The following is a 230,686-nucleotide window of genomic DNA, read 5'->3' as shown; positions in this document are numbered from 1 at the left end:
CTTGCGGCCTTTAATATGGGCCACAAAGCCGATACCGCAGTTGTCGTGTTCAAACTCAGGGCGGTAGAGTCCCGCCAATTGGTCAACCTGATCAGACATGGTCGTAACAGTGTTGGATAAGGCCGCTATTTTCAATAATCTGAATTAACAGAATTGCAAAAAACAGGGGCGGTTTTTAGGAAAATCTAAATTAACAAATAGCCTGGTGTATAATTAAATCGGAAGATAATTACCGGGCTGACGGGCGTTTGTGACAAAGTCACGCAATATACTACTAAAAAAATTTGGCAAAAACTGCTTTTGTCGAAATTTAAAAGTAAACGGCTTTAATTGTCAATTTCATTATAATTGTTCTTGAAAAATGCCAATTCGTTAGTCCTAAGAGAGTAAAAAAACCTGTTATGACCTACTTTTTGCACGTGAATTTATATAAGGATTTTAGGTTTAGTTGAGTAATTTTATTCAGGAATTACTTAAGTAAAATCATTGTTTTTCGTGCTTTATCACTTTGCCACCAATCATTACAAACTTAACCCGCTGTAACTCTGTAATATCGGTTAGTGGATCGCCTTTTACGGCGATAAGGTCGGCGAGTTTGCCCGCTTCCAGCGTACCCAAATCTATTTCTTTGCCCAGCATTTCGGCATTTACTTTAGTACCTGCCTGTATCGCCTGCATAGGTGTCATACCTAATTTGACCAGTTCGGCAAATTCCCGAGCGGGGAAGGCAGGAGGGAAGCCAATATTATCAGTACCCAAAGCTACTTTGACTCCTTTCCGAATAGCTAATGAGAGCATCTGACTCTTCGAGTTTTCGTCTTTGTCATGCTTCCCTAATTGAATTGCCTTGGCTAAGGCTTTGCTGTTAAGATAGCGTTCCTGGAAAAACAAGCCAACGGCCAGCGTCGGCACAAGGTACGTTCCATGTTGAAGCATAAGGTCAATGCCTTCCTCATCCAGATAGGAAGCATGCTCAATAGAACGGACTCCAGCCTTAACTGCCATTTTTATGCCTTCTGTAGCATGAGCATGGGCCATGACCGGTTTGTGTCGCCGGTTGGCTTCATCCATGACTGCTTTCAATTCTTCCGAACTGAAATGCACATCTTGCGGATTGTCGCCGACAGTCATAAACGCGCCCGTCACTAATATTTTAATCCAGTCGCTACCATGTTTTATTTCTTCCCGGACGGCTTTTTGCATTTCGTCAGGGCCGTTTGCCACAAGGCCGTCGGCAATGATTGGCTGCTCGTAGGATAGAAAATTAATGTCGCCCCCTCCGCCCGTTACGGATATATAATGTCCTGCCCCGAAAATATGGGGGCCCACAAATAACCCTTTATTAATAGCATTGCGAATGTCAAATTGGGCATACCCTACATCGGCATCTCCGGCAATTCGTAGAGCAGTCCAGCCAGCCAGCAGCAAATCCTGCATGTGTTTTAATCCTTCCAGCGCTTTCTGGGCCGACGACCTCCGCAAATGATCGACCTGATAATCGTCTTTGTCAATAAATGGATGAACGTGGGCATCAATCAAACCGGGAAGAACGGTGTAATCGCCGAGATCTGTGACAGTAGCCTCTCTAGGGATAATGTCTCTACCGCCTACCGCAATAATTCGGTCGGCTTCCATAACGATAGCTGCGTTTTGAAAGACTTTCCCTGTACCATCGATTAACCGTTTACAAACAAGGGCGGTCTTTTGCGCGAGTGCTCCCGTGCTTATTAAACCTACCAGGATAAACCATAGCCAGTAGTTCTTTAATCTCATAAACGAATTAGGATGAAAAGCACTCGTTATAGTTTATTGGATACTGAAGGCCGATAAGAAAGTTGTTTCGGACAAGTAATATAGACTAAATACCTGAAAATGTCTAAAAGGAGACGAACCTATTTTGCCCTATGGCAACAAGAGAACTGAGTAGCAGTAAGCAAAAATAGAGGAATGAAAGAAAAAGAAGCTACCTGGATGGTAAACAAAAAGCCGCTCAATTGAGCGGCTTTGGTCTTTATGTGATCCGGCTGGGATTCGAACCCAGGACCCATACATTAAAAGTGTATTGCTCTACCAGCTGAGCTACCAGATCGTTTCCCTGTTCAATAAGCAGTGTGCTCGTCGTTTGGGAATGCAAAAGTAGGGTTTTGCTTTTGTAAACGCAAGCGCAGCTTAAAAAAAAGTTAATTGTTGAGTAAGTTTTACGGCCTCGACAGCTTCACGAACGTCATGAACACGCAGTATAGAAGCACCTTTTAGGAGAGCCGCTGTATTCAAAACGGTAGTACCATTCAGTGCTTCTTCGGCCTTGATAGTCAGAGTTTTCCAGATGGTTGTCTTTCGTGAAAGTCCTATTAATAACGGCTCATTAAATAGATGGAAATCATCTAAATGGCTTAGTAAGTCAAAATTTTGTTTTGGTGTCTTGGCAAAGCCAAAACCGGGGTCGAGAATGACATCTTTTAGCCCTAACGCCCGTAATTCAACTAATCGGATGGCTAATTCATCGATTACGTCGGTCACCACATTCTTATAGGTAGTCAGCGACTGCATCGTTTGGGGCGTGCCGCGCATGTGCATCAATATATATGGAATAGACATGTATTTGCTCAAGTCGGCAACGGTAGTGAACATGGCTGAGTCGAGGGTTCCGCCTGATACATCGTTAATTATTGACGCTCCCGATTCAATGGCTTGTCGTGCCACCGATGCCCGGAATGTATCAATCGATATCAATGCATCTGGGAAACTATCTAAAATGGCTTCGACAACGGGCAGTACCCGGTCGGCTTCTTGAATTGGGCTGACCTCAATGGCACCGGGCCGGGTCGAATAGCCGCCAATATCTAAAAAAGTTGCCCCTTCAGCCAGCATTTTCTCGGCCGTAGAAACGGTCTTGTCAAGCGATACGCGGCTATCAGCGAAGAATGAATCGGGGGTGATGTTCAAAATTCCCATCACGGCGGGCTGTGCTAAATCGACCAGCCGCCCCCGGCAGTTCAGTGTTTTTTTCGTAGCTTTCGGAATCAAAATTGTCGTAAGTCTGTACGGGGCCGCCCGTGCGGTAGTAAGTCAGAAGTGGCTTGCGTAAGAATAAGGTTACTTACGACGAATGACCGCACGGGCGGCCCCGGCAGACTGACAACTTGTGAATACTGAGATCGAATATCGGCAGGTTATCCAACGCTGCAAAGACTTGTTTCTGAAAAAAAACCAAGATTATGGTACGGCCTGGCGAATTTTGCGTTTGTCCAGTATCACTGACCAGATTTTTATTAAAGCCCAACGCATTCGAACGTTGCAGGAAACGGGCATTAGCCGTGTAGGAGAGGGCATTGAGCCGGAATTTGTTGGTATTGTAAACTACTGTGTGATGGCCTTGATTCAGTTGCAATTGACTCAGGACTCACGCACCGACATTCCGACTAGTGAACTCGAACAACTTTATGACACAGAAATTGGCCGCGTTACTGACTTGCTCTTTGCGAAGAACCACGACTATGGCGAAGCCTGGCGTGAGATGCGGGTTAGCTCCATGACCGATATTATTTTGATGAAATTATTGCGTACGAAGCAAATTGAAGATAATCAGGGCGACACGTTAGTTTCAGAAGGCGTTGACGCTAATTATATGGATATGATTAATTATGCTGTTTTTTGTTTGATTAAGTTGACTAACGTGAATCAGTAATTCGTACAAGACAGAATTAACAGGATAAACAAAAGGATAATAACCAAATCCTAGAATCCTGGTCCCATATCCTCTATGAATCCAACTACATCGCAACCTAAAGTTAAAACCGGCACGCCACCAATGCTGATTGCGGCCCGTATCGCCCGAATTCTTGTCGGGCTTGTTTTTATTTTTTCGGGGTTAATTAAACTCAACGACCCCGTTGGAACGCAAATTAAGTTTGAGGAGTATTTTGAGGTATTCGCGCAGGATTTGCCGTTCATGCATAGTTTTTTCATGGCCTTAATTCCGTTTACGCTGTCTATGTCGGTGCTATTCTGTGCCGCCGAAGTTATTCTGGGCGTGGCGTTACTGGCCTCTTATAAACCCAAAGTGACGGTCTGGCTTTTGTTTTTCCTAATTGTCTTCTTTACGTTCCTGACGTTTTATTCGGCTTATTTTGACCGCGTAACAGACTGCGGTTGTTTCGGTGATGCTATTAAACTCAAGCCCTGGACATCATTTGGAAAAGATATTATCCTTACGGTGCTGATTCTCTTCATTATTGGTCACCGAAATCGCCTTCGATCACGCAATACGGGCTGGTTGGTGGGTATCACTATTGTGCTGACGATGGCCCTCGGCATCTACGCTGTTGAGTTTTTGCCACCCATTGATATGTTGCCTTATGCTGTTGGCAAGAGTATCCCGGCGGGTATGAAACCGTCTGAGCCGATGCGGTATAAGTACGTAATGGAAAAAGAAGGTAAGACAACGGAGTTTGACCAGTACCCGGCTGACCAAAGTTATAAGTTTAAGGAAATGGTGTTGGTAAATCAAAATGCTAAGCCCAAGATTACAGATTACCGCATCTGGAATGACGAAGGTGATTTCACCCAGCAAACTTTCGAAGGGAATAAACTCTTTATCATCGTAAAAAACACGAAGGAAATTGATGCCGGAAGCCTACCTGCCATTCGCTCATTGGTCGAAGGATTGCAGGGGTCAACGATATCACCTTATATTCTGACATCAACCAGCGACGACGAAATCAAGGCATTCCGTAAGGAATTTCAGTTGGAAACGGTGCCCTATTATAAAGCCGATGCTACGGTCCTGAAAACAATTATGCGCTCAAATCCGGGAACTTGGCTATTGAGTAATGGTGTCGTACGGGGCAAGTGGCATTACAACTCGACACCAGATGCGGCTGAGGTGAAGAAAATTGTAACACCCGGCCCGACGGAGCGGTGAACTACTAGTTGGTGAAAGTCAGGGCTGCCATCCCGGACTTTCCACGTTTTTAATCATGAAAAATATCTTCCTGATTGGCATGCCATCGTCCGGCAAGAGTACGTTGGGGAAGCGAATCGCCGACGCCTTGCAGTGCCGCTTTGTTGATACCGATAAACTTATTGCCAGGGAAGAAGGTCGCTCCATCGCCGAAATTTTTGCCTGGTCGGGTGAAGACTATTTTCGGGAGGCCGAACGCCGGGTGTTGCGAACAATTCGGCCCGGTGGTAGCCTGGTCGTTTCGACAGGTGGCGGCATGCCTTGTTTTCATGACAATATGGCGTACATCAATGCGACGGGTATATCGGTGTTTTTAGATGTGCCCGTAACTGTTTTAGTACAGCGTATGTTGGCTCACGCACAGGATGATCGACCTTTACACAGCCATACCGATCCCAATCTCCTCACTAACCTACGGAATCGTTACACGGCTCGATTGCCATTCTATAATCAGGCGAAAGTAATTGTTTCGGGGGAGACGACCGAGGATGAAGTCTTACGGCTGGTAGGCGAGTGGCTATAAATGCAAAAAGGCGACCCATGGGTCGCCTTTTTGCATTTATCAAACAAGGTATTTCAGAAGAATACGCCAAAGGATAACATCACATTGGTCGTTCGATTGCTGGTTGCCACCGTTGGTGTATCAACGTCGTTAGGCAGTTGAAAAGCCGTGAAGCCTGATTTATAGGTCAGGTAAGAACCCGACAAGTCAGCAAAAAAACGGTCGTTCCGAAATCCTAACCCTGCAGATAGCAGCAATTTGTCCCGGTCTGATTTGGCGACCCGGTCCAGGTCAATTTTGTAGGCACTTGGCAAGTAACCAACGCCTGCTCGCACCCGTAGTAAACCCGCCCGGACTTCTGCTCCAACCCGTACATTCACGACATTCTGATAGGTTTGTTGAACAAACCCCTTTACGTCATTTTTAAAATCAGTATTGTCCTGCTGGTTCGTAAACGCCGAGGTCCGTACCCGCATTCCCTGATAGCCCACATATTCGGCTGTTGCGGTGATAAACCCAATCTTGCCACTGCCAAGAAAATACGTGGCTCCGCCCGATGCCCGTAAGGGTGTCTGCAACGAATACTCGAAGTTATTAGATGGATCAACTACATCCACACTGTTCGTTTTCAGCTGTAAGTTAGGATCTTTGGCGACAGCCGTAAGTGTTTGAGAAAATACCTCATTGGCGCTACTGAATGTAGGTGTAACTACCGTAGCACCAAGTTGTAACTGCGAACTCAGTTTGTAAATCAGCCCTAATGAGGCATTGATGCCATTTCCCGTGACGTTAAACCCGTTTATTTGTCCATAATTGGCAAACGTGAACCCATTTACCGGGGTTTCCAGAAAGTTATATTGAGAGGAATACCGCAGATGGGTTAAAGCGATGGAACCCCCAATATAAAGTTTATCATCCAGATTGCCGGCGTAGGCAATCGTCCACTGTGAGTGTGTCCCTGAACGGCTAAGCGTTGCCCGCTGATCTTTCTGTGTAGTGGCATCATAACGCGTGTAAGGTGGACCCGCACTAGTAGTACTGGTCGTACTAGTAACTGTGGGATTAATGAGAAACAGGCCATAAGCGGCAGCTTCTTTAAAATCAGCCTGCCGATCATTGGGGTAAAAAGAATCACTCAGTTCTTTCTCACTGTAATTCCCTGAATTCGCTCCGTTAACATACGTCTGGGCGATAGATGAATTGGGATTGTTGTTCAATCCACGCGCATCAACGTTGTCAAAGAAATTTGTCGACTGTGAATAGGTAATCCCGAAAGCTGTCCGGCGCCAGCGTCGGCTACCATTCGATTTGCCCGCCAGAACAAGGCCGAATTGACCCACACTAACCTTGCCGCCGTTGCTGGTTGTTTGCTGGCCCAGAAATGTGTTTTGATTATTTACAGACGTAAACGTCGGGCTGATACTTAACTCAGATCGGTTGTAAAAGGCTAAGCCAGCTGCATTACCGGACAGGTTGCTGGCATCGCCCCCCAAGGCGGCATGATTACCACCAAGACCCCGAAATCGAGCAGTACCACTCTGACTGAAATCAGAATACCGGAAAGCATCATCTGCATAGTCAAAAGCAGCCCCTTGACCAAACGCCAAAGGAGATAGTAACACCAGGGTTACTGAAAAGAAAAACTGTTTATTCATATTTATAGAGCGATTGGGGAATGTACTACGTTAGATAGATTAGAACAAGTAAACGTCTAAACGTTTAAGAGGTATTTATAAGTGCGTAGTCATCACAACAAATACAAAACGAAAATCCCCGCTAATTGTCTAATCAGCGGGGATTTTTTACTAAATATTTTCAGCAAATTACCGTGGACCACGTCCACCACCACCACCACTAGAATGGCCACCACCGCCACCTGAGGATGAGCCTCCACCACCGCCACCACTGTAGCTAGGTGCGCTGAAACTCCGGCTAGGTGCGCTGTAAGTTGGCTGATTGTAGCTACCCCGGCTCTGGCTTTGATAAGATGGCTGCTGATAGCTGGACTGTGGTTGTTGATAACCACCACTTCTGCCACCGCTGCTAGTACCGGTAGAAGGCGTGTAACTGCCCCGGCTGCTTTCGCGTGGACGGGCATAATAGTCGCTACCAGAATTGCTATTATACGATGGAGCTGTGGTTGTAGCACTGCTACCAGACCGTCCATTTCCACTCGAACTATTGTCGTAATAATAAGAACCCCGACTGCTGCCATTGCTTGGACGGGCGTAATTTCCATTACTGGCTGAACCCGAGGTTGCGCTACTCCGACCACCGTTAGGATTATAAGTACGGGCCGAATTATCGAAGGCAGAGTTATAACGACCTGACGAACGGTCAGCGGTTCGTGCGTATGTCCGGGCACGATATGGGTCTGCCCCTGTTACATAGCCACTGTTAATGTATGCAGAGTTGCCATAATAACCACCATATCCATACCCAAATGGCGAATAGAATGGACTGTAGAATCCACCAAGGCCACCGTAAGCATACGAACTGTAAAATGGATCATATCCACCGTAACCAAACGGTGAGTAGCCGCCAAAGCCACCACCATAAAAGGGCGAATAGAAGGGACTGCCGAAGCCCATGCCAAAACTGTTGTAGCCACCAAAACCACCAAATGCGCCCATGCCCATGCCTAATCCAAGGCCTAGACCGCTGTACATACCTGTGTTGTTGAAGCCCCAACGATTCCAGCTATAAGCCGAAGCTGTGGCAGAATTATACCCGTTCGAATAGCCCGAGTTGTAGGCATTCGTACCCGTGTCATTCCAACCCGGATCAGCCGAAATGCCCCGGTTTAGCTTGCGGGTACTTAAATCGGCATAATACTCATCCGTGTTGGTAGTACCATTCGCGTTATACTGTTGGTCATCGGTATAATCGGGGTTGGCGTTACGGAGTGCTTGTTGCTGTTGCCGGTCGTACCGTTGCTGCTGTCGTGAGCTTTGCGGAGCAGCCGAGTAATCAGATGAATTATTGGCATACACTGCTGCATTGCCGGAGTTGCCATACAAATCGTCCGTTTGTCCAGCATTTTCTGCAGTTTGACGGGTGGAAGTACAACTCCAAATGCCCATCAGCGCAGCCAGAGACAGGAAGCGATATAAGGGTTGCGTTTTCATTTGGCCAAGGAATAAAAGTAATAAAGGCTCATATTGAGAACTTCTTCAATATATAACACAGGAACGCCCTGTTTGATTACAAAAATAGAGTAAAATCCTATCTTTGCAAGTTACCTCGTTCTTTAGATTCTAATTTGTTAATAAAGGTTTAACTCTACTTAAAAAAAAGTTGGAAATAGTCATAAGATAGCCTGAAGTGGTCAAGAGTAACCACCTAGAGCCATGTGTTGTCAGACAGATTTTCGGCGATACCGCTCAATAGATGACACTCTCGATTAGTTCTAGCCGCTCCTGACTAGCCCTGACCTATTCACGCATGGCAAAAGCGATTCCGTCCCGTAGTGAAAACTACTCCGAGTGGTATAATGAGTTGATTAAAAAAGCTAACCTGGCCGAGAATTCCGCCGTACGGGGATGCATGGTTATCAAACCCTATGGCTTTGCAATCTGGGAAAAAATGCAGCGGGCTTTAGACGATATGTTTAAGGAAACCGGCCACCAGAATGCTTATTTTCCGCTATTTATCCCAAAGTCCTTTCTCAGTAAAGAGGCCTCCCACGTTGCAGGTTTTGCCAAAGAGTGTGCCGTTGTGACACACTACCGCCTGAAAAACGCCGAAGATGGGTCGGGTGTAATTGTTGACCCCGATGCTAAACTTGAAGAAGAACTCATTGTCCGGCCAACGTCGGAAACGGTGATCTGGAGTACCTACAAAAACTGGATTCAGTCCTACCGCGATCTGCCGCTGCTCATCAATCAGTGGGCCAACGTAGTGCGGTGGGAAATGCGTACCCGGATTTTCTTGCGGACAACCGAGTTTCTGTGGCAGGAAGGTCATACCGCCCACGCCACGGCAGATGAAGCTCAATTTGAAACTCGCCAGATGCTCGATATTTACGCGCAGTTTGCCGAGGAGTGGATGGCCCTGCCAGTTATTAAAGGTACCAAAACGGCCAACGAACGATTCGCCGGTGCCGATGATACACTGTGTATTGAAGCCATGATGCAGGATGGAAAAGCACTTCAAGCGGGCACATCACATTTTTTAGGTCAGAACTTTGCCAAAGCCTTTGAGGTACAGTTTCTGAACAAACAGAACCAGTTGGATTATGTATGGGGCACCTCGTGGGGTGTTTCGACGCGGCTAATGGGTGCACTTATCATGGCTCACTCCGACGATGATGGCTTAGTGCTGCCGCCTAAATTAGCCCCGATTCAGGTCGTTATCGTGCCGATTTACCGTACTGAAGAACAGTTGGAGCTACTTTCGGCCAAAATCAAGCCTTTGTTGCAGGAATTGAAAAAGGCGGGTATCTCGGTTAAATATGACGATGATGACGCCAACAAACCCGGCTGGAAATTTGCTGAGTATGAACTTCGGGGTGTACCCGTCCGGCTGGCAATGGGCGGTCGTGATCTGGAAAATGGTACCGTTGAGATTGCCCGGCGCGACCTCAAAACTAAAGAAACAGTACCGTTCGATGGTCTGACTGAGTATATTAAAAATCTACTTGACGACATCCAGCAAACGATTTATAACAAAGCTAGCGCGTTCCGCCAGGAGAATACGTTCAAGGTAGATACATTTGAGCAGTTCGAGGAGCAACTTGAAAAAGGTGGTTTCCTGCTGGCTCACTGGGACGGCACTTCGGAAACCGAAGAAGCTATTAAGGAAGCTACCAAAGCTACCATTCGGTGCATTCCATTTGATCAGGAAGCCGAAGAAGGAGTGGACATTTATTCGGGCAAGCCATCGCAAGGACGCGTAGTGTTTGCCAGAGCTTACTAGGTGATAAATACACTGTCAATAATTGGGTTGTACCAAATACCGGGCCGCCGAGCGGCAGACTATTTGGTACAACCCAATTATAATTCACGGCTGAACCCTCATCGCAGGGATAGTTGCTGCTGGCGCATGTTTTGCAGGTACCAGCTAACAACGGCAAACGTAACGCCACCTAATCCGACTAACCAGACAACGCCCCCCAGACTTGCATACGACCAGGTATGTCGGCTAATACCATCCATCATCGCCATACCCATCATGCACAACCCAAGAGCCATAATAAAAGCGTTACGTAGTGTGGTCCGGTAAGCCCTGCGCAGATCATATGCCCCATACGCTTTATTCCGAAATTCAAATACAATATCGTCTAGACTGGCTTGCCTAAGTTGTTCGTCAGTCATGGCCAGTTCTATCTGATAAATGTCGCGCAGGTGCCGAATGGTTTTTACATTGGCTTGTTCCAGAACAATGTTCATCGCGGTTTCGAAGGGAAGGCCAATCCAGATGTAATGTTCCACTTCGCAGGCGAGGTGATCGAGTAATTCGTCAAGTAGGGCATCGTTTGAGCCGCTATAAATCAGGTGGTTGTGCAACGTTGCTACTTGTTGCGGGCTGAGTTTTTCCATAACTCTATCTCAGTGTTTAATACGAGTAAGGGGATTACTGTTCAATGGCTGGTCGCTACGTTGAGCGGTAGTTGTAATAAACCGCGCATAGTATCCATAAAGCGCTCAAAATCGGAAATTTTCTGAACGGCTACCTGGGTGCCCTGCGGGGTCAATGTGTAATATTTTCGTAGTCTTCCTTCTACTTCTTCTGACTCTGTTGTCAACAATCCATCCTGTTCTAATTTGTGTAGGACTGGATATAAGGCACCGAACGATAGCACTATCTCGCCATGCGTTCGTTCTTTCACGGCCTGCGTAATTTCGTACCCATACATTCGGCCCTGCCTGGCCGAACCAAGACTGGAAAATTCGTCACTCGCTGGTCTCGGTTCAGCTAACAACTTCAATACAATTGTTTTAAGCGTTCCCCTAAGGAACTCATTACCTGATGATTCCATAATCTGTAAAAGACAAACGTGTACTGTTACTACTTTAAATTTATATATAAGATTTCGATATATATAAATTTAGAACGTTCTGATATAATAACAGGTGTTAGTTGATAGGAGAGGCCAACTGTATTAACTAATTCTGTGTGAGTAATTAGTCAGTACAGTTAGCCTCAAGCGGGTTAAAATGGCAAGTGCGATTGTGAAATTTGCTACCTAGCCTGAAATAGTTGGAATATTAAATGCTGCCGGGCAATTTTGTGGATTGGGTTACTTCTGAAATCCTTATGGTTGTTTATGCAATGGTGCCGAGTGAACTTTTGGCGGTAGCTGGGAGTTGGTCAAAAGTTAGCGTATAGCCCAACCTTTTCCGGAAGTTCCGGTACTTTTACGATAACGTTTCTACAAAAACCACATAGTAAGATGGCACAAGCAAAATCTGGCGATACCGTTCAGGTGCATTACACTGGAACCCTGACCGATGGAACTATATTCGATTCATCAGAAGGCCGTACGCCCCTAGAGTTCACTGTTGGCAGTGGTCAGGTTATTAAAGGGTTCGATGATGGCGTAACTGGAATGAATCAGGGAGAAAAGAAAACTATTAGTATTCCAGTGGAAGACGCCTATGGACCAACCAACGAAGATATGATTTTTACGTTGGAGCGTTCGGAACTTCCAGCCGATATTCCACTCGAAGCGGGTATGACCCTTAATATGCACGAAGACGGCAATCCCCGGCCCATTCCTGTTATTATTCGCACATTGACCGATACAAACGTTACGCTCGATGCCAACCATCCATTGGCCGGACAGGATTTAACATTTGATATTGAATTGGTAGGTGTGAAGTCACCATCAGGATTGATCCTGTAAAATAAAGCTTGTGTAAGTGAAGGAGAAGAAGACCGTATTTGTGCTGCGTTCATTTCTGCTTCACTTACACCATTTCATCGTTTTAATAGCCTACCAACTCATCTAACTCACGCAGAGCAATTTCGATACCTCGTGAATTGGCGTGGGCTGCATAAGAGGCAAGTGCTACCGTAATTGCCCCAACGTTCAGAGCAATAGGTAGATTGTCGAGTTGTAGTAAACTTATCTTGGCTTTATTGGTTGCCTGCCTAATTCGGATAGCCATCTGGTCTGCATTAGTAAACGCAGGTCGGGTTGTTCGTGTCAGAATATCCTGCGCTCGATTGAGTAAACTATTTTGGTATGCATTCAGGTCTAACTGTTGCTCATGCGTGAATTCGGGCCAGTGATGAACCTGAAACTCATTCAATGAACGAGCCATGTCGGCGTAAGCAGCCGCAATCTCGTCAATTTGTTCTGGCGTAAAATCTTCCATATGGCGTCCTGGTCTGAATCAACCTAAATTAAAAAGTCACGTGACATGTGACTTTTTAACGGAAGATAAGTCACTCCCCGAAGACTTCCTTTGTAATCACCCGACTTTTGAACGAACGGTCAAAAACGCTAAAACTAGACGCCTGTCATTCTAGTTAACTCCGCATGGAGTTAACATCGCTAAATGCTGGATACGCTTGCATCAATCTGAGTCTTCAGCCCGATAAGATCACCACCAATCGGGGAATGATCAAAAAGACCTTCACCGAAAAAGGTCTTCCGTATGCCTCGGAACTGGCCTTAAAAAATGTGCAGGATTTACTGAAAATAGTGGACTGGAATATCGAACATGGCTTTAGGTTATTCCGCATTTCATCCGATCTATTTCCCTGGGCATCAGAATACCGAATCGCTACTCTTCCTGACTACGCCGACATTAGGGAAACGCTTGAAGAAATTGGCAGTCGCCCTATTCGGCTTACCTTACATCCCGGCCCGTTTAATCAGCTAGCCGGACAGGGCAGGGTGCTGGATAATACGCTGATTGACCTCGAACACCAATCTGAATTGTTTGATCTGATGGGGCTGAAACCGTCGCACTGGAACAAGATTAATATTCATGTGGGCGGCACTTACGGCGACAAAATCGCGACACTGGCTCGGTTCGCTAAAAATTTTAGTCTACTTTCCGAAAACCTACGCGCTCGTCTGACCGTCGAAAACGACGATAGACAGAGTCTCTATACCGTTACTGACTTACTAATTCTCCACGAAACCATTGGCATCCCCATTGTTTTTGATTATTTCCACCATTCACTCAACCCTGGCCAGTTGACTGAAGAAGATGCTTTTATGACTGCCTATAACACCTGGGATGTTCGACCCGTTTTTCACTTTTCTGATTCCCGCCGGGAACACGAAGACCCTACAGCCCGGCGCGAAGCCCACGCCGATTGGCTCTATTCGCCGGTCAATACCTATGGTAAAGACGTCGATATCGTTTTTGAGAGTAAGATGAAAGAGTTGGCGATAGTGCGTCTCCGGGGCGGAGCGTAATCGGCAGGAGATAAAAAAAGCCCGCTGCATTCTTGCGAAGGCAGCGGGCGGGAATTAGGTGGCGACTAAGCTTGTCCGAAAAGACTAGCCGCTGTGAGTTGAGAATGTGTACTAAACGACTCTAAAACTATTAACGATCACGCTACTGATCACTTAATGTTGAATTTCAACACGAGTTGTAAACTGCTTCTGATTTGGACCAACAACGAAGGTGTAGGCACCATTAGGCAGACCTGATAAATCGAACCGGCGAACCGAACCTTTGAATGTATCAGTTTGCACCAATACGTTCTGAGCATCATAGATGGCCACATTGGCTTCGTCTATATTCTTTGCTGGCAGAACTACTTCAATTTTGTTCTTTTCGTAAGCCGTCAACGTCGGCTGTGTCAGTTGCTGTAGATTACGGTCGTCTACATTAAGCGCATTGGCTTTAATCGTCAGACCCTGCGACATCCACCAGGTATTGTTACCGGCAGTCAGGTAATACTGACCATCGGGCAAGCCGTTTAGGTTGAATGAAGTAGCTCGTTTGTTATTTTTCGAGATAATTCCCCGGTAGAGCACGTTGCCGTCGGCATCAATAATTGCCACGTCAACGGATGACCCCGGTTGTGTATAAATGCGTACTTTCTTCTGCTCGGACTTCTCAACTTTCACACCACTCATTCCAGAACCTGTGTCAGCTTTGGCATCTCCCATGCCTGCCAGACCCCATACTGATAATAGTACAGCGATTGATATACGGAATTTTTTCATTGGTTTGAAATTTTGTTTTACCGGGACAAAGGTGTGGGTAGAAAGTGCTTTAGTGCAATAGGCCACCTGCTGAAAACCAGTCTTTTACGAAACATTCATTTTATAATTATATTCATTCTGAGCAAATTAGGGCGTTTATTAGAAAAGTACAACAAGTCCCTATAAATGGCGTATAGTTTGTATTTTTCTAATATTGTTAAATTATAGTACTCTCCACATTTAAGTAGCTAATTTTCATGTTTATAATCCAATTTGGCATAAACGGCTCAATTCATGGACTCTTTAATTTGTGCCTGTTTCAAGGCTTTTAAGGAATTAACAGTTGATTAATTTATTGGATGAACGCCGGTCGGTCTGTACTTTGCACCCATAGATAAACGAGAAACGGCTTGTTAATTGACCTTAACAAAATCAATCTGTAGTTGCTTATAACTAAACACGTCTAAGAAATTAATTCATGGATCAGGTATTAAAAGGACAAATTGCTGTAATTACCGGGGCAAGTAGTGGCATTGGCGCCGGGGTAGCGAAATCGCTGGCTGCTGCCGGAGCTACTGTTGTTGTGAACTATCCCGTTGAAGCCACAAAGCCTGCGGCCTATGCTGTATTAAAAGAAATCACCGATGCGGGCGGTACGGGTATAGTAGCTCAGTGCGACGTTAGCAAGGAAGATCAGGTGATTAAACTTTTTGCCGACATTGTGGCTCAATATGGCACCGTCGATATTTTAGTCAATAATGCGGGTTTACAGCGGGATGCGAAATTTGATCAGATGACTCTCGATCAGTGGAACACAGTCATCGGCGTTAATTTAACGGGCCAGTTTCTGTGCGCCCGCGAAGCTATTCGGGAATTTTTGCGTCGGGGGCCGCGCCCGGAAGTATCGGCGGCAACCGGAAAAATTATTTGTATGAGTTCCGTTCATGAACTCATACCGTGGGGTGGACACGCTAACTACGCCACTTCGAAGGGTGGAATTAAAATGTTGATGCAGTCGCTGGCGCAGGAATATGGTGATCGAAAGATTCGGGTTAACAGCATTTGTCCGGGGGCCATTCAAACACCCATCAACCGGGCCGCCTGGGAAACGCCCGAAGCACTAAACAGTCTGATGTCGTTAGTTCCGTATAATCGTATCGGTCAACCCACCGACATTGGTAATCTGGCGGTTTTTCTGTCGTCTGACCAATCCGACTATATTACGGGGGCCAGTATTTTTATCGATGGCGGCATGACCGTGTTTGAAGGCTTTTCTACGAATGGGTAAAAGACTGTATAAGGACCACCTGTGATGTAGACACTATGAATTGCCGCAAACGCAGTTTTTGTAGCCTACCGCACGGGTGGTCCGATTACATATCATTCCGTCTACATCATTTATATCCTACATCAATTGACCACCGAACAACATCGTTTAGAAGATCCGGCCTGGCGGCAGTGGGGACCCTACGTCTCCGACCGACAGTGGGGCACCGTACGCGAAGATTACAGCTCAAACGGTGATGCCTGGAACTATACCACCCACGATATGGCCCGCAGCTACACCTACCGATGGGGTGAAGAAGGCATTGCGGGTTTCTCCGACGATAAGCAGCAACTTTGTCTGGCGCTGTCTCTCTGGAACGGTCAGGATCCCATTCTGAAAGAGCGCTATTTTGGCCTGACCAACGCCGAGGGGAATCACGGTGAAGATGTTAAGGAACTTTACTATTACATCGATAATACCCCAACGCATTCGTACCAGCGGATGCTCTATAAATATCCGCAGACAGCATATCCATACCAATGGCTGGTAGAAGAAAACCGTCGCCGTGACCGTCAGGACCCCGAATTTGAATTGCTTGATACGGGCATATTCGATAATGATCGGTACTTCGATGTCTTTGTTGACTATGCCAAAGCCGGCCCGCAGGATATATTGATGACCATAACCGTACATAACCGTGGCTCCGAAGCAGCCATTCTACATGTTCTGCCAACAATCTGGTTTCGGAATACATGGGCGTATGGCGATGACTCCGATGGGGTGCCCAACTATCGACCTTCGCTGGCATTACAACCCGACCGAACGGTGTCTGTTGACGATTCAGCCCTGGGACGGTATATCTTGCACGCCGAGGGGCAACCTGAATGGCTGTTCTGCGAGAACGAAACAAATATAGCCCGGCTCCACGATACGCATAACGGGTCTCGTTACCCCAAAGATGGTATCAACGACTATCTGTTGCACGGTACCAACACCGTTAACCCCGCCCATTCAGGTACCAAAGCCGCTGCACATTACCCCCTGAACATTGCCGCTGGAGGTTCGGTCGTTATTCGGCTTCGGCTCGAAGCTACCGGGCCCGTCGGGGCGGGCTGGGCTCAACCCTTCACGGATTTTGATTCTCTTGTTAATCAGCGAAAAGCGGAAGCTGACCAATTTTACGCCAACATTCAGCCTGTCGAAGCTACCACCGACGAGAAGCTTGTGCAACGGCAGGCCTTTGCTGGAATGCTCTGGAGCAAACAGTACTACTACTATGATGTGTCGCGGTGGTTGGACGGTGACAAGAACAGTCCACCTCTACCACCCGAACGTGCACAGGGCCGCAATCATACGTGGCTACAACTTATAAATGCGGGCGTTATTTCGATGCCTGACAAGTGGGAATACCCTTGGTATGCGGCCTGGGATTGGGCATTTCACTGCGTAACCCTCTCGGTAATAGATGCTAGCTTGGCTAAGCAGCAACTGATGATGCTCACGAATGAGTGGTTCATGCATCCCAATGGGCAATTGCCTGCCTATGAATGGAATTTCTCGGATGTAAACCCGCCGGTGCAGGCATGGGCTGCGTGGCGGATTTACCATCTTGAACTGGAGCGAAAACCACCCGGAGAAGAGGATTTGATGTTTTTACGAGCCATCTTTCATAAGTTGATGCTCAACTTTACGTGGTGGGTGAATCGGAAAGACGAAGCCGGTAATAATATTTTTGAGGGTGGATTCTTGGGATTAGACAATATCGGCGTTTTCGACAGGAACACTGTTTTTCCAGACGGCAGCCATCTGGAGCAGGCTGATGGCACAAGCTGGATGGCCATGTATGCGCTGAATATGATGCGTATTGCGCTCGAACTGGCCCATCACGACTCTGTGTATGACGAAATGGCGACGAAGTTTTTCGATCATTTTCTGTACATCGCCGGGGCCATTACCAACATTGGTAAAACCAGTATTGGTTTGTGGGACGATGAAGATGCTTTTTTCTACGATCAGCTTCGTATGGAAGACGGCACCGTTCAGCGGATGCGGGTTCGGACGCTGGTTGGCCTGATTCCGATGTTTGCCGTTGAGGTGCTGGATGATGAACTACTACAGGCGAACCCAGCCTTTGTGCAACGAATGGTCTGGTTTCAGGGCCACCGCCCCGATTTATACAATCAAGTGTCCCGCTATACCGAAAAAGGTATCGACGAAAAACGATTACTTAGTTTGTTGCGGGGCTTCCGACTAAAATCACTGCTTTTGAAAGTGCTTGACGAGAACGAGTTCCTGAGCCCGCACGGCATCAGAGCTGTATCGAAAGTGTACGAGGATAACCCGTATGAGTTTACGTTAGATGATACAACGTTTCGACTGACCTATACGCCCGCCGAAAGTGATAGTGGTATGTTTGGCGGCAACAGCAACTGGCGTGGGCCCGTTTGGATGCCTACAAACTACTTGTTAGTCGAAAGTCTGGAGCGATTTTACCATTACTTTGGCGATAGTTTTACCGTCGAATATCCTGTAGGATCCAGTCAGCAAATTACGCTCAAGGATGTAGCTCGCGAACTGACTAACCGGCTCATCAGTCTCTTTACACTTGATGCTAACGGAAAACGCCCCGCCTTCGGTCAGCACCCGAAATACCAGGACCCTCATTTCCGGGATTACGTACTGTTCTATGAGTACTTCGATGGTGATAATGGTCGGGGGGTAGGCGCCAGCCACCAAACCGGCTGGACGGGCTTAGTGGCGGAGTTAATTAGCCGGAAGTATGGAAATTTGAAATAAGTCAAGACTGTGGCAGTTGTATCGGCCTGTTAAGCCTGACTCACTGCACATGCCCTTGTACAGAAATAAAAAAAGCCTTCTGATTAATCAGAAGGCTTTTTTTATGGTAGCACTTCGCTATGCCCGTACAGGACGCAGCACCAGATATCGTTGTTGGAGTAGATAATAACCTCCGAATAATACGGCACTAAAAAATAAGTCGCCCAACAGGCCATTCAGGAAGAAGGACGTGCCGTTATAGAACGCCAACCCACCCACATAGCAGGTCATCAGACCAGCGGCCGTTTGTGGGTAGAACGTGCTGCCATACCAAACCGCAAAGTTGGTAATCAGGAAAAATAGCACCGAGGATGTAATTGAAGCGGCAGCAATACGCCCGGCTGTTGGTCGTTGCAACGCCCACAGACCTAGTAGCCATGTTAGACCAAAGCTGCCATAAACTGCGCCCATGTTACTATGAAAGCCAATCAGGGCATCACTAATAAGCATAGCCGCCAGTGGAACGGCCAGCCCCAGCCATTTACGTTCGAACGAAGCTGCCCCAAATAAAGCCATTGCGGCTATAGGAGTGAAATTGTACCAATGCGGGATCACTCGAAACAAAGCAGTAGCAAGAACAAGGATCGTAAGCGTGGTTAAGCGAATTTGAAGTGGCTTCATGGTAAAAATCAACAGTTAATGTATTGACTCCTATACGATACCCCGCGCCAAAAAAATTCAGAAACGGGAGTGTAAGCAGGATAAGTCGCTAGGTTTTGGCAAAGGTAACTTCATAAATAGACACAGCAAAGCCCAATTGGGACCACTGTTGCCCAAACTACTAACCTTACAATTAGTTTATACGGGTAGCATTACCCAAAAATCTCTATGCATACCTTACTGCTTGCTAATATTGATTGGGAGAAAATGATTACGCCCAGCATGTCACTCTGGGAAATAATGATCCGGGGAACGCTCACGTTCTGGTTCTGCTTTCTATATATCCGATTTTTCAGGCGCGGAGCCGGACAACTGGGCATCAGCGATTTGCTGTTGATTACACTTATTTCCGATGCGTCGCAAAACGCGATGGCGGGTGAATATACATCAGTAACCGAAGGCTGTGTGCTGGTGGGTGTATTGGTATTCTGGGATTACGCTATCAACTGGCTTGGGTTTCGGTCTATATTATTCAGTAAAATAGGTGAGCCTGAGCCAGTATTGCTCATAAAAAATGGCGTTATGCAGCGGCAGAATATGAAGAAGGAGTTAATTACAGCTTCTGAACTAATGGGTATGCTACGTGAACAGGGTGTCGACGAGGTGACCGACATTAAGACCTGCTATATTGAAGGAAGCGGCAGCATTAGCGTCGTTCAAAAATAGAATCTTACCACTCTTCATTAACTGATTCCCTTTATTCATAAATATGACCGTTTGTAATCAATTAGATAGTTGTCTAAATAATTAATTAGATATTTGTCTAATAGTTTAAATGACTGGCAAATGAATAATCTTTTTAAAGCTTTAAACGATCCTACCCGTCGGCAGATACTGGACCTGCTGCGCGGAAGCGACCTGAACGCTGGTGAGATTGCTGAGCGGTTCGACATGACCAAGCCCAGTATTTCACATCATCTCGATTTATTACGGCAGGCTGGGCTGGTTGACGCTACTAAGCAGGGGCAGTTTATAAATTATTCTCTCAACACTACCGTCCTCGACGATCTGCTGGCCTGGCTCATAAGTTTCCAGAAAACTGGTATGCCAACCGCTGAAACCAGTACGCCCGAAAAAACACCAGAACAAACTAAGTAAACTTCCTTATCGAGTATGAAAACGAATTCTACGTCTACCGAAATTCTAATTATTGCTTCAATGCTTGCCCCATTAGCTTATCTGGCCCTAGTTTGGAACCAACTTCCTGCCGAGATAGCTACGCACTATGATTTAAACGGCAACCCTAATGACTGGGTGCCTAGACAAACAGCCGCTATATGTATTGGTAGTTTGTCAGCCCTACTGTACGTAGTGTTACGTTTTATGCCAGCCATTGACCCAAAGGGACAATTGCAAACATTGAATTACCAGAAGCTACGTTTTGTCATTACGCTCTTTTTTGCAGCCATTATGGGGTGGGTATTTTACATGGCTTCACATCCGGCAGATGGCAAACTATCGACGGGCATGCTGCTGGCACTTGTTGGTCTTTTATTAGCCGGAATGGGAAACTACATGACGACAATAAAACCAAACTGGTTTGTGGGCATTCGTACCCGCTGGACATTACAAAGCGAATCTGTCTGGCGGAAAACTCATCGGATGGGGGGGCGGCTGATGGTTGTGGGTGGATTGTTGAGTGCCATACTGGCGCTGGTTGTGCCGATGCCGTATACGATTGGGGTGGTGGTAAGCTTACTCCTAGCCGTAGCAATTATTCCGGTAATTTACTCCTACGTCTATTTCCGGCAGGAAAAAGCGCATCAACTCAACTGATAGTATTCACCCTATAGATTCGTTCAGTCTAACTCTCCCTACCATGAATCGTTTTCTGATGTCTACCTTTTTGCTGTTATCTATTTGTCTGAATGTGTGGGCGCAAACGGAGGAGCCCATGCACTATAAAATTACAGTCCCGGCTGGTGCCGACCTGACGCTCGATGGCACGCTGACATTGCCTGACAATGTTAAAAAAGCCATACCTGTTATGTTGCTCATTGCCGGTTCTGGCCCAACAGACCGCGATTGTAATAGCGCATATGGCCTGAAAACGAATGCATTCAAAATGTTAGCCGATAGCCTGTCGAGTAAAGGCATTGCCGTTGCCCGATATGATAAGCGAGGTTCGGGTGCAAACCTGACAGCGGCTAAGGGGGCTATCAAACCAGAGGAGTTTTTGTTTGATCACTACGTTGCCGATGCCGTTGGCTTTATTCGGCAGCTTCAAGCCGACAAGCGATTTTCTAAAGTTTTTGTAGCCGGTCACTCAGAAGGTTCGTTGGTTGGCATGCTGGCTGCTGAGCAAACCAGGGCGAATGGCTTCGTGTCGATAGCCGGACCAGGCCGTAACATTGTTGATATTATGAAGGAACAAGGACGAACGGCAGGAAATCCGACAGACCTTCAGGCCGAAGTAGATAATACGTTGGACTCCTTACGGGCAGGTTATCCGGTACATCCAAGAAATCCAATTCTTAAAGCTCAACTTTCATCGAAGGCCCAGCCTGGTCTTATTTCTTGGATGAAGTACGACCCGGCCGTTGTTATTGAAAAATATCACGGGCCAGTGCTTATTATTCAGGGTAGAAAGGACTTACAAGTATCATTAACTGATGCTAATTTACTAAAAGCAGCGAGACACGATGCCAAGCTGATTTTATTCGATGAAATGAATCACATACTTAAAAACGTTGAAGGAACAGATAAAACCGAGAATTTTAAAACCTATAATAACCCAACCTTGCCGCTCACACCCGGTCTCGCTACAGCCATTGCGCAGTTCGTGACTAAGTAGCCACACCGGCATTTATTCGCCGAATTATAGGGAAGATAAGTAATCAGCCGCTCGACTATATCATGTATAGTCGAACTAAAACAGACCGATTCAAGTTGATCACCTACAGACTTATGTTTGCATATCAATTTGGGGACGACCGGAATTGACAGCTTGCTGAGGTCGCGTGTAAGCATGCCGGGAGTTGACGGAATTTCCCGCCCGAACAAATCGTCAAAACAATAACTGGCGAATATAACTACGCCATGGCTGCCTAATCCGGAGGATTAAGCATTAGCCATTGTCTCCCCGGCCTACGTGCTGCTGGCTGGATCAGGAGGCATCGACTCGCAGCGCTGGCTCAGTATATGGTGTTAACGGCTGAGTAAGACACAAGCACCTACGGATGACGCTTGGTTTGGTACGCACCGGGCCGATTCCCGACAATTCCAAGTGTACCTAAGCATGTAGAAGGCACGACGGGTTCCTTGACTGGACGAGAGTTCGAATCTCTCCGTCTCCACTAATTCAAAATCCTCAATACATTTTGTATTGAGGATTTTTTTTGTTTATCCAAAATGACATCCTGAAAACTAGTTTTGAGTAAAGAAAAATTAGATCATTATGCGATTAGCTTGTGCTGCCTTATTATAATAATTGGTACTGTCTGGCAATAAATTGAGTTGGCTATTCATCAAAATTCCGAAATGAAATAGTATGTGGTTACTTTATTTATAATACTTATTAATAGATTTTCTTTTTAGTTATCAGACTTACTATATTTGCGCTGTTTGTATCCCAATAACAATAGATATACTGTCGAATGAAAGCCAAACAGATACGGTTCTTTTCTCCAGACGAGAATAGTGAATCTAAGAACAAAATTGAAAAAAGCGTTGAGAAGCCTGTACCAGTAACCGGTTATATTTCGGCAACGGGTAAGTTAGTGTTTCCTGCCAAAGCTATTTCTCAATTGGGATTCGACCCAATTAATAATCGGTTTAAAGTAGGGACACAGGAAGGCAAGCGGAAAATAAAATCGCTTTACCTAATTCCAGGTGCCGAAGGACAGGAGCAAACGTTTGAACTGGTAGAAGGTGCTAAAAGCTATGGTATTTCGTTACCATATATTTTGCAAAAAGGTGGTATTGATTATGCAGATACGAAATACAGCTTTACTGTTAAGCCATTTGACTATGATGATGGAGTAACCGGATATGAACTGAAATTAACAAATGAGAGCCCAAAGCCGGAATATACTGGCAAACCTCGTGGCCGTAAGAAGCTAAGTGCTGAATAAATTGGATAATCAAATAAATATGTGACCTTTATTTTTCAGACCTATTAAAAAAGCGGACAATTCGTCCGCTTTTTTAATAGGCTGTTTTCCCGACTATTACTCTGTACGACCAAGAAAACTGTCGTATTAGCTACGCTACTTTCTGCTATTAGTGCGGTGTAGGGCCATATATTTATGTAAGAGCGATAATTAAGTATCAATTTTGGGGGCCCGTCAATAACATAATTAGTCGTTGATTTATAGCCAATATTATTCCCACTAGAGCTGAAATAGCCTATTAGGCAAGAGCTGATAGGCATCATCACCACCAGATTTTTTTGTATTTAGTTTTATGCTCTCGCTTAACGTTCGATGATAATCTGTTAACTTTTTTATATTTTTCAGTAAAGAAGTAACTAATCAAAAAGACTATTCAGGTCATTAATATTATTGACTGTTAGGTAATAGACAGGCCATTATGTAATAACCTATGAGTATCAAAATTGTCATACACGTAATTTCATAGATGCCTTACTACATTGTATGGATTTATTTTTCAGTTAATTTAATGTGTTAGAAATTGGCAGATTAAGGTCAAATGTAAACTGGCTGGTTGCTTTTTTGACACGACTTACTTACTACTCATAAAATAGCACTGGATCGCTGGCCGAAGGATTACAGAGGACGAATGGTATTAGCGAGTTTACCAACCTCTGGGATCTCGTACTAAATTTTTATAACGCACTCATGCAACTAGTTGATTGAGACAGTATCAAATTGAACTAGGTGAACAGTTTTCTTATTGGTGACTGAACAAGATCATAGTATCTCAGTCAATGTGTGAGAATTATATAAATAAAGCGCGTAAAGGAACCTTGATTTATAATAATATCAATAGATGTAATAGGATATTCATATGAACAGTATGCAGCCTGGTAGTCCTAATAATTGAACAGTATATTTTCCCACTGTTTACATAAAATGAATCGACTGGTGCATTCAAAATCCTGCGATAAAGAGCGAGTTAGGACTAGAATATAGATCGTTGTCAGAAGAAGCCCGTTACTAATAACGTTATGAATAATTTAGTAGTAAATAAATAAAATAATGTCAAAATTTGCGCTTGTAAGTGGGCGACTGGTGCAGTGGTTGGATGCCATATAGCCTTACCCTTAATGACTATAATACTATTTGCGGTGTACCATGTCTGTGGCAGAGTTTCAGGCGAAGTTCCTTAATTTGATTTCTAACACTCAATGAAGAATATATATAAACACAGTGATTTGTTTTAGGAAGCAACAAACAACGGTGTGTCTGGTTTTGTCCCTATGACCCGTAATCAACTAGATGACCTAATTAGACAGGGTGAACATACCCGACTGGAGTTTAAACGTTCACTCTCTTCAGCCTACCGCATTGCCCGAACTCTGGCCGCTCTGGCTAATACTTCAGGTGGAACGCTGCTTATCGGTATCTCCGACAATGGTAAAATTGTGGGTGTCCCATCGGAGATTCGGGAGATGGAAAAAATTGAAGAAGCAGCGGACCGATTGGTTGAGCCTGCTCTCTCGATAAGCTATGAAATTATGGCTCCCGATGGCCGCTTGATCCTGATTATTACCATTCCGGAGAGCGATGAGAAACCACATTATGTAGTAGATGAAGCTGGTAAACGTACGATTTATGTTCGGGCGAAAGATAAATCTGTGCCGACAAGTAAACTCATTATCACACCCGAAATGGTGGATCGTGAATTACTCAAATCGCCAATGGCGCGAACGCTGATTCAGTACTTGCGTAAGAATGAACACATTACGGCTGATAAGTTTGGTAAACTTATCAATATTTCAGACTACCGGGCAGGCAAACTGCTTCGGCAACTGGCCGAGCGGGGGTTGCTGCTATTGATTGATAAACCTCGCCCGGTACGCTATGCCCTAAAACTGGCAGAGTAATCCTTGTTGTATCTTTGCTGGTATGATAACGCAGGAAGAGACGGTTACTAAAGAAATAATCACGGCTTTTTTCATGGACCTTCAAGATCGCATCTGCCAATCTCTGGAGGATGCCGATGGGAGGGCACTGTTTCGGGAAGATGCCTGGGAGCGACCAGGTGGGGGGGGAGGTCGTTCACGCATACTCACTGACGGGGCCATTATTGAAAAAGGGGGCGTTGGATTCTCGGCTGTGCATGGCGAAGCCACAGAGGCTACATTGCGCGCCTTAAATCTTACGGAACCAGCCGAGTTTTACGCCACTGGCGTATCCATCGTGTTGCATCCGCGCAGTCCAATGATGCCGATTATCCATATGAATGTCCGGTATTTCGAAATGAGCACCGGGCATAACTGGTTTGGTGGCGGTATTGATTTAACCCCCCATTACGTTGTGGATGAAGACGCCCGCTGGTTTCACCAGTCTCTTAAGACCGTCTGCGACCGCCACGACCCAGCCTACTACACAACATTCAAACCCTGGGCCGACGACTACTTTTATATACCACACCGGCAGGAAACACGGGGTATCGGGGGGATTTTTTTTGATTACCTCAAGCCGACGGATACCTCTCAAAAAGCCAATTTGTTCGCTTTCGTACAGGATGTAGGGAATGCTTTTGCCCCGATTTATACGCACTTTATGCAACGCAATCGCGACATCCCATTTGGCGAACGCGAAAAAAACTGGCAATTGCTGCGCCGGGGTCGGTACGTCGAATTCAACCTGGTCTGGGACCGGGGCACAAAATTTGGGCTTGAAACCAACGGACGCACGGAGTCTATTCTGATGAGTATGCCCCCGCAAGCGAACTGGATATACGATTTTCGGCCCGAAGCCAATAGCCTTGAGGAGAAAACACTGGGTCTGCTTCGGAAAGGGGTGGAGTGGGTTCACCAGGATAAATAGAGGACCTGATGCTTTGCCGTACTAATTAGTAGTCTGGTTGCTAATTGCTGCCGACACTTATGGCAAGAGTACCTGACGATGATTTAAGTGGAGTCTGAAACTGACCATATTCGCCATTCAACAGGGTGTCATTTTGCCGGTAAATGATGAGTGTACTGGCACGGGTCGGTATCGATTAGTTCAACTTATGGAAACTGACTTTTGGCAGGGTAACCGTTTGGAACCAGTAAAGCCGTAAGTGACTTAGATACGTTTTCCATTCTTCATAGGTAAAGGGTTTAACCGTAAAGGAAGAAGCCCCAAATGAATAGGCGGTCTGAATATCACGTAGCAACTGGCTGATTGTGAACATCACAACTGGTAGAAGACGGGCCTTAGGATGCGTATGGAGTAACGCCAAAAGGCCGAATCCGGTCATCATGTCTTGTAAATTAATATCCAATAGGACTATCTTTGGCCCATATCCATCTAGATTATTGATGTATGTCAAAGCTCCTGACGAACTGTAGGCCTGGACAAAGGTAGCTTCTGGAAAGCTACTTCGTGAAGCCCGAATTAGTATCTCCATAAGTAGCAGATCATCATCTACCACTAGAATTAAAAATTTAGGCCGCATAATCGAATGGATATAAGCTGTAAGGTAGTTCCTTTTACGCCACATTCCGGTAAGCCTGAATTATTACTCTGTTAAAAATCCAGAAAGCATTAAACACAAACTGCGTGAGCGTATAAGAGATATGTGTAAATCGCTGTGTGTAAAGTAAATTTGACTCCCATTCCTTTTGCTTTACACACAACGGTACCAAGTATATTTACACAAGGTTAAATCAAGTTTTTTAGACAGATGTTATCCTTTTTGCGTTATAGTTATTTATGACTATCTCATATCGTCAGTTCAACTTAATAGAGTTGTTCCGCGCAATAAAAGGGCCTCTAATTTAAATAATAGTTCGACTTGGGAGAAAAAGTAGGCCACCTGAAAAGTACCTGGAATACAGTTCATTTTTAACCATCTTCATGTGAAGAATTAAAAACTTGGATATCGAATGCTTAACTCAGAGCCAACCAATTTTGCAAACCGCCGGGTAAGAATAATCCATCGGGATTATCCGGCAGACCGGGAACAATATTTGCAGTTACATTCTCTGCTTAAGATCGTGAGTGAGCGATACGCTTTGTTTGCTAGTGAACGGGAATATCACGCAGAATTTTACGTGCTCTTTATTAAACCCTGGACTGAGGATTTTGCAGTTCTGTATCGAAAGGCTTTTGGTAAAGCACCCACTGTACTGCCTATTCCTTACCAGTACGATTATTTACTGGAGACATCACAGATGTGGCCCCTTAAGCGAGTAAGCGACTAAAATTCCATTACGCATGAATTAACGCGCAAATAAATTCTGGACCTCTGGATTAACACCTTGAGTAGTACTCATCTTCCCGAAGAAAAGCGCACCTGATCGAACGAGCTATTCTGTTTGCCAATGAGCAGGTATCGTTTCCCCATATCAATGACCGGATTGATACAAGCGTGTCAACAACACATGACGCTGGCCGTGTAGGTGATCTCCTGAAGTTGTCTGTATCTCTATCGGCAAGATAAGCCTGTAAATGAGTACCTCCTCTGACATATAAGGGATTGTACATAAAGAGGTATTTCCCCCGCCAAAAAGGGGTAATATCCCCCTTTACGCTTGAGTGGTATACCCCTAGTTTTGCTCTACTAATCTCCTTTGGTATGGCCTCCTCAAAACCTTCTAAGGACTCACTCGCTTCGAGTCAATTCAAGAAATTATTTTACGAGTACCTTTTTGTGACCAATCGACGCTATGGCCAGCGCATTCTGCCGCAGGTTACTGAAACGAAAGCCAGTGCATAACGCTAGCTGTGTTCAGACACCCTTATTTATCGTACTTTGAGGCACATTTTTCAAGCTTAACCGTTACCCCGGTGCTCGTTGGGCAAGCCGTAGACCTCCGTACTTTTATCATACTTGCGGCCAGGCAAAACTTTACCGAATTAGTACTGAGCATAAGTGACGTAAAACGTGGCCAAAACTCTGTATTGATACCTTTTTGTAAGGACGCTTTGTGTTGTCACACAGAGTCTTTCATGCCTTCCTACCAGCACTTTCACCAGCCGGGAATATTAAAAAACTATCGGTAGCTTTCTGAAGCCTTGAATTAATAAACCAAGGCGCCCGGAGCCTCTCAACCTATTCGACGGTCGATAAGAAAGAATCATTATAAATCGCATTTTTGATTGGCTGCCTTATGAGGGAATTCGCGTCAGCCAGCTTAATAATTTCGGTTCGGGTCAGTACATTTTTAATCGTCTGGTATACGTAAAGTGTAACTGTCAACATAGCAGATATTATCGTCATTAAGGAAAATATGCTTAATTCAGCGTTGGAATTTCTTTTCTAAACCAACTATAAAGTGTTCAACTAATTAAGTTGTTGTTTTATCGCTACTGAGAAAATCGAGTAACTTCTTGCGAACCTTACTATATATGTGTAGACTAAGTTTTCTACATTGCGGGCTACTAACCAACGGCACTGCCGGTTAGTAGCCCGCAAAAGTCGTTGGCAGAACCAGAGTTTTGCACTAAGCAAAGTAAAGGTGCGCCTACTTATCAAAGTTCGTAGCTTACTTTTATTTGTCTACTTTTGTGCTACTCTATAAATAAGTAGAGCCCATTAATACTGTATTAGTATGAAGACACTCGTGACTATGTGTAAATCATACTTAACCTGTACACTATGACTAGTAAAGCGCCAATTGTTGTTATTGAAGATGATGAAGATGATCAACACTTAATTAAACTGGCTATTAATAGCCTGGAAATTGTAAATCCTCTACTCTTTTTCAGCAACGGAGTAGATGCTATACAGTACTTATCGTCTTCAAAAGAAGCGCCTTTAGTGATTCTCTGTGATGTTAATATGCCCAATATGAACGGGATTGAGCTTCGTCAAATTATTGATCTGGATGAATACTTGAAAATGAAGTCTATCCCTTTTGTCTTTTTAACTACAGCAGCAAACCCCACACTTGTAACTATGGCTTATACCATGACAATCCAGGGGTATTTCAAAAAAGCAACAGGTTTCGACTCTCTCAAAGAGCAAATGAACGCTATTGTCACTTACTGGGATAAATGTTTACATCCTAATACTAAATTAACCTACTGATATACATTGATAAGACAAATTATCCCTGTTCTTAACGAATGCAGTGGATAAGAGGTGAAACTATATATTTTTCGTCAAGTGTATAAAGAAAAAAGGCTTGTCTTAATCACTCATCTGCTTTGATTATAAAGCCTGTTCATGAGTAAAAATAATAGGTCATTAAGTATAAATGCCTTTGATAAATAACAATTAAGCTTGTTTATTGCTTCTACTACTCAACGCAAGTAAGTTCACTCTATGATCCTTTCTTTAACTACCATTACATCAGAAGCTGAATATCGCAACTTCTCTTGTCAATTTAGCGATCTTGAGACTGCTTTTGACCTGCTGAACGCTATTGTTTCGGAGGGAGACCAACTTATTGAAGCTGAACTTCTTGACAGAGATGAAAGGACACTACTACCTATTGAGGCATTTGATGGGGAATCCTGTATAATGCCAATTAAACAGTTGGAAAAACAATGGGAACAGATTCTAAGCAAACCTGTAACCTCAAGATAAGCTTATAGTAATGACTTATTTGTGCAGAATCACCATAGCTTAAGTGCCGGGAAAGCTATACTTTATTATATATACAATTTATTTAATTAAGATACATTATCGATAGGTAAGCCTAATAAAATTTTACTGGATATCGCATTTTGATGAGATGTTTCATGTATAGATTGTTTTTCAAACCAAACACTTGGTGTAGTAACTGTTTCAAACCAGTACTGCCGTAAAATCCTTACATAGGTTTTCCAGGCTTTGTAATCGTAGGGCTTGTTCGTATAAGAAGAAACTCCCAATTGGTAAGCCTCCCTAATCTTACTCGATTCATTGATGGAAGAAAGTATAACAACGGGTATCAAATGCCCTTGAGGATGTTTGCGGACAAAAGCCAGAAAGTCCAACCCATCTCTGCTAAGTTGTAAATTAATGTCAAGGAGAATGAGGTTTGGCCCATAACCCTCTAAATTCTCTAAATAGTGTTCGGCTTCCTCAAAACAGCTTGCATACAAAAAGGTCGCTTCGGGAAAATCATATTTGGCAACTCGATTTAAAATATCTACAACAGAAGGCTCGTCATCCACTAACAATATAAGAAACTCAGACAGCATAGGTAGGTTTATGGGTACTTGTTACGTTAAGTAAACCAAATATATACTATTTTGAATTAGTATATATTCTTGCCACCTGGGTCAAAGTCTCCTCTTTGAGAAAAATTGAACTGCCTTCGTTGTTCGGGCGCTGCTGTGAAGTATTCATCCCGTAGGGTAGTTTGGAGTTCTGAACTCGAAAATACCCATCACCCTCTGGGACTAAACACCTAATCTGACATTCATAATACTAAAATCCTTTTCGCCCTAAGGGTTTAATGGATTCTCTCAGAGCGGCACTTTTTATCCATCCCTTTATTGTTAAAATATCCGTTGAGGATAAATCGACGGATCCATAATCATTATTAGGACCCGCATTAGATCGATGTTCTATATATTCATCATCCATTTCTAAATATTCATCTAGTGAATTAAATTCACGAAGCTCTGGTGCTAATATGAACGGCTTACCCACGTGAGCCTCTAGTGAATAGGTTTTTCCAGCATAAGAGCCAATAGACGTTTTCGCATGGTGACCGAATGCGAAGGCTGCATCCTTCTTATACCTTAAAGTATCCTTTCTAGGCCCATTCTTAAGCAAGTCTCGAAATACATCCTTTAGCTCATCATCTTTTATATTCCCACGTTCTATTTCTTGCCACAAACTCCTCATTGTTTCTCCTTCCAATTCACCAAGAAGCCTGCTAGCGAATGCTCCGCAGTCATTATCAGCACTAGCACCAAATACAATTACACCTAGTTGGTTTTGCCGTTCAGTCAATAATGATGGAATTTGGGCACCCGGATGTAACTTACGAAACTGACTCTCCATACCAAAGCGCGATAAACTACCCTCTTCATTTTGCAGTAGTTCATCTCTTAGATTATATAACTCTTTTTTGAAATCACTACGCCAATTACTAAGACTTGTTTTATACTTATCTCCGGCCACACTTTCATCAGTAAGCTTATAATCAACAAATGCATAAAGTTCATTTGCAGTGGCAGCAAAAGCCTCCAGTTGATCTAATGTTGTTGGCACCTCGCCAAATACCAAATTATTCACTAGGGGATTTATTTCTGCGTATTTGTCCGCTGGTATAAAATCCAGTATTTCTGCAGCAATTTCTCGTATAGATTTAGTCACACTAACTAGTACAGGTGTTCTTTGATTGGCTGCCTCCTGCATTTGGTGTCCTTTACTAACAACACTACTATTTTTAATTGATTTGTAAAAGTCCTTTAATTTATTTGATTTTTGTCTGTGATCTACATCAGAATTACTACCCGACTGATTAGAATTTCCTCTCGATTGTCCGGTTTTTCCGCCTTGTTTACTTCTAAGCCCGTCTAGCATATTAGTTAAGTTTTTAAAATAAGTAAACCAAATCCACCTGATCGACTACAAGTTACCCCCAATAAATAGTATTATAGCTAATCAATTTTGGTTGACGTTTGTAATAAACTGCCTTAAAATAAACAACAAATAGATTGAATTACAAGACAAAATTAAACCAATAAGAAGTTTCAAGTATTAATGGGCTAAACGCTTTGACAATAAAGTGTACTACCATAAGCTGTGCCTGCATTGCAACGGTAAGTACGAAAGTGTCAGAATGGATTCTGCTTTCTGTTGATATAGGAGCGCAAAAGCAGAAAGACTTATAAATAAAGCCTCATGTAATATGAGGATTTATGAAAAAACAACAACCAGTAAATGAAATTTCCCTAATAACTCAATTTCATTTTCACCCTTCTATGGAAAACATAAATAATAAATTTCTCTAAAAAATACAGTGAATTCACCATTGGGTTTCTATTTTATCATTTATAACTTTTTGTCCGCTTTTTATTTTTAAATATTTATATAACTTACTTTCATAAAATTGTTTTTGTTTTAAATAAAATACACGTATTTCATTATTTTCTACTCTTTTTTCTGTTTCATAGTCATGATATAAATTGTCGTACTGGAGTGTGTCTTTTATATGATTAGCTAAGCCTATATAACTATTAATTTGATAAATTTCTAAATGGAACTTTCTGAGCATGTCAGGATTTTCAAAAAGAATGGGATTTGTAGATTGATTTTGCAAAAAAGATAATACATAATGAATAGATTTAATGTCGTCGTTGTCAAAACGTCGAACAAAATCTATACTATTTATAATTTCACCATATTTTTTAAGATTACTTCCAAATAGATTAAGATTCTTTAAAACTTGTATTCTATTGTTATCATTAACTATCTTTAGTTGAGCTTCAAATACTTTAAGTTGATTTCTATTAATCTCTGCCAAAGTATTTCCTTGAGCAATATCATCTTCTCTTTTGCGTGTTGCCAACTCAATTTGAAGTCGGTTCAGTTCTAAGTCTTTTATAGCTAATAAGCTATCACTTGAGTATTGTTTTTTCACACGTACCCATGTTAAACTATCTTTAATTTCCTGCTTTATAGATACTGAATCACTTAAAGCAATTTGCTTATTAGCATAATTAATTTGAACCAGAATTGCAGCTATTGCAACGAATGTTGCAGGAATTATTCCTACTAAGGCATTTGCAATAGCTGCTTGAACAGATGCTTTGTTTATCCAATGCTGGGCCATCTTAACTGTTCCGAAGGAGATGAGAGCGGTTAGTGTCTTATTTAAAGGATATAAATAATCATAAAAAAGCCTCAAAACGTTGATTTTGAGGCTTTTAAGAAAGAGTTTGCAGAGAGAGAGGGATTCGAACCCCCGGACCTGTAACAGTCTTCGGTTTTCAAGACCGACGCAATCGACCACTCTGCCATCTCTCTTTCTGGATGCAAATATACAAACGTTCGGAGATTTGTCAACCATAACGGGCCAATTTCAGCCAAAAACCGTAGTTTTGCCAATATATAATGATTGAGAGATTGTCCTGTTGAAGGATGGAATAAACCATTTTATACGTCAATACTCAGTCATTCAATTATTTAGAAATGGACGCAACCGAATCGCTACCCTCGCTTGAAATCGCCCGTAAACTGGGCTTATTACCGGACGAATTTGACCGTATTGCTGAGATCTTAGGCCGTAAGCCAAATTTTACGGAGTTGAGTATCTTCTCGGTGATGTGGTCAGAACACTGTTCTTATAAGAATTCTATAATCTGGCTTAAAACTCTGCCCCGTGATTCGGACCGGATGCTTGCTAAAGCCGGGGAAGAAAACGCTGGTCTGGTGGATATTGGCGATGGGCTGGCCTGCTCGTTCAAAATTGAATCGCATAACCACCCGTCGGCACTGGAACCGTATCAGGGCGCAGCAACGGGTGTCGGCGGTATTAACCGCGACATTTTTACGATGGGTGCCCGGCCCATTGCGCAGTTGAATTCACTTCGGTTTGGTGATCTGACTCTGGCAAAAACCAAGCGGTTGCTGCGGGGCGTTGTGAAAGGTATCGGCGATTATGGCAATGCCTTTGGTATTGCAACTGTTGGCGGGGAGCTTCACTTCGACGAGTGCTACAACACCAATCCCCTTGTGAATGCGTTCTCGGCGGGTATTGTCGAGATTGGTAAATCCGCGAAAGCAACCAGCTATGGTGTTGGTAATCCGGTGTTTATCGTCGGGTCGGCAACGGGTAAAGACGGTATTCACGGGGCCACATTCGCGTCGGAAGATATTTCGGCGGCTTCGACCGATAAATTACCCGCCGTGCAGGTTGGTGATCCGTTCATGGAAAAACTGCTGCTCGAAGCTACCCTCGAAATCATTGCGACGGGTTACGTTATCGGTATTCAGGATATGGGGGCCGCTGGTATCATTTGCTCAACATCTGAAATGAGTGCCAAAGGCGAACACGGCATGATTATCGACCTTGACAAAGTGCCGACGCGTCAGGCAAATATGGCTCCGTTCGAGATTCTGCTGTCGGAATCGCAGGAACGGATGCTGGTTGTGATTGAGAAGGGGAAAGAGCATATTATTCAGGGTATTTTTGATAAGTGGGACCTCAACTGTGCTCAAATTGGTGAAGTAACGGCGCGGGGCGATAATGACCTGGGCCGACTGCATTTCTACCGGTATGGCGAACTCGTTGCCGACGTACCCGCCTATGACCTCGTGCTGGGTGGTGGAGCGCCCCAGTACGAACGTGAGTATAAAGAACCGGCGTATATTAAGGAGTATGCCAAATTCGATGCGTCGGATGTCGATACCATCGAGACCGACGATATCAAAGAAATAGCCGAACATTTGCTGGCGCACCCGAACATCTGTTCGCGCAAGTGGGTCTATGAACAATACGATTCAATGGTGGGTACGGGCAACCGCAGCACCAATGCGCCGTCTGATGCTGCGGTTGTGCGGGTGAAGGGCCCCGGATTACCTGCTACGGACAAATCTATTGTGATTACGGTCGATTGCAACAGCCGCTACGTGAACGCTAACCCGCGTCAGGGCGCTATGATTGCCGTAGCCGAAGCGTGCCGAAACATCGTTTGTACCGGTGGCGAGCCGCTGGCCGTAACCAACAACCTCAACTTCGGGAATCCCTACGTGCCAGAAGTATACTGGCAGTTTGTGGAGGCTGTGCAGGGAATGGGCGAAGCCTGTCGCCGGTTCAGCACACCCGTTACGGGCGGTAATGTTAGTTTTTATAACCAAAGTTCCGACGATGGGCCTGTATTTCCAACCCCGACCATCGGTATGTTGGGCCTGATGGAAGACCCGAACAACCGCATGACGCTCGACTTCAAAAACGAAGGTGATCTGATCTATCTGGTTGGTCCGTCCACAAATGACATTGCCTCGTCGGAGTACCTGTATTCATATCTCGACATAAAAGCATCACCCGCTCCGGACTTTAATTTTGACGACGAGTGGCATGTTCAGGAAGGTATCAAAACCTTAATTCGAAAAGGCTGGATTCAGTCGGCGCACGATGTGTCGGACGGGGGCTTGTTTATTACGCTGGCTGAGTCGGCAATGGCGGGAAGTAAAGGCTTCCAGATCACTACCAACAATCGGTACCGGCTAGACGCCTTCCTGTTTGGCGAGAGCCAGAGCCGGGTTGTCGTAACGGTTTCGCCCGAACAGCAGAAAATTGTCGAAGCCTATATGGATGATAGCATACTGCCCTTCAACCTGTTAGGTATCGTAACGGCTGGAACTGGTGCGTCGCCAATGTTTGTGATTGACGACACGCAAATTCTGTCTCTCGCCGAAGCGAAAGCCTTGTATGACAATGCATTGGGTGAAATAATGGCCTAAGAACTATTGAATAAGAATAAATTTAGTAAAACGGTCGATGATGCGCCAGACAATAAACTTGTTGGTGAGTCACCGACCGTTTTACCCGATACCTACTTCATATGACTACTGACTTAGCCGCGATTACCCGCGAGATTTCTACCATTGCCACCGATGCCGGAGCGTTTTTGCTTCAGGAACGGAGCCGTTTCCAGCCCGAAGCTATTGAATATAAGGGACTGAATAATCTGGTGTCCTATGTAGATAAAGAAACCGAAAAGCAGTTGGTGGAGAAATTGAGCCGCTTGCTGCCCGAAGCCGGTTTTATTACCGAAGAAGGTACGACGGGGCAGGATGCCGATCAATCGGCGCTGAACTGGATCATCGACCCACTCGATGGCACGGCTAATTTCATTCACAATTTGCCGGTATTCTCGGTCAGTATTGGGTTGGCGCAGGGCAATACACCAATTGCCGGTGTTATCTACGACCCCAACCGAGACGAGTGTTTTTCGGCCTGGCAGGGTGGAGGAGCCTATTGCAACGGAACGAAGATTTCAGTTTCGCCCGCTACCCAGTTAAGCGAGAGCCTGATTGCCACAGGCTTTCCGTATAATAGCTTCGACCAGATGCAGCCGTACCTGCAAATTTTGGAGTCGCTTATGAAGCAAACGCACGGGCTGCGCCGGATGGGATCAGCCGCCATTGACCTGGCCTACGTAGCCTGCGGGCGGTTCGACGCTTTTTACGAATACAACCTCAACTCATGGGATATGGCCGCCGGGGTGTTGCTCGTTCGCGAAGCCGGAGGCACCGTTACCGACTTTTACGGGGGCGACACGTTCCTGTTTCGGGGCGATGTAATTGCCGGTTGTGGTGTCCACCCCGAACTGATGCGGGTAATTCAAGAATATTGGACTAAATAATAATCCCTAAACGTATGCAGGATCTTGCCACTCTCCAGTATCCCATTGGTGACTTTGCCTATGGTCAATCGTTTTCAGATGGTGACACAAGGCAACACATTGCGGCCATTGACGAACTGCCTGTCAAGCTAACGGAACTGGTTGAAAAATGGAGCGATGACCAACTTGATACACCCTATCGGCCCGATGGCTGGACCATTCGGCAGTTGGTGCACCACGTAGCCGATAGCCACATAAATGCCTACGTTCGAATAAAATTGGCACTGACAGAACTCCATCCGACCATCACGCCTTACGAAGAAGGGGAGTGGGCCAAATTGCCTGATTCTGCCCTCGACATCGCGCCGTCGCTGATTATTCTTCGAAACCTGCACCTGCGCTGGGTAACGGTACTGGCCGCCCTGACCGAGTCGGATTTGGCTCGAACCTATTTCCACCCCGGCAGTCAGCGGACATTTGTGCTTCGGGAAGTCGTGGCCATGTATGCCTGGCATGGCGAACATCATTACCAGCATGCGTACCGACTGGCCGAGCGGAACGGTTGGCTTGAAAAAAATGTATTGTGAGTACTACTGAGTAAGGAATGAACTGTGTAGATTAACGAACAGGCTGGGCAAACTTTAGTCTACATGGTTCATTTATTACTGTATATTTATTCGCCATGCAGGAACTCATCATTTTTCTGATCTTTGCCGGTGCCTTGGGCTATTTAGGAAATCGGATTTACCAGAGCTTCGCCCAAAAAAAAGCCGGATGTGGTAAAGGATGCGGTTGTGCTACCGATGCAAGTGTATCGGTTAAACCGACCGAAAAGTGAATATACACGTCGCCGACCAACATTTTAAAAATTCGGCAGTTTATTCTTGCAATGAATGTTCTGCGAATCACTGGCCTTTTCGTTTTACTTGTTTCCATAATCAGCCTGGATGGGTGCCACCGCGTTCGGCCAGATGCCCCCGTTCAGCAGGATTTTGAACCGGCTATCTCTGACCCAGTCTCGTATGTGGCCGGGAGTCTTACATTTAATATCCGTGACTTAGAGGCTAAAATAAATAAGGGCCTTTCCACAACACTCGTTCCCGAAGCAACCTTTGAAGGCCGACCAGGTGAGTCTTGGCACTTACGGGTAGAACGCACGGGTCCTGTGCGTATTCGGTATGCCAATCGGCGGGTGTATTTCTCGGCTCCGCTACAAGTCTGGTACAGCAATCCCATTGGTCTTCGCAAGAGTAAAAATCGCAAAAGCCGTCCCTTATGTGCGCTTGGCGTTAATTTTACCAGTCCCGTTGGGGTAGACTCTCGTTGGCGGTTAACAACAAAATCCCGCTTTGAAGACTATCACTGGACGCAGGAACCCAAGGTGCAGCTTTTGGGGGTGAAAATCAGCGTCAGGAAGATCGCCGAAGGTATTCTGGACAAACGACGGGCCGATATTGAAGCGGCTATCGATATAGCCGTACACGATGGACTTCGGCTCGACGGAGAGGTAGGAAAAGTCTGGCGAGACATTCAAAAGCCGTTGCGAATCGCCAAAGTGCCTGAAAATATATGGTTGCTGCCTAAACCGTTCAGCATTGCCGTTGCCCCGGTCTATGGTAATGCGCGACACATTACGGTGCCCATTCAGATTGCGTTCCGGGTAAAGACACGTATTGGACCGGAGCCGGTGATTGATACGCTGGAGCGGTTACCCCGACTATTACGGCGAAACGTTCTGCCTGATTCTTCCCGGTTGGAAGTGCTGGCTTTCATTCCGTACACCGACGTGAATCACGTATTGGCCCGTACACTGGCTAAACAGAAATTTGACCTCGCCGGGGGGACCATTAACGTTAAAAGCGCGTCGGTTTATGGAAGTGGCCGACGGCTCATTCTGAAGGCTGATGTGGATGGAACCGTAAAAGGAACATTGTATTTTCACGGGAATCCTCAGTATGACACGCTCACCAATTCATTGCGTATGCAGGAAGTAGATTTTGATGTGGACACGAAAGAACGCCTGTTTTCTACGGCTGACTGGCTCTTGCATGACCACCTTCGCGACACGATTCAGGCGGTAATGGTAATTCCGCTACGTCAGCAAATGTCCACATTACCCGAAAAAATAGAAACGGCCTTTGCCCACGCTAAAGTCGGCCAGAAAACGGCACTTAGTATCAACACCTTCCGGTTAGTGCCCCAGCGAATCATTGTTCGGCCCGACGGGGTGCAGGTATTAATCAAGGTAAAATCGAAAGTGGCGGTAAGCATAAAACGGCTGTAACTAACCGTGCACTATTTTGCCTGCCATCGCCACAGATACCGGCTGGCAGTCGTGCGGTAAGGACGCCAGGATTCGGCAATCTCGTGCAGGACTTTATACAATGCTTTACCGGTTAGCCCTTCGGTTTGGTCGGGATAAGCGCGTACCATCCGCTGCCGGATAACCAGATCATCAATCGGAAAAACATCGGGTCGATCAAGCACGAACATCAGCAACATCTCCACCGTCCAGCGACCAACGCCTTTAATTGGTAACAAATACTGCACAATTTCTTCGTCGGTCATCGCATCCAAACGCGCTCGGTCAAAGGCTGGAATCTCGCTGGATTTATTGAGCGAAAATTCTGCAACACTTTGCAAATACTTGATTTTCTGAAACGATAGCCCCGCACTCCGTAACTCGTCGGTGGTTTTAAGCAATAGGGCGTCAGCCTGGGGGTAGTTATCAGGGAAGAGTGCCTGAAAACGGGCAAAAATTGCATCGGCGGCTTTCACTGAAATCTGCTGCGACACAATGCTTTCGAGCAGAGCCAGATAGACACGGTCCATCGCATAGGTATCGGCAGAGTCGTTGAGAGCCTTAGGCGCGGGCGTTTCGGCAATAATGCGGTCCATTACGGGATCCAGCGCAAGATGGGCAAGGGCAGGAGAGTTGGTGAGTAGCATAAATGGGGAAGAAAAGAAGGTCTAGTTGTGGCGTCGGGTTCATCAACCGATTGCTGGCGCGAACGAACCGGGCCGCTGACGTGGACGTTCGCGCCAGTTTCGGGCCGGTAAGGAATCTCACAAAAACTGTCCCATTACTTCGCCAATCCCTTTACCAGCGTATTCAGGAGTTTCTTTTGCTTTAGGTCGTACATGTATTCCCAGAACATTACACCCGCCAAACCCTTCGTCTTGATGTACTCGGTTTTATATGTAAATGATTCAGGGTCAGCGTAAGAGATAAACGTGTGCGATGTTGGGTTCCATAGGTAAGGGGCTTTTGCCTCAGCGTCCCAATAGCGGGTAAACCCGTTTTTGTCTATGTACTTTTCCGCCAACTCGTCGTAACTGATAAACGAGTGTTTGCCCGTTGCGGGTTGATAAAGACCATTGTCCTGATCGCGGGTATCCGCCCATCCACGTCCGTAAAAAGGTATCCCAAGCACAATCTTGCTGGCGGGCACTCCCGCCCGAATGTGGCCGTCAACGGCATCGGCGCTACTGTTGCGCGAGTGATCGCCCTTGGCCGATTGGGTTAAGGGGCTGTGGTGCCCGGTCACTTTGTCGTTGCCGTGATATAGATCGTAGGTCATAATATTGACGTAGTCCAAATACTGCTGCGCCTTTCCTAATTCAGTGTGGTTTACAAACGCCGTGTCGCCCCCGGTGGCGGCTGTTAGCAGGTAATGATTTGCGCCGGTGCGGTTGTCCTGTTGACCCTGTTTATCCAGTCCATCCCGCAATGCTTTCAGGAATAGGGTAAAATTGGGCTTATCTTCTGGTCGGAAAATGTTGCCTGCACCAACCTGGTCTGGGTATTCCCAGTCAATATCAATACCATCGAGCCGGTGTTTTTTCAGAATGGCTACGGCACTATTAGTGAATTTCTGGCGCGAGGCTTCCGTTAAAGCGGCATCAGAAAAGTATTTGCAGCCACCCCAGCCACCAATTGATAGCAGCACTTTCAGGTTTTTATTGGTCGCTTTCAGGGATGTCAGCGCATCCAGATTCGCCGAATCAGTTGGTTTGAGGGGCGCTATTTCTCCATGCTGGTCAGGAATGCCAAAGGCGTAGTTGATGTGCGTCAATTTCTGCGCGTCAATCTGGTCTTTAGTCCAGCCATCACCGGTCACGTAGCCAATGATAACATAGGGGTGCGGTTGTTGCGGTTGGGCTAGTATATTTTGTCCGAAAAGAGAAAGACCAACTAGAAAAGTGGCAAGAGAAACAGCGGTTTTCATAGTACGGATTAAACGGGACGTAGTAAAAAAGGCGAGGCTATCCGCCTGCCAGCAAAGGTACGTAGGTTCGACGATCAATCTCTGACCACGACCCGTAGAAACAGACGGGACGCAGAGTAAATATGATTTTCTGAACATTCGGTAACGTGCCGAGTAGTTGGTTTATCTTTGATCCAAAACTAAAGCCGTCTATAGGATGGCCTATTCGGTAAATTATGTCGAAACGCCGACGTCATCGCTCGGCCGAGAAAATGCTCGGCACCTCGCCCGGTACTCTCACCTATGTGGGGGAGGAAATCGAACACGCTACAAAAATTAAACGCATCGATTACAATGCGACCGAGTATCATATTGACGATCCCATTAAACTAAGTACCTGCCAGATTCCCGCTTCCGAAACACCCTACGTTAGTTGGATTGATGTGGACGGTATTCATGAGCCGAAAGTAGTAGCGGCTCTCGGTCAGCAGTATCACCTGCATCCGTTGTTGCTCGAAGATGTGATGAACACGGAGCAAAAGCCAAAAATTGATCTATACGACGACACCGTTGTCTTCGTAACACTCAAAATGCTGCACCACAGCCGCGCCCGGCAGGAAATTGACATTGAACACGTTAGCCTGGTATTGGGTAAAAACTACTTGGTTTCGTTTCAGGAGGAGCGGACAAAGGATATTTTTGAGCCAGTCATCGAGCGGATTAAAGCGTCGTCGGGCAAAACCCGACGTAATGGAGCCGACTACCTGCTTTACGCCCTGATGGATGTGATGGTAGACCATTATTTCGTTATTACAGAGCGTATTGGCGAAAAAATGGATGAGTTGGAAGAGCAAATCGTGCAGGAGCGGGCTACCCAGCAAACGTTGGGGACACTCTATACCCTAAAGCGCGAACTGGCCTTCATCCGCCGGACGGTCTATCCCTTGCGTGACGTATTGGGCGTGCTGTTGCGCGAAGAATCTGAGCTGATTCAGCATAGTACGCTGCCCTATCTGCGCGACCTTGCCGACCACGTTAATCAGGTAATTGAAACGCTGGAATCATATCGAGAGCTTATTGGTGGACTAATGGATGTCTATTATTCTATTGTTAACAACCGAATGAACTCCGTGATGAAGACCCTTACAATTGTATCGGCCATTTTTATTCCGCTGACTTTTATTGCGGGTATTTATGGCATGAACTTCGCGAATATGCCCGAATTACGTTCGCCAACCGGCTATTTTTGGGTCTTATTTGTCATGGCCTTTATTGCCATAGGCGAAATTGTTTACTTTAAACGACGCGGCTGGATGTGATCGTTGTCCATCTGGGTATAGTAGGGGGACTCAATTACATACAGGAATCCTGGACTAAAACAGCCGCCAATTAGCTCATATCAGGTTGTTTGATACAAAACTATGGTAGTGAAAGATTTTCAATTGATTAATCATCAATGGTTTACTGATTCAAGGCAGGTTGTTAGCCATGCCTCAGGTTCCTGGTTGGCTGATGCAGTTTTTTTTGCGATACAAGGCGAACATCACGATGGACATGAATTTATTGGTGAGTTATACCGGAAAGGCATACGCCAGTTTGTTGTTGAACGGTCGTCGCTAACGCCGGAGCGACGGGCAGAACTGGCGAACTATACAGATGCTCAATTTATTGAGGTAGATAGTAGCCTGCAAACGCTGCAAATGCTTGCCTCCGAACACCGTCGGCAGTTTCGCATTCCCGTCATTGGCATTACGGGCAGCAACGGCAAAACGATTGTGAAAGAATGGCTGGCGCAACTGGTGAGTGGATCATCGGCCTCCGGTGACTTTGTGGTTGCTAAAAGTCCCAAAAGCTATAATTCGCAGTTGGGCGTACCACTGTCGGTGCACGAATTAACAGAAAGCCACACGCTGGGCATCTTTGAGGCCGGGATTTCTAAAACCCAGGAGATGCAGGCATTGGAAACCATTATCCGGCCAACCATTGGCATTTTTACGAATATTGGCACAGCCCACGACGAAGGGTTTAGGACGCGCAAGCAGAAAGTAGCCGAGAAACTCAGGTTGTTTATTCATGCCAACACCCTGATTTACTGCACCGATTACGCCGATATTGATGAAGAAGTAAATCTGTTGCTAAAAGCCGTTAATCCCGATATGCGGTTCGTTACATGGTCGCTAACGGGGCAGAAGGCTACGTATCAGGGCGTATTGACTGGTGACCAGTTGCGACTGACAGACAGCAAGAATGGTTCATTAAACCTGACGTTAAGGCTACCCTTTACCGACCCTGCTTCTGTCGAGAATCTCATGCATTGCATCGTTACGATGCTGACGTTGCGGCCCTGGAATAGTGACGAATTGCAAAACCGCCTGAATCGGTTGCGGCCAGTTTCAATGCGGTTAGAGCAGAAAGAGGGCATCAACAATTGCGTGCTGATTGACGATTCGTATAACAATGATGTGGTAGGACTGCAACTTGCACTGCGTTTCCTGAATCAGCAACGTACCCGTAGCCGTCGTATGGTTGTTCTGTCTGATGTGTTACAGTCGGGCCAACCCGAAGATGAACTCTACGGACAGGTGGGCGCCTTGATGCGGGCCAATGAGGTCGAACAATTCGTTGGCGTCGGATTGGTGGTGAGCCGGAACGCCCAGTTTTTTCCTAAGAATAGCTTGTTCTACGCCACTACCGACGAGTTTCTGACACGTTTTCCCTTTAGCGAATTGCGCGATAGTGCCGTTCTGGTGAAAGGAGCGAGGCCATTTTCATTTGAGCGGATTGTGCATCGACTGGAACGGAAAGTACATGGCACCGTGCTCGAAATCAATCTTGATTCCTTGACTCATAATCTGAACTATTACCGTGAGAAGGTTGGTTCAGCCACGAAACTTATGGTGATGGTGAAGGCATTTGCCTACGGTAGCGGCAGCGCCGAGGTAGCACAACTCCTTCAATTTCACCGAGTTGATTGTCTGGCTGTTGCCTACGCCGATGAGGGTGTATCGCTCCGGCAAAATGGCGTCGATTTGCCCATTATGGTCATGAATCCAGCCCCCGAAACCTTTGCTACACTTCTTGAGTACAAGCTGGAACCCGAGATTTACAGTATGCGATTGTTGCGGGAATGGGGGAGGTTTGCAGCAGAGAGTAAGCCGCAGGGCGAAGGCGAGAACAAACCATTACCCACGGCTAGTTGCCCGTTGCATTTGAAAATCGACACGGGAATGCACCGGCTGGGTTTCCTGGAAAGCGAATTGCCAACCGTTGCTGATTATTTGAAACGTCATCCTATGTTGCGTATAGCAACGGTGTTTAGTCATTTAGTTGGGGCGGACGAGGCTCAGTTTAATTCGTTTTCGCGCGAACAGTACGAGACCTTTTTGCGAAGTACCGCTTTGCTTGAGGAAACGTTGGGGTACCAACCAACGCGACATCTACTCAATTCGGCGGGTATTGTACGGTTCCCCGATTATAAACTCGACATGGTTCGGTTGGGTATCGGTCTGTACGGCGTTGAAGCAAGCCAGATCGACCAGGCCGCTCTACAAACCGTTGGCACACTTCGTACCATTATTAGCCAGATTAAAACCGTAGGGGCGGGGGAGTCGGTGGGTTATAGTCGTCGGGGCGTACTCGACCATGAGGCCCGGATTGCTACCCTTGCCATTGGTTATGCCGATGGGTATGATCGTCGGCTTGGCAATGGTATCGGTGAGGTGTGGGTAAACGGAACGCGCTGCCCGACAGTGGGTAACGTCTGCATGGATATGACCATGATTGATATTACGGCAGCGTCGGCTAATGAGGGTGATGAGGTGATGATTTTCGGTGCAGAACTTCCCATTACGGAACTGTCCCAACGGATTGGCACAATTCCGTACGAAATCCTGACGGGTGTTAGTGAGCGTGTAAAGCGGGTGTTTTTTAAAGAGGGAAATTAAGTCAGATTAATTCGCTGATAACAATCTGATTGAAAAGCGTAAAATGATCTATAGCTACTTTCCACTAATAAGCCCGTTCAGCAACGGATAATTACGAAATTTACAGAATGAAAAATACACGTTTACTGCTTCTTGTCGTCGGTCTGCTATCAGCCTGCGGCCATACCGAAAACGCTAAGGAAAACGCCACCCGACCTACTAACTCACTTGCCGATTCAGTGGCGGCTCCAGCGCCCAAACCTCAGAACTGTCAGTCGATTGTGGCGGCAGACAAACTGGGCAAATCCAATGTGTTTCACGAATCAGCAAAACCGATAAACGTCACGCTGATACTAGATCAGGATACCAGCACAACACAGGCAGCAAACGGATGTTACTTCGATAACATGATTACTGTGCTGGCTACAAAAAAGTCGGGAAGTCGAGTATTTAAACGAACGCTGCTAAAAGATGATCTACTGTACTTTAGCAAAAAGGACGAAGCCATTGAGCAGGCTATCCTGCAAAATGTTACGTATAAGCCAACTTTTAACGGTCAGAAATACATTACCTTAAGCATGAGGCTGATCAATCCGGGCAGCCGGAAAACCACTGACTATACGGTGTTTATGAACTACTTCGGAGAGATCGTCAAAGTTAAGTAAGCTGACAGGCTTCAGACTGCATCAATTTTAGCGCTTCTGGGCTTGGGTCTGCATGTAGTATAGCTCAATATGGCTTCATTATCTATATTGAGCTATACTACATGCAGGGTCATCCACGCGGTAGTGGACGACCGAAGAACTAATGTCCTTTACTTTACGCTTACGCGGTTTTTGTTTGCTATTCGATCAGTGTAAGGCCGGGATAAGTCAGTCAGTGCCTACTTTCGAAATGTTGTAATACCCTCCTCATAGATACGTATTCCGGGTATATCCCGCACCCCGCTGGCAATAGCTGTTTTAATAGCCGCTTCATCGATCACCCAGTACCCATTGGGTACCTGATTACGATCAACGATGTCAAATGTCCACTTCATCTGCACTCCTTTGGGCTTGGCTGTCAGAGCCACATCGGGCATTAACCAAGTCGTTTCACCCGAGTGGGCGATAGCCGTTTGCCTGGCGGCTTCGGACTGTTGATGCTCCCTCACCCGCAGCAGTTCTCGATTGTAATGCTCTACAGCGTCTTTAAGTGGTTGCATGGCAGCCAGAATAGGGGCTGTCATCTCTTTTTCTACTTCCATCCAGTCATGTTTCTGTTTGTCGAGTTGGCGGGTTATCTTGAGTCGCTCAGCCGTAACGAGTTTGATTAACTCATGACCCTGGGCGACATGCTTAATTAAAGCTTCCTGCTGCTCGGGCGTACCGCAGACGGCGGGCTGCCGGTGTAGAAAGGCGACGTAATCAGATAAAGAAGCCTGAATGAATTCGCGCCCGCTTGAGTCATTCAGAGACAGGTCGGTGGTAGGTTTGGGTTGAATAGCCATACCCCTAAAAGCATTTAAAGGCCATAAATGTTGGCTAAAGTGTAGTTATTACTCGCCACAAGTAGCCTGTGGGTTATCCAAATTTCAGATCAGGACGGGTTACACTATTGTCTTGCTGGGGTCGCAACTAATAGCAACGGGGACTCTTCAACGGCCATTTAATGACAATGTCCTGCTGAAGATCACGAGCGAAGTGTAAGCCGGAAATGAAAAAATTGCCTTATAAATACGCTCACTTTACACATACAGCAGACTCTTTTGCCAAAGCCAGTCGGCGTTAATATCCGTGATGTCACGGTTGGCCGTTGACTTGGGACGGCTGTCAGCAAAATAACCGCCCGTGTTTTGTTCACCAATGAGCTTGAGGGGTGCCGACGCCAGAAAAATCGTTGTTTGCGCCCCTACTTGGGGCGTGCGCATGAACGGTCCTGCCAACTTAAGTAGTTGACCCACAAACCCTGGCGTGTCGGCACCAAAGTTAGTTCGAACAGCGCCGGGGTGCACTGAATAAGCTCTAATACCCGTTCCGGCAAACTGACGGGCTGCACCTTTAGCCAACAACAGATTGGCCAATTTGTCGTCTCCATAGGCCGAAAATAGAGATAAGTTGTCAATGCGTCGGAAAAAGCGGCTTTTACGACCCAGAATATGCGCGGCTGACGACAGACTAATAACCCGCACATCACCGGTTTGGGCCGCTGTCTTTTTTAGTAAATCGGTCAGGTAGTATAATAATCGAAAATGACCAATGTGGCTGGCGTAAAACGATTTTTCGATACCCTCTTTGGTAAATTCAAGGCTAGCGGGCGTATAACCGGCATTATTAATGAGTACATCGAGTCTGGAATGTGTAGCTTTAATGCGTTCGGTCGCCTGATGTAGTGAATCAATATCGCCTAAGTCAGCTATCACTAAATCAACCTGAACGGCAGGATTCGCTCGTTGTATATCGGCCTGGGCTACTTGGCCTTTCTGTAGGTTACGGCATAGCAGGATCAGATCAAAGGAACGAATGGCCAGTTCCTTAGCCGTGGCCAGTCCCAAGCCAGTATTAGCGCCAGTGATAAGAGCGGTTTTGATACCCATCAGATAGTTTAGTTAACAGGTTTTATTGTTGATTAATCTTATGCTGGCTACCGCTTGTATCAGGCTTGTAGAGCGATTATAAGCACAGGTTTTCATCGTATAGCAGCGTTGTATTAACTAATGGTTAGCCTAAGAGTTTCGCCAGAAAGTCTGATACTATCGAGTAAGGAACTATGAGAAGAATAAATAATAACATGGCGTTTAATGAAAAATAAAAAATCAGTAATATATAATAGGTTTATATTTGTAAACAAATTATTTATTATTTGGTGTATTTATACATATGTTATGTACTTGATTTCTATTTAATGAACAGATGTGTTCTGCTTATCGATAGCGAGCCTGATTTAGTAGAAAACTTGACTATTTCATTGATATTAAATGGATATATGGTTGATACTACCAATAACGGACCAATAAGAACAGATAAGCCCCGACAGACTCAGCCCAACCTGATTATAGGTGATATCATGATGCCGGTAGAGAGCGTATGGGAACTTACTACACGGATTTGGCAAACCTTCCGCAAAACAATATACCAGGAATGAGCCATTATAAGCTGCCAGTAAAGAAAACCAAAAAAGCCAGCGATGGCATTATAGAGGCCAATTTGTCTATTAACGATTTCTTGGATATACCGGTAGGAATAATTGTATGTCAACCCGTAAGTGGAGAAACTGGCTCTATTATAAATCTAAAAATTACATATTATAATTCATTCGTATCGTCACTATTCAATCTAAATTTGATCGAAGGGGAATCACTTTCTTTTGATCAAATTCCTTATCTGAAGACGCTACTCAACCCCGCTTATACGGTATTGGAAACCGGAATTTCTTTCACCATAGAATCGTATGAGAAGGAAAGAGGCTATTGGATAGAGAGTTCGATTAATAAAACTAACGAAACGTGCACTATCTATTTGCAGAATACCACGCAGAGAAAAAATTATGAAAATACCCTGCAACGCAAGCTACAGTTTGATTCAATTATTTCGGAAATATCCAGTCGATTAATTAATATAACATCGACTGAACTGGATGCGTATATTGTAGAATCGCTGGGCAAAATCGGGAGCCATATTGGAGCTGATCGAGTTTACATTCTTAATTGCTCTACGGATGGACTTTTGATGACTCGTACGCATGAGTGGTGTGCTGAAGGTATTGATTCCTTCCAGAAAGTTCTTCAAAACGTGTCTACCAGCCTTTTCCCCTGGTGGCGCCAGAAATTAGTTAATCAGGAACCCATTCTATTAAAATCGCTTGATGAACTACCGGCCAGTGCGGTCGTGGAAAAAGAGCGTCTGATGGCCCAGAACATTCAGTCCCTTCTGGTAGTCCCTATGGTTTTCAATAGCAAAAATGTTAGTTACATCGGTTTTAATGCAGTTCGAGAACAACAGGATTGGGATAAAAATGAAATTGATTTATTAAAGACTTTTGCCGCAATACTAATAACGGCCACGAATCGGATAAGTCGTGAACAACTGATACAACGGACTAACGAGCGGCTAGAAGGGTTAAGTCGTATTAGCAAGGCTTTACTGAACAGCAGTCTGCTGGCTGAACAACCGGATCAAACGGCCTTAAAACACATCTATGACTTGATTCCCTGCGAAGTTGGTGTTGTTTTTCGCATCGACAAGGCGGGCCAACTGGCGTACACGGAAAGTCGAATGAGACGCGGTCAACGGGAGGACTGGCCGGGAATTCGTGTTTCGGCTAAATATCTGCATCATGCCTTACTGTCGCAAGGCAGGGAGGTACTGATACACGATCTATTAATGGATGGTACCGGCTTTCCACCTGACTTTAACCCATATGATTGGGGGCATCGATCTTTTCTGGCCATTCCATTACTGGCTCATCAGCAATACATTGGCCTCTTGATACTGCTTGATAAATCGCCTAGCTTTTTTACCGAGGAACATGTATTTATTGCTCGGGAGGTTGCCGGTCAGTTATCGATTCTATTATTCCAGGAAGATGTCAATCAGCAATTAATCACGCAAACCAACCAGCTAGGTAAAAGCAATGAACTTTTACAGGCCATCATTGATAATATTCCGGTTGGATTAACACTCTGGCAACCTGTCCGTAAAGACAGTCGTGTTATTGACTTTATCTATTTGCTAACTAATCCGGTGAATGCCACCATGACGGGGGTAAGCCAGGAATTAATGATGGGGCAATCTCTGGTAACCTTATTCCCACATATCCTCGAAACCGGTTTATTTGACAAATTAATAAGAACAGCTGAAACAGGGGAAAGTCAACACTTCGAATTTCTGGACAAGCTGCCAACTGGTGAATTATGGGGTAACTATTCGTTGGCTCTAGTGGACGATAAGCTGTTATTTACCGTAAGTGACATTACTCATCTTAAACAAATAGAAGAACAACTCCGGCAAAACAACTCGGATTTGGAACAGCGGGTGTCAGACCGATCTACCGAAATTCAAGAGCTTTTTGCTATGCAGCGAGCCATCTTAAAATATGCTGGATTAGCCATTTCCGCGACTGATACAAAAGGCATTATTACACTTGTCAACCCTGCCCTTGAAATCATGACAGGATACAAGGCCGACGAATTGGTTGGGAAAGTGACCCCTGGGGCTCTTAGAGAACCTGAGTTTTTCCAACAGCAAATTCATCAGTTAAAACCCAACCTGAATGACCCTTCTCTAACCGGAGAGGACATGATTGGGGCTTATGTTACGAAGAATGATTTTCTGCAACGAGAAAATATACTTCTAACGAAGGAGGGACGACGAATACCGGTCTTGTCAACGGTCAGTGGGCTCTATGATGATCAGGAAAACCTGATTGGTTTTGTCGATTTGGCGATGGATATATCCAAATTGAAAGCCATTGAACAGGAGCTGATCCAGGCTAATCAGCGTAGTCAATTGGCGACTATGGCGGGTAAACTGGGTGTTTGGGAGTGGAATTTGCTCACCAATGAAGTAGAATTAGATGAGAATTTTGTTACTCTGTTTGACATGGCACAAAAAACCGTAGGGAACCGAATGGAGAATTTTGAGCCGCTGGTTCATCCCGACGATTTACCCTTGCTTTACCGTCACGTACAACAAGCCATTAAAGAAAGAACACCTGTTGATGTTGAATACCGAGTTATATTACCCAGCGATAAGTCGGTTCATCATATAAAAGCAGACGGTCTGGTTCTTCAAAATGAACTCGGACGAACCGATCGTATAATTGGGGTAATTCGTGACCAGACGGCTACAAAACAAGGAGATCAGGCCCTAAAGGAAAGCGAACAGCGGTATCGATCGCTGGTTAATCATCTTAAGGAGATCGTCTTTCAAATCGATGCAACCGGCCTGCTGATTTATTTAAATCCTGTCTGGCAGGAGGTAACCGGTTTCAGTGTCGGTGAAGCGTTGGGTAAGCCGTTTCTGGATTACGTGTTTCCTGCAGATTGGGAGTCTAACCTGAAACTTTGTGAGATTCTGATATCCCGCCAAAAAGCGTACTATAAACACGTTACCCGGTATATTCACAAGGAGGGAGGGTACCGCTGGATTGAGGTGTTCGCTCAGTTAACGCTGGATGAACACAACGTTGTAACGGGGATTACCGGCACATTAACGGATATTACGGAGCGTAAAAAGGCCGAAGAAGCTCTTTTAGAAAGTGAACAGCGTTTTCGCGATATCGCCGAGAATGTGGACGAAATCTTTTGGATCCGAGACTTAAAGGAGCCTAAGTTTATTTATATGAACTCGGCTTACGAAAAATTTAGTGGACAGAAATGTCAGTATTTATACGAAAACCCATATTCATTTTTAACCTTTATTCTGGAAGAAGACCGGCAAAAAGTAGTGGAGTTTTTTGTTAGTGAAGATCTGGATCTGAGCTTCGATTTTCGGGCCAGACACCAGGATGGTAGCATACGGTACTTAAGTGTTCGGCAATTTAGGGTAAAAACCGATGAAGGTGTGTTATTGCGTCGAATCGGTGTGGCCACCGATATGACAACGACTATCGAAAAAGAATTAATTCTGGAAGAATCACTAAAAAAAGAACGAAATCTAAATGCACTTAAATCTCAATTTATTGCAGTAGCATCGCATGAATTTAGAACGCCACTGGCTACCATCAGTTCAAGTGTGGAATTAGTGAAACATTACATTAATGTAAATATAGATGGTTCTACAACTGCCTTAATTAATAACCATATTGATAAAATTTATCGAAAAGTATTCTTATTAAATGATCTAATATCAGATACGCTGACAATTAGTAAAATTGAAGAAGGACAAATCGCTTTGAATCCACAATTAATTGATTTGGTGAATCTATGTGAAGATTTAGTGAAATTCTATTTTGGTGACAGGGGAGATAATCGTTATGTAGAATTTATAGTTACGGGTAGTCCAGTAGCGGTCAATATAGACAAAAAGATAATGGAACATGTTTTAACCAATCTCTTGTCTAATGCTTTTAAGTTTTCAATTAAAAACCCAACGTTAAAAATTAGTTTTGAACGAACACTTGTCTATTTGTTTGTAATAGATGAAGGGATTGGCATACCTAAAAAAGACATTCCTAATTTATTCGACAAATTTTTCAGAGCTAGTAACGCTAATACGTTTCAGGGTACGGGTCTTGGTCTAGCCATTTGTTACGAGTACATAACCCTGCAAAAAGGACGTATTAATGTTGAAACGGAGGAAGGAGTGGGCACAACCTTCAAGGTTACACTTCCTCTTACCCCTTAGCGTATACTATTCATTTTAACTAATTAGTGTTAGATCCAGATCGGGCTGTTTGGTGAAAATCAACAACGTATGCTTACCAAACTGCTGCTGATTGAAGACCAGGCTTCTTTGCGAGAAAATATAGCTGAGATACTCACCCTTAATGGTTATCAGGTGGTTACGGCGGAGGACGGTCGACAAGGCATTTCTCAGGCGGTACTTGATCCACCCGACTTGATTATTTGCGACGTTATGATGCCCAAATTAGACGGGTATCAGGTATTGGAAATCGTCCGGTCAACCCCAGCGCTAGTCCGGACACCGTTTATTTTCCTAACGGCCAAAACTGATCGAACAGACTTGCGTCATGGCATGGATTCGGGGGCTGACGATTACCTGACAAAACCGGTTGCGAGCCGCGATTTGATAATGGCCATTGAAAGTCGGCTTAGGCATAAACAGCAATGGATGACCGTAGAAAAGCTACCAATACTTTATCGGACCAACATTCGGGGATATAATGATAAGGGTAGTATGACACTTCTTACTGAGGATTGTCTTTATTTTTTCACGCAAAAAAGGAGGTATTATGTGCTCCACCCTCTAGGAACCTTTCAACTTAGTGGAACTATTGAGGACTTAGCGACCCAATTGGACCCGGTGCAGTTTTTTCGAGTTAACCGAAAGGAGATCATCCACCGGAACACTATCCAACGCTACACGTATTGGCAGGAAGGCAAATACTGCCTGTTTCTCTTAATCGGTGAGCGAACCAGCGAGGTTATTTTGCCGAGAGCCCGATACAGGCTCTTCCTCGATTGGCTACAATCTTCTTCAAAGAAACAATAAAACTATACAGGCTGTAAAGTGGAGGCAAGTCTGGTCGTTCCAGTCGCGCGTAATACACTGTTATTTGAATATCCGGCGGGCAACTACACAGGCCATTATTAATAATTATAACACTGAGATGGTCGGCTTTATCGACACAGTGAACTTGCTTACCTCCGCAAGACCAGGCAACAACCCAATGAAGCCCAAAGTCGGCGAAAATGTGATGCCGACTTTGGGCTTCATTGGGTTGCCGGAGCAGTGGTCAAAAGGATAGCCAGTGGCCAGACAACTGCCTACAGTTCATAGTGACTTGTTCTTGGTATTCAATGGGGCCTGCACAATCGGGTGATTTCAGGACGGGTCAAACAGTGCTCAGTAGCGGCTCTTGAAGCAAGGTGAACTGAACAAGCTACTCCATGTGGCTTTTCGCAGACAGATTATTGATCAGGATAAGCAACTTATTTTTTAGGCCAACCAACTCGTCAAGTGTCATATCGTCCGAGAGTAAACTGGTCTCCAGCTCTTTCGGAGTGGAAGCGGCCTCCATCCGTAACTGATTTCCCTTATTGGTGAGTCTGATAATGACTTTTCGTTCATCTTCTTTGGAACGCTGCCGCTCCAGTAAGTCTTGAGTCTCCATCCGCTTTAAGAGGGGGTCACCGTGTTGGTGTTGAGAATCCATTTTTTGGTGATTTCATTAATCGGAATGACATCCGTTTCCCAAAGAACCAGTAAGCCTAAATAATGGGGATAGGTTATCCCTAACCGGTCCAAAAAAGGCTGGTATTCCCGAACAATTAATCGCGACGCTGCGTAGACGGGAAAGCAAAGCTGATTCGCGAGTAGGAGTTCGGTTGAGGTCATTAGCTAAGTTGGCTCAATCATGGATGGCCATAAAGTTGCCAAAGCAGTAAATTGGGCCGTCAATTATTTACCGAGCCTATTTTTATTGAACTAGCCCATTATTATTTCTTTTCGTTAAGTAGCCAAGAGCTCCAGTAGACCACAAGGCCCAAGCGATGAGTACCGGTTGAAAAAACAATCGAATCAGCCGGGCCTGGTCTGTATTAAGGCCAAATGCATCGGTGCTATTTACGTATTGGGCTATGTTACCCGGAAATACCAACACGTAAAACAACCCAAGAACCAGGCCAACCTTGACCTTTTGTTTTGACCAAAAAATCATGCTAAGCCCTAATGAGAGTTCAACCATGCCCGACAAAAGAACGACAATGTCTTTAGAGAGGGGTATCCAATTGGGTACCTGTGCCTGAAACTCGGCTCGTTGGAAGGTAAAATGGCCAATGGCAGCAAACGTCATAAAAATCCCCAAGACGATCCTAAAAGCCGTTTGACGTGTGCTGGTTTTGCTAGTTTCCATACTTACTGAATCTTGATAAAATAAACGTAGAATACCTAAATTGTTGGTGAATCAATATTACCCCGAGTTGCATTGGAATAGGGGCATACCGTATGCGCTTTATCGACCAGTTGATGCGCTCTGTCGTTCTCAATACCGGGTATGTTTACCGCCAAAGTAACCCCCAATTGAAAACCGCCTTTCCCATCCGGATGCAAGGCAACGGATGCTTTTACGGTTGATGGGAATTCTGGCTTTATTGTCTCTTGGCTCATGACCAAATTGAGCGCACTATCAAAGCAAGGAGCATAACCTGCGGTAAACAGTTGCTCTGGTTTTGTCTGTCAGAATCAGCCAGAAAGCCCGCTTAAACGGGTAGATATCTCTGAAAGGTGGCTCCATGGCCAGGCTTGCTGAGGGCCGTGATCGCTCCCCCGTGATTGGCTACCACCTTTTGGTAAATAGCCAGACCAATGCAACGGCGACCCGTCGAAGTTTGGTTTTCGCTTACGTTGATGCATCTGATAGGACCGGTCCGCCGGTGCGGTTAAGTAGTTCACTGATGCATGAGGAAGGGCCTAATCCCCCATCAGTGTGCGTACTAGAGTAAGGCTGGACAAACTTATAAAAGAGGTTTTTGGGTAAACTTACTTTGGGTAAAGGTATAACAGCTAAGCTCAAATGATACAATTAATAAGCTACTACTTCTAAACTACCATTGGCTTTCCCTACTTTATAAAGTGCAAAATCCGGGAATAGATACGTAGCTTGTCATTAGTAGCCGGAATGGTTTATCTAGTGAGTGAAAAGTAAGTAGTTTAACGTTGTACTATTCTTAGCCAAGTTTAATAAGTAAAAGTATGTTGAGGGTATATTCTAAGATCAACCACCCCATATAAGCCGTGAAAACTGGGCAAGTTGTCGCTTGGAAAGGGGAAGAAGAAAGCCTGCCTTATGTTAAGGGAATATCCGTAGATTGATAGGATCAATCGCGAGTAAAGTACCCCTAAAAACAGCTCCTGAATTATTATTACAGTTGGTTATTAAATAGACCGTGAAGCAGATATTGACCTTACCCATTCTAACTTCTTACACTTGTGATAATATTCTTAGCCTTTATCCGTACGACAGCTATAGCCTTACTTTGTTTTATAGCGGCTATGACTGTTTCCCACCTACTCATCTGGTTATGTACAGCACTTGATATTCCCCTTAGCATAACAAGTAAGGGATGGCTTGGGGTAGTTTGCTTAATAGTGGCTTGGGCTTCTTATCGGCTATTTTTTCGTCAAGTTTGGCGTAAAGAGGGTGATGAGTGGATTCAAGAATAGTCTTGGATTAACATAATGCCACTAATACAGCAAAACAGATTGAGTATATGGCACATTATATACTCGACTTTAAGAACATGCGTTGTTGGGAAAAATAGCTCCTTTCCAGTATGAAAACAGCACCCTATTTCTACTTAGTAATCTTTCTTTTTGTAACAATACCACCGCAAACAATCGCCCAGCAACTCACCTTAAGCAGTTCCAGGACAGCATTTGGAAAAGGCTCTGAGCAACTCACTGTTACTTATGGCTATGGTCGAGGTAGTTTAGCTGAGAATCGGAGTGTTATACAAATCCAAGCTGGATACTATGTGGCCAATCGATTACTAATTGGAGTAGCAGGCTCAATGATGCGGAAATGGATAGGAGAGTTGCATACAGATAATAAATTTAGTGCAGGCCCCTTAGTACGCTATCAATTTACTTCCAGTCGCCTGTCTCCCTTCGCTCAATTGGCTTACCAACTAGGCAACCCCACTTTAGATCCTACCCGACATCAAGCGGTTATGTTCACACCAGGGGTAAACTTGGCTCTACTATCTCAAGTTCGGATTGAAGCTAGTTACGGCTTCCTTTTTATTCCCAGTAGAGAACGAATTGGCCAGCCTCAACTTGGGGCTACTATTTTATTCGGCAGCAAACGCTAAAGAGAGGATTTCGTTAAATAAAAAGATAATTCTAACCGAACTCGTACCCCTATTATAAAGAAAATCTCTTTACACAAAAATAGTTATACAACTCCCTCGTGACCCGGACTACCAGTTGTTCAATATCCGATTCTTTACTGACATCACAGGGTATGGTAGCCACCCCAAGTTCGTTCCCGGCTTATACTGCCTGAAGAAGGGTACTTACCGGATCACCGGCCGGCTTGCCTTGGATACTGGCAAAAAACGCTTTGGTATAAGGGGCCTCCATGTGTGCTTATTTGTGGTATATCGCCACTCAAAGGCCTATTCCAATGACATAGTTTTGTTTGGATTAAATTTACCATTAACTTTGCTTGCATATTGCAAGTGAACAGTGGTAGGGCACTTTGCTTGCGAATGGCAAGTATTTTTTTTGTTTTTAGGAGATAAAACCGCGCTCGGATTGCCCACTGAGCTTTACACTTGATTTCTTTGGTGACAAGTGGTCATTACTGATTTTACGGGATATGATGCTGGAGAATAAATCGACCTATGGCGAATTTCTGAGATCGGACGAGAAGATTGCGACCAATATCCTGGCGGACCGGTTAAGTATGCTGGAGACGTATGGCTTTGTGATCAAGCAAGTTGCCACCGATAAGAAATCTAAGTTTGTCTACAGCCTGACCGAGAAAGGCATTTCACTGGTACCTGTTATTATGGAAATTGGCCTTTGGGGATCGACATTTAATCCACCGGGGCTGAATCCTCAACTGCTCAATGCTCTGGAGCAGAATAAGGAAGCCACCATCAGCAGCCTACAGGAAAAGCTGAGAAGTAAGCCGCAACTGTAAGTACCATCGAATCCTACCTATATGATCCATTCACTCGATAATCCGGTTTGGTCTGCGTTGACTTCCGGTAACCAACAATTTGCTCTGGGCAATCAGCAGGCAAAATATTATAACCCTCAAATCGCTCCGTTTGTGGCCCTTGCTAACTATACGCGAGCGCATTTTGATGTCTTATGGCATACGATTCCCTATGATCAGCCGGTTGCCATTTTTACTAATGATCAGCAACTTGACCCTTCGCCTTGGGTGATCGTGAACCGGATCGATGGCTTTCAGATGCTGTTCGAAGGACCAACACCAAAACAGGAACCTAGAGCCGAACTGGTCCACTTAACCGAACAGGATATTCCCCAGATGCTTGCTTTAACCCAGCTCAGCCCGCCCGGTCCTTTTCTGCCCCGGACTATTGACTTGGGTGGTTATGAGGGTGTTTTTGCCGGAGATAATCTGATCGCCATGGCTGGTCGCCGGTTCGATAGTGGTGCTCACGTGGAGATTAGTGCAGTCTGTACGCATCCCGATCATACCGGAAAAGGGTACGCCCGGTGGTTGATTGATAGCCAAATTCAACAGATACGGGCGGAAGGTAAAGTTCCCTACCTCCATGTCCGGGCGGACAACACCCGGGCTCACCGTATTTATCAGCGTATGGGCTTTGTAACCCGGTCAGAAGTGATTATCTACATTTTAAAGAAAGGCTAATTTTTTCGTTAAAAATAGCTAGAGCAATTTGTCTGATTGGGCCCGCGACGGCACAGTCCGTCGTTGGGCCGCCCGGCGGGATATGACAGTGTCTATTATTGGGAAGATGTGCAACGGGCTTTACGTATTGCCGCTGGTGTGGATTTTCGCCATTGATCCACTGGAGCCGTTTCTCATCCAGAGCTTTCTTGGTCCGCTACCCAATCATCTTACGTGTCTGCTGAGCCGGAACCGCGAAGAACTGTATACGGCTACCCATCCAAGACTGAATCGTCACCTTCCAGCGGCAAGCGAATGGTGAACGTAGTGCCTTTGTTTTCCTCGCTCTCTACCGTCAGATGGCCCCGGTGCAGTTCGACAAACTGCCGGGCAATCACCAACCCTAAGCCCGTACCCGCAATGCCCGCCGTATTACTGGCCCGAAAGAATGCCTGAAACAGGGTTGATAATTCGCCCTCCGGTATGCCGATACCTGTATCTATCACTTCCAGCACCAGGCTAGCCTCGTTGAACACAATCCGTAGGCAGGGTGAAGCACCGGTGGAAAACTTAAAGGCATTCGAGAGCAGGTTGACCAGTACATGACTCATTAGTTTGTCATCCAGATAGACCCGTCGGGGTGTACCCTCAATGAGCAACGCAACGCTACGATCATCGAAGAGATGTCCCTTAAAATGGAGGGAAATCAGTTCCTCGATCAGCGCGATGAGGTCTACCCACCGGGGCGTAAAGGCTATTTTGCCCGCTTCAATTTTTCCAATGGTCAGCAAGTCGGACAGCAGCGTACTAAACTTTGCAATTTCTTTCTGAATCACCGTCACGTGATGCTCAATTGATGCGCGGGCCGTGGCAGAAGGTCGATCCAGATACATCGTAATGAGGTCAGCACTGGACTGAATGGTAGCCAGGGGGGTTCTGAATTCATGGGAGGCTGTTGAGACGAACTGCGACTTGAGCTGATTGAGTTCCTGCTCCCGCTGTAGTGACTCCAGTAAGACGAGCTCTTTTTCTTTCTGCCCCGTAACGTCATTAACAATGCCCAAGAGCCGGCTAACCTGGCCCGCCCCGTCGCGGATGACAAAGGTGCGCACTGACAGCCAGCGCCTTGACCCGTCGGCTTGCTCGAGCCGGTAGTCTAGTTGTCCCTCCTTGCCCGCCATATAGTCCCCAAAAAAAGCCCTCATCGCCGGACGGTCTTCTGCCACGATGCCCGCCATAAAGCTGGTGGGATCCTCGTAGAGATTCTGAACCGAGCGGTTCCAGACCCGTTCGTAGGCCGGGTTGATGTAGAGTAAGCGGAAAGGATCAGCCGAGTGAATCCAGAAGACTTCATCGACATGGTCGGCAAATTCGCGAAACCGCTGTTCGCTTTCCCGCAGGGCTTCTTCGGCCAGCTTCCGTTCGGTCACATCCCAGGCCACACCCATAGCCCGAATGGGGCGACCCTGTTGATTGCGCATCACCAGACCGTTGGTTTCGATGTAGCGGACCAAGCCGTCAGGCCGAACAATCCGGGTTGTATTAGTAATCTGTTCGCCTTGATTACCTACGTGGGAATGATCCAGAAAAGCGGCCAGATCATCAGGATGGACCAGGTTTAGATACGACTTGAAGGTCCAGTCGGTCTGGTCGGGCTCCAGGCCATGCAGCGCCCACATGCGCTCGTCCCAGATCAGGCGACCCGTCTCCAGGTCATCGTCAAAGATACCCTGGCCAGCGCCCTGAGTGGCTAATTGTAGCCGTTGATTGAGGTTCCGTAGCTGGTTTTCATTCTGTTGGCGATCGGTGATGTCGTGGGCCGATCCGTACACCACCCCATCAATGGCAATGGCATTCCACTCAACGATGCAATAGGTGCCATCTTTTTTGCGGAACTGGTTGATCTGGTTGCGAACCGGTTGATGAAGGATATTCACCAGTAACTGCTGATAGACAAACTTCTGCTCGTCGGGATGAATCAACTGTAAAAATGGGATGGTCAGCAATTCGGTTTCCGAATAGCCCAGTCCGGCCTGAAAAGCCTCGTTGATTTTTGCTAGATTTCCCAGCGCGTCGGAGATACAGTGCATGTCCAGAGCTCCCTCAAAGAAGGTATTCAACGCTCTGTTCTGCTGATGAGCCTGCTCCTGAGCTGTTTTTAGGGCGGTGATATCGGTGGCGATACCCACATACCCGATCAGCGTTCCCGTCTCATCCTGCAAACGGCTGGCCGCCAGCAGAATCGGGACGGCCCGGCCCCGTTTGCCGATGACGATGCACTCTTGGTACAAATACGCCTGGTCGGCCAGCACTCGTTGAAAAAAAGACTCGTGTGCGTGAGCCGCTTTGGCCGGTAGCCAGACAATGACGGGGATAGACCCAGTAGCGGTTTGCGGCTTTAGGTGAGCCACCCGGCCAAGGAGTTCCCGGACCGGGTAGTCCAGTAAGGATTCACAGGCTTGGTTGGCGGTTTGGATAACCCCGTTGATGTCGGTGGAGAGAATAGCTTGGCCGGCATGTTGGAGAATTGCCTCCTGTAGCGTTGATAACTGACGGATATGTCGGATATGATCAGCTACCCGCTGTTGCCGTTGTTTAGTCTGTTGGGGAAGCTCGTTAGGGCGTTGATGGGGGAGCCCTTCCAGTCCTTCCAGTACTACCCGCGGTTGGGCCGGCGTTACCCGTTGCGGTTGAGTAGGGGGTTGGGCCATGACCATAATCAACTCGGGGTCTACCATGGGCCTCAGGGTAAGCTGTAACCAGATGTTTGGGCCAGGATCGTATTCAAGCACCTGTTGGCACTGGCCCAACCGGAGTACCCTCACCAATTGCTTGAACAAACCCCTTTCCTGAACAGTCGGCAATAATCCACCGGCCCGTTGACCGGTTAGTTCCTGGGGCGTTCGGCCCAAGAGTTGGGCGAAGGCCGGATTAACCGCTTGGTAGCGGAAGTGGGTAATCTGCCGTTGGCCATTGCGAATGGGTTCCAGAAAGGCCACTCCCTGGGGAGCATAAGTAAACCAGAATTGTGACAGCTTTTCCAAATTGGGCGGGGTTAGCGGGGCTTTAGGGTAGGCGGGCTATGGGGTATAATCAGGCGTAAGGGATAACCCACGCGGATAAGCAAAACCGGCGGCTCTTTTTACCTGGCTCGCCAAGGCCGCATCACTTCGGACACTCAAGGTAGACGTAACGGCAAAGCCCAGCCGGGTCAGAAGATCGACCAGATGGTGGCGAATTTGGTCTTCATCGTCGATAACCAGCAGGCGAATGGCCATGTAAAAGGGGCTTAAGTCGGGCACGACTGCCTGATCAGGTTGATACAAGCACCCCACTAAGGATGGGCTTCTTTACAAGAAGGAACAAGAGACGGGCTGGTGGCTGGTAGATGTGGTTTACCCCTGACAAACATTCTGCTATTCTGATGTAACGTAAGCTGTTTTGTACCAGGCGTGTTTGAATGAAACATGTGTTTATGGATAATTACTAAAGTTACCAATAATTATTTTATATAAGTTTAAGTATATTTTATTTACATAAAGTAAATGATTGTAATGCTGATTTTTACTATCTGTCCAACTCAATTGGTAGCATACAATTCGTTATTTGTTCAAGTCAGATGGGGAATTGCAGAGGTCAATCTGAATCAACTTATAGCCTGCCATAATCGCTCTTGCATTCAAAATTTATAGGCGACTGGTTCGTACCATTTTAATTCGTTTATTTAACTTATTGAAGACTAAGCCTTGGCGTTTGTCCTTTGTGGACGGATCGAAACTTTTAGTAATTAACAAGCGAATAAGCGATGAACGGATCGTTGAAAAAGGGGGTAAAAATAGGGCTAATTGTTGCCGCTATACCGCTGGTTATCGCTGGCCTACTCTATTACGTTTTAGTCCATAATTTAAAGGACATCCTGAAATATGCCGTTGAGAAACAAACGAAGGGCGGTTATACGGTTAACAGTAAAGACATTCGGCTTTCGCTGCTCGACAAAACTATTCGGATTGATGAGCTAGTCCTGACTCGCAAAGACACCACGAACGTACTCCTATACTATAATCTTACTATTCCCAAAGCCTATTTATCCATTGAGTCCTGGCAGGAACTACTGGTCGATAAACGCGTATCTATCGATAGCTTTTCGGTGGAGAAACCCGAGGTCGTTATTCACGACTATAAAGCACCCGAAACGAGCCGCCGGCAAACGAGTTTTCAAACGGCCATGATTCTGGAAAACCTTCAGAAAGCCCTGGCTCATCTGCATGCCAAAGCCTTTACGATTCAACACGGTTCGCTGACGATTTACAAACGAATTAATCCGGTTCCTTTCCGCATCAACGACGTCACGTTTACGGTCCGCAACTTTCAAAAAATAGACAATAACGATAAACACGTATTTGGCTCCGACAACGTAGAATTGGCCCTGGGTCGACAGCGCTGGCAGTTATCAGACGGTAAAAATAACCTGAGTTTTACCGGACTTCGCTTTTCAAGTGCCACCCAGTTATTCGAGATCGACTCTATTCTGTTTCAGAAACCGGCGACGGCGGGGCAGGGAGAAACAAGCTTACGAGCGGATAGATTTTTCTTTACGTCGAGTCACCTCCCGGCGGTTTATCAGAAAGGCGAACTGATTCTCGATACGCTCATTTGCGTCAGACCCATACTAACGCTTCCGCTGGGGGCTAATAAAAACCAGTCCCAGGATACAACGATTCATTCGAACCTAAAGAGTCTGTTTAATGACGTAACGATTCGCTACACCCAAATAAAAGATGGTGAAATTTTGTTGGCTGGGCACACCCGTAAGGCCTCCCGGGCAGGCACTAAGAAAGCCAACCTGACTATTTACAACCTGGTCTTTAACCCCCGTAAACAGCCATCCCTGAGCACAGACAGCCTTCGGTTGAATCTAAAAAACATCACCTTTTTCTCGAAAGACAGTCTGTTTAAAATAGCGGTTGAATCCTTCACGCTGCTTAACCACGATGTCCTCTTTAACCAGGTAGCCTACGGTCCGGTAGCGCGTCAGGCGTCGGGTAACCAGCTAACGTTTACCGCTCCGGCCCTGCGACTCAGAAACATCAGCCTCGAAGACTTGCTACGAAAACGGTTAGTGGCGACGGATGCCCAACTGGTGAGACCATTCATCCGGATAGTAGCCACCAAAAAAACGCCAGCCACCACCCGCCCCGACACGGCTACCGTAACCCGGCACACTAAAATCGATATGTACCAAACCCTGCACGGACTGGCCGAACTGCTACAGGTGAAAACGTTTCGCATCATCGACGCCAGTGCTCAGTATACGCTGGCGGGTTACAAGCCCGTAACCGTAGACCTGAAAAATATGAATGCGACCATTTTGCTGAACAAGCTGCTACTGAGCGATTCGCTGGTCGATATCAAACACGCTATGCCCAGGCTGACTATCGGTCAGGTAAACGCAGTGGCCAATGGGATGAAGCTGGGACTGAATCAATATACCTTCGACGGTAAAAAACGGCACAACTGGCTCGGTAAACTCCGTCTGGATTTAGCAAACGGCACTACCCTAACCGGCGAGAAACTCTATTGGGAAGTATTCGACTGGGACGTGTTTCAAAAAACGAAAGCGATTCAGATTGATCAACTCCGAATGAGCACACTGACTGTTGATGCAAACGTAGCAGGGAGACCCAAGGCTACCAAATTCGATAGCCTGTCGGTAAAGTCAACAGCCAGCGCAAATCCCAAAAAACCGTTACCCCGCCTGCGAATCGGTCAGCTTCACGTCGGGCGGATAGCCATGAAGGCTACTTTACCAAACCAGACGCTGGCGGGTTTTGGGGGCGAAGGTATCCAGGTCGATAAACTGACTACGGACGCCCACTTCTTCCGGTGGGCGCAAGTCAGCGGAAAACTGAATACACTTTATTTCAATCAGCCCGGCGGGAAGCAGATCACGGCCGAAACACTGGTGCTGAACACCCAGCAAAATAACACGCTTACCAACCTGACTTACGTCGATAATCAACCGGACCAAACCCTTCAGATTCGATTGCCACAACTCGTGCTCAACGGCCCGTTTTCGTCTACCGATTTTTCGGCTGTAGCCCTGAGTTCAGTACAGGTGGAACGACCCGAACTAACGATGGTTTCGGAGCCGCAACAAAGGCCCGCTGGACGGGCAAACGTGTTTTCTATTCCGCTTAACCTTATCCTGACGAAGCTACATGTCAATCAAGCGCTGGTGAATTATACTGCCCAAAAAGGACAGGATTCAACGCGCATCCAAACCCGGGTTGATATGGAAGTAGCTTCGCTAGTGGCTAAAAAAAACGAGGCCGTTACGGTGGCTTCGGTGCGCGTGAGTCCGGCGGGCCTGACGGTGGGAATGCCTACTCTACAAACAACAGTGCCGTCGGTCAATATACAACTACTCAACGGAAAACTGTCGGTGACCCCATCCGGCAAGCCGACGCTAGCCGCGCACGTGATGGCTGATTGGGAAGTTGCCGGGCTACACCCCAAGCTGTCGGCTAAGAAACATAAAACACCCGTTGATCTTCGGGTGAACGGTATTACCGGTAACGTCGATCTACCGGATTTTCGCTGGACAGCGGGCACGAAAATACCCTGGACGACTTGGGTAGACCACGCCAACGTAGCGATTCAGGGCTTGAATTTTAAAAGCACCACTACCCATCTGGAGGCTGAAAAGGTAGTGTGGACGCACAAATCGTCTCAGTTGGAACTGGACAACTTTAGTATCTATCCAACAAAAAGTAAAGAGGATGCTATGGGTCCTTCTCAGCTACAGGGCGATTATATCATGGTGCACGGCAGAAAAGCCCAACTAAGCGGCATTAAAACCTACCGCTGGTATCATGATTCAACCATTGCCATTACGCACATTCTTCTGGATCATATTAACACGGATGTGTCGCGGGATAAGCGGTTGCCTGATCCCGCCCAGCTACCCAACAAACCCATGCCGACCCGGTTGCTAGCCGGTATCAAGGTACCATTTCGGGTGGATTCAATTAGCGTCATCAACAGCCAGGTGAACTACCACGAAACGTCAAAACTGACCAATCGGGTTGGTACGATTCCCCTCAAAGAAATCAATGGCACCCTAAAAATTATTACTAACCGACCCAATCATGCCGCTGATAGTTTAACGCTGTTGGCCAGCACCAAACTGTTAGGTTTACATATCAAACAACTGCACTACCGGGAGTCCTACGGCGATTCACTGTCAGGCTTTCGGATGGGGCTGAACACGTCGGATTTCCACATGACCGAGCTAACCCCAATCACGAATCCAATGGCGACTGCCGATCTGGACGATGGGTATCTGGAGCCGATGACCGCCCGGATGGCGGGCAATAAATACGCATCCGTGGGCAACATGCGGTTCTTCTATAGCGGTTTAAAACTTCGCCTGCTGGGTCATGCTGACACGACCCGGAAGTCAATACTGATCCGCTTCGAAAATTTCATCGTTGGCAAAGTGCTACGCAAAAAGAATCAGCAAATGGCTCGCATTTTCTACGACCGTGATCAGAAGAAATTCATTTTCGGCTACTGGATCAAATCCATTATGAGTGGTGTGCTGGTCAGTGTGGGCGTAAAAGGAAACAAGAAGTACCATGCCAATTACCTAAAACTAAGCCAGCAGCATTCACTTCCCATCGAAGAGTAATGGCTTCTAATCAGAACTTGTAGGCCGCAAACAACGATTTCCCCATGAACGAATTTACGCACATACGGATGATCATGGGCTTTATTCTAAGCCTGAGTGTTGCCCAGCTGCTACGGGGAGTAGCCAAGTTAATCGTGCATCCGACCCGAAGCAGACCCTATTGGGTGCATCTGATGTGGGTGGTGTATATATTCTTAGCCATCATTTATTTCTGGTGGTGGGAGTACCGCCTGCATGAACTGACGCAATGGACGTTTTTGTCCTACGTGGGCGTGATTTTTTACATTGTTCTCTACTACCTGCTCTGTTCGTTACTCTTCCCGGAAGACCTATCCGACTATGAGGGGTTTAAGGACTACTACTACGCCCGGCGACCATGGTTTTTCAGTATTCTGGCAACCACATTTCTGATGGATGTGGTGGATACGATGATTAAAGGGTCAATCTATTTTAAGAATTTGGGACCCGAGTACCCCATCCGCATCGGTATTCATATTGTCCTGTGTCTATTAGCCGTAAAGTGGCGAAACGAACGGTACCATGCAGGTTTAGTCTTTGTCTTGTTAGGCTACAATATTTCCTGGATTGCCCGACACTATTTTGTTGAATAAATAGATCAGGCTACGGGTTGAATTTAGGTTTACAGTACTGACGACATCACCCTTTTCTAGCCAATAAAACCGTCCGTTTACATCTATCTAAACTAATAAACCACTATGTATCCAATGCCCCTTACGGTCAAACGGTCGATTGAGTTACTGGGTCTGTTTTTGTTGGCCACGCTCATTTTGGTGGGTAAAGCGGTAATTATGCCCTTGTTGATAGCCTTTTTCATGACTATTATTCTGCTGCCCGTTTACCGGTTTTTGTTAAAGCGAAAACTGCCTGAATCCGTGGCTATCCTGTTGTCAATCGGGTTGATGATTGTAACCGGCGTTGGTGTAGTCTGGTTTTTCTCGGCCCAGATCAGTAAGCTCCTATCCGATTTCCCGCACATCAAGCAAACCATCCTGCTTCATTCAAAGCAGGTCAGTAACTGGCTGAGTGAGCGCACTCAGTATTCCACCCAACAGCAGGGTCAGTTTTTTCACCAGCAGAGCGCCAAGCTACTCAACTCCGCCGGAGCAATGCTCAGTGGCGCATTAGTGTCCATTTCCTCCGTTTTTGTTTTGTTGGGCTTGCTGCCCATTTACGTGTTTTTACTGCTGTTTTACAAAAACCTACTTCTTCGGTTTGTCTTTTTGTGGTTTCCCGTGGCTCATCATGATCAGGTCGAGGAAGCCCTTCGGGAAACCGAAACAATCATCAAAAGCTACCTAATCGGTTTGTTAATTCAGATTGCGTTTATCGTTGTCATTCTGGGGGGTGCCTTAGAGATTTTGGGCGTGCCTCATGCACTGCTTCTGGGCATCATACTGGCTTTTCTAAACCTGATTCCGTACGTCGGCATTTTTGCCGGTACGCTCATCTGCGTGCTGATTATTTTGGCTTCGTCACCGGATTTACTGCCAATTGTCGAACTCATTGGTGTGGTGGTGGTCGTTCATTTTCTGGATCAGAATATTCTGCGACCTCGCGTGGTGGGATCCAAAGTAAAGATCAACGCGTTTAGTAGCATCGTCGGGGTTGTCATTGGGGGCCACCTGGCGGGCATTGCCGGTATGTTTTTATCCCTGCCCGTTATTGCGATTCTCAAACTGATCTTCGAACGGACAACCATGTTTGCTCAGTGGGGGGTGCTGCTGGGTGATGAGCGACCCACCCAAAGCCCGATGCAACGGCCCGAGCTACGGGTGAACGAATCTATCAACCCGCTGAATACCAACGAACCACAGTGAGGAGTTGCAGTCCGAATGTTGCCTTTACAGGTTGTGAATATAAGCCAGTAATAAACCCGTGGAGAAAAAAGAAGCTTTCACTGGTTTCACCTCACCCAGCATCAGGCTTGATTCCGTCGGATTATCAAAATTGACGGGTTGCTGGTAAGTAGCCGTTTGGCCATAGGTTAACAGCAGCCCGGCGCGTAGGTTAAATTTTCGTCGTTTAAAAGTACCCCCCAGTTGAGCGTGATAATTATTCCAGCGGTTGATATTAGGTACTTGGCCCTTATACTCCCCCGTTTTATCCTCCGTATTATAGCTGAAATCGGTACGCAACGAGCCAATCAGGGAAACGGCGGGATTAATAAAATAACGACTGCCGACGGCTACATTCAGCACGCCTTTACGGCTTTCCTTTAGCTGGAGGAGCTCTGTAGTTTCCAGCCGGTTAGAACCCGTATCGGGCCTGATGAAGGAGCCACTGCCGGGTGTAATTAGATTGTAAGCCGGTACGGTAAGGAAGTACTCACCGGCTAGATAAAGCTGTAATTTTTCAAAATCAACCGCGTAGCCGGCGGCTATGCTCAGGGGCATTTTGTACGTGACGGGTAGGTTTGTCTGGCGACCATTGGCCAGCAGATTCGTTTCGATACTGGTGTCAGGAACATGCAGATTGGACACGACCAGGTCGCTGGTCACAACAGCGCGTCCTTTTAGCGATAGCATGGGCGAAGATAGGACCAAGCCAATATGATGAGCGCCTGCATCGTAGGAAATGCCCCCTTTAATTCGTAGGCCAACATGCCAGTATACAGCCTGATAGGAGGATTCTACATTTATTAATGGCGGAAACAGCACACTGGCATCGGGAGTATTCACCAGCGCCCTTGAACTATATTGTTCGTAGAAATCCTGGGTGCGAATTTGCCCCTCCGCCGTGAGGCCTATTGACCATCGACTACTTAGTTTTACACCGATGGCACCCGCTGCCGTCGTCTGGCTTATGCGATTGTGGGCCGCGTATTGACCTACGTAATACTCATCACCTGGGCTATAACTATCGGCTAACACGGGCATCTGCTTATCCTGCCGCTGTGTTGTCTGGTAGTTTAGCACCGGATTGTGGAGCAGTGCATACCCTAGGGCAATGGTTCTGTTTTCTTTAAAGGCAATTGTCCCACTGATCATCTGGGGATTAATTTTAAAACTGATTCCCTGCAGGTTTTTGCCGCTGCCTACCCCATCTTTTATGGTCAATAAATCGGCTTGATACACATTCGCCGAAAGAGAAACTGACGTTTTGGGATTGATGGCCATCAGGGCCGGATTGACATAGAAAAATCCTTGATTGTTATCATAGGCGACCACTGCACCGGGCGTCAGGTAACCGCCGGGACCGTAATTGGCTTGCCAGTAATTGGCGTCCTGTGCCTGTGCTTGACACACGGTGACCAAACAAAGGAAAATACTGGCTACAAGTCTAGTTTTCATTGACGCTAGTTTATCAAAAAAACCATGTGATTAACTTTTAAGTGATTATAAAAAATAATTGGCATTGTTTCAATTTTGAACAGGCTATTTTAGTAGGTTGAGGTTAGATCCATAAAAGAAAATATACTAGCTGATAGGCTAAAATTAGTGGTGTTAATGCTGAGTACCATGTGCTATTTTGGACAATTAATGGCGCAGCATCTGGCATTTACCAGGCCGCAACGGATTTTACCCGCAGCTTTGTCCGATGATGCGCCTGGTCTTTTCTCGTTTGATCATCAATCCGTTAGCGCCTAAAAAGATACGGGGACTGTCGGGTTGATTCATGTCAGTTACTTGACCCAAAATCAGGATACAGTTCTTTGGCAGAGACCCTACACCATCAAGGGGACTTTATCGGCGTTTGCGCCGGTATTGCAGGCTGGAAACAATCAACTTTATCTATTTTGGGTAGACCCAAAGGGTCATATTCAGTACATGAAAAGTACGTCCCCAACTGGATTAGAGCAAGCGACCCAAGAAGATTTCTTTACCCGACCAAATGGAATTGTACACCCCAATGATTTGGTTCGTCTTAACTGGCAACTAACGGAAGCTGGTCAGGAAGCCGTATTTATCTGCAATGATTTCCGAACTGAAAATGCCAATCCGCTGGTAGACGGGTTTATTTTGCTGGCCAATACGATAAAGAAGAATAAGTCCATCCGTGAGCTTGCGCTTATGGGTAGCCGATACCTACCCGGCAAAATGATGGAATGGATCGCTGAGACGACAATCACCAAAGAAAATAAACCAAATATTCTTTACGTAGACGTAGCAGGCACCTGGATTATGGAGTTTTGTGTCGCCTTAAAACAGGAGATGATTTATCAGAAATAGTGTTAGGTAGTCGAGTCAATATGGGTTTGATAAATGGTAAAAGTTACGTGTTTTGTCCGGAAATAATTTGGACGTCTAAATGAATAATAACCCAGTAGGAGGGAGGTAGCCTAAAATAAGCCCTTTTTTCTCCATTAAACCTGTTCAGTTTAATCGTTCACTCTGTTGAGCTGGGTCGAGACTTTTCGAACGGGATGTTTGCCTTTTCCATCTCATTTTGTGATCGAAGGCTCTGGCGTACATTATGTATGCCAGAGCCTATCTTTGTCATACATTGTGTAGTACTTTACATGATGGTGACTATACAACTAGAACGACAAAGCTATGTCATTGAAATCTGAGGAGGACTTGATAGGTATGCAGCAGATTAGCCAAATTGTTGGCTCAACCCTTAAGCGCATGCAACAATATGCCCGACCAGGGATGTCGACTTTTGAATTAGATCAATATGGGCGACAACTGCTGGAACAGCACGGGGCCCGATCGGCCCCTAAGCTCACCTATGGATTTCCGGGTTGGACCTGTATTAGTTTAAATGAAGAAGTCTGTCACGGCATTCCTTCTGCCAAACGGCTTCTCCAAGAAGGGGATTTAGTTAATATTGATGTATCAGCCGAACTGAACGGCTATTGGTCAGACAATGGTGGATCTTTCGTCTTAGGGCAAGATATTCATCAGCATAGTGGCTTGGTAGAAACCTCGAAGCGAATCCTGGCCAAAGCCATTAGTCATATCCGAGGGGGGGTACAAATAGCCCAGATTGGGCGCTTAATTGAAACCGAAGCCAAGCGAAGCGGCTATCAAGTCATCAAGAATCTGGCTGGGCACGGAATAGGCCGGAGCTTACATGAAGAACCGCTTGAGATTCTGTGTTATTATGATCGGTCCAATAAAACGCGTTTCCGAACGAACTCGGTTGTGGCTATTGAGACGTTTTTATCGACCAGAGCCACTTATGCTCAAGAGAAGGGGGATGGTTGGACACTAATCGCAAAGGGCAGTTTTGCTGTACAGCATGAACAAACTATCATCGTTACCGATAAGCAACCGATCATCCTGACAGCTGCGAACCAATTATGGGATTAAAGTCTTGATTCTCTCATCACCACCTGACATAATTGCATTTATACAAGTGCGACGAGCTCTTAATACGTTCCTACTGTTTACATTACTACCAATTCACTTAACGATCAATAAGCTTTAGTTCCCACGATTATTCAGGTAAAACTGCTCTACTAGAGACAGAATAACATTGTCCTTCTGCAATATCGACGAAGCTGGATCATAAATGAATGGGAGCTGATCCTTCAAATGGTTGAACTCACTGGATGTTATGGTTGTATAGCCCATTGACCAGTCCGAAAAGGTGCGTTTTTCAATCGGATAACTGTACAAGGAAATTACTTGGGTATGTTGGGAGTCTTGACTAATAACCTTATACAAGGCTTTGACGCGCTCTTCCGCTCCTTCTAACACCTGAATGATGCAGCCATTGAAGTACAGTAAAATGCCCGTAATGCCCACAGCCCGATTGTTTTGTCGGCTTTGTTGCAGGATACGAGCTAATTGCTCTTCAGAGAATAAACCTTTCGACGAACTAAGGTAAACAATACAGTATTCCATTTGAATAGATTGGTAGAGATGGTAGTAGAAGCTAAACTACGTAAAACTAGAAAATGTTACCCTTAACAATTAAAGGTAACATATAATGATTAGCTTAAAAGGGCCGTCTGCACCGTGATTCAGGGGCTTCCCTTTATATAAACGCAGTAGCTGTTGCAAAAATCAGTATATGATAAGACCGTATGCGATTGATAGAATTTGACAAATAGTAAAAATTGGAGCAAACTACTCTAATTAGAATGGGACCTTTAAATGGACGATAGGTAAGTAAGAAGAAAGGGGACGAAAACAGTCTTTTCTCGTTCAATAAAACTGTTCAGTTTAGTAGTTCAGCATTTTGAGTCGGAACGAGGTATTTCCGCATGGTTTCTAAAAATTTACATACCGTAAAAAAAGGCTCTTCCTCGTTCTTTATAGCGACATGGCCCCGCTCCAGTGTGTCCGCTATTTCCACATTAACCTTATCAGCAAACTGCCTGGCTAACAATATTGGTAAACGTGACCGTCTGGTTTTGCTGGTCTTTAGCCGTAACCGAGTCCCGGAGTTTCAGTCGCGTATACACGTGTAGGTCAGAGTCGATCAACTCGATGTTCACCGGCTTTCCGTCGACGGTTTTGGTGCCCTGATAGATCAACACCGCGCTGACCGGATCGTCCGTTGGGTCATTTTTGATTTGTAGACTTTCAGCGCACAGGCCGAAGGTAACACTATGCCTTTCTCCAAATCCTGACGAACCACCGTCAGCAAGGTCTGGAGTTGTTGCAGGGTTTCCTGGGGCCGAAAGTGGTAATAGACTTTATCCTCAGCCGCCGACAGTTTCGTTTCAATATAGTCCAGCATCGGTCCCAGCGCCCCAATCAGCGACAGGGATTTATCGGAGGAAATCACGATGGGATCGACCAGCAGCAGGTTCCTTGGTTTGATATGGTTGGCGAAATAACCCGAGGCTACCAGCTCCAGCAGTAAGGCGCCACTCGTCGAGGAACTTAGCAAGCTACTATTTTAATAACCAGACTTTTTCAACTGTCTGTACTCATCCATACTAGCCGCCTGCCAGTCGTGCCAGGTCGATGCCTTGAACTCATCGTAACTTCGCCCATGTCCGCCCAGCAGCACCTGCGACAGGTAAAAATCAGTCCGGCTGTTGGACTAGCTACGGAATTCATCCCACTAAAGGTGGTGGCCGAATAGCCGTGACAGGCAATAATAACGGGCTTCTTCGCCTGTTTAGGCGTTGGGCTTGGTATTGCCTTCGATATACCGGCTGAATCAACCATTTCGGCCGAAAGTAATACGATGCTGAGAGCAGGTAATTATCCTGCTTGATGGCGTTCGAGTGAAAGGCAATTCCCAGTCGGGAGCTAACGTAGCTTGTCCCGATGTATAGCCGGTTGTTAGAAGCTAGTTTTGGATGGGTGTACTGCACCGTAATACCATTTTCGGCATACAGATTAATTGATTTCTGAAGCCGAATTCTAATGTCCAGAACAGCCCCGGCAGATCGCGCCGGGGCCGCTTGTCCCGAACGTTCCTGTCCAAATGTGGGCGCAAGGGTGTGAGTCAAAGCTTCTATTCAGCAGGAAATAATTCTGGGAATCGGCGGCTGGATACTTCTCACAGCCCTTGGCATTGATCCCGAAGTGTGTCAGGCCATGCTGCCTTTCTGGTGCTGGAACGGGCAAACCAGTTGATGAAAGAAATTGGCCTTTCATTTGACGCGGCATTAGCCAAAGGTAAGCAGGAAGCGGGACACCGATCAACACGGTTGCCAATCGTATAGCCAGATTTAGTTTTTGGGCTGCTGCTACGCCGTAGCTTCTATTTTTGCATAGAATAAAAATTGACCATTGTCATCATTAAGTTTTGCCGTTACCATTCGCTTCCTTTCACTATGTCATAGATTATCAGGCAATTTGCCTTCTATCTTTGTTCGTAATAAACCTCGCCCATGAGAATCATCCGAATAGCTGATTTCACTCATGAACATACCCGGGCTACGTACTGACCTTTAAGCCGTCAATCTGCGCTACTGAAAATCTATACGATTGTATAAATGCTGACTCAATCGGGACGATACACCACTTGTCTCAATCTATCTGGCTTTTTTTCGCCCGCGCTACTTAGGTTTCTCAAAAAATGGGATTTATCAATGCAGAAACTAGTCCTCCTTCTCGTCGTTTTATTTTCTGGAGAGGGAGTAATTCGGGCACAGGATGTTCTTTCGTTCAGATCGCTCGATGACGTTTTAGCCTATGCCGACAGCCACAGCAGTACAGTCAAAAACGCTACCCAGCAGGATATTCTGGCTAAATACCAAACGCTGGCGGCACAATTGGGAAAGTGGAATGTACAAGGCAGGGCTACGCTCACACTCACAGATAATACCAGACTAACAACCAATTTCATACCAGCTGAAATATTCGGTGGTCCTGCGGGTACCTTTCAAAAAGTAACGTTTGGACAACAGTATGTGAGTAATTTGATTGTTTCTCCCCAGATTGACATTATCAATCCCTACTCGGCAGCCCAAGTAAAACTGGCTCGAACTAACGAGCAACTGACGGCCACAACTAACCTGCTGACCAAAAAAAATCTGTACGAAAGCCTAGCAGGGACTTACTATAATCTTCTCTCCTACCAGTGGCAGATTGGGGTGACCAGAAATAGCCTGGCCAATGCCGATACGCTGGTCAGCATCTTACAGGATAAACAAAAAGAAGGTATCGTTCGCCCGCAGGATGTAAATACGGCCCTGGCCAACCGGCTCACCCTGGTGAATAAAGTACAGCAGTTGATCAGTCAACAGGGACAACAGATCAGCAGCCTGAAAATATTATGTGATATTGATCCGGACCGCTCTCTGGTCATTACTGGTCCACAACAACCGGCGGTCTTTGATGCGTCTCTAACGGCTACCAGTGACTTGTTGCAAAGGCAGACCGAATGGCAAAAAAAGCGGCAGGAAGCCTCGCTGAATGCGAACCGTAAATGGTATTATCCCACCGTTTCGCTACTGGGTAACCTGGGCTGGCAACAAAACACGAACAATCATTTTTTTGACGCTAATAAATGGCTGGCTAACAACTACGTGGCCCTTCGGTTCAGCTTGCCGCTGTTGCCCGATGTGGGTAAAATCGCAGCCGTACAATATGACCGGATCAATATTCAGATTGCCCAAAACAACTGGCAACACAGTGTCTGGCAGGATACTGTCAATAACCGTCAATTGGAACAGGATTATCAGACCGCCTACACTAGTTACCAGCTTATGGCCCAGATCGAACGCCTACAAAAGGATTCATATGCCAAGAATCTGGCTATTTATAAAGAGGGTATTTTGTCCCTCACGGATCTGCTCGTCTCGTTTAACGCCTGGCTTAACAGCAGCCTGACTACCGCGGCACAAGTAGCTACCAGCGAATATGCCAAATCAAGAATAGCTATTAGCAATACTTTAAAATGAAAACGTTCTATCTACTAGGTTTCACTTCATGCGTTTGGCTGCTGGTCGCCTGCGGCAAAAAGACCGCTGAGACAAAACCGCAGCGGAAAGACATGATCGAACTGGTATTTGCGTCCGGCAGTCTGGAAGCAGATGACCAGTACAACCTGACAGCGCAGACGGATGGGTACCTGGTAAAGCTCGATTTTGTGGAAGGGGATGCCGTACGGGAAGGACAGGTACTGGCCGTTATTGACAACCGCCAAAATAAGATCAATGCCCAAAGTGCGGCTGAGCTTCATCGCATTGCTCAGCGTAATGCCGAGGCCTCCTCACCGACATTATTACAGATCACTGCCAACATAGAAGCGGCAAAAGCCAAATTAAAACTTGATCAGGGTCAGTCGGAGCGATATAAGCGACTTTTTGACAACAACAGCGTATCGAATCTGGAGTACGAAAATGCCCGGCTTTCCGCTACCAGTTCGTTGGCCAGCCTCCACGCTTTACAGGAACAGTACAGCAGCCAACAGAGCAGTGCCCGTCAGCAAGAAATTTCCCAGCGCGTAGTCAGGGACGTGAACCAAGTTATTAAGGAGCAAAACCGGATCAAAGTCATACGGTCGGGCAAGGTCTATCAAAAGGAAAAACAGTTGGGTGATTACGTACGAAAGGGTGACGTCATTGCCGTGATTGGCAATCCTGACCTAGTCTACGCCAAGCTGAATGTTGACGAAACCAGTATGACGAAACTCAAACCTGGTCTGGCAGTGATCGTACAACTCAACACCAACAAATCGAAAACGTATAAAGCTATCGTTCGGGAGATCTTGCCCGCCTTCGATACCGGCTCCCAATCCTTCATTGTAAAGGTCTACTTTGCCGACAAGCTCGATTTTCGAATAACGGGTACACAATTGGAAGCGAATATCATTACGGGTGAAGTTAAAAATGCGTTGGTTATACCGCGCCCTTACTTGAACTACGGCGATCAGGTAACCCTGAAAAAAGGCAACCAACAGGTAGTCGTTAAAACGGGGATTATTTCCAGCGACTGGGTAGAAATTCTCGGGGGCATTACCCAGCAAGATGTCTTACTGTCTAACTAAACCCGAACAGCAGCTGTGGCAAAGCACCAACATAATATCAACGCTGAGATTTCGGTAACTTACATTGTTGCGAGTAAGAAACTAACGCTGGTAGCCGCTTTGGGGGTAACCATTGGCATTGCCATTTTTATCTTTATGAACTCGATGACAGCAGGGTTTACCAGAAAATCAAGCGCCTTGATCTTTAAGAATACTCCACACATTCGCGTCTACAAAGACGACCAGATGAGCGAACCCCTGATTCAGTACACCGATAATCGCCGGATCGCTGTCATCAGCAACCCAAAGATTGTGCCCCAAAGCGACCGGATTATTGATCCAAACCGGGTCATCGACTTACTGAAAAAGCAACAGAATGTTACGCTGGTTATGCCCCAGGTGGCCGTCAGCCTTTTTTACAACAGTGGGAAATCGCAGCTACCGGGTGCTGCATCAGGCGTGCGTATTGATGAGGCCGACCGTATGTTCGATATTGGCTCGACGATGGTGGAAGGAAATATGGAGCATCTAAAAACGACGCCCAACGGTATGTTGCTAGGCGTGGGCGTTGCTACGAAAATGGGTGTAAAAACAGGCGATAACGTTAGCATTACCTCCTCCCGGAATATAACCAGAGTGATGAAAGTGGTAGGCTTGTTCAAAACCAACAATTCGACTGTCGATAAAATAAAATCGTATATCAATATCAGCTCTGCCCAGCAATTGCTGGGCCAAAGCCCCAGCTACGTTAGTGACATTGACGTGAACGTACTTGATTATGACAAAGCCCCCGACTATTCCGCCAAACTTTCGGCCCTGACGGGCTATAAAGCTGAAGACTGGAAAGCCGCCAACGCCACTCTGGTTTCGGGTGCTAACATGCGGGATATCATGGTATCGGCCATTTCGATGTCCATTTTGCTAGTGGCAGGCTTTGGCATTTACAACATCCTCAACATGACCATCAGCCAGAAAATTAATGACATTGCTATTCTGAAAGCCATGGGTTTTCAGGGCCGTGACGTGATAAAAATCTTCGTGTTACAAGGGGCCATCATCGGATTTATGGGTATCATTATGGGTCTGATGCTCGCTGCGTTACTTATTTACCTGATGTCGAGGGTTTACGTAGGGGGTGACATCGGCTATTTCCCCATCGGCTTCGAGCTGGCTACGGTTATCAAGGGCAGTCTGTTTGGGATGGTCATTACGTTACTGGCCAGTTATTTGCCCGCCCGGAAAGCTGCGAATGTTGACCCTGTTTCCATTTTTAGAAAATGATAGCTATGGCTACAGAAATCATGTTACAGGCCGACAAAATTGGGAAATACTTTTACGACCCGGAGAAATTCAAGGTGCTGAACGACATATCCTTTACGGTCAATCGGGGTGAGTTTGTCACGCTGATCGGCAAATCCGGCTGCGGCAAATCAACCCTGCTGTATATCCTCTCTACTATGGATACCGACTATGAAGGGTCCTTACGGATACAGGATGAAACGATTACAGGGCAAACCCCCAATAAGCTGGCCGCGCTCCGAAACGAAAAAATAGGATTTGTTTTCCAGTTCCATTACCTGCTGCCCGAGTTTACGTGTCTAAAAAATGTAATGATCCCGGCCCTGCGCTTGGGACATTATTCGAGAGATGAAATCGAGGCTAAGGCGTATGAGAAACTTACCTTACTCGGCCTGAAAGATCAGGCACTGAAACTCTCCTCTAAATTATCGGGTGGCCAGCAGCAGCGGGTAGCCATCGCCCGTGCCCTTATCAATTCCCCTTTGATCATCATGGGGGATGAACCAACGGGCAATCTGGACTCCAAAAACACCGACATCGTGTTTGATACATTCAAGCAATTGGCCCACGAGTTCAACCAGACCATTATTGCTGTGACGCACGATGATGATTTTGCCCGGAAGTCGGATCGTACCATCGAAATGCTGGATGGAGCCATCTTAACCTCCACTAAGACCGGTTCTTCTCTACCAATTGCTAAGGGGGCGTAATATCCGTAAACACCTCACCAGTTTGCCCGACGAAGCTTTTCGGGCTGCACGACCTGGATGCCACCCGAGGCTGTCATCTCCAGCCAGCCATCCTGCCTGAACTCACTTAGTGTGCGTATTAGAGACTCCGTAGCTGTGCCGATCATGGCTGCCAGATCGTCTCTGGAAAGTTGAATAAATCCGTCGGGTTGCTGTCTATGCAGCCGTAATAGTGTATCGGCTACCCGCCGTCGGAGCGAATTATAGGCCATACCCAGCAACTGCTCTTCGCGTTCGCCTACCCGACCGGCCAGTAGTTTAATGAACTGAGCGCTCACGGCTGGATTAGCCAGGAGTAACTGCTGAAAATCAGCCTTGGGGATATAAACCAGTTCTGCGTCATCCAGCGTTACGGCCGAATCGGTATAATCCCTATCTTCGAGCAGCGCGAAATAGCCAAAAAAGTCGCCGGGGTTATACAGACCCGTAATGAATTCTTTCCCATCCGCATTGGTTCGCACAGATTTAACGTTGCCGGACTTAATAAAATACAGCCGCGTTGGTTCGTCGCCCTCTGAATAGACGTACTGCTTTTTTCGCACCGTGTGGGACTTGCGGTCGGCCGATAAACTTTGCAGGTTACCTACCTGCCGGGCTTTGTCCAAAAATTGAGTAAGTCCATCCTGCTGTAGATCATCGGCTGGCTTCAGTTGAGCAAAGCGGGTCAGGCGTCGCTCAATGGCACTCAGCAGATCTGATTCTTCGAAGGGTTTTGTCAGGTAGTCATCAGCCCCCAGATCCATCCCTTTACGAAAGTCAATCCGCTCGATTTTGGCGCTTAAAAAGATGAACGGAACGCCCGCCAACTGGGGATTTTTATTAAAAATGTGCAATACGCCGTACCCATCCAACACCGGCATCATGATGTCGCAAATAACCAGATCGGGCTTGTCGGTGAGGGCCTTTTCGACGCCAATTTTCCCGTTTTCTGCCGTTTGAACCGCATAACCAGCCAATTCCAGAATCTCGGCGGTATTTTCGCGGATTAACTCGTTGTCTTCAATCAGCAGAATGGTTTTCATAGGGAAGGAGTAAAGTAACGACTGTGCCTTTGTTTAAGGCACTTTGCAGTAACACCTGGCCCCCCATCAGTTCCATGTAACGCCCCACGATGTGCAGGCCCAGTCCGGTACCGGCGATGTTGGCCACATTTTTAGCCCGAAAAAACCGCTCGAACAAATGTTGCTGATCTTCTTTTGGAATGCCCACGCCCTGATCCTCCACGGCTAGTGTCAACTGACTTTCGGTACACGTTCCCCGCACGGTAACTGTTGATCCTGGTCCGGAGTACTTGATGGCATTCGCCAGTAGATTGACCAGAATTTTACGCAGCAGCGATGGGTCGAGCCAGAACGGGTCGATACAGGACAGATCGGTTTGTATCTGCTGGTCGGGCTTCAATATCCCTTCCATGTCGGCTACTGTTTCGTTTATTAATTGCGTTACGTTCACCTCAATGGGGTGCGCTTCGACCTTACCCTCTTCAACCTTGCCAAGAGATAAAAATTCTTCGAGGGTATCGTTAAGCTGTTTGATCGACGCCCGAATGCGGTCCAGGTGTTTTTTGCGTTTGTCCTGCTGGTCGGCACCGGCATATTTCTCGATTAGAGTGGCCGAGGTCTGCAAGACCGTTAGAGGGGTGCGAAACTCATGGGAAGCCATGGACACGAAGCGGGACTTTAGTTCGCCTAGTTCCCGTTCGGTTTTCAGAGCCTGAGCCAACTCATCTTTTGACTGCTCTAACTGCGCCAGCGTATTCATTAGTGCATGGGTACGGTCGGCTACTTTTTGTTCCAGTTCAGCATTGAGTTGTTCGACCTGTATTTTCTGGTCGAACAGTTGATGTTCAGCTTCTTTCTTGAGCGTGATATCAATGATATAGGCGACGGCATACAACGTATTGTGGAGCCGAAAGTAACTCAGGCTAACCTCGACCGGAAACCGGGAGTTGTCTTTACGCTGAGCAAACAGATCCCGGTTATGCCCCATGGCTCGAATCTGAGGATTCGCCGTGAAGGACTGGCGCAATTTCTCGTGCTGGTGACTTACGTTTCGAGGAACCAGCTTGTCAATGGCCAGGCCAACCAGTTCGCCGGTCACGTAGCCAAATAACTGATCGGCCAATTGGTTGGCTGAAACAATTTGCCCTCCCTCGTCGGCCACAATGATACCAATGGTCGCATTGGTAAAAATGGCTTCGTATCGTTGAACGCTATAATCCAGCTCACTCTCCGATCGCACTAACGGCTCCTGATCAATGAGCTTAACCAGCGCATAAGGGTGATCGTAGTCGGTAAAGACATTGATCGTAAGTTTCCCCAAAAACGATTGACTATTCAACCGTCCAATTTGTACCGTTTCTTCATAAACCCCGGCCTGAACGATTCGCTCAATTAGGTTGGCTTGCTGTTCGTTTTTCAGCGGCTGCGACCGCAGTGACCGGGAACGGACCGGATCAGCGAGCAGGGCCTGCTCCGAGGAGAACCCCAATAGTCGCACACCGGCTTGATTGACGCGGATAAATCGCCCTTCGTTTAAATCGTAGATGCCAATGCAATCAGTACTTTTCTCGAAAAGCAGATCCATTATGACACTTGAATTCAGTTCGGCTCGCATACAAAAGTGAACCTGACTTCAGCACCTGCCGATAGAGTTCATACGACAAGGTACCCTGAAATTTTCGATACTGACTAATAATCAGGAAGAAGCCTGATCACTATCAGTCGGTTTGACTAACGAAATAATCACTTTTACGCCAATTACAGGTGTATTCTATTGCGTATTTTCCATTGTGTGCCGACGATTATAGCCTGTAATCTACGTCTACCTATACTTATCGCCTTTTGGCCTTCCAAATTCGGGAGGTTAACTATGTATGAAACCCGATGAACGACATCCTATACTAATTTCCGGCCAGTCGGCTGTCCTGTTGATTTTCATGCCTCCCGAACGGGCTGATCATCAACTGAAAGCGTTGTTGACGGCGCTGGCTACTTCCGTTCAGGCGCATTTTGGCCTTCAGATACGGGTGCTCAAGATTGATGAACTTAACCACGCCGACGTAGTGCGGAGTTTTGCGATCACGCACACCCCTTCATTTGTGTTGGTTCGCATGGGTGTTGAGCTATGGCGCCAGGAAAGTCTGCCCAATGAACCTGCACTCATTCTACTGATTCAGCGGCTGCTACATACGGAGAATCATGAGGTTCGATGATCTATATCATTGACAAGAGAAGGGACTCCACGTTACTTCACCCGATACGTCAACCCACAACTAGGCAAGCTGCTTGCCCACGTTTGCCTATTACTTTCACTGCGTCAGGTATGAAAACGACTTTTCTTGCTACTGATTTTTTGCCCAACGTTAATCGGGCGGCACCCGTTGTGAATCAACTGACCCATGATCAGCAGGCTAAACGAATTCTCTCCTCTCACATAAAAAAACGACCACTTTGTTGCCTACAGTGCGCCCTTTATTGAACGAATGGGTTCACGATCTTCGTAACCCCATTTGTAAAATCCTGTTTGCTTCTTCTTTGTTAAACAGAGAATCGATGTTAGGCATTTACTCAAATACAGCAGAATACACCGCCATTATTCCTACGTCTTGCCACGAAATAATGGCACTGGTAGACAGCAAGGCCAAGACTGAATAGCCTAGGAAACGTCTCCTAGCCATCCCATCACCGTCGTCACTAACTAAGGTTTTTAACCCAAAGCCTGACACTTAATAGCCGTCCACTCGCCAATCACCACTCCCCAACCATAACACGATGAAGCTCGCACTAACGCCCCTCGAAATTCCTTTTAAAATTGGTGATACGGTATGGGTTAATCAACCGTTTGGCGCTACGAATCAATGTCCGTACTTCCAGGGTATGATTATGCAAATCATTTTAGATGGCAGCCTATCCAGCACCATCGTTATCCGCCAGCGGGTAGAAACGCATGAAGTCATTATAAGTGGGGCGATATATGGTATAAAACCATCTGGTGAACATGCGGGATCACCAAGAATTAATATAAACGTACAGCTTATACCCCTACAAAAAAGTTTATTTGAGACAAAAGAAGAACTACTGGCTTATCAAAAACGGGAAGGAGAACAAACTCATTGAATACGACAGCTCGTCGCATTTAGTCTACCAGCCTCATAAAGTTACCTGATGCGTCAACTTTGTTGAAAAAGCAATGTGGGATGTCGAGCCGTTACGTTCATCGGACTAATGTTAAACAGGCTGGTGGGTGATCAACATCATGGTTTGATAGCGGTCCATACCCCCATCTTTACAGAGAGATAACGCCATTCAACATGAAAACTATACTGGTTCCAACTGATTTAAGTCCCCTGGCCGACAGTGCTCTTAAGGTGGCCGCAGACCTGGCCCGTACTTACGGAGCCGAGATACTGTTGGTGCATTACATACCTTTTTCAATCGCGGTCGCCAGTACCGCAGAAGGTTCACTGATGTTGGGCAGCTACCTCGAGGAGCAGGACGCCAACGCTGTGTCTGATTTGCAACAAATCATTACCAATCCTGCCTATCAAGATGTCTCCATTACCCCCATTTCCTGCCGGGACGCGGGTGGCCTCTATGAAGCCATGACCGAACGGCAGTGCGATCTGATTGTACTGACAACACATGGAGCATCGGGCTGGAATGAGTGGCTGTTTGGTTCCAACGCTGAACACATTACCCGATTCGCTCATTGCCCAGTATTGGTACTAAAAAAGGCCGTTGTGCCCTTTGCGCCGACAACTGTTATTGCCTCTATTGACGTGGACACCACCCTGAAGCAACACTGGCCAGCTTATCCATTCACTGCGGGCGGCAATAGGTTGAGCCAATTTGTCTACGTGAGTACGCCCAGTGATAACTGCGTTCCCGAAGGTGTCCACGCCTGGATGCATGAGCTGGCTCAGGAGAAAAAAATCGGTGAGTATACATTGCATATTCAACACGCCCGCAGCGCCGAGGAAGGTATCCTGCGTTACGCCCATGAACGCCAGGCCGATCTGCTAGTGCTGTTCACGCACGGACACACGGGTCTTCGTCACCTGTTACAGGGGAGCGTAGCCGAAGATGTACTGAACCATGCGTCTATACCCGTGCTGATACTACACATAAATCGATAGCTGGCCCCCGCAGGCTTACGGAAACGCCCGACGATCACTTCATTTGGTTTGCCTACGCAGCAAGCAATGGAATAGCGCTGGCACTACTCTTTGGTAGCTACCGCTGGCCTACCATTACCCGCATTGTGTGTTTTTTGATTTTCGCTCTGGCCGCTATTGTTAACACGCAAACGGCACTTGAGACGCCCGGTTTTTATCAGAGTTACGCGGGTTATGCCATTTCCTGTACAGCCGCTTTATTCTTGGTCCTTTCCACCTCTACATTCAGCCAATAGTGATGATCATTGCCATAGGTCAGGCTTTTATTGCGGTATCGATATTTTCGCCAAAGCCTGGCTCCGATCCGTATCATGGGGATACGTCGGCATTGGAAATGGTGTAGTGAATATCCCCGAAATTCGCGCTGTTATTGCGCCGTAGGTACAAATGCAGGCCCGGCTGGACATAAAAATAGCGGCCCACAAAAAACTGGTAGCTAACCCCTAAGCCGGAATCAATACTATGAATGTCTTTTCTGACGCCTGTGCTTTCCTGTTCGATTCGGAACGTATGACTTTCGAGGTAGGTGTAAAGTTCCAGGTTTTTCCAGACGTTGTAGCCATAGAAGATGCCGGGTGATGTGTTGTAAAATCGTTTGAAAGCAGGGGACGAATTATTGATGCCCACCGTTTCGGCATTGTAGGTTCCTCCGTTGATAACACTTACCCGCACCCTGAATTTGTGGTAGCGGTAGCCAACGCCAACGTGATAACCACCCGTGAAAAACATCGGCACTAAACTCTCGACTTCCAGCGCTTTCTTCACGGCATAATTACGAGGTTCAGGACGTAAGAACGTACTGGCTGATCCGTCTGGGCCAGCAGATTTGTTGCCCCTGTTACTAGTATGGCAATAAGGATCGCGTATTTTTTCATAGCTTCTGAACGTTGACGGCGTATTTTACACCCCCACATTTAGGGTCATACCTTAGGGCAAACCTAGTTCGGACCGGTTCGTGGCGACCTGACCGGAATCAGCCATTCCTATGATCCTGGCCATAGCGTTCTGAATCTATTTTTTCAAAAATTGGGCGGCAACTGTATGGCGTAAGAACCTGAGATGGATAACAAGACCAAACTGCTGTTGATAAAACTAGTCCATACAATCATATGGATATTCTATGTGATAGTTATCATTTACATTCTTTATTCTGGATTGGCAGATCAACTAACCAGGTACACCGGGATTGCTATTGGGTTGGTTATTTTGGAAGGGCTAATCCTGCTCCTGTTCATAGGTCGTTGTCCATTGACGCTTATTGCCAGGAAGTACTCCAATTCAGATAAGGATAATTTCGATATATTTTTACCGAACTGGCTAGCTCGTTATAACAAACTACTGTTTCCCTCGATATACATCGCAGGTTTAATAGTTGTGGGCTATCGACTATTTTATTGAGCTGGTTTTTAGCTAGTTAACTGCAAAAAATCAGGCAGCTACCGGTTTTTCGTCATAATCACTCCGACGATTCGTCGTCACTTTTACAGCGTCCGGTAAGCGTAGACTGGCACAACTACCTCAACCACCCGTCTGATCTGGTAAGCCCTACTCATATACTTAAATCAAGGAAGTACTAGTGCCTGGAATCTATTAGCATTCAGTCCGTCTGTCTCTTATCAACTGGCCAAATAGTCCGGTGAACCAAAGGCCACTTCAGGTCTACTAAATCTTTCTCAAATGAAACCAATACTACCAGCCAATGATTTAGCGAATTTGACCCACCGGGCCATTCGCTTTAGGGCGCTAAAAAGCGGGGCACAAGCTATTGATAAGACATTACCCTTTATCAGGTTTGCCAGTAGTCTGCTGCTGTTTCTGATCCCATGCGTAGGCATAGGACAATCCATCAGGGGCGGAGCTATTTTCCTGCAGGGCGGTCAGAGTGTGTGGCCCGGCTTGGCTCAGGTGATTCAGCAGGTAAACCATGCACCGAGCCCGATGAGCCCGATGGGTAATGATCGGTATGTCATGCTGGGTGCCGAAGGGTACTTCCGCCTAAATCGCTGGGTAGCCGGGATCAATGTATCGACGCTGGCCAACCAGCGACTACAGGATGTCGCCACCCAGTCCGTCATCGAATCGTCAGCATCCAATGTGCACCTCTGGGTGGGGTGGATTGCCTGGCAGACGAACCGGGCTAAACTGTACCCCAGTCTAGGGCCGGGGCTCAACTCATTCAACGTCAATTCAACGACGGCTAGCGGCACGATGACGACCCACGTGCTCGATGGTTTTGCCACCGACATTAGCCTGAGCTTCGACTGGTTGATAATGAAGTCGGATGCTGTTCCAACCTTGTTTGCTCCGATGCTAAGCGTTCGGGCCGGGTATCGACTGACTACGGCCTCCGCGGAGTGGCACGGTGATCGCAACGGAGCAACCATGTTATTGCCAACTCGGTATACTCCACAAGGCTTTTATCTGACGGTAGGTCTTGGCGGGGGCGTTTTTCATCAACGATGAGTATTGGTCTGCAGCTAGCTACGTATGCCGATCAATTCAGTAGGGGGTCAAGTCATACAGTGTTCTGCGTTAGGTCATAGGGCCGCCAGTCGACATCCGGTAAGTTTGTCCCGTTGTTAAACAAAACCAAAAACGAGCATGAAAACTAACGAAGACTTACAGAAAGATGTTCAGGACGCTATTAAGTGGGAACCCCTTCTAAACGCAGCCGAGATTGGTGTCACGGCGAAAGACGGCGTTATTACCTTAACCGGAATCGTAAATAGTTATGCTAAAAAATTAGAAGCTGAAGATGCCGCTAAGAACGTAGCGGGTGTTAAAGCCGTCGTTGAAAAAATTGCTATTCACTTTGGGAATACGGACAAAACGGGTGACAACGAAATTGCCAGCGAACTCCTGAGTGCGTTTAAGTGGAGTTGGGAAGTTCCTGACGATAAAGTAAAGGTAAAAGTTGAAGCGGGCTGGGTAACCCTGGATGGGGAACTGCATTGGAATTATCAACGCGAAGCAGCCAAAAAAGCCGTCAATAATCTGGTGGGAGTAAAAGGGGTAACCAACAATATCAGGATCAAAACGGAATCGGCTGACGAGGTTGAAAAAAAAGACATTGAACGGGCCCTTGTGCGGAATTGGTCCATCGATGATCAGAACATTCAGGTTGGTGTTTTAGGGAATCGCGTAACGCTGCATGGGACGGTTGATTCGCTGTATCAGAAAGATCAGGCCGGACGAATAGCTTGGAATGCACCCGGTGTCTGGGCTGTCGATAATGAGTTGGTGATTGATTAGGAAAAATAGCGGACCTAAAAAACGGGTGGACTATCCTTCCGTTTTTTAGCAATCTGTCGCTTAGATCAACGTCTACGTAATTTAGTGCGCCACTGGTTTTGACGCAGTCGTATCGTCGGTTTACAATGAGAACTTTATAGCCCCATCTGTCATGCATGTACATGAGCGTAATTTCACCCGTACACTGGACCCAAATCCTCTTGACCTGATCGAATATGGGGACTTCAGTTGCCGACGTTGCCAGGAACTCCAGAAGGTATTGACTACGGTTTTACCTCTATTCGAGGGACGGATTCGATATACCTTTCGGCATTTTCCGAACCCAGATCATCCGCAGGCATTCCTGCTGGCTTTAACGGCAGAAGCAGCCCGGCGGCAGGATCAGTACTGGGCTATGCATCAGGCGTTATTCGCTCATGCGGTCCCACTCTCCCTCAATTCCGTAGTAAGAGTGGCCTTGACCTGAAATTATTTCTGAATGATATTCACGATGAAACGCTAAGATATAGCGTCTGGGCAAACATGGAGCAGGGCCGTTCGGCTGGCGTCGTCAGTACACCAACACTATTTATGGGAACCCAGCGCCTGCATGGAAAACTAACCCAGGCCCGGCTAATACCCCTTTTCCGGCGCTGTATGTACCGTTCCGGCACACCAGTACTAAGCACGGTCGATCCCGCCGTTTGTCAAACCAGCCCCTTACGTTTCGTTATCTTCCGGGTTATGACGTAGCCAGGGTGCTGAAGAATTATCTGCTCAACCATGAAGCCGACCTGATTATGCTGCTGCCCGGGCCCCACAGTCGATTGGGCACGTTTCTACTCGAATCCGACACCCAGGAAGTCGCCCGCTTAGCTACTGTACCTGTGCTGGCCGCTGTTTAACGACTCGGCTACATCTACTTTACTGCCTAACTGTCCTGACCTACATGAAAAAAATTCTGCTGCTGACCGACTTTTCGGAGGCCTCTCGAAATGCACTTTCATTTGCCCGCTCTTTCTTCAGCGATACGGTTGTCGATTTTCATTTGCTATGTGCGAACGTAGCGGAAATTGATGAACCCGGCACGCCTGATACGACTGCCCGGCCGACCCCCACAAGCAATGCCGGTCAGCTACACAATGTGGTGACCGCCCTACGCCGGGAGGCTACCAACGACTGGCATACCTTCCGTTCGTCTTCCTGGCCAGGGGAGGCACTCGATGCCGTTGAACAGGCGGTCAAAGCGGAGGGCTATGACTTTGTGGTGATTGGTCCGCAATCGGACGAAACCGACGAGTTGTTTGGCAATAGTGCTATTACGCTGGTCCGTCGGCTCAGGGCTAACGTACTGGTGGTGCCCGGCGATGCTCGCCCTCAACCGGTTCACCAGATAGTACTGGCGGCTGATTTTGCCAATTTAAAAAACAGTAAACTACTGGGACCACTGAAGGAATTAGTTATCCTCAAAGGTGCAACCCTCACCCTGCTAACTATCGACACCCCAAACAAGGATATCATCCGAATCGAGCGGGAAGCCCGCATCCGGCAGTTTTTACACCCGATCGTGCCGAGCATTGTCCGTATGCAGTCGCCCAGTGCCAAACGAGGCATTGATGCTTACCTGACCGCGCATCCGGTCGATCTGCTGGTAACGATCCCCAAATACAACGACCGAAGCGAAACGCTAACTAGTAGCCGGGTTACCCGCTTGCGGGCTTTCGCGCCAGCCGTACCGCTGCTGACTCTCTACGATGATGGCGGCAACGACCGTCCCCAGCCAATTAATGACCTAACGAACGAAGAATATGCCCTGTAGGGCTTTCTGGTCTTCTTAGTACAGTAACCATAAACTAACTAACATGAAAACAGAAAGAAGAATAGGCATTTGGCTGGATCACTCAACGGCTAACTTAATGGAATTTACACGCGATCCCATCGAAACAAAAACCATTGAATCAGCCTTTACTCATGAAGAAAAAGAGGCTAGTTTACGAAAAAGTGAAAGCCTGATGCAGCATAAAGAGCAGCACCAAGAATCAGCCTATTATAAAAAACTGGGGGCGCTTATTAGAGGCTATGATGAGGTCGTTCTATTTGGCCCTACGGAGACAAAAACTGAATTATTCAATACCTTAAAAGACGATCATAACTTTGCCGCCGTAAAAATTGACCTCCAGCAAACCGATAAGTTAACTGAAAACCAACAGCACGCCTTCGTCAAAGACTATTTTTCAAGGCATTGACAACAACTTTACTTCCTCTCGCCATTCGTCTGGCGGAAGTAAACATTGTTTTTTATGGTCGTGTGTTAGCAAGTGAAACTTTATAACTAATTCATAATTCCCTTACTAACCTGGTTCTGGTACGGCTTCGTACTAGAACCAGGTTAGTAAGGGAATTGACGGAAAGCGCGAACCGTTTATTCTGCCCAACTAACCCGACACCATCAGTTGGGCAACGTATCGTAAATTAGTCGGTTAGCGATGCGCTGAGCGGAGTAACGGGTTGGGCAAGTGAATAGAATTTTTCGTAGTACTCTGCCGCCATCCGGTCGGAGTCAAAGTAAGGAATGATATCCTGTAAGCTGGCTTTTGCCATACCCAGCCATTGGCTTGGCTGGTTATAATACATGGGCAAAATAACCGTCTCCAAAAGGGTGAACAGGTTGTCCGCGTCGAAGGCGTCCTGCTGGTGAGTGGGCCATGACAGATCGGCTTCGGGCAGAACAAAACTATTGATGCCAGTCCGGGCAAACTCGGGTACCCAGCCATCATTTGTGGAGCAATTGATGGCCCCGTTCATGCCACTGGTACCCGATGCCTCCCGCGTCAGCCGAGGGGTATTGAGCCACAAATCAGCCCCTTGCTTTAGCCATTTCGAGAGCTGGATTTCGTAGCCGACCAGCACCGAGCAATTGATGTACTGCCTGGCCACATGAATCAGCCGGTCGAACGTGCCGATACTGGCATAATCAAACGGATAGGGTTTGCCAGCCCAAAGGAGTTGCACGGGGTAGTGCGGGTTAGTGAGCAGCCGCTCGAACCGGGCCGGGTCTGAAAGCAGTAAGTCGGCGCGTTTGTATCCCGCAAACCGACGCGCCCAGACCAGCCTAAACACGTTCGGGTCGTTGAGGTCGCCCGGCTGATTAACGACTTCATCGAACAGCCCTTGCTTGGCCGTTTTCTTGCGGGCCGCCAGCGCAGCAGCATCGTTTTTGGCTGCGGCATCGTCCAGCAACGGGTCGCCCCAGAATAGCGGGTGCTGGGCATGGGTAATGCAAACAAGTGGCCATAGGTCAGTATAGTTCTGCCACATTGGCGCACAAACCTGCCGGTGTCGTTTGGAAACCGCATTGGCGCGTCCGGCCAGTCGCAAGGCGGCCAACGCCCACTTAAACTCATCCTCCTTGATTCCGGTAATGCGTTGAACGTCGGTCAAAGGCAGGTAGTTAAAAAAGCCCATCCGATCCAGCAATCCACTATCGGTACGTGGGTTACCGGCTTCTTCAGGCGTATGGGTGGTAAACACCAACCGCTCCCGAACGGCCTCAAGGCTTCCCCACTGGCTATACAAATAAAACTCCACTGGCAATGGGTGACTCTCATTCATGTGGTATAGGTCCGGAATCAGCTGGAGTTGTTCCAGTAATGTAGCCCCCCAATGCCCAGCAAAATACTCGACGCGATGCGGGTTTGAGGATTGGCGTCGTAGAGATTATGGCAGATCGTTTGGGCCAGATAGTCGTTCTCGGGTAGGTCTGTCGAGAGGAGATAGGTTGGTGCCGTGCCAAAAGTTATCGACGGCAGCTAATAGGCCGTTACCCATACAGGAGCGTAATTTGAAAGGTGACATGAGTAGGCACGAGGAAACTATACTGCTTCTCCATAAACAGTATGTCCATCGCCTGATCGCCTTTCCGGACCTGATCATAATAGCCATACTTCCATAGAATGCCGATCGCGATCAGGGGATGTTGCAGACGGTAAGCACTTCGCCTAGGTGAACCGGCCAAAAACCCCAGTTCTCCTGAGTAAATCTTAAGGGCTTGATCGAAGGCGAATACCATGGAAAATAAGCAACCCGGCGGGTTGGCTGGGCCGGTAAATCAGCAGAAACAATATCCATAAGGTCAGAAGTAAGCGAGCGCCTAGGTGGTATACCCAAAGTGATACGGGCAGGTAATGAATAAAGCAAAGGTCGGTTTGAACGTAACGACGACTTTTGACAGAAGTGATGGTAGTGGCTGAGTTAGTTAATCTGTTTTTTGAATAAGCAGCAGCGGGCGTTTCGTGATGAGGGAAAGATGGCGAATCTGACTTTGATGAACGAGTTGGTTGAAAAAATTCCGGTTGCGATGGGCCAGGATAAGCGCATCGGGCCGATAGTTTCGCACATAGTCTTCAATGCCTTCAGACAGGGTATCATCGATCAGGTGCTGAAACGTAATACGTTCAGGGGCGTAGGCATTCTCGAATACGTCGATGATGGCTTCTGATACGCTAAACTCCTCATTGTATGAGAGTGATACGTGAACAAGCTCCATACTGGCTCTTAGCTGTTTACCCAGGTGCAGAACCTGACTAATACACTGAAGCTCTTTGCCCTTCAGATCGGCAAAATAACTAAACAGCCGAAGGGCATCTAGTTTCACCACGCCCGGTAGTATCCACACGGGTCGGGTAGCTCGTTGGGCTACGTCTGACGTAACGGAACCGACTAACTTGTCCCAGGCATTAGAGGCTCCCACAGTACTCATTACAATAAAAATAGCATTCTCCTGGTCGGCTGCTTCCAGGATGCCATCTGCAGGTTGGCCTATAACTAGTCGGGTTCTGAGCGGTACGCTGGTAAGCGCATGTTGGCGCTGATAGTCGCGGATTTCACCCTGAAAATGGCGAAGTGCCTCGGCCATCTGATCATAGAGCGGGTTCTTCCAGGCAGTTAACTCTATGACTGGAATGTTAAATGCAGGAACAGGGGCCGCTGCTGGAATAACATGGAGCAACACGACCTGGGCGTCCATTTGTTGAGCCAGTTCAAGGGCAAAGTAAGCCGAGCTGTAGGAAAGGGCGCTGAAATCAATGGGAATCAGGATTGTTTTCATAAGTGACGTATCTAGTCACCCAAAGGTGATATTCCAGCCACTCCAAAATCATGTGTAAACTTATCTTAACGGCTGATTTATCTCAGGTTATCTTTCGTTTCTGCACAAGGTGAAACAAGCGGCATGCTATGTTAGTTATGCAACTTGAAAATTGATTGTTATTCATAAAGAATAGCTTTGAGTTTGGATCACCTATATTCGTTTTAAATAATACAGATTTAATTCGCTCAAGACGATTATGAGCCCAGCCTTTACGATGGATAAGGCAGCCTATGCCAACATGCTGGCTGGCCTGAATAGCCTCCACTTTACAGAGCGGAAGGGAAACTTGACGGACTTTCGATTGTATTATGATGATTTATGGTTATCTGACACGGCTGTCATCGAAAACCTGCATCTGTATCGTGGTGAGTGGGAAGTGGAGTTGATTTTTGCTTATACAGTCAATCCACTGAAGTTTATAAAACGTCGAATCACGTCCCATTCCTGTCCGAAGCGAGCTGCCCAGCAAGCGTATTATATGCGCCGGTTAGCGGCCAAAGACCAACGTGGTACGCTCACCGTTTCGGCTGATCAGCTTAATACCTGTCTGAATTAATTACCTATGCCTGTCTTAACGAAGCAACGCATTTTAAATGCATCGGTCCGGCTCTTCAACAAGTATGGAATTGATGCGGTGCGGCTTCAGCAGATAGCCGAAGAAATCGGTATCAGCGTAGGTAACTTAGCTTATCATTTCAAAACGAAGGATGCTATTATCGAGTCGGTATATGAACAGGTTCTCGACGAGTTTACCCATATTTTCCGCCAGTATCTCCAAGCCCCCGAATTATCCGCTTTTGATCAACAGATCAGTTTATATTATCAATTCTTTCAGAACTATCAGTTCTATCTAGCTGAGTTCTTTAAAACCAACCTCCAACAAACGGAGCAACAAATACAATGGCAGCGGGCGGTCAATAAAATGCTGGTGCAACTCCGTAGCTGGCTTGATTTTCACGTCCAGCGAAATATATTTCGCCCGGAAACTACCCGAGGACAGTACGACCAGGTGGCACAGTCACTCTGGATGAGCTTGGTATTTTTACCTGTCTTCTATGCCATGCGCGGTCAGCTGACCGATGAACGAGCTTATAAACAAGCGGTTTGGGAACACCTGAAACCATACCTTACCGAAGAAGGTGTTTCTGAATTCGACCTACTAATCATGCCTATCCTGGCTTAGTGGAGCAACTTCTCCATAAATCAAACATCTTGTCTGTTCACTGCTAACAATCAGTTATCCACCTGTTGTTTGTCATGTTTGGTTGCGATAAATAAGGCAACCTTACAATACGGTTAGAAAAAAATTAGAAAAAATTTTCTAATTCAAAATTATAATTACATTTGTACTTCTTATAATTCAAAAATCCGAACCCTTATACCCCCGTTTCGCATGGCTAATGTATTATGGCTTCAGGGAGGAGCGTGCAGTGGCAACACGATGTCGTTCCTCAACGCTGAGGAACCCACGGTTGTCGATTTAGTAACCGATTTTGGTGTCAACATCCTCTGGCATCCATCCATTGGCCTTGAGATTGGCAATCAGGTAATACACTTACTTAATGATATTGTGGGCGGGCGAATCCAGTGCGACATCCTCGTTTACGAAGGCAGTATCATTCAGGGCCCACACGGTAGCGGTACCATGAATTTCTTTGCCGACCGACCCATGCAGGATTGGGTTCGGGATTTGGCCAAAGTAGTAGGCTATGTAGTTGCCATCGGCGATTGTGCCACCTGGGGCGGCATTCCAGCCGTTGCGCCCAATCCCAGCGAATCGACAGGGATGCAATTTTTGAAAAAAGCTAAAGGAGGATTCCTGGGGTCTGATTACGTATCGAAGGGCGGTTTGCCCGTTATAAATATTCCCGGTTGCCCGGCTCACCCCGACTGGATTACGCAAATTCTGGTGGCTATTTCGACAGGTCGTATCAGTGATGTACTACTGGACGATTTCCACCGACCTAAAACGTTTTTCACCGACTTCGTGCAAACGGGTTGCCCTAACGTCATTAGTTTCGCCCAGAAAGTTGATGGTGGTTTTGGTAAGCGGGGCGGGTGTTTATTTTACGAAGTGGGCTGTCGCGGACCCATGACGCGCGCCAGCTGCAACCGGATTCTATGGAACCGGCAGTCAAGTAAGACCCGGGCCAATCACCCCTGTCTGGGCTGTACGGAGCCGGGTTTTCCCCATCACGATCTGGAGAAGGGCAGCATTTTTAAAACAATGCATTACCTGGGTTTCCTTCCCAAAGAAACGCCTGTTGGTACGTCGAAGTTAGGCTACTACCTCCGGGCGGGGTTTGAAAAAGTCATTACCGGCACCGAACGCCTTGCTGGGGTCGACCAACCGCAATTTGCCTCATCCAAATAATCCTACTCCCATTCACGAAACATGGCAACATATAAAGAATTGAATATTTCGCCAGTTGGGCGGGTCGAGGGCGATCTCGATGTGAAGGTATACATGGAAAACGGTGTCGTAACGCGGGCCCATACGCAGGCGGCCATGTTCCGGGGCTTCGAAAAAATAATGGAGGGCAAAGATCCGCAGGCGGGTTTAATCGTGACACCCCGTATCTGTGGCATTTGCGGGGGGTCTCATCTCTATTGCGCTTCGTCGGCACTGGATACGGCCTGGAAAACGACACTCCCTCCCAACGCGCTCTTACTGAGGGCTATCGGGCAGGCAACCGAAACCATTCAGAGTATACCGCGCTGGTTCTACGCCATTTTTGCGACCGATATGGCGAACAAAAAATTCGCCAACAAGCCCCTCTACGATGAAGTTGTAAAACGCTTTGCGGCCTATGTGGGCACGTCGTTTCAGCGGGGCGTTACCGCCAGTGGGCGTCCGGTAGAAGTGTACGCACTCTTTGGCGGGCAGTGGCCCCATTCGAGTTACATGGTGCCGGGGGGCGTTATGTGTGCGCCAACACTCAAAGACATTACCCGTGCACACGCCATCATGAACCAGTTCCGTAAAGACTGGCTCGAAACGCTCTGGCTAGGCTGTTCCATCGAGCGGTATATGCAGATTAAAACCTGGGACGACCTGATGGCCTGGGTGGAGGAAAACGATTCGCAGCGTAATTCGGATCTGGGCTTATTTATCCGGGCCAGTCTACAGTTTGGACTGCACAAGTTCGGGCAGGGTGTCGGCAGGTTTATCGCTTATGGCACCTATCTGCACAAAGACCATTACCAGAAACCAACCATTGAGGGACGTAATGACGCCCTAATTAGCCGGAGCGGATTTTACGATGGCAGCAAGTACCATGTCTTCGATCACCTGAGCATTAAAGAACACGTAGGCCACGCCTGGTACGAAGATGTGCCGGCGGCTCACCCTTGGGATGAACCGCTGCCGACGCCAGTTCAGTCGCACAGTTTGCAAGACTCGGATTTTAATAAAAAATACACCTGGTCAAAGGCACCACGCTACATGGATATGGCCGCAGAAGCCGGACCGTTAGCGCGTGTAATCATGAATGCTAACCCGGACAATCTATTGCCGCATCAGGTTTATGATCCGCTGTTTGGCGATGTGTTGGATAAAATGGGCACAAACGTATTTACTCGAGCGTTAGCTCGCGTTCACGAAGCCGCCCGGATTTATACACAAATTGATGAGTGGCTCCGCCAGGTAGACCTCAACAGCGAATTTTATATAAAACCGGAAGAACGCGACGGTAAAGGTTTCGGGGCTACCGAAGCCGCACGGGGTGCGTTGGCCCACTGGATTGAGATTGAAAACGGAGTTATTAAAAACTACCAGGTTATGGCACCCACCACCTGGAACGTTGGTCCGAACGATGACCGGGGCAATCCCGGCCCGATTGAAGCGGCTCTTGAAGGAACCGAAATCGAAGATGCAAATGATCCCGTCGAGGTAGGTATGGTGGCCCGCTCGTTCGACTCGTGTCTGGTTTGCACCGTTCACGCCTACGATGGCAAATCGGGTAAGGAAATGGCCAAATTTAAATTGTGAAGGAGTGAATGAGTGATTGAATAGCTGACGCAAATCTTATCCAATCATTCAATCACCCACTCACCAAATCGGATGAAAAAAACCGCCATTATGGGTTTCGGCAATCCCGTTCGTAGTGACGACGGCGTGGGTTGTTACGTTATTGAGCAGCTTCGGGAATCACTTGGTGAAGAGCCCGAAATTAGTTTGTTTGATATGGGTACGTCGGCTTTTGAAGTGCTGTTTCAACTGCGCGGTCACGAACGGATTTTGATTGTCGATGCGGTGATCAATACGGGAGAAATACCCGGTACGCTCTACAAACTGCCCGCTCACGAGGTTGAAGCCGCTATTCAGGACGATCCGATGGTGTTTCTGCACAGCTTGAAATGGGACCAGGCATTATCGTATGCCCGTAAGATTCTGCTCGATGAGTACCCCGACGATATACAGGTCTACCTCATTGCAGTCGATGATACGAAACTGGAAGTCAAGCTATCTGAAGTCGTAAAAGCTGCTGGTGATCGCGTTGTGACCTTACTGCGCGAAAACCTGCTGGAAACGGCATGAGTGCCGTTTATTTGAAAAACAGCTATTTACTTATTGAAGCCTCTGTTGCTCAGGTGGCTTTTGGCGACGATCCGCAGGTGAATGTCGTGTATTACCTCGACCGGAAAACGTTACTGGTAGCGGGTAAATCGAAATCGTTTTTCGAGACGATGCACAAAACCAGTCGGGTGCTATTGAAAGACCGGAATCTACTGGGTGACAAGTCGGTGAATATCCGCGAACTGTTGATTGACAACGACCTCAATGATACCGACCGTGACTTAATTTATGACTTAAAAATCACTGGTATTCTGAGCGTTATACTCTGACTCATTATGCACTACCTGACAATACTCACCGACGATATACCTGCTGTTCATCAAGCTATTCAAACCGAATTTCGGCTTGGTGAGTTGGTCCAGATCGCCCCGCTGACCGATACCAGCCCCGACGTAGCTACGTTACTCGTTTCTGGGGGAACCATTCAACTGCCCTTCGACTGGAGTGATAATTTACCACCCGTTCTGTTGCCCCGCCCGCTGCCCTTTTCGCCCGAAAATCTGCTGTCGGTGGTGTTTATGCGGTTAGATAACTGGGAGAAAGCCTACGAATATGCCCGGCATGGAGGTGCCCCGCATGGAGGTGCCCGGCATGGAGGTGATAATCCCTTACTAACCGATGCCATCGACCTCACCAACCGGCTGCAAGCGGGCGTATTACAGGTAGCACCGGCGCGTCCTATAGATGGAACAAGCACGTTTGACACCTACCAGCGCTGGCACAACCGGGCCGTGGCGCTTCACTACGGTAACCTCGAAACCGACGCAGCGAAAGACGACGTAGCAGAAGCGTATCAATTGGCCTTGCGCTATGCACCGGATGCCGAATGCCGGGCCTACACAACCAAACAGTACGCTACGTTACTGCTCGACACCGGACAATTGACAGAAGCTAATAATGTGTTGGCGATGGTCAATGTACCCGAACTGAGTTCTGCTTCCGGATTGCTGGACTACCGGTACGAATTGCTGGCTGTTCAGTACGCTGTTTGGCTTCAACAGTTGGTAATTCCCTACGATGCTAGCCTGCTCGAACAAACGAAAACTGCACTTTGGCATGTATTAGAGTATTACGAAGCTCGGCAACGCCCAATTCAGGTGGGTTTATTATTGGTCGATTCGGCTCAGGTGGCCAACTTCACCAATAGTTTTGCCGAAGCATTAGGCTATATCAGTCGTGCGCTTACGATCTTTCGCGACGAAGACGTTCCCGAACTGCTTGCCAATGCGCAGTACCGTAAAGGCGTGTTGCTCTACACCTGGGCGCAGAATGGCAATCCGCAGTTTTATCGCCCCGCTATGGAAGCGTATCAGGCGGCACTCAAGGTGTTTACACAACAAAATGCACCCGCTATTTTTGCCGAAATTCAACACCACCTCGGTGTTATTTTTGCCGAGATTCCTGACGAAGTCAAAAAGAAAAGCATCTGGGCGGCTGTGTCGTCGAGTTCATTTCAGCAGGCTATGGCTTATTTTAACCGGGAGGAATTCCCGTATGAATATGCTACGATCTGTAACCACTACGCCAACGCGCTGACAAAATATCCGCCAGCGGCCAAATCAGACAACTATGCCAAGGCCATTGGCTACTACCGCGATGCCCTGCGGGTGCGCACTGCCGATACATATCCTTACGAACGGGCTTTAACGATTCTAAACTACCTTGAATCTGGCTGGTACGTAGGCGAAGATGATCCGCAGAATCAACGGGCACTTTATAACGACATGGTCCGAAAAGCGAGTGAAGTACGGTTGTTAGTGGCTGATGAAGCCCTGCTCCGGGAAGCCGATCAGCATTTGCAACGACTGGGCGAGCTGATTATTTAGTGTTCGTAGTGTCGGGCCGGGTGGCCGGTGCCATTTCAAACCCGACACCACGAAAGAAGCAAGTAGTTGACTGACAGTCAATTGAACGAATACCCCTTATGCACGAAATTTCATTAGTTCGCAACATTTTTCGAACGCTTGAGGAAGAGTTTCCTACCGATATGAATCGGATTCGGAAGATTTATTTGAAAGCCGGGTTACTCTCGAACGTGCAGCCAATTTTGATGCAAAATGCGTTTGCGGCCGTACTGGAAGATGAACCCCGCTATCAGCAAATAAGCCTGTATGTTGAAGTACTGCCGATTCTGGTCCATTGCGATACGTGCGATAAGACGACCGAAGTGCAGCAATATAAGTTTGTGTGCTGCTGTGGCAAACCCAGCCGAAACGTCGTTCAGGGCGAAGAGTTGCTGATTAGTAAAGTGGAATTTGAGGATTAAAAGAATAGATATGACAACGGCCAGACCCAAATCAAATCAGGCTTCTGCGGGAGCCGTACAGTGCGAAAATACAACATTGAACCTACTGAAAGTCAACGACTTCGTTGCGAAAGCTATTCGAGATCGCTTGCCCGATGTGCTGGTAATAAACGTCTGCTCGTCGCCGGGAAGTGGTAAAACAACGCTCCTGCAGGAAACCGGTAAGCGGCTTCATAACCGCCTGACGATGGCGGTGCTGGTCGGCGATCCCGAAACGGAACGTGATGCCATCCGGATGCGGGACGTAGGTATCAACGCCCTGCAAATCGTGACGGGTGGGATGTGCCATATCGAAGCGCAGATGATTTACCAAGCCCTTGATCACATCGACCTGACGGGCGTTGACTTGCTGTTTATCGAAAACGTGGGTAATCTGGTTTGTCCAGCCGCATTTGATCTGGGCGAAGACTTCCGGGTGACGCTGTTGGCCTCTACCGAAGGCGACGACAAGCCCAAAAAGTACCCGCGTATGTTCCTGACCAGCGAACTAATGGTCGTCTCGAAGTCTGATTTGCTGCCCTATGTGCCGTTCAAAGTCGAAAATGTAGTGCAGGACGCTCGCGATGTGAACCCCGATATTGAGGTGCTGACCCTCTCCAGCACCACCGGTGAGGGCATTGACGACTGGTGCGACTGGTTACTGGCACGGGTAGAACAGAAGAAAGCAAAGCTACTCGTTGAAGCGAGTTAATATTTGGTGACGTCTCATCTCGCATCAGCCACCACAGGCCATCTGGATAAATGATTTGTGCGAACACAAACAAGAGGAGTGACCACTTTCACTTATTTTTCAACTCCACTCCATGACGTTTCATCTTCACTTTACCGGACAAGTGCAGGGCGTGGGCTTCCGGCCTTTCGTATGGCAATTGGCCCGATTAATGAAACTGCAAGGCGCGGTGAGTAACGGTGCTGATGGAGTGCATATTTATATCAATACCGATTCTGCCACAGCGCAGCTATTTTTAAGCCGCGTTCAGGCGGAAGCACCAAGGCTGGCGCGTATTCAGTCGGTAGCGTTAAGCGAAGTTGCCCCGGTTTATTATACTGATTTTGCGATTGTTACTAGCCAGATTACCGGTCAGGCATCGTTGCTGCTCACGCCCGATCTAGCTTTGTGCGAAGCCTGCCGGGCAGAAATGGCTGACTCGGTCGATCGGCGGTTTGGTTATGCATTTACAACGTGTACACATTGCGGGCCGCGCTATTCCATTCTGCATCAGTTGCCTTACGACCGCCAGACAACAACTATGAGCGCGTTTGGGATGTGCACCGATTGTGAGCGCGAATACCACGATCCGGCAAATCGACGGTTTTATGCGCAAACTAATTCCTGCCCGAACTGCCCGGTCGAACTGAGATTATTCTCGGCTTCAGGACAACAGCTGGCTAATCACCAGGATGAAATTATAGACTACGTAGCGGATGCATTAGGTGCCGGTCAGACGGTGGCAATTAAAGGTATTGGCGGCTATTTATTGCTATGTGATGCGACGAACGCAAACGCCATCACACAACTCCGTAAGCGTAAACATCGCCCGACCAAACCGCTGGCTGTATTATATCCGAACGTAGCGACCTTACAACAGGATTGTTACCTTGCCGACGACGAACGGGCTCTGCTAACGGGATCTGTATCGCCCATTGTGCTGCTCGATCAACGACCTAACCCGGCGTCTAAAGTAGCCGTTGACAAACTCGCACCCGGTCTTAGTCAACTAGGGGTTATGTTGCCCTACGCGCCCCTGCTGGCTTTACTTGCCAATAAATTCAATAAACCACTCGTCGCGACAAGCGGTAACGTGAGTGGGTCACCAATTTGCTACACCAACGAACAGGCTCTTGAGCAACTGCCCGCCATTGCCGATCTCATCCTGACGCATAATCGGGCTATTGTTGTGCCGCAGGATGATTCGGTGGTGCGCTTGTCGCCAGCATACCGTCAACCGATTGTGCTGCGTCGCTCGCGTGGTTTAGCGCCAACCGTCGTGTATTCTCCTAAAAAAAAGGAGAGCGGGGCGGGGGATGAGGTAAATACGACTACTGTACTGGCCTTTGGTGCATCGCTAAAAAGTACGTTTGCCTGTCAGTTGCGTGGCAATATCTATGTTAGTCAATACATCGGCGATCTGGAAAGCTACGATACGCAAACCAGTTTTCGAGCTACACTCGACCATTTCCTAAAACTCTTTGACGCCACACCCGATCTAATTCTGGCTGACCAACATGAAGGGTATTTTTCGACCCAATTAGCGCACGAATTAGCTACAATCTGGGGTATTCCCATCCAATTAGTTCAACACCACGAAGCGCATTTAGCGGCTGTATTGGCTGAAAATGGGTTGACAGGAGATGAGCCTATACTGGGCGTCATCTGGGATGGGACAGGCTACGGAACCGATGGGCAAATCTGGGGCGGAGAATTTATTGCCTACCAGAACAGCGTGTTCAATAGGGTATGCCACTTCGATTACTTCGACTCGCTATTAGAGGACAAAATGCCCCGCGAACCCCGACTTTCGGCTCTGTCGCTGGCTCACAATATACCCGGTGCCGACACGATACTACGGGTGAAGTTCACCGATAAAGAGTGGCATCTGTATTCTAAATTACCTGAATTAAGTAATGAGGTTGTGGGTTGTCTGTGGCCTATGTCCTCACCGATCACTCATGCGTCAGTAAACGGTTCCCATGCGGCAGTTTGGCCAATGAGGGCACACGCCACGGGTAAGAACCGACTAAAAACCAGTAGTGTTGGGCGGTTGTTCGATGCGGTAACTGCGCTCCTGGGTCTAGCCGACCAGGTTAGTTACGAGGGCGAGGCCGCGTTATTGCTTGAGACCCATGCCGCCCGATACGTTCGAGCGAAGGGCTATACAGGCGTTCAAAGCTATTTGCCCGATGTGACAACTCAGATTCCAACGAGAGCCGTCGTAGAAGGCGTTGTCCGCGATATACAGGCCGGACAATCAACCGACCAGATTGCGGCTGCGTTTCATTACACACTGGTGCAGGTTGTAGCCGCTTTAGCCCAACAAACGGGCATCCGGCAGTTGGCCTTTAGTGGGGGCGTTTTTCAGAATGCGCTACTCGTAGACTGGCTGCGACATAAACTTGAACCAGCTCATAAACTCTATTTTCATCACCAGCTTTCACCCAACGACGAGTGTATCTCGTTCGGACAAATCGCCCATTACGCGCTGACAACACCGCTTCCTGTACAGTCAAAAACCGAAACTACTTATGTGCTTAGCCATTCCCGGTAAAATAAAATCCATCGAATACCAGTATAATGGGCTGATTCGTATGGCCCGCGTGGCCTTCGGGGGTATCATCAAAGAAGCCAGTTTAGATATGGTGCCGCACGCGAAAGAAGGCGACTATGTGCTTGTGCATGTGGGCGTCGCTATCAGTATTGTGGATGAGGAAGAGGCCGAAAAAACGTTTGCCTACCTCCGCGAAATCGGCGACTTAGATGACTTAGTGGAAAGTAGCCAGATTGACCGCCACGCCCTATGAAACACCTCACCGAATACCGCGACCCCGAACTGGTAGACCAATACCTTCAGGAACTGCACCGGACGACCACTCGCCCCTGGACCATCATGGAAGTGTGCGGGGGGCAAACCCACGGCCTAGTTAAAAACGGCCTGTTGAACCTGCTGCCCGAACTCGTCACGATGGTACACGGGCCGGGTTGCCCAGTCTGCGTTACACCCGTCAACCTGATCGACAAGGCGGTGTATCTGGCCGAAAAAAAAGGCGTGATGCTCTGCTCCTACGGGGATATGATTCGGGTGCCGGGTTCAACAAAGAGCCTGCTCGACGCGAAAGCGGGTGGGGCCGATGTTCGGATTCTGTACTCGCCTTTGGAGGCCGTCAGGCTGGCGCGCCAAAACCCCGATCGTGAGGTCGTGTTTTTTGCTGTGGGCTTCGAAACTACGGCTCCGGCCAATGCGCTGTCTGTGGTGCAGGCCCGGCAACTGGGTCTGAAAAACTACTCTATTCTAGCGTCACACGTACTGGTGCCGCCCGCTATGGAAGCCGTCATTCAGGACGACGATACGAATATTCAGGGTTTTCTGGCGGCTGGTCACGTCTGTGCAATTATGGGCATCGGCGAGTATGGACCGTTGGTAGAGCGGTATCGAATGCCGATGGTCGTAACTGGCTTTGAGCCGGTCGATTTGTTGCAGGGTATTTTGATGGTAGTGCGGCAATTGGAACGGGGCGACTATCGACTCGAAAATCAATACGCCCGTGTAGTGCGTCCCGAAGGAAATCCCGAAGCCCAGCGCATCATCGAGCAGGTGTTTGCCGTTGTTGACCGGGAGTGGCGGGGTATCGGTACCATTCCCAATAGCGGCTGGGCGGTGCGCCCTGAGTTAGCCGACTTCGATGCTGACCGTAAGTTTTCGGTTTCTATCGCCAAAGCGCCCGAATGCCCTGACTGTATTGCTGGTCTGGTGCTAAAAGGTATCAAAAAGCCGCATGAATGCAGTCAATTCGGGCGTATTTGTACACCCGAACGCCCGCTGGGTGCGCCGATGGTTTCGTCGGAGGGGGCTTGTGCCGCATACTATCATTTTGCCAACACTGAACTGGCCGAAGCCTAAATGATGACGATTCAACAACCTAAAATGCGGGTACACTGTCCCATGCCGAAACTCGATTTCGACATTATTACGCTGGGGCACGGCAGCGGAGGACTTCTAACCAATAAATTGCTGGAAGTGGGCGTATTCGATCTGCTCAGCAATCCTTTGCTCGATACCCACCACGACGGGGCCATGCTGAACCTGACGGGCCGCGTGGCGTTTACGACTGACAGCTACGTAATTTCTCCCGTATTTTTCCCCGGTGGCAACATCGGTGAACTGGCTATTAATGGGACGGTTAATGACCTGGCCATGTGCGGAGCCACCCCCAAGTACCTGTCACTGAGCTTTATTCTGGAAGAAGGGTTGACAATGGCCGAATTCTGGGATGTGCTGATCAGTATCAAATATGCATCGGAACGGGCCGGTATACAAATTGTGACGGGCGACACAAAAGTGGTAGAACGAGGCAAGGGTGACAAAATTTTTATCAATACATCCGGCATTGGCCAAATACACCCACGGGCTAATATCAGTATAAAAAACGTTAGAACTGGCGACAAAGTGATCGTTAGTGGTCACATTGCCACGCACGGCATGGCCATTATGTCCGTACGCGAAGGGCTGGAATTTGAAACCACCCTGATCAGCGATACGGCTCCGCTGAATCATACCGTTCTGGCCTTGCTGGACGAATTCGGTCCTGCTATTCACCTTCTTCGCGACCCAACTCGCGGGGGCGTAGCAACCGTACTGAACGAAATTGCCCGCGATCGAAACGTCGGCGCGACTCGATTGGGTATTGATTTGAAACAAGCGGCTATTCCCGTGCTTGATGAGGTGGCCGGTGCCTGCGAACTGCTGGGTTTGGACCCACTTTACGTAGCAAATGAAGGCGTTTTTCTGGCTATTGTTGCGCCGGAGGTGGCCGATGCCTTTGTTGGAAAACTACAAACACTCGACTACGGACATTCGGCGGCCATCATCGGCGAAGTCGTGGCAGAACACCCCGGTCAGGTAGTTATGACTAGTCGCATCGGCGGTCGGAGGGTGGTGAATATGCTGGTTGGTGAGCAACTGCCAAGAATCTGCTAGAAGCTGTTTGAGTTATTGATTTGCGTCTACAATGAGTGGATTTTGAGTTAGGACAAGGCACTTTTTGAGGACGTAGCCGTAGCTACGGCTGAAAAAAGTAACGCAGACATGGCTCAAAAGCCGCCATTTTAGTCCGAAGAAATTAACTTAAACAGCTTCTTAACGGTATGATACTAACTACGCCCAACTTAACACAGTCGTTACCCACGCTTCCCGCGCTGGTAAAGTCAAGCACCGTTTTTCGGGGAAGTAAGGGCAATTCACTGCTGGCTCCGCGCGGAGTCTGGGCAGTGGACGGACGGTTGATGGTGTCCGATACGGGCCAAAATCGCGTGTTTATCTGGAATCAGATACCAACGACTGAATATGCCGAACCTGATGTTGTACTAGGTCAGGTCGACGCGGTCAACACAGGCCGGAATGCTGGTGGGAGCGTTGGCGCTGATACCTTACAATACCCATCAGGACTATGGTCGGATGGCGAGCGGCTTATTGTGGCTGATGCCTGGAACCACCGCGTACTGATCTGGAATCACTTCCCCACGCAGAACGGACAGCCGGCTGATATCGTGCTGGGACAGGCCGATTTTACCGGTAGTCAACCGAACGGACAAGGCATTGGGGCCGCGCCGAGCGAACGAACGCTGAACTGGCCTTATGGTGTAACTTCTGACGGACAGCGGCTTTGGATTGCCGATACGGGTAACCGGCGCGTGCTGTTTTACGATCACATGCCGACCGAATCGCTTGCCCCGGCCACGGCGGTGATTGGTCAACCTGATTTTACGGAACGTGACTACGATTCGGAGCACGCCATCTGGCCATATTCAGTCAGAATCGGCCCCGATGGACAACTGGCGGTGGTCGATACACAATATTACCGCACCCTGATCTGGCACGACTGGCGCACGGCACCCCGGCAACAGGCCGACGTTTTGGTCGGGCAACCTGATTTTGGGAGTAATGGCCAGAATCAGTACGGGTTATTTCCGGCCCAACAGACGTTGAACTGGACCTACGACGCGCATTTCTACCGACACGGATTGCTGGTGGCCGACACGGGTAATAGCCGGATTCTGTGGTTCGATACGGTGCCGACTCAACACAACCAACTGGCTGACAATTTAATTGGTCATGCCAGTTTTAGCATCGGAAGCGAGAACGCCAGCACACGCTTTGGCACGGATAAACAATTGTATTGGCCATTTTCGATTAGCACCGATGGCGATCAGTTATGTATTGCCGACACGGGCAACCACCGGATCATCATTGGTCAACTGACTCTTACTAAGTAAGCCATATGGAAACGCTTCTTCCTCTTTTACTGGCGTTGAGCGTCGGTTTTGCCCACGCTTTTGAGGCCGATCACTTACTCGCCGTAAGCAACATTGTTACCCGTCGAACAACTATCGGGCTGGCGCTGAAAGACGGCGTATTCTGGGGATTGGGGCATACGTCCACCATTCTGCTCGTAGGAAGCGTTTTCATGGTTGGTAAATTTGCGCTACGCGAAGCTGATTTTCGCTATCTCGAAGCAAGCGTAGGCGTCATGCTGGTTTCGCTTGGCGTCCTACGGCTGTATAAGTTGCTGAATGCGCCGAATAAGATTCTGGCACATCCTCACATGCATTCATCTGACGGCCACGAGCATGGCTTGGCTTATGGCATAGGTCTACTACATGGACTGGCGGGTAGCGGTGCCCTAGTTCTCTCGGTGCTAACCCGCATAAAAGGAACGGGTGCGGGAATGTTTTATCTGGTACTGTTTGGCGTTGGTTCTATGGTGGGGATGATGGTGGCGGCTGGGGCATTCAGCATACCGTTTTCTCTTCGTTTAGCAGCCAATCCAACGGTTAGAATAACGTTGGTGGCACTGTCGTCGTTGGTGTGTATCGGCCTTGGCACAGCGGTTATTTACGAAAACGTACTGGTTAGATGAATACATACGACGAAACTGAATTTGTTCTCTACGCGCTGGCCGAAATGAAAATCCCGGTGCAACACCATACCGATACCTACATCAAATTGGTCAACGGGTATGAGATTGAGGTTGAAAAACGTGATTTATATCGACTAACTGTCGACGGGTTTGTGATTTCACCCTTCAACGATATGGGGGAGTTGTGTCAGTTTATTCAACGAAATGGATCGCCTGCAAACGATGATTGATCTGTCGATTATTGCCCTCTCGGAAAGTATCTCGAAACCCGGTAATTATGCCCTTATTCTGGAAGATGTAGTTGGCAAGCGACGTATTCCATTAATTATCGGAACCAGCGAAGCGCAGGCTATTGCCGTGGCGATGGAAAAAATGCAACCACTCCGGCCCTTCACCCATGACCTGTTTTATCAAACATTGAAACAGACAGGCATTATCATGAAAGAAGCCGTCATTACGCGTGTTCAGGACGAGATTTTTTATGCCCACATTGTTCTCCTGACGCCAGTTGGAGCTACTCTGGTGATGGATGCCCGCCCGTCTGACGCAATTGCTCTGGCTGTACGATTCGATTGCCCGCTTCGGGCGACGCTTGACGTAGTGGAGACATCTGGCTATTTTATTGACGATAAAGTTCGTGACAAAAAAGGCTCCTATGCTGAGTATACGATGGCCGAACTGGAGGAATTGCTAGCCAGAATCATAAAGAAAGAAGACTACGAAAGTGCTGCCCGTGTGCGGGATGCAATTGATAAGCGGAAAGGGTAACCGAATCGGGCGAATTATCCGCTTTGTTACGATCAGCAGGAATAGGGCCGAAACTAATTATTGGCCGTTTGAGGATAATTTGAAACGCGCTACTGGAAAAGTATGCCTTTTGGGCTTGTGCCATGATATTATTCCATAAGCGACGGTGACCCAGCCATGATACGTATCGGCTAGTATGGAGTTTGGACAAAGTTGACCAACTTGGTGGCCCAGCAAGCAACAGGCTACATCGATCAGCCTTGGAGTATCAAGAATCAACCGTTTTAGTCGTTAGATTTGGACGGCTGAACGTAGTCTTCAGCGAAAATAATTCCCCGGTACGTCACCCTCGCGGAGTTCAGAATCTGGCTTTACTACGAAAATGGCTTTGTCAGCCTTACGCCAGGAGCCAACGCCAATGAGCCTTAATCGCAAGGGCAAAAAAGTGGCCCGTGATGAGAATTACCCTTTGACCGTCATTCAACAAGTTTGATGCGTTTGCTCTGATTAGATAGCGTTGAGTGATGAATGTGTATAATAGCTTCGGCAATGACTTGTCTGTTACCCCATCGGCCTACATGCCAGCGTGATTGAAAGGGAAAGATGTTATGTTCAGAGAGGTACAAAACTGATTCCAACCCATCCCCGCATCCAGTTGATTTTCATTCATGCGAATCAAATAGGCGATTACAACTTGTAAAGCACTGTCAATAGGTGAGCATTATAGTCGGATAGGTCAGGAGCCTTGCGGCTCCCTTCCCTCCTCAAAACCGGGCTTGTGCCTTCTCGACACATCCGGCGCAAGCAGATGACAACCGGCTCAGGGTTCCTTGCTTCGTTTTTGTTGCTTCGAATGCTTTCGCGTGCACTTGTTGATGACACGTCACATGAACTAACCGCAGATTGCAATACGCATCATGGGCCCCTTCCTGCTTCGATTTGACCTAATGAACGTGCAGGGCTTCGTTGGTAAACAAACTCGTTTTGCAGACGGGACATGGATAGTTCTGCCTTCGGACGATTCGTTGCTTGCTGGGTACTAACTCGGCCAACTTTCGTTGGGTGCGTTTCTGCCAGTACGCCCGCAAACTAGGATCGTCCGGAGAAGCCGCATGCTGAATCAGACTATACGGCTGGATTGGCATCCAGACAAAGCGTAAAATTTTCAGCAAATTAAGAACGTGTTTGGGAATTAAGCATGGTTAAGAGTCGGGCAACTTTTGTAGCGACCGCTCCCGCAGCCTGGCAAGCGATAACCACACAAGCGGCCCCACAAAAAGTTCTCGAAATTGACCGCTCCGGCGGCTCTCATTGGATTACAATAAGCTTTCAAGGGATATTAGTTATCATTCTGAGAGTTAGCTCGATTTATGGTACCAACTTCACTTTTCCGGGAGGTGATCGCCAAACCATTTTTTCAAAAAAATATTGTGTGTCGATATGACATTTAAAAAATTAGTGTCATTTTTACACTAATAAATGCTATAGGTAAAATTTGATCCATCCTAAGGCACATAATTTTCCAGTGATGCCAGATTGATAAAAAAATTGGGATCATTTAGCTAGTTTATAATTCACTGTAATACGGCAGGTCAACTAAAAAAGGCATGGCTACTTATTTGCTGGGTTACGACATTGCTAGTTCGTCTGTGAAAGCGGCTCTTGTCTATGTGCAAACGGCCCGGCCAGTTGCATCAGCAACCAGTCCTGATCAGGAAATGACCATTATCTCTCCCCAGCCCGGTTGGCGTGAACAGCATCCCGAAGACTGGTGGAAGGAAGTTATTCGAGCCGCCCAGCGTTTGAAGGAAAACCATTCGATTCTAAGTCCGGTGTTCCGGGAGGCCTTCGTCAATACAATGGGAGCGACATTGGATCTGTACAATACCGATGGAGCCCAATGTGCCGCGCGCGGAGCAGGGATTGGTGCGATCATGTTTAGTATGTTCGAAGAAGCCTTTACATCACTGGAACGGGTTGGCTTGATTGAACCCTCCCCGACGATTCAGGCCGCTCATCAGGATGCTTTCGCACAAGGGCGTTCTCATTTGAAGACAACTGAATTAATTAACGCATAACTACATAAAACCAATTACCAAAACATGTCACGTATTACGCTGGGCGATCAGGAATATTTCAAAGGAATTGGGGCCATTGCCTACGAAGGCCTTAATTCTAAAAATCCATTAGCTTTCAAATGGTATAATCCCGATCTGGTCCTCGGAGGGAAAACTCTACGCGAGCAACTGCGCTTTGCCATCAGTTACTGGCATACCTTCTGCGGAACCGGTGGCGATCCATTCGGGCCCGGTACGCGTGTTTTTCCTTGGGATCAGGATAACGATGCTAATGTACGGGCGCGCCTGAAAATGGACGCGGCCTTCGAGTTCTTTACCAAAATCGATGCGCCTTACTATTGTTTCCATGACATCGATTTAGTTGATGAAGGTGGATCAGCAACTGAGTATGAAAGCCGCTTGCAGACGATTGTCGAGTACGGTAAGCAGAAGCAGCAGGCGAGTGGAGTGAAGCTACTATGGGGTACAGCCAACGTATTCTCAAACCCGCGCTATATGAACGGGGCGTCGACAAACCCGGATTTCGCGGTGTTGGCTTACGCCGGTACGCAGGTAAAAAATGCTATCGACGCGACCATCGCGCTGGGGGGTGAAAACTACGTTTTCTGGGGTGGGCGGGAAGGCTATATGTCGCTGCTAAACACCAATATGAAGCGGGAAGTCGAGCATCTGGCTAAGTTCCTGACTATTGCTCGCGATTACGCCCGCAAGCAGGGCTTTACTGGTACGTTCTTCATCGAACCCAAACCGATGGAGCCGACTAAACACCAGTACGATTACGATGCCGCTACGGTCATTGGTTTTTTGCGTCAGTATGGTCTGGACAAGGATTTTCAGTTGAATATCGAAGTGAACCACGCGACACTGGCGGGTCATACGTTTGACCATGAATTACAGGTAGCTGCCGATGCCGGGATGCTAGGGAGCATCGATGCGAACCGGGGCGATTACCAGAATGGCTGGGATACCGACCAGTTTCCGATCAATCTTTATGAACTGGTGGAAGCGGCCCTAGTCATTCATCAGGTAGGTGGCATCAAAGCCGGCGGTATTAATTTCGATGCAAAGGTGCGCCGAAATTCGACCGATCTGGAGGATTTGTTCGTAGCGCACATTGGTGGCATGGATGCCTTCGCTCGTTCGTTCATTGTAGCCGACGCTATTTTGCAGGATTCTGACTACCTGAAATTTCGTCAGGAGCGGTATGCTTCCTTCGACAGTGGCCAGGGGAAAGCGTTTGAAGAGAACAGCCTGACATTGGAAGACTTGCGGAGCTATACTTTCGAAAATGGCGAACCTAAACTACGGAGTGGCAAACAGGAATGGCTTGAAAGCATTATCAACCAGTATATCTAGCCTTGATTCTACCAACCTCACCACATAAAATTCTTATGTGATTATAAAAAGCAAGCCAATTCGCTGCCGTATGAAAACGATTTCTTTGGATAAAGTAGCCTCGCAGGTGCGTCGGGATATCGTGCGCATGGTGCATGGCGTAGCCTCCCCCCGCATCTGGTCTACCGCCTGATAGGAATGGCGAGTAGCAGGAAGGGCAAATCTGAGAAGCGGCTGCGTTTATTCCGCATCGGAGACTAGACAACCTGATTGCGATTGTTGATGTCAACGGCCAGCAGATCGATGGGCCGACTGACGTAGTGCTGAACAACCGGGATCTGGGTAAAAAATACGATGTCTTTGGTTGGAACGTACTGCACATGGATGGAAACAAGTTGGCCATCCGCCGGACCAAATCATGGGGAAATATGGGTTAACAGCAGCTTCCATTGTGGCTAAAGCACTGGCCGTTATCCGGCGAAAAAAGTAACTGACATTGATCCGTACACAAGTTTGATAGTTGAGACAACCAACTTTAAACCATTAATACTGATCGACAAAGGCTATATCATAGGTTTAGTAGCTAGTAAAACTCCACTGGAATCCAGTGGAGTTATTCTTAAAAATGGTGCTCCAGCTTTATTCTCTGATGAGTATAATGCGGATGTGCCCAAGTTAAAAGAGCAATGGATAAAGCGAAGGGAAGCGGGCTTACTATTTTGACATACGCAAACTCCTTTTGCACAATTTGGCGTATATTTATATCTTTTCTTATTTTTATCTACGTATATAGTCCTAAACTTCATGACTTCTGACGATTATGTGTTATGGCAATTATTCCGCGCAGGGGATAAGCAGGCATTAGGAGTGCTGGCTGAACGCTATTATCGCATGCTGAAACATTATGGCCAAAAATTCATGGTCGATGGAGCAGTGGTCGAAGATTGTATACAGGAGTTATTTTTACAGCTCTGGCAAAATCGCTTACAGATTAATGAAACGGACTCGGTAAGACATTATTTACTTAAATCAATTCGACACCATATACTCCTCTATTTGCGGTCTCAAAAACGGGTGCACTATGACGAACTGGGCTGGGATACATCAGTAGGGGAGGACGTAGATTCAGAAACATTACTAATACGCCAGGAAACATTGGTCAGTTTGACGAAAACGATTCAGGACCAACTAGCCTTGTTACCAGCCCGTGAGCGGGAAGCCTTATATCTGCGTTATTACGAAAATCTATCCATACCTGAGATTGCTGAAGTAATGAATGTAACCCGGCAATCCGTTTCCAATTTTATACAGAAAGCCCTCAATAAGCTCCGCACTAAATGGCTTGTTCATCTGCTTCTATTAATTTGTACTTTTTTCTAAAAAAATTTCCTTTGAGAAGGGTATCAGTGCAGATAAACTTCATACTATCAATAAAAATAGCAAAAAAGTACCAATAAATTTCCTATCAAACAATCTTTCAACTGTTGACGATCTACTAGAAAACGACGCTTTTCGAAGGTGGGTTCGTGAAAACCCTTATGAGAAATCGCCTTCTTACGTCTCTCTTCACCGCATTTAGCCTGGTATTGAGCCATCTGGTTTCGGCTCAAACCACTTTAGTTAATCCGATTCTGACCGGCTTCTATCCCGATCCAAGCATCGTGAAGGTAGGGGCGGATTACTACCTGATCAATTCGACGTTTTCCTACTTTCCCGGCATTCCGGTGATGCACAGCAAGGACCTGAAAAACTGGAAGCAAATCGGTAATGTGATTAGCCGCCCCGAACAAATGGATTTCATGGGCGAGCGGCTAACCCGTGGCCTTTTTGCCCCCAGCATCAGCTACTACAAGGGAATATTCTACGTTACCTGCACCGATATCGATCACGACGGCAACTTTGTTGTTACGGCCAAAAATCCCGCAGGGCCTTGGAGCAATCCCGTTAAAATCTCGCAGGTCAAAGGCATCGACCCATCCATCTATTTTGATGATAGTACCGACAAAGCCTACATTATCTATAACAGCGACGCCCCCGACCGGAAGCCGCTGTATTCGGGCCACCGAACCATTCGGATGTATGAATTTGACTATAGCAAATTGACCGTAGTGGGGGAAGAAAAACAACTGGTCAACGGTGGCGTGGATCTTTCTAAAAAACCCGTCTGGGTTGAAGGACCGCACATTTTGAAACGGAACGGCTGGTACTACCTCTACGCAGCCGAGGGCGGTACGTCGGTTAACCATTCGGAGGTGGTGCTCCGGAGCAAAGATGTTTGGGGCCCCTATGTGCCTTTTGCGGGTAATCCGATTCTGACACAACGCGAATTACCTGCCGACCGGAAGGACGCCATTACCTCAGCGGGGCATGCTCAGTTTGTCGATGGACCAGATGGGAAAATGTATTGCATTTTTCTGGCGGTAAGACCCTACGAAGGCGATTATTACAACACAGGCCGTGAAACGTTTATTGCGCCCGTCACCTGGAAAGACGACTGGCCAATGATCGAGCATGGCGAGAAGGCTATTTCGTACAGCTATCCAGTTAATTATAAGGAAATTAAACAAAAGGGCGCATTGCCGCAATCGGGTAATTTCGCCTATACGCTGACTTTTGATAAGACGCTTGATCCTGCGCTCTTGTTTATGCGGACCCACGATAAAAATTCGTACTCACTGTCGAAGAAAGATGGGCTTACACTGAAACTGAAGCCCGAAACTATCATGGAGACTGGCAATCCTTCGTTCATCGGCAAACGCCAGCAACACCTCTATAGTACGGCGGAAACGGAGTTAATGTTTACGCCCAAATCGGACAAAGAAAGAGCCGGTTTTGTGATTTTACAGGACGAGGGCCATTTCTACTTCCTGTGTAAATCGAAGGTCCAGGACAAGGACATGCTGCAACTCTATAAAAGCAAGCCACGATCACAAGAGATGGAATTGCTGACCGAAGTGCCGCTGGATGCCAAAGCGGGCAAAGTAGGCCTACGTATCGCTTCGCAGGGGGATAGCTATTCGTTCCATTATTCCACCGATTCGAAAAACTGGAACTTGCTGAAAGACAAGGTAGATGGTAAATTCCTGAGCACAAAAGTATCGGGTGGCTTTATCGGATGCGTATATGGTCTGTACGCTACGTCGTCGGGGGAAGCCAGCAAGAATTCGGCCTCATTCCAGTACCTGAAATATGCAGGGGATGATCCGATGTTTAAAAAATAAACGTAGCAGATTTGGTTACCACTGGATTGTAAAACATAGCATTACCCTTGAAAACGAACGTATTCCATATCGCTTGCTTCGTTCTGCTCAGCTCCACGGCCCTGGCTCAGATGCAGCCGTTTGCCTTACAGGAGGTGAGATTAGCAGGCGGTCCCTTCAAGAATGCGCAGGATGTTGACCTGAAGTATATACTGGCACTGAACCCGGATAAACTGCTGGCTCCGTACCTGATCGATGCCGGATTGCCGGTAAAAGCCCCACGCTACGGCAACTGGGAAAGCTCAGGGCTGGATGGTCATATCGGCGGGCATTACCTGTCGGCGCTGGCGATGATGCATGCCTCGACCGGCAATGCCGAACTGAAAAAGCGGCTGGATTATATGGTGGCCGAACTGGCCCGCTGTCAGGCAAAAAATGGCAATGGGTACGTTGGCGGTATTCCGCAGGGCAAGGTATTCTGGGAGCGTATTCATAAAGGCGATATTGATGGCAGCAGCTTCGGGCTGAACAATACATGGGTGCCGCTGTACAATATTCACAAGCTGTTTGCCGGGTTGCGTGACGCTTACGAGTATGCCGGCAATAAACAGGCGAAGCAGGTACTGATTGGTCTGGGCGATTGGTTCATTGAGCTAATCAAACCTCTGTCAGATGAGCAGATTCAACAGGTACTACGCACTGAACATGGTGGCCTTAACGAAACATTTGCCGATCTGTACATCCTCACCAACGACAAAAAATACCTTGAAACGGCGCAGCAAATTTCACATCGTGCGTTGCTGAATCCGTTGATCGACAAACAGGATAAGTTGACCGGCCTTCACGCCAACACCCAGATTCCAAAAGTGATCGGGTTCGAGAAAATCGCCACCTTGACGGGCAAAGCCGACTGGTCGGAGGCCGCTATGTTCTTCTGGCAGAATGTGGCGCAAACCCGTAGTGTGGCCTTTGGTGGCAATAGCGTGCGTGAGCATTTCAACCCGACAACCGATTTCAGTCAACTGTTAAGATCGAATCAGGGCCCCGAAACGTGTAACTCGTTTAACATGCTCCGGTTGAGCAAAGCCCTGTTTCTGGATAAGAACGATGTGAGCTACCTCGATTATTACGAGCGAACACTATACAACCACATTCTGTCGAGTCAACATCCCGAAAAGGGCGGGTTTGTCTATTTTACGCCCATTCGGCCTAACCACTATCGGGTGTATTCTCAGCCCGAAACCAGCATGTGGTGCTGCGTGGGGTCGGGTCTGGAAAATCACACCAAATACGGCGAGCTGATCTACAGTCATTCGGAAAAAGATCTCTTTGTCAACCTGTTTGTTCCGTCGACGGTAAACTGGACTACCAATAAAATTCGGCTTACCCAACGCACCGAATTTCCCTATCAAAATGAGTCAGAACTGATCGTCGAACTCACAAAACCACAGGAATTTTCTTTACACATCCGCTATCCTAAATGGGCTAAGGACCTGGAGGTGCTGGTCAATGGGAAAACGCATCCCGTTGATGGCAAACCCTCAAGTTATGTAGCCATTTCGCGAAAATGGAAATCGGGCGACAAAGTGACGGTGCGCTTTGCAACCACCACCTACCTGGAACAGTTGCCCGATGGCTCAAATTGGGCCGCTTTTGTGCATGGTCCCATCGTGCTGGCCGCTAAAACCTCAACAGCAGACCTAAAAGGGCTATTTGCCGATGACAGTCGGATGGGCCATGAAACAAAAGGCAAACTATACCCGCTCACCAATGCCTACGCGCTGGTGGGTGACCCGGCAACGTATCTGTCGCAGATAAAACCAATAGATAAGCTGCGATTTAGCCTGGACACGCTGACGTTGCAACCGTTCTACGAAGTTCATGATGCCCGCTATCAGATGTATTTCCAGACCTTTTCCAAAGCCTCCTTCGACGAGCAGCAAGTCCGGTTGAAACTGCAGGAAGCGGAGGCTATCGCTCTGGAAGCCAACACAGTCGACAACGTGAATTGTGGTGAACAGCAGCCCGAAGTCGATCACGCCTACAAGGGTGAGAAGAGCGATGCGGGGTATGACGACGATCTGTTCTGGCGACGTACCCGGGGGTATATATCCTACCAATTACAGAACGAGGAACTGGCGGGTAAATATATTGATATTACTGCTCTAGATGATATAACGCCAGAGTTTGGGAGCTTTCTAGTGAATGAAAAGCCTGCCGAAATCCTGGCCAATCAGGGGAAAATGCTCCGGTTGAAAGCAGACGGTAACGAGGTGATAACGTTGAAAATCGTATCCCAAAGTGGGAAGAGCACACCTCGCTTTAATCAAATCAGACTAGTAACGCACTAACGAATAATTCTTTTCAACATGAATGAAATTGTGATGACTGCCTATAAATGTGTCAAAATAACACTATTAGTGTTTGGATGCATGCTGAGTTCGTATGCTCAATCCAATTTCAGCAGTAAAGTCATTGGCGTGGGGGTTGTTGTCGCCGACCTCGAACGGTCGCTGGAATTTTATGTCAACGGCATCGGTATGGTCAGAACGAGCAGCTTTACCATCAACGAAGATTTTGGCAAACGCTCGGGTCTGACCAATGGCGTTGCGACGGACGTAACTATTCTGAAACTCGAAAACAGCCCCGAAGCCACCGACTGGAAGCTGATGAGCTTTGGCAAAAAAGCCGCACACCCGAAGCCGAAAGTCATTCAGGACGATACGGGCATGCAGTACATCACCATTCAGGTAAAAGCTTTGCAACCCGTCATTGACCGATTGACCCAAATGAAAATACCCTTTTTAGGTAGCACGCCTACGCCCTTGAATGCGAAAGCACACTTTGTATTCGTGCAAGACCCCGATGGGAATTTTATTGAACTAATAGGACCACTGCAGTAACCTCAGAAAATCTGTCACAAATTATCTGCCATGAAAAAATCGTTTTTCCAATTGGGTTTGATGGCGGTTACGCTGCTGCTGATGCAATTCACGGCAAGGGCGCAAAAGGCACATAATCCTATCCTGTTTGCTGATGTACCCGACCTGTCCATGATCCGGGTGGGTAATACGTACTACATGAGCAGTACGACCATGCACATGAGTCCGGGCCTACCCATTATGAAGTCGAAAGATTTAGTAAACTGGCAATTGGTTGGTTATGCTTATGATACGCTGGCCAATGTGGATGCACTGAATCTGACCAATGGCAAAAGCACCTACGGACGAGGGTCATGGGCCAGTAGTCTGCGGCATCACAACGGTATGTACTACGTGACCACCTTCGCCCAGACTACTGGCAAAACCTATGTCTATACGACCAATGACATCGAGAAAGAGCCCTGGAAAGAGACGTCGTTTAAACCGTCCTATCATGACCATAGCCTATTTTTCGACGATGACGGTCGGGTATATATGATTTACGGCGCGGGCAAACTCCGGCTGATTGAACTGAATGCTGATGTTTCCGGTATAAAACCCGGTACGACCGAACAGGTCATTATTGACAACGCCAGTACGACGTCTGGCACCGGAGGGGGCCTGCCCGCCGAAGGGTCTCAATTATTTAAGGTGAAGGGTAACTATTACCTGTTCAACATAACCTGGCCCAGAGGAGGGATGCGTACAGTCGTGATTCACCGGGCGAATAAGATTACAGGTCCCTGGGAAGGCCGAATCGGCTTTCAGGATTTGGGCGTAGCACAGGGTGGCCTGATTGATACGCCGGATGGGAAATGGTACGCCTACCTTTTTCGTGATTTTGGTGGAGTCGGGCGCATTCCGTATCTGGTTCCCGTCAACTGGGAAGATGGCTGGCCCGTACTGGGCGTCAATGGAAAAGCACCCGAAACGCTCGACCTGCCGGCCAACAAAGGGTTGATACCCGGTATTGTGGCCTCCGACGAATTTACACGGAAGAAAGGGGAGTCGGCACTGCCGCTGGTATGGCAATGGAACCATAATCCTGATAACCAGCTCTGGTCCGTTACGGAACGGAAAGGCTATCTACGGCTGAAAACCGGACGTACCGATACGTCGTTTGTGCTGGCCAGAAACACCCTGACGCAGCGAACCATTGGCCCGGAATCGTCGGGGTCTACCGCCTTCGATGTATCCAATATGAAAGAGGGCGATTTCGCCGGATTGAGTCTCTTACAGAAAAACTACGGTCTGGTTGGCGTCAAGGTTATGAATGGTAAGCGTTCTGTAGTCATGGTTAGCGCGGCATCGGGTAAACCAATTGAGGTACAAGGCTTTCCGCTTACGCAAAATATGGTTTATGTCAAGGCGGAATGCGATTTCAGGGACCGGAAGGACACGGCTCATTTCTTCTACAGCCTCGACGGTAAAGCGTGGCAACCCATTGGCGAGTCGCTGAAAATGCCTTACACCATCCCGCATTTTATGGGTTACCGATTTGGTCTGTTCAACTATGCCACTCAACAGACGGGCGGGTACGCAGACTTCGATTATTTCCGAATTACCGACACCATTTCGCAATCAGCCAGAAATTAACTCTCAGCTCAATCTCTTCGACAACCTATCTCTTACCCTTTATGAAAAAGAATTATTCAGCCGCTACGCTTCTTCTTAGCTTACTGCTTTGGGGTCTGAACGCTTCTGCACAGGACAAAAACTTTTACATTTTCCTCTGTTTCGGGCAATCCAACATGGAAGGAAACGCCAAAATTGAACCGCAGGATACAGTTAATGTGAACAGCCGGTTTCAGGTAATGGAGGCCGTAAACTGCCCCGATTTAGGCCGGACAATGGGACAATGGTATACCGCTATTCCGCCATTGTGCCGGTGCCGGACCGGCCTGACTCCCGCCGATTATTTTGGTCGTGAATTGGTCGCTAATCTTCCTGAGAAAGTCCGGGTTGGCGTCATCAATGTGGCTGTGGGTGGCTGTAAAATTGAGCTATTCGATAAAGACCATTACGAGTCATACACCGCCAATGTACCGGGCTGGATGAAGAACATGCTCAAGGATTATGACGGAAACCCATACGCCCGATTGGTCGAGATGGCAAAACTGGCCCAAAAAGACGGGGTGATAAAAGGCATTCTGTTGCATCAGGGTGAGTCGAATACCAACGATACGCTGTGGACCGAAAAGGTCAGGGTGGTGTACGATAACCTGATGCACGACCTGGATCTAAAACCGAAAAAAGTGCCGCTGCTGGCCGGAGAAACGGTGAATGCCGATCAGGAAGGCATTTGCGCGAGTATGAACAAGATCATTGCCACACTCCCGCAAACCATCAAAAATGCACACGTCATTTCTTCGGCGGGTTGTACCGATTCGGCCGATAACCTGCACTTCAATGCCGCCGGATATAGAGAATTGGGGAAACGCTACGCGGCACAGATGCTCGCGCTGCTGGGCTATAAACCAACCGCGACGGAGTAATGTGCAAGCCTTTGGCAAACGTATCTACCGCTACTTTTTGACCCGCTCCGTCCGGGTATATTCGAACTTTCTTTAAGCTGATAATGCCTAACTCCTGCTTATAATGCCTAAATCTTTACTCATTCGACTGGCGATTTATCTGCTGACTGGTCTTGCTGGATTTGCACAGTCAACACCCCCCCAACCCGTTGGCCCCCTACCCAGCGAAAACCAACTGCGTTGGCAAAAAATGGAATACTATGCCTTCATCCATTTTTCGATAAATACCTATACCGATATGGCCTGGGGCTTGGGTAATGAAGACCCCAAGCTATTTAATCCTACAAAACTGGATTGTAGACAATGGGCCCGTATTTGTAAAGAGGCCGGTATGAAAGGTATCATTTTTACGGCTAAACACCATAGTGGATTCTGCCTTTGGCCCTCGAAATACACCGAGTACTCTGTAAAAAATATTCCCTGGCGAAACGGGAAGGCCGACATCGTGCGGGATATGGCCGATGCCTGCAAAGAATATGGATTGAAATTCGGTGTGTACCTGTCGCCCTGGGACAGAAACCATGCCGACTATGGGAAACCCGAATACATCACATACTTCCGCAACCAGTTGCAGGAATTGTTGACCAACTACGGTGACATTTTTGAAGTCTGGTTTGACGGAGCCAACGGCGGGTCCGGCTATTATGGCGGAGCCAACGAAACTCGTAAAATCAACTCTAAAACGTATTACGACTGGCCCAACACCTACAAACTTGTTCGCAAACTCCAACCCAAACTTGTTATCTGGAATGACGGTGGTGATCGGGCCGACCTGCGTTGGGTTGGTACCGAAGCCGGGTATGTAGGTGAGACCAACTGGAGTTTATTAAACTCAACCGGCGATGTGCCTGAGCAAATGCTGCGCTACGGCGTAGAAAATGGAAATGCCTGGGTACCCGGCGAAGTAAATACCTCCATTCGTCCTGAATGGTTTTACCACGAGCGGGAAGACAAAAAAGTAAAAACGTTGCCCCAACTAATGGATCTTTATTACAACTCCATTGGTCGAAATGCTACGCTATTGCTCAATTTTCCGATCATGCCCAATGGGCTGATTAACGAGAAGGACGAAAAAGCCGTACAGGCCTTTGCCAAAGCCACCAAAGAAGCCTTTGCGCTAAATCTGACCAAAAATGCCCAGGCTGTGGCCTCACACACACGAGGAAAAAACTCGACTTACGATGCCAGTAAAGCCATTGACGCCGATAAAGAAAGCTATTGGGCTACGGATGATGTCGTTCGTAACGCATCGTTGACGCTACAATTCGCTAAACCTACCGCTTTTAATCGTTTTCTGGTGCAGGAACCCATCCGGTTGGGGCAACGGGTCAAAGCCTTTACCGTGGAGGCTTTTGTCGATGGTAGCTGGAAAGAAATTGCCAAAGAAACGACAATTGGGTATAAACGTATTCTCCGGTTTCCGACCGTGGAAGCCACCCAACTGCGGCTGACTATCCTCGACGCAAAAAGTTGCCCGTTAATTTCAAATGTCGAAGTCTATAAAGCTCCACTGATTTTAACGCCCCCCATGATCACCCGTGACCAGACTGGTACTATTCATATCAAGCCAGGCGATACCGAATCTGAGTTGTATTATACACTCGATGGACGTACGCCAACAGCAACGGCTAACCGGTACACGACTCCTGTAAAAACTGGTAACGGCAAAGTAGCCATTAAGGCGATAGCCTATAATCCGTTCACGAAACAAAGCAGCATCGTCAGCGAAGAAAAGTTTGATATAGCCCGCACCGCCTGGAAAATCGTGAGCACTGACGCGAAGTCGGCGTACCAGGTTGTAGATGGAAATTCGGCTACGTCCTGGCATCAAAATAAAAGCCAACCGATGCCTGCGGACTTGATCATTGATTTGGGAAAGGAAGAAAACCTGGCGGGTTTCAAGTATTTGCCTGCCCAGAACTGGTGGGAAGAGGCAAGCATCATCACGCAATACCAATTTGAGGTTTCAGCCGATAACGCAAGCTGGAAACGGGTAAGCGAAGGCGAATTTTCAAACATTAAGAACAATCCTTTCTGGCAAACCAAAACGTTTGAACCCACCAAAGCCCGATACATCAAATTGCGTGCTTTGAAAAATACGCAGGAAGATTCGGCATCGGGCTATGCAGAAGTTGACATTATTACCCAGTGAGTGTAGAAAATTTTTCTGACAGGATTGACAGGATGAACAGGATTTCTATTGCCTGAAAAATACTGTTCATCCTGTCATAAAAAATCCGTAAACACATTACCCCTAAACCTTAATCATTTATGAACCAACAACTAACAAATCGATTATGGATCTTCTGCGCCATGATCTGTCTGTTCAACATGGCAATAGCCCAACCGCCCCGTGGCCCGCTGGTGGTGTCGCCCCAGGTGAACGCCGACAAATCCGTTACGTTTCGTTATCTGGCTCCGGCTGCCAGCGACGTAAAGCTGAGTGCTCAGTTTGAAAAAGCACCCATGCCTATGTCCAAAGATGCACAGGGTATATGGAGCGTGACGGTGCCGCCCGTCAAACCTGACATCTACCCCTATAGCTTTCAAGTCGATGGCATTACCGTCATGGACCCGGCCAACGTAGCGTTTTTTCCGAACGAACGTTTCAAAGCTAGCTTGGTCGATGTGCCCGGCGAAACGCCGTTGGTTCATGCCATGAAAGACGTACCGCATGGTTCGGTCAACTACGAGTACTACCCATCGCTCGAGGGAACCACAGGTTCGTTGGTGGTCTATACGCCACCGGGGTACGATAAAAATCCGTCCCAGACCTACCCGGTTTACTACCTCATCAGCGGGACGACGGATACTGAAGAAACCTTCTTCAAAGTAGGCCGAACGAATCTGATTCTGGACAATCTGATTGCCGAAGGCAAAGCCAAACCCATGATTATTATCATGCCGTATGGTAATATCGCAGCCCGACTTGCCGAACAAAAAGGTGGTGCCAAACCTGCCGACCCGACCGTCCGCGATGGAGATGATGCGGTCAAACGAGCTAATGACTTCGGGAATGACCTGATAAGTAAGGTAATCCCATATGTGGAGAAGAACTACCGCGCCATTGCGAACAAAAACAGCCGGGCTATCGGCGGGTTCTCACGCGGGGGTGGGCAAACACTCCGGGCGGCTTTTGGTAACATGGACAAGTTTGCGTGGGTATGCAGCTACAGTTCGTATCTATCGCCCGCCGAAATGGACAAGGGCTTTCCGCAGATAGGTAGTAGTCCAGACAATACGAATAGGCAGTTAAAATTGCTGTGGGTGAGCGTGGGAAGCGACGATTTTCTGTACAAAGGGACGGTCGAATTTATGGATTACCTGAAAGCGAAGAAGGTAAACTACAAAAGTCTGATTACCGATGGCGGTCATACCTGGATGAACGTTAAGAGGTACGTTGCCGAAACCACTCCACTACTTTTCCGCTAACGCGCCTATCCTCATGAAACATAAATTAAGCCTGCTTCCCGCTCTCCTGTTTTTTTCGATAGCGGTAATTGCTCAGCGGCCACCGTCCATTAGTTCGCCCGAGGTACACCCCGACCATAGCATTACGTTCACCTACTTTTCGCGCAAAGCTCAGAAGGTGACGCTGAATGGAGAGTTCCTGAAGGCCACCGTTGCCCTGACCAAAGATACATCGGGCATCTGGAGCGTGACAGTGCCGCCCGTTAAACCCGATATTTATCCGTATAGTTTCACCGTCGATAGCGTTCAGATTGCCGATCCGAACAACACACACATTTTTGCCAATGAACGCTTTAAACGGAGCATCGTCGATGTGCCGGGCGATCAGCCGCTAATTCATTCGCTCCAGAACGTACCGCATGGAAAAGTCAGCTATCGTTACTACAAGTCAGGTACGCTAGGTACCACCCGGCAGTTACTGGTTTATACCCCGCCCGGTTTTAAGGCTAACGGCAAAACCAAATACCCGGTGCTGTATCTGATTCACGGCGGCTCCGATACGGAAGAAACATGGACTAAAGTTGGGCGTGCCAACCTGATTGCCGACAATTTGATTGCGCAGGGCAAAGCCAAACCCATGATCATTGTTATGCCCTACGGCAATGTGCGCCCTAGCCCGATGCCCGACTTCACTAAAGACATGGTCGCCGACATTGTACCGTTCATTGACGCCAATTACCCGGTGATTATGGAAAGCAAAGGCCGGGCTGTAGCAGGCTTTTCGGTGGGGGGCGGACAAACCCTGAACATTGGTCTGACCAATACTGACAAGTTTGCTTATATCTGTTCGTATGCGCCGTTCACAACTACCGAAGAATTTCAAAAAAACTTTGCCAACTGGTCGCCCGACGCGAATAAAATCAACAGTCAATTGAAATTATTCACCATCAGCGTAGGCACCGACGATTTTCTGTTCGAATCGGTGAAAAAGAACATGGCGATGTTCGAGGACAAAAAGATTAAACTGAAGAGCTACATCGTTCCCGGTGGTCATACCTGGATGAACTGCAAGCACTATCTGGCAACCACCTTGCAGGAGCTATTTAACTAGTGCATGCCCTTAAGTACAATAAATTCCAAACCGTTAATTTTTACCATCTAAACCATTAAGCGAATGATTTTCAAAACAATAGCTGTATTCGTGTTAGCCACAATAACCAGCGTAACCAGTTTCTCGCAGACAAGTCCACCGGCGGTAGTGGAGGATTTTAAACCATCCACGTTGAACCAGCCGGGGCAGGAGTACCCGCAGGTAAACTCACAGGGTTACGCGCGATTCCGTGTAAAGGCGCCCAAAGCCGATAGTGTTCGAGTGAGTCTGGGGCTGGGCGGAAAAGGAGGAACCCTCCTCACAAAAGGGGAGGAGGGCTTCTGGACCGGTACGACGGCAGGACCGATGGATGAAGGCTTTCATTATTATAACGTAACGATTGATGGTGGCAAGTTCAACGATCCTGGTGCCCTGAATTACTACGGCTCCGTCCGGTGGGAGAGTGGTATCGAAATTCCCGCTCATGATCAGGACTTTTACGCCCTGAAGGAGGTGTCCCACGGTAACGTACAGCAGGTACTTTTCCCCTCTAAGAGCACCAATACATCGCGCCGGGCTTTCGTGTATACACCACCGGGCTACTCGACCGATAAGTCGAAAAAATATCCGGTGCTTTACCTGCAACATGGCTGGGGCGAGGACGAAACGGCCTGGAGTAACCAGGGGCATGCGAACCTGATTATGGACAACATGATCGCGGAAGGCAAAATTAAGCCTTTCATCATCGTGATGACCTACGGGATGACCAACGAGGTGAAATGGGGCAAAATGAAAGAATTTAAGATCGACCCCTTTCAGACGGTTCTGGTCGACGAACTGATTCCGTATGTTGATGCCAACTTCCGCACGCTGGCCAACCGGGACAATCGGGCTATGGCGGGCCTGTCGATGGGTGGCATGGAAACCAAAACGATTACCCTCAATAAGCCGGACGTATTTGGTTATTACGGCCTGCTCAGCGGTGGTGTTTATGCGCCGGACGACCTCAGCGGCAAGGCGAAGCCAAAGCTTGTTTTCATTAGCTGCGGCAGTAAAGAGAGGCCCGATGGCGTCAATAAGTCGGCTACAGATCTAAAAGCTGCCGGTTACAATGCGGTTTCGTATGTTTCCGAGAAAACAGGTCACGAGTTCCAGACCTGGCGTCGTAGCCTGCACGAGATGGCTCCGTTGCTGTTCAAATAAAAGCAGGAAAAGGAATAGGCATTTCTAAACCCCGTCCCCTACAGGGACTCAGCGTGCTCACCCCTGCAGGGGACGGGGTTAAAGGTTGAACTAAAGCAGTTTAAGCGCACATAAATTGAAAAAGACGTTGACAGGCTACCCACTTTCTGGTAAGCATTGGTTGTTGCCAATGCTTACCCTGATTTGTTTAATGACGGTGGATCTGGCTACAGCTCAAAAAAATACAACGGCGTTTCAGTCAGCTAAATGCCGGAATCTGTTTCGGGAAGCGGGCTATGGTCAGGCAGCCATTGATAAGAAAGTTAAACAAGCGTATTACGATGTGTTTGAAGGACCCAATAAGGTCTATTTCGAGGTCGGTGATACCATGGCTTACGTATCGGATGTGAAAAATCACGATGCCCGCACAGAAGGTCTTTCCTACGGGATGATGATTGCCGTACAGCTTGATAAAAAAGACGTGTTTGATCGGATCTGGCGCTGGTCGAAAAAATACCTTCAACACCAGAGCGGCCCCCGAGAAGCGTATTTTGCCTGGAGCATCAACGCCCAGACAATGAAGAAGAACTCCGAAGGGTCGGCTTCGGATGGCGAGTTGTATTACATTACCAGCCTGCTGTTTGCCGCCAACAAATGGGGAAACAATACCGGCATCAATTACTACGGAGAAGCCCGGCGGATTCTGGATGCGATGTGGAAGAAAGATGGAACGGGCAACATCTACAACCTCATCAATACGGAGCACAAGCAGATTTCGTTTGTGCCCGAAGGCAGCAACTATAACTGGACCGATCCGTCCTACCACCTGCCGGCCTTTTACGAGGTTTGGACAGCCTATGCCAAAGACGGTCATGAACAGTTCTACAAAGCATGCGCTGATACGTCGCGGGTGTTTCTGCACCGGGCCTGTCACCCCGTCACTGGCCTGAATGCCGATTACACGGAGTTTAGCGGGAAACCCCACGATACCCGCTGGTCGCCCTCAGCGTTTCGGTACGATTCGTGGCGTGTGCCGATGAATATTGCGATGGATTATACTTGGTCCGGCAAAGACAAAGCCTGGCAGGAAGATTACGCCAAGCGTTTTCAGGGTTTTCTCCGCTCGAAAGGGATGGACACCTATGACGATCAATTTAACCTTGATGGCTCTCGCCCTGAGTTCATTCTTCAGGCGGGACCAGTGAAAAAGCTCCGGCACTCCATTGGCCTTGTGTCAACATCGGCGACGCTGTCACTGATTAGCAAAGAGAAGAACAGTCTCGATTTTGTGCATGCCTTGTGGAAGGCGAAACTGGAGCCTTTCGACGATGGCTATTTCGATCCGTACTACGATGGGATAATGTATCTGTTCGGTCTCATGCACTTGAGTGGCAAATACCAGATCATTCAGCCGCAGACCCATTGACGAACCCCGATAACCCTAAACCTTACCATGAAAAAATTAATCGCCTTTGCCGCCTGTGTGGTCTCGCTGAGCCTGAATGCCCAGTCCCAGACCACCGGAGTTCCTGCGTCAACCAATATTCCGGGGCAGAAATACCCGCAACTGTTACCCGATAATCGGGTGCTGTTTCGCGTGAAAGCACCGGAAGCACAGAAAGTACAGATCGATTTGGGTAAAAAATACGATATGGTGAAAGACACCAGCGGGTTCTGGATCACAACGACCGACCCAATTCCTGAAGGGTTTCATTACTACTCGCTGGTCGTCGATGGCGTTTCGCTTTGTGACCCATCCAGTCAGACATTTTACGGCATGGGCCGCATGGCGAGTGGCATTGACATTCCCGATAAGGATATGGCGTATTATCAGGCCAGGAATGTTCCACATGGTCAGGTGCGGTCGGTCAATTACTACTCCGACATCACCAAAGCCTGGCGTAGGGCGAACGTCTATACCCCACCGGGTTACGATGAAACCCCGAAAAAACGCTACCCCGTTCTGTATCTACAGCATGGCTCGGGCGAAGACGAAACCGGCTGGCCGAATCAGGGTAAAATGGACTTTATCCTGGATAACCTGATTGCTGAAGGAAAGGCAACGCCAATGATTGTCGTGATGGAACGAGGGTATGCGACCGACCCGGCCAAACCCATTAGTACCAGCGCCAACACGCCTGGCACTATGACCAGCAATGTGTTTCCCGACGTGTTGGTAAAAGAAGTCATTCCGATGATCGACAAAACGTTCCGCACGCTGGCAGATCGGGGTAACCGGGCGATGGCAGGGCTGTCGATGGGCGGCTTCCAGACTTTTCAGACCACGATGACCAACCTCGACAAATTTGCCTACATCGGAGGGTTCAGTGGAGCAGGTCGTTTGCAGGCTGGCGGTGATGTTAAGCAACTATACGATGGCGTTTTAGCGGATGCGGCTGCTTTTAACAAAAAAGTGAAGGTAGTTTATGTGAGTATAGGTACGAAGGAGCCCGAACGAATGTACACCGGCGTAAAAGGATTTCATGAAGCCCTGGAGAAAGCAGGCATTCGGCATGTGTATTACGAGTCGCCGGGTACGTCGCACGAATGGCAGACTTGGCGCCGGTCACTGAATCAATACGCAAGCTTGATTTTTAAAAACTAATCCTGAAAACAGGTAATCAACGACATACGGGAATGAAACGACTACTAGTATTGATAGCGGCTACCGGCCTATTTTGCGCCAGTACCTACGCGCAAAAAATTGAAAAAGAAGCACCAAAAGGGTTCGATCAAGTACAAACGGGCATTGCCACGGGTAAACTGGATTCCATTCAATACGAATCCAAAACCGTCGGTACGACCCGCAAGGCGTTGGTGTACACTCCGCCGGGATATAACAAAAAGAAAAAATACCCCGTTCTGTATCTCTTGCACGGCATCGGTGGTGATGAAAAGGAATGGCTGAAAGGTGGTCAGCCGCAGGTCATTCTGGATAATCTGTACGCCGAAAAAAAACTGGAACCCATGATCGTGGTCATGCCCAATGGGAGGGCTATGAAAGACGACCGGGCAACCGGAAATATCATGGCACCTGACAAGGTTCAGGCTTTTGCTACGTTCGAGAAGGATTTGCTGACGGACCTGATTCCATTCATCGAGAAAAAATATTCGACCCTCACCGACCGGGAACATCGGGCCATTGCCGGTCTGTCGATGGGGGGCGGTCAGTCACTGAACTTCGGGCTGGGCAATCTGGATAAGTTCGCCTGGGTCGGTGGGTTTTCGTCGGCTCCCAATACCAAAAAACCCGAAGAGTTGGTGCCAAACCCAGAAGACACCAAAAAGAAGCTGAAACTGCTCTGGATCTCGTGCGGGGACAACGACGGGCTGATCAGCTTCAGCAAACGTACCCACGATTATCTCTACCAGAACGACGTACCCCACATTTATTACATCGAGCCGGGTGTACATGATTTTAAAGTCTGGAAGAATGGCCTGTACATGTTCTCCCAGTTTCTGTTCAAGCCGGTCGATGTATCATCCTTATCCAAATATACCCTGTTAGGCACTCCAGCGTCTACGAATATCCGGAATGCCAAATACCCGCAGATTTTACCGGACAACCGCGTCGTGTTTCGCGTGAAAGCACCTGACGCTCAGAAAGTGCAGATGGATTTGGGTAAAAAATACGACATGGTGAAAGATACAGCCGGATTCTGGAATGTAACGACCGATTCCATCAGCCGGGGCTTTCACTATTATTCCCTTTTGATTGATGGTGTGGCGGTTGCCGACCCAGCCAGCGAAAGCTTCTACGGCATGAGCCGCATGGCCAGTGGCATTGAAATTCCGGATCGTGACGAAGGATATTATGCCATGAAAGACGTACCCCACGGCGATATCCGGATTAAACACTACGTATCGAAACCATCGAACACCTGGCGTGAATTGTACATCTATACGCCACCGGGATACGACCAGAACACGACCCAGAAGTATCCCGTGCTGTACTTGATCCACGGCGGTGGCGAAGACCAGCGCGGCTGGGCTACGCAGGGCCGCACCGACCAGATTCTGGATAACCTGATTGCGGAAAAGAAGGCCAAACCCATGCTGATTGTGATGTTGGATGGCAACATGCCTAACGCCGGAGGAATGGCTGGTTTCAACGAAAACGCATTGCGGTCGTTTGAAAACGAACTGAAAACAGGGCTTATTCCCTTCATCGAAAGCAACTATCGGGTCGAAACCGACGCCAAAAACCGGGCGCTCGCTGGCCTATCATTGGGCGGTTTACAGACGCTGCACGCAGGGGTGAAGAATACCAACCTGTTCTCGTATCTGGGGGTGTTCAGTTCAGGCTGGTTCGCTAATAATCCCAAACTGACTGACCCGCAATATGCCTTCATGAAAGAGAACGCCAGCACTATCAACAGCAACCTCAAGCAGTTCTGGATTTCGCAGGGTGGCAAGGAAGACATCGCGCATCAGAACTGCCAGATCATGATGAAGAAGTTTGACGAGATGGGCATCAAATACCAGTACAGCGAGTACCCTGGTGGACATTCGTGGCCTGTTTGGCGGCACGATCTGTTCGGTTTTTCGCAGTTGCTGTTTAAGTAAAAGATACTGACAAACCATAAGCTCAGCCTGCAACGTAATTCTTTATGCTCTCGAACAGACACATCCTCATACTAAGTACGGCGGTCCTTTTGCTGGCTAACGCTGCCACCGAGCAGGGTGCTGCCTTGGCGCAATCCATCCCGTCGTTAAAAGACGCGTTCAAAAAAGATTTTGGCATCGGAACCGCACTCAACAACGCCCAGATTGAGGAACGGGACCCCCAAACGACGGCGTTTATTGCCCGGCAATTCAACATGGCAACGCCCGAGAACATCATGAAGTCAGCGCTGATTCATCCGAAGTGGGACACCTATAATTTTGAGATGGCAGATAAACTGGTTGAATTTGGGAAGAAACACAACATCAAAATAAATGGGCATACCCTGATCTGGCACAGCCAGTTGCCACCGTTTATCCGGGGCATTCACAGTGCTGATTCCATCCGAGCGTTTTTTACTGATCACATCAAAACGGTCGCTGGGCGCTACGACGGAAAGGTTTTGTCGTGGGATGTTGTCAACGAAGCGTTGAACGAAGATGGTACGATGCGAAAATCGGTCTTCCTTCAATACCTCGGCGAAGATTTCGTCACGGAGGCTTTCCGGCTGGCCCAGCAGGCTGCCCCTAAAACAGAGCTATACTACAACGATTATAACAATGAACAACCCGCCAAACGGGCTGGCTGCATTGCCCTTCTGAAAAAGGTAAAAGACGCCGGGGTGCGGATTGACGGTGTAGGTATTCAGGGACACTGGCACCTCGGGAAAGTGCCTCTGAAAGACATCGAGGAAAGCATCAATCAATACGCAGCCCTTGGTCTGAAGGTCATGTTCACGGAATTGGACATTGAAGTATTACCCCGCAATTTTCAGGGGGCGGATGTCGGTCAACGTATGACGGCCAACGAACAGTCGAATCCCTATACGGCGGCACTGCCCGATAGTGTTCAGCAACAACTGGCCGCAGATTACGAGGCTCTGTTCAAGCTGTTTCTCAAGCATAAGGACAAAATCACCCGTGTAACCTTTTGGGGTGTCAATGATGGCGATAGCTGGCTAAACAACTGGCCCATCCGGGGCCGAACCAGCTACCCGCTGCTATTCGACCGGAATAACCAGCCCAAACCAGCTTTCGAGCGGGTGATTGCCCTAAAGAAATGAGAATTCGGAGAGAGCAATTTGCAAAAGCTGGTTTTCTATTGCCTGTCTATTCAACGTACTATTAATTCAAAACCAAGATGACGTATCAAAACCTGATGCCACGAGCCTATGCAACGCTTACGCTGGCGTCTCTGATTGGGGGTTCCCTGACCGCCTTCGCGCAGACCGACGGAGGTAAAAAACCTATTTCGAAGCCGCTCGTATCGCACATATACACGGCTGACCCGTCAGCCCATGTCTTTAACGGTAAAATCTACATCTATCCCTCGCATGATATTGATGCGAAGAATGTTAAAGAAGATGATGAAGGCGGCCATTTTGCCATGCGTGATTACCATGTGCTGTCGATGGATAAAATTGGCGGCCGCGTTAAAGACAACGGTGTAGCCCTCGACCTAAAAGATATCCCCTGGGCGGGCCGTCAGCTATGGGCCCCCGATGCTACGGTCAAAAACAGTACCTATTACCTCTATTTTCCGGTCAAAGACAAAAAGGATATTTTTCGCATCGGCGTGGCGACCAGCAAAAGTCCGACCGGACCGTTTAAAGCCGAACCGGAACCGATTAAGGGCAGCTACAGCATCGACCCCACCGTGTTTCAGGACACCGACGGCAAAGCGTATCTCTACTTTGGGGGCATCTGGGGCGGGCAGTTACAGCGCTGGAGCGGTAATCGGTATAACCCGAAAGGGGCTCTGAAGAAAAAAGATGAGGTGGCTTACCTACCCCGTATTGCCCGGCTTAGTGCCGATATGAAAAGCTTTGCCGAGCCGGTTCGGGAAGTGCAGATTCTGGATAAAAACGGCAAACCGTTTCTGGAGAAAGACAATGACAAACGGTTTTTCGAAGCGGCTTGGCTCCACAAGTATAACGGGAAATACTACTTTTCGTATTCGACCGGCGATACCCACAATCTCTGCTACGCCATCGGCGATAATCCCTACGGTCCCTTTACGTACAAGGGGCTGGTGCTGAAACCAGTGCTTGGCTGGACCAATCACCATTCCATCGTACAGGTGGGCCAAAAGCCGAACGCGGCCCGATGGTATCTGTTCTATCATGATATACAACTCTCTGGCAAGACTCATCTTCGGAATGTAAAGGTTGCCGAGCTGACGTACAACTCGGATGGCACAATCAAAACAATCGACGCCTACAAGTAGAGTTGAATAGTTTAAGACCAACTTCCTGCAATCCAAACCTGTAAGCCGGGCCGCCGGATCGGTCTCGAAGACCTTACAGGCTTTATTAGCCTAGACCCCATTTTGACCATGCATAAACTAAGCGCTTATACCCTGGTTGCTCTATCGGTCGCCTTTATTGCTCCGGAAAAGGGCCTGAAAGATTATTATAAAAACTACTTTCCTATTGGCGTGGCCGTCAACCCACGGATGGTGCAACCCGGCCCCGATGCCGAGCTGATTAAAGCCCAATTCAACAGCATAACACCCGAGAATGCCATGAAAATGGGTCCCATTCATCCCGAAGAGAATCGCTACAACTGGAAGGATGCCGACGCCATTGCCGACTTTGCTCAACAGAACAACATCAAACTGCGGGGGCATACGCTTTGCTGGCATAATCAGACGCCCCGCTGGTTGTTCACAGACTCAACTGGTAAGACCGTGAGTCGGGACGTGTTGCTGGCCCGCCTGAAACGGCACATCACCGACGTAATGGGCCGGTATAAGGGGAAGATTTACGCCTGGGACGTGGTGAATGAAGCCGTTCCCGATACAGGAACAGCGATGTACCGTAAATCTAAATTTTACGAAATCATTGGGGAAGACTATATCGAGAAAGCGTTTCAGTACGCTCACGAAGCCGACCCGTCTGCACAACTGATTTATAACGATTACAATACAGAAAGTGCCTCTAAGCGGGAACGTATCTATCAGTTATTGAAGAAGTTAAAAGAAAAGAACGTACCGATTAACGGTGTGGGCCTACAGGCTCACTGGTCCATTTACGAGCCTACCGCTCAGGAACTTGAAGAATCAATTACCAAATTCGCCAGCCTGGGACTGAAAGTGCAGTTTACATGTCAGTATATCCCAAAGAGCACGAGCGTCGGGCTCGGCGCGATACTGATAAAAGCGAGTTCACACCAGAAATGAATGACATGCAGGCTGCTCAGTACAAAATGGTGTTCGATCTATTCCGCAAGCACCGCGACAAGATTACCGGCGTTACGTTCTGGAACTTAAGCGACAAGTATTCCTGGCTGGATAATTTTCCCGTTCCGGGCCGCAAGGATTATCCTCTCCTGTTTGATCAGAACAGTCAGCCAAAGAAGGCTTATGAAAGCGTAGTAAAGTTCTGAAGGATGATTACCAGTGCGATATAAAAGGGTAATCAATCGGAGGGATGCTGATCTAAGGAAAAATTCTCCTGAATAAATCAAAAATTCACGAAAGCAATTTTTTGTTGTAAAAGGACATTTGATGGTTAATTGTCAATAGTATAATTAATGGTTTTCACAGGTGTTAACATTGAATTGCTTTTCTACAAGCGAGAATAGCGTGTCGAGAAAAAGTGGCCATAGATTGCACGCTTCCAGAGAATCTTTGTTTAAAAAGGGGGCCTGGTAGGGGGCTAAGCCAGTTTAAACACAAATAAATTACAAAGGCTACCTGTAAAAACTAACTCTAAAAATCATTGAAATAGGTTAATTCTTTTACCTTCGGTATATTTTCAAAAAAAGTACTTTTTTGAGATTGACAACCAGTTTAAATGAAATAATGCTAGATCAATATAAACAGCAACAGCCTTTTTTACTGGCCTTAGATTCGATCATCTTTGGCTTTGACGGAGAGGTCTTAAAAGTATTGCTCGTTAAACGGGGTTTAGAAGAGAAAACCTGGTCCTTAATGGGAGGATGGCTCCAGCCTCACGAAGGGCTGGAAGCAGCCGCAGCCCGAATTCTGTTTGAACTGACGGGACTCTCCAGCGTGTATCTGGAGCAACTGTATGCATTTGGCGACCCCGGACGGGACCCTATTGTTCGAACCATTTCAGTAGCTTATTTCTCGTTGGTTAAAATAGCGGATTATGCAACAAAAATTACGGAATCTTTTCAGGTCCGCTGGTTTTCTATTTACGATCTGCCCCCGCTACTGTTCGATCATGGGGACATGGTTGATTTAGCCATCAAACGGCTTCGTTATAAAGCAGCCCAGCACCCTATTGGCTTTGAACTGCTGCCGGAAAAGTTTACTATTCCGCAGTTGCAGAAGCTCTATGAGGCCATTTATAATACCGAATTTGACAAGCGTAATTTTAGCCGCAAAATTCTGTCGATGCATTTATTGATCAAGCTAAACGAGAAACAAAAAGGGTTTTCCAAACGAGGGGCTTACTATTATCAGGTTGATCATCTTAAATACCAGCAGTTTACCAATGCGTTTCTGAATTTCGTACCGACCGCTGAATTAGTACTTTAATCCGCTTTGGAACCCTGCCACGGAGGCCGACGATTAGAAAACCTAACTACGGCTTACTCGTAATCAGGCCGTGATATCTCTGCAGCTTATCTTACAGGCAGTATGACAGGTTTCGTTTTTGTCTTACATTGTGTAGTGCTTTAACTAACGATGATTATACAACAGTAGGAGATTCGATGAAAGATGTATTTAAGGGGTTTATCGCCTTTCTTCGAGGAACTTCGTTCTCTTGCCAGAAAACCAATCTGACTCCTTGGAGCAAATCGATCTTCACCATTCGGGCACTGCTTGTTTTACTAGCCATTAAGCTAGGCATCGGTTTGCTTAGCCTAATCTTGGTAAAAGCTCATATCATTGACTATATAGTCAATAATGATTCCTTACGAAACTGGCTTGCTCAAACATCAACGCTGGACTTTCTGATCGAGGTTATTCTGATTGGACCTCTGCTGGAAGAGTTCGCCTTTCGAGGAATTCTGCAGAAGGATCTACAGGTAGTTTGGATTGGATTCAGCAGCTTGTTATATATAATGATCAGTAATGGGTTACGAATTGATTACTATTAAATCAGCCCGAAAACCCTGGCTTTAATCAGTTTCAGTGTCTTGAGTGGTTGGCTACTTAGACCAATTATTGGCCGTTTTATTCAGTGGACAAGTTCGGTTGACCGTTATCAGTCATTAATTTGGGTAAGCGCCATTGGTTTTGCCTTACTACACTTCTCTAACTACCCGCTAGAGGGCGTACGTCCTCAAACGGTAATAGCCATTTTGTTTCCTCATTTGGTGGCGGGCTTGCTGCTGAGTTGGACCTCACAATGGAATGGATTACGCTGGAGCATCTATCTGCATATACTTAACAATGCGCTTCCGGCATTATTTGTCTTGAAAGAGAGAAGTTTAATCTAAGCTAATGGCTTAACATGGAAGCAGTGGCTGTTGCAAAAGTCCGAGCCTACCCATCTTGATTCATTTTTTGACTCGAACTACACAAAAAAACGGGCTAATACTTGACAGACGGAGCGACCTATTTACTTTTGCAACAGCCACAGCACTTATATAACAGTTCGAAACACTAAATTCTCTGTTGATGAATCCACCCTTGAATCATGCCATTTGCTACGTTGAGTTTCCGGCTCGTGACCTGGTAGCGACTAAGAACTTCTACCAAAAAGCGTTCGGCTGGTCTTTTGAAGACTATGGACCTGACTATACTAGCTTCGTTGATGGACGCATTGCGGGTGGTTTCTTCAGAGCCGATGGATTATCCGCTTCGCAACCATTGGTAGTAATTTGGGCCGATGATTTAGAAAACAGCTTGAGAACAGTTGAGCAAGCAGGGGGTGTAATTACCAAACCTATTTTTTCTTACCCCAGTGGCCGGCGTTTTCATTTTACCGATCCCACAGGTAATGAATTAGCCGTCTGTTCAGAGTGAGTTTTGTTGTGCAGAATGAATAGTATAACGTGATATATTCCTTTCGGGATGCAAATCCGGGCGATTATAGCAGAAATTCTATGTGGTATAACAAAGCCTTAAATGAATTAGCTATAGAGGTTGACATTCATAGTGGAATGGCCTGTCAGAGAAAAGTCTCAACAAAGTTGATTCGTCATCGAAGCCCAACCAAGAACTTGGTAGGTGTATTTAAAAGTAGTTTATTGAGAACAATTGTATAAATACACCATCGTCAATGTGGCTTGTTATAAAAACCACATTGACGATGGTGTCAGGACAACTTGTTAATGTTCAATAATCATTGTCCGCACTTTGCCATTTTCGAAGCTGTAAACATGGTTTAGTTGTTCATCGCTCAATAGCTGGCCGTTTAGGTCTTTAATAACCTGGTGAACCTTGACGGCAATTTGACCGTCAGATCTTGTCTCGAATGAGAGAGGCTCTACTATAGGATTGATTTGTTGCCATTGGCGTAGCCAATAGGCTCGTACCTCTTTGTGGCCCGCCACATAGCCACCCTCCCAACCGTTTGGCCAAGCCACGTCGATGTGCATATGAGCCAAGACGAGATCAATATGGCGCGCATTAAAATCTTGATAAAGTTGACGCAGAATTGGTTGATAGTCCATGGTTTGATAAAGGGTTTTGATCCCATTAGTGAGTGAATCAAAACTAAACCAGGTTCACTACAGTCGAGCGTCGGTAGCCATTGAGATTTTAACGGATTTTCTTGAGAAGATTACTGCCTTTAGCTACTGCACTCAGCATTCACATTGTGCAAGCTGTTGTATGAGTTGCACAATGTTGGGTGGGCGAAAAAGAAGCAATGGGTAGTCGAATGTTAATCTCAATTCACCATCACCCGGATTCCTATTCGTCAAGGGTGGCAATCGCTTCAATGGATAGTTGAAACTCCTTCTTGGGTAAGGCCACAACCGGTGTTGAACGAACCGGCGGGTTGGTTGGAAAATATTCAGCATACAGCTTATTGAGACAGTCGAAATTAGAGCCATCAACTAACCAGATCGTTGTCTTGGCTACCTTTTCTAAGCTCGAACCGGCGGCTTGCAGTACTATTGACAGATTAGTAAACGCCTGCCGGGCCTGAGTCTCAAAATCATTCGAAATAAGGCCAGACTTAAAATCAATACCCGGCTGTCCGGCAATGAATAGTAGATTGCCCACTCTCACAGCCTGGGAATAGGCCATGACTGGATGAGGAATAGCTGTCGAAGTAATCGCAATTGGATGCATCAGGTTCTATCAGTTTTAAGGTATGATGGAATACTTATGAACTTTGTGATGACTTGTCTGGATCGGCCCCGGCAAAGCTGAGCACGTGGGTCTTGTCTGCAATTTTGACTATAGGTCACATTATACAAACAAACCAGCTACCAAAAATAAACTACTCCAGCCATGTGGTATCACTTTTCTTAATTTTTTCTGCAAATGACTGTTATATGATCAAACACTATTATAACTCACATCTAATAGCAAATTCTCAGGGGCGATGCCGGAGGGATAAATAGTGACTAATTTTTCATTGATAATCAATGGTTTATGATTTGTGTCGCGTCCTTAGTAGGACGTGGTTATAGTCCAATGTGGAAGGTCAAAAGCTTGAAAATTATACACGAGTCTTCTCAGCCATACGGGTTAGGGCAACAGGACTATTTTTCCGTGCTTTTCCTGCTTTCTAAAAAATCATGTGCTTGCTTACCATCTGCCAGTTTGAATGTAGTAGGCGCAGAGATCCCATCTATACGGTTACCGTTCCGTTAAACGCCCGATTCCTATGGGAATCAGTAGTGTAAAATCAGTACCTGTTCAGCTCAATTTGTCCTATACAATCACCTTTACTCCCGTTTGGTCGATAACCGTCTTTGGATGAGTTGGGTCAATCGAATCCGATTATACTGCTGGAGGAGGATTGGATAAACGTTATACATCAAGTTGCTAATCAGGATAATAGCTACCCAGCCCCAACAGCCTTGGTGAAAAGCGTATAGACTGCTCAGGAGGAAAAATAAGAAACAGCCAACATGAAACTTCTCATTGATGTACGATTTGCCGACGTGCTGTTGAAGGGATCCACGCTTGGTAGGACTGTAGCCAGGAAACTTCCGTTTTAGCCATTGATTAATCAGATCACCGTCCTGAGTATACTTTCGGATGGTTCGAATACCAAGCCTGGTATAAAACCCAGCAGAAGAACTGGGTTGAATTCGATCAAACAAGCCATTTGGCACCAGGAAGGGGAGGAAGCTAATGCTCAAAAAAGCGTAGAGCCAGGTAGGGTCCATGCTGTTGTAGCAGTAGTACCCCAAAGGCCCTAAACATACGCTTGACCAGAATAGGTTGACCAGCTGGTTAGACCAGGTAACCACTCTATTCAGTTTAATTCGATCTAATTGCTCTGGCGGGGTCATGGTCCATGATCTTAATGGGGTCTTCTAGTACAGGCTATATCCCTTGCCTAGGCTGAATAAACCTAGAAACGAACGGAGTTATCCCTTTAAAGTGAATAGCCGATTTAACGAATATACCCTTTATTCGCCTAAAGCCTTGAGGACAACCGGGAGCGAGTAGCCTTTGCCAGTTGCTACCATTGATTGATCGCCACACTATTTCCCATACTCGAAAAACGTTCAGCTGAACGTCTAGTCGATTCCCCTTTAAGTTAGTTTATGTAAGCCAAATAACGAGCCGTTGGATCATCAACATCGACTTAATTGACAAGGGCATACAAAGTAAGAAGTGATAGATCCTGTTACTATTTACCGGCTCTTGCTTTATTTCCATAACATGATAGCATTTATTCAATCTGTCTCCAAAAAATACAATGCCGGGCTTCTCTGATCAATAGTCCGTCATTGTATTTTTCCATGTTTAAGTCTGCGCCGGGTAAATTAATGTACTATCCATCAAACTTCTTAAGGGCTTCGGGCGTGATAGGGGTGAAGAAGTTAACTAGATTGCCATCCGGGTCCCGGAACAGCATCGAACGATTACCCCAAGGCATGGTCGTTGGCTTCTGAACAACCATGTCGCCCAGGAAGTTGGCCAGCTTTCCGTAGTCCGCGTCAACGTCATCAACGCGGAATTCGATAATGGCCGAGTGATTGTCGGCGGCCTTGGCTACGTGGTCTCCGCCGAACAGCGGCAAGGTACGTGTGCTACCGATTGCCAATGTGGCCGAAGGCGTTTGCAACTCGGCGAAATCATCGGTATACTGTATCACGGGCATACCCGTGACTTGCTCGTAGAACCCAACAAGGCGCTTGATGTCTGCGGTAATAATTCGAACGGAGGCAAAATTCATAGTGTATGTGAGTTTATTTTTACTGACACAAAGTACAGTAGGCCCACTGACAACCCTGTGTCAGTAGGGATTTTGCCTTAGACATTTTTCTTTCTTCTGATCGGTCAAATGTACTTTTATACCCAGAGCATATGGCAGGAATCAGTTGGTCGATCTGCCCTTTTTCATTCTTCTCCTCCAATCTGATCTACCCGCCTACCTCTTCTTTGTGTTGGAGAGCTGTTTCGGCTAGATAAACTTCTTACGGCTGGACATGAGTTGCTTTTGGTTACAACAAAGTTGGATTTGGTTAATAGGCTTCGAGTTATTACCACGAGCTTTGTGCTTAAGAAAGAGACGGTTAGGCTTCGTCGCTAAAACAGCGGATCAGTTAGCAATCGCTTACGTCTGGGCTACTACGCTTTTGTAGCCTACAACACAATTTCATAAACCCTTTTAATCAACTCACGGCTATGAAAACTATTCTAGTGATTGGCGCTTCTGGATTTATTGGTGGACACCTGACCAGGCAACTACTGGCGGAGGGGTATGTCGTGCGCTGTTTGGCTCGTAAACCGGCTAAAATGAACCCCTTAGCCCAAGCGGGTGCCCAACTCGTACCAGGTGACATTACCGATCCGGCTTCCCTACAAGCAGCCCTGGCAGGCGTTGATGCCGTTTATATCTCGATCCAAACCCTAGTGCCGCAACATTCCCGTACGCAAGGACAAGACTTTATGGCCATCGAACTCAACGGCCTTCAAAACATCGTCGATGCCTGCCAGTTTAACCAGGTACATCGGTTAATTTACGTGACCTTTTTAGGGACTCATCCCCAGGCCGCTAGTGCCTGGGCGCGCGAACGCTGGCAAGCCGAGCAGTTGCTACTCAATAGTAGCTTAGCTGTTACCGTTATCCGGCCGGGTATGATTGTGGGGGTAGGTGGTCAGGGATTTGATATGCTGGCCAGTAATGGCGGTAGGCGGCTGGCAATCGTTATCGGCCGTGGCCAGCAACGCTTCCGGTGCATTGCTATTGATGATTTAATCTACTATCTAGTGGGCGTACTGGCTGACTCTCGTACCTACGGACAAGCCTATGACGTAGGCAGTAATGATGTGCTGACCATGAACCAACTGATTGATGTGGCGGCTGATGTGCTGGGACGGCCTCATCCGGCTAAACTACACATCCCGACTGTTCTATTGAGTGTGGCCGCTCCACTGATTGAGTGGATCAGTAAAGCCTCGAAAGGGGGCATTCAAGGGGCACTGGACGGTATGAAAAGTGACATGATTGGCCAGCCTGAACCGATCCGGGCAATCTTGCCGCGCGTTCTGCTCACCAACCGGCAAGCCGTCGAGCGGGCCTTGCATCCCAATTGATGACTATACTTTTCATCAATTGGGATGCCCCCAAAAAATTCCCTGACCTGACGGGTTGGGCAATAAATTAGCCATCCAGATAATGGAAAAAGACTTCCTGCAACGAATCCAAACCATTAGTGAGCTTCATCAACTGTTTGGTCTGCCCAAACCGGAGCATCCCTTACTGAGCGTGGTGCCCATTGAGCCCTTTGCGGAACCGCCGGTAGGCCCCGCTAAACGGGTCGTCACCGATGTGTATATTATTTCGCTCAAGAAGGGTTTTCGGGGACCCGTCAAGATTAAATACGGTCAGCAGGTCTACGATTTCGATGAGGGAGTTCTTTCCTTTATGGCCCCCGGCCAGGTGTTCGGACTGGATCTAGAGAAATTCAGCAGTCCTACCCAATCGGGCTGGATGCTGTTTATACACCCCGATTTTTTCTGGAATACAGCCTTGGCCCGGCAAATCCGGCAGTACGAATTTTTTGGCTACGAGGTCAACGAGGCCTTATTTCTGTCGGCTAAAGAGGAAGCTATCCTAACCCGGCTGATTGATCATATCAACCAGGAATATCAAGCGAACCTGGATAAGTTTAGTCAGCAAATCATCCTGGCCCAGATAGATGCTCTACTGAGCTATTCGGAACGGTTTTATGAACGCCAATTTATTACCCGTCGTATTAGTAGTCATCAACTTCTGGACCAGGTAGACCAGTTACTAACGGCTTGGTTAGCGGATGAAGAACGCTTATCCAGCGGCCTCCCTACGGTACAGGCTGTAGCCGAGCAGTTACAGGTGTCGCCCGATTATTTAAGCGGCTTACTGCGCCAGTTGACGGGCCTTAATACCCAACAACACATTCACCAGCGACTACTGGAGAAAGCAAAAGAGAAGCTATCGACTACCCACTTATCGGTGAGCGAGATTGCCTATCAGTTAGGCTTTGAACATCCCCAATCGTTCAGCCGGTTGTTCAAAGAAAAGACTCATCAGTCTCCCTTGGCCTTCCGGCAATCATTCCATTGAGGGACAAATCTACTTATGGCAGCTCACGGATAATAGGCCCTATGAGTGGAGCCGCATCGGCAGTCCGAATCTAAATCCACAGGCTGTCAATAAGGTCCGTTTTGCGCTGGCACGAGCCGCCCCGCCTGCATATTCTCGGTTTGACGACCACCCACCAAAAATACCTGTTATAGATAGCTGGGTTGAACGGTGGCTGACTGAATCCCCAGATTTCTATGGACTACACACGGGGCCAAAGGAAACTCCTGATTAATGGTGAAAGGGGAATAAACATAAAAAAGGTAGTCCGTTGCCAGACTACCTTTTATCATTAACTAATCAGGTAACCCCTGTCTCAGTCATTTCAGACCCGCTTTTGATAGCAGGTTCTTACGTAAGTCGCACTTATTCATCCGTGGAGGAAGTTGTGGTCGAATAGTAACGAACCTGACTACGGAAAAAGCTCACCATGGGAGCCTACCAGACAGCCCTGCCATCAAGCCAGGTCGAAACGGCCAAGATTCATCACCTTGGTCCAGACTGCTACAAAGTCCCGAACGAATTTCTCTGGCGAGTCCCCGCACCCATACACTTCGGCAATAGCCCGAAGCTCTGAGTTTGAACCGAAGATCAGATCGACACGGGTGCCGGTCCACTTTGGTTCGCCCGTCTTACGATCACTACCTACAAATACGTTCTGAGCATCTGAAGTTGCCCGCCAGGTGGTACCCAAATCGAGCAGGTTGACGAAATAGTCGTTGGTAAGTGCTTCCGGACGCTGTGTGAAGACACCGTGTTTCGAGTTATCGAAGTTCGTGTTTAGCGCACGCATGCCGCCTACAAGCACCGTCATCTGAGGTATAGTTAGCGTTAACAGTTGAGCTTTGTCGATCAACATGTCTTCAGCCGCTGACTTATGTCTAGAATTCAGGTAGTTACGGAATCCATCTGCACTTGGTTCCAGCGCATTAAATGACTGCACATCGGTTTGCTCCTGCGATGCATCGGCACGTCCCGGTGTAAAGGGAACCGTCACTTCGTGACCGGCATTCTTGGCCGCCTGCTCAACGCCTGCGCATCCGCCCAGTACGATCAGATCGGCAATTGAAATCTTCGTATCGCCAGCCGCACTGTTGAATTCATTTTGAATAGTGGTCAGCTTTTCGAGCACAGTGGCCAGTTGGGCTGGATTATTGGCTTTCCAATCCTTCTGCGGTGCCAAACGAACACGACCACCATTAGTACCACCGCGTTTATCCGAATTACGGTATGTAGAGGCCGAGGCCCAGGCGGTTGATACCAATTGAGACACCGACAGGCCAGAAGCCAGAATGGTAGTCTTCAGGGCAGCAATATCTTGATCAGTAACCAGTTGATGCGTAACGGCGGGGATTGGATCTTGCCAGAGCAGTTCTTCTGTCGGCACTTCCGGACCGAGGTAACGCTCGACTGGCCCCATATCGCGGTGCGTTAGCTTGAACCACGCCCGGGCGAATGCATCGGCAAACTCATCCGGGTTCTCGTAGTAGCGTCTTGAAATTTTTTCGTAAGCAGGGTCGGCTCTTAGCGCCAAGTCGGTCGTTAGCATCGTTGGTGCATGACGCTTTAACGGATCGTGCGCATCCGGCACAGTACCGGCACCTGCACCATCTTTCGGCCGCCACTGATGCGCTCCTCCTGGGCTCTTCGTCAGCTCCCATTCGTAGCCGAACAGGTGCTCAAAATAGTCGTTGCTCCACTGGGTTGGAGTCGTAGTCCATGTTACCTCAATACCACTGGTGATAGTGTCTGCACCATGACCACTACCAAATGAGTTTTTCCAGCCAAGACCTTGCTCTTCAATGCTCGCACCGGCGGGCTCAGAACCAACGTACTGGCCTGGATCGGCAGCGCCGTGAGTTTTGCCGAATGTGTGTCCGCCCGCAATAAGTGCGACGGTTTCTTCGTCGTTCATGGCCATGCGACCGAAGGTTTCACGAATGTCGACAGCAGAGCCAAGCGGATCGGGATTTCCTGCCGGACCTTCCGGGTTCACATAGATGAGACCCATATTGGCCGCACCAAGGGGGGATTCAAGTGTCCGATCGTGTGGGTTGGCATATCGAACATCGTCTCCCAACCACTTTATTTCAGAACCCCAATAGACATCTTCTTCCGGCTCCCAGATATCTTCACGTCCGCCACCGAAGCCAAACGTCTTGAGGCCCATAGACTCAAGAGCGCAGTTGCCGGTTAAGACCATCAGGTCGGCCCACGAAAGTTTTCGACCATATTTCTGTTTAACTGGCCATAGCAGCAAGCGAGCCTTGTCGAGATTCGTATTGTCGGGCCAGCTGTTGAGTGGGGCAAAGCGCTGATCGCCGGAGCTACTGCCACCGCGACCATCGCCAATGCGGTAGGTACCTGCACTGTGCCAGGCCATGCGAATGAAGAAAGGTCCATAGTGACCATAATCGGCTGGCCACCAATCCTGGGACTCGGTCATCAACGCTACGATATCATTCTTCACTTCCGCCAGATCAAGTGTCTTAAACTCCTCGGCGTAGTTAAACTTCTCGCCCATCGGATCGGACAGCGAAGAATGTTGACGAAGAATATTTAGTCTTAACTGATTTGGCCACCAGTCGCGGTTTCTCGTGCCACCGCCCGCGCTTTTGTTTAACTCACCATTAATAAATGGGCACTTGCCCACCGTGTTGACTTTACTGTCATCATTGACGTCCCATACTGATGGATCCTGTGTATCCTGCCTTTCAATATTTTCCATTTTTGATAGGTGTTATTAGTTGACGAATCAAATTTACATGAACTGACGCTATAGTTATTATCTACTTTTTTTATCTAGTCATAGATAATATCTATAAATCTGCCCTAAGATCGATGGTAACCCGTCAGTAATAATCTCAGAGTCATTGACTTAGTAGGCTCGACTGGAACTGACTGGTCATATGCCTTCAGATTTGATCGGTGCTATTATTATAAGATATAGCTAGTCAATTTCTATCTTAGATAACTCACAAACGTGAGCGACCGCACTGCTTCGGCAGGCAGACCGGCTACCCGTAGATGCAAGCCTCTGTGGGTTTTCTGAGCACCATATTCAGCGGTGTGGTGGCCTGAGCCATAGAAAGCAGGGTCAATGACCCATTAGTAAGAGGAGCGCCCGTGGCGTAATGAATTGTGTTAAAAACTGGTTGATACCTTTAACTAAAATTATGCTGGGGTCGTGGCTTTTGACGGCCCCGTCCGTGCGGCAAAGCTCTGGTAAAGGCCGAGGAAAGCCCAGAGTCAGTCATATGGCTCACAAAAAGATCAGGTCACGTTTACACTTGGCAGCTTTAGCAGATGCCCAGCTTTTCTTCCAGTTCGGAAGGCTGAACGCGTATCAGGATGCCCCATTTTCTTGTTACGTAATAAGTTATCAAGTTACGTATTCACACTGGATTTTGACTGTAATTTTCAGTAGCATACGGTTTGGCCGGAGCGGGTTCAGGTTGAGCTGTTTTGTCTTTTTCAGGGGTAACGACAGGCTTACTCTAAAGTACGAATTAGTCGTCTCACCCAGACTTTCTATGCTCTCTATCGCATGGTGGTTATTTTTCTAGAATCCGAACGGGTCCGGCGAGTCCGGCTGACATAAGCTGATCGATCTTGTTCCTGAACTGGCTATATTGTTTATCGCCCTGTTTCGCCTTGCCAATAAAGCCATTCAACTGAGTCGGGCTGACCCGCACCTCGAGTTGGTTGGCTCCGGCCCGAACAAAAGGGGTAATATCCAACTGGTAGGGCGCATAAATCCGTTTGCCAGCGGGTTTCCCGTTAAGGGTACAGGACATACTTTCTGGTTTTGGCATTGTAGAAAACCTTGGGCCGTTCGAGAACCCACTTACTCCCCAGCAGCATTGTGTCGGGCTTGGCTAGTTCGATCACATCGCACTGGTTTTTCCAGTTGAACAGATCGTTTGAGGAATAACAGCTTACGTAACGATTACTGGTATCCAGCCCTTGCCGACGCTCCTCCCCATACCAGTAATAGGTTTTACCTACCTTGATGATGCCGCCCCCATGGGCCTGAATGTGTTTACCGTCCGTATCGGGCCACGTTTCGCCAGGGCGAATGCCCGTTTGCTTCTGTGCCCATGCACCCGAGCATAATGCACTGAAAAGCAATAGCAATAGATACTTCACACTAAGTTGATTTGCGGTACGGTTCATACGAAACATGACGTCAGATTGCCTGGTAATTACTTCGTAGTAAGCTGTATTAACCCGCTTTTCAGGCCATTGGCCCTTGCGGTCAGCGTAACCGTCCCCGGCCCTCCGTTAGGCTGTACAATCACCATCCCCCGGCCGTGGAATACCTTCTTTTGGGGGCGCTGAAAACTGGATACATCCGCTGGATTGCCATTGGCAACTCCGGCAATCTGGCCTTTTCCCTCGATCTGGTAACTAATGAGCAGGTCATCGACGTAAGGCACGACGTTACCGGCCGCATCCACCACCTCCACACTGACGTAGGATAAATCATTCCGGCTGGCGTTGATAGAATTCCGGTCTGCCTTTAATCGAATACTCACCGGTTTGCCCACCGTTCGAAGAGTATCGGTTCCCGTTTCCCTGCCATCCGTGTAACTTCGGGCAATCAGCGTACCCGGTTGATACGGTACCTCAAAACTGGCAGTGATGGATTTGGGGGCTAAGGTTTGCTCCCCCACTACCCTTCCGTTCAGTTCGAGGGTTACTCGCTGAGCTCTGGAATACACAAATACGGACATTTTCTTGCCTTCCTGGCCCGGAAAGCTCCAGCTCTTTAGCTGGTCGGGAAAGTTGTAAAAGAAGTTCGCTTCTTTGTAGCCGTCCGGAATAGGTGTATGCACCAGCACTTCTACGGCACTCCGTTTCCAGACCACATCTAAATAGTAACTGTTTACTTTCTTGGTACCAATCAGGTCCAGCTCACCCGTATAGGCATTAAAAATAGGCCACGAAGGATTTAGAAAAAAGGCCGAACCGGAGCCCCCCAATAAACCGCCCTCTGCGATTTTCCTGGTTTCCTGTTTGACTAATCGCGGTGCGCCAAGGCCAGCCTCGCCCAGATAATCCATGGCCGTCCAGCTAAAGGTGCCAATGACGTATGGTAAGGCTTCTACCTTCAGCCAGTTCTCCAGACCTTTAGGTGGAAAATATTCCGAGGCATACATCACACGATCGGGGAATTTCTCGTGGTCCCCTTCGTATTTGGAATCGGCATAGTTGTAGCCCGCTACGTCCAGATTGGCAAACGAAGGATAGGTATCCTCCCATTTTTTGCCCTTGTTAAAATAGGTGATAAACAGGGGTATCGCCATGGTAACGGGTCGGGTGGCATCCAGGCTACGTACCGCATCGGAAAGCTGTTTGCCGATGGCATAGCCCGTTGAATCAGCCGACTCGGTAATCTCATTGCCAATGCTCCACATGATGATGGACGGGTGGTTGCGGTCGCGCAGGACCATGGACTCCAGATCGCGTTGCCACCACTCGTTGAAATACCGGTGATAATCCTGGGGCGTTTTCGGTTTCACCCACATATCGAACGCTTCATCAATTACCAGCATACCCAGCCGGTCACAGGCATCCAGCAATTGAGATGAAGGCGGGTTATGACTCAGGCGTATGGCATTGTAGCCGTTCTGTTTAATCAGTTCGATTTTCCGCTCCTCGGCCCGGTCAATCGCAGCGGCTCCCAGCGGGCCATTGTCGTGGTGAATGCAGCCTCCTTTCAGTTTCATCGGCTTGCCATTCAAACTAAAACCGGTTTTAGCATCAACATGAATCGTGCGAATGCCGAAGGGCGTAGTCGTTTTATCAACGACCTTATCATTCCGTAGAATCTGCACCGTTGCCCGGTACAACTGGGGTTTTTCCAGCGACCAAACCAGTGGATCTGCCACCGAGACCGTTTGACTGATCGGAGTAGCGTGGTCTTTGGAAGCCGTCACGAGTTGTGTGGCAGTTCCGGCCAGCTTACCGGAAGGGGTATAAAGTTGCGTTCGTAGGGTAAAGGAGGCTTTGCCGGACGGGTTCTGCACAGTTGTTTGAACCGAAACCGTGGCTAGTTGAGCCGTAATCGATGGCGTAGTAATATAGGTACCCATCAGGTCAATGTGCAAAGGGTTCACCGTCGTTAACCAGACATGTCGGTAAATACCTGAACCCGAATACCACCGGCTATTGACGCCTTCATTTTTCACCTGAACGGCGATGACATTGGCCTTACCTACTGGCAGTAGAAAGGAGGTTACGTCATAGGAAAAGGAGGTGTATCCATTGGGATGATTGCCCAGATGATGCCCGTTGATCCACACGTCGGCATTCATATACACCCCATCAAAGGTGATGTAGGTTTGCTTTCCGGCGGAGCGTTTGTCCAGCGTAAAGGGTTTGCGATACCAGGCTGTTCCGCCAACCAGAAACCCGCCATCCCGCCCCGATACAGCCCCTTTTGAAAATGGACCTGCTATACTATCGGGAATCTGGACCGGCAAATCTTCAATACTCAAGTCGTGGGGTACATCCAGTTTTCGCCAGTTGGTATCGTTATACGCTGGCTTTTCCACCCCCGAAAGATTCTCTTTTTTAAAACGCCAGTCGGCATCGAACGACACGGTGCGGGCATCCTGCGCAAACGTATTTACGGTTAATATTAGACACAATAGACTCACGCTGACTAAACGAACTGATTTCTTATCAGGGCTTTTCATAAAAAGGGAGAGAGAACGATTGAACTCGTGGGCTATTTAACCACCACCCGCACCCGACCGAGGTTATTGATTCGGGCGTAGGGGGTTTTGGCATCGCCCTGCCGTTGCGAGGTTGCCCGCAGCGTGGCGAAGTACGTGCCGGGGTTGGCAAACGCATGAGTCGTTTTCACCTTCACCGTTGAACCGGACTTATCCGATGGCGTAACCAATGCCGCTACTGGGAACGTACCTGCCCCCTCGAAGTCCCATGCCGCCGACACTACCTTTCCCGTGTTAGGCGGCACCTCAATGTCGGCTGCAAATGTGACTGGTTTGCCCGCTTGAACAGTTGCCCGTTCACTACCATTGGCTTTTAGGGTTACAACGGGTTGAATGCCTTTACGTTCCGATGCGCTGGCCGGAACGACCACTTGACCATCCACAAGTTTGTACGTTGTATTGGCTGGTGGGGCTACGCCTTTTTCAACCCAGGCACTCAAATCGCGCAGGGCCTGCTGCAATACCCCCAGGTAACTAACTAGATGCGTCGGGTCGCCGGGCCTGACAAAGTCGGCATGATTGGCGTGGTCGGTAAACCAAAGTCGGAAATTGTTATCCGTGCTGTCGCCAAGCGTCTCTTTCACCTTCGAGCGGTACCAATCCGCCTGCCAGGGATAGGCTTCGCTGTCCCAGAGCGATTCAAGCACAATCATTTTGCCGTTGAACTTACCCTTGGGCAAGGAACCGGTGGCTCCCTGAGTGAACAGCGGGCCCAATATCATCGGACGTTGCGGGTAAAGCGGTTTGCCTTCCGCATCCCGGAATTGGTCCCAAACCGGATAGTCTTTCTTTGGCACCTGATGCCGGTGATACGTTTGGGCAGCTAGAAAATTAGAATTATCAACCTGCACTTCGTCGCCCGGCTTAATGCTGGCCAGTACGGTCAGGTCATTACTGGCCAGCATTACCTTATCGCCCGATAGGTGGGTCAACAATAGGGATTTCCCCGCAGCCGCTCCACTCTTAATCAGCAAATCACCGCCCAGGAATTGAACTGTGGGCAACAGGTTATCCAACTGGAAAGCAACCGGCATCGTTCCGTCTTTTTCACCCAGCGCTTTCCAGGCGGCATCGGCTGAACCATGCGCTTCACCCGGTAAAGGACCCTGCATGAGTCCCAGTTTAATGGCTTGATCTTCCGGGATGAGCAGCTTTATTTTGCTTACTTGCTGGATACGTCCTTTAAGGAGTGATGCCGGTGGGTTCGCGCCTAAATAGCCGGGAACAGTCCAGAAATCATCAAAGTATTTTTTATCAACGATGAGCATCCCTGGGTAAATCGCCGTAAACGCATGAATGCCCATGGCCTTGTAATTAAACCACGCTTTTGATGGAAACCCCATTTTCGTTACTTCGTGCAACGCTTCTTTTTCCTCCTGATTAAGATCGGCATACATATCCCCGCTGCCTCCCGGTTCCAGGGCGTCCACGATTTGGGGAAACTTGTCTTGCAATACTCGCATGGCATGCATACGTACCGTAAATACATTGGGCAGCGCCATCGGAGAGCCAATCACATAGGGCACCACCCCATCCCAAACGCCCTGGGTGTTTTCAATGGAGCCGATGGTCCGATAAGCTCCGCCACTTCCGCCAAATGCATAGCCATACGGCCTGCTCCCTCCGTACTGCTTAGCCGCTATGACCCTGGAGTAGTTCGCAGCAGCTGCATTGGCCCGGTATGCCCTGATACTGGCGTCAGCCCCAAAACCGGGCATGGCCGCTTTACCACCCCCATTGGTTTCGACAAAGTAGGCCCCGCTGGCAATCGAGAACCCGACTTTGTCACCTTCACCGGTAGCGCCCTGGGATAAATTTTCGTTGTCCGGTACCGGCGTAATGTATTGAAAGAAACGTCCCTGGTACTGTTCCTTGGGGGGAAAGTAAAACGAGAACCGGGTGTCGGTGCCGGTGAAACCACCATGCACGTAATAGTGACGTACCGGCTTATCCCGCCACTCCTCCAAGTCCACGTATGGCTTGTTAAACAACGTATCGGGTTTGGCACCAGACTGACCTAACGACCAGCTTCCGCTTGCTGTTAACAGCAGCAGGCAGGCAATTAGATGTAAATAGGTATTTCTCATGGTTTCAGGGTAAGGGTATGTTCGTCGCTTCGCAACAACGGTTGCCCAATCAGGCAGGTCGGCGCGATTTCATCTGTTTCTGGATGAAGTGGGTGGCGTATCGGGGGTTGAGCCGGTAGAGCCAGTCGAGGAATTTGGCATCCTTGCCCACGACCACCTGGAATTGATTTCGTTCCATGCCCGCCAGCATCTGTTCCGCAGCTTTCCCGGCTGAGAGTGTCTTACCGGCTGAATCACTGCCCGCTTTGGGTTTACCCAGACCCGAGTTTTCGGTAATGTTCGTGGCAATTGCCCCGGGAAATACCACCGTCACCCGGACGTTGGTGTCCAGTAGTTCGGCGTACAAGCCTTCGGTAAATAGTTTGACAGCCGCCTTAGCTGCTCCATAAAGGGTCTGACCCGGAAACGGAATAAACCCGCCCATGCTGGCCACATTGACAATATGGGCCTCGGGACGATCTAAAAAGTGGGGCAGGAAGGCTTTGGTCAGGTTGAGTGTGCCAAAGAAGTTGACCGCAAAAACCCGGTTAATGTCGTCCATAGACAGGTCGTTGATGGGCTTAAAGGGTTGGATGATACCCGCATTGTTGATGAGTCCATCGACCGCCCCGAAATGGTTAATCACGGTAGCGGGCAACCGATCAACCTGCTCTTTGCTGGTGATATCAAGGGCAAACCCGTTGAATCGGTCTTGGCCAACGCCCGCCAGTTCCTGCGTTCTGCCGAGGGTCTCGGCATTGATATCAATACCAGCTACTGAAGCGCCTTTCTGAAGCAGTTGCAGGGTCAATTCCCGGCCGATACCACTACCAGCCCCCGTTACGACAAACGTTTTCGTTGTGATTTGCATGATGAAGGAATAAGGGATTGGGGATAGGGAATTTATTGTTGGCCCATGAGTGTGCAGACCTCATCGGCGGACCAGCATCAGTAATAAATTCCATATCCGAAATCAGATTAGTTTTTTATGCGCACGGCAGTGGCATCAAACATATTCATCAACTGCCCTTTAAGATGATCATCGTCGGTCTTGATTAGCTCAATAGGAACCTCCCCGGCCTGAGTCGTATCCATGTAGAGGGTGAGTTTTTTGCCAGACTCTTCTTCAACCTTGCTGATGGGGGTGGCCTCCGTTTTTTTACCCGTTGGGTCTTTCAACTCGCCGGTTAGCTTACCGTCCTTTCGCACCAGGTCCGTAACAAACTTGGTGTCGCCGTCGGGCAGCCCTACGACCGTGATTTCCCATTTACCGGCGAAAAAGTCCGTTGGGGGCGTAGCTTGTGAGTACCCTTTAACGCAAAGGCCCAATATTAAAATGAATAGGAATAGGCTTACTTTTTTCATTATTTCATTTGTTTAAACCGTGAAACTCACTTTAACTTGTTGATTGTCAATATGTTAATCTGCATATAATCGTAATATGTAAATTTTACTGAATAAAGGTATGAAGCTTCTTTTAATTTGTAAAATTTACATAATAGTTTTTTACTTTTGATGTATGAACTCACGTGAAGAAATAGACGATTTTGTTAAAAACGGGCATCAGCAGTACTTACCTCACCTCAGTATTGACCCCGTTATTTTCGGCTACCACGACCAGCAGCTTAAGATTCTCCTGCTTAAATGGATTGGTCATAATGGCTGGGGACTTCCCGGCGGATTTATCCAGCGAAGAGAACCTCTGACCCAAGCCGCCCATCGCATCTTGCAGGAGCGAACGGGCCTAGACGACGTATTTCTTCAGCAGTTTCACATTTTCGGCGATTCTCCTTACCGGCTCCGGGAGCAAAGTGCTCGTGAGTTGACGGAAAAACTTGGCCATCAAATAGATCAGGATAGCTGGTTATTTGAGCGGACCCTGTCGATTAGCTACTTTGCCTTGGTGGATTACTCAAAGGTTAGCGTCACGACGGATTTCTTTACCGAAGATTATCAGTGGTGTGATGTGCGGGAGATTCCTTCGCTGTTATTCGATCAGAATGAGGTCGTTGACAAGGCGTTAGCGACGCTTCGGCGTCAGCTTTTTCACGAGCCGATTGGGTATAATTTATTGGCCGAAAAATTCACGCTACCCGAAATTCATGCCCTCTACGAAACGATTTTAGGCAAAAAACTCGATCAATGGAATTTTGCCAAAAAGCTGGTGAGCTTGGGTATTATAAAAAGATTGGCTGAAAAACGTTCGATTGGTGCTCACCGATCTCCTTTCCTGTATCAGTTTGAGAAAGAAACCTATGAGGCTGCTATGGAGCAGGGGATTGTTCAAACGTACTAATTGTGAAATTGTAGTTTTTCTTCCAATAGAGAAAAATTATCGTTGGTCTGCCTGGGCTGCCGGACAGTTGTAAACCGCACTGGCAGACCGTGAGAGTCGTAGTTTCAAGTCCTTTTTCACACACAGTTCCTTGAGTGTGAAAAAGGATAACCATCTGTAAAACAATCCTTTGTTTTAATTCAGGTTGTTTAACAATTTCGTCCATGCAATCCCTGCTTCAAGTTAATTAAATCTTGAGGGTCGGTAAGAAGATAGTAAAAAATCATCCTGATCGCTCAGTATCTCGCCAGCAGCCAGTCTGCCTGCGACAGCAGCAAGCGTTACACCTGCATGCATGACCGACACATACAAACCTTCGATATGGGGTGTTCGACCGATAATGGGTAAACCGTCCTGAGGTATAGGTCGTTTTCCTATCATAACATTCGTAACGTTGATTTGCCCTGCACCTTGCCAATGTGCCTTCAGTTGTTCCAGGCTGCGTTGTGCTATCGCCTGCGGATTGTTTTCTATTGATTCATCAGTATACTCTGCTGCAGATAGTGTCAGCGTAGCTGAAGCAGCCCGTATGTCCATGAATGGATTAGAAATAATCCGGTTCACGAACTGGTGAGGAGTGTGAAAAGCTATTAAAATAGCCGGCGATATATTTATTGGCAGGGTTACATCCAGTGGCTGACACAAGGTGGTTGTATTGACTCCTGCTGCTAACACGACAGTATCAGCCGTTATCTTACCATTGGCAGTAATGACCCCTGTAATGCGTGATCCGTTGGTCATCAACGACAATACCTCGTTTCCCAGTTGACAATCGGCACCGGCTTGGCGAGCGGCTGTAATCAATAATTCTGTGGTCAGCCTGGCATCAATCGCCCCTTCATTTTCGGCTAATATGGCCTGAGCAGGTACAATTTTTAGATTTGGTTCTAACAGACGTATTTGCTGTTGATCGACCAGATGCACCTGATAACCAGAATTTATAAGTTTACCCGCCATGCGAACGGTCTCTGCTGGATCCTCACGCCAGGTTAAAGCACCCGACCAATCGACGTTGAGTTGCCCCTTCAGTTCATCCTCTACTCTGTGCCAATCAGCAATTGCCTGTTGCCTAAGCGATATATACGTTTCGGGGGCATCATGCGTAACCGTAATCCAGGCAAATGATTTTTCTGTTGCGCCACTAGCTGAATTGGGCGCTTTATCAATCAACGTAACACGCGCATTTTTGCGTACTAAATGATAAGCGAGGCTGGCACCCACAATGCCAGCCCCCACCACCACAATATGAGGAGATTTAGAGATCATATATTTATACTGGTGAAAACTGAAAAGTTCAGAAACACTACTATCGTATGCGACCAATTGAATTGACTCAACTACTACGCTAACATGGTCAGAAGATTAGCTCAACCTAGCTAAGGTTAATTCGCGTAATTAATTAATTTTTATTTGTCGAACTCGTAATCACCCATATCCTGGAAAATTGAGGCTGGCCAGTCAACGGTTAAAAACGTTCACGAAGACTCTTGTGGCTGTTGCACAACCCCGCCTGTTCCTTCGCTTTTTCACAGCCAGGAAAAGTGTCTCGGGAGTATGACCATCCCAATTTTAGTGCTACTGCCTGGCTGACGATGAACTTGCTTGTAAATTTCATATACTTCTTCAAATTGAAGGCAACGTCTATAAGCTATTTATATACTAAGGGCTACACAAGGTGTATTAAGCATTACTCATCGTTTATCCTCAAATAAGCTTGCAAAATGCTGATATCAATTTGCCAGTCTGTATGAGTCGTCCAAGGCTTAAACCCCAAGGCTTGATTGATGCGTAGCATACCTACATTGTCAGGCGTGTTTCCCGCTCGTACGTAGCGAGCCTGCCGATTCACAGTCAAGACCTTATGTAGATTAGCGGCCTTCATCCAGCGGCCTAACGAGTGACGACGATGCTCAGGGTGCACGGCGGTAGCCTGCTGAAACAGTAAGCTCGCTCGCTTGGGATCCCAATACAGCTCGCTTAATCCTACAAGTTGCCCACTCGATCTGTGCTCAACGAAAGTCGTTAAGCGCTGCTTTCCGCTCTTAATCATCAGCTCATCCTCTTCCTGTAGTGCCTCCGATGTCGTCTGCCAGTCCTGGACGTCGCTTTCTTCTTTGGATACTGTATTGATCACGTCTCGCAGCGTGGCGATCTCCCCCAACCGGTCTATCGGATAAGCCCCCTGATGCTGCCACAAGCTATAGTCCAAAGTTTCACATTCACGTATCCAGCGTGTAAGCAGCCCTGGCTCCATCTCGTTCAAATCGAGTTGGATAAACTGCTGTTCCTTAGTAAGTTGCGCGCCTATATAGTGTAGCACAATTTCCCCTGCCGGTAAACGGCTACTGGCATTGGTTAGCAGTTTAGTACGCTCTTTCTGTTGAGCGTAAGTGGCGATTTGGGTCATCAAACACGTGCCTAGATGCCGACGACGATAAAGAGGTAGCACACTCAGGTAAACAAAAGCCAACTGTGTGTTCTGTTCCAGTGGTATCTCTACTGTAGCACTTGCCACGACTTGGTCTTGGTCCCACAGCAAGAAATAACGTCTTTCAGACTTACTTTTCCCATAGCGCAAAGCGGTTAGCTGAGCCTCTTGATTTAAGGGTGGGTCTTCGGGTATTCGCTCGGCATGTAAGAGCTGATCATGTCGAGCTATAGCGAGTAGAATAGTCTGGCTGGCTGTGGTGGTATCTACGATTTCGAGGTACAGATCTGTGTTGAGCATGGTAGGATTTTTATAGCGAGCTTAGCCGTATTGCCAAGATAACATGGGCGAATAGGTCGTCTAACCTGTTGTATACTAAACTCATCGGGGCCGTCACCAGCCCTGCTGGTCTTCAAAACTGGGCGTGAGACTTTCACCTCTTGCGGATCGAGGTAGTTTATGATGGACCACTAACAAATCACCGAACTTTAAAAACAGTTTGTGGTGAGCACATTGGTATTTTGTTGTTTAAGCAGAAAGCGAATCTCCGCTTCAGGGTACTTACCCATTCGACTACTGCATGGGCAACCCCGTCCAATATACTCAATCCCTATAAAACGGACTTCGATTACCAACTACTTTGATGAACCTAACGATATGCGTATCTCTATGTTAGAAGAGAGAAGCGCCTTAGTTTGCCGCCGTAAAACTCCAGCCTTTCGAGCAAGCGCCCCAGTATTGTTTGCGAAGCCAGTAGCCCTTTTTCGAGGATGTCTCCGCTGTGCCCATCGCCTTAGCTTTCGGAATATAATGTGTGTCAACCGGGTAAAGTGTTTACTACTCACCACCGTGGCGCAGCCTGTGCCGTACCTTTTTGTATATACATCCTAAATGATCGGGTCTTCTGTTAATGGCCTAATAAAGTCGTTAACTTGTCCTTACTGTCTTGATCTGCCGGGTCTAGCTGGAGGGCCGTTTGATAAGCAGCAATCGCCTTGGTTTTATTACCCTGTTTTTGGTAAAGATCTCCATAGCGAGCGTACACGATACCTTCTTTAGGATAACGCTGTTTAGCCAGTTCCAGCACTCCCTCAGCGGCTGGTAGATTGGCCGGTCGATTGCTCACAAAATCGTAGGCCATATACGTGAGCTGATAGACGGTAAGGCTCATTGCCCGGTAGCCGTCCATGGCTTCCGCAATGCGGCCCATTCGTATCAGTTCGTTTGGTAAATATACTCCTTCAGCCAAACGGGGCATGGGTGTTTTCTGCCATTCGACTCGTACAGAATCAACTCGCCCTGTTTTTCCCCGACTGAAATACGCTTTGGCCGTATAATCGGTAAAAGCAATGGTGTCACGGCCTGTTGGTACGCAAATAATATCATTACCGTTGTTAATTTTTTCAATTAGTAGATTACCCTTACGCCGGAAAGTAACGACCTCATCGGCGCTCCGTTGGTAACGACCGACGTAGGCCTCCAGCAGCGAATCAGGTAATATACAGGTCGTTAGCGGTTTAGGTAGAAAGCCCCTCCAGCCGTACACCTGTGCTACTGCCCGGCGAATTTCTTTGCCCAGTTCGTTCGCGCCATTATTGTCGTTCATCATCACCACCAGTCCGTTCCCATTCACTAAACTGCCGGTAGCGTCGGCAATGAACCCGGCATTGGAGCCAGAGTGATTGAAATACCGACTGGCTTCGTCGGCTTGATTAGTAGTTTGTAGCAGGAAGGCACCAAGTCCAATTTGCTCCTTAATGAAGCCATCACTCACTAAGGCTAACGGGGTCATCATGTCTTTCACCGATGCCTGGTTAAGTACACCGCCTTTGTCGCGGTAACTGTTTTGTAGGTCGATAATGATTTTAGCTAAGTCACCCGCTGTCGTATGAAGTCCGGCTGCTGCCTGCTGTGGATAGACGTAGGGCATACCTTTAAACCAACCGTTCGTTGAGTACGCCCATGACAGATAGGGGGCCAGCGCGGGTGGCAGCGGCTGCTCAAACGTCGTACGCCGTAAACCCAGCGGCTTGAAAATCGTCTCATTAGTAAAGGTGGCGAAATCCTTACCCGCAACGTCCATCATCGCCATCTGTGCTACCAGATAGCCCCCGCCAGAATACCGAAACTCCTTACTTGGCTCGCTGTTAACAACGACCGCCCGACTATCAGTACCCGGTTTCCCCGACAAGATATCAACCACCGACGGTAGCGGTTTTTTATCGGGTGTAAAACCAAAATACGCTGACTGGCTCGTACCGCCACGATGACTCAGCAGCATACGCAATGTGACGGGTGTTTTACGGGTGAAGTCATTATCGGTTAACTTCCAGGAGCTTAGATACTTGTTTATAGGCGTTTCGAGATCCATTTTACCCTGCTCTACCAGTTTCAGAGCCGCCATGGCTGCCACTAATTTGGAGATAGACCCCGCCGAAAACATGGTTCCATTGGTTACCGGCCTATGGTTAGTTGTATCGGCAAGCCCGTATGATTTTACCCAATCCACTCGGTAGTTGTGAATCACGGCGACGCTTACCCCCGGTACACCGTGGTAACGCATCCGTTCTTGCAGACTCCAGCCTTTCAAGCCTTCAACCGGTACGTAGGGCAGCAGGCTGTTTTCGACGGCGGCTATCCGGTCGGCGAGTCGTTTTGGGGGCTGTGTTAAAGCGTCGGCACCCGTAAGCATGAGTAGGCCCGGCAGCAAGAGCAAGGTGAGCCGGGGAGAATGAAAAGTCATAGTCGGTTATATTTTCCGTAAACATCCGACTCTTAACCATTGGTGTCGTCCCGAAGTATGATTTGGAACCTCTTTATGTATTCTTTTGGGGTGTGACCCATCTGTTCTTTAAAGACGCGGTTAAAGGTGGTCTTTGAGGAGAAACCCGCATCGAGAGCCAAGGCCAGAATTGTCATCTGATCAGCGTCTCCCGCTACTAAACGTCGTTTAACTTCGGCAATGCGGTAGGTATTGATATAGTCGGTAAAGGACTGGCCAAACCCCACGTTGATTGTTCGGGAAATAACATTGGGGGAAAGGCTCAGATGCTCGGCCAGCGAAGCTAAGGTAAGGTCAGGATCCTGATACATTTTATCGTCTTGAATGGCTCGTTGGATTTGCTCCTGATGCTCGTCCTTAACCAGGACCGCCGGTTGCTTCTTAGCGTCGGACTGGAATCGGTTATAACCCCGTCCAACCAGGGCTACTGTGTATACAAGAACGGGTAAGACCTGAGTCGTTAGAAAAAACTTAGGATCTTGTGGAGACAGATAGATCGAGTTGATCAGGGGGTCAATGGCCGCGACTACGTAGAACAGCCCCGCTGCCTGTAGTAATCCCTTCAACCGAGTTTCCCGATTGTCGGTTTGCTGAAGCGTCTGCCAACTTCGATACAAAAAATATAGCATCAGCAGAGAGCCTATATAGTGCTCGATGTAGCGGGTGTAAGGCTTGTGAACCGTCAGCCAGAACCAGGCTTTAGTGGATAGGGGTTGAAACATCAACACGGTATAAAATAGAACCTGCATGGTTACCGGCACAAAGTGCCACCAACGTAGCGATGTGGGTTTAGCTAAACGAGCCTGCACATACCCGTACAGTAGAGGACCAAATCCCCAGGAGAAAAACAAGGGCGTAAAGTAGAGCCACCGGTGATGGTAGTAAACACCCGACCGACTTAAGAAGTAGTCAACGACCTGCAAGGTGAGTCCGGTCAGCAGAAAGGCCAACCAACGGTTTGCCGGTTGTTTTGGTAAAAGCAACAGCCAGGTTACAGTCGTAACGCCTTGCACGATGCAGAAAACATCAAAGAGGCTTCTTAGGTTTAAGTAAACATTCATTCGTCAACTTATTAACTGACAACGATACCCACAAGATAATAACCTCTCATAAAACAACAATGGATCCCTATCGATGAACCGAATTTGGCAATCAATGACTGCTATGTAACTATTGGCTGTACACCATAAATCAGGGCCTGTACAAAGTTGATATGAGTGACAAACTAGCCCTTTTACCAAAATGCCCGATAGTGTGCAATTTTTTTATAACGAGCACTTAAGCCTTTCTTACGGCTGCCTGTTCGCAAAATTGGGTTGTCCAACAACCACTAGCATTTACTAAGAATATATAACTGTGGGTTACAAATTCATGTTGAGTAAGAAGTTGTGTTAGGTAAAGTCGTGACCCTTACAACAATTGAGAAGGCTAAAAAAATAACCACCATCAACTATCGGTTAGTGCGATTTTTTTATGAATCAGGCTTGGCGTATCCACAATCATTCAGTCCCTTTGTCAAGGCAAAGACGGAATGTCAACCTTGGTGTTTAAACCGTCTTTTCGCTAATTAACAACAGGGAAATCAGGCACTAAACCTGCATTAAAGTTCGCTGACTTATAGCTGCCTTCCGATATCTGTAGTAAACGTTAAGCCGTTTGACAACATGCGTTTGAGTTCAGGGTAGTGCTTACCGGCTGTTTTGGCTAAAACAAAAGGCAGTTTGATTAAACCTGTTTTTCATACAGTGGCGACCTTTGTGTCGTCAACAAAAACAAAATAGCTTCTTATGAAAGCAGTAAGAATTCACGCTTTTGGTGGACCAGAGGTGATGAACGTAGAAGACATTGAACGCCCCGTGCCAGCCGCCGATGAAATTTTGGTAAAGGTGTATGCCAGCGGTGTTAATCCTGTAGACTGGGCAATTCGGGAAGGGGCAAACGAAATGATGAGGTCCTTTTTGACTTTGCCGTTGACCTTGGGGTGGGATGCGGCTGGCATTGTAGAAGAAATAGGTAGCGAAGTAACCTCCTTTCAGAAAGGCGATGCCGTGTACGGCGTGCCGAATTTTCCCGGCAATGGCAGCTACGCCGAGTATTGTGCGGCCAAAGCCAGTCAATTTGCTTTTAAGCCGAAAAGCATCGGCTTTACGGAGGCTGCGGGTGTGCCCCTGGCAGGACTCACGGCCTGGACGGCTCTCTTTGAACACGGAAAATTGCAGCCTGGTCAACGCGTTTTAATTCAAGGGGCATCGGGTGGAGTAGGGGGTTTCGCGGTGCAGTTTGCCAAAGCAAAAGGGGCGTATGTAATTGGAATTGCTTCGGCAAGCAATTTGGATTATCTGAAGGAGCTGGGAGCCGATGAGGTAATTGATTACCGGAGCCAGAAGTTTGAAGAACTGCTACACGGCATGGACGTAGTGGTTGAAGCTTCGCCCCTTCGCGATAACGAGGAACGATTGAAATCGGTGGCCGTATTAAAAACCGGCGGCATATTCGTGAGCGTCAATACAGATTTTCCATTTAATGAGGAAGTGCTGGCCGCGCTGGCCGGAAAACAGGCCAAAGGCGAACTCGCTGCTAACCAACCTAAGCAGGAATGGTTAGCAGAAATCGCTCAACTAATTGATAAAGAAAGTGTTAAAATTCTCATTAGCAACGTGTTTCCGCTGGAGCAGGTGGCGGAAGCCCACCGCGAAAGCGCAACCTGGCATGTGCGGGGCAAACTGGTATTGGAAGTAAGAAAAGAAGGTGAACCTGTATGAAACACTTTAAAACGATAAGCGAATTTCATGAGTTTGTGAATTTGCCTAAACCCCAACATCCGCTACTCAGTGTAGTGGATGTTGAAACAGTGCCGCACTGGAATGGCGGTGAGCCTATTACTATGATACTGGATTTTTATGCTATTTCTGTAAAAAGAATGCGTAACGTCAAAGTAAAATATGGGCAGCATCCGTTTGACTTTAATGAAGGCATCATGTCTTTTATGTCGCCCAACCAGGTGTTTAGTATTGCTGTTGATAATAAAGACGAAGAAGTAGAAAAGTCAGGATGGGTGATCTACATGCATCCTGATTTTATCTGGAATACACCGGTAGCCAAAACTATAAACCAATACGATTTTTGGGATTATTCGCTCAGTGAAACCTTATTTCTTTCGGCAAAAGAAGAAGCGACCATCACGAATATCGTTCTCGCTATTCAACAGGAGTATTATTCCACTATTGACAGGTTTAGTAAGCAAATCATCGTCTCACAAGTTGAAAGTTTGCTGAATTATGCTGACCGATTCTATCATCGCCAGTTCATTACGCGGGAAAAAGCCAACCATCAGGTACTCGAACGGTTAGAAACACGGCTTCACGATTATTTCAACAGCGATGATTTGGTAGAAAGAGGCTTACCAACCGTTCAGTCTATTGCGGAACAACTATGTCTATCCCCAAAGTATTTAAGCAATCTACTGCGCGTATTAACAGGGCAAAACACCCAGCAGCATATTCATGCTAAGCTACTGGCAAAAGCCAAAGAAAAATTATTGACCACGAACCTGACAGTGAGCGAAATTGCTTACGAATTGGGGTTTGAACATGTGCAATCCTTCAGCAAGCTGTTCAAAACAAAAACGAAACTGTCGCCTATGGAGTTTAGAACTTCATTTAATTGACAAAAGTTGTGCAACAGCCACGCCCGTTTTGTGAGACAATATCGTTGAGTGGTGATATAGGGGCTTGGTGGTTATGCCCAAGATCAGGGTTCCCAGACACATTTCAGCAACGAAATGTCCGGTTCCCACTCGACTTTTATAGCGTCGGGTGCTTTTTAGTCCAACGAAGTAGTTTTGGCTTTTGCTGTTGATCGGCCAGCTCGATTAGTTCATCGATTCGGTTCTGTCGTGTCACGGCTCGTTTGGCCAGTACGAGCCACTGTAGAATCGTGCGCTTGTCGGAACGGCTCAAACTCGAAAAATAGCTTTTCGCCTTTGGCCTTTCTTGCCAGGCTTGTTCTAAATCTGCCGGAATGATCAGCGCTTCGATTTCGTCCAGCATTAACCAGGAGCCGTTTTGTTTTGCCCGGTCAATACAAGCCAAACCCGCACTGGTCATCAGCCCGGCCTGAATCAGCCGTTGAATCCGTTCTTTGTTCACCTTCGACCAGCCACCAGCTGGCTTTCGGCGGCTGAAAAACTGCATATAAGTCTCCTCATCGATTGGTTTAGCCCGGCTGTCGATCCATCCGAAACAGAGGGCTTCTTCAACCGCTTCGTTATAGGTTATGCCCGGCGTTGCGGACTTCTTCTTAGAATAAATTAGCCAGACAGCCTGTTTTTTATCGTGATGTTCCTGCAGCCACTCCCGCCAGTGCTGACGAGTTGCCGGCCAAAAAGAGTCAATTTCTTGTTTCATTCCTATCGTGGGTTGAGGTGAGCAACAAACGAATCAGCCAGTCCTATTGCGTCGGAATGACCTACGCTACGCATCAAGGCTGGTTGATTAGCTACCGCATAGCGACCAGGATCAGCCATATAGCTATTAACGGCTCAGAGCCCGAAGGTTTTGGCGGCTCCCCACTCGAAAAACCGATACGAGAAAAACTGCAAAATGGGCAGCATTTTCGCATCAAGGCCGACCCGATAACTAAAACGAGGGTGCGGGGTACCAAGAATACGTACAGCAACTTCCGCTACGGGATCGGGAGAGGATGCTTTTTCGATGGAACTTGAAAACGCTGAAACCGCACTCGTACGGGCTTTGTCATACGCAGCAATCGTAGGTTGAGCGTATTCGAAGGACTGATTCAGATTGGTTTTAAAGAAGCCAGGCTCAATGACCGAAACCTGAATGTTAAACGGTTTTACTTCCAACCGTAGCGACTTGAAAAAACCTTCCAACGCATGTTTAGAGGCTGAGTAATAACTCTGAAACGGCGTGCCGATCAAGCCTGCCAGCGAACCAATGGTAATGATGTGGCCCTTCTGCTGGGCTCTCATTAAGGGCAGGATGGCTTTGGTCATGTTGACGGCTCCCCAAAAATTAGTATCCATCTGTTTATAGGCTAAGGCCGAACTGGTTTCCTCGGCACTGCCATTAATAGTGATACCCGCGTTATTGATTAATGCATCGAGCACCACTGATTTAGCCGACAATGTCGCTACACAATGCTGAATCGACTCTTGGGAAGTTATATCCAGCTCCAAGAGCTCAAAGGCAAATTGGTGCTGATATTTTTCCGGAAACCGGCTGGTGCCAAATACGTTGACACCGCTCTGATGAAGTTTGTTCGCGATGGTCAGGCCAATACCCGACGTAGCGCCTGTAACTAATACGTTCTTCATGACTAAATACGGTTGATTGGTTGTAGTACTTAACAAGATAAAAGGTAGAGTGGTCAAGGGACCGGAGCAGCAGAGAGGTCATCGTAAATTAAAACGGTATCCATATACAAGAGTACAGTATGGAAATGTCCACTATCAGGCTGATAGACAGTCTTGTTCCCTTCGTAAACCTATTTTAGTCGATTACACCTTATTTGATTTCTTTGCCAGTAGTTGCTTGACCAACTTCTCTACCAGGTCAAGCCTGGCTTGTTGGCCGTCAAGGCGGCCTTCCTTGACCTGGCCAGCTTTTTCTAACTGAATACAGTATAGGGTGAGTTCTTCAATCTTCTCCAGCAGTTTCGCATTCATTTTCACAAGATCAACGCCTGACTCAACGACCTCTTGGGCCGAAGGCACACCGGGCAAATGACCATGCTGGCCAATGTAAGCCGCAGCGGAGCCTAGGGGACGGCCCATAGCGTCCCAAGCCGAGAACCGACACTGCTTATAGTCAGGCATGCCCCATCGAAACCGGGTGCTTTAAATCAATTTTTATGGTCACTGCCCTCGATCCGAATACCGCCCTCGTCCAGCCATAGCTTCAGCGGTAAGTGCGTAGGTGATAAGCAACGATTAAACCCATAGCTAGTTAGTGACTTCCTGCGGCAGCGTCTGATCGGGCAAGCCTATAGGGAGGACAATTGTGAAGACCGTTCCTTTGTGCTGCTCACTTTGTAACTCCAGCGTACCGGCATGAAGCTCCACAAACTGCCGCGCAATCACCAGGCCCAAGCCCGTACCTTGAATGGCATTGGTGTTACTGGCTCGAAAAAAAGCCTGAAACAAATTAGCCACATCAGCCGCCGGAATGCCAATGCCCTGATCGATGACTTGCAGCGTTAGCTGATCGTCCCCAAAGGCCAGCCGCAACTCCGGATTACCGCTGGAAAACTTGAACGCGTTCGACAACAGATTGATCAGCACATGACTCATTAGTTTGTCATCGATATAAGCGCTTCGGGGTGTTCCCTGGATGACAACCTGCACCACGCGCTCATCAGGGCGCTCACTAAAATGGGTGTCGATCAACGTTTTACAGAAGGCCAGCACATCGATCCAGCGGGGCATAAAGGGTACTTTTCCGGCCTCGATCTGACCGATAGTCAACACATCAGTCAGTAAAAGACTAAACTGATCAATTTGTGATTCAATCACACCCAGATGTTTTTGAATCGATGGTCTGGCGCGGTCGGGGGGGAAGTCCAGATACCGCCCGATCAAATCGACACTGGATTGGATGGTCATCAGGGGGGTTCGGAACTCGTGCGACGCGGTGGAGACGAACTGGGATTTGAGTTGATTGAGTTCCTGTTCCCGTTGAAGGGATTGCTGGAGGACAAACTCTTTTTCTTTCTGGCTGGTCACATCACTGGCAAGGCCAATATGACGCAGCACCTTCCCCGCTTCATCGCGAATGATAAAGCTGCGAATCATCAGCCAGCGTATGGGCTCGTCTTTTGGCTGTAGTCGATAGTATAATTCCCCTTCTAGGCCGGCCCGATACTGCTCCGTAAACGAGAGAACAGCCGGTCGGTCTTGGGGCACGGCAGTCTCCATCAGGAAGAAGGGCTCGCCCTGTAATTGCTCAAACGTTGTGTTCCATACCCGCTGGCCGGCTGGATTAATATACATTAACCGGAAGGGATTGGCCGAATGAATCCAGAAGACCTCATCGACATTATCGGCAATTTCCCGAAAGCGCTGCTCACTTTCCTGAAGCTGTTGCTGAGCCGCCTGCTGCTCGACTTTAGCCTGTAGTAACTGCATATGAAGCGCCTGCTCCTGTAGTTCCTGTTTCTGATGGAGTACCTCCCGGGTGCGCACCCGCACCTGATGTTGTAAGGCTACCTGTTGCGCTTGGATGCGGGTAACCCGCAGGCGATACGCCCCGTAAAGACTACCAATAAGCAATAGGGCAACCAAACTTTTGAACCACCCCGTTTGCCAAACCGGGGGTGTAATGTGCAGATTGACAAAGGTACCCCGTTGATTCCAGACCCCATCGTTATTGGACGCTCTGACCCGGAACACATAGTCTCCGGCATCCAGATTGGTATACGTCGCCGTTCGCTTGGTACCCGCCTGAATCCAATTGGCATCGAATCCTTCCAGTTTGTAGGCGTACTGATTGTTCCCCGAAATCGTATAATTCAAGGCCGCAAACCCGAACGAGAGAACCGATTGGTCGTAGGCGAGCGTAATGTCGCGGGTTTCCGTAATGGCTTTTTTAAGCACCGACTGCGCATCCTGCACGCGGACCGACTGGTTGAAGAGTTGAAAGTCGGTAATATAGACCGGTGGAATGAACGAATTAAACCGCAAAGCGTCAGGATAGAAGCTGTTGAGTCCCTTTAAGCCCCCAAAAAACAACTGCCCAGTCCGACTTTTGTAGCAGGCCATGCGGTTAAAGGCGCTTTCCTGTAATCCATCACTGGACGTAAAATTGCGGATCGTCCGGGTGTTCGGCTTAAAGGCACTCAGACCTTTGTTTGTACTTAACCAAAGGGTTCCCTGCTCGTCCTCCAGAATACCCAGAATCACCTCGTTAGCCAAACCGTCTGCCTGCCGGTAAGCCGTAAATGTCTGAGTACGGTCATCGAACTGGTTTAACCCCCCATTGGTACCCATCCAGAGTTGACCCGTACGGCTTTTGAAGAGAACATTAACCTGGTTGTTACTCAGGCTTTTGGGATTTTGGCTGTCGTGCACATACTGGGTAAACCGGTTTTTATCCGGATGGAATACATTAATTCCCCCTCCATCGGTGCCCATCCAGATATTGCCTGAGGGGTCTTCCCACAGGTTTGTAATGCTATGGTGGATTAGCTGGCCTGTCTGGGTAGGGTGGGATTGGTAGCGCGTACGAGATCCCGTGTTTTTGTCGTAACGAATCAAGCCATCTTCGAACGTACCCAGCCACATAATCCCATTTCGTGCCTCCAGGATGGCACTAATACTGAGCGGTTTAAAGTTACCCTTGGGTTCAAAGGTGCCTTTGGTCCGATTAAACAGCGTTAGACCGCCTTTATAATTACCTGTCCAAAGGCGGTTGGCGCTATCTTCATACAGCGTCAACACGTAGTTAGAGCCACTGGTCGAAGCCTGCTGACTGGTGTCGCGGTAGGCCGTAAAAATGGACTGCCCCTTTTTCAGCACGTTGATACCCCCTCCATCGGTTCCCAGCCACAAATCACCCCCTTTATCTTCCAGGACATTTAATATGTTGCTATTGGTCAGATTGTTGGTGTTGAACGGAGTGCGCTGGACGAGTTTAAATTTGGGCGGTATGGCGTCAAGCTTATTGACACCCCCCGAATACGTGCCGATCCACATGGTCCCCACGGGATCCCGGTACATCGAATAGATCGAACCATTATTAAGGCCCCGGTTGTTATCCACTTGGTAGGTATAGTACGAAAAGTGACCGTCAGGATGTAACAGATCGATCCCTCCGTTTTGGGTACTTATCCACAGGTTATGGTCCCTGTCTTCGGCCAGGGCCAGCACATCGTTATCGGTTAATTGAGTGGACCGACCAGGCGTGTACAGAAAGTGCGTAAATAGGCCTGTCGCTCGATCAAGCAGATTTAATCCGCCTTCACTAGTACCGGCCCAGAACCTGCCCTGGGAATCCTCCAAACAGGTGGTTATCTGATCATCACTTACCGAATGCGGATCGGCGGAATTGTGTCGGTAATGGGTAAAAGAATTGGTTTTGGGATCCAGTCGATTGAGCCCCCCAACGGCGCTGCCCACCCAGAGTATACCGGCTCGATCAATACAGAGGGCACTCACCCAATCGTGGCTTAAACTGCCTGGCTTGGCGGCTTGATGGGTGAAATGGGTGAAGGTTCGTTGCTGGGTATCAAACCGATCCAGACCCCCACCGGCTGTTCCCACCCACAGGTAGCCTGCTGCATCCTGGACAATGGCTGTGACCTTGTTGTGAGCCAGGCTATTGTCGAGCCCGGGGGTGTGTTTATAATTGATAAAGGTTTCTGTATTGACCTCAAATAAACTAAGCCCCCCATCATCGGAGCCGACCCACAATCGACCCTGCTTATCCTCGAAGAGGGTATGAATATGGTTATGGCTCAGGCTGGAGGCATTCCGGGGGTCGTTTCGATACAGCGTATAGGTGTAGCCGTCGAATTTATTAAGCCCATCCTGGGTACCAAACCACATAAAGCCTTTTTTGTCCTGCAAGATGCAGGTTACATTGTTTTGGGATAGTCCCTGATTGGTAGTCAGGTAGGTGAATGGGTTATCCGGCGTCTGGGCTTGGGCGAGTTGGGCTAACCAGAGGCTGGCTAGTAGGTAGCTAACGAAACGGATTGGCATGGTACTTTTGCTCGGTGCCGCAAATAGCCACCTGTGCTTTATAGGATAAATTTAACAACATAATGTGTATATTAATAACTATAAGTAACACTGAAGTAAAAAGTACGCCCCCTCCGTTGGGTTTTTCCCGTTTTGTCTATGCGGAGGCCGCCGTTGAGCAAGCAATTGCGCCTTATAATTCAGTACCTGCGCATGCGCTTTTGGGGTATCAGACCGCACCGGCAGCCCGGGCCGAATCAGGCACACCGGCAGGGAGGTCGTCGTAAATTGAAATGGTATCCATATACAAGAGTACCGTATGGAAATGTCCACTATCAGGCTGATAGACAGTCTTATTACCCTTTGTAAATCTATTTTAGTAGCCTGCGCTGCCAGCCTTCCTGCGAAAATAGGTAGACCTCTGTACGAATTTCGTACCAATCCTTCCCCTTCTCCTCCTGCTCTAACCAATGGTATAACGTATGGTGAAAACTTTCTAAAGCTTGATTTCGTTGAGCTAAGTTACATCAACTTTTTGGCCCCGATGATCAGTAGGTAATAACTAAGTATGAACTTAGCTATGTAGTTTCGCAACGAGGAAAGGCTCCCGTTTCTGGTTGCCATTAAGATTAATTGACTGATAGTCCAACAAATAATCATTTAGTAGTAGTATGGGCCTAATAATGAACGTGATATCACCGGATACAGCTAGATTATGGTTCGGGACTGATACACCCATTCGACAATACAAAATCAATTTTCAGGAATGGGCTGCCTGTAAGCGTGTAAATCAGGTATTTATTTCACCAGCAGATATGTCAAAAAGAGGGCCGTACTTGACGTCAGACAAAGATTCATTTGCCAGAAACGTCCAGATGCAATTACCGTCCAAAACTCTTTTGGTCGAAGAAGGCTATGAAAGGGCTTAAAAGTGTACCAGCTATGGTTATTGTACCGAACTTGCACTTATTCGTATGACTCATCCAATTAAATCGATTATTGCCGCCAGCGGCAGTTATATTCCAACCGTCAGAATTAGCAATGAAGATTTCATCGATCACTGCTTTTTCGATAAACATGGTTCACCCTTGCTCCAGGACCAGGCTACTGTTCTTGACAAATTTAAGGCCATCTCCGGCATAGCAGAACGCCGGTATGCCCAACCCGACCAACAAGCCTCCGATCTGGGATTTTATGCGGCTAAAGATGCTTTAGGAAGTTCAGGTATTGATCCAGAAAGCCTTGATTATCTGATTGTTGCTCATAACTTTGGTGACGTGGTTGTGGGCAGCAATCGAGTTAACATGGTCCCTTCGCTGGCTTCCCGCATTAAGGCATTGCTTCAAATCAAGAATCCGAATTGCGTAGCCTATGATCTGGCTTTTGGCTGCCCCGGCTGGCTGGAAGGCGTCATTCAGGCCACCTATTATATTCGGTCGGGTGATGCCCGCCGGTGTTTGGTTATTGGTACTGAAACCTTATCCCGCGTTACGGATCCTTATGATCGGGATTGTCTGTTATTTGGCGATGGGGCTGGCGCGATCATTCTGGAAGCTGCTCAGGGAAGTCAGACGGGTGTGCTTGCCCATTGTACTCAAACTCACGCCTATGAACATGCACACCTACTATTAATGGATCGGTCAAATGCTCCGCAGCAGGTGAATAGTGAAGATATTTTTATGAAAATGAATGGTCGTAAACTTTATGAATTTGCTCTGACCAATGTTCCTTTGGCTATTAAAGCGGTTTTAGACAAAGCAGGCATACCCCTTTCGGCGGTCAACAAAGTACTTATTCATCAAGCCAATGATAAAATGAACGGGGCTATTCTGGAGCGGCTTTTTAAGCTGTACGATATGCCAATGCCCTGCCCAGAGTTTATGCCAATGACGATTTCCTGGTTAGGCAACAGTTCTGTAGCTACAATTCCAACGTTGCTGGACCTGATTTTGAAGGGAAATTTAGCGAACCATCAGATAAACCCAGGCGATAAAGTGGTATTCGCGTCGGTGGGAGCAGGGATGAACATCAATGCTTTAGTCTACCAGTTCTAATATATGTAAATTATAACTTTGTGCAATTGAGAAATCAATTTGATTGACAGCATCAGGCACCATTGCTAGGTGGTTTGATTACATTGTCAAAACAACTCGTTGTACCGGCCACTTACAGAAAATTAATTTTATTTTTAATAAACTGAAGAGCAAAATAGGTGTAAGCCAGGAGGGCTACGCTTTTCACAATTGCTGCCAAATGGTTTAACTCATCAACGCCGGTTTTTAGGCCCATTACTAAACCAATCAGAGTTTCACAATACCAACCGAAAGACAGTAAGCTGGCTGTAATCATCAGTAGTAAAAGGATAGATCGACGCATGCTAGTGGAAAAATAAGTTGGTTACATGAGCTTTGACTCTAATAGACAGGTGTTCGTCACTTATGCGTAGGATAGATTTTTAGAAAAATACCTACACTGGCCAGACCAGTTAAAGCGGTGCCTGACAGCAAGCCATTGAGTGGTATTACCGCAATCATACCGGGCATGGAAAAAATGCCGATTTTCTCATTATCACCTGGAAATGACATCATGAATTCAACGCATTTTTGCCAGATTTTGGGCGTGCCCAGTAAATTAGGAAAGGCATTGTCGTAACTATAGTTAGGGTATAGACGAGACCGAATCCAGCTACCTGAAAAATAAATCGGAGAATCATTTTAGGCGCTTTTACAGAACAGGAACGGTTCCCGAAAGTAATGCACCTGTTATAAGTTTACCAGCCTAAAATAATAGTCGGTAGGTTTAAGCCAATAACTTACGGTACGGCTTCATTAGTTGGAGGTTTATTATAAGAGAGATTTTGAGCGAGAACCACCCCTAAGCCGGATGACTCTACAGTCAGTAACGTATTTAAGTGAGCACAGTGTCACGTTATACCCATACCTAGCCCAGCCCACACGGGGGTTAGTTGACTTAATGGGCTTTTACCGGAAGGTATAATAAATGTCGGCCCGTCTGTTGCTGACATTTATGCTTTCGACAACGGTTATCTAAAGCCTATACTTTACTCTCCGGATAGATTTTCTTATGATTGGTAACCAATATAGCGTACTGTTCGGGTGTTAGTATGGATTTGTAATTATGTACTTTCTCGGTCTCAACGACTATGGCTAAGGCTCTTAATTTTTTGTTATTGAGACCAGAAGCTTTCAACTTTTTTACGCCTTCATTATAGTTTACAGTAGCGTCTGTGATTATTTGTTTGGCCTTGGGTAGTTGCTGATCGGTCAGTTTAAGCCTTTGTTTATCCGCCTTTAAGACTGATTTGACGATCATGCCAATTGTTACACCATTATTCAGGAAAACGAATTTTTCGTTTTCCACCGATTTGCCCTGACCAAACATACTTGGCGCCGACACCACTAAAAGGGCAATGACTATACTAATGATTTTCATTTCACTTATTTTAAATAAGAAACCGCTTAATTAGACTGTACACATTTTTTTGTAGCTGACGGTTGAGTTTGTCTGCTTAATTACTTTTCTTCGATTTCACCGCTTCAACATTATTCTTACGGCTTTCCAGTTCCGTAAGAGCTGTTTCCTGTTCGGTCTTGTTGGTCGCAATATCTTTGGTGAGCTGCTCCAGTTCTTTGGCGTTATCATCAATACGTTTCAGCAGTCGATCTTTCTCTTTGGCATTCTGCTCGATTTCACGCTGAAGCCGTTCGCCATTGCGAACCGTTTTCTGGTGATTCTTCTGAGCCTCGTCAAAACTGCTTTCAGATATCCGCACTTCCTGCCCATACAATGATTTGTTGGCAAAGCTTTTTAAAAGGTCTTCAGCGGCTGAGTAACCAGTGCCTCCGGTCGTAACAAAATTTCCGTTTCCCAAGTCGAAGGAGGTAAAAATAGTAGCGGCTGTGCGCGACGTTTTTACCGTACTGACAAGATTAATTGGTTCCGACGAAATCGCGGGAATACTTGCGTTTGGAACCCGATATGTGCTCCGTGAAGAGGATGCTCGCCCGTAGGTTTGCAGTTGGGTCTCCCAGTCTTTTTCAATCTGTTTTCCGTCACCCTGAATGGTTAAATAAAGACCAGCTAATTTAGCTTTGTCAACAGTATTTTCACCTGCATATATGGTTTGAGCAAAGCTTGAGGTTGGTAGAGATAACAAGCAGTTAATCAGGACAAAGTAAAGTATTTTTTTCATGGTTGTATTATGTTCATCCGGCTAGATAACACGAATGAGATAAATTTGTTATGAATGAATTGAATCAACTTTTTTGGTAATCAATAAGCGTTTGTCACCGTTCAGTAGGGTTGTTGCCAGAATATAGACACTGCCTCCTTCACGTAAAGATAATTTTTTCCGCAGCTCCGCTACGGTCTGCGGGAAGTTTCGAACCGTAAGATTCGCTTTTAGGTCAGGAACCGCCATTTTGAGCGTTTTGGCATCTGGTTTAATAACCTGTTGAAGCGTGAATATGCGGCCGGGAAAGTCCCGCCGTACTTCATTGCTGGTGTAAAGGTGGCTGTTAGGTGCCAATTTCGCCAGACCGAATCGAGCAGCTACCAACCGAAAAGCTCCCGCCTTCAACACGGCTGCATTAGGTTCATAAATATACGTATGTGGACTGCCGAAGGTAACATCTGCTGTTCGTTCTTCAGCCCAGTGAAAACTTAACTTAATTGTCTCGTTAGCTATCAGGTTAACAGCGTTAAATCTTACGCTATCTTTGGCAACTAGTTGATTACCAATGGTGAACAATATTTCTTTTACCTCACCCTGTACGGCCACGATATGTACAGATTCGACTGCACCCATTAACTGTCTGACGGTCGAATCAATGTCAAGTAACGGAGATGCCTTCAATAAAATTCGGTTTCCCTTGCTTAATAAACGCGCAAGGATGTCGGGCTGCAATATGTCTGGTTCACAATCTTCGAGCCGGACAACCTTGCCGCCCTGTGAATCACGTCGGTGGGGGTCAAGATAAATCCAGTCTGCTATTTCCCCTGGCTCTTCCATAGAATTAATCATGGCCAGCCCGTCGCCAGTCCGAACAGCTACATTCGTAGCGCCTAGTAGAGGTAGATTATGAGCGGCTAGTTGAGCTAACTCTGCATCGCGCTCTATATACACGACCTGCCCAACCTGTTGAGCAAACGCCCATGTATCGACGCCCATCCCGCCCGTGAGGTCATGTAAACGGTCGCCACTTACTAAAGATGCTTTGTAGCGCGCCGTTTGCTCTGACGATGCCTGCTCGACTGATAGTGCGGGTGGAAATAGTAATGCGTCGTTGGCATACCAAATCGGTAGTTTCTCCCGCGCTTTTTGCCGGGCTGCAATCTGAGCTACCAGTTTTTTACTATCCAGTCTGGCCTGAATTGACCCTGTCGGATTGGTTCGCAGCAATAACGCTCGAACGTCGTCGGTAATGTGAGTACGAATAAACTCGCGTTCAAGCAAAGAAAGAGCAATCAATGGATGAGTATTAATGGTTTTTAATCTCTTTTTAATATTGTGAAACGCTTGACTATTCTGTGGCGTTACAAACGGGTAATACCGACAATAAACCATCCTTTATGAAACGAGTTAGTCCGCTTCAAACACTTACGCACTATAGAACGAGCTATTTACGGCAGGACCTTCCTGCTAGTTTATCCGTTTTTTTAGTAGCTCTACCACTTTGCCTGGGTATTGCATTGGCGTCTGGCGCTCCGTTATTTTCGGGACTGGTAGCGGGTATGATTGGCGGTATCGTGGTTGGTCTATTGTCTGGTTCCGAAATTAGCGTTAGTGGGCCAGCGGCTGGACTAGCCGTGATTGTGGCTGACGCCATTGCAAAAGTAGGCTCTTATGAGGCATTTTTGGTAGCGGTAGTACTGGCGGGGGGGATGCAATTTATGCTGGGCTTAATTAAAGCGGGTCGTTTTAGCAGTTTCTTCCCGGATAGTGTCATTAAGGGAATGCTGGTTGCCATCGGAATTGTTATTATTTTGAAACAGATTCCGCATGCTCTGGGCCGCGACAATGATTACGAAGGCGAATTTGAATTTCAGCAATTAGCTGACGGTGAAAATACAATTTCAGAAATTTACCGGGCCATTGAAACAGCCAGTACTGGGGCCGTAGTGATCAGTTTGGCTTCAATGGTATTTTTAATCACCTGGGAGCGGATAGCAGGGCGCAGTACACGGTCTTTCTTTAAAAATTTCCCATCTGCATTGGTCGTGGTGGTATTGAGTGTTGGCTTAAATGAGTTCTTTCGAGTAGCCGTTCCGGCCTGGTATCTGGGTGATACGGCCCACCAACACATGGTGCAAATTCCAACTATTACACCGGGGAAGGGTTTATTTTCGATTTTCGATTTTCCTGATTTTAGTATCCTAAGCAACCTGAAGATATACGGAATTGCCGCTACGATTGCACTCGTGGCTAGTCTTGAAACCTTATTGAACCTGGAAGCATCCGACCGACTCGACTCGGCCAAACGTATATCATCCACTAGTCAGGAGCTGGTGGCGCAGGGTGTGGGTAATATGTTGTCGGGTCTGATTGGTGGTTTGCCTGTTACATCCGTAGTGGTGCGGACTTCAGCCAATGTGTATGGTGGCGGACGAACCCGGATATCGGCTGTTCTGCACGGGGTTTTCATAATGATAGCGGTATTTCTGGGTGGTCCGCTACTAAACCTTGTTCCGTTGTCGTGCCTGGCGGCCGTGTTAATTATGGTCGGTTATAAACTCGCTAAACCATCTATTTTTAAGAAGACATACCGTGACGGCTGGAGTCAGTTTGTGCCGTTTATTGTAACCGTAGCCGGAATTGTCTTCACCGACTTATTAATAGGCATTGCGCTAGGTTCGGTTGTTGGTATCATTTATGTGTTGTACACCAATTTTCAGTCTACATTCAAATTGGCCCGCGATGGGCATAAGGTGACGATTGAGTTCGAGAAAGACCTGTACTTTCTGAGTAAACCGCAGTTAAAGGAAGTCTTGGGTACCCTTGAACCCGGCGATGAAGTGGTGATTGATGGTAGTAAAGCACCCTTCATCGACCACGATATTTTTAATATGCTGCACGATTATCGTGAGATAGCTAAAGTGCAGGGCATTGGCTACGAACTCAAAAATGTAGTATTGAATCGGCGTAAGCGGAAGCAAAAAGTAGAGGATAAAATAGTGAAAGGGGCAGCACTTTCTAATCCGCTTCAGTAAGTCGCAAGCGTATATGTCTTTAGACGCCAACCGGATAGATCCCGAATAGAGTGTCTTTTGTACAAATAGTCTCATGCAACGATTTTGGCAAGGTAGTTTTCTGGTAAGCATACTCATTTGCCTGGCAGTGCGCAGCTATGGCCAGACTGTACCGGAAATGCCCAAACAGGTTCGGGCCGAGTTTTGGCTGACGGACCCTGGCCGACCGGTTTTGTTTGTTAAACAATCGTCTATTTCCTTCACCGATGTAGCAAAGGGCAGCGCAACTATCCATGTCGATGCGTCCCAAACGTACCAGACTATCGACGGATTTGGGTACACGCTGACCGGCGGCAGTGCTATGCTTCTTAACCGAATGGATGCTCCGGCCCGGACGGCCTTACTCAATGAATTGTTTTCGACAGAAGGGAAAGGTATTGGCGTTAGTTATTTGCGCGTGAGCATTGGGGCGTCGGACCTCGACGAACGCGTATTTTCGTACGACGATTTGCCAGTAGGCGAACGCGACCCGACGCTGACTAAATTCAGTCTGGCACCCGATCAGGAAAATTTAATTCCGGTGCTCAAGCAGATTCTGGCTGTTAACCCCACGATCAAAATTCTGGGTTCGCCCTGGTCTCCCCCGACCTGGATGAAGACCAATGGTGGCTCGAAAGGGGGGAGTTTGAAACTCGAATATTATGAGGCTTATGCTCGCTATTTTGTTAAATATATTCAGGATATGCAGAAAGCTGGCATTCGGATTGATGCCATCACGATTCAGAATGAACCATTGCATCCGGGCAACAACCCCAGTTTGCTAATGCTGCCCACCGAACAGGCACTCTTTATCAAAAAGAATCTGGGACCCGCTTTTAAAACGGCAGGTATTAAAACGAAAATTATTATCTATGACCATAATGCCGATCGGCCCGATTACCCAATTACGGTATTGAACGATCCCGACGCTCGTAAATACATTGATGGGTCAGCCTTTCACCTTTATGCTGGACCAATTAGTGCGCTTTCTGACGTTCACAAGGCCTATCCCGACAAAAATCTGTACTTCACCGAACAATGGATTGGTGCTCCCGGTAATCTGAAAGGTGATCTGGTCTGGCACGTGCGGGAACTCATTATTGGGGCTATCCGAAACTGGAGCCGTATTGTGTTGGAATGGAATTTGGCTGCTGATCCGCAACAGAAACCACATACACCTGGCGGATGCGATCAATGTTTAGGCGCTCTAACCATTAACGGCAACATCGTGAAACGGAATCCAGCTTACTATAACGTAGCCGTTGTATCGAAGTTTGTCCGGCCCGGTTCTGTCCGTATTGAATCCGACTTGCCAAAATCACTGCCTAACGTTGCCTTCAAAACGCCCGATGGTCATACGGTCCTGATTGTCTTGAACGACAGTCCATTAACCCAACAATTCGCCATTGAGAGCCAGGGTAAACAGGCTCGTACCAATTTGCCGGGTGGTGCTGTGGGAACGTATGTGTGGTAAAAAAGGATAACATTATGACTATGACGAATACTATACGCCTGTAATCAGATGCTGAACGTGATCCGTACTGCTAGTTTATCTGCCCTTCTGTTCGCCTTCATTTTGGCTGGCGGGTGGACGTTTTTGGCTACAACGCCATTCTCAGTACCTACTGGTCCTGAATTTCCGAAGGAACTCACCGCTTTTACCCCCTACGCAACCAATCCGGTTTTCGCGGGTACCGGTACGGACACCTGGGATCAGAAAATTCGGGAAAGGGGTTACATTCTTCGCGAAAATGGAATGTATCATCTTTGGTACACAGGTTATCGGGAAGGCTTGAATGAGACCCGATCTTTGGGCTATGCTACGTCGGCAGATGGCCTAACCTGGACCCGATATAAAGGCAATCCTGTTCATCAGTCTACCTGGGTAGAAGACATGACGATGATCAAATCCGGTAGCACGTATTACATGTTTGCCGAGGGACAAAATGATGTGGCTCACCTACTTACTTCCACAGACCGGATTAAGTGGCAGGAGCAAGGTCCGCTCGACATCCGGTATGTTAACAATCAACCGCTCAGCAAAGGGCCTTATGGGACACCAACCATCTGGAAGGAGAAGGATGTGTGGTATCTCTTTTATGAACGGAAAGATCAGGCGGTTTGGCTGGCAACCTCCAAAGACTTGAAGGTGTGGACGAATGTGCAGGGCGAGCCGGTTCTGACGAAAGGGCCGACGGAGTATGATCGATATGCGGTGGCCATGAATCAGGTAATTCGCTACGAAGGATTTTATTACGCATACTATCACGCGTCGGCTTTTGCCGATTGGCACGAGTGGACAACCAACGTAGCGGTGTCGAACGACCTGATTCACTGGACGAAATACGCGGGCAATCCACTGGTCGGCGGAAATAAATCGAGTGGTATTGTGGTGAACGACGGCACCCAATTTCGGCTTTACACGATGCACCCAGCTGTAAATGTATTTTTACCAGCGGGTGGGCAGAAATAGAGGTTGCTACTCAGGAATGCCAGAAAACAGGTTCCAGTCTAATCTTCCTGCGTGATCGCTTTGTCAGGCCAGGACGTTGGAATCAGCCTTAGCACACCAGAAAGTGAATCTGCTTTACGCAAGGGTATTGAGAAACTATCATTTGTAAAAGGCGCATTTTGCCAGATTTTCCCCAGACTATTTTGGTTGACGGCAATATTATTGGTCGTATCGTCCACACCCGAAAGCCAGCTGTACTGAACAACATCAGCCGCCAAATCCCCACCCTCCCAGAACGTTTTAGCCTTGTCCGTATTAACCCGTATCTCTAACGTTTCACTATAAATAGGTCGCACGGGATATTCATGGTCCCACAACATGCCTTCTTTTATCTGGTTAGCAGCCACTCGCAGGGAAAGAAGGAAATTCAGCGTTGGGTCGCCAGGACGCGCTTTCTTGGAACTGAGAAAGGCCGTATGCAAAAAAACGGACAAAGGGTTGGCGGCTTGCTCTGCCGTAAACCGGTAGGCGTTTTCGCAGGGATCTTCACGTCGGTCATGTAAAAACACCGCCCCTGCTCCCCGAATAGCCAAGCGAAATTCCAGATTATAGTAGCCTTTATGTCCTACACTGTCTGGATTAGCAATGGTAAGTTCATCCAGTGAAATAGCTACTTTGGTGTCACCAAAAAGGAACCGTTGGATATTCTCGAACGACTGATAACTGTTGACGATTCCCTGATCACGGCTGCTGTGTGCCCGATGGACATTCGCGGTAAAAGCCCCTTCTATAAAGGCACGGTCCTGTTTAACCAAACCATCACTAAAATTGCCGGTAATTCGCTGTTGCTGCCCGCCGAGCACGTTATAAGCCGCATGGTTACTGCCAATAACACAAAAGCACCGGGCTACGGGAAATGACTTGTCGGCTTTGCTCGCTTTACTTATGTTACCCAAACTGTTCATTGGCTCATCTGGATCCAATTTCAGGTACTGGCGCATTTGTTGATCGTAAAACATGTTAGCACCTCCCGGGTTGAAGGTATTTACAATAAACGATTCCAAAAAATCCGGTACAATTCCAAACTCAATGCCGCCGTGGGGCGAACCCATCGTGACCAGCCGGTGAATTTTACTTTTTGGGTCGACACCCGATTCTGGGTACAAGTTCTGAATCAACGCGCGGCACACCAGACCACCCATGGAATGGGCAACGAGAATCACTTTGAAATCAGGACCCGACGCGTCAATATTACAAGCTTTGAAGGCCTCGGGGAGGGTTTGGTCGATGAGTGTTCTTAAATCCTTGGCATGCTCAATAATAGGCCGTACCCTGCCCGTCACGACATCTGTGTCGTAAAAACGGCTGACCCAGAGTGAGCGGGTCGGGTTGAATAATGGACGACCTATATTGATCGCATCCTGCATGGCTAATTCCAGCCCACCATGAGACGTATCGACATAGGCAAACTCCTTCATGAAGCGAATGAGCTGTCCTTCAAACAAATCAAGCGAGATTCGATCATCGATAGGTGCCTTTGGGTCTGGATTGGGTGCCTTGGGCCGCGACTCAACGGAGGTATCGGAATACCCATAATAAAGATCATGAAACGTATCTTCACGGTCTGTTTTAGTAGGTGCGTAACCGCGTACGTAAATAATGGGATAAAAAGGTGGCGTGAACGACATTAGAAAAGGATTTAGGAAAGTGTAATCAGTTTCCAGGAATAGTTTTATTAGTTAGCCGTGTTCATCCCTTACCATAGCTCTGCTGATTGACAACAGGAGAATCATCAGGCAATTGAACTTGGGGCCGAATGGTAATGACGTTGAATAAACTCCAGCGCGTTATCCTGCATAACCAGCCGTACGACCTCTTCGGCCTGAATTTGCTTATTGGCAGGCAAGGTTAACCGGTTTTCCGGATTGTCAGTTTGCAGGTAGTTGAAGGCATGTTTGAGCAGATAGTCATCAAGATCATCAAGCTCTTTAGCGGTCCAATACCCATTAATTGGGTCAATTAATCCATCGAAATCAGTGCCTAAAGCCTGAATATTCCAGGCAAAAAGACCGGATGCATCAAGAACTTCAGCAATGTGCTGAATCTGATACCAGACTAATCGTGCCCAATTAAAGAGAATGGTTCGTCGGCTAATGTTACCTTTGGCTGCGTTAAGGGCGCTTTTACTCCCTATCCGCCGTTCGTCGAGTTGTATACCAAAGATGCCCCCAGATCGGGCCAGTCGGATTAATTCGTCGTCGAAAAAATTTATATCATCCGTATTGAAGCGATCTCCCTGATCGGGGAAGGTTGGTTGCGTCGCTTCCGGATTTGGCCGCCCCGTTACGCAGCCATGACTAATAATAATCGGAATCGGGTCATTGGTAAACTGCTCATCCAGCAATTGGAAATACTCTAGCCGTGCTTTTCGGCTCATGTGCTTGATGTCAATCAAAATGCGTTTACCCGCCGTATTGTCCAGTAGTTTGAGTACTACTTCCCGACCCAAAGGACTGAAACCAGCATTAAGGTTTTCACTTTGGTCAGTCAGCTTAGCAACGATGCCTGCCAGACTGCGCGCATGGCCACAAAGCTCATTGTTGAAATGGTGAGCAAACGTCATGAAAAAAGGTCGGAAGCTCCAGTCTTTCACTGCCTGCGTATTGGCCAGTATCTCATCATGACGTTCAGCAGCGGGAGCAATTCGAGTGGAGTCGAGACCCGTATTAAAGACGTGAGCGCCTTCAATCGACAAAATTACCAGTAAACGTTGCTTCGTTTTGCCTAGATCATTCTGCCGTAATCCCCCATCGATATCATCCCAGTCTGTGGTGAGCGTGTATGTAAAATCCCCCTCCGGTAGCTTGACCGGACGATTTTGCCCATCCTGCAAAAACTTGTACTCCTGGGTCAAATCACCGAAATAGTCATCCTGATTCTGGATAGCATCAATCCGTTCCTGTCCTAACTGACTAACGAAGCGCCCAACCATGTCGGCCACAGCGCCCTGCCCTAGTTTATTGTTAAGAAAACCGCGTTCAAATGGATACAATGAATGGACAATAATTCGCACGTTACCCCGAATCTGAGCCGTATAGTCGGCCTGTTCGAAACGGGTGAGGCCAGTAAGTTCGTTAACAAACTTATCAATTAGGGTGGGGCGGTCGTCGAACCAAACACAATTAGCGTCTTTGGGATTGGTGCTATGTTTAAAGCTTTTAGTAAAACTTTTAGCGTAAGGACGAGCCGAGGGATGGCAATGTAAATCGATGAAAATTTCCTGAGAATTCATGCCTGCGAGGATCAGAAGTGGATAGGAGGGAATCGAATAATAAATACACTATGGTAGAAATGACTAACCCAACTGTTACAATTTCGCGGCAATGAGCACTTCGTCAAATCGTCGGGCAAGGTCGGCAATGGTCTGGGCTTTGTCAGAACCGTTGATGATAGCTCTTGCCTTCTCAAATTCCGGAGCTTTGCCCGTCGCGATAAACTGATCGAGTTTCTTCCCGGTAAACCATCCTTCTTTCATCCCCTGAATGGCAATTTGATAGGCTAATTGAGGCTGTTTTGCCTGGGCTGGTTCAGCTACAAGCTCCTGGCTGAAGCGTTTTCCGGCCATAGTGTAGTTTGCTCGTCCGGTTAATTGTACGTACCCCCGCCCATGAAATGTTGCCCCGTCACCATCCTGAATATTGCCCAGTATTTTGCCTGTTTTTGTTTGTGGACCATAGCGCTTATTAAAATAAATAGTCGAGCCAAATTCATCAATTGGTCGCATAGAGTGTTGAGTTTCCCACTTAAATGTGGCCAGACAGTAAGCTAATTGCCGACGATCCTGATCGGAGTCGTTAAATCGGTTATCCTGTTCAATTTGTCCGAGCAGAAATTCGAGGGCATCTACCAGATCCTGCGTCAGAGGACCAAAGCGACTTCGATACGAGTCGAAGAACTTTTTTCGATTAAACGTGATCATTTGTCGAAGAGTTTATGGTTTAAGAAATGCTGAAAAGATGGTGTTTTACCTAAAACTGTGGTCTAAAATGATGGAGAAAATACTGAACTATAGTAAAATAAATACGCTTACTTAGTCAACAATAAATTATAATAGTATATACAGAATATGACTAATAGTTTTATGGCTATACCTGTAGAATGTTATGTGGACTTAGTTGTTAAGCGTCTGCTTAATCACAGACGTAAATTTGGTAGTGAACCAACCCTAAAATCAATGGGGAAAATCCCCTTTTATTGTCTTTTTAAATGATAAAAACCCGTAACTACTTTATGGGTTAATTAAGTTTGATGATGATTCGACGATGCTTTTTCGTTTGACGAGCATTTCGAATAGCCTGTACTAGTGGATCTCGTTGAACGGAATCCAATTTAATGCCAAGCTTCGTTAAACGATCCTGAAGTGCTTGGTTCTTTTGTTCTAAATCACTTTTTAGTATTCCCATCTGCTTAATTATGTTTTTGGAATCTTGTTTAAGGGAATCTGCCACATAAGCGAGTTCTAAAATGCTGAATTCCTTTAGGAGATTATTTTTGCATAGCTCTACAAAATTGTAAGACTGATTATATATATTGATGCTCCCTTCATGAATGGACACATATCGGACTGGCTTTCGATATTGATCTGATCGCTGCGTAAGCGTGTACCAATTCACCAGGTTTCGGCTCTGATCGTGATACATATTAAGGCTATTGAGATAAGCCTGAAAAATAGAAGATATGCTCGACACTAAATGAGTACTGTCGAAGTGCACTTTGTTAGCTTCCAGTAAGGCGGTTAATGAATCTAACTTACATAAAAATTTGCCGTGTATATCTGCCTTAAGGTATTTGCGATCTTCATAATTGTCGGCAAGCCCACGTAATTGTTCCTTTATTTGATTATCGAAGTGATTTTTGATGAGTGTATCTAAATGATCAATAGTTTTCCGGGTAGAATTAACTGTTTTTGTAATCTCTAACCTCTGTGCCTTCAGTGACATCGTATTTCTGCCATATTTAAAGGTTGGCAGTTTAATTGATTTGGTGGGCTTATTCGATTTCAAGTAAGTCAAATTGCAGGGGCAGGCAGGGGGCTGTGCCGTTGCCAGCAGAGCACTTAGCAAAAGAATGATTAGAATGATTAGCGTCAGAAATTTCATGCCCGTTTAGTATTTCATATCGTTGAGATCACTACGGGTAGTTCCAGAAACTTTCTCTAGTTTTTTTGCGGTATCAGTTAGACTTTTAACTTGTTTATTAAGCTGTTCGAGTCTATTTGTAACTTCGTTCCCACCGAAATTACCCGTCGAATTAGTATTGGGTAGGGGTTCTACTACATTACCTACTAATTGAGGAAGATCTAAAAACCAATATGGATGATTTGAGCTTATGCTAGTCTCGTCGATCGTCCGGAAAAGCGGTAAAATCAATAAAACCGTCAGGGATATATAATATCGTAGGTTAATCAGTTCACGGTATTGTTTGGGAGGACTTTCTGACTTGGGCGAGCTGGTAGTTCGGACGAAAGCTTCATTGGCCAGGCGGATCACAAACCAGGTACAAAGTAATAAATTCAAAAATGTTGATAGGAAAAATAAGCCCTTAATACGGCTTATTTTTACCCACTGTGCTAATAATGAACGGCTTTGCTTATCAGCACTCTGCCGGATAACATCGGCTGATTCTACGAAATTATCAGCCAGTGGCATGAGTTGATTAGCCCGTAGGAGCTGCATAGTAGGCGTAAGGAGAATACTTGAATGCCGGAGTGATGGCTGGATAGAATCCAGCGATAAAGAATAACAATTCTGAAATAACGCAACCTGTTTCGATTGGTTAATCTTTTCCAAATAGGCGTCAAGTGGTCCACTATCTGTGTAACGGAGTAGTGAGTTGGAACCCGTTAATTCTTTTACTCTTTGGTAAGCAATTAAGAGCATACTTCGGAGTGAATCAGCGGATTTTAGCGGTAATGTTCGATCGATTAGCCGTTGCTGGCCCGTATCTGGTTTGATTCGGATAGCGATGTCATTGTAGTCTAATTGGCTGGCAGCTAATAGGTTTGCTTCGGTAGAAACGTCATTAAAGCATGTAGTGAAAGGATCGATCAGGCTAGCCTTGATTTCGTTTGCTGTTTTCTCCCACCTAAAGGGCATGTCAATACGTAACAAAGCATCTTTTGGTGAGTCAGTATTTTCAAATGCATTCCATAAATATGTCCCTTCGTGTTCGTAGAAAAAAGATAGCGTTGCAGCCGCGAAGAGACTTGAAGAAAGCAATAATCCCAGTAACCACTGCGTACAAATTTGTGAGGCAAAGCGGTTAAAATAAATTAATTTTCTGTTGGGGCACCAGATTAATCGCTTAAATAATAACCAGCTTAAATAACTCATTGAAATAGTAATCAATACATGAATAATAAACAGAGCCCCAATGAATATCGGTCCATGAAAAGGATTGCTCATCGCCTGCATCACCCACAGTCCAAATGCAATAAGTAATAAAAGTGTTATGATAGGAATATTCCTCAGTCGAGGTTGCCACTTTACTTGTCTGTATCCATTCTGAAAGGAAAGAAAATCTTCTTTGAATAGTAGATCATCAGGATGGTTTTTTTGCAGAAACCACCATGCCAACAACCCAAACATAAGTGGCCCAACAAAATAGACTATATTAACTGCATAAAATAATCTTATTTGTCCGATAATAGACGAACCAACTGTAGGTAGTAAATCGCTTACCGTACGAAAAACCAACGGAAATACAGACCCAAAAGTAAAACTACCCACTAGCACTGCCTGAAAGTAGTCCTTAATGTTATCCATAAAGTCATCAATCGAGGTCTGTGCCATACTATGTGAATGTTTTGGCGTGATTTGTCTAATTGAACCCGAAAACTGTTAACCTATTTGTGAAGTGACTAAGAGGACTTTACTCATCTTAGTCGTAGGAAAAGTGTTTTGTGGAAACAGTAATGTTTTAATTTTATCCATTTAATTAGCGAGTGTTTCCATCATATTGGCTGGTTATTATACTATATGAGATTAAATTACTGACATTATCGAAATGATACCCAGTAGATGAATTGCATGGGTAGTTTCAATAAACAATTAAGATCCTTGTTCTTTAAGATTATAAGGATGAATATATGAATGTATAATTATTGATGACAGTCTAAATGCTATATAAGGGTAAGGATTAAGCTTGCCAACTGGGCTGACGTCGTTTAACACCAAGACAATCCTTAGCTGACTAGAAGATTATTTTAATTGATGGAAAAGATATACACGGCAAAACTATTAGCAGATAGGGTTCTTATTAATCGGTATTAAAACTTGGCTGTATGTGGAGTATAAATACCGCTTCATCTTTGTAAAGTCTACATCCAGATTGTCTATTTTTTTGATATTACTTAAATACTCTATCTTTTATCTGCATCAAAAGTGGTATTCCTCTCTAGTTGGGGTCATTCACACATCAAAAATTGATTTCCGAGTCGTCTTTCCGTCAGTAATATCGCCGTTTCAAAGGGTAGGAGTAGATAACACAAAAGACCACATCCGATCGCTAATCAATTAGCGATCGGATGTGGTCTTTTGTGTAGGGCAATTGGAATCAGCATGGCTGATTCCAACATATATAAAGTTGCTTGTTCTGAACCTCAATCAACGCGCTGTCAGCACATCCCGCGCGCTTGTCCACTTCACATCCGGATATCGGTCGTTGTCGAGCGGTTCGTTTTGAACGCTGAACATGCTGTAGATATACTGGCTTCGTTGCCAGCTAGGGTAGACTTCCTGCTCGCCTTCGGGATGCGCAGCGCGCGTGCGTTGGTTATAGGCGGCCAGTTCCGCACGACTACCCAGGCGGACCAACTCAAAGGTGTCTTTTGTTATCTCTCCCGCCAGAGTTGCCAGCTCCCCAGCACTGATCTGAAAACTGGCAATGCGGAGAATCCTTGGAACGGATGGGTCCAGCGCTGCGGCTGCCGTAAACGCTGCGGTGTTGTCCATAGTCGTAAAATCCACTCGCCAGTCGGCACTCTCCCAATAGCCAACACGCTTCTTCTGGAAATCCAGCAGCGGAATGTTGTAGGTCAACAGTTCGGCAAATGCTCCATTGAGAATTGACGTTGCCGTGATTGATGTCTTCTTATCCAAATGCGCGTTAAATTCACGGCGCAAATCGAAGTTGCGGTTGTCGCCAACGGAAAGCTTGGTAAAGTCGCTCGAAAAATCGGATGGAATAAAACGGGGCACGCCTGCCGCCAGAGCCGCGTCGAGCAGAGCCGATTGAGTCTCGACGATTACATCACGCAAGCCCTGTAGCGCCGAGATGACGCAGGAAGCACCCTCACACGCCTGGCTCATTTGGGAAATATCTGCCATGTCGACTCGGATAACCTTCACCCCGCGTTGCTCAAGCTGTTCCACCTTATGGGTGTCGGTGCTGGAACGTACCAAAGCACGAACAGCGGCCCCTCGGTTGAGTAAAGCCGTAATAATACGTCCACCAAGATCGCCTGTCCCACCGGCTACTAAAATTGTTGTTGTCATAAAACACCTTTCATTTACAGGTTTCAAAAATTATAAATTAATCACCTCGGGGTTGACTACTATTCTTGATTAATGGTTGACAGAGAGATAATTACGTTGTTTAAAACGACAAGAAACGTTCTTTTGCCAAAACCCTCAACAAAGACATTGGTTTACTTTCGGTAAGCGTTTATAAAAAGTAGGTTAGGCGAACGAACTCAAATCAAGCATAGCAAATAGCCCATACTATTATTAATCGACTAGTGTCTATAACGTCAATACTAGAGAATGAGGTTTCCGATTGGATAAACCATTGAGCAGTACTAGCTTCGTTTAGCCTGATAAGCTCGTAAGATTTGTTCTCGAATTAATTCTGTTCTACCAATTCGTTCACTGGTTAATCGGCTTTGATCTAAATAGCTTCTCAACCGGCCAACCGTGATGTGCAATTCCAGGGCTGCTTCTGGAATAGTGTAAAATAATGTCCCCTGGATTGCTTTGGGCATGACTCAACTAACTTGAATGCTTCTCCTACCCAGTGAGATAGGTAGCTCAATAAGGTTTTGTTGATAAAGATTGTTCTGCTAGATTAACTAATTAAACATCCGTCTAATCTCATCGGTTTAACACGTAGCTAACCTCCCTACGTAATGAAAACGATCAATTCTGTAGCCTTGCTACTCTTCACCCTTCTGGCCCTTGGTTCATGTACGCCCAAAATGAACTTCTCTGCCTCCTCTATCGCGCCCGCTGCTACGGGCGACGTGAAAGTGAAAAAAGATAAAAACAAAAATTATCTTCTGCAGGTGAATGTCCGCAACTTGGCTGAACCACAAAAACTCAATCCAGCCAAAAATAAATACCTGGTTTGGATGGAATCTGATGATAACTCAGTCAGCAAATTAGGCCAGATTACCCCTTATTCCAAGATCTTGAAAGGGGAGTTGAAGGCTACCACAACGTCAAAACCTAACCAGGTTTTTATCACAGCTGAAGATAATGCGGATGGTCAATACCCGGATGGACAGATCGTCTTGACCACTAAAAAATGAGTGGCCCCGGACTAACTGGCCAGCAGGAGTCGAATTCGCCAGGCTACCTTACGGGATGATTAACAAAGCACTAATAATCCAGTGGTGACATGCTATGTCACCACTGGATTATGGGGACTCCTATTGCTACACTCATGTAAAGAAACACAAGCAAGAATAGCTGTGTACTCTACGTTTAGCCATTGCGGAGTATATTCTATATGCCTGTAAGAGTACATAAACCTACCGTTTTGTAGGGTTGTCGTACAGGCCTTTCAGTAAAAAAGCCAATGTGCCGTCAAGGAGTTGACCCGGAGGATGTTACGAATCGGCTCGAAGCAAGCGTTCAATTTCCGTAGCTCTGGCTTGCAGTCGCTCCAGAGTTGAGTTCCTCTCGCCAATTGACCCCGACGACGTACTTCCCTCACCAGCAGAAAAATAGATTAAATCAGCCTCACTTTGACTGTGGGCTAGATTATAAGCCTCAACTTGAGCCTGTGTCTGCGGATTGGGGTAAACCGGCAGTTCATCGGCAAAGACTTTAATGGTTGTGAACAGGGTCTCTATAGTTTCGTTGTCGGCAGTTGGCTCTAGCGTCAAAAATTCGCTGATGGCCTGATATAAATCCTGTTTAACGGTTTCGTTATCCATGTGCTTGAATTAGGTTAGGCGGTTGTAGGGGACAAGGTAGCTGGCCCATTGGTTTGTAATAGTTGGCAGATCTCAGCCGCCTTATGCTTCAACTGAATTAAGGCTTGTGCCTTTTCATCATGCTCAGATGATTCGCTAAATTGCTTGTATTCAGCAGACATGGTGGCCTGGACAAGCATAAACGCTTTAGTGTAGACCTCATTTTCTTCGGAGGTTGAACGATGCAGTTCGTCGAGTCGGTCTCTAATCGTTCTAAACTTATGTTTAACTACTTCTTCATTGTCAACTTTGAGTGGCATAAGTGCCGTAGTCTCAGCAACGATTTGCTGTTTAATATGCTCGTTTTCCATACTTGAGTAAAGCTTACTTACTTGAGAAAGACTCCTGTCTATTAACCCTAATTATTTGGTAAGGTTTGAACAGACTGACTGGCGAGTTGCAAGTGGCTCGATACGTTGCTTTAGTCGAAATGCGCTGATTAGGGACATGGCAACCAGGAAACAACAGAATTTGATCTTAAATAAATACGCTTATTGCGTCTGAGAACTGACCAAAGGCAGGTATAGTAGTGAAGTGGAGCCCATACATTGAACCAAAAAGTGGGAGGGAAAAATCAGCGTGATTGGGTGTACTATGGTAGCTGTAAACACCTAGATCGTCTTCACATTGACAATCAGATGACCGCTTGCACTAGCGATAATATCAACAAGCACACCATGACACTGTAAGAATTCGGGCAGCTTGTCGGTGATTTTCGTGCGTCTCAAAACCGGGATGCAACCCGGTACAGAATCGTCGAACCGTGCGGGACTTCATGTATAAAATTGTGAAGCCTGTAGTAGTCTATTTTGACTCTTTCGAAGGGGAAAATCGGTAGTCCTTAACCGGGCAATACGAACATAAAAAAGCTCGGTTCACTTATTAGACATTTATTGAAATAGTGCAGTTTCCAACTAAAAATAACCTCTATTTTACTTGAAGAGACGAATTAATAGTTAAGCCGTACTGTTTTTGTTATAGAGAATTGGGCCGAAGCATTACCTGATTTTTCTATTCAAAATGTTTGAGATTTTTGTCGGCGATGTGGTGTATTATGCCACGCCCGAGCAGACGTTAGCAAAAGATAAGATCAAAGCAATTTGCACTACGAAAGAAAGGGGAAAAAACAAGCACATTTATCTCCTTTACAATGGACTGGGTAAGCTGGAAGGTGAACTGTTTTTAAGCCTTAAGCGAGCCAAAGCCCATTTTGAGCGATGTAAGATTGAGGTTAGTATACCGAAAGGTCTTGAAACCGACTAATTAATCACCGGCCCCACTTGCCAGCTCGCAACGTGGGGCTTATCCTTTCCTCTGCTGTGCAGCCTTGATCGGTAATTGTCAACTATGCACCGATGAGAATGCTGTTTCCTGGTTCGTATTCACATTGTCTAAATCGATCCGACCCGCTATTAATTCCAGGCCCAGGCACAACATAAGATGGTTGAAACGGCAATAAATTCTTTGTTACTCAAGACTGTGTTTTCCTGATATGACAGACAGCTGGTCCCCAGTCGAACGATGCACTCCAAGAATACCTTTATAGTTGGGATCAACACGGTAAACACCTCCTCGGGTGATAAGCAGGTAAGCTAACACTCATATATGCCTTTTCTATATGTCACGATTCTGGAAGGTTAAAATCCGGTTAATGACTTTATCCTTTCAGAATCGTGACAATGCGCTTCGGAAGGCTACGTTTTTTCCATACCGACGTAGCAGCCAAGGCGTTGGGTGGGGCTACTATCTTGTCGTTAGGTTAATTTCTCAGTAAAAAAGTCAATGGTACGTTTCCAGGCCAGTTCGGCTGCTGCTTTGTCATAACGAGGGGTTGTATCATTATGAAAGCCATGGTTAGCATTAGGATATATATAAGCTGTGTATTCTTTATTATTCTGTTTTAAAGCCGCTTCATACGCTGGCCAACCCGCATTAACTCCTTTATCCAGTTCGCCATATTGCAATAGGAGGGGAGCCTTTATTTTAGGAACATCTTCGCTTGCTGGCTGACCGCCATAAAATGGAACGGCTGCCGATAAATCGGGAACTCGCACAGCCATCATATTGGCAATCCACCCGCCAAAGCAAAAACCGACAACACCCACTTTGCCAGTGCAGTCTTTGTTACTTTTTAGATAATCATAGCCAGCTATAAAATCTTCTAACATTTCATTTCTATCCCGTTTACTTTGCAGCGCACGGCCTTCATCGTCATTACCCGGATAGCCGCCCAAGGGGGTTAACGCATCCGGCGCAATCGAAATAAATCCGGCCAGAGCCGCTCTTCTAGCTACATCGGCAATGTAAGGATTCAACCCCCGGTTTTCATGAACCACGACAATACCTCCGAGTCTCTTTTTTGCATCCACCGGCATTGACACCAAGGCTTTGATGGTTCCGCCACCTTTTGGCGACTGATAGTTAACGTATTCTGATTTTAGGCGAGGATCATCTTCTTTAACTTGGATGGCACCCCGGTAATCGGGCATGAGAAAACCCATCAGTGACGCCACGGTGAAACCTCCCACAGCATATACAGATAGTTTTTGCACAAAGTCACGCCTGTCGATCCGGTTGTGTGCATAGTCATCATAGAGGTCAAACACTTCCTGTTTGATGTCTTCTTTCTTTATCTCATTCATGTTTGTCTGCATATATATTTACACGCTAAATTTAAACAAATCCTCCTTTACCCGTCGGTTAAACCGAGCGCCTGAACAATTTTGTATTGTTGTCGGTCACTATCTTTCAGTTCCGCGCACCGCCGGTGTAGCCGTTCGAGCTCGGATGGTTTGTAAGTTGCCATCACACTAAGAGGAGATGTCTTTACAAGCCTACTCACGAATCAATAATGGAGAATAAACCACTGACGCTCATCGACACTGACCCAAGGGTATTAGCTGCCCGTAAAGCCGAAAAAGAGCTGTTCGATTTTTATGGATTACAGGCGAAAGACCACTATGTCCTTCTGCCAGAGCAGGGTATACGTGTACGGGTATCAGAAATAGGCAGTGGCGAACCCTTGGTCATTGTGCCCGGCAACACCGGCGACGTCTTTCCGCTGGCGTCCTTACTGGCAGAGTTTAAAGGCAGACGTATTATCGCCATCAATCGCCCTGGTGGTGGTTTGAGCGAAGGGATAGATCATACCACGGTTGATATCCGGCAATTTGCCGTGAACACGCTCGATACCGTTCTGGAAGCTCTTAAACTCGAACATGTTGATGTTGTCGCTCATTCCATGGGTGCCCATTGGAGCCTGTGGCTGGCGATGGACCGCCCTAGGCGGGTTCGCACGCTAACACTGTTGGGTAATCCCGGCAACGTAATGAAGGGTCGGCCACCGTTGCTGATAAGGCTCATCAGTAAGCCCCCGCTTAACCAGCTCCTGTTTCGACTGTTACTGTCTTCGGATAAAGATAAAGCGCTCCGGTCGCTTAAAGCGATGGGACACAGCGATGAAATGCTTGCCCGGCTTCCTAAGGCCCTTGGCGACTGCTATTATTATTTCCGTCAATTGCCTCACTATCGCATCTCATTTATGACCCTGTTGGAAAACGTAGCGCCCAAAATAGAGGCTAAACAGCTTAACATGGTTTCACAACCTGCAATGCTACTATTGGGTACCAAAGATACCTTTGCCTCTGTTAAAACAGGCAAGAGCATTGTGTCAGCACTTCCTACCGGCGTGTTCCATGCAATTGATGGAGCCGGACATCTGCCCTGGCTGGAAAACCCTGAAGAATGCGGTCGCCTAATTAAGGACTTCCTTGAAAGCTACTAAAGTCCAATCGCTAGTCTAGCAATTATAAATGGTTGAGCCTTATTTATATTCTGGTGTGACCCCATCGGGACGGTCGGCCGTTGCCGTCACACCAAAATATAATCCGGTTCAACGCTTCACTGAATTTATTCCTGCTCCGTAGACAAAATTTCCTCTCCTGCTTAAGTTAACGGTACTAAACCTCCGTAGTAGCCCACTGGGGCACTCACGTTATCCGTGAGCCGACTTGTTGATAATCAGCAATAAATCTATTGGTTAGGAATAGTAAAAACGCCCCATTATGCCCCTTTTAAAGCAAACTCATTCGTTGAGATTCTCTGTACCCTTTAACAAATAGTCGAAGATGAAACCGTCAAGACGAAATTTCTTACAATCACTGGGCGTCGGCGTAGCCAGTTTGGGTGTATCTCACCAATCTACCGCTGTTGGGTTGAAACCGCCAAAAACGGCAAAGCCAGCAGGAGACGGGCAGGTTTTATTAGTAGGAGACAAAATAGCTGTTGCCAATACGGAACATGGAAAAGTCAGGGGGTTTATCCTTCGCGACATTCACCAATTTTTAGGCATACCCTACGGAGCCGATACCTCGGGAAAGAATCGGTTCATGCCCCCGCAAAAACCCACACCGTGGGCCGAGATTCGTCCCGCCCTTTGGTGGGGAAACTCCGCTCCCCAGATCATGGAAAAACGGTATGCCAATCCCTATGCCTCATTTGTGGACCATTGGAACTATGACGATGTGTCAGAAGACTGTCTGAAATTAAATGTGTGGACACCTGCCCTGGATACTCAAAAAAGGCCGGTAATCGTCTGGCTACACGGGGGCGGATTCGTCAATGGGAATGCGATAGAACAGGATGGGTATCATGGCGAAAACGTTTCCCGCCTGGGTAATGTCGTTTTCTGTTCGATCAATCACCGACTCGGTTCTCTGGGCTATAGTGATCTTAAAGCAGCCGGTGGCCATGCGGCATCGGGTAATGTGGGCAATCTGGATATGGTGGCGGCCCTCGAATGGGTCAAAAACAATATTGCCAGTTTTGGCGGAGACCCGAATAACGTAACCATCATTGGTCAGTCTGGGGGAGGAGCTAAAGTGACCACCCTGATGAACATGCCATCCGCTAAAGGACTGTTTCATAAGGCGGTTGCATTGAGCGGCAGCTCCCTTACTGGGGTAAATAAGGAATATGCTGAAAAATTGGGGCTGAAAGTCATGGAGGAGGCTGGTTTAAAGCCCGGAGACATTGATAAACTCCAACAGATTCCATGGCGGGAGTACATCGACATCGCCAATAGAGCTGTCGAGAAAATGGCCGACGAAGCTAAAAAGATGGGTATCCAACGGGGAGGCTATTCGCCCGTAGCTGACGGAACGTACCTGAACCTGGGCACGTTTTTCACGGACCCGAATCACTTTTCGGCCAACATCCCTCTGATGATCTGCTCCACGTTTCATGAGCAAAACCCCGATAGGACCGATGCTGCCTTAGAAAGCATTTCATTGGCCGAAGTAAAAGAAAAAATCAAACCACGTTTTGGTGATAAGACCAGCGACATCGTGGATGCGTATGCCAGAAATTTTCCGAAGGCTCGTCCTATCGAGATCTGGGCGTTAATTGTTTCCAACCGTAAGAATGCCGTTGCTACCGCCGATGCGAAGGTATCAGGACAAAAAGCCCCCGTATATGTAGCTTGGTTTGGCTGGCAGCCCCCGCTGTTTGATGGACGGATGCGGGCCTTCCATTGCGATGATATCTGTTTCTGGTTTTATAACACCGATTTGATGCTGACCCATACGGGCGGAGGCAAACGGCCCCGAGCGTTGTCGGAAAAGATGGCAGGGTCCTTTCTTAATTTTGTTAAAACCGGCAATCCAAACGGGGGCGGTTTACCCACCTGGAAACCGTATACGGTCCAAAACGGGGAAACCATGATTCTGGATGATACCTCCGTTCTGGTCAATGATCCAGACCGAGAGGCCCGCAAAGCCCTGACATAAACGTCAGAAATAGCCTCTATAATAACCGTAAAAGCAACTATATCGTCAGGGTTTGTCTTCGACCATTGACGATATAGTTGCTTTGAAATGGGTAGTCGGCGATGTATTAGCCGCATGCCTACCATCCATTATTGATTACTACTCAAATAGGTTTTGTTCCCGTTCTTGTTAATGTAGTACTTGCCCCCATGCTCACCTGTATGGACGACTTCCCCGTTGGGACCTTTCAGCGATTTAACAACCGGGGCAGAATAGTCAGCCGACGTAGCCTTTTCCTCCTTCATCGAGCCCGCACGCTGGTTCGGCTCTGCCTGATTCCCGTTTATCGTAGCCGTGGTCCCGGAAGCATCCTGGTTTGCCCCTTTTATCACCTTCTTATCTGCTTTGGCGGCCCGGGCCTTAGCCATCCGCTCAGGAACCGGCATCTTCTCAGGAGAGGGTCCTGTCTGGGCCAGTACGCTGAAGGAGATCAGTAAACTAGCTAGAAAATTAAACCACAGCATCGGCTTTTTCATCAGTCGTTCAGGTTTTAGAATCAAATTAAACGTTGTCAGTAGATGTAGTATTTTCTGGGGATCATCGAGTGGTTAAAACAATCATCAATGTATACGCTATATAACGCGAGGGATATTTCAACCACTTGATCACATAGATTCGCCAAAACCAGTACCCTGGCGGGGTATCCTCATCAGTCAACACTAGCTGATGTACCCATATACAAGGGTACTTACTGCCCAGGAACTCCGTCAGCAATGAGCTGGTTAGTTCCGTCATTTTGGGTACCATACCCCCCTAAACTCGCCTGTTTATCTAACGGTCGTTGATTACACTTGTTTATTAATTCTTCTTTGTGACCTATCAACTCCCCACTACTGGGGTCATATGACCCCGTGTCTACAAGAAAAGAATTGAGTCGTTTTTCGCCACTAAATAGACCATTGTCTGCTTTGGGCATTTTTCCTTGATGGCACGGTTTTGACGAAGTCAGTTGTAGAAATCACGAAGCTAGGTTAAAACATGAAAGGATTTTTGACAGGAATCGTCACGGGATTAGCCATTGGCTACCTGACCGCTCCCCGCTCGGGCAAAGATACCCGCAGCCAGTTGACCGAAGCCGCCACCCAGCAGACTAAAGGGTTGAAAGAGCAGTGGAATAAAACGGTCGCGCGGGGCAAGCAGATGGTTGACGATGTAAAGACAAATTCCGGCCTGTTCAAGTCCCAACCAAATTTATTTGCTGATATACAGTCCGGCAAACTGGACAAGTATATGAATGAAGCAGACATAGCCCGCCGAAAGCTTAAGGAAGGCTACAACGATAAAGTGGCTGAATCGGCAGAGGCCATCAAAGCAGATGTGACGAAGGCGTAAAATGCCTTGACGCGCTAACAAGTGCGTTTTTACTCAACGGTATAAAAAGCTGTTTTGTCGTGAATCTGGTGGTCACCGTTGACAATAGCCAGACCATTTACCTTTCTTATGGAAAGATCAACAAACCAACAACAGGTCGTATCAGCTCTAAAGTTGATCAACCTGATTGACAATCTATCCGCATGGATAGGCTCGTTACGAATGTATAAATACAAGTAAGGCATGGAAAATCTTGCCTATTCTAATTCGACAAAAGTTAACTCAACCAAGGTTATGGAACGTACGAAGACTACTGTTTACGAAGACCGCCCGGCGCGGATGGATTTTATGAAACGCATCTCCTGGAGTGCCGTTTTCGCGGGTGTATTAGTCGCCATTGTCACCCAGATGCTGCTTACCTTGTTGGGCCTTGGCATCGGCCTGGGCACAATTGACCCGCTTCAGGAGCGTAACCCGACCGCAGGCTTAGGCATCGGCAGTGCCATCTGGTACATTATCAGCAGTTTGCTATCCCTGTTTGTAGGTGGCTGGATTGCTGGTCGGCTGGCCAGTGCGCCCCGGCTATTTGATGGAATTATTCACGGCGTGCTGACTTGGTGTTTGGTTACCTTACTCACCATCTATCTGTTGACGACCACACTGGGTAGCCTGATTGGTGGGGCCGGAAAACTGGTCGGTGGTCTGGTTAGTACCGCCGGATCGGCAGTGGCTTCGGCGGCTCCAGGAATTGGTAATGCGGTTCAGGGCCAATTGAAGGCCAATGGGATCGACACGGATAACCTGGATCTGAACGATCTGAAAGGACAAGTTAACCAGATTCTGCGTCAGACGGGTGATCCAAAATTGAATCCTAATACGCTGAAGAACAAAGCGGACAACGCCGTTAATCAGGCCAGCAACACCGCCGAACGCGCAGCCTCGAACCCTCAGGCCGCCGATGAAATGGCCAATGGCTTTTTCAGCCGACTTTTCAAGCAGGGGCAGTCTACGGTCAACGCGGTGGACCGCCAAGACGCTGTCAATGTCGTGATGAAGCAAACAGGCAAAAGCCGGGCTGAAGCTGAACAGACAGTGGACGGCTGGATTAAGACCTACCAGCAGGCTAGCGCCAAATTTGAACAAGCTAAGAAAGACGCCGAAGTGAAGGCCCGTCAATTGGCAGACGATGCCGCTTCCGCAGCCTCTAAAGCGGCCATCTTTGGCTTCCTGGGCTTACTTATTGGGGTGTTCGCTTCAGGCTACGGGGCCAAGATGGGCACCGACTCTAAGGACGATTACACGACGTATGATCGCCCGGTTGGGGCTGTCCGATAGCAACAACCAGTCTAGCGAGCCGGTTTTGCCCGGCTCGCTAGACTCCCTCAAATAGTTTACTTGGAACCCTTACGTATACGTAGATAAATTTGACAAATGCTATCGCTCGCTGATACGACCGACTTACTCGACCAGACGACCACTCACTTGATGGGCGAGTCGGGGCCCCTAACGCCACAGGCCGGTATTGCCCTGATCGAGTCGTGGCTTGAGCCACTTCAGGGAGCTGAAAACACCAGGCCACTCGCCAATCAGTTGGCCGCTCTCAACGCGTTACTGCAAGCCAAACCCGTTAACGGAGAATCGGTACGGGAGGCTATAGTTCCCCTGACGGAACAACTTTCGTTATTGGCCACGGACATGGGTGGGGAAGGAGAAATGCCTTCCTTACTGGAAGCGCTGTCGATGGCACTCCGACAGGCGGCTGATAGTTCGAAGGCGGACATGGCTGAGTCCGGAGAGTAGAGGGTCCTAAAATTACAAACCCAATATAGTCGGCTTATCATGGTTAACGTATAGCGCTGACCGTTACATTTATTCCTATGAATCCCTTAGATGAATTTGGTCCATCGACACACGGTCCGTTCGCTGGCTCAACCGACCCTGAATCGCCCGAAATAGTGCGTATTCCTCTGATTGAAGAGCAGCTACAGGTAACTACTCAGCTAGTTGAAACAGGCCGGGTAACTCTCAGCAAAACGGTGCACGAAACCGAGCAGACCGTAACTGTTCCCCTATGGCATGAGGAATATACCGTCGAGCGGATGGCGCTCAATCAATACGTGGACGAAGTGCCCGCTACCCGCCAGGAAGGCGACACGACAATTTATTCCGTCGTGAAAGAAGTGCTGGTGGTGGAAAAGCGGTTGGTACTGATCGAAGAAATTCGGGTAACCCGCCAGCAAACCCAAACTGACGAGACCCAGACCGTCCGGCTGCGCCGGGAAGACATCACGGTCGAGCGAACGTCAACTACTCCTGAACGTCCGACCTAGTCAATAGGTCTTCGTTATAGATCAATCAATTCAGTCCTAATGCAAATCCCAGTAAAACCCAAAACAAACCATGGCACAAACAGTAATCGGCATTTTCGATAATGCCTCCGAGGCTCAACAAGCCGTTGACCAGTTAATCAGTAAGGGCTTTAGCCGCAGCAACATCGATCTGTCGGCGGGCATGAGCAGCAATGCCACTAGCTCGGATGAGCTAATCCCGGATCGACACGTCAACAGCTCGGGCACCCGGACCGAAGAGTTGGTCGATGACACTAAAGATGTTGGCAGCGGGATCGGTAGTTTCTTCAGCTCGCTGTTTGGCAGCGATGACGACGAGGATACCAAAAAGTATTCAACTGTAGGCAACCGAGGCTCCATTGTAACGGTTCATGCCGACTCTGATGAGCAGGCTGAACAGGCCGCTGACATCCTCGATGAAGCCGGTGCGGTCAATGTGGACGAACGGGCCGCCGAGTATGGGTATGGCAGCACCGCACCAACTTCAATGATGGATACAACAGCTCCCGTAACAGGAACTGATAGCGACCAAACCCTGAAGGTGATCGAAGAAAATCTGGAAGTTGGCAAGCGTACGGTTGAAACGGGTGGCGTGCGTCTGCGCAGCCGCATCGTGGCCAAGCCTGTTGAAGAGAGTATTCGGTTACGGGAAGAGCGGGTTACGGTCAACCGCACACCTGTGAACCGACCCGCTACGGCGGCTGATCTGAATGCCTTTCAGGATGGACAGATTGAGTTGACCGAACACGCCGAAGTGCCGGTGGTATCTAAAACGGCAAATGTGGTGGAAGAAATCTCGGTTGGCAAAGCCGTCACTGAGCGCGAGGAAGTCATTCGGGATACGGTCCGTAAAACGGAAGTGGATGTGGAGAATCTGGGCACTACGGAGCCCACAATTCGTCCCGCCGGAACGGACTCCAATGAGGTGACTTACTCGACCAAGTAAGCCGAGCTGTTTCTGCTGGCTGGGGTAGCTACCCCAGCCAGTGGGGACGGCCTTTTATCAAGAAAATTGAGCATGATTACCCCTTTAACCTCCGGTATTAAAGACGAATTTACTATTCCTTCGGTTGGAGTGGCTGACGCGGTCAATCCGGTGGCGGATCAAACAGGTCCTATTCAAAAGGGAAACCATCTGACTCCAGACCGAACAGTTTAGCCGTGGTCCGACCTGGATGGGTCCGGCTAGCCAATGACACCGTATGCTTTGTGCAACCCCATCACTTTAGTCCGGTTATCTCCTGAATATGAACAGGGTTCATTGACGAAAGTACCCCTCATTTACCCCAACGTTTAAATCTATATCTCAACGCCATTTTATGACCAGTACCTTACTCGACCACCTTCGGTCCGTCTTTACTCCCTCGGCTGTCAGCGAACTAGCGCGCACCCTGGGCGAAGCCACCGTGCTTACCCAAAAAGCCCTGGATGGCCTGATACCCGCCGTGACAGCAGGCGTCATCAACCGGGCCTCGAATCAGGAAGGAGCAACCCGGTTGTATCAGTTGCTTAACGATACGCCCTTTGCAACCGATTCCACCATGAGCCAGCTGGTCGAGACAGACGATCACCGCCAGAAAGCCGCCGAGTCTGGCAATGCTCTTCTAAAGCAGCTCTATACCGATCAACCGAATCGATTAGCTGAATCAACGGTCCAGTACAGTGGCGTTGGGCCAGGATCGGCCAGTACCCTAACGGGGCTGGTAATGTCGGTGTTGATGGGTTTTTTACGCCAGCAGGTAACTACCCGACCGCTGACCAAGGCCCAACTGACCGCCCTGCTGCTGGGCGAAACCGATTCCGTTCGGGGGGCTATTCCGGCGGCTTTGGCGGGGGGACTGGGCTGGTTGATTGGCATCCCTCGACCGATACCCGCTACACCGTTGCGAACCGAATCGATCCTTCCAATTCAGACCGAGAATCGACCAGCGGGTACCGCTTGGTGGCGGTGGTTGCTACTGGCTCTGGCCTTACTCGCGCTGCTATTTTTTCTGTTACGCGGTTGTAAAGATGAGAAGACTACACAAACCGTCGACTCCTCAGCTGTTACCGCTACTGATACCCTGGCCAGTGATCTGGACGGCAATGGACCAGACGTACGAGTGGGCGTCGATCTGCCGGGTGGTCGGAAACTAAGTGTGGTCGAGCATTCGTTCAACGACAGCTTAGCGCGCTATTTGGCGAATAAAAACAGCCAAACCCCTAAAGTATTCACGTTTGATAATTTGACCTTCGAAACAGACTCCGCCCGGATTACGGCCCAGGCCCGACCCCACGTGGCTGATCTGATCCAGATCATGCAGGCCTATCCGAGTCTAGCCATCCGAATTGAAGGCAATACCGATAGCACAGGTGACGACGCCATCAACGATCCCTTGTCAGCCGAACGGGCCGAAATGGTGAAACAGGTGCTCATCCAGGGCGGCATTGCGGCCAGTCGGGTAACCACCCGGGAACTGGGGGACACTAAGCCTGTGGCCAGCAACCAAACAGAAGCGGGTCGCCAGAAGAACCGCCGAATCGACGTGGTCATTACCAAACTCTAGCTGATTAGTTAAAGTTACCCCGCCCAAACGCACGATCACTTGTTTGGACGGGGTAGCTTCCTATTGGTTTAAAACACGAACCAGGTTCATGATCCTGGATATACGCGTTTCCGGACGGAAACGTTTGTGCATCAGCCTATATCGGCTCGGGCTAGTCAATAAATCCATGCCGCCTTATAAACAATGTTTCGCGCGCCCTCTATACCTGCCCATACGGTATAAAGGGGGGCTACAGGTCCCGCTCAATTACGCAGCCGGGTATCGATTTTAGTTCAGCCCTCGTCTGTCGGGTTAGGTGCAGGGTGGACTAATTGCGGCCTCGTTTGAACATTACATGCTGAAATTATTGGCGGGCTGTACCACAATATATCCGACAAGATTGATAGTAAACTGTGCCGGAGTGGCTATTTGCAGACGGTGAATGCATGGCTCACCTACCGGCTGAATTAGGCTGTTTGTTTTGAAAGCTGGTTTAGAAATCCACTTCTTTCCAAAACCAATCGGGGTGCAGAGTAGTGGGCTCAGAATTGTTTTGATTTAAGCACGATTAAGTAGCACTAGCATTAACTTGGTGAGGCTAATTAAATTGAGCGCTTACCACTTAAAATGAGATCAGTAGCTATTTAGCGTAGGTTTGTGCGGGTAAGGTCTTCAACGTTTGATTTAGAGCGCCACCTTACACGGTATTCGCTACGCTTTATAATCACAGCATAAGGACATGAAACTTAATGAACTAATTGCTAGCCACGTTGCGGGTACGACTCTTGACTCCGCTTCGTTGAAGGAGTTTCTTCAAACGCCCCCCCATTATTATCAGTGGGGCATCAATCACCAGATTGACCAAACCTCGTTGACTCAGCTTGATGCGACCGATCTGTTTGAGTTTTACCTTCGGCTGTATTTGATTGGCCGCCATAAGACCCTTCGAGCCTGTTTACGGGAAGCCCGTTCGTTTGCTCAGCAAGATGCCCAGGCTGCTCATTATTTCCTGGGTTATTCCCTTGAGGATACTCGCCAGCGTCTGCTTCTGCTGGAGTGGTATGAGCTGCTGCCGCGATTAGATTTGGCCAAAGAGAAGATTTTACTGTTGGTGCCTGACCTGGACTATCCGGTACGTCCCCTGATTATCAGGTCTCTGGAGGAATCCTATTAAATGAATTTAAGCCGGCGTTAGGTGAGGACAGTTAAGTTGCTGCTTGATTGAGTAAGATTCTTACTTTTGGGGTATCAAACCGGAGGGACATGCAAGCAGAATCGAACCTAAGCCGATTTTTAGACGCGCAGGAGAAAGATTATTCCAGAGCCTTAGCTGAATTAAAGATGGGACGAAAACAAAGTCACTGGATGTGGTATATTTTCCCTCAGATTTCGGGACTGGGTTTCAGCGAGACGGCCAAATTTTACGCCATAAAAGACCTGCAGGAAGCCAAAGCTTATTGGGAACATCCCCTTCTAGGCAGTCGGCTGATGGAGATTTCACGCGTTTTACTGGCCACGGATGGAAAAACAATCAATCAAATTTTGGGCAGCCCGGATGATATGAAACTACGATCGAGCATGACCTTGTTTAGTTTACTAGACAAGACAGACTCTGTTTTTCAAGCAGTTTTAGTTAAATACTTTAACGGCATGCCTGACCAACGAACCTTGGCTATCGTTGAAAATGGCCAGTAAGAACTTGGATTCACCCCGCTGTAGTTCAGGGATTATATTTATTCTCTGATACCACGTAACTGCATCTCTGAAATAGCCCATCAACTACCCTTTCTTTGTCCGGGATTTTGCTATCTTTTCTAACACACTTTTGGCGTTTCCTCCCATAATCTTCTCGACTTCTACGCTGGAAAGACCTTTCGACTTTAGGGCTTCTGCTACTTGTGGAAATTGTGTATAGCTGGTCATAACCGGTTGGAAGTTTGCACTCATATCGGTGCCGATACCAACATGGTCAATTCCGGCTACATCCACTAAACGCCTAATATTATCGACATATTCGTCGAAGCTTTTATTAAATCCTGAAGGCCATGCGCCAATTACCCCCCCGGTTTCAGCTACTAATTTTGCATGCTCTTTTGAAATAGCCCTCATGGCAATTGGACGATCCGAATCCATTTGCAAAATGCTATGCGATAAAATGATAGGGGATTTGGTAAGGCTGGCCACATCTTTAGTGGTTTGAAAAGAAGCATGTGCCACATCGATAGCCATGCCCAGTTCATTCATCTTTTTTACTACATCTTTGCCAAAAGAAGATAACCCATTAAACGTACTCTCAGAAGTCTGAAGATCACCGAGACTGTTGGGTGCGTAGTGGACCAATTGAATAGACCGAACCCCATCCTGATAAGCCTCTTCTACACGGTTTAGCTGGTCATCCAGAAAATCACCTCCTTCCACAGCAATGTAACCAAATGGTCCGTTGTGTTCGGCCTTCAGACCGCTCAGGTCTGTTGAAAACGGTATAGACAGGGTAGTAAAAACCTCTTTTAGCCTACTAAGCTGTCGCTTATATTCAGCCCATCCATCGCCAGGTGAATATTTTCTGGTAATAATAATTCCTTTGGGGCCTGGTTTTATAAGTGGAGCATCGGCTACCAATGCCAGAAAACCCCCGGTCAACTGGCCTTCCTTCATGTCACTGACGGTTTGGGTCAGCATCGTGTCAGCATTATTGGCAAAGTTACGCTCGGTAAAAGACCATCCAGGATGGCAATGAAAATCAAAATAGATTGACTTCTTCGGGGCAGGCATGGCAAAGCCAGCCAGGCTGTCTACGGTTAGCCAGGATACACCCGTAGCGATGGTACATACATTTTTTAAAAACTGCTTTCGTGACTGCATAGTTAATGCTTTATTGGTCTGTAAAAAACGCTATCGAGGTGATCCGGTTTAGACGGACAGGCGAGGCAAGGGTTTACTCATAATTAGATAATAGTCCTGCCGGCATAAAAGCCCTGTCGTAGGGATAGAAAGAACGCAAATTAAGCAATAGTAACAATGCTCACTATGTGCAGGCTATAGTCGGGCTTCGTAGCTGTATAATCGGTAAGGGTTTCTGTCTCATTACTTAAACACATCAACCGCTCCGAACTCATCATCAACGCTTAGCTCTACTACTACTACATAGCCATCAGCAAGCATCTTCTCAAAATCAGCCGGATACAACGCCTTACTGTCGATGTAACGGGTTACAGCGGCTTCTCTGGGCACATTCAGGTAGATTCGATACTCGCCGATACGACCAATTTTAAGGAGTGTGTTCATGCCTTAAAGATAGGCAGATTTAGCCAATAGCACTACGTACTGGCTTCGTCGTTAAACTGGTCAAGTTGTCGCTCTTCCTGGAGCGCATCCATCGCGTTAGCCAGCGAACGCAATGCTTCAGCTATCGTGTCACCTGCCCCAACTGCCCCCTTTGTTTCGGGCCATTCGGTACTGGTTGCATCCTCAAAGTACGACGTAAAGCCGCTTCCCTTTGCGTCGGTGTACAAAATAATTACTAGTGGTTTCATGGGGCGCAAAGCTAAGGAAGTTTGGCGAAGCAGTGCGCAAACGAGCAGATCTCAGACATGATAAGTATGCTATCCGGAATGGCCGTGTTTGTCGCTAACAAACCGTGCAGGCAACGGACTAAGAAGCGGTCTTGACGAAGCCAGTAGGTTAAGTAAAAGCTTATATTTACGGTGCTTAGTGAGTATATAAACACGTATAGTACAACAATGGAGGCTCTCTTTAAATGGCTATTACGGTTCTTATTCCAACAACTAAAAGCAGGCCAATCTTTCGGTTGTGTGTTGATTTTACTCACCGGCACTTATGCGGAGGTAATGGCTCAGGAACAGTATACCCCGGCGGCTACGCTCCCCTTAAGTATTAGTATCTTGTACTTTGATCAAAGCAGTTACCAACTGCGGCCCCGAGTCAAAACGACGTTGGATTCAATGGCCCGACTCCTGGTGAGACAATCAACGCTGATGGCTTCCGTAACCGGTTACACCGACAATATCGGCAAGCACGAATTGAACATGGCTTTAGCGAAATACCGGGCTAAAACTGTTGAGACATATCTAAAGCAGCTTGGTGTGCTTGAGAATCAGATTATAGTCAAATGGGAAGGGCCTGATACAAAAGCATCAGCCCATGAATCGGAGGCCGTAAAAACAATAAGCAGACGAGTGTCCATTCTGCTTTATCCCAGGTAGTGAGTTACGTTATCTACGACGCAGGGGAAGCCCGTAAATAACGTAACTACGGCGCATTTCTTCCCCCACTAGTGTCAACAGTTTCTTCATCCTTACCACGCTCTCCGGCGTTTTCTGCCCGGTAAGTTTGAGTACCGCACGTGCGAATGTCTTGCCAGAAACCAGACTCCGGGAGAGGCTATACGCTTTGGGATTATTGGCCTGGATGGTCTCTACTGCCGCCATTGACTTTGCTGTAGTGATCTTGTGTTAAAGCCTGGACTACAGCGGTAAGAAAAGCATCTTGGCTAACTTATTCGTGCAACATTCTTACTGAAATCCGGGCTTGAGCATGGTGTAATGAGTATGACGGGAAAACTATTATGTCCGAGTCGTCATCCCCAGGTACTTCGTACAGGGGTACAGGGTCTAGGGGATAAACCACAGGCTGAACAAAAAATAAGTTGTTCAGTAGTATTACAAGGCCATGAACTCATTACAGTTAATAGTCTCTCTTCGAGTGAATTTAGTTTAACGTAGTCGCACGCACATGGGTAAAGGAAATAAACTCTACAGCATCTTTTTTAATAAATGTCCCCGTTGCCAAAAAGGGAACTTCTTTACGGTCAATAACCCGTATAATCTCAAACAATTTGATAAAATGAATGAGCAATGCCTCTGTTGTGGGGAGCGCTTTCTTAAAGAACCCGGCTATTATACTGGCGCGCTTTATGTGAGTTATGCCTACTATGTGGCCCTGATTGTGAATTGTTTTATCGTGTTTGAGGTAATCCTAGATATGGATTTGACTTACTTCCTGGTCATTTTAGTGACTCTAATTATTCTATTGACCCCGCCCGTTTTCCGCCTGGCTCGCCTGACCTGGATTAATTTTTTTGTCTCGTTTGATCCCCATAAGCCCACGAGTTGCCCGTAACAGTCAATTGCTCTGCCATCACGAAGGCAAATGGGTAGTTGGACGTTTTTCTGAACCGCGACTGAGTTGACAGGTTAAATGACCCACCCAATCCGGTAGCAATGGTCAACGCGTAACCGTTACTAGCAGAAAAGTGGCCGGTATGGCCGTCGTATTTTTATCGGGGCTTTGGTTTTGACTGGCAAACAAATCCTCCAATTTATGCTGTAACTCCAATGTCTTGCCATTCTTTTCCGCTGCTTCAAAAGCATTCATGGACGGACCGTAATAGTTTTTGAACGTGTTGACGAATTCGGATGGTGGATAGGAAGCCTTGAACATAAACGTTTCTTTACTAAAGGTTATGTTTTCTCTGGCCACACCCGCTTTTTCAAACCGTTCGATAACATGGCTCTCTACGCCCCACAACATTGGACTAATGAAACCGTCTGGCGGTGGCGGTGTATAGGCCGAGCTGGTTGCTAGTATTTGGGCTACCAGCGTAGGGTCCCCCGGTATCCAGTTCCCCATAACTATTCGTCCACCGGAGCGGGTAACACGAACCATTTCGCTGGCAACATCAAATGGCTTTGGTGCGAACATGGCCCCAAATATGCTTACGACCAGATCAAACGTCTGATCGGTCAAGTCATGCAGATCGGTGGCATCACCTTCCCGGAAGGTACAGTTGTTAAGCCCTTCTGCTTTGGCCCGGCTGTTGCCCGCTTCAACCAGATTTCGGGCTATATCGACCCCTAAAACCGTAGCGCCAAGTTTGGCTGCTGGTATAGCCGTGGTACCATCACCAGAACCGAGGTCAAGAATGGTAAGGCCGTTGGTGACACCTACTTTGGCGATCAGTGCCGCACCGCTTTCCCGCATGGTTTGGGCAATTTGGGTGAAGTCCCCTTTTTCCCATAAGGCTTTGTTTGGATTCATCATCTTTCATTTTTTGACCAGTGTAATGATCTAGTCAATTAATTGGTGAGCACAAATGTAGTCGGTCGATAAAATCCAGACTTTGCTCACAAGTCCAGAGATATGACTAACCGGCTCACACAAGAAGACGCTGCTTTACGGATGTAGGGGCCATGCCGAAACGCTGACGGAATGTGCGACTGAAATGAGCTGCATTTTCAAAGCCACATTCAAAGCTTGCTTCTCCAACTGTTCTACCCCGATTAGCCAGCAAGTGCCGGGCATGGTTCAACCGTTTTTCCAATAACCATTTACCCGGAGCCGTCTTATAGATTCGCACGAAGTCTCGTTTAAACGCCGATAAACTACGGGCACACAAGCTGGCAAACTCCTCCAATTTAAGGTTATAGCAGTAGTTGGCTTCCATAATCAATTGCAGGGGTACGCTTTGCGGCTCCTCAAGCAAAGAACAAAAGTAACCGAGTAGTTCCCGATTAGCGGTATTATCAGCCAGGGTAAGAATCAATTCTTTGAATTTTAATTCTAGTAGAGCCGGATCAGGTTGGCATTTCTCATCAAAATAAGGCAACATGGATTGGAAGAAGGCATGAATAGAAACACTATCAGCCAGGGGCATAATCGGCTCATGCGCTCTCCCTGTCGACTGGATGGGCGTCGATTTAGTGGCCAATGTTTCACAGATAAAAGCATCGGGAATAAAAAAGAGAAAGAAACAAAACTCGGTATCAAAAAACTGCTCGACAATACAGGCTCCTTTTCTGACAAACACGCAACTGCCCTCCATCAGATCGTAGGAGCCATGGGCGGTATGCCAGATCTTCCGTCCTTCCACTACGTAGACGATATAGTTGTGATGGCTCCAGAGGTCTTCGTATTTATTTTTAAGACCACAGTTGAAGATAGTAAACAGGGTATCCTTGCAGGTCAGCCGTTTGCAACGGCTGGGATTAGTAGCGATATGCGTATAAAGGTTGTACATAACGGTAAGTAAAAAAGTCGCGTCCTTCTGACAAGATGTATTGGTTTGGCTGGATGATTGTTAAGAGGACGATTGCTCACAGGAACGCACATCCTAAAAAGTAACCGTAGGAAAAAGGAAGATTCCTCGTTGTTTTTGACCTAATTACGAATAAACGAAAACTAATATGTCGTCCTGCAAACTCTTTAGGTAGCGGTAATGGCGGGGCTTTTTGAGAAAGGACAGGTATCTAAAACGACGGGGTTGCTGATGCTCACAAATTCCCCTGCGTCAGCGTATGAATGTGCTCTTTTCGAGCTATAGTAGTAAAAGCAGGTAAAATAAATTACTTGAAGGGGTTACTTTTAAAACGAAACTTGACGGGTAGCCCTTTTGTATTTTGACTGCACTGGCACTTATTCGGACGTTTTTGTGAATAGATAGGGGTATCGTTACTTAAAAGGTAAATGAGAAATTACTATTTCTACCTTTTCTTTTCGGTCTATCAGTTGATCTTTAATATGGTAATTAAAAGCGGCTGCCCATTCATCAGCCCGTTCTACCTTGTGGCCCAATATTATCTTATTTAGTGCCGGTACTAGCCCTCATATCCTAAGCTACCTTACTTTATAACAGTTCTACTTTCTAAGGTCGTCATTGGGTGTATGCTTTCCTGTTATTGAAGCATCCCATTTTTACACAGTTACACACAGTAAAGCGCGAAAAAACCCTCAAATCAGTCTGATTTGAGGGTTTTTGAAACTTTTAGTAGGAAGTAGCGGGCTCGAACCGCTGACCTCTGCTCTGTCAAAGCAGCGCTCTGAACCAACTGAGCTAACCTCCTTTGCAACCGGTTAGGTGGTATCTTCTTATCAATACGCCGAACCGCCACAAATTTACGAAACTTCTGCGTTTGCCAAACGGGGGCGGTAAATTTTTTGTGAGGGAATTCGCCATAATAGCGCAAATCCGATCACAAATAGGACTAACAGGGCCAACACACTGTTTCGCATACTGCCGGTAAGTTGTTCGATCAGACCATATATCAGTGTACCGAATACGATAGACGTTTTTTCGGTCACGTCGTAGAAGCTAAAATAAGAGGCTGTGTCGGTGGTGGCCGGAATAAGTTTGGAATAGGTGGAACGCGATAGGGATTGAATGCCGCCCATCACCAACCCGACGACAGCCGCCAGCCCGAAAAACTGCGACTCGGTTTGCACGAAATACGCGGCTGTGCAAACGCCAATCCAGATCAGAACAGCCGTCATAAGGGCGTAGGTGTTCCCAACCCGTTCGGACAGCCGCGAGAACCCGTACGCCCCCGGAATAGCGACTAATTGAATGAGCAGAATCGTGATAATCAAGCTCTGGCCGGGCAGCTTTAACTCGTCACTTCCAAAAATTGTTGCCACATACATAACAGTCTGAACGGCCATGTTATACACAAAAAACGCGACCAGAAATCGTTTGGCTAAGGGCTGCTCCTGCAAGTCGGCCCAGACATGGCGCAACTCTCTAAAGCCATTTAACAGATAATTGCCGCCCGTTCTTGCTTTGGTGGCCTTCTTTATTCCATCTGGCAACCGGCTAAACGGTATCTGAGCAAAACCAATCCACCAGAGGCCCACGGTCAGGAAGGCAATTCGAGAGGCCATAGCTTCGGAGATATTGCCGAACCATTCCCGTTTCAAAATCACCAGTAGATTGACTACCATTAGCAGTACGCTGCCAAGATAACCCATCGAGAAACCCCGCGCGCTAACCCGGTCGTACTGATCTTCGGTGGCAATATCGGGCAAATAGGAATTGTAGAACACGATGCTGCCGCTCCAGCCAATCAGGCTGAGCCAGAAGCAGATAACAGCAAGGGTAGTGGTTTCCTTCGTGAAAAAATACAGCAGACTGCAACTGATAGCCCCCATATAGCAGAAGGCTTTCATAAATGTTTTCTTCCGACCGCTGTAGTCGGCAATGGCTGAACAGATTGGCGATAGGAGGGCCGTAAATAAAAAAGCTGCCGAGATCGTGTAGGAAAATAGTACCGAGTTTTTGATCGACAGACCCAGAAAGTTTATGACGGGGCCGCCGGTGCTGTTCAGTGCTGTAGCCGAGAAATAGACGGGAAAAATGCTGGACACAATAACCAGCGAATGTACCGAGTTGGCCCAGTCATAAAATGTCCAGGCAGTGAGTATACGGGGGGAGTTTTTTTGCATAAAAGAGGCATGGTAGGCATGTCACTGTCGCTAAATTTGTAACGGGCTTAGAGGTTGTCCGTTGCGGGTTCAGTGAATAGATGACACGAGTTTATTCACTCTTTTACTCATTCCCTAATTCAGCCTCTAAAAAATTTAATACCGCTCTCGTAAACGCATGATTCGAGTCGCCAGCAACCATGTGGCCTGCATCGGCAACACTCACGCTGTGGACGTGCGGAACGGCCTCTAAAAACTCGGTCATGACTTTTTCGCTCACCACATCACTGATACCCCCGCGCACAATAAGCGTTGGGACGGTGAGGGAATGGGCGGCCCGGTATAATCGCTCTTCGTTATTGGTCTGCTGCTGTCCATCAGTACGATCGAGGCCGGTATTTTGCCGCCAGATAGCCAGCATCTTCGGGTCCCAGTGCCAGTAGTAGCGGGACTCGCCATTCGTTTCCTGGCGAAGACGCAGATTTTTCTCCAATCGGTTATGGTCTGACGGGCGCGGGCGGTGGGGCAAATAACTTGCTACCGCTTCGGCCGCTTCGTCCAAAGACGCAAACCCATCCTGGTTGCGGCTCATAAAGGCAAAAATTCGTTCGATGCCTTTCTGCTCGCTGCGTGGAGCAATATCGACCAAAACGATAGCCGTACAACAGGATTCAGTGCCTGGCTGACGTTCTCCTTCGGCAATGAGGGCTGTCATGCCGCCCATCGACGCGCCCACAAAAGCCGGTTTTCGGTCTAGCTGCGCACTAACCGCCCGCAGATCGCTGGCCAGATACTCAATACCATAGTGCCCTTCTGCCGACCAGTCGCTGTCGCCGTGACCGCGTGCATCAAGCGCAATGGCATACCAACCCGCATCGGCCAGCAGGTTGGCTGTGTCGCCCCAGGAGTGTCTGGTTTGGCCGCCACCATGCAATAATACTACGGGCCGGTGTGCCGGGTCTCCCCAGGTATCGGCTGCTACGAAAAAGCCCGGTTCGGTTTCAAAGCGGAGAAAGGCCATAATTGATAAACTGGCGATAGCGTAAAAATCGGATGCGCTCGTTCACCCATTATAGGGACGGTTCAAATTCCAGATTAATGTCGGTTTTATTGCCATCGACAGGTGCATTCTGGCGAAGAATGAGTTTACTCTTTGTCAGTTGAACAATTGGGAAGTTACCTTTAAAACCCGATACGTCCACGTCGATGGATTGATTGTCGGCGGCCAGTGTCCACGTGCCACCATTAATAACTGAGTTGGATTGTTTCGGATCGAGGGCACGGACGGTTCCGTTGTTACGAAACTGCATATTCAGGTCGTACAACACCTGAGTGGCTAAATTCAGGCGATTTTTGTTGATTTCCTGCCCGTCGGGGGTTGTTACCCGAACCGTCCGCCAGTTGTTGGCAACCAGCAAATCAGTTTGCGAAGTCGCCGGTGTTGCGCCATTATCTTTTTTGCAGCGGGTTAACGTGCTAAAAAGAACCGTGACTATAAGCAGAAGCCGAATTGCATTCATAACTGGATGAGGATGTTTGATGAGTTCCATGTTTGGGATAGTAACGAGAAGCGTTCTGGTATTCGTTTACCGAACGGACTGCTTTGCGCCCTTAAAATTCCGTAGTTTTGGTGAAATTTCAAGCAATGCGCGTTCCATTTGGCTTTTTCTTTGTGTGGACAGTTAGCTTTTGGCTACTTACTTATCCATTGGCAACGGCTCAACAACAGTGCGCTGACCGGCTTACCTTCACACCGGTAAGCCAGCCAAACCAGATTGAATGGAGCAAGTTCCCAGATTTTACCTTGCCGTTTCCCGTTATTTATGGCGGTCCGCGTTTTGCTGATACGCAGGCCAGCCCATTGCGGCATGGATTCAGTCAACTGGTTGATATAAAGGATAATGAATATGGTTCGCTGGTTCAGCCAAAGCAGCGGGCCGTTGTGTATTACGGCTTTGCAACGGGCCTGAACCAACCCTGGGAAACCATCGAAAGCCCCTGGGGAAACGACCTTAATGCGTACCGTGCCAAGTGGGATGGTTTTCTCTCGGCAGTAGCCGGGGGACAAAAAAACGCGGCTGGCTTATATATTCTCCCTATTAACAGGCTGGCACTGGATATTGAACGTTTTCTGGAAACCGACACCCGGATTCTGAAACTCAAGCAGGACAGTAGTGTGCCGGAAACATACCGAAAACTGTCGGATGCTGACTTTGTAGCCGCTTACAAAAAAGCGATGCGAAATCTTTACGCCGAAGGGTTGCGCTACATTCGTCAACATGCTGACCTAACGGGCATTAGCGTGAGTAGCTACGCCGATACACCCGTACTGAATACCTACCTGAACGTGCCGACATTTACCTGGGCCGATTGGACGACCAACCTCAGTCGGACAAATTACATCGTTCAGGATTCAACCGGGCGCGGAATTGGTGGGCCGTATTATGAACAGTTGGACGCCCTGTCGCCTTCGGACTATTATTACTACGACTACCCGAACCCATTGGCGCAGGATTATCTGGCCTATCTGCTGTTTCAGGTAGAGGTAAACCGAGCCTGGAGCAACAAGCCAGTGGTGCCCTGGGTCTGGTTGCGATACCACGATAGTTCGACCAGCTTCCCGAACTTCATTCAGCCGTTTATGGCAGAAGCAACGGCAATCTTCCCGTTTTTTTCGGGCGCGTCCGGGCTTTGGCTATGGGAAAATCCAACGCTGACCCAAACCCGCACCGATGTCTACGCGGCCTACGAACACTTTACGCACGGTCTCTACCGGCTGTCGCGCTTTGCCGATATGTTTCAGGGGACGTATGAATTAGTTATTGAAACGCCCGCCCGCGACCTGATGGACAAGCAACTACCTGTTTGGCGGGGTGTAGTAAAGGAGAACAAAATCCTGATTGCGGCTCAGAATCCCTATGCCGCCGATGGGTCGAAAACTAATTTGACTGTTCGCTATAAATCATGGCAGCAAACTATCGAACTAACAGGACGCGAAGTCTATCTGTGCCGCTTCGATATGGGGACCGTTACCGGCATCGAACCCATTATGGCGGATATTACGGCCTTTCCGAACCCTGCCCAAACGGTCCTCACGGTTTCGTTTGGACGGTTGCCCGGTGTATCTACTGAGCTTATGTTGTTGAACACAATAGGCCAGCCAGTCGTTAGGAGAGGGGTTGCCAGTACGAAGGAACTACTACATGTGGGGCACTTACCCGCTGGTCTATATTTTCTCCGAATCCAAAACGAGACCGGAAGTCAGACAAAAAAAATAGTCATTAGCCGATAGTCAGGAGTGGATTTTCCCGTGGCGGTGTCCTCACGAAGTAAATCGCATTTTTGACTACTGCCCGATGACTCTTGACTATAATATCATGCCGAATCAACTCCAATACGAAACAAGCCCATATCTGCTCCAGCACGCCGAAAATCCGGTTAACTGGTATCCGTGGGGCGACGAAGCGCTGGCCAAAGCCATTGCCGAAGACAAACCGATTTTGGTCAGTATCGGTTACTCGGCTTGTCACTGGTGCCACGTTATGGAACGTGAATCATTTGAGAAAGATGATGTCGCCTTGGTGATGAACGAGAGTTTCGTGTGCATTAAAGTCGACCGGGAGGAACGCCCCGATGTGGACGCTATTTATATGGATGCGGTACAAGCAATGGGCGTTCAGGGTGGCTGGCCGCTCAACGTATTTTTGATGCCCGATGCCAAACCCTTTTACGGCCTTACGTACTTGCCGAAAAAAAACTGGGTCAATTTGTTAGGCAGTATTCAGACCGCTTTTGACGAACACCGCGACGATCTAATACAGTCGGCGGAGGGGTTTGCTAAAGAACTGAACCTGACAGATGCCGAACGATACGGCCTGACCCAAAACGACCCGTTATTTTCTCCGGAAACACTTGACGTACTCTACCGGAAAGTAGCCGTAAAAGCCGATGATGAAAAAGGCGGAATGCGTCGGGCACCCAAGTTTCCGATGCCCAGCGTTTGGCGGTTTCTCTTGCGTTATTATGACGTGACCGCAGCCATAGCGGCAGGCAATGAATCTGCTGCCCTTCATCAAGTCAACATTACGCTTGATCGCATGGCTCTTGGTGGTATTTATGATCAGCTCGGCGGTGGATTTGCCCGCTACTCAACCGATGGGGACTGGTTTGCGCCCCATTTCGAGAAAATGCTTTATGATAACGGGCAACTTCTGACGCTGTATGCCGAAGCGTATAGCTTAACGAAGAGTCCGCTATACAAACATGTTGTTTATCAGACGATTGGCTTTGCTCAACGCGAACTGCTCAGTCCCGAAGGTGGCTTCTACTCGGCCCTCGATGCCGATAGCGAAGGAGTAGAAGGGAAGTTTTACACCTTCACCACGCCGGAATTGCAGGAAATCCTGGGTACTGATTACGACTGGTTCGCTGAATTATACAACCTGACGGATGCCGGTAACTGGGAACACGGTCGTAATATTTTGCATCGCACCGAATCAGATAAATCCTTTGCCGAACGCATGGGCTGGTCGCTGGATGACCTCAATGTACGGTTAGATGCTACCCATACCCGCCTGTTGCGGGTGCGTAATGAGCGTATCAGACCGGGCCTGGATGATAAGATTTTGTGTTCCTGGAATGGACTGATGCTGAAAGGGTTGGCTACGGCGTATCGCGTTTTTAGTGAACCGGAGTTTTTGACACTGGCGCTGAGACTGGCGTACTTTCTGCTACAAAAAATGCGCGACAGTCGGAACGGGCGACTTTGGCATACGTACAAACTGGGTCGCGCCCGGCAGGCTGGTTTCCTGGATGATTACGCTGCCGTAATTGACGGGCTACTGGCACTCTATCAGGCCACCTTCACCGAAAACTGGCTGACGGAAGCCAATCAGTTGACACAGTACGTGTTGATCAATTTTGCCGACTCGACCGTAGACGACCTGACCGGTTCTGAACCGTTCTTTTTCTTCACCGATAAAAATGGTGAGGAACTCATCGCCCGAAAAAAAGAACTGTTCGACAATGTTATTCCCTCGTCGAACTCGATGATGGCCGAAAATTTGTATACGCTAAGTTTACTCATCGACCGGCCAGACTATGCCGACCGTGCCGACCAGATGCTGGGGCGTATACAACCGCTGGTGCAGCAGAATGCTGATTACTTAACTAATTGGGCGGCTCTATTTGCTATTCGTGCCCGACCCACTGCCGAAATCGCTGTTATTGGTCCTGATGCTGAACAGTTCAGAGCGGAGTTAGATGCTGATTTTTACCCTAATAAAGTCCTTTGTGGTACAACTGGTAAGAGCACATTACCCCTTTTGCAGCAGCGTGGCCTAATTAATGAACAAACAGCGATCTATGTCTGCTACAACCGGGCCTGCCAGTTGCCCGTTACGAGTGTGGCTGAAGTGTGGCAAGTACTAAGGTAATCGAATGAAGGTGTTATAGGATGACCGTTTTGTAAATTGGATGGTGATATTCAAAGATTTTATCATAACAAAATAGTAAATGGTTGAGAGAACGAATACCTTCGAACCGAATTAGTCAGCATGTTGACATGACTGAATGACACTTTGAAGGTTGATCTACAGCCATTTAAGACATACTGATTAAATGTATAAGTAAACCACCATGCCTTAACATTTAACAGTCATGAACACCACACATTTACGTAAATGGCTCATCTGCCTGTTGTTACTAGTCGGTTTTTTAGGATGCACAGATCACCGAATTCCGGCTGTTACACCCGGATCAGGGTCTAATCGGCTGCGGGTTAAAACTATAACACAAGACCAGCCAGGAAACACAGCTAAGGTTAGCGCGTTCAAATACGATTCCCAGGGGCGGTTGAGCCTGATTGTTGGGTTTCAAACGCCCGACAGTACAATGGGGCCAGTTGAGAATAGCGTCTATACTTATGATGCGCAAAACCGGCTCACCCAACTCCGACGCGAGGTTGTCAGACGGTCGGGAAGTTCACCTAACCCGGTTGAAGTCTACACCTTCAGTTATAATATGGCTAGTCAGGTCGCTCAATTACTTCACTCGCCATCCACTTTCGGTGTAGGACTCCAGTATGCTTCTGATAATCGATTGTCAGGCTACGCAAAAGGAATTAATGTGGCTGGTCTTCAATCCAGTGGCGGTGGTACATTCACGTTCACAGGGAATAACCTGACGTTTGCCACGGAGACACTTTCGGTAATTCGTTCAGGCGGCCCTTCAATTCCAGTGTATAGCAGATCGACAAACACGACCTACACTTTCGATGATAAAACGAATCCGTTCTATGGGCCGTTTATCATTCCAACTCCGGGTGTATTTGGCCCAATGCCCGTCTCTGGATCGTTCGGGCCATACTATAGTTACTACGGCGGTATTGACAACCTGCTCAATTTAAGCCAGAATAATGTGCTTTCTGCCGGCAACAGCACCTATGCCTATACGTACAACGGCGCCAGTTTACCAACCAGCCGGATTACAACAACCAGCGGAACCGTTACCGAGACCTTGCATTACGACTACGAAACCTATTGAGTAATCGGGTACGGAGGTAGTCGTACAGAAAATCGTATACTAGTCGTCACAATTCGTTAGGGATGATAGGCGAGACCATCGAGCGCCTTATCCACTTTCCGGTTTTCGCCATATACAATAAGGCCGACCAGATCCTGATCTTCATCCGTGGATTTAGCAATTTCTACATGGTTCCCTTCTTCATTTTTAGTCGAAAACAAGGGACTGGTATAAATGCCGAGAGCCAGTTCCCGTTGCTTTGCCCGCTGGAAAGCCCGTTTCATTTGCAGGTCGTTTTCGGCCTTATAAATGAGTATTGGCTGTTTAATAAAAGGTAAGTACGTAGATCCAGACGCGTTGACAAAAGACTGCCCGTGCGTCTGCGGGAACTGAATAGCGACTGAACTAGCCAAAAAGGCGGCTACATTTAGCTTTTGCCAGGTTGGTAAATCGTCCCGGATAACAATGGCGATTTTAGTATCGTACATAAACTTATAGCGTGTATTCCATTTGGATGTTGCAGCGTTTGTAGGGAGAATCGGTTCCCATAATCCGCTGAAAGCCAAGCTTGTGATAGAGATGAATAGCCGGTTTTAGACTTGTATTACTTTCCAGGTACACTTTTTTAGCCCCAAGTTGGCTGGCTTTTTGCAAAACAGCTTTCCCCAAAAGCCAGCCGATATGTTTACCACGAGCATTGGGATCGACGGCCATTTTAGCCAACTCGTAAGTGGTATCATTCATTTTTATGAGCGCACAGGTCCCCACTGGCTCACCCTGATACAAGGCTATAAGGATACATCCCCCCGGCTGAATGATTTTCTCATCAGGATGATCAAGGGCTTGATAATCCAACTCTTCCAACGCAAAATGAGTGGTGATCCACTCGATATTCAGTTGGCGAAACGCTTCATGGTATTGCTCAGCATAGGGCACAATCTGTACCTGCTGGCTTTCTCGCTGTTTTCGTTTCTGGTTTACCCGGTCGAAGAGGCTTTTCTGATCGAGCAAATAGTCCAGTTCATCCAGTGCTTTCCAAAGGTTATGCTGCGCTTGGGCCAACATAGCTTCAACGGATTCACCTACATCGGCCATTTGTTGATGCAGGGCCGGAAGATACTGGCGAGCCTGGTCGGACAACGTGATGATAGTTTTGCGGCCATCGTCGGCGGCTTTGCTAATCATAACAAATTCGCGTTGATTCATTTCTTTGATGATCTGACTAACTGAAGCCTGCGAATGACCAATGGCTTCTGCCAACTGAGCAACCGACTGGCTATCCTGCTGGGCTAAAGCATAGAGTACGGGAAACCATCGCGGTTCGATGGCTACCCCATATAAGCCATAAATCTTAGCGGCTTCGTGGGTGAGTCGTTCACTAACCTGACGCAGACGGCTTCCTAAAGCCATAGAGCCTGTTTTCTGAAAAAAACCGTAATTCATCAGTGTTTATATAAGTGCTTATGCAAATGTACATGTATAAGCAGTCCTTTACAAGAAAAGTAAGCTAACGGATAAAATAGGTAGTCGTCGGGTCAGTAAGAATCGTTCAGTAGGTGGCCCTAAATAAAAGGAGAAATCATTAGTACATATCTCCCCAAGCCGTAAGGACCAGCGTTCTTGATCCACCGTGGTCGCGATGTTCACCTAAATATACGCCCTGCCATGTGCCGAGATTCAACCGCCCTTGCGTGATCGGAATCGTGACCGAGTGGCCTAACATGGCCGCTTTCAAGTGAGCTGGCATATCATCAGAGCCTTCATAATCGTGTTGGTAATAGGGTTCATTTTCGGGCACTGCCTTGTTAAAAAAACGCTCAAAATCTCCTCGTACGGTTGGGTCGGCATTCTCATTGATGGTTAGGCTGGCCGAGGTATGCTGAATAAAAACGTGTAATAGTCCAACCTGAATCCGTCGGAGGTCCGGGAACTCACGTTCAATTGTTCGGGTAATCAGGTGGAAGCCACGCGAATAGACGGGCAGATGAATGGTTTTCTGGAAGGTGGACATAACGCGCAGAAAATACAACTTAAAATAATCTTGAAATACGCCGTTAACGAGTAACTATCTCAGCTATCAATTAGTTGTCATCGGTAACTGTTTCTACGTACACCGGAATGAGTTGTCCGATGAAAATGATAGCGTGATGAATGCTCTTTTTTGTCTATTGCTTGGTATGCTGGTCAGTCAACCCATATGGGCGCAAGGTGACTCTGTTCAACGTGAGCATAAAAATATTGTTCGCCGTTCCGCTGTGGACCATGACGAGGAAATCATGTATTACGGTAAACATAACGAGTATTTTACCGTTCGGGTTTTTCTGAAAAATGGGGCCTTATTCCGGCAAGATTCGTACTCCATTCTGCCAAAAACGCTGGCTGGCGGAATTCAGCTAGATAGTGTGAGTCGAATTTTGCGACATGGGCCTACAAAAATTATGTATCCCACAGGGCAGACACGCATAAGCTGCGAATACAAAGATAATTCGCTAAACGGCCCCTTTATGGTTTTGTACGAAGATGGCGCTGTCAAACGACGGGAGTACTACCGCAATGGCCGCCTGACTCGCAGCCAGTGCTACACGCCAGATGGAGAAAAGCAAAACTGTATACCCTTCTATCAAGCGGCTCAATTTTTGGGAAAGCCAACCGATTTGTCCACTTATTTAAAACAAAAGTTTGGATTGCTAATTGACGACGAGCGTATTCGACGAATCACCGCTACCTTGAGTATCAACGAGATAGGGCAAGTTACTAGAGTTGGGGTAGTTGTTAATGCCGATCCATCGGCCAATACACGAATGCCTGATGCTGTGAGCTATGCCCAGCAGGTTATTCGGAATATGCCCGAATGGACACCTGAAAAGTTCAATTGGAAACCTGCCATGAACGATGGAATTGCTATTCCATCAACCTGCTTTTTAACGGTATTCCGCATTTATGGGACGATGCAGTATCGTCTGAATTATCAATTGTAGAACTAATAATATACTCTAGCTTTTTAGGGGAATCTCCAATAACAGGAGTATTGCCTCGTTCGACAAAGCTTCAAATTCTATGTCTGAATCGTGTATGTTCATCAACGACAACCCATCGCGTTCGTGAAGTAATCTGTTTTGTACTTCAAAAACACCGCTTAGTACGAATACGAAAACCCCAGTGAGCTGTGTACCATTTTCTGATTTTTCTATTGGATAAATTCCGCTTTTCCGTCCATCATATTTTCCAATAAATCCTCTACTTTGCTGATGGTTGTTAAGGTTGGTAGAGTTTAATGAAAAAAGGGGAAGAAGTTTGTTTTTATCAGCTAGATTAAACCTTATTTGGCGGATTTTTGGTAAAAAAATACTTGACCTATTCGGTAGCCAAATTTCTATAAAATTGATCAATTCTGATTCATATGGATTGATGATTTCGTAGGTCATACCGTTGGCCAGCGAAAAAATCTGGACTTGTCCAGCATCCAGAAAACCAATTCCCAAACTACTTTTATATTCAAGACCCCCAACAATAGGAAGTAGTAATACATCCGTATTTCCGTCTACCTGCATTTTAATACTATGACTTGCTTTCAACGTATCATCATTTAGCACGTGCAGCGACCCGAAGGGCTTTTTGTTTTCATTACTATACTGACCGAAATTAAAGCTATGATAACTCCGAAAATAGTCTATTTGGGTGCATCCTCGTTGTTCGGATAAATAGAGTTGAGCTTGGGTCTGCGTATTCATATCGACTTACTGAATTAAAGCTCCTTTCTGAATTGATGAGATACTAAGATACGGTTGCAGGACAACCATGTCAGTATCAACTTCTTTGCCATCCTGCAACGCTTCTCGCTGGTCTCCGTATGCAATTAACAGCTGATTATCAATGGTATCAATCCAGGTTATTGGCTCACTATAAAATAAGATGGCTACTTTATGAGCATCTTTATTTTGAACATGAGACTGTATAATTTCAAACTTGAATTGCGTAAATGGGAGGCATAATTTTCCTGACACATTGGCAATGTCAGGGATTATTTTATTTAACTGCCTGATATACCCAATGGCGGCCGTACTCGTCAGGTAATGCAGCTTATCGGCATTCGGTACATTATCAACTAATTCCTGAAACGTACTATATTTTGCCTCTTGATTATAGTATTGTGCCTGCATGAAAAACTCCATGTATGTGTCATCGAAAACGAATTTGTCCCATGCTTTTTGAGACGATACGTCAATGATTTTTCGGTAACACAGGCAAATAATTCCTTTACTCATCTTCTACTATAGAGCCGTGAATAAATTCGTAACGTGTGATTGTTTTCTACCCTTAAACTTCTCTGTTAACGCGCGACACCCATCTAGTATTACTTACTCATCAATAACTAAAAAAGCTACAAGAATAAGTATCCTGAGGCCTTTTCTTATGCACTTACTACAACGGCAAAGGTAAGCACGTACCCCGCTGATAAACTGCCCGTAACGGTGGCTAATTCAGTGGCAATAGAATCGGAAAATACATTATCAGATTCATTTTTAGTATCCTGCGCTCCTTTCGTATACCCATACGATTGTGCTGTTGTATAAACGGTATTACTTATGTCGTAAGGGAATGCAATTTGAGTAACCAGCAATGATTTCCCAGCCGAATTATAAACGTGTACGTGAATATGAGGTGCCCGCCCCGAATACCAGCCGGGGAAAATTGATGTAAAGGACACCAGTCCATTGGCATCGCTCGTTTGCCGACCTCTCAGGAAATCAACCGTCGTATAATTTACGCTTTGCATCCCAGAGCCGCCATACTCAGAATAATAGCCGTCTTTGTCGCAGTGCCAGATATCAACCAACGCGCCCGATAAGGCTGCGCAGCTACTATTACTATTTTTTACGGTGATATTGATGGTGAATGCTACGCCCGTCCTGTCGGAACGAATGTCTTTCATCACGAAGTTGGCAGGCACTTTGGTTGGGAAAGGACCCGCGGTTTCGCTTGGTGAGACGGCGCAATCACTTGATGAACTACCATTTGTTGTGCCTGTAGATGTGCCGGTGCCTGTACCTGTGGTCGTAACCGGATCAATGGTCGATGATGAACAAGCTCCAATAAGAGGGGCAACGGCAGCGATACCAAGTAAACTACCAAACCCCCGTTTCAAAAATTCTTTACGTTCCATAGTTAGTGCCAGACTGGGTTGATTTATGTTAGTTTATACGCCGGCAAAAGGGGAAACGTTGCCCTAATGCCCTGATTTGAGGTGAACCGTCTAATTGTGTCGGTGAATTTAGCCGCTTCCGGATGGGCTTTATAATCGAGTTTCCCAGTAATCATATCCTACTTATAGTGGGAGTTTTGGGTCTGGATATTTGCCGTACTACGCTAATGATTCACGGTTTTGATGCGGCCCGTAATTCGGGGTAATTCACCCCATGGCTGATGCCCGGTCGTGTCACTACAGTGGCTGTAATGTTGGTAGTTAGGAACCGAAACGACTCAGGAAATCCGCTTCGTAGCTGGCGCCAATCGGTATCTCCCGACCGCCTATAAAAATGGTTTTGTTGCGCACGGCCTCAATACGATGCAAGGGCACGATATGCGAGCGGTGTACCCGGATAAAGTCCGTGCTGGGGAGCCGTTCCAACATCGCTTTCATCGTTATTCGGGCCACAATTGGCCGTAACCCTCCAGTCCGATTTCCATCACCTTTCTCTGGTTGGAGGTGAATTTTCAGGTAATCGTCTAAACCCTCAATAAATAAAATATTGGCCAGCGCAATCTTATGCAGGCTATAGTCGGCCCGGACGTACAGATAGGCTTCATTAACTTTATCGGTGCGTTGCTGCCACCGGTAAAAATCAGCCGCTTTGTTAACTGATTGCAAAAAACGTTCGTACGTAAAGGGCTTCAACAGATAGTCAACAGCATTGAGGTTAAACCCTTCGACGGCATACTCGGCGTAGGCAGTCGTGAAAATAACCATCACTGGCTGGGGCCGCTCTGCCAGATTGTCTGTAGCAGAACCAATAGCTTTATAAAAGTCAATGCCCGACATGGACGGCATATTGATGTCTAAAAACAGCAGGTCGGTTGGAAACTGTTCCAGATGCCGCAAGGCCTCGTCTGTACGCGTGAATGTTTTTTGCAGATCGACAAAATCAACTTGCTGGCAGAAGTGCGTAAGAACCCGCAGGGCAGGGGGCTCGTCGTCTAAGGCAATGGCGCGAATCATGACAGTGTAATGGATAAATCGACGGTGAAACTATCAGGTTTATCGCTGATAACCAGTCGATGCCGATCAGGGTAAAGGAGTTGCAAACGAGCTTTCGTATTGGTCAATCCAATGCCGCTTGCCACCGCCGTTGGCTGAAACACCCGTACCTTTTTATTAACTACGTAACAGCGTAGATCGTTATTATTTATGGAGATAGCTAGTTGAATCGACGATGGTTCTTCGGGACTAACGCCGTACTTGAACGCATTTTCGATGAATGAAATCAGGAGTAACGGCACAATTTGTTTGCCATTGGCATTGCCTTCGATCGTAAAGTCAAGCTGTACCGTATCGCCCAGCCGCAGCTTTTGCAGCGCAATATATTGGCCTATGTAGTCTAATTCGTTTCGTAAGGGAACTTGATTTTTCTTAGACTCCTGAATCACGTAACGCAGAAACGAAGACAGGTTAACAATCGCGTCGGCTGTCGGGGGCGATTCGATAATAGCCAGCGAATAGATGCTGTTGAGTGTATTGAACAGGAAATGCGGATTAATTTGGGCTTTTAGATACGAGAGTTCGGTCTGGATTTTTTCGCGTTCGGTCTCACGCCAGCGGTTATTAACACGTAAGGCGAGAGCCAGCAGAAACCCCACTAGCGTCAGAAAAAACGTTTGGCTGAGTTCGGATGGTAAACCCGGTTGTTGGCGGCTGGATGCCGGAAACCGGTCGGGTGCCAATGGCGGACGCTCATCTTCTGAAAAGCGGTCTGGTGGTAACGGTGAACGATTGCCTTCTGGAAATGGGGGCGGGGGCCTGCGTTCCATTTCTTCTCGTGGCGGTGGGGCCTGATGCCTTGTTGGTGGACCAGACCCTTGCCGATTAATCCCAACGAGTATACTTTGGATGAGCACAAAACAGCCTACTGAACCGAGAGCATAGAGAACATACTTTCTGTTGAAGAACAGCTTCGGAATCAGAATGTAATAGTTGATGTAGAAAAAGGCAATCGTCAGCAGATACGACACCACATTGCGCTGTTCGTGCCGATTATCTGGTATCTCCGCCAGTTTTGCAAAACCATTTTCCGCAAAGACGTAGGGCAGTGCCAAAAAAGTTAGACAACTAAGCAGGTGAATCGCGATCTGCGAAAGCCGATTATTCATAGAGGAAAATTACTCCTGAATCAGCTAAATAGGGTTGTCGGTAAATAGAATTGTGGTTGACAGACAGAATGTGTCGGTGAATAGCCCGATTCGCTTACATTACCCGATTTGAATTCTCACTAACAAAGGCTCCCCAAGCCCCTTTTTTGTTCTTTTTGCCCGGAGCAACCGGCAAGGCATTTTCGTGAAAATGGTGGCAAACGGCAATCGCCAGGGCGTCAGTGGCGTCGAAGAATTTGGGGTCTAAGTTCTCTTTCAGCAAATGACCAACCATCTGAGATACCTGGTCTTTAGTGGCGTTACCATTGCCCGTAACGGACTGCTTTATACGCCGGGGTGCATACTCGACAATCGGAATATTGCGCGACAGAGCAGCGGCCATCACCACGCCCTGCGCCCGTCCTAATTTCAGCATAACCTGTACGTTTTTGCCGAAAAACGGGTCTTCAATAGCCATCTCGTCGGGGTGATATTCATCAATCAGCCGCACAATGGTTTCGTAGAGTTTCTGGAGCTTCAGTTGATACGTACTATATTTGGTCAACTGAACCACCCCATACTGAATCATGCTCATGACACCTCCTCGTACCGCAATAATGCCATAACCGGCAATCTGAGTACCGGGGTCTACACCGAGAATGATTTTCTCTGAGATAGGAACCGGGATAATGGTCGATGAGTTAGGCGTGATGATCATGGCTGGGTGTTGGCTCTATTACAAAGTAACGTGTTCTCCTCTGTTTTGTCGCTGAAACCAACTAAAAAAATCATTTTTTGGGCTAAAATCGCCCTTCTGACCGTCCTGGTAGCCTACATTGCTCACGTATTGCGGCAACAGGCATTCAATTGGGCCACTGTGCAAACACAACTGCGAACGGTCCAACATCCAGAAAGATGGGCCGTTGGTTTGCTGTTACTCACACCTGTCAACTGGGGTCTTGAGGCTTTGAAATGGCAGATTCTACTCCGACGAGTTGAGTTGACCAGCTTTTGGGACGCGTACCGGGGCGTTTTAGCGGGTGTTTCGCTGGGCTTTGCCTTGCCTGCGCAACTGGGCGATACCGCCGGACGGGTATTATCGCTGCGCACTAATCGAGCAGGAGCGGTGGGGGCGTCGCTGGTGTCAGGGGGCATGCAGTTCTACGTAGCCATCGTCTTTGGAACAGTAGCCTGGGCCTACCATATGGCCGTGGTTCCCGAACGAAATACCCAAGCCGGGCAGTGGCTGCTGCTTGTACTAGGTGCTTTGTCGCTGGGCGGAGTAGTGTTTGGCGTCGCGCGTCGCAGGCTTGTTCAGTGGCTTTCCACCCATCCGGCTTTGATGCGCTTTGCCGAATACTGGCAGGTAGCCGGTCTCTATACAGACAGGGAAATTGGGCGGGCGCTGAGTGTGGCTTCGTTACGATATATTGTCTTTTCAGGCCAGTTTTACTTAGCACTGCGCTTAGTTGGCATACTCTTGCCAATGGGTATTGCGGCATCGAGCATTGGTCTGGTTTTTCTGGCAAAAACGATCACACCCGCTTTTAATCTGCTGAGTGATTTGGGTGTTCGGGAAGCCGCTTCACTATGGGTATTTTCGCCTTTTAGCCGGTCCGTCGTTACGGTGCAGGCACCCGTGTTGCTAACGGCTACGCTAACACTCTGGGTTGCCAATGTGTTGATGCCAGTGCTCGTTGGCCTGCTCTGGATCTGGAAACTCAAACTAACCGCTGAATGACAATCTTTCTGGTAGTGATTAGCGGGCTCTACGCGCTTTTTACCCTTATCCTCTGGATCACCTGGCTGCGAGTGCCGCCTTTTCGGTCGGGTGATAATGTGGCCAACAGTCCAAGTATTACCGTAATTGTTCCCGTTCGCAACGAAGCCGATACTATACTAAATCTGCTGAATGACCTTAACCAGCAAACCTACACCCGTTTCGAGGTGATTATTGCCGACGATTCGTCAACGGACAGTACATTGTCAATTATTCAGCAATACGCTCAAAAAGCTCCCTTTACCCTGCGTCCGCTGCCGTTGACCAATGAGCGGACGGCTTCTCCCAAGAAACGGGCGATTACTCAAAGCATAGCCCTGGCAACGGGCGACTTAATCGTTACTACTGACGGCGACTGTCGGGTTGGCCCCGACTGGCTGGCTACGCTGGCGGCTTTCTACGGACAAACCGGAGCCAAACTGATTTCGGGTCCGGTAACCTTTACCACTGAAGAGACCATTTTTGATGCTTTGCAAACTGTCGAATTTTCCAGTTTAATTGGCACGGGAGCCTGTACCATGGCCCTCGGAATACCAACTATGTGCAACGGTGCCAACCTTTGCTACGAAAAACGGGTCTTCTTCGACGTTGAGGGATTTGCGGGCGTTGACCACCTGGCATCGGGCGACGATGAGTTTCTAATGCACAAGATTTCGGTACGGTATCCCGGCGAGGTTCATTTCCTGAAAAGTCCGGCAGCCATTGTCCGAACGAAGGCGCACCAGTCATGGCGAGGTTTCTATAATCAACGCAAGCGGTGGGCAAGTAAATGGCAGGCCTACGAGAGTTATTTGCCCTCATTACTGGCGGTGTTTGTTTTTATGAGTAATGCCGCTCCAGTGGTAGCTGTTGGGGGCTGGTTACTCGGATTTTTAAACGGAACGGTAACACTATGGGTTATTATGCTGAAGCTTGTGCCTGAGTTTTTGTTTTTACGACAGATTCTTGTTTTTTTACAAAAAAAATCGTCGGTGAGGGTTATTCCGCTCACCCAACTAGTATACCCACTCTACGTACTTTTCTTCGGGCTAGCCGCTCAGGGGAAAGGTTATACCTGGAAAGGGCGTCACCTCAACTGATGTAGAATACCGCAGATATAGAGTCTGTATTCTGTAGATTGTATTATACATCAAAAACGCATATTATTTTGTCATTTTTTCTGCACAAATCTAACTTTTTACTCAGAACGGTATACCCCGAGTTCTGGTGGAAGATCGACGTTGAGGTTGAACCGACGATATATCTGACGTTCGATGATGGGCCGATTCCTGATGTGACGGAGTTTGTGCTGGAGCAATTGGATAAATTTGCCGCCCAGGCTACGTTTTTTTGCATTGGCGACAACATAGTCAAGCACCAGGATGTGCTCTATAAAGTACTTGAAGCCGGGCATATGGTCGGTAATCATACGTTTAACCACCTTAATGGATGGAAAACTGACGATAAGACGTATCTGGAAAATGTCCAAAAATGTCAGGAACAGTTAGGCGTTGAAACATCGCTGTTTAGACCGCCTTATGGCCGAATCAAGAAGACGCAGGTAGCCGAAGTTCTGGAAAATTATTCCATTGTTATGTGGGACGTTCTAACCGGTGATTTTGATCGGAAGCTAGCCGCTGATGTGTGTCTTCGCAAAACGATTCAGTATACAAAACCCGGCTCCATCGTGGTGTTTCACGATAGCTTGAAAGCCTGGCCGACGATGCGGTATGTGCTGCCCAGAATGCTGGCTTATTTTGCCGCACGGGGCTACTCGTTTCGCGCCGTTCCGCAACCGATTTATGCCGGTTATTGAACAGCCTGTTCAGGGTTTCCCGCTGATTAGCCTCCTGATTGCCGCCCGTAACGAAGAAGATAGTATTCGGGATTGCCTGCAAGCTATAACGCAACTCCAGTACCCGGCCAATGCGCTCGACGTACTTATTGGCAATGACCAGTCTACCGACCGAACTGCCCAAATTGTAATCGACTTTATCGCTGACAAACCCAATTTTCAACTCGTTACGATAACCGAAAGTCGAGCGGGTTTAGTTGGGAAAGCCAACGTACTGGCTCAATTGGCCTCTGTTGCCCGTGGTCATTTTCTCTTTTTTACGGATGCCGATACCCAGGTGCCGCCCGACTGGCTTACCGAAATGAGTCGTCAGTTTACGAAATCGGTTGGTATCGCTACGGGCGTTACGCTCCCTGAAGGCCCAAAACTCTTCCACAAACTACAAACCGTTGACTGGCTTTATAACCTCACGCTGACACATCTACTTAGCAGTCTGGGCGTTCCCATCACCGCGATGGGCAACAATATGGCCGTAAGTCGGACGGCCTACGAAGCCGTTGGCGGCTATGAATCGTTACCATTTTCGGTGGTCGAAGATTATACACTCTTTCAGGCAATCTTGGCAAAAGGATACGATTTTCGTAATGTGCTGAACGAACAGGTACTGGCCCACACAAAACCCGTTGATACGTTGCAGGCGTTTTTGCAGCAACGAAAACGCTGGATGCGGGGTGCTACCGCGTTACCTGCCTGGATGGTTATCTCGCTGTATGGTCAATACCTCGCGGGGCCACTATTGCTGTTGTTGGGTTGCTTTACACCGGCCCTGGCTATCGGCCTATACGTAATCAAGTTGTTTGTTCAAACGCTGGTCGTTTCATTCGGATTGAGCCGGTTGCGGCAAACCAACTTAGGCTTGTATGCGTTGCTTTTTGAACTCTACCAACTTATTATTGGTCCGGTAGCGGTGGTTTTTTATCTCTTGCCAATACCGATTGACTGGAAAGGCAGGAAATATAGTTCCTCTGTAAAATAAAATTGCCCTTAATTTTTGTTCGGCGGCAGCGACCCCGTTCGATACCATTGTAGTCGAATGGGGCCAGTAGACAATGTGAATTAATTCTGTCTAATTGCTTTTTGATTATGATACTCATTGATACCCACGCCCATATTTACGATTCGCAGTTTGATGAAGACCGGAATACGATGCTCCATCAGGCGGAAACACAACAGATTAGCCAGATCTGGATGCCCAATTGTGCCAGCGAGACCATGCCGGGCATGATGGCCCTTGCCGAGCAATATCCCGATCGGTGTTTGCCCATGATGGGCTTGCATCCAGCCTACGTTAACGATACGTTTGAGGACGAATTAGCCGCTGTGGAAGATCAGTTGAATCGAAATGCTTTTATGGCCGTTGGCGAAATTGGACTGGATTTTTACTGGGATATGGCCTACGTTAATCAACAGTTCGTGGCCTTTGAGACGCAATTGCGCTGGGCGTCTGAACAGAAACTGCCCGTTTCGATGCATACCCGTTCCGGTCACGACCGAAACGCTTTTATGGAAGCCGCTGACCTGATTGAAAAGCTCGCATTACCGGATTTAACGGGTATTTTTCATTGCTTCGTAGGTACGCTTGATGAAGCCAAGCGAGCCATCGAAATGGGCTTTAAATTGGGTATTGGGGGCGTTAGTACATTTAAAAACGGCGGTCTGGATAAGGTCTTACCTTATATAAGTCTGGAGCATTTGGTGTTAGAAACCGACTCGCCCTATCTCGCGCCCGTCCCGCACCGGGGCAAGCGTAACGAACCGGCCTACCTTCAGATTATTGCCCAGCGCATTGCCGACCTGAAGCAAATCAGCATAGATGACGTTGCGCGTCATACTACCGCCAATGCATTGTCATTATTACCGGCATTATACACTAATCTGCTGCCAGAATAAGTATGCCCTATAAAACCGTCCATATTAATCCAGTTTCACCCAGGCAGCTGCGTGCGTCGGTGTTAGTTATCTATACCGGAGGCACGTTCGGTATGATTTACGATCCGAAGGCAAGCCAACTTATTCCGTTTGACTTTGATCGAGTGCTTGATCGTCTGCCTGAACTGAACCGACTTGATTTTCATATCACCCTCATCACCTTAGATGATATCATTGATTCATCGAACATGAAACCCGCTATTTGGGTCGAACTGGCGCGAATTATTGAGAAGAATTATGATCAGTACGACAGCTTCGTGATTCTTCACGGCACCGATACGATGGCTTACACGGCCTCTGCATTGAGTTTTATGCTGGTTGGCCTAAATAAACCCGTCATTCTAACCGGGGCCCAACTGCCCATTGGCATGGCCCGTAGTGATGCCCGCGAAAATTTCATTACAGCCCTGGAAATTGCTGCCGCAGTGGACGCTGCCGCAGTGGACATTTCCACCATGACGTATGGAAAACCTATGGTGCCGGAAGTATGTGTGTATTTCAATTCTCTACTGCTACGGGGTAACCGCTCAACAAAGCAGGAGAGCGTTCAATTTAATGCGTTTGCTTCGGAAAACTACCCGCATCTGGCTACCGCTGGTGTCAGCATCGACTATAACCGACCCTACATTCGTTCCTACCAACCCAATCAACCGCTGAGTCTGCAAACCGTTCTCGACCCGAACGTGACGATTTTAAAACTCTTTCCGGGTATTACGCAGCCGGTAGTCGAATCTATCGTCAACATTCCTACTCTGCGGGGTGTGGTGCTCGAAACGTTTGGAGCGGGCAATGCTCCCACAGATAGCTGGTTTTTAGATACGCTGAAAGCTGCCATCGACCGGGGCGTGGTGATATTCAATGTGTCGCAGTGTGAGGGTGGACGTGTCAAGCAGGGGCATTATCAGACCAGCAAACAACTCCAGCAAATTGGTGTGGTGAGCGGAGCCGACATTACAACGGAAGCCGCCATTACCAAACTTATGGTTTTGCTTGGTCTGGAGCACGACCCGGCAACCGTACGGATGCTTCTTTCTCAATCAATTAGTGGCGAAATGAGTGAATGACCACGCTGACATGCCAACGTTTTTTGCCAGAGAGTTGCGTTTTTAGAGTCAATCGTGCATCTTTGCACTCCCAAATGACACAGAGAGGTGTCCGAGTGGTTGAAGGAGCACGCCTGGAAAGTGTGTATGCGGGTGACTGTATCGAGAGTTCGAATCTCTTCCTCTCTGCACCGCTCAAGAGCGGAAATACGACTAATAGAGAGCTGCCGGAGTGGTCGAACGGGTCTGATTCGAAATCAGAAGTACTGGTAACGGTACCGGGGGTTCGAATCCCTCGCTCTCTGCATTTGATTATTGGTTTTTACCAGGTGCCCGAAACTTCCCCGTTTCGGGCTTTTTTTGTCTCTCTTCCTGTCTCTACAGCCCACGTTTGGGCGATTTTATCTCGTTTTTACTCTTTTAGGCTCACTTATTGGGCCATTATCCCAAATTATTCTTGCTGATGGAATTCCTGGTGGCACCCCCAAACTGCTGGTGGCACCCCCTCCGGCAATTTATGTACCCAACAGTAACATGATATCTTATTCATGCCCTCATAATAGCATTTGGTCGCAAACTAGTCCCCACCGCGCTGTACTTTACTACAGCACAAATGTTTCTTATCAGAATGCAAATTAGCTTTTGGCGACACAAGAGCAAATTACCGGGCAAAATTCAACTTTATTGTCGAATCACGGTAGCCAAAGTACGCATCGACATGGGCAGTACTGGCCTGACCCTGTATGCCGACCATTGGGATGGGGAGCGAATTAGTTATGAAGACCCCGAAGCTTTCTTCAAAAACGAGCAATTAGATATCATGCGCAACCAGCTGCGGGCGATCTATAACGATCTATTCCGACGAAAGGAGAAAATTACGGGCGCCCGCGTCGTTTCTTCCCGATCCGCACTAACGAATTGTACAGTGTAGCCATTGGCAAACACCAGATAGTTGTCGTAGGTACGTACCGTGTTGTGGGCCGATTTCCAGTGCTCGGGCGGACGACGGTTAATGATGTAGTTCCCAACCCCGGTTTTAGCGTTGTATTCATGCAACCCAGTTCTTCAAAAACAGAATTGGATTGGGATAGAATAATGTCCTGCACCTGACGGTAGGTCAGACCGGCCAAACCAGCTTTCGCCCTGGGGAGTTGAAAGGCGCTCTCAGCCAGTAGGTGAATGAGGGTTCGGGACTTTCCGGAACCACGCCCACCCTGAAACGTCGCTCGAAAGCCGGATTGATACGCCCGGCCTTCTTTAGTAAAATCAGCCTGATTACTGGTTGCTCGCTGATGAAATTCAAGCTGCTTGGAGTTAAGCCGAACAATGGCTTCCTTATTCAATGGGTAATTCCTCCAGGCCCGTACCGTTGTTGTTACTGATGGTGACGTTATTCTGCACGTATTTGACCGTCCGCGCAGGCATCAGATCATCCGCACTCAGGGGCGACTGCTCGTCGTGAAGCCGGGAGAGTTTGGCGATTTCGCGGGTAGCGGCAATGATGGCTTCAGCGTTTCGGTCCTTCACCGCCAGCGACATCGCTACGTATAAGCCTTCAATCAGAATTTTTGTCGTACCGGCCTTGTCAATGTCTTCAACCAGGCCATAGAGTTTGGTTGATTCGGCCATTACCTGATAGGCTTGGGAGTATTTGATGCTGTACTCCTGCATCAGCATATTGACCACCTGTTGGGGCGAAAACAGTTTACTGCGCCAAGCGAAGCATTTGCGATACTTCTCCAGCGTTTCATGCTCAGATGGCTTAAGCGGTTGACGGTGTAATAAATGGTCTCGGAATTTGTCGAGTTTATCGTTAACTTTTTCTAGATCAGTGCTCATAAAAAAAAGGCTACCCGCATCGGCCTTTAGATTTGAGTCACTGTACGATTCCAAGAATAACCTATCTTGGAATACTCTCAAGATGAGAGCAAACCAGTGCCAGTGGGGATACCCTACCGTCTTCGGCTGAGTTGGCGACTCATGGATCGATTCAGGACCCCACTGGCTTACTGAAACACAAGACTCAAATAGAAATTCGGGCTAGTGACCGCACGGATTTCCATGGCTTATGGAAGCGTTGGCGCATAGTTTTTATCATATTTCTGTTGGCGGTGAACCACCGAGCAGACACGATGAATGAGTTTGTTGCGAACCGCGTTCAGTACTAACATTTTGTTTTTGCCATCGCCTACTTTCC

222 protein-coding genes, 5 tRNA genes, 1 other RNA gene and 3 pseudogenes (1 of these 231 cut by a window edge) are annotated in these 230,686 nt (G+C 47.4%); 133 read left to right on the top strand and 98 right to left on the bottom strand.

Features of this window, described 5'->3' with window-relative positions; all coding sequences use genetic code 11:
• The 4 genes from gltB to folP form a co-directional block, all read right to left on the bottom strand.
• Window positions 1–99 carry the beginning of a glutamate synthase large subunit gene (gene gltB / locus ACFS25_RS15785; protein WP_381502813.1) on the bottom strand. It extends 4,476 nt beyond the left edge of the window, so only the first 99 of its 4,575 coding nucleotides appear in the window; it begins with the start codon at window positions 97–99; its stop codon lies off the left edge, out of view.
• Window positions 100–483: 384 nt separating this feature from the next.
• Window positions 484–1,773 (bottom strand): metal-dependent hydrolase family protein, encoded by a 1,290-nt coding sequence (locus ACFS25_RS15780; RefSeq protein ID WP_381502810.1) that lies wholly within the window; start codon window positions 1,771–1,773, stop codon window positions 484–486.
• A gap of 243 nt (window positions 1,774–2,016) precedes the next feature.
• Window positions 2,017–2,089, bottom strand: a tRNA-Lys gene (locus tag ACFS25_RS15775).
• 80 nt (window positions 2,090–2,169) lie between these two features.
• Entirely contained in the window at window positions 2,170–3,024 is an 855-nt protein-coding gene (folP, locus tag ACFS25_RS15770) for a dihydropteroate synthase (RefSeq protein ID WP_381503091.1), read from the bottom strand.
• A gap of 121 nt (window positions 3,025–3,145) precedes the next feature.
• Here folP and ACFS25_RS15765 point away from each other — a divergent pair, with 121 nt between their 5' ends.
• From ACFS25_RS15765 to ACFS25_RS15755, 3 genes are all read left to right on the top strand, one after another.
• On the top strand, window positions 3,146–3,688 hold the full coding sequence (locus ACFS25_RS15765) for a DUF1599 domain-containing protein (protein WP_381502807.1): 543 nt from the start codon (window positions 3,146–3,148) through the stop codon (window positions 3,686–3,688).
• A 75-nt stretch (window positions 3,689–3,763) separates the two neighbouring features.
• Entirely contained in the window at window positions 3,764–4,924 is a 1,161-nt protein-coding gene (locus ACFS25_RS15760; protein WP_381502804.1) for a BT_3928 family protein, read from the top strand.
• A gap of 55 nt (window positions 4,925–4,979) precedes the next feature.
• Window positions 4,980–5,486 carry a shikimate kinase gene (locus ACFS25_RS15755; RefSeq protein ID WP_381502801.1) on the top strand — a complete coding sequence of 169 codons (507 nt, stop codon included), beginning with the start codon at window positions 4,980–4,982 and terminating at the stop codon, window positions 5,484–5,486.
• Window positions 5,487–5,539: 53 nt separating this feature from the next.
• Here the strand turns inward: ACFS25_RS15755 and ACFS25_RS15750 are convergent, their stop codons facing one another.
• Together ACFS25_RS15750 and ACFS25_RS15745 are read right to left on the bottom strand one after the other, a co-directional pair.
• Entirely contained in the window at window positions 5,540–7,120 is a 1,581-nt protein-coding gene (locus ACFS25_RS15750; RefSeq protein WP_381502799.1) for a hypothetical protein, read from the bottom strand.
• 168 nt (window positions 7,121–7,288) lie between these two features.
• A complete protein-coding gene (locus ACFS25_RS15745) occupies window positions 7,289–8,593 on the bottom strand; it encodes a hypothetical protein (RefSeq protein WP_381502796.1) in 1,305 nt (434 codons plus the stop codon).
• 316 nt (window positions 8,594–8,909) lie between these two features.
• Here ACFS25_RS15745 and proS point away from each other — a divergent pair, with 316 nt between their 5' ends.
• Complete coding sequence (proS, locus tag ACFS25_RS15740) at window positions 8,910–10,382, top strand: proline--tRNA ligase (RefSeq protein WP_381502793.1); 1,473 nt, start codon at window positions 8,910–8,912, stop codon at window positions 10,380–10,382.
• A gap of 98 nt (window positions 10,383–10,480) precedes the next feature.
• Here proS and ACFS25_RS15735 read toward each other — a convergent pair whose 3' ends face one another.
• Window positions 10,481–11,005, bottom strand: coding sequence for a hypothetical protein (locus ACFS25_RS15735; protein ID WP_381502789.1), 525 nt, complete (start codon window positions 11,003–11,005; stop codon window positions 10,481–10,483).
• A 41-nt stretch (window positions 11,006–11,046) separates the two neighbouring features.
• A complete protein-coding gene (locus ACFS25_RS15730; protein ID WP_381502785.1) occupies window positions 11,047–11,445 on the bottom strand; it encodes a PadR family transcriptional regulator in 399 nt (132 codons plus the stop codon).
• A gap of 414 nt (window positions 11,446–11,859) precedes the next feature.
• Here ACFS25_RS15730 and ACFS25_RS15725 point away from each other — a divergent pair, with 414 nt between their 5' ends.
• Window positions 11,860–12,312 carry an FKBP-type peptidyl-prolyl cis-trans isomerase gene (locus tag ACFS25_RS15725; RefSeq protein WP_381502782.1) on the top strand — a complete coding sequence of 151 codons (453 nt, stop codon included), beginning with the start codon at window positions 11,860–11,862 and terminating at the stop codon, window positions 12,310–12,312.
• An 82-nt stretch (window positions 12,313–12,394) separates the two neighbouring features.
• Here the strand turns inward: ACFS25_RS15725 and ACFS25_RS15720 are convergent, their stop codons facing one another.
• Window positions 12,395–12,787: a hypothetical protein gene (locus tag ACFS25_RS15720; RefSeq protein WP_381502779.1), complete on the bottom strand. Its 393-nt coding sequence runs from the start codon at window positions 12,785–12,787 to the stop codon at window positions 12,395–12,397.
• Between the two features lie 164 nt (window positions 12,788–12,951).
• Between ACFS25_RS15720 and uvsE the strand changes: the two genes are divergently transcribed.
• A complete protein-coding gene (gene uvsE, locus ACFS25_RS15715; RefSeq protein ID WP_381502776.1) occupies window positions 12,952–13,842 on the top strand; it encodes a UV DNA damage repair endonuclease UvsE in 891 nt (296 codons plus the stop codon).
• A 153-nt stretch (window positions 13,843–13,995) separates the two neighbouring features.
• Here the strand turns inward: uvsE and ACFS25_RS15710 are convergent, their stop codons facing one another.
• Window positions 13,996–14,601, bottom strand: coding sequence for a DUF3244 domain-containing protein (locus tag ACFS25_RS15710; protein ID WP_381502773.1), 606 nt, complete (start codon window positions 14,599–14,601; stop codon window positions 13,996–13,998).
• Between the two features lie 457 nt (window positions 14,602–15,058).
• Here ACFS25_RS15710 and ACFS25_RS15705 point away from each other — a divergent pair, with 457 nt between their 5' ends.
• Both ACFS25_RS15705 and ACFS25_RS15700 read left to right on the top strand, forming a co-directional pair.
• Entirely contained in the window at window positions 15,059–15,868 is an 810-nt protein-coding gene (locus ACFS25_RS15705) for a glucose 1-dehydrogenase (RefSeq protein ID WP_381502770.1), read from the top strand.
• A gap of 126 nt (window positions 15,869–15,994) precedes the next feature.
• Complete coding sequence (locus ACFS25_RS15700) at window positions 15,995–18,643, top strand: MGH1-like glycoside hydrolase domain-containing protein (RefSeq protein ID WP_381502767.1); 2,649 nt, start codon at window positions 15,995–15,997, stop codon at window positions 18,641–18,643.
• Window positions 18,644–18,760: 117 nt separating this feature from the next.
• Here ACFS25_RS15700 and ACFS25_RS15695 read toward each other — a convergent pair whose 3' ends face one another.
• Window positions 18,761–19,303 carry a DUF6580 family putative transport protein gene (locus ACFS25_RS15695; RefSeq protein ID WP_381502764.1) on the bottom strand — a complete coding sequence of 181 codons (543 nt, stop codon included), beginning with the start codon at window positions 19,301–19,303 and terminating at the stop codon, window positions 18,761–18,763.
• A gap of 207 nt (window positions 19,304–19,510) precedes the next feature.
• Between ACFS25_RS15695 and ACFS25_RS15690 the strand changes: the two genes are divergently transcribed.
• The 8 genes from ACFS25_RS15690 (at window position 19,511) to hemF (ending at window position 26,298) form a co-directional block, all read left to right on the top strand.
• Window positions 19,511–20,008 carry a DUF421 domain-containing protein gene (locus ACFS25_RS15690; RefSeq protein WP_381502762.1) on the top strand — a complete coding sequence of 166 codons (498 nt, stop codon included), beginning with the start codon at window positions 19,511–19,513 and terminating at the stop codon, window positions 20,006–20,008.
• Between the two features lie 120 nt (window positions 20,009–20,128).
• The gene (locus ACFS25_RS15685) at window positions 20,129–20,440 is read left to right on the top strand and encodes an autorepressor SdpR family transcription factor (RefSeq protein WP_381502758.1); all 312 of its coding nucleotides are present in this window, start codon (window positions 20,129–20,131) and stop codon (window positions 20,438–20,440) included.
• Window positions 20,441–20,455: 15 nt separating this feature from the next.
• Window positions 20,456–21,118: an SdpI family protein gene (locus ACFS25_RS15680; protein ID WP_381502756.1), complete on the top strand. Its 663-nt coding sequence runs from the start codon at window positions 20,456–20,458 to the stop codon at window positions 21,116–21,118.
• Between the two features lie 43 nt (window positions 21,119–21,161).
• Window positions 21,162–22,136, top strand: coding sequence for an alpha/beta hydrolase family protein (locus ACFS25_RS15675; RefSeq protein ID WP_381502752.1), 975 nt, complete (start codon window positions 21,162–21,164; stop codon window positions 22,134–22,136).
• A 131-nt stretch (window positions 22,137–22,267) separates the two neighbouring features.
• Window positions 22,268–22,641, top strand: a transfer-messenger RNA (tmRNA) gene (ssrA, locus tag ACFS25_RS15670).
• A gap of 297 nt (window positions 22,642–22,938) precedes the next feature.
• Window positions 22,939–23,415, top strand: coding sequence for a hypothetical protein (locus ACFS25_RS15665; RefSeq protein ID WP_381502749.1), 477 nt, complete (start codon window positions 22,939–22,941; stop codon window positions 23,413–23,415).
• Between the two features lie 1,307 nt (window positions 23,416–24,722).
• Window positions 24,723–25,349: an AlbA family DNA-binding domain-containing protein gene (locus ACFS25_RS15660; protein WP_381502746.1), complete on the top strand. Its 627-nt coding sequence runs from the start codon at window positions 24,723–24,725 to the stop codon at window positions 25,347–25,349.
• Window positions 25,350–25,371: 22 nt separating this feature from the next.
• Window positions 25,372–26,298, top strand: a complete 927-nt coding sequence (gene hemF / locus ACFS25_RS15655; protein WP_381502743.1) for an oxygen-dependent coproporphyrinogen oxidase — start codon at window positions 25,372–25,374, stop codon at window positions 26,296–26,298.
• Between the two features lie 175 nt (window positions 26,299–26,473).
• On the opposite strand, the gene ACFS25_RS15650 is transcribed toward hemF, so the two are convergent.
• Window positions 26,474–26,914 carry a response regulator gene (locus ACFS25_RS15650; protein ID WP_381502740.1) on the bottom strand — a complete coding sequence of 147 codons (441 nt, stop codon included), beginning with the start codon at window positions 26,912–26,914 and terminating at the stop codon, window positions 26,474–26,476.
• 430 nt (window positions 26,915–27,344) lie between these two features.
• On the opposite strand from ACFS25_RS15650, the gene ACFS25_RS15645 reads away from it, so the two are divergent.
• The 4 genes from ACFS25_RS15645 to ACFS25_RS15630 all read left to right on the top strand — a co-directional run bounded on the left by ACFS25_RS15645 (window position 27,345) and on the right by ACFS25_RS15630 (window position 29,992).
• Window positions 27,345–27,662 (top strand): hypothetical protein, encoded by a 318-nt coding sequence (locus ACFS25_RS15645; RefSeq protein WP_381502737.1) that lies wholly within the window; start codon window positions 27,345–27,347, stop codon window positions 27,660–27,662.
• A 374-nt stretch (window positions 27,663–28,036) separates the two neighbouring features.
• A complete protein-coding gene (locus ACFS25_RS15640; protein WP_381502734.1) occupies window positions 28,037–28,177 on the top strand; it encodes a hypothetical protein in 141 nt (46 codons plus the stop codon).
• Window positions 28,178–29,059: 882 nt separating this feature from the next.
• A complete protein-coding gene (locus ACFS25_RS15635) occupies window positions 29,060–29,491 on the top strand; it encodes a response regulator (protein ID WP_381502732.1) in 432 nt (143 codons plus the stop codon).
• Between the two features lie 237 nt (window positions 29,492–29,728).
• Complete coding sequence (locus ACFS25_RS15630; RefSeq protein ID WP_381502729.1) at window positions 29,729–29,992, top strand: hypothetical protein; 264 nt, start codon at window positions 29,729–29,731, stop codon at window positions 29,990–29,992.
• A gap of 86 nt (window positions 29,993–30,078) precedes the next feature.
• On the opposite strand, the gene ACFS25_RS15625 is transcribed toward ACFS25_RS15630, so the two are convergent.
• The 4 genes from ACFS25_RS15625 to ACFS25_RS15610 all read right to left on the bottom strand — a co-directional run bounded on the left by ACFS25_RS15625 (window position 30,079) and on the right by ACFS25_RS15610 (window position 33,373).
• On the bottom strand, window positions 30,079–30,591 hold the full coding sequence (locus ACFS25_RS15625; protein ID WP_381502726.1) for a response regulator: 513 nt from the start codon (window positions 30,589–30,591) through the stop codon (window positions 30,079–30,081).
• A gap of 229 nt (window positions 30,592–30,820) precedes the next feature.
• Window positions 30,821–31,927, bottom strand: a complete 1,107-nt coding sequence (locus tag ACFS25_RS15620; RefSeq protein ID WP_381502723.1) for a hypothetical protein — start codon at window positions 31,925–31,927, stop codon at window positions 30,821–30,823.
• A 445-nt stretch (window positions 31,928–32,372) separates the two neighbouring features.
• Window positions 32,373–33,179, bottom strand: a complete 807-nt coding sequence (locus tag ACFS25_RS15615; RefSeq protein WP_381502720.1) for a hypothetical protein — start codon at window positions 33,177–33,179, stop codon at window positions 32,373–32,375.
• Between the two features lie 109 nt (window positions 33,180–33,288).
• Window positions 33,289–33,373 (bottom strand) — tRNA-Ser (locus ACFS25_RS15610).
• A gap of 165 nt (window positions 33,374–33,538) precedes the next feature.
• Between ACFS25_RS15610 and purL the strand changes: the two genes are divergently transcribed.
• The 5 genes from purL (at window position 33,539) to ACFS25_RS15585 (ending at window position 38,980) form a co-directional block, all read left to right on the top strand.
• A complete protein-coding gene (purL, locus tag ACFS25_RS15605; RefSeq protein WP_381502717.1) occupies window positions 33,539–35,812 on the top strand; it encodes a phosphoribosylformylglycinamidine synthase subunit PurL in 2,274 nt (757 codons plus the stop codon).
• 101 nt (window positions 35,813–35,913) lie between these two features.
• On the top strand, window positions 35,914–36,717 hold the full coding sequence (locus ACFS25_RS15600; protein WP_381502715.1) for an inositol monophosphatase family protein: 804 nt from the start codon (window positions 35,914–35,916) through the stop codon (window positions 36,715–36,717).
• A 14-nt stretch (window positions 36,718–36,731) separates the two neighbouring features.
• Window positions 36,732–37,283 carry a YfiT family bacillithiol transferase gene (locus tag ACFS25_RS15595; protein ID WP_381502710.1) on the top strand — a complete coding sequence of 184 codons (552 nt, stop codon included), beginning with the start codon at window positions 36,732–36,734 and terminating at the stop codon, window positions 37,281–37,283.
• Window positions 37,284–37,378: 95 nt separating this feature from the next.
• Window positions 37,379–37,534, top strand: coding sequence for a FeoB-associated Cys-rich membrane protein (locus tag ACFS25_RS15590; protein ID WP_381502706.1), 156 nt, complete (start codon window positions 37,379–37,381; stop codon window positions 37,532–37,534).
• A 51-nt stretch (window positions 37,535–37,585) separates the two neighbouring features.
• Window positions 37,586–38,980, top strand: a complete 1,395-nt coding sequence (locus ACFS25_RS15585; RefSeq protein WP_381502703.1) for a DUF4403 family protein — start codon at window positions 37,586–37,588, stop codon at window positions 38,978–38,980.
• Window positions 38,981–38,991: 11 nt separating this feature from the next.
• Here ACFS25_RS15585 and ACFS25_RS15580 read toward each other — a convergent pair whose 3' ends face one another.
• Window positions 38,992–39,645 (bottom strand): DNA-3-methyladenine glycosylase family protein, encoded by a 654-nt coding sequence (locus ACFS25_RS15580; RefSeq protein ID WP_381502701.1) that lies wholly within the window; start codon window positions 39,643–39,645, stop codon window positions 38,992–38,994.
• Between the two features lie 134 nt (window positions 39,646–39,779).
• A complete protein-coding gene (locus ACFS25_RS15575; RefSeq protein ID WP_381502698.1) occupies window positions 39,780–40,925 on the bottom strand; it encodes a glycoside hydrolase family 18 protein in 1,146 nt (381 codons plus the stop codon).
• Between the two features lie 215 nt (window positions 40,926–41,140).
• On the opposite strand from ACFS25_RS15575, the gene corA reads away from it, so the two are divergent.
• The 3 genes from corA to ACFS25_RS15560 all read left to right on the top strand — a co-directional run bounded on the left by corA (window position 41,141) and on the right by ACFS25_RS15560 (window position 45,492).
• The gene (corA, locus tag ACFS25_RS15570) at window positions 41,141–42,223 is read left to right on the top strand and encodes a magnesium/cobalt transporter CorA (protein WP_381502695.1); all 1,083 of its coding nucleotides are present in this window, start codon (window positions 41,141–41,143) and stop codon (window positions 42,221–42,223) included.
• Between the two features lie 102 nt (window positions 42,224–42,325).
• Entirely contained in the window at window positions 42,326–44,848 is a 2,523-nt protein-coding gene (locus ACFS25_RS15565; protein ID WP_381502692.1) for a bifunctional UDP-N-acetylmuramoyl-tripeptide:D-alanyl-D-alanine ligase/alanine racemase, read from the top strand.
• 107 nt (window positions 44,849–44,955) lie between these two features.
• Complete coding sequence (locus tag ACFS25_RS15560; protein WP_381502689.1) at window positions 44,956–45,492, top strand: DUF4738 domain-containing protein; 537 nt, start codon at window positions 44,956–44,958, stop codon at window positions 45,490–45,492.
• A gap of 218 nt (window positions 45,493–45,710) precedes the next feature.
• Here the strand turns inward: ACFS25_RS15560 and ACFS25_RS15555 are convergent, their stop codons facing one another.
• Both ACFS25_RS15555 and ACFS25_RS15550 read right to left on the bottom strand, forming a co-directional pair.
• Entirely contained in the window at window positions 45,711–46,316 is a 606-nt protein-coding gene (locus tag ACFS25_RS15555) for a hypothetical protein (protein WP_381502686.1), read from the bottom strand.
• Window positions 46,317–46,553: 237 nt separating this feature from the next.
• Window positions 46,554–47,402 carry an SDR family NAD(P)-dependent oxidoreductase gene (locus ACFS25_RS15550; RefSeq protein WP_381502683.1) on the bottom strand — a complete coding sequence of 283 codons (849 nt, stop codon included), beginning with the start codon at window positions 47,400–47,402 and terminating at the stop codon, window positions 46,554–46,556.
• A gap of 544 nt (window positions 47,403–47,946) precedes the next feature.
• On the opposite strand from ACFS25_RS15550, the gene ACFS25_RS15545 reads away from it, so the two are divergent.
• Window positions 47,947–52,152 carry a PAS domain S-box protein gene (locus ACFS25_RS15545; RefSeq protein ID WP_381502680.1) on the top strand — a complete coding sequence of 1,402 codons (4,206 nt, stop codon included), beginning with the start codon at window positions 47,947–47,949 and terminating at the stop codon, window positions 52,150–52,152.
• 69 nt (window positions 52,153–52,221) lie between these two features.
• On the top strand, window positions 52,222–52,980 hold the full coding sequence (locus ACFS25_RS15540; protein ID WP_381502678.1) for a response regulator: 759 nt from the start codon (window positions 52,222–52,224) through the stop codon (window positions 52,978–52,980).
• Between the two features lie 391 nt (window positions 52,981–53,371).
• Here the strand turns inward: ACFS25_RS15540 and ACFS25_RS15535 are convergent, their stop codons facing one another.
• The 5 genes and pseudogenes from ACFS25_RS15535 to ACFS25_RS15515 all read right to left on the bottom strand — a co-directional run bounded on the left by ACFS25_RS15535 (window position 53,372) and on the right by ACFS25_RS15515 (window position 54,839).
• The gene (locus ACFS25_RS15535) at window positions 53,372–53,602 is read right to left on the bottom strand and encodes a transcriptional regulator, SarA/Rot family (protein ID WP_381502675.1); all 231 of its coding nucleotides are present in this window, start codon (window positions 53,600–53,602) and stop codon (window positions 53,372–53,374) included.
• Window positions 53,603–53,607: 5 nt separating this feature from the next.
• Window positions 53,608–53,826: a MarR family winged helix-turn-helix transcriptional regulator gene (locus tag ACFS25_RS15530; RefSeq protein ID WP_381502671.1), complete on the bottom strand. Its 219-nt coding sequence runs from the start codon at window positions 53,824–53,826 to the stop codon at window positions 53,608–53,610.
• A gap of 82 nt (window positions 53,827–53,908) precedes the next feature.
• Complete coding sequence (locus ACFS25_RS15525; RefSeq protein WP_381502668.1) at window positions 53,909–54,343, bottom strand: DoxX family protein; 435 nt, start codon at window positions 54,341–54,343, stop codon at window positions 53,909–53,911.
• Between the two features lie 35 nt (window positions 54,344–54,378).
• Window positions 54,379–54,651, bottom strand: a pseudogene (locus ACFS25_RS15520) (Ohr family peroxiredoxin); the annotation flags it as partial.
• A 38-nt stretch (window positions 54,652–54,689) separates the two neighbouring features.
• A complete protein-coding gene (locus ACFS25_RS15515) occupies window positions 54,690–54,839 on the bottom strand; it encodes an ATP-binding protein (protein ID WP_381503089.1) in 150 nt (49 codons plus the stop codon).
• Between the two features lie 924 nt (window positions 54,840–55,763).
• Here ACFS25_RS15515 and ACFS25_RS15510 point away from each other — a divergent pair.
• The 4 genes from ACFS25_RS15510 (at window position 55,764) to ACFS25_RS15495 (ending at window position 58,139) form a co-directional block, all read left to right on the top strand.
• Window positions 55,764–56,300: a hypothetical protein gene (locus tag ACFS25_RS15510; RefSeq protein WP_381502665.1), complete on the top strand. Its 537-nt coding sequence runs from the start codon at window positions 55,764–55,766 to the stop codon at window positions 56,298–56,300.
• 428 nt (window positions 56,301–56,728) lie between these two features.
• Window positions 56,729–57,136, top strand: a complete 408-nt coding sequence (locus ACFS25_RS15505) for a winged helix-turn-helix transcriptional regulator (protein ID WP_381503087.1) — start codon at window positions 56,729–56,731, stop codon at window positions 57,134–57,136.
• Between the two features lie 21 nt (window positions 57,137–57,157).
• Window positions 57,158–57,838, top strand: a complete 681-nt coding sequence (locus tag ACFS25_RS15500) for a GNAT family N-acetyltransferase (protein ID WP_381502662.1) — start codon at window positions 57,158–57,160, stop codon at window positions 57,836–57,838.
• A gap of 28 nt (window positions 57,839–57,866) precedes the next feature.
• Entirely contained in the window at window positions 57,867–58,139 is a 273-nt protein-coding gene (locus ACFS25_RS15495) for a hypothetical protein (protein WP_381502660.1), read from the top strand.
• Here ACFS25_RS15495 and ACFS25_RS15490 read toward each other — a convergent pair.
• Window positions 58,090–60,861, bottom strand: coding sequence for a sensor histidine kinase (locus ACFS25_RS15490; protein ID WP_381502657.1), 2,772 nt, complete (start codon window positions 60,859–60,861; stop codon window positions 58,090–58,092). The genes ACFS25_RS15495 and ACFS25_RS15490 overlap by 50 nt on opposite strands.
• A 36-nt stretch (window positions 60,862–60,897) precedes the next feature.
• A complete protein-coding gene (locus tag ACFS25_RS15485) occupies window positions 60,898–61,119 on the bottom strand; it encodes a hypothetical protein (RefSeq protein ID WP_381502655.1) in 222 nt (73 codons plus the stop codon).
• 503 nt (window positions 61,120–61,622) lie between these two features.
• On the opposite strand from ACFS25_RS15485, the gene ACFS25_RS15480 reads away from it, so the two are divergent.
• The 3 genes from ACFS25_RS15480 (at window position 61,623) to ACFS25_RS15470 (ending at window position 67,345) form a co-directional block, all read left to right on the top strand.
• Window positions 61,623–65,507 (top strand): AsmA family protein, encoded by a 3,885-nt coding sequence (locus ACFS25_RS15480; protein WP_381502652.1) that lies wholly within the window; start codon window positions 61,623–61,625, stop codon window positions 65,505–65,507.
• Between the two features lie 44 nt (window positions 65,508–65,551).
• On the top strand, window positions 65,552–66,118 hold the full coding sequence (locus tag ACFS25_RS15475; RefSeq protein WP_381502649.1) for a hypothetical protein: 567 nt from the start codon (window positions 65,552–65,554) through the stop codon (window positions 66,116–66,118).
• 105 nt (window positions 66,119–66,223) lie between these two features.
• Window positions 66,224–67,345, top strand: a complete 1,122-nt coding sequence (locus tag ACFS25_RS15470; RefSeq protein ID WP_381502647.1) for an AI-2E family transporter — start codon at window positions 66,224–66,226, stop codon at window positions 67,343–67,345.
• A gap of 24 nt (window positions 67,346–67,369) precedes the next feature.
• Here ACFS25_RS15470 and ACFS25_RS15465 read toward each other — a convergent pair whose 3' ends face one another.
• Window positions 67,370–68,818: a hypothetical protein gene (locus tag ACFS25_RS15465; protein WP_381502644.1), complete on the bottom strand. Its 1,449-nt coding sequence runs from the start codon at window positions 68,816–68,818 to the stop codon at window positions 67,370–67,372.
• A 168-nt stretch (window positions 68,819–68,986) separates the two neighbouring features.
• Between ACFS25_RS15465 and ACFS25_RS15460 the strand changes: the two genes are divergently transcribed.
• The 3 genes from ACFS25_RS15460 (at window position 68,987) to map (ending at window position 70,783) form a co-directional block, all read left to right on the top strand.
• Window positions 68,987–69,115, top strand: coding sequence for a hypothetical protein (locus tag ACFS25_RS15460; RefSeq protein WP_381502641.1), 129 nt, complete (start codon window positions 68,987–68,989; stop codon window positions 69,113–69,115).
• Window positions 69,116–69,154: 39 nt separating this feature from the next.
• Window positions 69,155–69,697 (top strand): hypothetical protein, encoded by a 543-nt coding sequence (locus ACFS25_RS15455; protein WP_381502638.1) that lies wholly within the window; start codon window positions 69,155–69,157, stop codon window positions 69,695–69,697.
• Window positions 69,698–70,021: 324 nt separating this feature from the next.
• A complete protein-coding gene (gene map, locus ACFS25_RS15450) occupies window positions 70,022–70,783 on the top strand; it encodes a type I methionyl aminopeptidase (protein ID WP_381502636.1) in 762 nt (253 codons plus the stop codon).
• A 114-nt stretch (window positions 70,784–70,897) separates the two neighbouring features.
• Here the strand turns inward: map and ACFS25_RS15445 are convergent, their stop codons facing one another.
• From ACFS25_RS15445 to ACFS25_RS15430, 4 genes are all read right to left on the bottom strand, one after another.
• A complete protein-coding gene (locus ACFS25_RS15445; protein ID WP_381502632.1) occupies window positions 70,898–71,320 on the bottom strand; it encodes a BLUF domain-containing protein in 423 nt (140 codons plus the stop codon).
• Between the two features lie 464 nt (window positions 71,321–71,784).
• Complete coding sequence (locus ACFS25_RS15440; RefSeq protein ID WP_381502628.1) at window positions 71,785–71,958, bottom strand: hypothetical protein; 174 nt, start codon at window positions 71,956–71,958, stop codon at window positions 71,785–71,787.
• Window positions 71,952–72,314 carry a hypothetical protein gene (locus tag ACFS25_RS15435; protein ID WP_381502626.1) on the bottom strand — a complete coding sequence of 121 codons (363 nt, stop codon included), beginning with the start codon at window positions 72,312–72,314 and terminating at the stop codon, window positions 71,952–71,954. Before ACFS25_RS15435 ends, ACFS25_RS15440 begins: the two co-directional genes overlap by 7 nt.
• Window positions 72,315–72,483: 169 nt before the next feature.
• Window positions 72,484–72,885, bottom strand: coding sequence for a hypothetical protein (locus ACFS25_RS15430; RefSeq protein WP_381502623.1), 402 nt, complete (start codon window positions 72,883–72,885; stop codon window positions 72,484–72,486).
• 78 nt (window positions 72,886–72,963) lie between these two features.
• On the opposite strand from ACFS25_RS15430, the gene ACFS25_RS15425 reads away from it, so the two are divergent.
• The 5 genes from ACFS25_RS15425 (at window position 72,964) to ACFS25_RS15405 (ending at window position 77,860) form a co-directional block, all read left to right on the top strand.
• Window positions 72,964–73,101, top strand: a complete 138-nt coding sequence (locus ACFS25_RS15425; protein WP_381502620.1) for a hypothetical protein — start codon at window positions 72,964–72,966, stop codon at window positions 73,099–73,101.
• Window positions 73,102–73,470: 369 nt separating this feature from the next.
• Entirely contained in the window at window positions 73,471–74,784 is a 1,314-nt protein-coding gene (locus ACFS25_RS15420; RefSeq protein ID WP_381502618.1) for a TolC family protein, read from the top strand.
• Entirely contained in the window at window positions 74,781–75,872 is a 1,092-nt protein-coding gene (locus ACFS25_RS15415; RefSeq protein WP_381502616.1) for an efflux RND transporter periplasmic adaptor subunit, read from the top strand. Before ACFS25_RS15420 ends, ACFS25_RS15415 begins: the two co-directional genes overlap by 4 nt.
• Window positions 75,873–75,887: 15 nt before the next feature.
• Window positions 75,888–77,132, top strand: a complete 1,245-nt coding sequence (locus ACFS25_RS15410; RefSeq protein ID WP_381502614.1) for an ABC transporter permease — start codon at window positions 75,888–75,890, stop codon at window positions 77,130–77,132.
• Between the two features lie 5 nt (window positions 77,133–77,137).
• Window positions 77,138–77,860 carry an ABC transporter ATP-binding protein gene (locus tag ACFS25_RS15405; RefSeq protein ID WP_381502612.1) on the top strand — a complete coding sequence of 241 codons (723 nt, stop codon included), beginning with the start codon at window positions 77,138–77,140 and terminating at the stop codon, window positions 77,858–77,860.
• Between the two features lie 14 nt (window positions 77,861–77,874).
• On the opposite strand, the gene ACFS25_RS15400 is transcribed toward ACFS25_RS15405, so the two are convergent.
• Both ACFS25_RS15400 and ACFS25_RS15395 read right to left on the bottom strand, forming a co-directional pair.
• Entirely contained in the window at window positions 77,875–78,921 is a 1,047-nt protein-coding gene (locus ACFS25_RS15400; RefSeq protein WP_381502610.1) for a response regulator, read from the bottom strand.
• Window positions 78,899–80,485, bottom strand: a complete 1,587-nt coding sequence (locus ACFS25_RS15395; RefSeq protein ID WP_381502607.1) for a sensor histidine kinase — start codon at window positions 80,483–80,485, stop codon at window positions 78,899–78,901. Before ACFS25_RS15395 ends, ACFS25_RS15400 begins: the two co-directional genes overlap by 23 nt.
• Before the next feature lie 289 nt (window positions 80,486–80,774).
• Here ACFS25_RS15395 and ACFS25_RS15390 point away from each other — a divergent pair, with 289 nt between their 5' ends.
• The 4 genes from ACFS25_RS15390 (at window position 80,775) to ACFS25_RS15375 (ending at window position 83,036) form a co-directional block, all read left to right on the top strand.
• Entirely contained in the window at window positions 80,775–81,113 is a 339-nt protein-coding gene (locus ACFS25_RS15390; protein ID WP_381502604.1) for a thioredoxin domain-containing protein, read from the top strand.
• A gap of 110 nt (window positions 81,114–81,223) precedes the next feature.
• Window positions 81,224–81,379: a hypothetical protein gene (locus ACFS25_RS15385; protein ID WP_381502599.1), complete on the top strand. Its 156-nt coding sequence runs from the start codon at window positions 81,224–81,226 to the stop codon at window positions 81,377–81,379.
• Between the two features lie 293 nt (window positions 81,380–81,672).
• On the top strand, window positions 81,673–82,017 hold the full coding sequence (locus ACFS25_RS15380) for a hypothetical protein (protein WP_381502596.1): 345 nt from the start codon (window positions 81,673–81,675) through the stop codon (window positions 82,015–82,017).
• Between the two features lie 194 nt (window positions 82,018–82,211).
• Complete coding sequence (locus tag ACFS25_RS15375; protein WP_381502593.1) at window positions 82,212–83,036, top strand: universal stress protein; 825 nt, start codon at window positions 82,212–82,214, stop codon at window positions 83,034–83,036.
• Between the two features lie 211 nt (window positions 83,037–83,247).
• On the opposite strand, the gene ACFS25_RS15370 is transcribed toward ACFS25_RS15375, so the two are convergent.
• Complete coding sequence (locus ACFS25_RS15370; protein ID WP_381502590.1) at window positions 83,248–83,388, bottom strand: hypothetical protein; 141 nt, start codon at window positions 83,386–83,388, stop codon at window positions 83,248–83,250.
• On the bottom strand, window positions 83,385–83,840 hold the full coding sequence (locus ACFS25_RS15365; protein ID WP_381502586.1) for a hypothetical protein: 456 nt from the start codon (window positions 83,838–83,840) through the stop codon (window positions 83,385–83,387). Before ACFS25_RS15365 ends, ACFS25_RS15370 begins: the two co-directional genes overlap by 4 nt.
• 912 nt (window positions 83,841–84,752) lie before the next feature.
• On the opposite strand from ACFS25_RS15365, the gene ACFS25_RS15360 reads away from it, so the two are divergent.
• The 6 genes from ACFS25_RS15360 to ACFS25_RS15335 all read left to right on the top strand — a co-directional run bounded on the left by ACFS25_RS15360 (window position 84,753) and on the right by ACFS25_RS15335 (window position 88,552).
• A complete protein-coding gene (locus tag ACFS25_RS15360; protein ID WP_381502583.1) occupies window positions 84,753–85,538 on the top strand; it encodes a hypothetical protein in 786 nt (261 codons plus the stop codon).
• 138 nt (window positions 85,539–85,676) lie between these two features.
• A complete protein-coding gene (locus tag ACFS25_RS15355) occupies window positions 85,677–86,327 on the top strand; it encodes a BON domain-containing protein (protein WP_381502580.1) in 651 nt (216 codons plus the stop codon).
• 151 nt (window positions 86,328–86,478) lie between these two features.
• The gene (locus tag ACFS25_RS15350; RefSeq protein WP_381502577.1) at window positions 86,479–86,793 is read left to right on the top strand and encodes a DsbA family protein; all 315 of its coding nucleotides are present in this window, start codon (window positions 86,479–86,481) and stop codon (window positions 86,791–86,793) included.
• Window positions 86,794–87,010: 217 nt separating this feature from the next.
• Entirely contained in the window at window positions 87,011–87,211 is a 201-nt protein-coding gene (locus ACFS25_RS15345) for a hypothetical protein (protein ID WP_381502574.1), read from the top strand.
• Window positions 87,212–87,255: 44 nt separating this feature from the next.
• Window positions 87,256–88,125, top strand: a complete 870-nt coding sequence (locus ACFS25_RS15340) for a universal stress protein (RefSeq protein WP_381502571.1) — start codon at window positions 87,256–87,258, stop codon at window positions 88,123–88,125.
• Window positions 88,126–88,168: 43 nt separating this feature from the next.
• Window positions 88,169–88,552, top strand: coding sequence for a hypothetical protein (locus ACFS25_RS15335; protein WP_381502568.1), 384 nt, complete (start codon window positions 88,169–88,171; stop codon window positions 88,550–88,552).
• Between the two features lie 226 nt (window positions 88,553–88,778).
• Here ACFS25_RS15335 and ACFS25_RS15330 read toward each other — a convergent pair whose 3' ends face one another.
• From ACFS25_RS15330 to ACFS25_RS15320, 3 genes are all read right to left on the bottom strand, one after another.
• Window positions 88,779–89,918, bottom strand: a complete 1,140-nt coding sequence (locus tag ACFS25_RS15330) for a hypothetical protein (RefSeq protein WP_381502565.1) — start codon at window positions 89,916–89,918, stop codon at window positions 88,779–88,781.
• 354 nt (window positions 89,919–90,272) lie between these two features.
• Window positions 90,273–90,434 carry a hypothetical protein gene (locus ACFS25_RS15325; RefSeq protein WP_381502561.1) on the bottom strand — a complete coding sequence of 54 codons (162 nt, stop codon included), beginning with the start codon at window positions 90,432–90,434 and terminating at the stop codon, window positions 90,273–90,275.
• A 127-nt stretch (window positions 90,435–90,561) separates the two neighbouring features.
• The gene (locus ACFS25_RS15320; RefSeq protein ID WP_381502558.1) at window positions 90,562–91,413 is read right to left on the bottom strand and encodes a universal stress protein; all 852 of its coding nucleotides are present in this window, start codon (window positions 91,411–91,413) and stop codon (window positions 90,562–90,564) included.
• A gap of 238 nt (window positions 91,414–91,651) precedes the next feature.
• On the opposite strand from ACFS25_RS15320, the gene ACFS25_RS15315 reads away from it, so the two are divergent.
• From ACFS25_RS15315 to ACFS25_RS15235, 17 genes are all read left to right on the top strand, one after another.
• Window positions 91,652–92,011, top strand: coding sequence for a hypothetical protein (locus tag ACFS25_RS15315; protein WP_381502555.1), 360 nt, complete (start codon window positions 91,652–91,654; stop codon window positions 92,009–92,011).
• Window positions 92,012–92,017: 6 nt separating this feature from the next.
• A complete protein-coding gene (locus tag ACFS25_RS15310; protein WP_381502552.1) occupies window positions 92,018–92,638 on the top strand; it encodes a TetR family transcriptional regulator in 621 nt (206 codons plus the stop codon).
• 210 nt (window positions 92,639–92,848) lie between these two features.
• Entirely contained in the window at window positions 92,849–93,829 is a 981-nt protein-coding gene (locus tag ACFS25_RS15305; RefSeq protein WP_381502549.1) for an NADH-quinone oxidoreductase subunit B family protein, read from the top strand.
• A gap of 21 nt (window positions 93,830–93,850) precedes the next feature.
• Entirely contained in the window at window positions 93,851–95,446 is a 1,596-nt protein-coding gene (locus ACFS25_RS15300; RefSeq protein WP_381502546.1) for a nickel-dependent hydrogenase large subunit, read from the top strand.
• Between the two features lie 72 nt (window positions 95,447–95,518).
• Window positions 95,519–95,995 (top strand): hydrogenase maturation protease, encoded by a 477-nt coding sequence (locus ACFS25_RS15295; protein ID WP_381502541.1) that lies wholly within the window; start codon window positions 95,519–95,521, stop codon window positions 95,993–95,995.
• A complete protein-coding gene (locus ACFS25_RS15290; RefSeq protein ID WP_381502538.1) occupies window positions 95,992–96,303 on the top strand; it encodes a hypothetical protein in 312 nt (103 codons plus the stop codon). Before ACFS25_RS15295 ends, ACFS25_RS15290 begins: the two co-directional genes overlap by 4 nt.
• Window positions 96,304–96,309: 6 nt before the next feature.
• Complete coding sequence (locus ACFS25_RS15285) at window positions 96,310–97,860, top strand: tetratricopeptide repeat protein (protein ID WP_381502536.1); 1,551 nt, start codon at window positions 96,310–96,312, stop codon at window positions 97,858–97,860.
• Between the two features lie 98 nt (window positions 97,861–97,958).
• Window positions 97,959–98,300, top strand: a complete 342-nt coding sequence (locus ACFS25_RS15280; protein WP_381502533.1) for a hydrogenase maturation nickel metallochaperone HypA/HybF — start codon at window positions 97,959–97,961, stop codon at window positions 98,298–98,300.
• 10 nt (window positions 98,301–98,310) lie between these two features.
• Window positions 98,311–99,030 (top strand): hydrogenase nickel incorporation protein HypB, encoded by a 720-nt coding sequence (gene hypB / locus ACFS25_RS15275; RefSeq protein WP_381502531.1) that lies wholly within the window; start codon window positions 98,311–98,313, stop codon window positions 99,028–99,030.
• A 112-nt stretch (window positions 99,031–99,142) separates the two neighbouring features.
• Window positions 99,143–101,605, top strand: a complete 2,463-nt coding sequence (hypF, locus tag ACFS25_RS15270; RefSeq protein ID WP_381502529.1) for a carbamoyltransferase HypF — start codon at window positions 99,143–99,145, stop codon at window positions 101,603–101,605.
• Window positions 101,583–101,858: a HypC/HybG/HupF family hydrogenase formation chaperone gene (locus ACFS25_RS15265; protein ID WP_381502526.1), complete on the top strand. Its 276-nt coding sequence runs from the start codon at window positions 101,583–101,585 to the stop codon at window positions 101,856–101,858. Before hypF ends, ACFS25_RS15265 begins: the two co-directional genes overlap by 23 nt.
• Window positions 101,855–102,955 carry a hydrogenase formation protein HypD gene (gene hypD / locus ACFS25_RS15260; protein WP_381502523.1) on the top strand — a complete coding sequence of 367 codons (1,101 nt, stop codon included), beginning with the start codon at window positions 101,855–101,857 and terminating at the stop codon, window positions 102,953–102,955. The genes ACFS25_RS15265 and hypD overlap by 4 nt, the downstream gene beginning before the upstream one ends.
• Complete coding sequence (gene hypE, locus ACFS25_RS15255; RefSeq protein WP_381502520.1) at window positions 102,956–104,032, top strand: hydrogenase expression/formation protein HypE; 1,077 nt, start codon at window positions 102,956–102,958, stop codon at window positions 104,030–104,032. It begins immediately after the preceding gene.
• Window positions 104,033–104,199: 167 nt separating this feature from the next.
• On the top strand, window positions 104,200–105,327 hold the full coding sequence (locus tag ACFS25_RS15250) for an NHL repeat-containing protein (RefSeq protein WP_381502517.1): 1,128 nt from the start codon (window positions 104,200–104,202) through the stop codon (window positions 105,325–105,327).
• A 5-nt stretch (window positions 105,328–105,332) separates the two neighbouring features.
• Window positions 105,333–105,971, top strand: a complete 639-nt coding sequence (locus ACFS25_RS15245; RefSeq protein WP_381502514.1) for an urease accessory protein — start codon at window positions 105,333–105,335, stop codon at window positions 105,969–105,971.
• On the top strand, window positions 105,968–106,201 hold the full coding sequence (locus ACFS25_RS15240; RefSeq protein WP_381502511.1) for a hypothetical protein: 234 nt from the start codon (window positions 105,968–105,970) through the stop codon (window positions 106,199–106,201). The genes ACFS25_RS15245 and ACFS25_RS15240 overlap by 4 nt, the downstream gene beginning before the upstream one ends.
• Complete coding sequence (locus tag ACFS25_RS15235) at window positions 106,176–106,739, top strand: bifunctional nuclease family protein (RefSeq protein WP_381502508.1); 564 nt, start codon at window positions 106,176–106,178, stop codon at window positions 106,737–106,739. Before ACFS25_RS15240 ends, ACFS25_RS15235 begins: the two co-directional genes overlap by 26 nt.
• Before the next feature lie 923 nt (window positions 106,740–107,662).
• Here the strand turns inward: ACFS25_RS15235 and ACFS25_RS15230 are convergent.
• Complete coding sequence (locus ACFS25_RS15230; protein WP_381502505.1) at window positions 107,663–107,890, bottom strand: hypothetical protein; 228 nt, start codon at window positions 107,888–107,890, stop codon at window positions 107,663–107,665.
• Between the two features lie 435 nt (window positions 107,891–108,325).
• Between ACFS25_RS15230 and ACFS25_RS15225 the strand changes: the two genes are divergently transcribed.
• From ACFS25_RS15225 to ACFS25_RS15115, 23 genes and pseudogenes are all read left to right on the top strand, one after another.
• Window positions 108,326–108,796, top strand: a complete 471-nt coding sequence (locus tag ACFS25_RS15225; protein WP_381502502.1) for an FGGY family carbohydrate kinase — start codon at window positions 108,326–108,328, stop codon at window positions 108,794–108,796.
• A 24-nt stretch (window positions 108,797–108,820) separates the two neighbouring features.
• Window positions 108,821–110,152 carry a xylose isomerase gene (gene xylA, locus ACFS25_RS15220; RefSeq protein ID WP_381502499.1) on the top strand — a complete coding sequence of 444 codons (1,332 nt, stop codon included), beginning with the start codon at window positions 108,821–108,823 and terminating at the stop codon, window positions 110,150–110,152.
• 221 nt (window positions 110,153–110,373) lie between these two features.
• Window positions 110,374–110,568, top strand: coding sequence for a hypothetical protein (locus tag ACFS25_RS15215; RefSeq protein WP_381503084.1), 195 nt, complete (start codon window positions 110,374–110,376; stop codon window positions 110,566–110,568).
• Between the two features lie 367 nt (window positions 110,569–110,935).
• Entirely contained in the window at window positions 110,936–111,511 is a 576-nt protein-coding gene (locus tag ACFS25_RS15210) for an RNA polymerase sigma factor (protein ID WP_381502496.1), read from the top strand.
• Window positions 111,512–111,669: 158 nt separating this feature from the next.
• Window positions 111,670–113,352, top strand: a complete 1,683-nt coding sequence (locus ACFS25_RS15205) for a glycoside hydrolase family 43 protein (protein WP_381502493.1) — start codon at window positions 111,670–111,672, stop codon at window positions 113,350–113,352.
• Window positions 113,353–113,399: 47 nt separating this feature from the next.
• A complete protein-coding gene (locus ACFS25_RS15200; protein ID WP_381502490.1) occupies window positions 113,400–115,682 on the top strand; it encodes a glycoside hydrolase family 127 protein in 2,283 nt (760 codons plus the stop codon).
• Between the two features lie 18 nt (window positions 115,683–115,700).
• Complete coding sequence (locus ACFS25_RS15195) at window positions 115,701–116,234, top strand: VOC family protein (RefSeq protein WP_381502485.1); 534 nt, start codon at window positions 115,701–115,703, stop codon at window positions 116,232–116,234.
• Between the two features lie 30 nt (window positions 116,235–116,264).
• Complete coding sequence (locus ACFS25_RS15190; protein ID WP_381502481.1) at window positions 116,265–117,848, top strand: glycoside hydrolase family 43 protein; 1,584 nt, start codon at window positions 116,265–116,267, stop codon at window positions 117,846–117,848.
• Window positions 117,849–117,889: 41 nt separating this feature from the next.
• Window positions 117,890–118,747, top strand: a complete 858-nt coding sequence (locus ACFS25_RS15185) for a sialate O-acetylesterase (RefSeq protein ID WP_381502478.1) — start codon at window positions 117,890–117,892, stop codon at window positions 118,745–118,747.
• A 103-nt stretch (window positions 118,748–118,850) separates the two neighbouring features.
• The gene (locus tag ACFS25_RS15180) at window positions 118,851–120,938 is read left to right on the top strand and encodes an alpha-L-fucosidase (RefSeq protein ID WP_381502475.1); all 2,088 of its coding nucleotides are present in this window, start codon (window positions 118,851–118,853) and stop codon (window positions 120,936–120,938) included.
• Between the two features lie 161 nt (window positions 120,939–121,099).
• A complete protein-coding gene (locus tag ACFS25_RS15175) occupies window positions 121,100–122,218 on the top strand; it encodes an alpha/beta hydrolase-fold protein (RefSeq protein WP_381503081.1) in 1,119 nt (372 codons plus the stop codon).
• 13 nt (window positions 122,219–122,231) lie between these two features.
• Window positions 122,232–123,308: an alpha/beta hydrolase gene (locus tag ACFS25_RS15170; RefSeq protein ID WP_381502472.1), complete on the top strand. Its 1,077-nt coding sequence runs from the start codon at window positions 122,232–122,234 to the stop codon at window positions 123,306–123,308.
• A gap of 63 nt (window positions 123,309–123,371) precedes the next feature.
• Window positions 123,372–124,490, top strand: coding sequence for an alpha/beta hydrolase (locus tag ACFS25_RS15165; RefSeq protein WP_381502469.1), 1,119 nt, complete (start codon window positions 123,372–123,374; stop codon window positions 124,488–124,490).
• A gap of 115 nt (window positions 124,491–124,605) precedes the next feature.
• Entirely contained in the window at window positions 124,606–125,895 is a 1,290-nt protein-coding gene (locus tag ACFS25_RS15160) for a glycosyl hydrolase family 8 (RefSeq protein WP_381502467.1), read from the top strand.
• A gap of 27 nt (window positions 125,896–125,922) precedes the next feature.
• Complete coding sequence (locus ACFS25_RS15155; RefSeq protein ID WP_381502464.1) at window positions 125,923–127,074, top strand: alpha/beta hydrolase-fold protein; 1,152 nt, start codon at window positions 125,923–125,925, stop codon at window positions 127,072–127,074.
• Window positions 127,075–127,106: 32 nt separating this feature from the next.
• A complete protein-coding gene (locus ACFS25_RS15150) occupies window positions 127,107–129,035 on the top strand; it encodes an alpha/beta hydrolase-fold protein (RefSeq protein ID WP_381502462.1) in 1,929 nt (642 codons plus the stop codon).
• A gap of 44 nt (window positions 129,036–129,079) precedes the next feature.
• Window positions 129,080–130,195, top strand: a complete 1,116-nt coding sequence (locus ACFS25_RS15145; RefSeq protein ID WP_381502458.1) for an endo-1,4-beta-xylanase — start codon at window positions 129,080–129,082, stop codon at window positions 130,193–130,195.
• A gap of 77 nt (window positions 130,196–130,272) precedes the next feature.
• Window positions 130,273–131,358: a glycoside hydrolase family 43 protein gene (locus ACFS25_RS15140; protein ID WP_381502455.1), complete on the top strand. Its 1,086-nt coding sequence runs from the start codon at window positions 130,273–130,275 to the stop codon at window positions 131,356–131,358.
• Window positions 131,359–131,466: 108 nt separating this feature from the next.
• Window positions 131,467–132,518, top strand: a pseudogene (locus tag ACFS25_RS15135) (endo-1,4-beta-xylanase).
• 418 nt (window positions 132,519–132,936) lie between these two features.
• Window positions 132,937–133,638 (top strand): NUDIX hydrolase, encoded by a 702-nt coding sequence (locus tag ACFS25_RS15130; RefSeq protein WP_381502452.1) that lies wholly within the window; start codon window positions 132,937–132,939, stop codon window positions 133,636–133,638.
• A 176-nt stretch (window positions 133,639–133,814) separates the two neighbouring features.
• On the top strand, window positions 133,815–134,204 hold the full coding sequence (locus tag ACFS25_RS15125) for a hypothetical protein (RefSeq protein WP_381502448.1): 390 nt from the start codon (window positions 133,815–133,817) through the stop codon (window positions 134,202–134,204).
• Between the two features lie 39 nt (window positions 134,205–134,243).
• Window positions 134,244–134,546: a CPBP family glutamic-type intramembrane protease gene (locus ACFS25_RS15120; protein ID WP_381502443.1), complete on the top strand. Its 303-nt coding sequence runs from the start codon at window positions 134,244–134,246 to the stop codon at window positions 134,544–134,546.
• Between the two features lie 181 nt (window positions 134,547–134,727).
• Complete coding sequence (locus tag ACFS25_RS15115; RefSeq protein WP_381502441.1) at window positions 134,728–135,075, top strand: VOC family protein; 348 nt, start codon at window positions 134,728–134,730, stop codon at window positions 135,073–135,075.
• 305 nt (window positions 135,076–135,380) lie between these two features.
• Here the strand turns inward: ACFS25_RS15115 and ACFS25_RS15110 are convergent, their stop codons facing one another.
• The 4 genes from ACFS25_RS15110 to ACFS25_RS15095 all read right to left on the bottom strand — a co-directional run bounded on the left by ACFS25_RS15110 (window position 135,381) and on the right by ACFS25_RS15095 (window position 138,418).
• Complete coding sequence (locus ACFS25_RS15110; RefSeq protein ID WP_381502439.1) at window positions 135,381–135,725, bottom strand: nuclear transport factor 2 family protein; 345 nt, start codon at window positions 135,723–135,725, stop codon at window positions 135,381–135,383.
• Window positions 135,726–135,966: 241 nt separating this feature from the next.
• The gene (locus ACFS25_RS15105) at window positions 135,967–136,350 is read right to left on the bottom strand and encodes a RidA family protein (protein ID WP_381502437.1); all 384 of its coding nucleotides are present in this window, start codon (window positions 136,348–136,350) and stop codon (window positions 135,967–135,969) included.
• A gap of 602 nt (window positions 136,351–136,952) precedes the next feature.
• Window positions 136,953–137,399: a glycosyl-4,4'-diaponeurosporenoate acyltransferase CrtO family protein gene (locus ACFS25_RS15100; RefSeq protein ID WP_381502435.1), complete on the bottom strand. Its 447-nt coding sequence runs from the start codon at window positions 137,397–137,399 to the stop codon at window positions 136,953–136,955.
• A gap of 614 nt (window positions 137,400–138,013) precedes the next feature.
• The gene (locus tag ACFS25_RS15095; RefSeq protein WP_381502433.1) at window positions 138,014–138,418 is read right to left on the bottom strand and encodes a VOC family protein; all 405 of its coding nucleotides are present in this window, start codon (window positions 138,416–138,418) and stop codon (window positions 138,014–138,016) included.
• Between the two features lie 452 nt (window positions 138,419–138,870).
• Between ACFS25_RS15095 and ACFS25_RS15090 the strand changes: the two genes are divergently transcribed.
• Window positions 138,871–139,782 carry an SDR family oxidoreductase gene (locus ACFS25_RS15090; RefSeq protein ID WP_381502431.1) on the top strand — a complete coding sequence of 304 codons (912 nt, stop codon included), beginning with the start codon at window positions 138,871–138,873 and terminating at the stop codon, window positions 139,780–139,782.
• Between the two features lie 82 nt (window positions 139,783–139,864).
• Complete coding sequence (locus ACFS25_RS15085) at window positions 139,865–140,791, top strand: helix-turn-helix domain-containing protein (protein WP_381502428.1); 927 nt, start codon at window positions 139,865–139,867, stop codon at window positions 140,789–140,791.
• 475 nt (window positions 140,792–141,266) lie between these two features.
• On the opposite strand, the gene katG is transcribed toward ACFS25_RS15085, so the two are convergent.
• The 7 genes from katG to ACFS25_RS15050 all read right to left on the bottom strand — a co-directional run bounded on the left by katG (window position 141,267) and on the right by ACFS25_RS15050 (window position 150,983).
• Window positions 141,267–143,537 (bottom strand): catalase/peroxidase HPI, encoded by a 2,271-nt coding sequence (gene katG / locus ACFS25_RS15080; protein WP_381502425.1) that lies wholly within the window; start codon window positions 143,535–143,537, stop codon window positions 141,267–141,269.
• Window positions 143,538–144,363: 826 nt separating this feature from the next.
• Entirely contained in the window at window positions 144,364–144,606 is a 243-nt protein-coding gene (locus ACFS25_RS15075; protein WP_381502422.1) for a hypothetical protein, read from the bottom strand.
• Window positions 144,590–144,985 (bottom strand): glycoside hydrolase family protein, encoded by a 396-nt coding sequence (locus ACFS25_RS15070; protein WP_381502419.1) that lies wholly within the window; start codon window positions 144,983–144,985, stop codon window positions 144,590–144,592. The genes ACFS25_RS15075 and ACFS25_RS15070 overlap by 17 nt, the downstream gene beginning before the upstream one ends.
• 29 nt (window positions 144,986–145,014) lie before the next feature.
• Entirely contained in the window at window positions 145,015–147,513 is a 2,499-nt protein-coding gene (locus ACFS25_RS15065) for a glycoside hydrolase family 2 TIM barrel-domain containing protein (protein ID WP_381502416.1), read from the bottom strand.
• Window positions 147,514–147,545: 32 nt separating this feature from the next.
• Window positions 147,546–149,639: a PKD domain-containing protein gene (locus ACFS25_RS15060; protein WP_381502414.1), complete on the bottom strand. Its 2,094-nt coding sequence runs from the start codon at window positions 149,637–149,639 to the stop codon at window positions 147,546–147,548.
• 49 nt (window positions 149,640–149,688) lie between these two features.
• Complete coding sequence (locus ACFS25_RS15055; protein ID WP_381502409.1) at window positions 149,689–150,489, bottom strand: SDR family NAD(P)-dependent oxidoreductase; 801 nt, start codon at window positions 150,487–150,489, stop codon at window positions 149,689–149,691.
• A gap of 107 nt (window positions 150,490–150,596) precedes the next feature.
• Complete coding sequence (locus tag ACFS25_RS15050; RefSeq protein WP_381502405.1) at window positions 150,597–150,983, bottom strand: hypothetical protein; 387 nt, start codon at window positions 150,981–150,983, stop codon at window positions 150,597–150,599.
• Between the two features lie 154 nt (window positions 150,984–151,137).
• Here ACFS25_RS15050 and ACFS25_RS15045 point away from each other — a divergent pair, with 154 nt between their 5' ends.
• Complete coding sequence (locus ACFS25_RS15045; RefSeq protein ID WP_381502403.1) at window positions 151,138–151,914, top strand: NUDIX hydrolase; 777 nt, start codon at window positions 151,138–151,140, stop codon at window positions 151,912–151,914.
• 222 nt (window positions 151,915–152,136) lie between these two features.
• Here the strand turns inward: ACFS25_RS15045 and ACFS25_RS15040 are convergent, their stop codons facing one another.
• From ACFS25_RS15040 to ACFS25_RS15020, 5 genes are all read right to left on the bottom strand, one after another.
• Window positions 152,137–153,219 carry an NAD(P)/FAD-dependent oxidoreductase gene (locus ACFS25_RS15040; RefSeq protein ID WP_381502400.1) on the bottom strand — a complete coding sequence of 361 codons (1,083 nt, stop codon included), beginning with the start codon at window positions 153,217–153,219 and terminating at the stop codon, window positions 152,137–152,139.
• Between the two features lie 421 nt (window positions 153,220–153,640).
• Complete coding sequence (locus ACFS25_RS15035) at window positions 153,641–154,681, bottom strand: GNAT family N-acetyltransferase (protein ID WP_381502397.1); 1,041 nt, start codon at window positions 154,679–154,681, stop codon at window positions 153,641–153,643.
• A 335-nt stretch (window positions 154,682–155,016) separates the two neighbouring features.
• Window positions 155,017–155,226 (bottom strand): group II intron maturase-specific domain-containing protein, encoded by a 210-nt coding sequence (locus ACFS25_RS15030; RefSeq protein WP_381502394.1) that lies wholly within the window; start codon window positions 155,224–155,226, stop codon window positions 155,017–155,019.
• Window positions 155,227–155,288: 62 nt separating this feature from the next.
• Window positions 155,289–157,124, bottom strand: coding sequence for a serine hydrolase (locus tag ACFS25_RS15025; protein ID WP_381502391.1), 1,836 nt, complete (start codon window positions 157,122–157,124; stop codon window positions 155,289–155,291).
• A gap of 32 nt (window positions 157,125–157,156) precedes the next feature.
• On the bottom strand, window positions 157,157–158,224 hold the full coding sequence (locus ACFS25_RS15020) for a helix-turn-helix domain-containing protein (protein WP_381502388.1): 1,068 nt from the start codon (window positions 158,222–158,224) through the stop codon (window positions 157,157–157,159).
• A 726-nt stretch (window positions 158,225–158,950) separates the two neighbouring features.
• On the opposite strand from ACFS25_RS15020, the gene ACFS25_RS15015 reads away from it, so the two are divergent.
• Window positions 158,951–159,925 carry an NADP-dependent oxidoreductase gene (locus tag ACFS25_RS15015; protein ID WP_381502385.1) on the top strand — a complete coding sequence of 325 codons (975 nt, stop codon included), beginning with the start codon at window positions 158,951–158,953 and terminating at the stop codon, window positions 159,923–159,925.
• On the top strand, window positions 159,922–160,830 hold the full coding sequence (locus ACFS25_RS15010; RefSeq protein ID WP_381502382.1) for a helix-turn-helix domain-containing protein: 909 nt from the start codon (window positions 159,922–159,924) through the stop codon (window positions 160,828–160,830). The genes ACFS25_RS15015 and ACFS25_RS15010 overlap by 4 nt, the downstream gene beginning before the upstream one ends.
• 136 nt (window positions 160,831–160,966) lie before the next feature.
• On the opposite strand, the gene ACFS25_RS15005 is transcribed toward ACFS25_RS15010, so the two are convergent.
• The 4 genes from ACFS25_RS15005 to ACFS25_RS14990 form a co-directional block, all read right to left on the bottom strand.
• The gene (locus ACFS25_RS15005; RefSeq protein ID WP_381502379.1) at window positions 160,967–161,569 is read right to left on the bottom strand and encodes a YdeI/OmpD-associated family protein; all 603 of its coding nucleotides are present in this window, start codon (window positions 161,567–161,569) and stop codon (window positions 160,967–160,969) included.
• 134 nt (window positions 161,570–161,703) lie between these two features.
• A complete protein-coding gene (locus ACFS25_RS15000; protein ID WP_381502373.1) occupies window positions 161,704–162,498 on the bottom strand; it encodes an SDR family oxidoreductase in 795 nt (264 codons plus the stop codon).
• Window positions 162,499–162,681: 183 nt separating this feature from the next.
• Entirely contained in the window at window positions 162,682–162,999 is a 318-nt protein-coding gene (locus ACFS25_RS14995; RefSeq protein WP_381502369.1) for a hypothetical protein, read from the bottom strand.
• A gap of 126 nt (window positions 163,000–163,125) precedes the next feature.
• Complete coding sequence (locus ACFS25_RS14990; protein ID WP_381502365.1) at window positions 163,126–166,881, bottom strand: two-component regulator propeller domain-containing protein; 3,756 nt, start codon at window positions 166,879–166,881, stop codon at window positions 163,126–163,128.
• A gap of 62 nt (window positions 166,882–166,943) precedes the next feature.
• Here ACFS25_RS14990 and ACFS25_RS14985 point away from each other — a divergent pair, with 62 nt between their 5' ends.
• Window positions 166,944–167,147, top strand: coding sequence for a hypothetical protein (locus tag ACFS25_RS14985; RefSeq protein WP_381502363.1), 204 nt, complete (start codon window positions 166,944–166,946; stop codon window positions 167,145–167,147).
• Window positions 167,148–167,834: 687 nt separating this feature from the next.
• A complete protein-coding gene (locus tag ACFS25_RS14980; protein ID WP_381502361.1) occupies window positions 167,835–168,914 on the top strand; it encodes a 3-oxoacyl-ACP synthase III family protein in 1,080 nt (359 codons plus the stop codon).
• Between the two features lie 112 nt (window positions 168,915–169,026).
• Here ACFS25_RS14980 and ACFS25_RS14975 read toward each other — a convergent pair whose 3' ends face one another.
• From ACFS25_RS14975 to ACFS25_RS14955, 5 genes are all read right to left on the bottom strand, one after another.
• On the bottom strand, window positions 169,027–169,236 hold the full coding sequence (locus tag ACFS25_RS14975) for a hypothetical protein (RefSeq protein WP_381502358.1): 210 nt from the start codon (window positions 169,234–169,236) through the stop codon (window positions 169,027–169,029).
• Window positions 169,237–169,292: 56 nt separating this feature from the next.
• Window positions 169,293–169,448, bottom strand: coding sequence for a hypothetical protein (locus tag ACFS25_RS14970; RefSeq protein WP_381502357.1), 156 nt, complete (start codon window positions 169,446–169,448; stop codon window positions 169,293–169,295).
• Window positions 169,449–169,914: 466 nt separating this feature from the next.
• The gene (locus ACFS25_RS14965) at window positions 169,915–170,313 is read right to left on the bottom strand and encodes a hypothetical protein (protein WP_381502355.1); all 399 of its coding nucleotides are present in this window, start codon (window positions 170,311–170,313) and stop codon (window positions 169,915–169,917) included.
• 76 nt (window positions 170,314–170,389) lie between these two features.
• Window positions 170,390–171,073, bottom strand: coding sequence for a hypothetical protein (locus ACFS25_RS14960; protein WP_381502353.1), 684 nt, complete (start codon window positions 171,071–171,073; stop codon window positions 170,390–170,392).
• 48 nt (window positions 171,074–171,121) lie between these two features.
• Window positions 171,122–172,351 carry a THUMP-like domain-containing protein gene (locus ACFS25_RS14955; RefSeq protein ID WP_381502350.1) on the bottom strand — a complete coding sequence of 410 codons (1,230 nt, stop codon included), beginning with the start codon at window positions 172,349–172,351 and terminating at the stop codon, window positions 171,122–171,124.
• A 101-nt stretch (window positions 172,352–172,452) separates the two neighbouring features.
• Between ACFS25_RS14955 and ACFS25_RS14950 the strand changes: the two genes are divergently transcribed.
• The 3 genes from ACFS25_RS14950 to ACFS25_RS14940 all read left to right on the top strand — a co-directional run bounded on the left by ACFS25_RS14950 (window position 172,453) and on the right by ACFS25_RS14940 (window position 176,581).
• Window positions 172,453–174,090 (top strand): SulP family inorganic anion transporter, encoded by a 1,638-nt coding sequence (locus ACFS25_RS14950; RefSeq protein WP_381502347.1) that lies wholly within the window; start codon window positions 172,453–172,455, stop codon window positions 174,088–174,090.
• 73 nt (window positions 174,091–174,163) lie between these two features.
• Window positions 174,164–175,582 carry a glycoside hydrolase family 30 protein gene (locus ACFS25_RS14945; protein ID WP_381502345.1) on the top strand — a complete coding sequence of 473 codons (1,419 nt, stop codon included), beginning with the start codon at window positions 174,164–174,166 and terminating at the stop codon, window positions 175,580–175,582.
• Between the two features lie 48 nt (window positions 175,583–175,630).
• Window positions 175,631–176,581 carry a glycoside hydrolase family protein gene (locus ACFS25_RS14940; protein ID WP_381502343.1) on the top strand — a complete coding sequence of 317 codons (951 nt, stop codon included), beginning with the start codon at window positions 175,631–175,633 and terminating at the stop codon, window positions 176,579–176,581.
• Window positions 176,582–176,619: 38 nt separating this feature from the next.
• Here the strand turns inward: ACFS25_RS14940 and ACFS25_RS14935 are convergent, their stop codons facing one another.
• The 7 genes from ACFS25_RS14935 to ACFS25_RS14905 form a co-directional block, all read right to left on the bottom strand.
• Window positions 176,620–178,248, bottom strand: coding sequence for an esterase/lipase family protein (locus tag ACFS25_RS14935; RefSeq protein WP_381502341.1), 1,629 nt, complete (start codon window positions 178,246–178,248; stop codon window positions 176,620–176,622).
• 104 nt (window positions 178,249–178,352) lie between these two features.
• Window positions 178,353–179,852 carry an amidohydrolase family protein gene (locus tag ACFS25_RS14930; protein ID WP_381502338.1) on the bottom strand — a complete coding sequence of 500 codons (1,500 nt, stop codon included), beginning with the start codon at window positions 179,850–179,852 and terminating at the stop codon, window positions 178,353–178,355.
• Window positions 179,853–179,927: 75 nt separating this feature from the next.
• A complete protein-coding gene (locus ACFS25_RS14925; protein WP_381502335.1) occupies window positions 179,928–180,539 on the bottom strand; it encodes a glycoside hydrolase family 19 protein in 612 nt (203 codons plus the stop codon).
• 316 nt (window positions 180,540–180,855) lie between these two features.
• Complete coding sequence (locus tag ACFS25_RS14920) at window positions 180,856–181,719, bottom strand: hypothetical protein (protein WP_381502331.1); 864 nt, start codon at window positions 181,717–181,719, stop codon at window positions 180,856–180,858.
• 6 nt (window positions 181,720–181,725) lie between these two features.
• Window positions 181,726–183,384 (bottom strand): hypothetical protein, encoded by a 1,659-nt coding sequence (locus ACFS25_RS14915; protein ID WP_381502326.1) that lies wholly within the window; start codon window positions 183,382–183,384, stop codon window positions 181,726–181,728.
• Window positions 183,385–184,224: 840 nt separating this feature from the next.
• Window positions 184,225–185,115 (bottom strand): NmrA family NAD(P)-binding protein, encoded by an 891-nt coding sequence (locus ACFS25_RS14910; protein WP_381502323.1) that lies wholly within the window; start codon window positions 185,113–185,115, stop codon window positions 184,225–184,227.
• Window positions 185,116–185,417: 302 nt separating this feature from the next.
• Window positions 185,418–185,600: a DNA-binding protein gene (locus tag ACFS25_RS14905; RefSeq protein WP_381502321.1), complete on the bottom strand. Its 183-nt coding sequence runs from the start codon at window positions 185,598–185,600 to the stop codon at window positions 185,418–185,420.
• Window positions 185,601–185,744: 144 nt separating this feature from the next.
• Between ACFS25_RS14905 and ACFS25_RS14900 the strand changes: the two genes are divergently transcribed.
• Window positions 185,745–186,146 (top strand): hypothetical protein, encoded by a 402-nt coding sequence (locus tag ACFS25_RS14900; protein ID WP_381502318.1) that lies wholly within the window; start codon window positions 185,745–185,747, stop codon window positions 186,144–186,146.
• Between the two features lie 300 nt (window positions 186,147–186,446).
• Here ACFS25_RS14900 and ACFS25_RS14895 read toward each other — a convergent pair whose 3' ends face one another.
• Both ACFS25_RS14895 and ACFS25_RS14890 read right to left on the bottom strand, forming a co-directional pair.
• Complete coding sequence (locus ACFS25_RS14895; RefSeq protein WP_381502317.1) at window positions 186,447–186,776, bottom strand: hypothetical protein; 330 nt, start codon at window positions 186,774–186,776, stop codon at window positions 186,447–186,449.
• Window positions 186,777–186,790: 14 nt separating this feature from the next.
• Complete coding sequence (locus tag ACFS25_RS14890; RefSeq protein ID WP_381502314.1) at window positions 186,791–187,126, bottom strand: hypothetical protein; 336 nt, start codon at window positions 187,124–187,126, stop codon at window positions 186,791–186,793.
• Window positions 187,127–187,835: 709 nt separating this feature from the next.
• On the opposite strand from ACFS25_RS14890, the gene ACFS25_RS14885 reads away from it, so the two are divergent.
• A complete protein-coding gene (locus ACFS25_RS14885) occupies window positions 187,836–188,078 on the top strand; it encodes a hypothetical protein (protein ID WP_381502311.1) in 243 nt (80 codons plus the stop codon).
• 491 nt (window positions 188,079–188,569) lie between these two features.
• On the opposite strand, the gene ACFS25_RS14880 is transcribed toward ACFS25_RS14885, so the two are convergent.
• A complete protein-coding gene (locus ACFS25_RS14880; protein WP_381503078.1) occupies window positions 188,570–189,457 on the bottom strand; it encodes a dienelactone hydrolase family protein in 888 nt (295 codons plus the stop codon).
• 209 nt (window positions 189,458–189,666) lie between these two features.
• On the opposite strand from ACFS25_RS14880, the gene ACFS25_RS14875 reads away from it, so the two are divergent.
• Together ACFS25_RS14875 and ACFS25_RS14870 are read left to right on the top strand one after the other, a co-directional pair.
• Entirely contained in the window at window positions 189,667–190,599 is a 933-nt protein-coding gene (locus ACFS25_RS14875; RefSeq protein WP_381502308.1) for an alpha/beta fold hydrolase, read from the top strand.
• A gap of 343 nt (window positions 190,600–190,942) precedes the next feature.
• Window positions 190,943–192,601, top strand: a complete 1,659-nt coding sequence (locus tag ACFS25_RS14870) for a carboxylesterase/lipase family protein (RefSeq protein WP_381502305.1) — start codon at window positions 190,943–190,945, stop codon at window positions 192,599–192,601.
• Window positions 192,602–192,729: 128 nt separating this feature from the next.
• Here ACFS25_RS14870 and ACFS25_RS14865 read toward each other — a convergent pair whose 3' ends face one another.
• Window positions 192,730–193,116: a hypothetical protein gene (locus ACFS25_RS14865; RefSeq protein WP_381502302.1), complete on the bottom strand. Its 387-nt coding sequence runs from the start codon at window positions 193,114–193,116 to the stop codon at window positions 192,730–192,732.
• 502 nt (window positions 193,117–193,618) lie between these two features.
• Here ACFS25_RS14865 and ACFS25_RS14860 point away from each other — a divergent pair.
• From ACFS25_RS14860 to ACFS25_RS14820, 9 genes are all read left to right on the top strand, one after another.
• A complete protein-coding gene (locus tag ACFS25_RS14860; RefSeq protein ID WP_381502300.1) occupies window positions 193,619–193,972 on the top strand; it encodes a YtxH domain-containing protein in 354 nt (117 codons plus the stop codon).
• A 273-nt stretch (window positions 193,973–194,245) separates the two neighbouring features.
• Window positions 194,246–195,286 (top strand): hypothetical protein, encoded by a 1,041-nt coding sequence (locus tag ACFS25_RS14855; RefSeq protein ID WP_381502297.1) that lies wholly within the window; start codon window positions 194,246–194,248, stop codon window positions 195,284–195,286.
• 96 nt (window positions 195,287–195,382) lie between these two features.
• Window positions 195,383–195,751: a hypothetical protein gene (locus tag ACFS25_RS14850; RefSeq protein ID WP_381502294.1), complete on the top strand. Its 369-nt coding sequence runs from the start codon at window positions 195,383–195,385 to the stop codon at window positions 195,749–195,751.
• Between the two features lie 77 nt (window positions 195,752–195,828).
• Window positions 195,829–196,281: a YsnF/AvaK domain-containing protein gene (locus ACFS25_RS14845; RefSeq protein WP_381502290.1), complete on the top strand. Its 453-nt coding sequence runs from the start codon at window positions 195,829–195,831 to the stop codon at window positions 196,279–196,281.
• A 70-nt stretch (window positions 196,282–196,351) separates the two neighbouring features.
• The gene (locus ACFS25_RS14840; RefSeq protein ID WP_381502287.1) at window positions 196,352–197,245 is read left to right on the top strand and encodes a DUF2382 domain-containing protein; all 894 of its coding nucleotides are present in this window, start codon (window positions 196,352–196,354) and stop codon (window positions 197,243–197,245) included.
• Window positions 197,246–197,317: 72 nt separating this feature from the next.
• On the top strand, window positions 197,318–197,458 hold the full coding sequence (locus tag ACFS25_RS14835) for a hypothetical protein (protein WP_381502284.1): 141 nt from the start codon (window positions 197,318–197,320) through the stop codon (window positions 197,456–197,458).
• Window positions 197,459–197,618: 160 nt separating this feature from the next.
• The gene (locus tag ACFS25_RS14830; protein WP_381502282.1) at window positions 197,619–198,845 is read left to right on the top strand and encodes an OmpA family protein; all 1,227 of its coding nucleotides are present in this window, start codon (window positions 197,619–197,621) and stop codon (window positions 198,843–198,845) included.
• A 718-nt stretch (window positions 198,846–199,563) separates the two neighbouring features.
• Window positions 199,564–199,998: a hypothetical protein gene (locus tag ACFS25_RS14825; protein WP_381502278.1), complete on the top strand. Its 435-nt coding sequence runs from the start codon at window positions 199,564–199,566 to the stop codon at window positions 199,996–199,998.
• An 89-nt stretch (window positions 199,999–200,087) separates the two neighbouring features.
• Window positions 200,088–200,519 (top strand): DUF1810 domain-containing protein, encoded by a 432-nt coding sequence (locus ACFS25_RS14820; protein WP_381502275.1) that lies wholly within the window; start codon window positions 200,088–200,090, stop codon window positions 200,517–200,519.
• Window positions 200,520–200,603: 84 nt separating this feature from the next.
• Here ACFS25_RS14820 and ACFS25_RS14815 read toward each other — a convergent pair whose 3' ends face one another.
• From ACFS25_RS14815 to ACFS25_RS14805, 3 genes are all read right to left on the bottom strand, one after another.
• Window positions 200,604–201,686 carry a dipeptidase gene (locus ACFS25_RS14815; RefSeq protein WP_381502272.1) on the bottom strand — a complete coding sequence of 361 codons (1,083 nt, stop codon included), beginning with the start codon at window positions 201,684–201,686 and terminating at the stop codon, window positions 200,604–200,606.
• A 222-nt stretch (window positions 201,687–201,908) separates the two neighbouring features.
• Complete coding sequence (locus ACFS25_RS14810; RefSeq protein WP_381502270.1) at window positions 201,909–202,109, bottom strand: hypothetical protein; 201 nt, start codon at window positions 202,107–202,109, stop codon at window positions 201,909–201,911.
• Window positions 202,110–202,141: 32 nt separating this feature from the next.
• Window positions 202,142–202,357, bottom strand: coding sequence for a hypothetical protein (locus ACFS25_RS14805; RefSeq protein ID WP_381502267.1), 216 nt, complete (start codon window positions 202,355–202,357; stop codon window positions 202,142–202,144).
• Between the two features lie 207 nt (window positions 202,358–202,564).
• Here ACFS25_RS14805 and ACFS25_RS14800 point away from each other — a divergent pair, with 207 nt between their 5' ends.
• On the top strand, window positions 202,565–203,047 hold the full coding sequence (locus tag ACFS25_RS14800) for an OmpA family protein (protein ID WP_381502266.1): 483 nt from the start codon (window positions 202,565–202,567) through the stop codon (window positions 203,045–203,047).
• A gap of 9 nt (window positions 203,048–203,056) precedes the next feature.
• On the opposite strand, the gene ACFS25_RS14795 is transcribed toward ACFS25_RS14800, so the two are convergent.
• Entirely contained in the window at window positions 203,057–203,272 is a 216-nt protein-coding gene (locus ACFS25_RS14795; protein ID WP_381502263.1) for a hypothetical protein, read from the bottom strand.
• 304 nt (window positions 203,273–203,576) lie between these two features.
• On the opposite strand from ACFS25_RS14795, the gene ACFS25_RS14790 reads away from it, so the two are divergent.
• Window positions 203,577–203,963: a DUF983 domain-containing protein gene (locus tag ACFS25_RS14790; RefSeq protein WP_381502260.1), complete on the top strand. Its 387-nt coding sequence runs from the start codon at window positions 203,577–203,579 to the stop codon at window positions 203,961–203,963.
• Between the two features lie 105 nt (window positions 203,964–204,068).
• Here the strand turns inward: ACFS25_RS14790 and ACFS25_RS14785 are convergent, their stop codons facing one another.
• The 6 genes from ACFS25_RS14785 to ACFS25_RS14760 all read right to left on the bottom strand — a co-directional run bounded on the left by ACFS25_RS14785 (window position 204,069) and on the right by ACFS25_RS14760 (window position 209,587).
• Complete coding sequence (locus tag ACFS25_RS14785) at window positions 204,069–204,884, bottom strand: class I SAM-dependent methyltransferase (RefSeq protein WP_381502257.1); 816 nt, start codon at window positions 204,882–204,884, stop codon at window positions 204,069–204,071.
• Between the two features lie 112 nt (window positions 204,885–204,996).
• Window positions 204,997–205,860, bottom strand: coding sequence for a helix-turn-helix domain-containing protein (locus ACFS25_RS14780; protein ID WP_381502253.1), 864 nt, complete (start codon window positions 205,858–205,860; stop codon window positions 204,997–204,999).
• Window positions 205,861–206,608: 748 nt separating this feature from the next.
• Window positions 206,609–206,683: transfer RNA gene (locus ACFS25_RS14775), tRNA-Val, on the bottom strand.
• A gap of 52 nt (window positions 206,684–206,735) precedes the next feature.
• Window positions 206,736–208,058, bottom strand: a complete 1,323-nt coding sequence (locus tag ACFS25_RS14770) for an MFS transporter (RefSeq protein ID WP_381502251.1) — start codon at window positions 208,056–208,058, stop codon at window positions 206,736–206,738.
• A gap of 103 nt (window positions 208,059–208,161) precedes the next feature.
• Complete coding sequence (locus ACFS25_RS14765; protein ID WP_381502248.1) at window positions 208,162–209,058, bottom strand: alpha/beta fold hydrolase; 897 nt, start codon at window positions 209,056–209,058, stop codon at window positions 208,162–208,164.
• 49 nt (window positions 209,059–209,107) lie between these two features.
• On the bottom strand, window positions 209,108–209,587 hold the full coding sequence (locus ACFS25_RS14760; protein ID WP_381502245.1) for a hypothetical protein: 480 nt from the start codon (window positions 209,585–209,587) through the stop codon (window positions 209,108–209,110).
• 95 nt (window positions 209,588–209,682) lie between these two features.
• Between ACFS25_RS14760 and ACFS25_RS14755 the strand changes: the two genes are divergently transcribed.
• From ACFS25_RS14755 to ACFS25_RS14745, 3 genes are all read left to right on the top strand, one after another.
• Window positions 209,683–211,329 (top strand): T9SS type A sorting domain-containing protein, encoded by a 1,647-nt coding sequence (locus ACFS25_RS14755; protein ID WP_381502242.1) that lies wholly within the window; start codon window positions 209,683–209,685, stop codon window positions 211,327–211,329.
• A gap of 85 nt (window positions 211,330–211,414) precedes the next feature.
• Window positions 211,415–213,472 (top strand): thioredoxin domain-containing protein, encoded by a 2,058-nt coding sequence (locus ACFS25_RS14750; RefSeq protein WP_381502239.1) that lies wholly within the window; start codon window positions 211,415–211,417, stop codon window positions 213,470–213,472.
• A 223-nt stretch (window positions 213,473–213,695) separates the two neighbouring features.
• A complete protein-coding gene (locus tag ACFS25_RS14745; RefSeq protein WP_381502236.1) occupies window positions 213,696–214,580 on the top strand; it encodes a hypothetical protein in 885 nt (294 codons plus the stop codon).
• 56 nt (window positions 214,581–214,636) lie between these two features.
• Here the strand turns inward: ACFS25_RS14745 and ACFS25_RS14740 are convergent, their stop codons facing one another.
• The 3 genes from ACFS25_RS14740 to ACFS25_RS14730 all read right to left on the bottom strand — a co-directional run bounded on the left by ACFS25_RS14740 (window position 214,637) and on the right by ACFS25_RS14730 (window position 216,570).
• Window positions 214,637–215,047, bottom strand: coding sequence for a DUF2000 family protein (locus ACFS25_RS14740; RefSeq protein ID WP_381502234.1), 411 nt, complete (start codon window positions 215,045–215,047; stop codon window positions 214,637–214,639).
• A 4-nt stretch (window positions 215,048–215,051) separates the two neighbouring features.
• A complete protein-coding gene (locus ACFS25_RS14735) occupies window positions 215,052–216,002 on the bottom strand; it encodes a bifunctional helix-turn-helix transcriptional regulator/GNAT family N-acetyltransferase (protein ID WP_381502231.1) in 951 nt (316 codons plus the stop codon).
• Window positions 216,003–216,141: 139 nt separating this feature from the next.
• The gene (locus tag ACFS25_RS14730; protein ID WP_381502229.1) at window positions 216,142–216,570 is read right to left on the bottom strand and encodes a secondary thiamine-phosphate synthase enzyme YjbQ; all 429 of its coding nucleotides are present in this window, start codon (window positions 216,568–216,570) and stop codon (window positions 216,142–216,144) included.
• A gap of 136 nt (window positions 216,571–216,706) precedes the next feature.
• Between ACFS25_RS14730 and ACFS25_RS14725 the strand changes: the two genes are divergently transcribed.
• The gene (locus ACFS25_RS14725) at window positions 216,707–217,537 is read left to right on the top strand and encodes a toxin-antitoxin system YwqK family antitoxin (RefSeq protein WP_381502226.1); all 831 of its coding nucleotides are present in this window, start codon (window positions 216,707–216,709) and stop codon (window positions 217,535–217,537) included.
• A gap of 15 nt (window positions 217,538–217,552) precedes the next feature.
• Here ACFS25_RS14725 and ACFS25_RS14720 read toward each other — a convergent pair whose 3' ends face one another.
• From ACFS25_RS14720 to ruvC, 6 genes are all read right to left on the bottom strand, one after another.
• The gene (locus ACFS25_RS14720) at window positions 217,553–218,290 is read right to left on the bottom strand and encodes a pirin family protein (protein WP_381502224.1); all 738 of its coding nucleotides are present in this window, start codon (window positions 218,288–218,290) and stop codon (window positions 217,553–217,555) included.
• 6 nt (window positions 218,291–218,296) lie between these two features.
• A complete protein-coding gene (locus tag ACFS25_RS14715; protein ID WP_381502220.1) occupies window positions 218,297–218,824 on the bottom strand; it encodes a hypothetical protein in 528 nt (175 codons plus the stop codon).
• Between the two features lie 146 nt (window positions 218,825–218,970).
• The gene (locus tag ACFS25_RS14710; RefSeq protein WP_381502217.1) at window positions 218,971–219,723 is read right to left on the bottom strand and encodes a dioxygenase family protein; all 753 of its coding nucleotides are present in this window, start codon (window positions 219,721–219,723) and stop codon (window positions 218,971–218,973) included.
• A gap of 300 nt (window positions 219,724–220,023) precedes the next feature.
• Window positions 220,024–220,776 (bottom strand): LytR/AlgR family response regulator transcription factor, encoded by a 753-nt coding sequence (locus ACFS25_RS14705; RefSeq protein ID WP_381502214.1) that lies wholly within the window; start codon window positions 220,774–220,776, stop codon window positions 220,024–220,026.
• A complete protein-coding gene (locus ACFS25_RS14700; protein WP_381502211.1) occupies window positions 220,773–221,924 on the bottom strand; it encodes a sensor histidine kinase in 1,152 nt (383 codons plus the stop codon). Before ACFS25_RS14700 ends, ACFS25_RS14705 begins: the two co-directional genes overlap by 4 nt.
• Before the next feature lie 94 nt (window positions 221,925–222,018).
• Entirely contained in the window at window positions 222,019–222,621 is a 603-nt protein-coding gene (gene ruvC / locus ACFS25_RS14695) for a crossover junction endodeoxyribonuclease RuvC (protein WP_381502208.1), read from the bottom strand.
• Window positions 222,622–222,666: 45 nt separating this feature from the next.
• Between ruvC and ACFS25_RS14690 the strand changes: the two genes are divergently transcribed.
• The 9 genes from ACFS25_RS14690 to ACFS25_RS14650 all read left to right on the top strand — a co-directional run bounded on the left by ACFS25_RS14690 (window position 222,667) and on the right by ACFS25_RS14650 (window position 229,420).
• Window positions 222,667–223,644 (top strand): lysylphosphatidylglycerol synthase domain-containing protein, encoded by a 978-nt coding sequence (locus ACFS25_RS14690; protein WP_408020218.1) that lies wholly within the window; start codon window positions 222,667–222,669, stop codon window positions 223,642–223,644.
• On the top strand, window positions 223,641–224,762 hold the full coding sequence (locus ACFS25_RS14685) for a glycosyltransferase family 2 protein (RefSeq protein WP_381502202.1): 1,122 nt from the start codon (window positions 223,641–223,643) through the stop codon (window positions 224,760–224,762). Before ACFS25_RS14690 ends, ACFS25_RS14685 begins: the two co-directional genes overlap by 4 nt.
• Window positions 224,763–224,830: 68 nt before the next feature.
• The gene (locus ACFS25_RS14680) at window positions 224,831–225,478 is read left to right on the top strand and encodes a polysaccharide deacetylase family protein (protein WP_381502198.1); all 648 of its coding nucleotides are present in this window, start codon (window positions 224,831–224,833) and stop codon (window positions 225,476–225,478) included.
• On the top strand, window positions 225,465–226,493 hold the full coding sequence (locus ACFS25_RS14675; protein ID WP_381502195.1) for a glycosyltransferase family 2 protein: 1,029 nt from the start codon (window positions 225,465–225,467) through the stop codon (window positions 226,491–226,493). The genes ACFS25_RS14680 and ACFS25_RS14675 overlap by 14 nt, the downstream gene beginning before the upstream one ends.
• Before the next feature lie 107 nt (window positions 226,494–226,600).
• Entirely contained in the window at window positions 226,601–227,407 is an 807-nt protein-coding gene (locus ACFS25_RS14670) for a TatD family hydrolase (RefSeq protein WP_381502192.1), read from the top strand.
• A gap of 2 nt (window positions 227,408–227,409) precedes the next feature.
• Window positions 227,410–228,510, top strand: coding sequence for an asparaginase (locus ACFS25_RS14665; RefSeq protein WP_381502188.1), 1,101 nt, complete (start codon window positions 227,410–227,412; stop codon window positions 228,508–228,510).
• Between the two features lie 81 nt (window positions 228,511–228,591).
• Window positions 228,592–228,678 (top strand) — tRNA-Ser (locus ACFS25_RS14660).
• A 29-nt stretch (window positions 228,679–228,707) separates the two neighbouring features.
• Window positions 228,708–228,794, top strand: a tRNA-Ser gene (locus tag ACFS25_RS14655).
• A gap of 323 nt (window positions 228,795–229,117) precedes the next feature.
• The gene (locus ACFS25_RS14650) at window positions 229,118–229,420 is read left to right on the top strand and encodes an Arm DNA-binding domain-containing protein (RefSeq protein WP_381502184.1); all 303 of its coding nucleotides are present in this window, start codon (window positions 229,118–229,120) and stop codon (window positions 229,418–229,420) included.
• On the opposite strand, the gene ACFS25_RS14645 is transcribed toward ACFS25_RS14650, so the two are convergent.
• The 3 genes and pseudogenes from ACFS25_RS14645 to ACFS25_RS31890 all read right to left on the bottom strand — a co-directional run.
• Complete coding sequence (locus tag ACFS25_RS14645; RefSeq protein WP_381502181.1) at window positions 229,365–229,832, bottom strand: hypothetical protein; 468 nt, start codon at window positions 229,830–229,832, stop codon at window positions 229,365–229,367. The two genes, ACFS25_RS14650 and ACFS25_RS14645, sit on opposite strands and share 56 nt — an antisense overlap.
• Window positions 229,825–230,328: a hypothetical protein gene (locus ACFS25_RS14640; RefSeq protein WP_381502178.1), complete on the bottom strand. Its 504-nt coding sequence runs from the start codon at window positions 230,326–230,328 to the stop codon at window positions 229,825–229,827. The genes ACFS25_RS14645 and ACFS25_RS14640 overlap by 8 nt, the downstream gene beginning before the upstream one ends.
• A gap of 227 nt (window positions 230,329–230,555) precedes the next feature.
• Window positions 230,556–230,686: pseudogene (locus ACFS25_RS31890) on the bottom strand (IS110 family transposase); the annotation flags it as partial.

Origin of the sequence: Spirosoma flavum (genome assembly GCF_042686045.1) — a bacterium.
In the GTDB taxonomy this organism is placed as follows: domain Bacteria; phylum Bacteroidota; class Bacteroidia; order Cytophagales; family Spirosomataceae; genus Spirosoma; species Spirosoma flavum.
Note: the sequence above shows the minus strand (reverse complement) of the source record. Positions and strands in the feature narration are given on the sequence as shown.

What these genes read in the sequence shown, in the direction of transcription:
- ACFS25_RS14730 (WP_381502229.1), bottom strand. Translation starts at nt 216,570, where the DNA reads ATGTCCACCTTCCAGAAAACCATTCATCTGCCCGTCTATTCGCGTGGC.
- katG (WP_381502425.1), bottom strand. Translation starts at nt 143,537, where the DNA reads ATGGAAAATATTGAAAGGCAGGATACACAGGATCCATCAGTATGGGAC.
- ACFS25_RS15375 (WP_381502593.1), top strand. Translation starts at nt 82,212, where the DNA reads ATGAAAACTATACTGGTTCCAACTGATTTAAGTCCCCTGGCCGACAGT.
- ACFS25_RS15350 (WP_381502577.1), top strand. Translation starts at nt 86,479, where the DNA reads ATGCATGTACATGAGCGTAATTTCACCCGTACACTGGACCCAAATCCT.
- ACFS25_RS15590 (WP_381502706.1), top strand. Translation starts at nt 37,379, where the DNA reads ATGCAGGAACTCATCATTTTTCTGATCTTTGCCGGTGCCTTGGGCTAT.
- hemF (WP_381502743.1), top strand. Translation starts at nt 25,372, where the DNA reads ATGATAACGCAGGAAGAGACGGTTACTAAAGAAATAATCACGGCTTTT.
- ACFS25_RS14880 (WP_381503078.1), bottom strand. Translation starts at nt 189,457, where the DNA reads ATGAATGAGATAAAGAAAGAAGACATCAAACAGGAAGTGTTTGACCTC.
- ACFS25_RS15055 (WP_381502409.1), bottom strand. Translation starts at nt 150,489, where the DNA reads ATGCAAATCACAACGAAAACGTTTGTCGTAACGGGGGCTGGTAGTGGT.
- ACFS25_RS15415 (WP_381502616.1), top strand. Translation starts at nt 74,781, where the DNA reads ATGAAAACGTTCTATCTACTAGGTTTCACTTCATGCGTTTGGCTGCTG.
- ACFS25_RS15125 (WP_381502448.1), top strand. Translation starts at nt 133,815, where the DNA reads ATGAAAGATGTATTTAAGGGGTTTATCGCCTTTCTTCGAGGAACTTCG.
- ACFS25_RS15650 (WP_381502740.1), bottom strand. Translation starts at nt 26,914, where the DNA reads ATGCGGCCTAAATTTTTAATTCTAGTGGTAGATGATGATCTGCTACTT.
- ACFS25_RS14640 (WP_381502178.1), bottom strand. Translation starts at nt 230,328, where the DNA reads ATGAGCACTGATCTAGAAAAAGTTAACGATAAACTCGACAAATTCCGA.
- ACFS25_RS15680 (WP_381502756.1), top strand. Translation starts at nt 20,456, where the DNA reads ATGAAAACGAATTCTACGTCTACCGAAATTCTAATTATTGCTTCAATG.
- ACFS25_RS15285 (WP_381502536.1), top strand. Translation starts at nt 96,310, where the DNA reads ATGCACTACCTGACAATACTCACCGACGATATACCTGCTGTTCATCAA.
- ACFS25_RS14865 (WP_381502302.1), bottom strand. Translation starts at nt 193,116, where the DNA reads ATGAAAAAGCCGATGCTGTGGTTTAATTTTCTAGCTAGTTTACTGATC.
- ACFS25_RS15005 (WP_381502379.1), bottom strand. Translation starts at nt 161,569, where the DNA reads ATGAAACAAGAAATTGACTCTTTTTGGCCGGCAACTCGTCAGCACTGG.
- ACFS25_RS15400 (WP_381502610.1), bottom strand. Translation starts at nt 78,921, where the DNA reads ATGAAAACCATTCTGCTGATTGAAGACAACGAGTTAATCCGCGAAAAT.
- ACFS25_RS15600 (WP_381502715.1), top strand. Translation starts at nt 35,914, where the DNA reads ATGACTACTGACTTAGCCGCGATTACCCGCGAGATTTCTACCATTGCC.
- ACFS25_RS14715 (WP_381502220.1), bottom strand. Translation starts at nt 218,824, where the DNA reads ATGAGTAAAGGAATTATTTGCCTGTGTTACCGAAAAATCATTGACGTA.
- ACFS25_RS15510 (WP_381502665.1), top strand. Translation starts at nt 55,764, where the DNA reads ATGAAAACAGCACCCTATTTCTACTTAGTAATCTTTCTTTTTGTAACA.
- ACFS25_RS15445 (WP_381502632.1), bottom strand. Translation starts at nt 71,320, where the DNA reads ATGGAATACTGTATTGTTTACCTTAGTTCGTCGAAAGGTTTATTCTCT.
- ACFS25_RS15145 (WP_381502458.1), top strand. Translation starts at nt 129,080, where the DNA reads ATGCTCTCGAACAGACACATCCTCATACTAAGTACGGCGGTCCTTTTG.
- ACFS25_RS14945 (WP_381502345.1), top strand. Translation starts at nt 174,164, where the DNA reads ATGCAACGATTTTGGCAAGGTAGTTTTCTGGTAAGCATACTCATTTGC.
- hypD (WP_381502523.1), top strand. Translation starts at nt 101,855, where the DNA reads ATGAAACACCTCACCGAATACCGCGACCCCGAACTGGTAGACCAATAC.
- ACFS25_RS15020 (WP_381502388.1), bottom strand. Translation starts at nt 158,224, where the DNA reads ATGAATGTTTACTTAAACCTAAGAAGCCTCTTTGATGTTTTCTGCATC.
- ACFS25_RS15725 (WP_381502782.1), top strand. Translation starts at nt 11,860, where the DNA reads ATGGCACAAGCAAAATCTGGCGATACCGTTCAGGTGCATTACACTGGA.
- ACFS25_RS15245 (WP_381502514.1), top strand. Translation starts at nt 105,333, where the DNA reads ATGGAAACGCTTCTTCCTCTTTTACTGGCGTTGAGCGTCGGTTTTGCC.
- ACFS25_RS15705 (WP_381502770.1), top strand. Translation starts at nt 15,059, where the DNA reads ATGGATCAGGTATTAAAAGGACAAATTGCTGTAATTACCGGGGCAAGT.
- ACFS25_RS15110 (WP_381502439.1), bottom strand. Translation starts at nt 135,725, where the DNA reads ATGGACTATCAACCAATTCTGCGTCAACTTTATCAAGATTTTAATGCG.
- ACFS25_RS15095 (WP_381502433.1), bottom strand. Translation starts at nt 138,418, where the DNA reads ATGAATTTTGCCTCCGTTCGAATTATTACCGCAGACATCAAGCGCCTT.
- ACFS25_RS15750 (WP_381502799.1), bottom strand. Translation starts at nt 7,120, where the DNA reads ATGAATAAACAGTTTTTCTTTTCAGTAACCCTGGTGTTACTATCTCCT.
- ACFS25_RS14710 (WP_381502217.1), bottom strand. Translation starts at nt 219,723, where the DNA reads ATGGAACGTAAAGAATTTTTGAAACGGGGGTTTGGTAGTTTACTTGGT.
- ACFS25_RS15265 (WP_381502526.1), top strand. Translation starts at nt 101,583, where the DNA reads ATGTGCTTAGCCATTCCCGGTAAAATAAAATCCATCGAATACCAGTAT.
- ACFS25_RS15530 (WP_381502671.1), bottom strand. Translation starts at nt 53,826, where the DNA reads ATGACCTCAACCGAACTCCTACTCGCGAATCAGCTTTGCTTTCCCGTC.
- ACFS25_RS15105 (WP_381502437.1), bottom strand. Translation starts at nt 136,350, where the DNA reads ATGCATCCAATTGCGATTACTTCGACAGCTATTCCTCATCCAGTCATG.
- ACFS25_RS15390 (WP_381502604.1), top strand. Translation starts at nt 80,775, where the DNA reads ATGAAACCCGATGAACGACATCCTATACTAATTTCCGGCCAGTCGGCT.
- ACFS25_RS15760 (WP_381502804.1), top strand. Translation starts at nt 3,764, where the DNA reads ATGAATCCAACTACATCGCAACCTAAAGTTAAAACCGGCACGCCACCA.
- ACFS25_RS15290 (WP_381502538.1), top strand. Translation starts at nt 95,992, where the DNA reads ATGAGTGCCGTTTATTTGAAAAACAGCTATTTACTTATTGAAGCCTCT.
- ACFS25_RS14780 (WP_381502253.1), bottom strand. Translation starts at nt 205,860, where the DNA reads ATGTACAACCTTTATACGCATATCGCTACTAATCCCAGCCGTTGCAAA.
- ACFS25_RS14885 (WP_381502311.1), top strand. Translation starts at nt 187,836, where the DNA reads ATGTTTGAGATTTTTGTCGGCGATGTGGTGTATTATGCCACGCCCGAG.
- ACFS25_RS15060 (WP_381502414.1), bottom strand. Translation starts at nt 149,639, where the DNA reads ATGAGAAATACCTATTTACATCTAATTGCCTGCCTGCTGCTGTTAACA.
- ACFS25_RS14940 (WP_381502343.1), top strand. Translation starts at nt 175,631, where the DNA reads ATGCTGAACGTGATCCGTACTGCTAGTTTATCTGCCCTTCTGTTCGCC.
- hypB (WP_381502531.1), top strand. Translation starts at nt 98,311, where the DNA reads ATGACAACGGCCAGACCCAAATCAAATCAGGCTTCTGCGGGAGCCGTA.
- ACFS25_RS14810 (WP_381502270.1), bottom strand. Translation starts at nt 202,109, where the DNA reads ATGAACACACTCCTTAAAATTGGTCGTATCGGCGAGTATCGAATCTAC.
- ACFS25_RS15015 (WP_381502385.1), top strand. Translation starts at nt 158,951, where the DNA reads ATGAAAGCAGTAAGAATTCACGCTTTTGGTGGACCAGAGGTGATGAAC.
- ACFS25_RS14900 (WP_381502318.1), top strand. Translation starts at nt 185,745, where the DNA reads ATGAAAACGATCAATTCTGTAGCCTTGCTACTCTTCACCCTTCTGGCC.
- ACFS25_RS14850 (WP_381502294.1), top strand. Translation starts at nt 195,383, where the DNA reads ATGCTATCGCTCGCTGATACGACCGACTTACTCGACCAGACGACCACT.
- ACFS25_RS14720 (WP_381502224.1), bottom strand. Translation starts at nt 218,290, where the DNA reads ATGAATACGCAGACCCAAGCTCAACTCTATTTATCCGAACAACGAGGA.
- ACFS25_RS15210 (WP_381502496.1), top strand. Translation starts at nt 110,936, where the DNA reads ATGACTTCTGACGATTATGTGTTATGGCAATTATTCCGCGCAGGGGAT.
- ACFS25_RS14875 (WP_381502308.1), top strand. Translation starts at nt 189,667, where the DNA reads ATGGAGAATAAACCACTGACGCTCATCGACACTGACCCAAGGGTATTA.
- ACFS25_RS14835 (WP_381502284.1), top strand. Translation starts at nt 197,318, where the DNA reads ATGATTACCCCTTTAACCTCCGGTATTAAAGACGAATTTACTATTCCT.
- ACFS25_RS15180 (WP_381502475.1), top strand. Translation starts at nt 118,851, where the DNA reads ATGCCTAAATCTTTACTCATTCGACTGGCGATTTATCTGCTGACTGGT.
- ACFS25_RS15300 (WP_381502546.1), top strand. Translation starts at nt 93,851, where the DNA reads ATGGCAACATATAAAGAATTGAATATTTCGCCAGTTGGGCGGGTCGAG.
- ACFS25_RS14845 (WP_381502290.1), top strand. Translation starts at nt 195,829, where the DNA reads ATGAATCCCTTAGATGAATTTGGTCCATCGACACACGGTCCGTTCGCT.
- ACFS25_RS15240 (WP_381502511.1), top strand. Translation starts at nt 105,968, where the DNA reads ATGAATACATACGACGAAACTGAATTTGTTCTCTACGCGCTGGCCGAA.
- ACFS25_RS14785 (WP_381502257.1), bottom strand. Translation starts at nt 204,884, where the DNA reads ATGATGAATCCAAACAAAGCCTTATGGGAAAAAGGGGACTTCACCCAA.
- ACFS25_RS15130 (WP_381502452.1), top strand. Translation starts at nt 132,937, where the DNA reads ATGCTAGATCAATATAAACAGCAACAGCCTTTTTTACTGGCCTTAGAT.
- ACFS25_RS15480 (WP_381502652.1), top strand. Translation starts at nt 61,623, where the DNA reads ATGAACGGATCGTTGAAAAAGGGGGTAAAAATAGGGCTAATTGTTGCC.
- ACFS25_RS14895 (WP_381502317.1), bottom strand. Translation starts at nt 186,776, where the DNA reads ATGGATAACGAAACCGTTAAACAGGATTTATATCAGGCCATCAGCGAA.
- ACFS25_RS15325 (WP_381502561.1), bottom strand. Translation starts at nt 90,434, where the DNA reads ATGGATATTGTTTCTGCTGATTTACCGGCCCAGCCAACCCGCCGGGTT.
- ruvC (WP_381502208.1), bottom strand. Translation starts at nt 222,621, where the DNA reads ATGATCATCACGCCTAACTCATCGACCATTATCCCGGTTCCTATCTCA.
- ACFS25_RS14840 (WP_381502287.1), top strand. Translation starts at nt 196,352, where the DNA reads ATGGCACAAACAGTAATCGGCATTTTCGATAATGCCTCCGAGGCTCAA.
- ACFS25_RS14830 (WP_381502282.1), top strand. Translation starts at nt 197,619, where the DNA reads ATGACCAGTACCTTACTCGACCACCTTCGGTCCGTCTTTACTCCCTCG.
- ACFS25_RS15380 (WP_381502596.1), top strand. Translation starts at nt 81,673, where the DNA reads ATGAAGCTCGCACTAACGCCCCTCGAAATTCCTTTTAAAATTGGTGAT.
- hypE (WP_381502520.1), top strand. Translation starts at nt 102,956, where the DNA reads ATGATGACGATTCAACAACCTAAAATGCGGGTACACTGTCCCATGCCG.
- ACFS25_RS15675 (WP_381502752.1), top strand. Translation starts at nt 21,162, where the DNA reads ATGAATCGTTTTCTGATGTCTACCTTTTTGCTGTTATCTATTTGTCTG.
- ACFS25_RS15780 (WP_381502810.1), bottom strand. Translation starts at nt 1,773, where the DNA reads ATGAGATTAAAGAACTACTGGCTATGGTTTATCCTGGTAGGTTTAATA.
- ACFS25_RS15685 (WP_381502758.1), top strand. Translation starts at nt 20,129, where the DNA reads ATGAATAATCTTTTTAAAGCTTTAAACGATCCTACCCGTCGGCAGATA.
- ACFS25_RS14760 (WP_381502245.1), bottom strand. Translation starts at nt 209,587, where the DNA reads ATGGAACTCATCAAACATCCTCATCCAGTTATGAATGCAATTCGGCTT.
- ACFS25_RS15250 (WP_381502517.1), top strand. Translation starts at nt 104,200, where the DNA reads ATGATACTAACTACGCCCAACTTAACACAGTCGTTACCCACGCTTCCC.
- ACFS25_RS15155 (WP_381502464.1), top strand. Translation starts at nt 125,923, where the DNA reads ATGAAAAAATTAATCGCCTTTGCCGCCTGTGTGGTCTCGCTGAGCCTG.
- ACFS25_RS15735 (WP_381502789.1), bottom strand. Translation starts at nt 11,005, where the DNA reads ATGGAAAAACTCAGCCCGCAACAAGTAGCAACGTTGCACAACCACCTG.
- ACFS25_RS15310 (WP_381502552.1), top strand. Translation starts at nt 92,018, where the DNA reads ATGCCTGTCTTAACGAAGCAACGCATTTTAAATGCATCGGTCCGGCTC.
- ACFS25_RS15560 (WP_381502689.1), top strand. Translation starts at nt 44,956, where the DNA reads ATGAAAAATACACGTTTACTGCTTCTTGTCGTCGGTCTGCTATCAGCC.
- ACFS25_RS15225 (WP_381502502.1), top strand. Translation starts at nt 108,326, where the DNA reads ATGGCTACTTATTTGCTGGGTTACGACATTGCTAGTTCGTCTGTGAAA.
- ACFS25_RS15595 (WP_381502710.1), top strand. Translation starts at nt 36,732, where the DNA reads ATGCAGGATCTTGCCACTCTCCAGTATCCCATTGGTGACTTTGCCTAT.
- ACFS25_RS14860 (WP_381502300.1), top strand. Translation starts at nt 193,619, where the DNA reads ATGAAAGGATTTTTGACAGGAATCGTCACGGGATTAGCCATTGGCTAC.
- ACFS25_RS14650 (WP_381502184.1), top strand. Translation starts at nt 229,118, where the DNA reads ATGCAAATTAGCTTTTGGCGACACAAGAGCAAATTACCGGGCAAAATT.
- ACFS25_RS15395 (WP_381502607.1), bottom strand. Translation starts at nt 80,485, where the DNA reads ATGGATCTGCTTTTCGAGAAAAGTACTGATTGCATTGGCATCTACGAT.
- ACFS25_RS15545 (WP_381502680.1), top strand. Translation starts at nt 47,947, where the DNA reads ATGAGCCATTATAAGCTGCCAGTAAAGAAAACCAAAAAAGCCAGCGAT.
- ACFS25_RS15170 (WP_381502472.1), top strand. Translation starts at nt 122,232, where the DNA reads ATGAAACATAAATTAAGCCTGCTTCCCGCTCTCCTGTTTTTTTCGATA.
- ACFS25_RS14935 (WP_381502341.1), bottom strand. Translation starts at nt 178,248, where the DNA reads ATGTCGTTCACGCCACCTTTTTATCCCATTATTTACGTACGCGGTTAC.
- ACFS25_RS15620 (WP_381502723.1), bottom strand. Translation starts at nt 31,927, where the DNA reads ATGCTAGACGGGCTTAGAAGTAAACAAGGCGGAAAAACCGGACAATCG.
- ACFS25_RS14980 (WP_381502361.1), top strand. Translation starts at nt 167,835, where the DNA reads ATGACTCATCCAATTAAATCGATTATTGCCGCCAGCGGCAGTTATATT.
- corA (WP_381502695.1), top strand. Translation starts at nt 41,141, where the DNA reads ATGTCGAAACGCCGACGTCATCGCTCGGCCGAGAAAATGCTCGGCACC.
- ACFS25_RS15470 (WP_381502647.1), top strand. Translation starts at nt 66,224, where the DNA reads ATGTATCCAATGCCCCTTACGGTCAAACGGTCGATTGAGTTACTGGGT.
- ACFS25_RS14815 (WP_381502272.1), bottom strand. Translation starts at nt 201,686, where the DNA reads ATGCAGTCACGAAAGCAGTTTTTAAAAAATGTATGTACCATCGCTACG.
- ACFS25_RS15355 (WP_381502580.1), top strand. Translation starts at nt 85,677, where the DNA reads ATGAAAACTAACGAAGACTTACAGAAAGATGTTCAGGACGCTATTAAG.
- ACFS25_RS15475 (WP_381502649.1), top strand. Translation starts at nt 65,552, where the DNA reads ATGAACGAATTTACGCACATACGGATGATCATGGGCTTTATTCTAAGC.
- ACFS25_RS15140 (WP_381502455.1), top strand. Translation starts at nt 130,273, where the DNA reads ATGACGTATCAAAACCTGATGCCACGAGCCTATGCAACGCTTACGCTG.
- ACFS25_RS14950 (WP_381502347.1), top strand. Translation starts at nt 172,453, where the DNA reads ATGAAACGAGTTAGTCCGCTTCAAACACTTACGCACTATAGAACGAGC.
- ACFS25_RS15645 (WP_381502737.1), top strand. Translation starts at nt 27,345, where the DNA reads ATGCTTAACTCAGAGCCAACCAATTTTGCAAACCGCCGGGTAAGAATA.
- purL (WP_381502717.1), top strand. Translation starts at nt 33,539, where the DNA reads ATGGACGCAACCGAATCGCTACCCTCGCTTGAAATCGCCCGTAAACTG.
- ACFS25_RS15070 (WP_381502419.1), bottom strand. Translation starts at nt 144,985, where the DNA reads ATGAACCGTACCGCAAATCAACTTAGTGTGAAGTATCTATTGCTATTG.
- ACFS25_RS15025 (WP_381502391.1), bottom strand. Translation starts at nt 157,124, where the DNA reads ATGACTTTTCATTCTCCCCGGCTCACCTTGCTCTTGCTGCCGGGCCTA.
- ACFS25_RS15085 (WP_381502428.1), top strand. Translation starts at nt 139,865, where the DNA reads ATGGAAAAAGACTTCCTGCAACGAATCCAAACCATTAGTGAGCTTCAT.
- ACFS25_RS15115 (WP_381502441.1), top strand. Translation starts at nt 134,728, where the DNA reads ATGAATCCACCCTTGAATCATGCCATTTGCTACGTTGAGTTTCCGGCT.
- ACFS25_RS15320 (WP_381502558.1), bottom strand. Translation starts at nt 91,413, where the DNA reads ATGAAAACAATCCTGATTCCCATTGATTTCAGCGCCCTTTCCTACAGC.
- ACFS25_RS15100 (WP_381502435.1), bottom strand. Translation starts at nt 137,399, where the DNA reads ATGGACCCTACCTGGCTCTACGCTTTTTTGAGCATTAGCTTCCTCCCC.
- proS (WP_381502793.1), top strand. Translation starts at nt 8,910, where the DNA reads ATGGCAAAAGCGATTCCGTCCCGTAGTGAAAACTACTCCGAGTGGTAT.
- ACFS25_RS14670 (WP_381502192.1), top strand. Translation starts at nt 226,601, where the DNA reads ATGATACTCATTGATACCCACGCCCATATTTACGATTCGCAGTTTGAT.
- ACFS25_RS14675 (WP_381502195.1), top strand. Translation starts at nt 225,465, where the DNA reads ATGCCGGTTATTGAACAGCCTGTTCAGGGTTTCCCGCTGATTAGCCTC.
- ACFS25_RS15295 (WP_381502541.1), top strand. Translation starts at nt 95,519, where the DNA reads ATGAAAAAAACCGCCATTATGGGTTTCGGCAATCCCGTTCGTAGTGAC.
- ACFS25_RS15665 (WP_381502749.1), top strand. Translation starts at nt 22,939, where the DNA reads ATGAAAGCCAAACAGATACGGTTCTTTTCTCCAGACGAGAATAGTGAA.
- ACFS25_RS15090 (WP_381502431.1), top strand. Translation starts at nt 138,871, where the DNA reads ATGAAAACTATTCTAGTGATTGGCGCTTCTGGATTTATTGGTGGACAC.
- ACFS25_RS14855 (WP_381502297.1), top strand. Translation starts at nt 194,246, where the DNA reads ATGGAACGTACGAAGACTACTGTTTACGAAGACCGCCCGGCGCGGATG.
- ACFS25_RS15630 (WP_381502729.1), top strand. Translation starts at nt 29,729, where the DNA reads ATGATCCTTTCTTTAACTACCATTACATCAGAAGCTGAATATCGCAAC.
- ACFS25_RS14735 (WP_381502231.1), bottom strand. Translation starts at nt 216,002, where the DNA reads ATGAATTACGGTTTTTTTCAGAAAACAGGCTCTATGGCTTTAGGAAGC.
- ACFS25_RS15035 (WP_381502397.1), bottom strand. Translation starts at nt 154,681, where the DNA reads ATGCTCAACACAGATCTGTACCTCGAAATCGTAGATACCACCACAGCC.
- ACFS25_RS14740 (WP_381502234.1), bottom strand. Translation starts at nt 215,047, where the DNA reads ATGTACGATACTAAAATCGCCATTGTTATCCGGGACGATTTACCAACC.
- ACFS25_RS14800 (WP_381502266.1), top strand. Translation starts at nt 202,565, where the DNA reads ATGGAGGCTCTCTTTAAATGGCTATTACGGTTCTTATTCCAACAACTA.
- ACFS25_RS14870 (WP_381502305.1), top strand. Translation starts at nt 190,943, where the DNA reads ATGAAACCGTCAAGACGAAATTTCTTACAATCACTGGGCGTCGGCGTA.
- xylA (WP_381502499.1), top strand. Translation starts at nt 108,821, where the DNA reads ATGTCACGTATTACGCTGGGCGATCAGGAATATTTCAAAGGAATTGGG.
- ACFS25_RS14910 (WP_381502323.1), bottom strand. Translation starts at nt 185,115, where the DNA reads ATGACAACAACAATTTTAGTAGCCGGTGGGACAGGCGATCTTGGTGGA.
- ACFS25_RS14965 (WP_381502355.1), bottom strand. Translation starts at nt 170,313, where the DNA reads ATGAAAATCATTAGTATAGTCATTGCCCTTTTAGTGGTGTCGGCGCCA.
- ACFS25_RS15585 (WP_381502703.1), top strand. Translation starts at nt 37,586, where the DNA reads ATGAATGTTCTGCGAATCACTGGCCTTTTCGTTTTACTTGTTTCCATA.
- ACFS25_RS14985 (WP_381502363.1), top strand. Translation starts at nt 166,944, where the DNA reads ATGTGTATATTAATAACTATAAGTAACACTGAAGTAAAAAGTACGCCC.
- ACFS25_RS15040 (WP_381502400.1), bottom strand. Translation starts at nt 153,219, where the DNA reads ATGATCTCTAAATCTCCTCATATTGTGGTGGTGGGGGCTGGCATTGTG.
- ACFS25_RS15075 (WP_381502422.1), bottom strand. Translation starts at nt 144,606, where the DNA reads ATGTCCTGTACCCTTAACGGGAAACCCGCTGGCAAACGGATTTATGCG.
- ACFS25_RS14725 (WP_381502226.1), top strand. Translation starts at nt 216,707, where the DNA reads ATGAATGCTCTTTTTTGTCTATTGCTTGGTATGCTGGTCAGTCAACCC.
- ACFS25_RS14960 (WP_381502353.1), bottom strand. Translation starts at nt 171,073, where the DNA reads ATGAAAAAAATACTTTACTTTGTCCTGATTAACTGCTTGTTATCTCTA.
- ACFS25_RS15010 (WP_381502382.1), top strand. Translation starts at nt 159,922, where the DNA reads ATGAAACACTTTAAAACGATAAGCGAATTTCATGAGTTTGTGAATTTG.
- ACFS25_RS14820 (WP_381502275.1), top strand. Translation starts at nt 200,088, where the DNA reads ATGCAAGCAGAATCGAACCTAAGCCGATTTTTAGACGCGCAGGAGAAA.
- ACFS25_RS14765 (WP_381502248.1), bottom strand. Translation starts at nt 209,058, where the DNA reads ATGGCCTTTCTCCGCTTTGAAACCGAACCGGGCTTTTTCGTAGCAGCC.
- ACFS25_RS15465 (WP_381502644.1), bottom strand. Translation starts at nt 68,818, where the DNA reads ATGAAAACTAGACTTGTAGCCAGTATTTTCCTTTGTTTGGTCACCGTG.
- ACFS25_RS15460 (WP_381502641.1), top strand. Translation starts at nt 68,987, where the DNA reads ATGTGCTATTTTGGACAATTAATGGCGCAGCATCTGGCATTTACCAGG.
- ACFS25_RS15165 (WP_381502469.1), top strand. Translation starts at nt 123,372, where the DNA reads ATGATTTTCAAAACAATAGCTGTATTCGTGTTAGCCACAATAACCAGC.
- ACFS25_RS15710 (WP_381502773.1), bottom strand. Translation starts at nt 14,601, where the DNA reads ATGAAAAAATTCCGTATATCAATCGCTGTACTATTATCAGTATGGGGT.
- ACFS25_RS14975 (WP_381502358.1), bottom strand. Translation starts at nt 169,236, where the DNA reads ATGCGTCGATCTATCCTTTTACTACTGATGATTACAGCCAGCTTACTG.
- ACFS25_RS15635 (WP_381502732.1), top strand. Translation starts at nt 29,060, where the DNA reads ATGACTAGTAAAGCGCCAATTGTTGTTATTGAAGATGATGAAGATGAT.
- ACFS25_RS15625 (WP_381502726.1), bottom strand. Translation starts at nt 30,591, where the DNA reads ATGCTGTCTGAGTTTCTTATATTGTTAGTGGATGACGAGCCTTCTGTT.
- ACFS25_RS14825 (WP_381502278.1), top strand. Translation starts at nt 199,564, where the DNA reads ATGAAACTTAATGAACTAATTGCTAGCCACGTTGCGGGTACGACTCTT.
- ACFS25_RS14905 (WP_381502321.1), bottom strand. Translation starts at nt 185,600, where the DNA reads ATGCCCAAAGCAATCCAGGGGACATTATTTTACACTATTCCAGAAGCA.
- ACFS25_RS14750 (WP_381502239.1), top strand. Translation starts at nt 211,415, where the DNA reads ATGCCGAATCAACTCCAATACGAAACAAGCCCATATCTGCTCCAGCAC.
- ACFS25_RS14745 (WP_381502236.1), top strand. Translation starts at nt 213,696, where the DNA reads ATGAACACCACACATTTACGTAAATGGCTCATCTGCCTGTTGTTACTA.
- ACFS25_RS15540 (WP_381502678.1), top strand. Translation starts at nt 52,222, where the DNA reads ATGCTTACCAAACTGCTGCTGATTGAAGACCAGGCTTCTTTGCGAGAA.
- ACFS25_RS14915 (WP_381502326.1), bottom strand. Translation starts at nt 183,384, where the DNA reads ATGGATAACATTAAGGACTACTTTCAGGCAGTGCTAGTGGGTAGTTTT.
- ACFS25_RS15730 (WP_381502785.1), bottom strand. Translation starts at nt 11,445, where the DNA reads ATGGAATCATCAGGTAATGAGTTCCTTAGGGGAACGCTTAAAACAATT.
- ACFS25_RS15405 (WP_381502612.1), top strand. Translation starts at nt 77,138, where the DNA reads ATGGCTACAGAAATCATGTTACAGGCCGACAAAATTGGGAAATACTTT.
- ACFS25_RS15720 (WP_381502779.1), bottom strand. Translation starts at nt 12,787, where the DNA reads ATGGAAGATTTTACGCCAGAACAAATTGACGAGATTGCGGCTGCTTAC.
- ACFS25_RS15065 (WP_381502416.1), bottom strand. Translation starts at nt 147,513, where the DNA reads ATGAAAAGCCCTGATAAGAAATCAGTTCGTTTAGTCAGCGTGAGTCTA.
- ACFS25_RS15420 (WP_381502618.1), top strand. Translation starts at nt 73,471, where the DNA reads ATGCAGAAACTAGTCCTCCTTCTCGTCGTTTTATTTTCTGGAGAGGGA.
- ACFS25_RS15360 (WP_381502583.1), top strand. Translation starts at nt 84,753, where the DNA reads ATGAAACCAATACTACCAGCCAATGATTTAGCGAATTTGACCCACCGG.
- ACFS25_RS15000 (WP_381502373.1), bottom strand. Translation starts at nt 162,498, where the DNA reads ATGAAGAACGTATTAGTTACAGGCGCTACGTCGGGTATTGGCCTGACC.
- ACFS25_RS15205 (WP_381502493.1), top strand. Translation starts at nt 111,670, where the DNA reads ATGAGAAATCGCCTTCTTACGTCTCTCTTCACCGCATTTAGCCTGGTA.
- ACFS25_RS15315 (WP_381502555.1), top strand. Translation starts at nt 91,652, where the DNA reads ATGAGCCCAGCCTTTACGATGGATAAGGCAGCCTATGCCAACATGCTG.
- ACFS25_RS15535 (WP_381502675.1), bottom strand. Translation starts at nt 53,602, where the DNA reads ATGGAGACTCAAGACTTACTGGAGCGGCAGCGTTCCAAAGAAGATGAA.
- ACFS25_RS14930 (WP_381502338.1), bottom strand. Translation starts at nt 179,852, where the DNA reads ATGAATTCTCAGGAAATTTTCATCGATTTACATTGCCATCCCTCGGCT.
- ACFS25_RS14705 (WP_381502214.1), bottom strand. Translation starts at nt 220,776, where the DNA reads ATGATTCGCGCCATTGCCTTAGACGACGAGCCCCCTGCCCTGCGGGTT.
- ACFS25_RS14795 (WP_381502263.1), bottom strand. Translation starts at nt 203,272, where the DNA reads ATGGCGGCAGTAGAGACCATCCAGGCCAATAATCCCAAAGCGTATAGC.
- ACFS25_RS15340 (WP_381502571.1), top strand. Translation starts at nt 87,256, where the DNA reads ATGAAAAAAATTCTGCTGCTGACCGACTTTTCGGAGGCCTCTCGAAAT.
- ACFS25_RS15615 (WP_381502720.1), bottom strand. Translation starts at nt 33,179, where the DNA reads ATGGCCCAGCATTGGATAAACAAAGCATCTGTTCAAGCAGCTATTGCA.
- ACFS25_RS15385 (WP_381502599.1), top strand. Translation starts at nt 81,224, where the DNA reads ATGAAAACGACTTTTCTTGCTACTGATTTTTTGCCCAACGTTAATCGG.
- ACFS25_RS15745 (WP_381502796.1), bottom strand. Translation starts at nt 8,593, where the DNA reads ATGAAAACGCAACCCTTATATCGCTTCCTGTCTCTGGCTGCGCTGATG.
- ACFS25_RS14990 (WP_381502365.1), bottom strand. Translation starts at nt 166,881, where the DNA reads ATGCCAATCCGTTTCGTTAGCTACCTACTAGCCAGCCTCTGGTTAGCC.
- ACFS25_RS15525 (WP_381502668.1), bottom strand. Translation starts at nt 54,343, where the DNA reads ATGGAAACTAGCAAAACCAGCACACGTCAAACGGCTTTTAGGATCGTC.
- ACFS25_RS15280 (WP_381502533.1), top strand. Translation starts at nt 97,959, where the DNA reads ATGCACGAAATTTCATTAGTTCGCAACATTTTTCGAACGCTTGAGGAA.
- ACFS25_RS15305 (WP_381502549.1), top strand. Translation starts at nt 92,849, where the DNA reads ATGGCTAATGTATTATGGCTTCAGGGAGGAGCGTGCAGTGGCAACACG.
- uvsE (WP_381502776.1), top strand. Translation starts at nt 12,952, where the DNA reads ATGGAGTTAACATCGCTAAATGCTGGATACGCTTGCATCAATCTGAGT.
- ACFS25_RS15555 (WP_381502686.1), bottom strand. Translation starts at nt 46,316, where the DNA reads ATGGCTATTCAACCCAAACCTACCACCGACCTGTCTCTGAATGACTCA.
- ACFS25_RS14925 (WP_381502335.1), bottom strand. Translation starts at nt 180,539, where the DNA reads ATGATCACGTTTAATCGAAAAAAGTTCTTCGACTCGTATCGAAGTCGC.
- ACFS25_RS14685 (WP_381502202.1), top strand. Translation starts at nt 223,641, where the DNA reads ATGACAATCTTTCTGGTAGTGATTAGCGGGCTCTACGCGCTTTTTACC.
- ACFS25_RS15235 (WP_381502508.1), top strand. Translation starts at nt 106,176, where the DNA reads ATGGATCGCCTGCAAACGATGATTGATCTGTCGATTATTGCCCTCTCG.
- map (WP_381502636.1), top strand. Translation starts at nt 70,022, where the DNA reads ATGTCATTGAAATCTGAGGAGGACTTGATAGGTATGCAGCAGATTAGC.
- ACFS25_RS14890 (WP_381502314.1), bottom strand. Translation starts at nt 187,126, where the DNA reads ATGGAAAACGAGCATATTAAACAGCAAATCGTTGCTGAGACTACGGCA.
- ACFS25_RS15330 (WP_381502565.1), bottom strand. Translation starts at nt 89,918, where the DNA reads ATGAATGAGAGTCACCCATTGCCAGTGGAGTTTTATTTGTATAGCCAG.
- ACFS25_RS15640 (WP_381502734.1), top strand. Translation starts at nt 28,037, where the DNA reads ATGGCCTCCTCAAAACCTTCTAAGGACTCACTCGCTTCGAGTCAATTC.
- ACFS25_RS15660 (WP_381502746.1), top strand. Translation starts at nt 24,723, where the DNA reads ATGACCCGTAATCAACTAGATGACCTAATTAGACAGGGTGAACATACC.
- ACFS25_RS15695 (WP_381502764.1), bottom strand. Translation starts at nt 19,303, where the DNA reads ATGAAGCCACTTCAAATTCGCTTAACCACGCTTACGATCCTTGTTCTT.
- hypF (WP_381502529.1), top strand. Translation starts at nt 99,143, where the DNA reads ATGACGTTTCATCTTCACTTTACCGGACAAGTGCAGGGCGTGGGCTTC.
- ACFS25_RS15370 (WP_381502590.1), bottom strand. Translation starts at nt 83,388, where the DNA reads ATGATACGGATCGGAGCCAGGCTTTGGCGAAAATATCGATACCGCAAT.
- ACFS25_RS15050 (WP_381502405.1), bottom strand. Translation starts at nt 150,983, where the DNA reads ATGAAAAAAGTAAGCCTATTCCTATTCATTTTAATATTGGGCCTTTGC.
- ACFS25_RS15690 (WP_381502762.1), top strand. Translation starts at nt 19,511, where the DNA reads ATGCATACCTTACTGCTTGCTAATATTGATTGGGAGAAAATGATTACG.
- ACFS25_RS15175 (WP_381503081.1), top strand. Translation starts at nt 121,100, where the DNA reads ATGATCTGTCTGTTCAACATGGCAATAGCCCAACCGCCCCGTGGCCCG.
- ACFS25_RS15335 (WP_381502568.1), top strand. Translation starts at nt 88,169, where the DNA reads ATGAAAACAGAAAGAAGAATAGGCATTTGGCTGGATCACTCAACGGCT.
- ACFS25_RS15185 (WP_381502478.1), top strand. Translation starts at nt 117,890, where the DNA reads ATGAAAAAGAATTATTCAGCCGCTACGCTTCTTCTTAGCTTACTGCTT.
- ACFS25_RS15580 (WP_381502701.1), bottom strand. Translation starts at nt 39,645, where the DNA reads ATGCTACTCACCAACTCTCCTGCCCTTGCCCATCTTGCGCTGGATCCC.
- ACFS25_RS14665 (WP_381502188.1), top strand. Translation starts at nt 227,410, where the DNA reads ATGCCCTATAAAACCGTCCATATTAATCCAGTTTCACCCAGGCAGCTG.
- ACFS25_RS14700 (WP_381502211.1), bottom strand. Translation starts at nt 221,924, where the DNA reads ATGAATAATCGGCTTTCGCAGATCGCGATTCACCTGCTTAGTTGTCTA.
- ACFS25_RS15500 (WP_381502662.1), top strand. Translation starts at nt 57,158, where the DNA reads ATGATCCATTCACTCGATAATCCGGTTTGGTCTGCGTTGACTTCCGGT.
- ACFS25_RS15575 (WP_381502698.1), bottom strand. Translation starts at nt 40,925, where the DNA reads ATGAAAACCGCTGTTTCTCTTGCCACTTTTCTAGTTGGTCTTTCTCTT.
- ACFS25_RS14995 (WP_381502369.1), bottom strand. Translation starts at nt 162,999, where the DNA reads ATGCCTGACTATAAGCAGTGTCGGTTCTCGGCTTGGGACGCTATGGGC.
- ACFS25_RS14805 (WP_381502267.1), bottom strand. Translation starts at nt 202,357, where the DNA reads ATGAAACCACTAGTAATTATTTTGTACACCGACGCAAAGGGAAGCGGC.
- ACFS25_RS15550 (WP_381502683.1), bottom strand. Translation starts at nt 47,402, where the DNA reads ATGGGTATCAAAACCGCTCTTATCACTGGCGCTAATACTGGCTTGGGA.
- ACFS25_RS15195 (WP_381502485.1), top strand. Translation starts at nt 115,701, where the DNA reads ATGAATGAAATTGTGATGACTGCCTATAAATGTGTCAAAATAACACTA.
- ACFS25_RS14790 (WP_381502260.1), top strand. Translation starts at nt 203,577, where the DNA reads ATGGGTAAAGGAAATAAACTCTACAGCATCTTTTTTAATAAATGTCCC.
- ACFS25_RS14920 (WP_381502331.1), bottom strand. Translation starts at nt 181,719, where the DNA reads ATGAAATTTCTGACGCTAATCATTCTAATCATTCTTTTGCTAAGTGCT.
- ACFS25_RS14970 (WP_381502357.1), bottom strand. Translation starts at nt 169,448, where the DNA reads ATGATGTCATTTCCAGGTGATAATGAGAAAATCGGCATTTTTTCCATG.
- ACFS25_RS15565 (WP_381502692.1), top strand. Translation starts at nt 42,326, where the DNA reads ATGGTAGTGAAAGATTTTCAATTGATTAATCATCAATGGTTTACTGAT.
- ACFS25_RS14770 (WP_381502251.1), bottom strand. Translation starts at nt 208,058, where the DNA reads ATGCAAAAAAACTCCCCCCGTATACTCACTGCCTGGACATTTTATGAC.
- ACFS25_RS15150 (WP_381502462.1), top strand. Translation starts at nt 127,107, where the DNA reads ATGAAACGACTACTAGTATTGATAGCGGCTACCGGCCTATTTTGCGCC.
- ACFS25_RS15755 (WP_381502801.1), top strand. Translation starts at nt 4,980, where the DNA reads ATGAAAAATATCTTCCTGATTGGCATGCCATCGTCCGGCAAGAGTACG.
- ACFS25_RS15045 (WP_381502403.1), top strand. Translation starts at nt 151,138, where the DNA reads ATGAACTCACGTGAAGAAATAGACGATTTTGTTAAAAACGGGCATCAG.
- ACFS25_RS14755 (WP_381502242.1), top strand. Translation starts at nt 209,683, where the DNA reads ATGCGCGTTCCATTTGGCTTTTTCTTTGTGTGGACAGTTAGCTTTTGG.
- ACFS25_RS15190 (WP_381502481.1), top strand. Translation starts at nt 116,265, where the DNA reads ATGAAAAAATCGTTTTTCCAATTGGGTTTGATGGCGGTTACGCTGCTG.